Source organism: Candidatus Bathyarchaeota archaeon, assembly GCA_026014745.1.
Lineage (GTDB): Archaea > Thermoproteota > Bathyarchaeia > Bathyarchaeales > Bathycorpusculaceae > Bathycorpusculum.
On the sequence record JAOZHS010000002.1, the window covers coordinates 689,698 to 892,270 of the forward strand.

Here is a 202,573-nt window from a genome sequence, read left to right on the forward strand (position 1 = left end):
ATCGAAGACATCCGTGAAGCAGTGGTTTTCGCAGCAACCCAGTTCCTCTCAGATCTGGAGGCGTCAAGGGAGCTAACAGCCGAGGTGGGTTCTAAACGCATCCGCGATGGCGCGGTAGTCTTCACGCATTGCCATTCCTCCACGGTCACGCGCATGATTGCAAAGGCTAATGCAAAGGGCAAAAACTTTCGAGTCATCTGCACCGAAACCCGTCCTGCCCTTCAAGGACGAATAACCGCCAAAGAACTCGTCGGATACGGGATTGACACGACCTTTATTGTGGACTCGGCAGCACGCACCTTTATGGATGAAGCCGACCTCGTTGTGGTTGGCGCAGACGCCATCACCTCGGAAGGCAACGTGGTTAACAAGATTGGCACGGGCGGCTTAGCAGTAATTGCGCATGAATCCCGAATACCCTTCTATGTCGTTTCGGAGCTTCTCAAGTTTGACCCCGAAACATTAAGCGGTGAATGCGAAAAAATCGAGCAACGCAACCCCGCAGAAGTCTGGCCTGACGCCCCCCAAGGCTTAACGGTGCGTAACCCAGCCTTTGATGTGACGCCCAGCCGCTATATCCACGGCATCATATGTGAAGAAGGCATAATTCCTCCCCAGTCAGTACTTGAGGTAATGCGCAAAAAATATCCATGGCTATTCTAAAAGTGCAAAACAAAAAATGTCAAAGCCGAATAAGCCCAAACCTGAAATGGACCCAACCTTCTGCCTAAACTGGGTAGGTGATAGAAAAACCAAACACTGCCGCCACTGCGCAGTCGAGGGCACGCCTTGTTTTGCGCTTTGGGAAGCAGTAAAGCATCTTGCCGCCCGCCGCTTTGTCCTCATTAACCAAAAGCTTGGTCGAGCAAATGGGCATCGCTACCAACTTGAGCCGCCGAAACGCAACCCGATGCTGTGTTACTTGCAAACGCTTCAGGATAAGCAGGCTCATTTTGGGTTGCCCATTGAGGATTTCCTCTACGTGACCAAAACGGGGTTAGGCGGGATGTATCAGACGCCTTCGCGGACCAAGCAGCAGCCGTTTGTTGGGCTGATTTTGGAGCAAATCACCAAAGACCCAGAGATTACATTCGGTGCAGAACTAATAGAAGCGTTACGGGCAATCCCGCGAAAAGACAGATAACGCTTAAGCAGAATTGTCGGATTCAAGCGGAGGCGAGGTTGATTTTTCGGGAAGTTCGCAGCTATTGGTACTGATGGGTTCACTCGGGGGTTCGATTTTGACTGTTCGACCCACCAAAAATGGAATCAACAAAGACATAATCAATGTCGCCAAAATCACCAGCGAGAAGCCTATCTCGCCAATGGCGCCTTCACTAAAAGCAACCGTCGCAACAACAATGCCTATGGCGCCGCGACCACCCAATATTCCAGCTAACTGCTTTGGCGCCACATCCAACACGGAATGTAATCGTTCGATTCGGCGTGAAGCATGGTAAGTCAAGGTAACACCTACACCTAGACCCAGCGCGATTAGCACTGCTAACCCTATGTAGTAGGGGTAATCGATGCTGCCCAGAACCACTTCAACGCCTGCGAACCCAAAGAACAGAGGAATAAAGAAGATGTTATTCATGGTTGAAAGCGTCTTGGAAATGTGTTTATAGGATTTTTCGCCGATTAAACCTTCATGAACAATTAGACCTGCAAAGAAAGCGCCCAGAATAAAACTCAGCCCCATGCTTTCAAACATAGCTGAAACCAGCAAAGCGACAATAATTAGGAAAGCGAATGCGAAGTCATCACGTTTGAAGAATCGGGAGGATCTAAGGAGGATTCTTCGGAATGCTTCGGCTTTGAGGTTTAGGATGCGGTCTACGGTGAAGTAGACGATTGCGAAGATGAGTATCTCCAAAATCACGGTAAGAGTGCTTTCGAGAGGTTTCAAAATCCCTGCAAGTATGACGAAGGCTAAAACATCGGACATGGTTACGGATGCAAGTATGATTTGCCCCGTGGTAGTTTTAAGCAGCTTGTATTGGCAGATTAGAACTGAAACTATAGACAAAGAGGGCACTGCGATAGAGAGAGCAAGGATAAAGTTCTCTGAAGGACTAAAGGGGAAGAATAGCAGCGAAGCTAGAACCATCAAGCCAAGCGGCACCAAGAAACTGGTAACTGAAAACAATGACGAAAACCGCATAGTACCCAGCATATTGTTGGTTCGCATTTCGAAGCCTATGTGGAAAATGATGAAGAACAAAGCGATGTAGGTGATTGCTTGCAAAGGATCGCTTGGGCCAACTAAACACAGGAGGGAGGGTCCAATTATGATGCCACTTAAAAGTTCGCCGACAACAGAGGGGAAACGAAGCCGTTGAAAGATTTCTCCGATGAGAAGCGCGGCCGCCAACACAATCAAGACGTCGGTTATAATACTAAACAGCGCCATCTTGAGATTCCTCCGTGTCTTCTGGTTATACTAATTTGCGTTTGACGAAACCCTGGACCCGAAGGAGATCTATGAAGCCCACTGTAGCTTCGTCAAAAGAACAAAGCAAAGGTAATAGATAAAGGGGTAGGTTAACCCAACAGGGTTAAGCCCGCCATTTTTGGAGTGCCACCGAGAGTTCGCTGTGGGTTTGCGCGTATTCCTCAAGCGATAGACCCTTCAGGGTTGCGTCGACTGCTTGCCGCATCGCTTTTGCGCCAGCTGCGGTGCCGTTAGGGTGACCATGAATGCCGCCGCCTGCCTGCAGCACCACATCATTGCCGAATATGTCCAGCAAAGCGGGCACCAGACGAGGATACAGGCCGCCGCTGGCAACGGGCAACACCGACTTCAAAATGCCCAATTCAGACTTGCAAGCATTGATGTTGTCGACTACTTCAGGTTTAGTTTCAGACATCTTACCCACCACGGTACCCACATGGAGTTGGTCAACGCCTAATATGCGGGCGACGGTGGCAATGGGTTTCATCGCAATGCCGTGCACTTGGCTCTTAGTGAATGCGGCGTGACCTGCGCGGTGTGCGTGGAAAACAAGTTTGAAGTTTTGGTCACGCAGGGTTTGAAGGGCGGACCAACCGCAGGTTAAAATATCAATCATAATGTATTCGCCGCCGTGATCAAGCACGCTTTGGGCACGTTTAAGCATCACTTCGGTTTCGGCAGTGACGTTTATCATGTAAACTTTACGTTCACCCGTCTCAGACTGAGCCTTATCCCTTGCTTCCAAGGTCTGCACAAGCCGCTCGTCGAAGGGGTTGAAACGTTGGCTACTGAGGTTCTCGTCGTCTTTTACTACGTCGCAGCCGCCACGCCAAGCCTCATAGGCAACTTGGGCGTGGTCACGGGTGTTTAGACCCAATTTAGGTTTAATGATAGTGCCAACAAGGGGACGCTTAGGCACAACAAGAAGACTGCGGATGCCAGCTATTCCAAAGGCGGGTCCTTTAAAGCTGTCAAGGAGGGCTTTGGGGAATTCGATGTCGAGTAAGCGGAGGTTTTTGAGTGCTTTGAGTCCAAAGACGTTGCCTGCGACGCTGCTTAGGATGTTGGGCATGTTGGAGGCTTCGAAGAGCTCGATGGGGTAAGCGATTTTGATGGTGTTGCCCTGCATGCTGAACACGTGGGCGGCTAAGGCTTTAACGTAGGGTTTCTCGGTGGTGAGCTCGGTCCAGGTGCCCACGGAGCTTTCCGCCGCGACCCCGCCTGCCGCTTCCTCTAAGCTTATGCCTTCAGGTTCAACCAGAAAAGTGCAAATCAAATCAGTTTCTTTAGGGCGATAAGTTAAATCGATAAAGTCTAGGTACTTCAAAGCAAGACATCTCGCAGTGATGTTTGACTGGGTTTTCCTTAAAATCTTTAACTATTTCCAAACCCATCACTTACGGTGGGTATCTCTTTGGAGTTTATAGTTGAACTCTTAAACATCACTACAGGCGGAAACCGAATTGCGGTGCTGGGTGAACACAGCGCCAACCTGCTGGGCGTGCATAGTTCAGACAGAATAAAAATCCGATATGGCAACAAAGAAATGATAGCCATCACTAACATCGCGGAGCATTTCCCCGAAAACCGCATTGGACTCTTCGAGGAAACCGAAGCAGCCCTCCAAGTAAAAGACGACGAAGTAGTCGACGTACAGTTAGCGTCGTTGCCTGAGTCACTCTTTAACATCCGAGCTAAACTCCATGGCCAACGTCTCCGCGAACAGGACATAGACGCCATTGTCAAAGACGTTGTTGAGCGGCATCTTAGCACGGTAGAAATCGCGGCTTTTCTCACCGCATTAAGCATTCATGGAATTAGTTCAAGCGAAAATGAAGCCCTCTCACGCGCCATGATTTCCACGGGTAAATCGCTTGATTTCGGCGCAGGCCCCATTCTGGATAAGCACAGCGTCGGCGGAATCCCGGGCGATAAAACCAGCATGCTAGTTGTGCCCATCGTCGCGGCGGCAGGCTTCACTATCCCCAAAACTTCGTCGCGAGCCATCACGTCTCCTGCTGGAACCGCTGACCGTGTTGAAACGCTTTGCCCCGTTAACCTCTCGATTGAAGAAATCAAGAAGGTCGTGAAGAAGACTAATGGGTGTTTGGTGTGGGGCGGCTCCTTAGAGTTGGCGCCCGCTGATGACCTCTTCATCCAAGTCGAGTACCCACTCGGCATTGACCCGATGTTGTTGCCTTCTATTTTAAGCAAAAAGAAAGCCATCGGAGCAACTCACGTCGTCATCGATATCCCCACGGGCATGGGCGCAAAAATCAAAACCCGCACCGAAGCCTACACCTTAGCCTCAGACTTCGTGGATTTAGGCAAACGCTTAGGGTTAACCATACAGTGTGCATTGACTTTTGGTGACCAACCGTTAGGTTGTGGTATGGGTCCTGTTTTGGAGGCACAAGAAGCCTTAGCCACCCTTGGCGGCGGTGGACCCCCCGATTTGAGGGAAAAAGCAGTGAGTTTAGCTGGGATGCTGTTTGAACTGGTCGGCGTGGAAAATGGACGCGGCATGGCAGAGGACATGATTGACAGCGGAAAAGCAGAACGAAAGATGCGTGAAATCATTGAGGCACAGGGTGGTGACCCAACGGTTAAAGCTGACGATTTGCCCATAGGTGCCTACAAGGCGGCGGTGCATTCGGACCGTGCGGGGAAGGTTCTGTGGCTTAGCACGGATGATTTGGTGCGGGTTGCCCGTGAAGCAGGTACACCCAAAGAGAAAGGTGCAGGCGTCCGTTTGCATGTTAAATTGGGTGATACGGTGCATAAGGATGGGGTGTTGTTTGAGATTTATGCGGATCGCAGCAGCAAGCTGTCCTCGGCGTTAGAACTCGCCAAACAGCTTTCGCCCATTGTGCTGAGCAAGAAGCCTGAAGAGAAAATGGTGCTTGACCAGTTTCCCGAGAGAACCACGCATGAGAAAGCCTTCATAATTGACCGATAAGACGTTTATCCTCGGGTTATGGCGCCGCCGATTAAGCCGCCGACTGCAGATATGATGCCTGTGAAGAGCGCGAGCAATATGGCCATCAATCCGACTGCTAATCCTGCTAAACCGCCGAAGAGTGCGCCTTCCAGCCCAGAGGTTAAGCCGCCAAATATGGTTAAGCCGATGAAGCCCACGATTGCAATTAGGATGCCGCCGAATATGCCGGCTAAGAAACCAGCAAGTAAGCCTCTGCTGACACCTCGAGCTACAAGCCCCGCCACGATTCCGCCGATAAAAGCTCCTAGCAGTTGACCTAACCCCGGTAAAAGAAAAGCCAAAACTATCGTTACCAAGAACCCGATGAATGCACCTAACCAGACACTGCCCAAAAAAGTCCCTCCTACACGTTTCTAATTAGCAGAAATGAGGGTGGTTAGATAATGGTTTGTTGGTGTATGGATGAAGCAACAGGATTTTTTTATCGGGTGACTAAGCCGCCTACGAATCCGCCGATAGCTGAAAGAATCGTCACCAGCACAAGCACCAGTATGCCCAGCACTATGCCTGCTAAGCCGCCGAATATGAAACCCAACACGCCGTAGCGTACCGTTTCAACGACAATAACATGTAGAAAGCTTAGGATGCCTAGGATTATGGCGCTGGCAATTCCTGAAAGACCGCCCGCGATGGAGCCTGCAATCATGCCTCGGGCGATTAATCCAGCAACAAACCCGCCGATGAGGGCGCCCAAAAGAAAGCCTAAACCGGGATAGATTATGCTAAGGACAACTGTTACAATGAAGCCTACCAGAGTGCCAAGTCCAATGCTACCCAAGACTACACCGTAAGGGGCATACAAAAAAGAAAATAAAAAGGTTATTCTACCGTGCGCGGGTATTGCGAACTTTAGGTTCCAGCAATGTCCAGAGCCAATCGGTGAATTCTTGGAGGTTCTTGGTTTGTATAAAGATTTCTCCGGGACCCGTGATTTGGGTAACGAGACCTTCGCCGCCGAGCAGGGTTTCTTTTAAGCCTCCGAATTTGGTGACTCTGTAACTGCAGGATTCGCTAAAGCCCACGAGGTGGAAGTTGTCGACGGTCAGGGTTTCTCCGGCTTGGAGGGTGTGGGTGTCGATGGCTCCGAAGGTGTTGATGAACATTTGACCGTTACCTGTGGCTTTTATCATGAAGAGACCTTGTCCGAAGAGTCCTTTGGTGAAGCCTTCCCATTTAACGTCAAGGTCGATGCCTTGCGTGGAGGCGATGTAGGCGGATTTTTGGATGACGTATCCGCGTCCGGGTGTTAAGGAGAGCTGTTGGATGTCTCCGACGGGTGCCGCAACGAACCCTGCTTGCCCTGCACCGTTGGTGGCAGTGTAATCGTTAACCCAAAATGATTGACCGCCGATGATGCTTAGCCCTAGGCTGCCCCAGAGGCTTTTTTCACGTTTACGAGTATGTACTTCGATGTTGGGGGTCATGTAGGTCATGGAGCCTGATTCTGCGGTCAGGGTTTCGCCTTGGTCTAAGTCGGCGACTAAAAGAGCGTATGAAGGTTTGTACTTTACTTCAAATTTCATGCAACTATCACCTTACAAAAGGAATTTGTTCTGTGCTAGGTTGGTGTGGGTTGTATAAATGCTTAATGAAAAGAGTATGAAGAGCCAGTGGGTTTGGTTGAGGTTTTTTGGCGAATTTTACCCTGAATATGCGCTACTTATAAAAAGCTCCAAAACAACCCAGAATGTAGGTTTAAAAGTCAGGCTTCATAGGGAACGAAATGCAGACGCCAGTCCATGTTATCCTAAAGAAAACATTCAGCATCGCCTTAATCTTCAACTCGCTAATTACCATAGCCACAGTTGCAGGCATCATATACGGCTACTACCTATCCTACCCTTACTGGGAACCCTACGCGCCATTCTTAATTAACGGCAATATCTTCTGGTTGGCGTTAGCCGCGGGCTTCATCAACATCTTCCCCGGCGCCAGCATTGGACGCGCACTCCACACAGGACGCTTCCTATTCCACCACTACGTCTACGGCTTCTTCGTGCTGCTCTCAACATCGGCGTTTGTTATGGTATTCACGCCAATCCCGTTGCCCAGCCTATTCTTTGTAGACTCCAACAGCATAGCCGTAAACGCTGGGCGCGTATTTTTCCTAGCAGGATTAGCGCTGCTGCTTGATGATTTACCTGATGTTTCAAAACGGATGGAACGAGGGCTAAACTGGCTAAAAAGACAAGCTTATGAAGGCAGAAAAATCCTTCATATCTTTCAATTCGTTACAGGTGTTTCGTCACTGTACTGTTGTCTCTCCATCTTGTTGCACACACTCACAACTTGGGAACGGGCGCTACCAAACGTATTCGTCATCGGCAGCCTCTTTGTAACTAGCATAACCTCGTTCGCCTGTTTCAGGCGCAAAGCTTGGCTAAACATCACCCCACCTGAACCTAAACCGCTCAGCGCTTTTGCTTCACAACCTCTTTAGCTAAGGCCTCAAGTTCTTGGCGAGAAAGTTGCCGCGGACTTAAATGCGTCGAGATGTGACGTGATAGTTGAGGAAGCATAACAATTGGCACGGCGGGATTGTATAAGTGCAGCATAGCATGTTTGTTTGTGAAAACCACGACGCCTTCAACCCAGACGCCTAAACCGTGCAGGTCCGGTGAGCTGTCAATTATGTGGCGGATTTTTGCGGCGTTACGTCTCACTTGCTGGCTGGGCGAAGAGGGAATCTGTTTGCCGCTGCGTTGCCAAGAGTCTCTGTTGCAGGTGATGTTGCCGCTCCAGTTTTTGGTCTCCAAGACAAACACTCCCGTGGGACCTAAAACGACGTGGTCAATGTCGCCGCCGCCTCCCTGCAAATACAAGTCGTTTATAAGATAGTAGTCGTCGTTTAGGCTGCGTGTTAGATGGTCTGCGACGTTTCTTTCCCCCTGCAAGCCGCCACTGTAGATGTGGTATCTGCGCAGGTAATAGTATGAGGTTACCAGCGGAGCCAGCAAGAAAACAAAACCCGCTATCTCCAAAAGCCCAACGTGTAAAGATGTTACGATGCGATAAATCAGAAGAGCAAAAACTGCTAATAAGATGAGGAGGCTGAGCGCTGCTTTGGCGAAGTTTTTTCGGACTTGGTTTTTTAGGTAGCTGTTGGAGGCTTTTATTTTTCGCATTAGTTCATAGTGCTTGTTTAAGCTATATTATGGTATGGTGCGCTAAGTCGCTGCTTCTAAGTAAAAGAAATGTTTTCCGTAAGGGAGGATTTGAAAAAAAAATTATCCCTGTGTATACTTCAGATAAGGGAGGGAGGTCTCAGGAAGAGACCATACAGGGTTATTTCTTGTTCATGAGGTATTCATGCATGGCTTTGGCTGCACGTTTACCTGCACCCATGGCGCTAATGACAGTGGCTGCTCCTGTGGCTACGTCGCCGCCTGCATAGACACCCTCTAAGCTGGTTTTACCGTTCTCGTCCACGGTGATGGTGCCGTGTCGGGGGTCGCTTTGTAAGCCGTCGGTGGTACCTTGGATGATGGGGTTGGGGGTTTGTCCAATAGCGATGATGACGGTGTCGACGTCCATGGTGAATTCTGAGCCTGGGACGGCTTTGACGCCTCTTCGTCCTTTTGCGTCAGGTTCGGTGAGTGCCATAGCAATGCATTTCATGGCTTTCACCCAGCCTTTGCTGTCGCCGTAGAATTCAACTGGGGCTGAAAGGAATTTGCATTGTAAGCCTTCTTCTTCAGCGTTCTCGATTTCTTCGTGACGTGCAGGGAGTTCTTCGCGTCCGCGGCGGTAGAGCAGGATGACTTCAGCGCCTAAACGCATGCTACACCGTGCGCAGTCCATAGCGACGTTGCCGCCGCCGATGACCACAACGTGTTTGCCGATGCGGATGGGGGTGTCATATTCGGGGAACTGGAATGCCTTCATTAGGTTAACGCGGATAAGGAACTCGTTGGCGCTGTAGATGCCGCCGAGGTTCTCGCCGGGGGAACCAGTAAATGTTGGTAGACCTGCGCCGCTGCCGATGAAGACTGCATCGTAGCCGCCTTGTTTCATTAGTTCAGGTATGGTGTGGATTCTGCCAATGAGGTTGCCGACGCGAAGGTCGACGCCGAGTTTCTGGACGTATTCAACTTCGTTCTGCACAATCGCTTTCGGGAGCCGGAATTCGGGGATACCATAAGATAACACTCCGCCGCCAACGTGAAGGGCTTCAAACATCGTGACTGAGTGTCCAAGTTTAACGAGGTCAGCTGCAACGGTTAAGCCTGCGGGTCCCGCGCCTATGACAGCCACTTTTTTGCCTGTCGGAGGCGCTTTAGGCGGTAGCGTTGCGCCGTTGTCGCGTTCCCAATCCGCCAAGAACCGCTCGAGGCGTCCGATGCTGACCGGGTCACCCATTCTGCCAATGACACATTTCGCTTGGCACTGCACTTCTTGAGGACAGACACGTCCACAGACTGCGGGTAGGGCGTTTTTGGATTTGATGATTTGGATGCCTTCAGCGTATTTCTTTTCTTTGATGGCTTTGATGAATTGGGGTATGGGGACTTCTACGGGGCAGCCGCTTCGGCACATGGGATTGGGGCATTGTAGGCAGCGGGTGGCTTCTTCTTGGGCTTCCGCTTCCGTGTAGCCTAGGGCGACTTCGCTGAAGTTTTTAGCGCGAACTGTGGGTTCTTGCTTTGCCATTTCCACTGCTTTTCGGTTTAGTTTGGGTTTAGGCTTTGTTTCTGCCACACTTACATCCTCCATGCATATGATGAACTTCTGCTAACACGCTGCTTAGCCGCTCCTCGGGAAGCATCGTGCGTTGACGCAGAATCAACTCGTCAAAATCAACTTGGTGACCATCAAACTCGGGACCATCCACACAGCCAAAGAGCATCTTGCCGCCGACCGTGACGCGGCAGACACCGCACATGCCCATGCCATCAATCATGATGGGTGTGGTGGTTACGATGGTGGGGATACCAAAAGGCTTAGTGATTGCACTAACATCCTTCATCAAGATAACGGGTCCCATAACGACACAACGGTCAAACTTTTCCTTAGCCAGCAGTTCCTTTAGAAAATCAAGTCCCTTGTAGCCTGCGGAACCGTCGTCGGTGGATATTATGACTTCGTCGCTGTACTTTTTCGCCTCGTCTTCCAGCATGATGAAGGCTTGGGTTCGAGCGCCCAAAACTGTGGTGACGTGGTTGCCGGCTTCTTTCATGGCTTTTGACTGTAACAGCAGGGGCGCAATCATGACGCTGCCGCCGACGCAGAGCACACGTCCATACTTTTTGATTTCAGATGGATTGCCCAGCGGTCCAGTGACGTTGTCGATTTCTTGGCCTTGTTCAAGTTGGCCGAGGTCTTTTGTGGTTTTGCCGACTTCATGGAAAGCAAATGACACCGTGCCTTTCTCGGGGTTGTATCCGCAGATGGTTAGGGGTACGCGTTCGCCTGTTTTTCGATGGATAACGATGAGGAATTGTCCCGGATGAGATTTAGCTGCGATTTCGGGGGCATCCACTTCGAAGAGCTTAATTTTGGGGACCAACTCGGTTTTGTTAACTATTTTGTACGTTACTCTTTCGCCTCCACATTTACTGTACATTTTGCAGGGGGTAAAGCTGAGATTTTCTGGTAGAACCCGTCAAGTTTAGCGTTGAAGTCGCCTTCGCATCGGGGGGACTCCTCAAACAGTTGGAACCGCTCAAGCAGCCCCTTCTTTTTGAGGACATCAAGGATTACGCCTAAGTTGCGTTCTGCAGTGTCGCGGCCTTCCGTTAGCTTGCAGTCCTTAGAGGAGCAAACCACCGCCACTACGCCGTCAAATCCGCATTCCAACGCGTTCACGACATGCACGGGATCGAGGGATTTGAAGCAGGGAACCTCAAGGGATAACACGTTTTTGCCTTCAAAGGATTTGTTGGGGTTGTCTAACGCTGAGAACTCGGACCATTGGCACACAAAAGCCAAAACCGCGGGGCCTTTGCCGTTGGCTTTGAGTTGCATCGCAGAGTTCTGGTAACGTTTGAGTACATTTTCAAATTCAAAACCTTTCACTTGGATTGCGTGGTGGGGGCAAACCAGTTGGCATGCGCCGCAGCCTACACATTTCTCTTTGAAGACTTTGGGGGTTGCGAAGGATTCGAATTCTAATGCGCCGTAGGGACAGATGAATATGCATTTGTCGCAGCCGACGCATTCGAGCACGTCGTAGAGGGCTTTGCGGCTGAATTTGACTACGCGTACGGCGTCTGCGTCGTAGCCTAACTGTTCGAGCACATTACGAGCTAAAACTAGTCTGCGTGTGTTGATTTTTGTGCCTTCTTTGTAGCGGCAAAACGGATCTTCGCATTGGACGGAGACGATGTTTTTGATGCCTAAGCTGAGGGCTTCAAAGATGAAGTCAGTTGGAACACGTCCGGCGCAGGGTAGTCGTAGGGCGATGTAGTTGCCGACTTTTAGGCCTTGTTCTTTGAGGATGTCGCTGACTTCGCCATTGTTGGGGGAGTTGCCGCGGCACATTAGCACAAGCGTCTGGACGTCTTTGGCTTTTTCTTGGGCTTTTTTGAGGTAATCGGTCAAGTTGTCGTAGGTGTAGTATTGCATTTTTATGGCTGAAGCCGGACAAGCACTGTAGCAGATACCGCAGACCTGACAATCCTGGTTGTTGATTTCTACTTTTCCGTCTGCGTCAGCTTTTATGGCTTCGTAGGGGCAGATGGATTTGCAGATATAACATCGGCTGCATAGGTCTTGGTTGATTTCTACTGCAGCGACACATTTTTCGCTCATTCGTAAACCTCTTGGTGTATGTGCAGTTAACCTAAATTTGCTTAAGCGTACTAGCTAAGCTAATTGAAAGCATGAGAAGAGATTTAGAATGATATAATCCTTACCCTTGGCTTTTAGCAATATTTAGATGGTTAACGTTAATAATTCGACGTTGTTTTAGTGGCGAAGCAGATTAGCGTATACGCTTTTTGTGTGCCGTCAAAAAAATTGACAAACAAACAAAAGCCAAACGCCTATTTTCTGTAGTAGGGTCGCCGAATGTAACCGTATGCTTCCAGCGCCGCAGTGATACCCTGCCCAACCGCTGTTCCCACCTGCTTCACAGGGTGGCTTGTAACGTCGCCAGCTGCGAAAACGCCAGGCAAATTGGTCTGTTGGCGCAAGTCGATTTTGATGTAGCCATGTTCATCGGTTGCTACTCCCGCTGCCGCGGCGACTTTGCTGTTGGGGGCTTCGCCGACCTGCACAAACACCGCGTTGGTCTCAAGCTCACTGGTTTGTTGAGTCTTATTGTCAAGTAGGGTTACGGCTTTGACTACTTTTTCACCTTTGATTTCTTGGATTTCGGTATTCCACAGTACCTTTACATTGGGTTTACTGAGTAGGTCTTTGACGAGGGATTCTTCAGCCCGGAAAGCCTCACGCCGATGAACAACGGTGACTTGTGCAGCTAACCCCGAAAGATACAAAGAAGTGATACATGCAGAGTTTCCGCCGCCCACCACCACGACATGTTTGCCTTTAAAGAAGGGACCATCGCAGACGCCACAATAGCTGACGCCTCTACCGCGGAACTCTTTTTCGCCTTTGGCGCCGAGTTCTCTGTAATGGGAACCTTGGGCAATTATGACGGCTTTTGTTTGGTAAGCCGCTGTTGTGGTGGTTACGGTTTTGACTTCTCCTTGAAAATCCATGCTGGTTACGGCTTCGAGTTCATGGAAGACGGCTCCGAGTTTTTTTGCATGCGTCACCATCTTCTCGGAAAGGTCATATCCGCTTATCTCGGGGAACCCCGGGTAGTTTTCCACTTTAGGTGAGTCAGAAATGGCGCCTCCAGGAAGTTTCTCTTCAAGGATGAGCGCTTTTAGTCCGCTTCGGACAGCGTAAATGCCGGCTGCGCAGCCTGCCGCGCCACCGCCAATGATAATGACATCCCAAGTATCCATAACAAATCACTTTATGTTTCAATTATGGGAAAGAGCAATTTATGAAGTGTTCGGAAAAACTGCCAAGATAGGGCAAACTTCAAAAAGTGACGGCTAAGCTGCCCTTGACCCTACTGATAGAGGCACCTACCCACTCAATTAAACTAAATAAACTAAGTTTAGGCGGCTTTTTCTGTCTTGGGGGAAGTTTCAGCAGTCATCGCTTTAAGAAAAGCCTTAAGCGCCTCATGCGACCCAAAAACCAGCAGTCGACCATCATCTTGGGATTTAACTTGGACGCCGTTTTCTTTTGCCAGCCGATGCACTTGCTCCTCAGATAACCCCTCCATGGGTTGGATGCGTACCCATTTCTGGTCCCGAGGCACACCAGTCACAAACTGTTCAGGTCGGTAGTTTTCTTCGCCGGCTTCAACATTGGCTTCTTCTAGCCGCTTGAGCCACTGGTCTACTTCTTTTGGTTCTAAGACCACTTGGGCTTCGGTTACGAGGTAAGCTTCGAGGTTAGCGGTGTATTCTTCGGCTTTCATGATGCTGTCGCCGTGGCAACCCTCTGCAAGGATAATTTGTATAAGGGATTTGGCGGCGCGTAAATCCTCCAATATGTTGGGGGGGATTTTGACGTTTTTCTTTCTAAGAGTTAGCATCATGTCTTCGAGGAGTTTCCATGTTGCCATGTTGTGACCCATAATTAGCTTCCTCACAATGCTTAAGCAGTCTTGGCTATTAAGGGTATATTAGAAAAACTGAAATTAAGGCATTTATTCTTTTGATTGCTCAAGCGTTTTTGCTAGGCGGTTGGTTTGGGTGTTTTTGGGTTCTAAGAGTTCTTTGACGAGGTTGTATTGGCGTTGGTAGATGTGGCAGTTTTTGGAGTGGAAAATTAGTTTACCCGTTTTCAACGAGAGATTGCCTCGTTCGTTTATTTCGTTGACAAAGGCTTCATTGAACAGTTGCAGTCCAGCGATGTTGGCGGGTAAGCCTCCAAAAGCGTCCCAACTGCGGAAGTAACAAGTAAGATGCATTTGACCATCGAGAATTTCAGTGTCGATAAGACTTAAGCAGGGAGGTTCGCTTTTGTTGCCCTTAGCATCGAATTTTTTGATATCTTCAGGGCGACGGATAACCATAGTGACTTGACGGTCTCTTTGTTCTTCCACGTACCGTTTGATGGCTTCTTCGATTTGGTTTAAGGGCTTGTTTATTCGGCTGCCATAAGTGTAAACTTCGGTTTCCGCGCATTCACCGCTCCACAAGTATTCAAGCGCGTAACCCTGAACATATTTGAAGTCACAAGGAGCCTTATCGCTGACCAAGGGTCTGTTCTCGGGGTGAGTGATTTCGATGGTGAGGTTGAGTTTTTTGGTTTCTGTTTCTTCAGAGCCAAAGCCAACGGGGAAAACGTCTCCTTCCCGCCATATGGTGCTCAAGGTCTTGAACCATGCGTCTGGGCAGTCGAATGCGGTGATTTTTTGGTGCTTCATGCTGTTCGCTCAAGTGATAGTTGGGGTGTATTAAGAACTTAATTGTTTTGGATGTTAAGGGTTGCCAAAGTAACAGCCGACTTTACCAAAAATCAATAGAGCTTCAAGCGACAAATAACCAATTATCTGATTTAAAAATTAAAAGGGAAAAGAAAGGTTTGGGGTTTAGTAGGGCATTCCGCCCATACCGCCCATGCCAGGCATGCCGCCCATACCACCCATTCCTCCTGGGGGCATTGGGGGTGCTTTTCCGCCTTTGATGCTGATTAAGTCGTCGATTTTGAGAATCATGTTGGTGGCTTCGGTGGCGGATTTGATGACTTGCTGTTTGACGCGGAGCGGTTCGATAATCATTTTGCTGCACATGTCAACGATTTTGCCTGTGGTTACGTCGATGCCGAAAGTTTTGCTGTCTGCTTTCTCATGTTCAGCGCGGAGGGCAACCATGATGTCGATGGGGTCTAAGCCTGCGTTTTCGGCGAGGGTAAGTGGGATTTCTTCAACTGCTGATGCGAAGGCTTCCACTGCTAGTTGTTCGCGTCCGCCGACTTTAACTGCAAATGCGCGGAGATTCTTTGAGAGTTCTGCTTCGGGTGCTCCGCCGCCTGCAACGATTTTGCCGTCCTCAATTGCGTTACGAACAACACAGAGGCCATCATGGAGGCTGCGTTCAGCTTCATCGATGACGTGGTTGGATGCGCCGCGGATGACGATGGTTACGGCTTTGGGGTTTTGGCAGTCGCGGATGTAGATTAGTTTGTCATCGCCGATTTTGACTTCTTCGACACGTTTAGCTTTGCCTAATGTGTCGGGGGCGAGGTCTTTGACGCTTGCTGCGATGGCGGCGCCAGTGGCACGGGATAGTTTTTCCATGTCGCTTGTGCTGACGCTTTTCACTGCTAAGACGCCGGCTTTTCCGAGGAAGTGGAGGGCCATATCGTCGATGCCTTTTTCGCAGAAAATCACGTTTGCGCCTGACTTGGTGATTGCAGACACCATGTCTTTTATCATGCGTTCCTCTTCGTCGAGGAAGAGTTTCATTTGGTCAGGGCTTTCAATGTTGATTTTTGCATCAAACTCGGTTTTCTCGATTTCGATTTTAGCGTTAAGAAGCGCGATTTTTGCGTTGTCAATAATTTTTGGCATGCCAGAGCTGGCGACTTCTTTGTCAAGAACCATGCCTTTGACAAGTTCGGTTTCGTCGAGGCTTTTGCCGTGTTTCTTGACGATTTTAATTAGGTCAATGTCAGCTACGTTTTTGCCTTCAACTTGCTCGGTTACTTGTTTAACTGAGTCAACGATGATTTTTGCAAAGTGATCCTCTGCGACGTTGATGCTTTTGCTCGATATTGAGGTAATGGCGACTTCGAGCAGGGCTTTTTCGTCGTTTATGGTTATGGGGATGGCGATTTGGTCGAGGATTTTTTGTGCTTCTTCGCTGGCTTTTTTGTATCCTTCAATAATTACGGTTGGGTGAATGTTTTTGTCAAGTAAGCCTTCGGCTTTTGCTAGTAATTCACCTGATAAGATGACGGCGGTTGTGGTTCCGTCGCCTACTTCGTTATCTTGGGCTTTTGCTACTTCAACAAGCATTTTTGCTGCGGGGTGTTGAACGTCAAGTTCCTTCATGATGGTTGCGCCATCGTTGGTGATGGCGACGTCGCCCATGCCGCTGACAAGCATCTTGTCCATGCCGCAGGGACCAAGTGTTGATTTGACTGATTCAGCGACGATTTTTGCAGCCATAATGTTGTTTTTTAGTGCTTCGCGGCCAGTAGATCGACCGGTACCTTCTTTTAATACGAGAACTGGGATGTTTCCTCCACCTTGAGTAGACATTGTGTACTTTCACCAAAGTTTATGTTTATTAAATTCTAGAACGGAACAATCATAAATTTAGATATAAGTATTTCTCAGCAGGTGCCGCCTTAATACATAAACCCAGCCAACCAATAAAACGCTGACAGCCAAAAGGCTGCGCGCCGACTGGCGTTCTCTGCTTTTGAGTTACTACCCCAAAGTGCAACCGCCAAAAAGGAAGTCATCTTGCCATTTCACGACAGGACTCAGCGCATCGGCGACAGACGCTGGCACATTCCTTCATGAAATCGTCTTCGAAGCGATCGCAGGTGTCGGCGCATTCATCGCAGATGTCAGCGCAGATGCCGCAGGTTTGAGGATAATAGGTTGAGTTGCGAAGCATAAAATCCGCGTTGGTGCTGCATATTTTGGCGCAGTCCAGCAGGAGGTTTAGATGCTCGTATTCCGCATGTCGCCGCCCCATCGTTAAGCATCTTATGGCTGTTTCCGTGCAACTCTGATAACAATCCAAGGAATCTTTTAGGCACTCTCGGACTTCGTCGCTTGCCATAGCTTCAGAGCTTTGCATCCGCTCCAGTTCCTCCATGGACCCAGTGATTCTACCCGCAATGGGAGATTGCTTCTCCGGCGTCCAACCTTCCTCCTCGTCTTCTTGGGTATGCGTTTCGCCTTCGGCGGATTCGTCTGTGTAGTTTTTTTCGTCTACGCTACGCATATCGCGGGCTTCAACTTCGCCTAAGTCGGGTTTCCGACGGTCTAAGGGTTCTATGTCATGTCTATAGGAATCTGGCACGTCTTCACCTCCAAACCAAAAAGCATACTTGCCGTTCAAAAAATGCTGTTTGCTAATTTTGGGGATTTGAGATTGAATATACAACAGTAGTTGCTAGTGTCACTGTAATTTAAGAATATGTGACTGTTATTCTACGCCAACACCAAAGCTGCAACCGAAGCGTAAAGGACCAAAAAAGAAAGCAGTAACCAACTAAAGAAGGGTCATTTGCGGGGAAGTAACTCGTTGAGTTCAAAGCTTGCGCCGCAAAGCACACTGTCGGCTCCGCCATAATAAACGATGACTTCGTCGTCGATTTGGACGTTGCCACAGCTAAACACCACGTTGGGAACGTCGCCGACGCATTCGTAGCCTTCACAGGGTGTTAGGATAGGCTGTTCTGAGCGGTAGAGAATTTTTTCTGGGTTAGATTTTTCCAGCAACGCCACACCCAGCGAGTAGTGCTTCTTTTCGTCTACACCGTGATAGATGAATAGGTAGCCTTCGTTGAGTTCGATGGGGGTTCCTGCAGCGCCGATTTTGTGGCTATCCCACATCCGATCTCGGGGCTCCATGATGGATTTGAAGCCATGCCATTTTTTGAAGTCATCGGAATAAGCGATGCAGATACTGGGTTCAATACGGTGAAACATAACGTAGTTGCTATCTACTTTGCCAGGCAGGATGACTGCGTCTTTGTTACGTACTCCTGGGAAGGGTAGGATACGGTCAGACCAGTTCCAGTTACGTTTCACGAAGTCTTTGAGGTTAATGGAGGTTAAGGCAATTTGGAAGATAACGGGAAAATCGTGGTTTCGATATGCGGTGTATGCCATGTAGCATTGGTCGCCAATTATGGATAATCGGGGGTCTTCGCAGCCGTCGCGTTCAGCGTGGTGAATTGGGTTAAAAATTGGCGTGTCAAAGCGTTCTTTTATAGTGTAACCATCATTTGAGGTTGCTAGGCCCAGTCTTGAAACGTTGTCGTCGCCCATAGCTCGGTAAACAATGTGGACCAAGCCCTCACTATACACTGCTGCAGCGTTGAAAACGGATCTGGATTCCCAGAAATTTGTTTTAATTGGCTCTAATATGGGATTATGTTTAAAGCGTTTCATAAGCCCCTCTCCCTTCGACTGCAAGACTGTACAAAGGCAAAATATAAACATCATGCAAAAGTCCATCAAAAAACGCCCCTGTGACTGGCATAGTACAATCACATGCGCTTAAAGCGCCCCAAACCTCAATATATTTCGTGACTAGCTGTTGGCTAAGTATATTCTGGGCACACCTTCCTTGACTACTGTCAAAGAAGTTGCCTATGTGAGCACCTACCCGCCGAGGAAATGTGGGATTGCTACCTTTACAGCAGATCTCGTTAACTCGATAAGCAGGCTCCATAAACTTCAAGACCAAAAAGTCATATCAATCGATGGACGCAGAATATTTAAACCCATTAATGATGGTGTCCAACATAAAATCGGAAGAGACACTCAAGAAGATTACGCCTTAATGGCGGAGTTCCTCAACCAAACCGACATTAACGTTGTTAACGTCCAGCATGAATTCGGGATTTTCGGGGGCGAATCAGGCGCTTACATTTGTGATTTTATGGATAGACTCAACAAACCAGTCGCCACCACGCTCCACACGGTTTTGCCTGATTTTGAGGAAAAAACCCGAGAGGTATTTGACAGAATCGTGAAGCGAAGCGCCGCCTTAATCGTTTTAAACGCTACCGAACGGTCTCTACTCAAAAAGTATGGCGTTCCAGACCGCAAAGTCAAGATTATTCCACACGGGTGCCCTGACCTGCCATTGACCTCTTCAGCTAAGGTTAAGCCATATTTAGGCTTGAAAAACAAAGTTGTGCTTTCGACGTTTGGGCTGCTGAGTCGAGGCAAAGGCATCGAATATGTCATAAAAGCATTGCCAGAACTCGTCAAAAAAGACCCGCGCATCGTGTATTACGTGTTGGGGGTTACGCATCCTCAGGTGAAAAGCTACGAGGGAGAAGCCTACCGCAATATGCTTCTGCGTATGGCAAAAGACCTTGGGCTTCGCGGACACGTAAAATTCCTTAACCGATTTCTCTCTAAACCTGAACTCTACAATTATCTGCAGGCAACCGACGTATACATAACACCCTACCTGTCACCTAACCAAGTGAGCAGTGGCACCTTATCCTACGCTTTAGCCGCGGGAAAAGCCGTGGTGTCCACACCATACTTCCATGCAAAAGAGGCACTGGGGGAAGGAAGAGGTGTCTTCTGTAAATTTAGAGACCCTGAATCTATCGCCGACTGCATCTCAAAGATTATTGATGATGAGCAATTCCGAACCTCACTAGAACATAGGGCATATCGTTATAGCCGCAAGTTTAGGTGGCCATTGGTGGCAGAGAAATACCTCAGGCTTTTTGATAGCCTTTCTAGTCAGGCAGTAAGGGAGGAGTGGCCATTAGGCTTCCACCTCTAAAAATTGATTATCTCAAATCCTTCACCGACGACACTGGGCTTTTTCAACATGCCAAATACTGCATCCCCAAACGCACCGAGGGCTACACCACCGACGACAATGCACGAGCTCTAATCGCAGCTGTCAAATATCACCGTCTAAAAAACGACCCCGAAATGACCCGACTATCAAGCATCTATCTAGCGTTTCTTAATCATATGCAGAGACCCGACGGCAACTTTCACAATTACCTCGGCTACGAACGCAGCTACCTAGACGTGGATGGTTCACCTGAATGTATTGGACGCGCAGTTTGGGCTTGTGGAACCGCCATTAACTCTAATTTGCCGATGGACATGAGGTTGGTGGCGAAAGACATTTTTGACCGCTCTTTTCCATGGGTTTGGAAGTCAACGTCGCTGCGGTTTTATGCGTTTGCGCTGCTGGGGCTCTTCGAGTATTATTTGGCTGCACCTCACGATGACCTACGAGCGGAAGCGGAAAAAATAGGTGACAGCCTAATGAAGCAATACCGCAATGAAGCCTCAAATGATTGGCACTGGTTTGAACCCTTCCTCACCTACGATAACAGTCGCCTCACCCACGCACTTTACGTGGCTGCCCTGTTAACGCAGAAAGAGAAGTTCCTCGGAGTCGCTGTAGAGTCTATGAATTTTCTGTTGCGGACACAGATGATTGAGGGGGTCTATATGCCTGTGGGTAATGATGGCTGGTATAAACGGGGCGAAAAACGGGCGTTATATGATCAGCAGCCTCTGGAAGCCGCGGCCATGGTGGAAGCCGCAGTAGACGCCCACTATACTACGGGAGAGGGACGCTACATTGAGGTTGCAGAGAAAGCGTTTGGGTGGTATTTGGGGAGGAACAGTCGAGGCGTTATGCTTTACAATCCGCAGACAGGCGGATGCTACGATGGCTTAAGTGTTGATGCTGTGAACAAAAATCAGGGCGGCGAATCATCCATTTCGTATCTTTTGGCCAGGCTTAAGCTTGAGGAGTTGCGGCGGGGGGTTTGGAAACAAAAGATGCCCCCGCTAAGAGGAGGATAACAGTTTTTTGTGGGATTGAATTATGTGTGAACCTTTGCTTAAAATTCGGGACATAATGTGCAAAGATATAGTTACCGCCAAAGAAGACCTAACCATCCAAGAAGCCATACAACTTCTATACGAACGCCACGTGGGCTCAATCATAGTTGTGGATGATGAGCATAAATGCATCGGAATCTTCACCGAACGCGACGCCATCCGCATAGCCGCAAACAAGGTCTCCACTAAAGAAAGACTTAGCACAGTAATGAGTAGGCGCGTCGTGACAATCTCCGTTGAGAGCTCCTTCGAGGAAGCCAAACACATCGTACTCGCTCACGACATCCGCCACCTACCCGTCATAGACCAAGCTGGAAAACTGGTAGGACTATTTTCAGTGAGGGCATTTTTTGATGAGATTTTAAGTTTGAAGACGCTGCCGTCAACCGAAACGTAGGAACCGCCTATGCAACGCTACTCTGGAAACCCTATTCTTACACCGTTAGTTGAGCATCCTTGGGAATCCAGAGAAGTCTTCAATCCAGCCGTCGTGTACCTAAACGGCAAAGTCCATATACTTTACCGCGCGATGGGCAACGATGGGATTTCAAGAATCGGCTACGCAACGAGCAGAGATGGCTACAAAATCGATGAACGCCTCTCGGAGCCAGTTTATTTTCCTAGGGCGCAAAGCGAAAGAGATGGATGTGAAGACCCCCGCTTAAGCGAAGTTGAGGGGAACCTCATCATGGCATATACGGCGCTGCGCAATTACAGTCACTTACAGGTTTACCAGATAGCCTTAACCACCATATCAACCAACGATTTTTTAGCTAGAAAATGGAACTGGACCCACAGCCGTTTACCGTTCCCCAACATCCGTAACAAGGACGCCGTCATCTTCCCAGAAAAAGTAAAAGGACGCTACGTGATGCTTCACCGCATTGAACCAGACATCTGCATCGGATACTCCTATGATATGAAACATTGGTGCGACATCAAATCAATCATGATGCCCAAACCAAAGGGGTGGGATAACTGGAAAATCGGCGTCGCCGGTCCACCCATCAAAATCAACGAGGGCTGGCTTCTCATATATCACGGCATCGACGTTGACCGCCACTACTCCTTGGGCGTTGCGCTGCTTGATAAGGACAAACCGGACCGAGTAATCTACCGCTCCAAAGAACACCTCATAGCACCCAAAGAAGACTACGAACGCTTCGGCAAAGTCCCCAACGTTGTATTCAGCTGCGGCAACGTCATCATAGGCAACGAATTCTTCCTCTACTATGGCGGAGCAGACAGCGTCGTATGCGTCGCCACCATGCCGCTAGATGATTTGCTCGCCCAAATCCACCGATAAAAATTAGGCTTTGATGATGTGGTAACCAGAAGCCTTGCGGAGCCGATTCATCACCGCCAACCCTAACCCCTCGGAGGGAACGCTTTCAGCAAAAATCACCTCAACGCCCTGCGCGTCTACTTCGCGGAGCAAACGGAAAAGGTTGTGAGAAACCGCCAGCAAATCACTTCGGCTGCCCAACGAGGCGACCACGTCAGCGCTGTAGCGGGACTGGGTTTGGTCAGTGGCTAAAACAGCAACTTTAATTCCCCTCTGATGGTAGGAGACGGTGAGTTCTTGGATTTTTGTGCAAACCGCCTCAACATCTCCCTCCACTATGATTACTGCTGCTTTGGGGGCGTAATGTTTGTGTTTCATGCCCGGTGAGCGTATCTGTTGGAGGGGCAACTCGGCTTCGGCTTCCACAAAAGGATGCAACTTCAGGTTGCCCAGTACTGCTTTGAGGGCTTCGTAGGGGGTGCCGCCGGGACGCAGCAACATCGGGGGGTCAGAGGTTAAGTCAACCACTGTGGATTCCACGCCGATGGCTGTGGCTCCGCCGTCGATTATGGCGTCGATTCTGCCGTTTAGGTCCTCGTAAACGTGGGCGGCGGTGGTGGGGCTGGGTTTGCCTGCGAGGTTGGCGCTGGGAGCAGCGATGGGGCGGCGGCTTTGACGGATAAGCGCTTGGGCAACGGGGTGGCTGGGCAATCGGATAGCGATGGTGTCTAATCCTGCCACAGAAACCGTTGGAACCAGTTTGGAGTGCTTAAAGAGAAGTGTGAGGGGTCCGGGCCAGAATTTTTCCATTAGCAGCCGCGCTTTAGTGGAAACTTCAGTTACTAAGGGCGCGACGTCTGAGGGGTCAGCGACATGCACGATGGGGGGGTTATCTAACGGACGTTGCTTGGCTTCAAACAACGCCAAAACCGCCTCGCCATTAAGCGCGTCAGCTCCTAAGCCGTAGACTGTCTCAGTGGGGAACGCGACCAACCCGCCGCCTCTGAGGATGTCTGCTGCCTGCTGGATGATTTGGGGGTCAGGACTTTTTGGGTCTACTTTTAGGAGGAGAGTTTGCTTCATGGATTGCGCCTTAAATATTCAAGCACGACGGAAGTTTCAACTTGCCGCGGAGAAATATTCCAGTATGTGTTGAGGAGTTTATTTGTTTGCTGCCTTGAGTGCAGAACGAAACCGTTTTTCTGGTAGAAGTGGATTGCCCAGGGAGCATCTTCCCATGTGCCGACCAGTATGCGTGGAGTTTGGGCTAAGCTTAACAGATGCAATATGAGTTTTTCGCCGATACCCCTACGCTGATAGCTACTTAGGGTGTAGGCGTGGCGAATCAGCGTGACGTCGCCGACGGGTTGAATCCCCATAACCGCCACCACCGCCTCGCCTTCGGTGTAGCCGTAAAATTGGACGCCAGAATCAATTTCTTCTTTTAGCTCCTCAGCGGGCATGTAGGGGTCTTTCCAGCAATCAGGAGGGATTTTTCCCTTGTAAGCTACGGCAGCCTCGTTAACGATTGTTAAAATGGTTTGGAAGTCTGCTTCCGAGAGTTTGTGAATCATAAATTTCACGGGCGAGGGTTAGATGGCGCTGGGTTCTTTTTGTCCCTCGGTTTTGGTTAGTTTCTCGATGAGATGCATGAAGAATGATTGTGCCTGTAATTCGCCGACTTTGTCAAGGTAGACTGAGACGACGGCGATTTTTCCTTTTTTTGCTGCCACGAACTCGGCGAACATGCGGGCGGTTATGATGTTTTTGTCGCCTAAAAGCACCGACGACGCGACGGCGCCCGTTAAATCTTTAGGTTTTGGGACCGCGATGGCCATGGTGCCCATTTTGTCCTCGTTTTCGCTAAGCATTACCATGATGGAGTTTTTGGCTTCCACATAGACTGCTAAGAAGCGTGTGTCTTGAACTGTAAGTTCGTCTTTAATCACGTTGGCGCGGTCACTCATTTTTTGTCTCCTTGAGGGGGTAAGGTTTTGTTACTTAAAAATACTTACCAAAGCAAGCAATAAAAAAACAGTACCCAGACAAGCAGCTTTTACCAGTTACAAATCAAAAAACAATGGACAAAAAACGGCACTTTTTCGCTGCAGACAAGCAGTTTTATAAGTTCTCAGTTAGGCACTATTCTATAAGTCAAATTATAAGGCGTGTTACTTGGAAAACGAGGGATTAGACTCAACAAAAAAGATAGCGCTACCAGTGGATCTAATCCGCACAGTAGCCATCGTGCTGGTTGTGTTGCTACACGCCGCCAACGAAGCTCTCCAAGTGGATGCCGTCGGCTCACCGTATTGGTGGACAGGCGCCGTATACAAAACACTCTCGCTCTCCTGCGTACCCCTCTTTATCATGTTAAGCGGCGCGTTGCTGCTTCAGCCCAGCAAATTTGAAGAACCCATCCGTGTGTTTCTGCGCAAACGCTTGAGTCGCATTGGGTTAGCCTTCTTCTTCTGGACCGCGATTTACATCATCTGGGGGTTCTTCATCTATCAGTTCCCCTTAACCGCACAGAACATAAGCGACAGTATCCTCAAAAGCCTCTTCACAGGCGCCTACTACCAGTTCTGGTTCATCTACCTAATCGTTGGCTTATACCTCATAACGCCGATTCTTAGGGTACTTATCGCCAATGCAAGCGACCGCATCATCCGATACTTGCTGTTGCTGTGGTTTGTGGGTGTCGCAGTGTTGCCCCTTGTCAATTTAGCGGCTGGATTCGCCTTGGACACAACCGTGTTTATTATCGGCGGATGGGTCGGCTACTACATTTTGGGCACTTATCTCCAAAAAGTCAAGCTCCAACCAAAACTCCTCTACGGACTACTGGCATTGTCGTTTGCGTGGACGCTAATTGGCGTAGGGTTAATGGTTTATCCCTTTGCAGGCTTAAACCTAACTTACCTGTTCTTTGATTACCTAACCGCCAACGTCATCGTAGGTTCAGTAGCAGTTTTCCTGCTGCTATCAAAAGTTCGCTCTGACTGGCCCACCAGCACCCACCCCAATCTCCAACGGCTCATATCAGCCATAAGCAAAAACACGCTACCCATCTTTCTCTTCCACCTCATAATCATGGAGTCATTCCAGAGGGGATTCTTTGGCTTCACCCTAAGCATCAACACCCTAAACCCCATCGTAGAAATCCCTCTGCTCGCAACGCTAACCTTTTTCATAACATTGGGACTCGTTCTCATAATGCGGCGAATACCAGTGCTCAACAAGTTAATCGGCTAAAAAAGCCTATTTGATGGCGTCGTAGACGATTTGAGCGATTTCTTGGGCACACGCCGCGCAAGGATGCACACCATCGGGGAAGTATTCGCGGTTACTCAGAAAGGGCGTGTAGAGATCAATTACTTGTAACCCTTCATCTTGGGCAACCTGATAGATACGGGGGATAACCTCATCCACCAAAAAAGTTGCATTAATATCTAGCGCATTGGTATAAGCGGGCGGGGGAATCACAAGATAAAGCGGGGCATCTGTCCAGTTCTGAACCCGATGAATGAGCCGCTCATAGTTGGCGGTGAAGTTGCTTATTTTTTGCAGGTTGTCTATGCGGGCGTCGTTGGTTCCAAGCTGAATGACCACTGTGGTTGCCCCGAAGTCGCGTGCTTCACGGAAACGCAGCTCATAGTAGTAGGGACGGTCGCTCCAGAGGTTGACTGTGGCGCCGCTGACGCCGAAGTTGCCCACGACCGAGCCATTGCCAATTAGAGTTTGGAGGTACTCGGGGTAACCAGTAATTTCAGTAATGCTGTCACCTAGGCATGCTACGCGGCTTAGTTTGCCGTTGTTTTGGCGGCTGTTACTTGCGGCTTGCTGGGAATAGACTACGGATAGACTCAACACTATCACGACTAAGGCTATGCTTGCGAGGATGATTCGCTTCCTTTGGGCAATAAACGTCATTTCGGGCACAGCAATTACGGATAGTGAATGTTTTGACGATGTTAAAAGCTTTCTAAAAAGAGCTCACGGCGCTTAAGAGCCCACTTTTTGCTTGTGTAGCAAGTAGAATTTTGCGTCACATCACACCGTCTGGGTTGGAGTAATAAATTTGTTTAGTGTCCGCCCAAATACATACCGAGTAGCCAACCACCCAATATTGAGGGTTACCCCAAACAATGTCAGGAGTGCGTTCAAACCCAACCGATATACCCCAAGCAGGATAAGTTGGAGCTTTATTCTGAGCCTTAATTATCTCACCAGGCGTAGCATTCTGAGCAAATAAATTATTCAAGTCAGGCTCACCTCTAAAACCATTAATGTCCTTCACCGCCGGATTAAAAGACACGTCAACATCAGTCAGGGTTCGATTGTTTTCTGCGGCATACTGTTCAATAATAGGCATCGCTATCGCCAAGGCGTCCTCTTTCGTCAATAACTCGGATTTTGCTTGTGAATTAGTGTTTGTGGTGGCGTTTATGGTGCCTGTGTCGTTGAGGTTGTTGCTAGCAGAAGGAGTGGATGTGGGCTGGACGGTTGGAACGGAGGATGAGTCCAATTGGGAAGAGGGTTGGAGAGATATGAACGCCGCCATCAAGATGCAAATCACAAGTACCGTTGCGATGACGCCATAAAATCGCATATTTAGCGGTGGTCTACCTTCGAGCAACGGTTTCACACTCAACTGACTGCTATATCACTAAAAGCTTATGAATTTTACCACTATGCACACGTATCATCTAAAATTTGTCGAATTTCCAACACTTTTGAGGTACCGTTAAAATCGAAGCGCACATATCAAGAAAAAACACAACCGCACCCACAAATGGGCAAAAGAAGCGCGGCGGGTAAACGCCGAAGACCCCTAACATCGACAATCAGCCAGATGAACAGCAGGGTCAGAATCCAAAAACAGGGGGCTTCGTGTTGGAAATGCTTAATTAATAGCGCCTCTCATTTCTGGTACGGAAGGAATAAACTTTGAGTGATGAATTATCCAAATTACCGCCTAACGTCCAAGAAAGGCTTCTTCGGCTCCAACAACTCCAGCAGACACTCCAATCCATATTAGCACAGAAACAACAGGTTGACATGGAAAAAACCGAAGTCGACCAAACCATCGCGGAACTCGCAAAAACCGCCGATGATGCAGTAGTCTACAAAGCCATCGGCTCACTACTCGTTAAAGCTGACAAAGTTAAAGTAAACACTGAACTCGTCGAACGCAAAGAACTCCTCGAAACCCGCAGCACTGTCATCGCCCGCCAAGAAGAACGCTTACGCAGCCAAGTCAAAGAAGCCCAAACCAAACTGCAAGAAGACCTAAGCCCAGTATCAGGTCAACCATTATCCTAAAAGGACGGTATGCTTGATGGTAGAGCTCGGCATTCCAGAGCTAACCACCGAGCAAATTGAACTTTTATGCTCCACCGCTGAAGCCGCAGCCAAAAAATATGTTTTCTCCCAAGTTAGTGCTAAACTGGTGGACCACTTAGACATCAGTGTAGAAGCCGACGGTACAAAACCCGTTAACGTTACCGTCGAAGTCGACTTGGTCCTATCAGAAGAAGCAAAACTCATAGCTGCAGAAGCAGTGGTGCAGGGAGCGGTTGAGGCGGCACATCAAGCAACAGAAAACTATTTGAGAAATCTACAATGAGCTTCAAAGAACTTCTCGACGTTTTAGAGTCAACGCAGGCATCCTTTGTTTTACTACTATGTCATCGCAGCGCTGATGCGGACGCCATATGTTCCGCGTATGCGTTGCAGGGGCTGCTTAAACGATTCTTGCCCAACGTTGTTTTCGAAATCGGGTGCCCCGCAGGTATCAATAAACCGTCGAAGCAGATTCTGGACCATTTACCCGTCGTGGTGAATTTGAAGCCTAACATAGAATCCGCCGAAGCCATCGTGCTCCTCGACATGAACACAGTTGAGCAAATCGATGAAGCAGCGGAAACCGTAAAGAAGTCACCTGCTCCAAAAATCATAATCGACCACCATGCACCCAACCAAGGAACACTTGAACTCTGCAAGGTCTGCATAGTTGACGAGAAAGCCGCCGCAAACTGCGAACTCATCTACCGCCTCTACACCCAAGCCAAAGTTAAACCCAAACTAAACGAAGCCAAAGCCCTCTTTGTAGGCATAGCCTTTGATACCCGCCACTTCGCCTTAGGCAGCGCCGATACCCTGCAGATTGTGGCAAAACTAACCAAAAAGGGCATCGATGTGCAAAAGACGCTGATGATGTTCGCCGCGCCCATCGACCCCTCTGAACGCGTAGCCAAACTCAAAGCATGCAAACGCGCAAAAGTTCTCAAAATCGACGGATGGATAATCGCGCTTTCCCATGTAAGCGCGTATCAGGCTCCCGCGGCGAAGGCGCTGGTTGATTTGGGGGCGCATATGTCGGCGGTTGCAGGCAAAAAAAATGACAAAGTCGAAATTAGCCTGCGGAGCACACGCCAATTCCATGAGTTAGCTGGCGTCCACTTGGGCACCGATATTGCGGCGCCTTTGGGCGAGTTTTTAGGCGGCGTGGGCGGCGGACATGCGATGGCTGCTGGTGTGAGTGGCAGTGGCGAAATTGATGCGGCGCTCAAGCAATGCTTGGCGTTGCTTAAGCAGAAAATCCCCAAAACCCAATAGCCACCTTTAGCGGTGATGTGACAGGTTAGGGGCTGTTTAGAGGGTTTAGACTTGTTTATAGCGTTCAATGGAAATTCTTAATTAATCGCGCCAAAACGTTAAGAACCAGAAAATACCAAAATTGCGTAGCTACGCTTAAATGAGCAAACAGTTACGCTTAAGGATGCAGGCACAACTCATGGCTATAATCGAATCCAAAAACCTCACCTACACCTATCCCGGCGCATCAAAACCCTCCATAAATGATGTGTCCTTTAAGGTTGAGAGGGGCGAATTTGTGCTCATAACTGGACCCAGCGGCTGCGGAAAAACCACGCTGTGCCGCACATTCAACGGGTTAGTGCCTCATTTCTATCAGGGCGAACTCAAAGGCGAAATAACCGTCGCGGGTCTTAGCACCCTGAATCGCCACACCTACGAAATGGCCAAACACGTCGGCATGGTGTTCCAGAACCCCGAAAACCAACTCTTCGCTCTCTCCATCGAAAAAGACGTAGCGTTCGGGTTAGAAAACAATGGAGTCCCACGTGCTGAAATGCGCCAAAAAGTGGATTGGGCACTGCAGAAAACAGGCATCTTTGACATCCGTGAACGTTCCCCGCATGAAATCAGCGGAGGACAGCAGCAGCGGGTGGCGATTGCCTCGGTATTAGCCATGGAACCCGAAATCATCGTATTAGACGAACCCACCTCGTTTTTGGATCCGTTGAGTGCGGAGAAAATCTTTGAAGTCATCTACAAACTCAACAAAGAACAAGGCATAACCGTCATACTGGTTGAGCATCGTTTGGATTTGACAGCCAAATACGCCGACCACCTCATTGTTATGAATCAGGGGCAAATCTGCCTCGAAGGCGACCCCAGAAAAATACTTAGCTCCGAAGAAACCCGCCTAATCGGCGTCGGCATCCCCAAACCCACCCTGCTCTATGAACTTCTCAAAAAAGAAGGCTTAGACTTAGGCGAAAAAATCCCTCTCTGCGCCGAGGAATTGGCTGAACAGATTTTGGAGGCGCTCAAAGCGTGATTGAGACCGAAAACGTCCGCTACGCTTACCCAAGCAAGGTGGAAGCCCTAAAAGGCGTCTCCCTTTCCATAAAAGACGGCGAATTCGTAGCCATCATGGGACAAAACGGCGCAGGCAAATCCACACTCGTCAAACATTTCAACGGACTCCTCAAACCCACACAGGGCACCGTACGCATAAACGGGGTAGAAACAACCAAATCCAGCGTCGCCACCCTCGCCCGCAACGTCGGCTTCGTATTCCAAAATCCTGATCACCAACTCTTCAGCGAAAGTGTTGAGGAAGAAATTGGGTTTGCGCTTAAAAACTTCGGCTTCGACGCTGAAACTATCGAGAAACGCATTGACTGGGCACTCAACTTGCTGTCATTGAAGCAGTACCGCAAAACCTCGCCGTTTCTCCTTAGCGGCGGCGAACGCAAACGGGTCGCGTTAGCATCAGTACTGGCATGGGATCCCCAGACGCTTATTCTTGATGAGCCCACTATTGGGCAGGACCATGAGCAGAAAGAGATTCTGCAGCAGTTTATTATGCAGATGCAGTCGCAGGGCAAAACCGTCGTCACGGTCACTCATGACGTGGAGTTTGTGGCGGAATGTAATCCTCGCGTTGTCATCATGAAGGAAGGCAAAATCATAGCTGACGGGGAAGGAAAAGAAATCCTCACCGACCCAGCCTTGCTTGAGTTGTCCTCGATTGTGCTTCCGCAAATCGCGCAGGTCTTCAATCGACTCTCATCTTTAGGATTACCCAAAGACGTCATCGACATCTACGAGGCAAAAGCCCTCCTATTAAAAACCAAGGAGCGATTGGGCAGATGAGCGTTTTTGACGGCTTAAAATTCCGCAAAGTCTCCTCGCCTATCCACAACTTGGACCCCCGCGTAAAATTCGTCTACGTCATAATAATCTTCATAGTCGCCATACTCTTCTCCCAAATCATCCCCCTGCTGGCATTGTTCCTGCTACAGATACCCTTCGTACTCTTGGCACGTGTAGAGCGGCAGTGGGTACGGTCACTTCGGGGCGCAGCGTTTCTGGCAGCCTTCATCTTCATCGTTAACATCGCAACCACCTACTTCATGTCAGGCTACACCATTACAGGCGCAGACATAGAGAGAGCAACCTCCATGACGCTACGATTCGTCGTGCTGGTAGAATCCTTCTCCGTGTTCTTCCTCACAACCTCACCTGACCACTTAGGCTTAGCACTTGAAGAATCCCGTGTACCCTACGAGTTCGCCTTCGCATTCACCACCGCCGTGCGCTTCGTACCAGTCCTAGCAGAGGAAGCCCAAACCATCATGGACGCCCAGAAAGCCCGCGGATTAGAACTCGAAAAAGGCAGCCTACTAAAACGCATCCGAAACTACATACCTGTCCTCATCCCGCTAATCGTCAGCGCTATTCGCCGCAGCCTCGAACTCGCCGAAGCCATGGAATCCCGCGCATGGGGCGCAGTCAAAAGACGCACCAACCTCTACGCTCTAAAACTACACTTAGGCGACTATTTACTCTTGGCGCTCTCCATTGGAATCTTGATTGTAGCAATCTATTCATTCGTAATGGCGATTCCAATCCCCACCATAACCAGCTTCTTCTAAACCAGCAGCTTTTCGCTGCACATTTTTTAAAGAGAACAACCATCACATAGCAAAAGGGATTCTATGTCAGAGCGTACACGTTTCGGCCCCGCAGGCGTTCCGCCCATGTTTCGCTTAATGGGCGCCACCATGGCAGATGTGCCGCGGCTGCTGCATGAGGAAGGATTGGACGCGTTTGAGTATCAAGCCTCGCGTTGGGGAGCAAAACCCCAAGTCAAAGAAGCAGACGCACGCAGACTCGGAGAAGAAGCCCGACAAAACGATGTCCGACTCAGCATGCATGGCAGCTACTTCATTAACCTCGCAGGGAAACGCGAAGTAGTAGAAGCCAGCAAACAACGTCTGCTCGCAGCCGCAACCGCTGCGGACTGGATGGACGCTTACGTGGTCGTTTTTCACACGGGTTTCTATGGTAAATGTGAAAAAGGCTACGTGCTCAAAACCTGCATAGACGCCTTAAAAGAAGTCACTGCTGAAATGAAGAGCCGCGGGTTAAAAGCTAAGCTGGGTCCTGAAACTATGGGCAGAAAATCCCAAGTTGGCACCATCGATGAAATTATAAAAATTAATCAGGAAGTTGAAGGCATCCAGCTTGTCATTGACTGGGGACACCTCCATGCGCTGCATCAGGGCACATTTAGAAAGTTGGAGGACATGCGCCAAATCGCGGAGAAAGTTGAACGCGAACTCGGCACCCAAGCCCTGCGAAGTATGCATTGTCATTTTAGCGCCATCGAATTTGGGCTGCAAGGAGAAATACGCCACCACACCCTTGATGAGAAGCGTTATGGACCCGACTTCCACTGGCTTGCTGAAATCATCGCGGATTTTGGGCTGCATCCAACCATGATTTGTGAAACACCCATTCTGGATGTGGACGCTCGGAAAATGAAGGAAACCTTAGAGCAGGTCTATGCGCAGAAGCAAAAGAACCTAAACTAAACCTATCCCGCAAATCTATTTGCCGCCTATTTGGATCCTATTAGTGGTTCTATGCAGAAACCTATAGGGGGTCTACTTTCCTAAGGGGGGTAGGTCACTATTGACCCAAAACCAGCCCATTAACATGTTGAAAACCAGTAGAAATCCTTGTGTTTCACTCTGTGCCTGCTTTTAGTGGGTCTGCAAGTTTTCTGCGCCATATTCGTAAACGTTAATAAGTTCACGTGTTAAGTCTAACAATAAATCTGTCTTGGATGTTGCATTGATATGAAAGTGGTTGTTCACTGGAGCGGCGGTAAAGACTGCTGTACCGCGTTGCACAAAATTATTGAACAAGGTCACGAAGTCGCCTGTCTAGTCACCTACATCTACATGGACCCCTACGCTTTTCACAGCTTCAAAGTCATCGAATTACAAGCCAAAACCCTTGGTCTTCCACATAAGTTTGTGCGAATCACTGACAACCGCTATGACGACATCATGGGCACCCTTGAGCGTCTACACAAAGAAGAAGGCGTGCAAGCCATCGTCACAGGCGACATCGACAACGTCCATCACCGCCGCGTCTGGAAGGATGCCTGCAAAAAACTCGGCGTCGAACTCATCATGCCGCTTTGGGACCGTCCCCTAAACCTGATTCCGGGCAGCCGCTACCGCAAACGCGTCATGGAAATCGAGCAGTCCACTGGCGTTAAAGCCATCCTTAGCTGCATCGACCAACGCTACTTCACGCCCGAATGGTTGGGACGCAAAATTGACCGCCAATGCATAGAAGATATGAAGCCACTGGTGGGTCCCGCAGGCAAAGGCATCGACATCTCAGGCGAACCAGGCGAATACCACTCCACAACCCTAGATGCGCCTCTGTTTAAGGAACGCATTGAAATCACAAAGTTTACCAAACGCAGTAAAGTGATTGATTTCGGGGGTTCCCCGTTCCGTGAAGGCGATTTCCTCTACATGGACATCGAGGAAGCGGTGCTAAAACCCAAAGATTCAGCCTCAACTTAACTCAACTGAGTGGTTGGGTATCGTAATGTTGATAAAGCAACCTGTCCCCTAAACAGGTAATGCTGGAGAGATGAACCAAACGTCAGAGAAACAAGTAGTCGGCAACTTAACCTTAAACATCGTTTGGCTCTGCGGAAACACAACCGCCGACATAACCCCAGCCGCCCCCATAAAATTCAGTATGGATCAAGCCTGCGCGAAAATCAAAAAGCAGCGCCTAAAAATCCGCGTCAAGGCGCCGATGCTGGTTATTTTTGATTTTATGAAGTTAGAGGTCAGCCTCTTTGATGGCGGACGTATGCTAATAAAAAACGTCACCGACCAAAAAGTGCCCATTCAAGCATTCGTAGAAATACTAAAACTCATCAATGTGCCTGTTTAGTGGAAAATGAGTTTAGTGCCTTTTTTGAGGGCGCTTCCGATACCTTCCTCTTTTATGACGCGAAGCAGGCGTGAGGCAGATTTTTGGCAGTTCCGATGGAAATCACGCTGGATTTTAACAAGCATGTCATAGTCAAATTCAGGCGTTTTGACCCGTGCAAGGTAGTTGTCCATTTGGTCGTAGAGACCTTGACTTATGACTTCGTCGTAGAGTTTGCTGCCGGGGCAAGCGAGGTAGATGTTGAATTGGCAAAAGTCAGCATTGAGGCTCTTGGCGTATTTGAAGGTCTCATGCATGTCCTCGACGGTTTCGCCAGGTATGCCCAGCATAAAGGAGGTGGAGGTTTTAATGCCGACTTGGCGGCACAACTCAAAAGTGCGCTTCACCTCAGCTAAATCCATGTTTTTGTTAAGCTTCTGCTGAATCCGCTCCGAACCCGATTCAACCCCAAAAAACATGGTCTGACAACCCGCAGACTTCATCTCTACAAGAAGCTCCTTGTTGACTAGGTCTGCGCGGGTTTCACAAATCCACTCTATGTCGAGGCGGTTTTCTTTGATGAGGCGGCAAAGCTCAGCAGTTCGGTTCTTGTTAATTGTGAAATTGTCGCCGACGAAGTAGATGCCTTTTGTGCCATAATTATCGGCTAGATGCTTGATTTCGTCCACGACTCGTTGAGGCGAAAATGCGCGGCAACTGCTACCCCAGAGTTGGCGGGTTTCGCAATACGCGCATTGGTAGGGGCAGCCGCGTTGGATACTCATGGTGTCAACGGGTTTGGAATTGAGATACATGAGGGTACGGTCATACATTTTTAGGGGCAGAAGGTGGCGTGCAGGGTAGGGGATGGCGTCGAGGTCTTCGATGAACTGTTGGGGCGTTCGACTTGTTTGACCATTAATTTTACATGCAACACCCGCATTTTTGGCGGCTGCGGTTTTAGGTTGACCCTGCGTGATGGCTTGGGCAAGCGCAACCATGGCTGCTTCGCCTTCACCGATAACAACATAATCAATTTCTTGGTGTTGCAGCAGGGTTTCAGGCATATAAGAAGGATGAGGACCACCCACCACAACGGTGCAGGTTGGGCAGACCTCTTTGATGGCTTTGGCGGTTTCTACGCAGCGTCCATAGGTTAGGCTGCTGCAGGTTATGCCTACAATTTTGGGCTGCTTCTTCGCGACTTCGGCTTGGACTTCGCTGATGGGGCGCCCGAGAAGGTAGTTGTCGTAGATTTCGACTTCGAAGCCTGCTTTGATGAGTGCGGCGGCAACGTAGGCTAAGCCTAACGGCGCCAGTTTGCCGGGCATGCCCCAAAGAGACTTTTCCGGCGGAGCCGTCGTCATCAACAATATCAAAGCAATTCAGCCTACTTTGAGGGGTTTGTGACTTTCATGATTATGGCACGGCGGAAATGCGCCAGAATCAGTCGTGTTGCGCCTAGTCCCCACATTTTGCCTTTTTTGAACATGCCAAGGGCGCTGATGAAGTAGGCGGGGCTTAGGTAGAAGCTTTGGAAGGCTTGTTCTCGGATTTGACTTAATTCAGCCATGGTCATGTTGGGGATTTCAAAGGTGGGTGTGGCGGTGTCGTATTTGTCGAAGTCGAACACTCTGAGGGTGCCGTTAGCTTTGACTTCATCGTAGAGCGGCGTACCCGGATAGGGGGTGGCGATGTAGAAGCCGACGTCGTTGGGGTTGAGTTCTTTGACGAATCGGATGGTTTCCCAGACGCTTTCTTTGGTTTCGCCGGGGAAGCCCAAGATGACGCCAGCAACCGTCATGAGCCCTGCTTCTTTAGCCCACTTAAAGGCGCGACGGGTTTGGTTTAGGTTGAAGCCTTTGCCCATGCTGGTCAGCAACTTTTTGGAGCCTGACTCGACGCCATACCAGACAGCGATGCAGCCAGCTTCACGCATCTTAAAAAGAAGCTCTCTGCTGACCATGTCAACTCGGGTTTCACAGTCCCATTTGATTTTGAGGCCACGCCGATGGATTTCGTTACAGATTTCCATAGTGCGGTTTTGGTCTACGGTGAAGGCGTCGTCGTAGAAGGTGAATTGGTTAGCGTGATAGTTTTTGTGGAGATACTCAATTTCGTCCACGACGTTTTTGGGGGAACGCATACGGTAACGTCTGCCGAACATGCGGACGGTTGTGCAGAAGTTGCACCAGAACGTGCAGCCGCGGCTACCTAAGATGGGGTAGGGTATGGTGCCGTATTTTCGGATTTCTCCGAGTTTTTCCCAAAGATGTAACGCGGGAAAGGGAAGGCTGTCGAGATTTTCAAGTGGGGGTCGGTCTGGGTTTCTGACGATTTTGCCGTCTTTTCTGCAGGTGGTGCCGACAATGTCGGTGTAGGCTTGTCCTTTTTCGATGCGGTCGGCAAGTTCAACGATGGTTAGTTCGCCTTCGTTGCGTATGGCGATGTCTAAGTAGGGTGCTTCTTGGAGCCCTTGGTTATCCCAAAATGTAATGTGAGGACCACCCATAGCGGTGACGCAGTTGGGGTAGACTTCTTTGGCGGTTTTTAGGATTTTTAACGCCGATTTATAGGTCAAGGTGGTGCAGGTTACGCCGATGATGTCGGAGTGGGTTTTGGTGAGCGTCTCTTTTAGTTGCTCGTAGTTGACGTGTTGGGCTTGGCAGTCGATGACTTTGACTTCGTAGTGGTTTTTGGTGAGAACCGCGCCTAAATAGCCGATGCCTAACGGCATAAACGCTGGATGCGAATGGGCGCCAGCCGGGTAAGGTGGATTGATAAGGGTGATGCGAGTTTTCATGTTCTTCCCCGAAGCATGTAGAGACTATGTCTTGGGTATTATTTAGTTTACTCAAAAAAACTGGTTTTTCACAAGACACCCCATAATGGGGTAAACCAAAAAAGGTATGTTATTTGGATGCCTGCTTGGGCACCAAAGAGCATTCTTTGATTTCCATATACTGCCAGTGCCGCTTCCAATTCTTGGCTTTTTCCTTCTTTTTCTTAACCTTAAACTTGCCAATCACAATGTTCTCTTTGAAAAGCGGCGCCTCCACGACGGTGCTGTGGTAGCCTTGTCCGTCTTCGCTTGCTACGTCGATGTCTTTTTCGTCGGCTAATGCTTTGAGTTCCTTGATGGATTCGGGGTCAAGTTTTTTGCCTAGCCACTCGTCGCCGAAAAAGTCGGTGTTTATGCAGTTAAGCACTGGACGCAGACCCATGTTGACGACTTCTTTTAAGACGTCGTAGGTGTCGCCTGAGTTAGGCATCAGAAACGCGAGTCCCAACTGTTTAGCCATGCTTTCGTAGTAGCTGGAATGAACCAATGCGCATCCTGCCCCCGCTATGTCGCCTGTAACTATGCCTTCGATGCCTTGTTGTTCTTTGAGTTTGGTGAGTGCGCCAAGGATGTCTTCGTAGGGTTTTTTGATGCGGACAACTCGGAGCGGTATGCCTAATGTTTTGGATTGAAGCTCCATAATGGGGAAGCTGTGGAAAACGTAGGGACGCTGGTACTCAAAGCTGAGTAGACAGACAACTTGGTGACCTTGCGCGATGACTTTGTGCAGAGCTAGGCAGCATTCTTTGCCGCCGCTCCAGTGGACGACAACTTTCATTTCTGGTTCTCCCGCTGGGAATGGCGCTTGGAAGGGCTATAAAGTTTACCATAAAACAACGCCGAGGCGGCTTACTTTTTTGCCACCCAATAGCTCAGCTCAGGCTTACAGACCAGCCGATAGAAGAGCCCCAGTGGGTTAGGAATCCAAGTGCTGTGCTCAAAGTAGTCAGTGCGTTTTTGGTACTGGAATTTTTTGTGTCTAAAGATGGCTTCAAGGCGTTGGTGGTCGAGGGAGTGGTCTTTTTTGTGCCAGTAGTCTGAGAGGGTGTAGTCGATGTGGGGGATTTTTACGCCCTCAAGCTGGAAGTAGAGGATGTTTAGGATGGGGCTGGAGTGGTAGTAGAGTCCTTTTATGATGTTGGCAAGCATGCTGCGCTCAGGCTTCCAATAATAGGGGGATGCTTCGTGGTCAATGTAGATTACGCCGCCCCGCTTGAGAAACACCAAAACAGTTTCCACCGCGCCCAAGTAGTCGGGTAAGTGATGGAGCACTGAGTAAAACGTGACTATGTCAAATTTGCCTGCCTCAAAAGAGAGCTTCTCTATGGGTGAGTTGATGACGGTTAGTTTGCCCGCTTGAAGATAACTTTGGTACTTGCGACGCAGTATGACGCACATCTCCGCGGAGATGTCCACGGCGGTTACGCTGTAACCCATCGCCAACATTCTGCCCGTGAGGTTGCCTGTGCCAGCGCCGATGTCTAGCGCTGTTTTGTGGTTGTCGGTGACGAGTCCGTCGAGGGTTCGCAGGATTTGGGCGATGCGGCGTTGTTCTTGTTTGCCGTAGACTTCGGGGTGGATGAATTCGTAGTATTGGGCTTCTTTTTTGTGCACTGCTATGTTGGCTTCGTAGATTTTTTGTTTAAAGGCTTCGTCAGTTGACAACGAGTTTGTCACTCCTCTTTGAGGTTGGTTTGATAGAGGGGCTTCTGGAATTTATATAATTTGAAACCATAAGCGCAAATGGCTTATACAGGGATGAACCAGAACCGCACCACAAACATCACCAACACACACAACAGCCCCCAGAGCACAATGGTTACATCGCGAATCCGCAATGCCCCCAAAATCGTGTCGCCATTGAGCGGTTTCTCGGCGTCTCCAAGGACATATTGCCCTGGCTTTTCAAGTTGCACATGAAGTGCGCCTGCAACAGCTGCCATAGGCCAACCGTGATTGCGGCTAGGAGTTAGTTTATGGTCTCGTTTGGCGATGCGCCACGCATTCTTAGCATCCATCCCCAAGATTGCTGCGGCAACAATCATCAAGAGTGCAGTGAGTCGTGTGGGGATGAAGTTGACGAAGTTGTCGAGGTTGGCGCTAAACCAGCCTATGTTGATGTTTTCTTTGTCTTTGAAGCCCACCATGCCGTCAAGCGTGTTAATCGCGCGGAATGCAACGGCGCCTGTGACTCCGAAGAGCGCAAAGGACATCATGGGGGAGAGTTTGAAGTCGATTAGGTTTTCTGACATGGATTCGATGACTGCGCTGCTGATTTGGGCTCCGTTTAGGGTGCGGCTGTCGCGTCGGCTGAAGTGGCTGTATTTCTTTGCTTCGTCGAGGTCGTTGGCGTCTATGGCTTTGGCGGCGGCTTTTGCCCAATCCGTTTCCAGCTTGATGCATAGCGTCATTTTTAGCAGGATGATGCCGATTACGGCGTAAAGAAGCAGGCTTACAATGGTGCTTGGGATGTAGGTGAGGATTAGCCAAAGCCCAAAAAACGTTGGGACCGCAAAGGCGGCGATGACTGTTAAGCCAAGCAGTAAGCCGAGGAATTTTTCGGTTTTGGGGTTGGGATTTTTGAAGGCGGGCTTGATTTTTGCTGTGAAGTTGCCCATAAGCACAGTTGGGTGGAGTTTGAAGGCGAGGCGGTCAGGATAGTTGGGTGAGGGGTCACCAATAACCATGGCTAATGCGACTGCCAAAACCAGCATCACGAAGGCAACTACGAAACTTAACAGGTCAAACAGCAAAGGTAACCCAAACACTGCTTTGCACACTACTTCGAGTAGAGCCCTAATATCAATTACGGTTAGAAAACTAAAGCAAAACAAACTGTGGTCTTGAGACTACCCCCCGGTGTAAAGCGGCAAGGGTGTGTCAATGCATAATGCCTCTTGGATGGTCAAATCTTTGGCTGCGGTTTTAGAGAAATCTTTACATCCACCCCAGACGCAAATACTATCAATCTGCCTGGAGAAGAACCGATGAGCATCCTTAGCCACGACACATTCTGGAACGGCATCGTTTCAATGCCGATGACCAAAAAGATGCTTCAGCTCTCGCTTAGGAAGTGTCCTGTATGTGGCAGAACCGTGTTGGAAGCTGCATTGGATGATTACGGCGGCAAAACAGACAAAAACTGCAGCAAATGCAGCCATTTCTACTCGCAGATTATCGCCTTCTGGATAGAATTCCTCCGACGCGCCTTGGGATTTAAACGCGCCAAAGTCGAAAAACTCCTCACCGACCGTTACGCACGCAACGCAGTCATTAACTTAGTGGAATCCTTCGCTTATTTCGGCATAAAAAAGCCAATGTCGCTTGTTGCGCCTTTTTTGGTGGTTTGGGATTTCACCCACAAATGTAACCTGCGATGCAAACACTGCTATTCCAACAGTGGTGAACCTGACGAGGGCGAATTAACCACTCAGCAAGCCCTCAACGTCGTAGACCAACTGGCTGATGCGCATGTTACGGCGTTGGCCTTTAGCGGCGGCGAACCCATCACCCGCAAAGACTTCTTTGAGGTCGCGCGTTACGCATCCGACCGCGGATTATATGTGTCTCTTGCCTCCAACGGGACGTTGCTAACTAAAGAGAACGTGCAGAAACTCAAAGAAGCCAAAGTCAACTACATAGACATTAGCATCGACGGAGCAACCGCAAAAACCCATGACGAGTTCCGCGGCGTCCCAGGCGCCTTTGACCGCGCCATTGCAGGCCTTAAGAACTGCGTCGAAGCAGACATATGCGCATGCATAGCCACCACCGTGGGCAAAAACAACATGGCTGAGCTACCTGCCATTATCGATTTGGCGGAGCAATTTGAGGTGGAACGTTTCACTTACTTCAACTTCATTCCTGCCGGACGCGGCAAAGCCCACGTAGACCAAGACCTCTCGCCTCAGGAGCGTGAAGAAGTCATGCGTTATTTGCTTAACCGTATGTCGGCTGGCTGTAAAACCACAATTCTTGCCACCGCGCCCCAGCTGGCACGCGTCGCCGCGCAATGTCAGGGTCCGTCTGGCACAGGCGAAGTCACCATGGCGCTTGCACACATGCAGACCGTCAAAGTCACCAAGAAGGCTGTTCCGCTGGGCGAGTTTATTGGCGGATGCGGCGCGGGTAGACTCTACTGCGCAATCTCTCCGCAGGGAGATGTGCGTCCCTGCGTGTTTCTGCCCGAAAACGTGGGCAACCTAAAAACCCGCACATTCAAAGACATCTGGCTCAACGCGCCCCTCTTTAACGCGTTCCGTAACCGCGCTAACCTCAAAGGTTCCTGCAGCGTATGCGATTACAAATATATCTGCGGAGGCTGCCGAGCCCGATCCGCCGCCTATCATGACGGCGACACGCTTCGGGGCGACCCTGGCTGCCTAAATGGAGTGAAAATAGCCAATGGCGCCTAAACCCCCCACAGTAAAGATATATCGTGCAGGCGAAGACGTAAGTGACATAATCAAAGAAGCCGTCGCAAACGCTAATCTCCGAGGCAAAAAACGTGTTTTCATCAAGCCCAATCTTAGCCACCCCGAATACTTGCCTGGCGTCGTCACAAGCCCCACGGTTATGGCGCAGGTGGTGGGTTTGTTGCGTGACGGAAACAGCGAAGTTATTGTCGGCGAATCTAACGGGTTCAATTATCCCTGTTGGACCGCCTTCGACAAGACAGGCATGCAGAAAGCAGTGGAATCCGCTGGCGGTACCGCAGTTAACCTCTCAGAAGGCGAAGTGGTGGAAGTCAAGTTCCCCGACGGTTGCCCGCTTAAACGGCTATTTTTGCCCAAAGTCATCCTCGACGCGGACGCCGTGGTGGATTTGCCGCTGATGAAAACCCACGAGTTCATGGCGTACAGCGGTGCCATCAAAAATCTGTTCGGTTGTGTGCCCAGCAACAAACGCATCTACCTCCATCCCTATCTGCCCGAGGTGTTCTATCGTCTCTACACCCTGTTTAAGCCGCAACTCACCATCATGGATGCACGCACAGGGATTGAGGGTAATGGACCCACCAAGGGCAAACCCGTCAAGATGGATTTGATGCTCACATCGACGGATGCTTTGGCGCTTGATATTGTTGCCGCACAGGTTATGATGCTTAAGTGGAAAGAAACCTATCTGAGCTACCTCGCCAACAAAGTCGCCATGACCGGTTACGACATTAAAGTTGAGGGGTTACCTGTCGAGGCGGTTGCACATCGGTTTGAGCCCCCACGAATCGACCTCCCCGTAAAAGCCCAAATCTTCATCTACCAACACGAGTTCCTAACGAAATTTTTCTTCTGCTCGCTAGACATCGTGAAGCTGTTCCAGAAAGTCACCAAAACCTACCGCGGCGAAAGCACCCAAGTCGGTTAGCTGAGCGCTTGGTCGTAGACTTTCATAGCGTCCTTAACCACTATACGCCAATCCAACTCTCGCACAACAGTTTCCCGCGCTTTAACGCCCATCTCTTTGGCTTCCGCGGGGTTCTCAAGCAACCGTAGAATAGCATCAGAAAACTGCCCCGAATGGAAGGGCTTTACCAGCAGCCCGTTTGTGCCTGTTTTGATGGTTTCAGGTATCCCCCCCACAGTGGTTGTCACAACGGGCAACCCCGTGGCAAGTGCCTCCAATACCGCAAAGGGATGATGCTCATAGAACGTGCTAAACGCAAAGACGTCAGCGGCTTGATAGAGTTTCGGTAGGTCCTTGTCTGGGGTGTAGCCTGTAAATATGATGTTGTCTCTAACGCCTAACCGCTCGGCATGAGCGACTAGTTTGTGCATTTCGTCGCTTTGCCCCTTACCTGAAATGATGAATTTGGCTCGGGGGAACCGTCGAGTCACTGCGGGCATAGATTCGATTAACGTGAAGAGGCCTTTGCGTGCGTAGAGGCGCCCCACCGAGACGATGGCGGGGTCGTCGGGGTTAAAGCCCAACTCCGCTTTGGCTTTTCGTTTGTCGGTTGTGGGTTTGAATTTGTTTATGTTTACGCCATTGTGGATAACTTGGATTTTGCTTGCGGGGATTTTGTAGTAGTGGGTGAGTTCCCATTTGGTAAAGTGGCTAACGGCGATGATTTTTCGTGCCCGCGCGAGCATGCCTTCTTCGAAGAACCGCAAAAACCCATTGAAACTGACAAGGAACTTTTCGTTCGCGTTTAGTCTGCTGTAGGGTTCGCCGCGGATGGCTTCTGCTTCACCCTTCCAAGTGGAATGCACTGTGCAGACGAGGGTGTTGCCAAAGTTGGGGGGCACTGCAAAACTGGGGGTTAACGGCAGTTGGGGATGGGTTATGTCTACGTTGGCGGTGTCTCGTACGCTTTGGAGTTTGCGGCTGCTTGCCTGCGCGAGCATAAACGATTTCACGATGGGCATTTTGGGGATTTTGAGAAACGACACGTCAAGTTGGGGGTTAACGTGGACGTCTTGGGCTTGGTTAGCGCCTGTGACGACGTAGATGTTGTAGCCGTTTTTCTGAAGTTGATTGCTTAAGTAGTAGACGTAGCTGCCAGTGCCGCCGGTTAGGGGCCAGTATTCGGGGGAAATGAAACAGATTTTGCGAGCTGTCACTAGGTGTTTCTCCTAAATAGGTACTTGACTGTTGTGTCGACTGCGCCAACAAACCATGCTATCGACCGCACGAAGTATAGCGCAACAAGGCGCGAAACCACATTTTCGTGAACGGCGCGGGAGATTTTGAGGGCTGAGAAGCTAAAGTAAAGCAGCATCGCCACCAAAATGGCTGCGGAAACAATCCACAGCAACCTCAAAAGGGGCACTATCCCTAAAATAAAAGACACAACCAACGCCAAAAGCAAAATCGGCTGAATGTTCATGCCTACATCGGTGATTTCGTCCCCCTGAGCAAGTCGCCCATGCATAAAGTAGAGCCGAAGCGTGTTTTTGCCGTATTGACGCTGCTGCCGATAATACGCTTTCAAGGTGGGGCGGTTGAAGTGGTAACAGACCGCGCTGGGTTCATAGGCAATTTTGTAGCCTTTTGCGCTAATCCGAAAACCAAAATCCGTGTCGTACTGGCTGGGCAGGTTCTCGTTCCAGCCCCCCGCCTCCTCAATCACCGTACGCTTGAGCAGCAGATTCATGGTGGCTATGCGTCCCGTGTATTTGCCGATGCGGCGGTACCGCATTTTGAGGTCATAGCCTATGCTACGCGCCCACGGGTTGTCGCTGTTCCATGTTTCGATGCTACCGCTAACGCCTGCCACCTCGGGTTCGTTTAAGCGTGGGACCAGTTTTTTTAGCCAGTCTGCTTCGACTTTGGCGTCTGAGTCCACGTAACCCAAAATGGGGTAAGCCGCGATTTTCATGGCGTAATTGTAGGCGGCTGGGCAGTTGAGGCTGATGGAGACGACTTTGATGGGGAACTGCTCAGCGATTTTAACCGTGTCGTCTTTGCTTTCTCCATCCATAAGGATAACTTCAAAATGGTCTTTGGGGTAATTCTGCGCCAGCACAGCTTCTAAGCATTCTTTGATGGTGTCTTGATTGTTGTAGGAGGCAACGATAATTGAGACTTTGGGGTAATCAGCTTCCGCCATATCGTTACCCCTTCAAGTATGCCATCACAATAGATAACAAAATTTTGGAGCCATCTACTAACGGATCCACTCCTGACCGTCCGTAGGTGCGTTGCTCAAAGGTTATCGGCACTTCGGTTATGCGAAAACCAGCCTTGGCGGTTTTGACAAGCATTTCAGACTCTATTTCGTATTCTCCCGACTTTAGCTTTTGCCCACTTAGCACTTCCCGCTTCATAGCACGGTAACCCGACTGGGAATCAGTGATGGCAACGCCAGTGAAGAGTTGGATGAGGTAGTTGAATATGCGGACGCCGAACTTGTTGAGTTGACGTGCCTCAACCCGTTTGTGGTTCATGTATCGTGAACCAATCACCATGTCTGCTTTGCCAGATAGGACGGGGGCTAAAACTTCTTGGAGTTCCTCGGGCCAATGTGACCCATCAGAGTCTAGGGTGACGACTATGTCGCCTTTGGTTTGTGCAAAGCCCGCTCGGAGCGCGTAGCCCTTGCCAAGGTGCATCTTTAAGCTGTAAACTCTCACGCCGCGTTTGCATGCAACCTCTAGCGAGTGGTCATAGGATAAGTCGTTGACCACTATGATTTCAAAAGGTAAACCGCTTTTTTGAGCCGCCTTCTTGGTGCGGTCAATGATGTTGCCTATGGTTAATTCCTCGTTGTATACGGGAATTATGATGGAGAGCAACATTTGACGTGAGCTCATTTTATTGTTAACCTCCAATGGAAGACCTTATAAAGTTTGGCTCCCCCAACGTTGTAAGCAACTCAGGGCAGTTTGAACACACGATGGCGACCACCCTAAACACCCCAACGTACGCGGACCGTAAGGTATGGTTTTCAATGTGGTTCTTGGGAGCAGTCGTAACATTTGGCGCCGCGTTTTTCCCCATGTTTTACCGATTGGTAGAGGGCAGAAACAGGCATCTTTCCCATGAAGCTGAACTGGAACGCAAAATAGCGCAGTATCTGGGCAGCAAAGGCAAACCCGTTCCTCAAACAAATAGCCACTTCAAAGTCATGAATGCGAAGGTGTGGGCGGCAAGCATCATTTTGGTGGTGCCTGCTTTTGTCATTGTCTATTTGTTGTCGCGGGATTTGGTGGTACATGAGCGTAAGCAAGACGAGTTTTTGGCGGCTGCATTGCCACAGCGTGTTTTCATGCCGCAGACTATACCGATAAAAACATATGCTTTGATAACGGTTGTTACATTGGGTGTTGGGGGCGTGTATTGGCTATACAAGGTTGTTAACTTGTATAACGCTCACTATAAAGCCGACTTAGTAGTGGAGAAAGAAATTAGCCGGTTGATGGAGGAAGAGAAACGTGTCTAGTACATGTAAGAAACGCCGTTTCGTGAGCCATGGCGGAGACATATGGGGATTTAGCAGAAAATACAACATACCCCTTGACGAGGTTTTAGAATTCAGTGGACCCATAAACTATCTAGGGCCCCCACAAAAGGCCATTGACGCCGTTAAAGAGAACGCACGTCTTATCCGTTACTATCCCGACCCAAATCCCGTTGAGTTTAAAGAGCAAATCGCCAGCTACGTCGGCGAAGGCATCGACCCAGAAAATGTGTTGCTTGGGAACGGTTCAATCGAACTTATCTACATGATTACTGAAATCTTGCCTGACAAATTCAAAGCCCTCGTTCCTATTCCTTCCTTCTCGGAATATGAGAAGGCTGCTTTGCGCGTCGGCGGTGAACCCCAATTTTTACAGTTACCTCAAAACTTCACTCTTGAAACAGAAAAAATCAAGCAAGCCATAACCGACGACACAAAAATTCTCTGCCTCTGCAACCCCCACAGTCCCTCAGGAACACTCTACACCAAACCCCAACTCCTTGACCTTGTGGAATTCTGCCACAAAAAAGACGTCATCTTTAGCGTAGACGAAAACTACATAGAATTCGACAATAACAGTCTAAAAAACACCTTGGCTGGCGCAGTTAAGGATTATGAGAACCTCTTTGTGATCCGTTCCGTCACCAAATTCTACGGTATGGCGGGCATACGCTTTGGCTACGCCCTTGCCGCAGAGACCCTGATTGAGAAGCTTGAAACGGTGCGGCAGCCATGGAGCATCAACGGATTAGCCAGCGTCGTCACATTAGCCGCACTAAATGATAAAGCTTTCATAGATAACACCAAAGCCACCATAGCCCAAAACCGCGCTGCCCTTGCTCAAGCGCTTGGTGAAATCAAAGGCTTAACGGTTTATCCCTCCGTCACAAACTTTTTGCTCATAAAAATTCAAGACCAAAAACTTAACTCAACCAAACTCAAAGAAGCCCTAGCACAAGAACACATACTCATCCGGGACTGCTGTACGTTTATGGGTATGGATGACAGCTATTTCCGTGTGACAGTCCGCTCCGCTAAAGATAACCAGATACTTGTTGAAAAAATAAAACAGGCGTTAAAATAAAGAAAAAGGGAAAAATTTTTCCCTTAGGGTCTTTTTCTAAGCATTAGTATGCCTACTATGGCTATGGCGATTATGATTGCTATGGTTGAGGCTAAAATGTACATGTCAGTGGGTGCCGTTGTAGCGACGGGAGACGGCGTTGGGGTGGGGGCTCCTTCTTCGGCTGCCATGGCTGTTTGTGCATGTGAGCTAAAGTAGCTTTCTGAACCGCCAAAGGTTGATACGATTGTGTATTTGCCTGGGATGTCGGGGGTGAACACGTAGCTGTAGTGTCCGTTGATGTCGCTTGTGACGTTTTCGATGTGGCGGTAGTTGCCGTTGGGGTCAATGGTATCTATGCTGACTGTTACGCCTTGCGCGTTGTTGGGTTTGGTTCGTTCGTGATAGAGATATTCCATCCATGCTGTCATGTCATTGTCAGATATCGCGGGTGTGCCTCTTGCGCCGGGAGATTGGTCGGTGACTGTGCCTTGGATGACTACGCTTCCTCCAAGCGATATTACTGTGTCGGGTGCCGTGACTGTTGTGGCGGTTTGGCCTTTGCCGAAGCAGTAGATGGAGTTGTCCATGTTGTCATAGTTTATCAAGTAACCGTCTGAGATTGCCATGCCGTTGGATAAGCTGGTGATGTTCCAGAGGCCTTTGCCGTTGTCTGCGTCATAACAGTAAATGGTCCATCCGCGGAGTAGCGGTTGGGTGTGGCTGTGTTCGCCGGTTGTAACGTAAACTTTGTGGTCGGCGATGTAGGTTTGGGCTGCGGGCCAATTCGGATAGGGTCCTTCGAGTTCGCCGGGGTTTAGTGAGGAATTCCAAAGCAGGTTGCCTGTCGCCATTTCATAGCAGTAGAGGATGCCTGCATATCCAGCCGAGTAGAGTTTTCCGTAGGCAGTTTGTCCATTTAAGCCATACATGTCATATTGGTCTTGAGATGCTGATGGTCCCCAGACTTGTTCGCCTGTAGCTAAACTGTAGCCGTACCATTGTCGTGTTTCCTTAAGTCTCATGGTGAAGATTCCAGCTTGTGGATCAATGGGTCCCATGGAGATTGTGCCGTTAGTTATAGGTGCACCAGTATAGTTTTTCATCCACATCAAAGACCCTCTGGATTCTGGGTTTAAGTTCAATGACCAGATGGTGTATGCGCCGACTCCGTATTGGAAGCTGCTTAATCCGCTGACGCCGATGAGTTGGTTGCTTAATATGTTGTTGATGCTGCCCAAGTTTTTAGGTACCGTAATGTTCCAGGAGTATCCGTTGCTGCCGTCGATGGTTTCGCCTATGGGTTCACGGAACATCCAGTAGAAGGCTTCTGCGCTCTGATACGCCGAGTAGGGGACGCCTAGGTTGTTGTTTGGGAACGAAAGCGCCACTGTTGAATTCCAAAGTGCTAACCAACCGTGCGCTTGGTCGTAGACGTAGATTAGTTCTTCGCCGTTGGGTCCGACTGTTCTTGTGGAGGCTGCGAATTGTGCGCCGCTAGAGGGTACGTTGGCGATGTTGCATATCCATTTGCCTGTGTAGGCGTCATACATTTGCCATACGGGGCTGTTGGCTGGCGCCGTGAAGTTGTACCAAGAGCCGTTGTTTCTTTGGTAGGAGTAGGTTGTGGCTTTGGTTTGGGTGTAAGTGGACCATAAGTATGAGCTGGCTCCATGCTGGTTGGGGGAATCGTATTCGAGGATTTGTCCAAATGACAATACTGGGTAGGTGTAGGGGATTTCGGTTGCTCCAATGTGTGCGCCGGTTTGGGAGCCTATTTGGATGGGACCTGAGCCGTTGTTGTACCAGATTTGTTCGCCTGTGGTGAGGTCTACGCAGTAAAAGCCGTATCTTGGGGCGCGGGGTTCATTGTAGTATAGTCTTCCATACATTATGATGCCTGCAGTCCACATGGTTTCGTAGGCGCTGCCTGTGAAGTAGCTGTAGTCATCGTATGGTTGTCCGACGATACCGCCGGTGGTTGTGGGTTTAGTCCATACTATGTGTGCTGTGGCTGGGGCTCTGGTTGCGTTGTTAAAGTTATAGAGCGGTGAGCCGCCTGCTAGCCAATTGCCTGAGATTTCAGACCAGTCTCGGTTGGTTGCGTAGATGGGGCGTGTCCAGTAGTCGGTTGGGAGAGGCGTGCTTGGGAACTCTAAGATGGGGTCTTCTTGGACAACTAATGTTACGGGGTCGCTGGTGCTTGCGGTTAAAGTATCGTTTATGTATGCAGCATATGCGGCTGTGTAGCCGCCTGGGGGTGGGTTTACTCCCGTGTATGTTATGCCGGGGAATTTAGCTACAAAAATGTAGTTACCCGTTTGTTCGGGGGTATAGTTTGTCCAGCCGCCGCCAACGGGGTCTGAGTCAAAGGGGCCTAGGGTTTCGTTGGTTCCGTCGGGTCTTGTGACTTCTACGGTAAATTTGAATCGGTCGCCGTATTGTCCAGATGCTGTTTGTGGAAGAGTGTCTAGCCAGAAAACGATGAGTGCAGTTTGGCCGACGCCGATGGGATTGGGTGCGACGGCGATGTAGGTCCAGCTTGCTTTTGTCCAAGGTGGGGTGTGTGCGTTGACGCTGGGTAGCGCTATTAGTGTTGCTGAGGCGATGAGTATCATAAGGCAGATGGTCAGGGCTGTTTTTGTTTTGATTCTAAAAATTCGCATAATTGGTTGTTCCTTAACATATTTAGTGCCTGAAGAAAAGTATACTATTCAGGCAATCTCTTCTTTGTTATCTTTTGTTAATAAACTTTTTGAAACCTATGCTTGTACCTTTAGTTTTATTGTACATATGTAATGTTCTACAAATCTATTAACAGCAAAAAAAAATCAATATTCTATGATATAAAAAGCGATCAAGCAACGGCTTTAATGAAAAAACGCTTCAAATATTATTATTCTTGAACCGGAATGGAGGCTACGCTTAGAACCTGTGCAATTAGATGTTGCCTAATTTCTTCGACTGAGGCGTTTTTGGCGGGTTTGGCATGATGCGTCTTGATGTGTCTTTCAATTGCATTGCTCATCATTTTGGCGTTAGGCAAAACCAGAATCGAAACTCCACATTTACAGTGGATTAATGGTAAACTTGATTTGTGAAGTTTCTTGGCAAGCTTTTTTTCTTCCAATGTACAAATGACTTGTTTATTTATTCGGGTTTTTTTCATTTTTTCCAAGATTTTGATTTGTTTATTAGTTTTTTTATTTTAAATATTTTAAATAATAAATTATGTTGTAGGCTAAACACAGTCACATAAAATAATGGCGCCAATTATTCGCCTGTCATGGTTTGTTAGTTAACTTTTTTTAGCCCGCATTATCTGCTGTGATAACTCTACATCTTTGAGGGTATTAACGTTAAGCAAAACCTCGGTTTCCTGAGTTATGATGGCACTTGTTTCAATTTTACCTTCTCCTTGAACTTTGGCGCCGTTGATGACGTTTATTCCTGAAACCGCATACCACACACCCTTGTATTCGTCTGTGGATGAAATGGATAACCCTAAATCCTGCCGCGCTTTGATGGGCACAAACACAGCCAAAAAATCCTTTCCGCACCTTTCAAACTCATCGACCACACTGTCCAAAAACTCCCCCGTTATGGCTGGCACATCAGCGGGCATGGTGAGTACCGGACCAAACCACCCCAGCATACGCACTGCCTGTTTGAGGTCATTGTGATAGCCGTTTGCTTCGGTATGCACAAACTTCCAGCCCTTCTCAACGCAGTACTTTTCTGTCTGTGGAGTGTTAGCGCTGGTTATCACGTAGAATTGGGAAATGTTTTTTGCTTCTTGGATGGCTTGGGCAACCCAGTCAATCAATGGTTTTTCCAAAAAAGGCAGCATCGGCTTCTCAGTGGGTAGCCCCATGCGGGTGCCTCTGCCTCCTGCCATAATCAACGCTGGAATCTTCAAAACAGCCCCACCGCCAAAACGACTGCAAGTACTATCAGCGCCACCGCCCTTGCCACTTCGTTGGTTGCGCCAATCATGTCTCCGGAAACCCCACCGAAAACGCTGTTTGAAACCTTATTCATAACAAACGCCACGGGAACACTGACCAAAGCTATGCCCACGGCAACTACCCCCAAAAGCAAACTGCCGGATAGCGTAAAGCAGGCAAACGCGATTACAACTGCGAACACGTAGGCTACGGCGTTTAGTTTCTTTTTGGCTTTAGCGAGAAAAATTGAGCCTAAGCCTTTATGGCTGGGTTTTCCAACCCAAACAATCGTAACCATAGCTAACTTTGCGGAAACCTCCGCGATGATTATTGCGCCAACCGCGAAAGCTGGATTGATAAAGAACAGCCCAAGAAATGCCACAAACTCCACTGCCAACGCCAAAACCGCTCCAGCGTAGGATACTGTCCAGGCGTGGGCTTTCATTTTTCGGTCATGTAGATTACGTAACCCCAAGGCGTTGCCGAGGTCAATTAAGCCATCGAAATGCTGCAGTCCAGTCAACACGGATAGAAACGCCAGTGTCATCGCTGCTGGGAGCAGTTTGCCCAGAAAAGCTGTAGGTAATGCTACTGCCATATTTGCGAAGCCCAGTAAGGCTCCAATTAGGTAGCTGCAGCCCACGAAATATGCTGCACCAAGGATGCCTATGAAGCCGCCTATGATTGGAAAAAGCCACATGTTGGCTGCCGTTGTGAAAATGAAGTCTTCCTTTCCGCCCACTGGAATTATAGTGAGGAACGACAACAAATCCCTAAAAGTTTTTATAGTTTTCACAGGCGACATATACCTACAACTACCTATATGGGAATATAGGCTTTGTCGTGACTCGGATGGCTGACCTAAAAGGAAAAAATGTGCTCGTAACTGGGGGAGCAGGCTTTATTGGCTTCCACTTGTGCAAGAAACTCTCTGACTTAACCGAAAACTTGACGAATTATGACAATCTCTCAAACGGCACACTTGAAAACGTCAAAGATGTTCCTAAAGCGAAATTCGTCAAAGGCGACATACTTGACTTAAAGAAACTCTGCGACTTACCCAAAACCGATTTAATCTATCACCTAGCCGCACAAGTTGTCGTCGGCTACTCCATGGAGAATCCGCTTGCCGATTTCGAAACCAACGCCAAAGGCACCCTTCACGTCTTAGAAAAAGCCCGCAAAGACGACGCTAAAGTTGTGTTTGCATCCAGCGCCGCCGTCTACGGTAACCCGCCCATATTCCCGACACCTGAATCATATGGTTTTCACCCCTTCTCCTGCTACGGCGTTTCCAAAGTGGTGGGCGAAGAATATTGCCAGATGTATCGTGAACAATACGGCTTAGAAGTCGTAATAACACGCTTCGCCAACGTGTATGGCTTACGATGCCACGGCGTCATCCATGATTTTCTGGATAAATTAGCCAAAAACCCTGACAAACTCGAAATCCTCGGAACGGGTCAGCAATGCCGCGATTTTGTTCATGTTTCTGATGTTGTTAACGCATTAGTAACAATGGGCACCAAAGAGGGCATCAACGGAGAAGTCTACAACCTTGGATTAGGCAAAACAACCTCTATCCTCGAATTAGCCAACCTCATCTTAACCATTCTTAACCTTCAAAACCGAACCGTCGTCACCACCACGGGTCATTCTTGGCAGGGTGATGTTACCAAAATATGGTTTGACATCACTAAAGCCAAAAAAGAGCTCGGTTGGATCCCCAAAGTCTCATTAGAAGAAAGCATTAAAGAAGTCATCGCTGCGAGGAAACTCTCCCAATGAGTGGTGCCGGGCCAGCTAAAGGTTTAATCGCGCTGCTACGTCTCCCCTACTGGCTCATGACAGGCGGGCTTTCGCTTCTGACGGCTTTAGCCATAACCAAGGCAAGCCTCGCCAATGTCCCCACTACGTTGGGCGATTTAGGCTTCGGCTGGGTTGCCCTGCTGATTTTCTTCTCCATGGCTTTCATCACTTCCGCGGGATTCGCCATAAATGACTTCTTTGACCGAGAAAGCGACGCCGTCATAAAACCCAAACGACCCATCCCCTCTGGTGCCTTAACCCTCAAACAGGTCATAGCCATCTCGGGAACCCTCTTCGCCATAGGCTTAGTTTTAGCGTTTTTGATTAATTGGCTTAGCTTCGCTATAATCGCGGTGGATTCTCTTCTGCTGCTGCTCTATTCGTATATGGTTAAACGCAAATCGGGCTTTATCGCCAACATCCTCGTCGGCATCCTAACCGGAACAGCATTTCTCTATGGGCAAGCAACTGTAACCGACACGCTTAGCCTAATCTCTTTGGCGCTGTATCCCATCGCGTTTGGCACAATAGGCGGCAACGTGTTACGCGACGTTTTAAGCGTGGAAGGCGACACCAAAGTGGGCTATCCGACGCTTCCCCAAAAAATCGGCAGCCCCAAATCAGTCAAAGTCGCAGCAATCTTCTTCCTACTCACAGGTCTCCTCGCGCCCCTGCCATCCGTGCCCCTCATCCCCGACCACTTCAGCCTCTACTACTTGCCCCTAATCCTTGTCTGGAGCGTCCTTCTCATCTACTCATCCATCCGCCTAATCACATGTGCTTCTACCGTGCAAAATGTGCGCAAATATGAGCGAATAGTCACTATGTCGATGATTCTTTTACCGCTAGCTCTTATAATGGAAGCGATACTTGGAGGGTTACTATGAGCCAAACAAAAAGCATCTGCCCCGACTGCCAAAAAAAGATCGACGCCCAACTCAGTGAAGCCAACGGCAAAATCCAAATCACCAAACAATGCCCCGAACACGGCGAATTCAAAGCCACACACTGGCAAAGCCAACCCATATTTGACCACATGGTAAAATATGACCAGTTCCAGTACCTAGGCGACCTCAAAGCATCCAAAAACCCCCAAGGCTGCCCCTACGTCTGCGAATCCTGCAAAAACCACGCATCTGGCACCGTCATCGGCGTAATTGACGTTACCAAACGCTGCAACCTGCGGTGTGCTGTGTGCTTTTCGACGTTTCCCAATCAGGAATCAACCGATTACGAACCCACCAAGCAAGCGCTCATCGATATGTTAGAGTTTGCTGCTAAGGCTTCTCCAAAGCCACCAGCGATATTGTTTTCGGGTGGGGAACCCTGCGAACGCGAAGACATGCCCGAAATCATCGCGGCTGCGCACAAGCTAAAGTTCATGACGATTTTAGCCACCAACGGCATGAAGATTGCTGATAATCCTGAGCTTGCAGCTAGATTTAAGGACGCAGGCTTAAACATCGTTTACTTATCGTTTGACAGTTTCCACGAGGACTTTAACAAAAAAATCCGCGGACGGGAACTCCTCAACTATAAACTCCGAACTATTGATGTCTGCCGCAAATACGACATCGAAATCATCCTGGTCAACACATTGATGAAGAGCCTCAACGATGAAGAAGTCGGCGACATGATCCGTTTCGCAGCCAAAAACACCGACATCATCCGCGGCTTAATCTTTCAACCCATCGCCTTCACGGGGCGAGCGACGGAGAATCCTTTCCGCGAAAACTTCCGCGAATGGAGCTTTGCTGAAGACGTCGAGAAACAAACCCACGGCGAAATAAAAACCACCGATTTGTTCCCGATGTCGGTTATGACTTCGCCGATTAAGATTATGCGGCAGTTCATGCAAAAACCTTGGCCCCTGTTTAGCTGTAGCCCACAATGCGGCATTGTGAACTGGGTTTATGTTTCGCCTCATAACGGCAAAATGTATCCGATTAACCGCTTTGTAAATTTTGACCGCTTCTTCAACTCTATCCGCAAAACCGCGGAACACGCTGAATCCAAAGGCAGAGTGCAGTTGCTTGCGCCGCTGTTTATGGGTGCAATGATTTCGATGAATATGCTCTTAGTCACCAAGGAAGTCGGCACCTTCACCTTGATGAAGAGCATCATGCAGATGCACATGAACCCCACCTACCAGTCACTGGGTAAAATCCGTCGCCGCATCTTCCTTTTGGGCTGCATGGCGTTTATGGACAGCTACAACTTTGACGTCAACCGAGTCCGCCGATGTGTCGTCCACTACATCACCCCTGACAAGAAGATAATCCCCTTCTGCGCCTACAACAACGTGCACCGTGTCGCCATCGAAAAAGACTACACCGAAAAACAAAAACAGGCTCAACCCCAAAAAATCCCCCAACAAATCGCCGTCCGTAAACGATAGTCGTTCTCACTCACTCTACTTTCTATTTTCTTGAAAAAACAAGTGGCATTTGACACTTAGTCAAGGTTTCTTGACTTACCTGTTTGTGGTTCAGATTTTGTTGGTCAAAAAAGTTTGACGAAAATTGTTTTATTGACAATTCTTCAAGGAATATCTTGAAGCTGATCTAATGAAACTCTTTGCGCTGACTTTAGTCTTTGCGCTTTTGGTTGTATCGGTAGCTCAGTTATCGCTGATTAATTTAGCGGGCGCGAACTTTTTTCCATATGGAGTGGAGTATGTGCCACCAACGTTTGCGCCCTACATAACTATTCTAGCTGATGGAAACATAACTGGTCCCAATTTGCAATGCATAAACTGTACTGGAAATTATTACAGGTTGACCAGTGATCTCCAAAGTTGCGCAATTAATATTGAGTGCAGTAATATTGTGTTTGATGGCGCAGGGCATAACATTACTATTGTCAAAGATTCTAATGCTGGCGTGTTATTGTCACGTGCCCGCAATGTGACGGTTAAGAATCTTGAGTTGCATACGAGTGTATGGAAGGAAATTTTTGTCCTAGATTCTCAATATTGTCATATAACAGGTATAACCGGAAAATGTATCGCCCTCATTAATAGCAGTTTCAATACAATTGATGAGTGTACTTCAGGTGTAGAGCTTTATAATTACGCTGCACATAACCTCATTATCCGGAATAATCTGACTGAACTCTCAGCGGCTCACACCACTGCAACTTTTAACTGTATTTATGGAAATAATATGTTCTGTGAACCATATATTCAACGCTCAAATTCGGGCACAATTCAATATTGGGATAATGGGTCACTTGGCAATTACTGGTCTCATTACTCCACAAAGTATCCTAATGGTTCTGAACTTGACAAAAAAGGCGTATATGATACACCATACGTAATATCGAAAGGCAACATTGATTGTTTTCCCCTAGTATATAATAGGAAAACCCCTGAGCTAACTGTGTTTTGCTTAGAAAACGCTGTATACGCATCGGGCTTTCCGCTAAACTTCACTGTGGATAAAGCAACGGGTTGGATAGGTTATAGCTTAGATGGACACGCTAATGTAACCGTCACTGGCAACGTGACCGTCAATGGGCTGGCATCAGGTTTTCATAATTTAACCGTATATGCTACCGATCTTTATGGAATAGGTGGCGTTTCAAAAACAGTTACTTTTACAGTAACGAACCTTTTTCCAACGATTATTGTGATAGTATTATCTGTATCGGTGTCGCTGCTACTGTGTGTAGCTTATGTCCAAAAAAGACGATCGCATACAATGGGTTAGTTTGTTACTTGTATGTTTAGGATGCAGTAGTTGTAGCCTTCAAAAATGTAGGTTCCTGACTCGTCTTGATGCCAGAGCTCAAAAATCACGGAGTATTCGCCGGGGCTGTTTAGGGTGAGGACGGCGGAGTTTTCGGCTGTGGCTCCATTTTGAAGATTGTCAATGGTGAAGGTTTGGATGGGTTCGGCGGCTACGGGTAGGGTGCCTAGGTTTCGGGTGACCTTGACCTGCACCTCATAGTTGATGGGGTCGTTCATGTGGTTGACGACGTCGACGTAGACTTGGAAGGTGCTGTTCTGGTTCGCAACTAAAGTCGCCGGGTAGTCAAGGGCGTTTTTTTGTGAGTCCAAAATGTAGATGGTGCTGTAACTTTCGGGCTCAAGGTACAAAGCGGCAACCACAAAGTATCCTGCCACGACTGAGCAGACCACAATCAAGGCCACAAGAACTGCGACTAGGAAGCCTTTGTCATCGTCTATACGGACTATTCTTCCAAGTTTGTCGGATTGTAGTCGCATCCAAGAAGCCCCTAAATATTGTACTAAATATCTGAATCCCCGACTTAAATGGTTTAAGCTTAGGTTTGCCGTAGCTGCGGAATTTGTATGTGGTGGGGATTTCTAGTATGGTGTAGCCTTCTTTGGCGAATTGAATCAGCATCTCAGTGGCAAACGCCATATCGGTTTCTTTGAAGTGCATTTTATCTATAACTTCGCGTGAAATTGCCCTAAACCCTGATTGGGAGTCGCTTATGATTTGGCTGTAACAAAAGTCAAAGAAGAACGTGATGACCTTGTTTCCAAGGAAGTTGAAGAAGCCCATGGCTTTGTTGGGGTCATACATGCGGGTGGCTAAAACCATGTCGGCGTCTTTGGAGACCATGTGTTCGATGAGGCGGTTAATGTGCCTGAATTCGTAGGTGCCGTCAGCGTCAACCATGATGATGATGTTGCCTTTGGCGTTTTTCATGCCTGTTCGCAGGGCAACGCCGTAGCCTCGTCGGGGCTCGATGATTAAACGGCAGAAATTAACTTTCTTCACAATCTCTATGGTTCCATCGGTGGATTTGCCGTCCACAATAATAATTTCATGTGGATAATGGAGGTATTTGTGTACAGTAGTAACTGCATCTAGTATAGTGCCTGCTTCATTTAGTGTGGGAATGACCACCGAGACCATTTCAACTTTTGACGTCATGCGCTAACTTCCAATTCAAGGGGCTAATATGTTTCCGCTTCATGGTTAAATAAGTTCTTCGTATATCTGTGTTAACTTCTCAACATTGGTTTCCCAGCTGAAACGTTCTTCGATGCGTGAACGCATTTCTTGGCGTTGCCGCGAGAAATCAACTTGAGCAAATTCTAACACGGCTTTTGCAAGCTTTTCGGGTTGATTGGGAGGTACCAGTTTTCCGTATTCGGGTAACAGAATCTCTCCTATTCCTCCGACGTCGGTGGCGACTACGGGTAAACCGCAAGCCATTGCTTCTAATGCTACCAACGGCAAGCCTTCCCCTGATTTAGAGGGCAACACAAACAAATCAGCCAAATTATAATACGAAGGCAAATCCTCATCGCTCACAAACCCTGTCAACCTAAAGTTGCCTTCAATCCCCCGTTGCGCAACCTGCATCTTTACGCTTTCCGAGTCGGGACCTTTGCCTACAACCACAAACACCACACGCGGGTTCTTCTTCACTGCGATTGTGGCGCTGTCAAGAAGGGTGTCTACGCCGTTTTTGTAAACCAGTCGCCGCACCGTCAAAACCACAACTGCATCTTTTGGAATGCCGAGTTTGCGGCGCATTTCTTCACGTTTGCCAGCGATTAAGCGGAACCTTTTGAGGTCCACGCCATTATAGATGAGGGTAACTTTGGAAGGTTTTGCTCCTAACCGTAGCACATATTCTTTGGTGGCGCCGCTAATGACAATGATTCTGTCGGCAGCGTTCAAATTCTGTTTTCCCACAGACAGGTCATTAACAAGTTCGACTTGATCAAAGAAATTGTTGTACTCAATGAACGTGTTGTGTTGGGTGAGCACAAACGGTTTGCCGTATTGTTTGGCGAGTTTGCCCGCGAGTAGCGAGGTGAGGTAGGGGTGACCGTGGGCGTGCACGATTTTGCTTTCTGAAACTGCTTTTACAAATGTGGGGAAACTTGGCACAGTGGGGATGGAGTAGGGAATGCCCAATCGGAAGCCAGTGTTGACTGATTCATAGCAATGCACAGGCACGCCATCGACAGAATATGTTTTGGGGGTACCTATCCGATTGGTGACAACTGTAGGAGAATAATTTGTATGGAGCAATCGCTTGCTTTGTTCGTTAACGACTTTTTCTATGCCGCCGACGTGGGGCAGAAAAGTGTGCGTGACGATGCAGAGCCGAGTTTGCGCCATGGAACCAACGTTAACTCCACAATTCAGGATATGTTATAACTCTTACGGTAGCCCCCACAGCGTAACTCGCCTATGGTTTGGCTTCGGCGTTTTTAAGCGCATTCGTATACACGTTCGATGACGCACCAGCTACCAGAGCTCCGATTGCATCGTTTGTCAGGGGCGGCAGTTCTTTTAAGATGCCAGGTTTGGCTTGGTCAAAGCGGACAAACTCAAACATGCCCCGTGACCCGCCAATGTAGGTGGCGATGGCTATGCCGATAAGCTCATCCGCAACTAGTCCTGGTCTGCCCATAAAACGTTCCACCGTTAAACCAGGGATTCTGCCATTCTCCGCTTCTTGTTGCGCATGGAAGGCTGCGACGATAAGTGTGGATATGTTGACGTCTTTTAGGATGTCGAGGAATTCGGCTTTGAGGGCTTGGGTGGCTTTTTCGGGGGTTTCGATACCGGGGTGAGGCACATACATTTCTAGCGCGCTGTCAATTAAGCTTTGAAGGGTGATGCCTCTTTCTTCGAGGTAGCTTAGCAGGGGCGGGGTTTGTTGGGTCATAAGTTTAACCGTCTTTTTTTAGGGTAAGGACAGTTTTAAGTGTTATGAAAGGCAAAGTTGTTTTCACCCTTATTTTGGCTGTTGCCTCATTTAGCGTTATCTTTTCTGTTGCTGATCGCTGCTTCCTTCACCAATCTATTTGGGGTCTATTTGGATCCTATTAGTGGTTCTATGCAGAAACCTATAGGGGGTCTACTTTCCTAAGGGGGGTAGGTCACTAATGGTGCAGAAACAGCCTAAACTATGTTAAAAACCAAGTTTCCCTGCCTCACTGAAAATAGAAATACCGCTGTCAAACTCATTTAGCTACATAATTGTTTCAGGGCGTAGCCAACAAACCATTTTATCCCCCTCAAATCATAAAACCCAAGGAGCGATAGCAAATAACAACCTCTTCTCAAGCTAAAGAAAAAGAAAACCCCCAACCAGCGGCGTTTCTTAGTCCCCAAGCTACTGCCTATGCCAGCTTAACTATCTACAACAATATTGTCATTAACGTTAGTTTGACCTCCAAAAAAGCCGAGGACCGCCCAGAAGCATCTAAACCGTCTTAATGGTTGTGTGCTGGGTTGTTTTATTGCCTGATTTCTTGCGTTTTACCTTTGGTGTTTAGTTGGCTGGGATTTCCGTAAGCCTTATATGAAAAGCATGGATAAACCATCCAACTCAGGGGCTCTACTTTGCAAAACACCAAGAAAACCCACAATGTTCCCTTCAAAGTTTTATCCAACGGCGGGTTAACTAAATGTTTGGCAAGTAAAACCTTATTTGAGTGTTTAACTGTTCCTAACAGTGTTTGGAGGAAAATAAGATGAAAGTTGTTGCTTCATGGAGCGGCGGCAAAGACAGCGCCTACGCATATTACCTAGCAAAACAAGAAGGCCACGAAATCCTGAGCTTTCTTACTATGATGATGAGTGAATCCAAATCAAACTTCCACATGATACCTGCTGGCATACTTGACGCCCAAGCCAAAGCCATCGGAATCCCCCTAATCAAAAAAACCACCTCCCCAGAAACCTACGAAGCCGATTTCAAAGCCGTCCTGCGCGAATGCAAAGCCAAAGGCGCCGAAGCCTTAGTCACAGGCGACATCTACGAAGTCGCAGGCCACGAAGAAGGTTGGCTTGGACGAGTCCTCAAAGAAGTCGGCTTAGCCGCAGTCAAGCCACTTTGGATGGGCGACACCAAACTAATCTATCAATACTACCTAAAATCGGGCTTCAAAGCAACAGTGGTACGCACCAACCGCGACCTCAGCCTCGACTGGCTTGGCCGCGTCTTGGACCAAAAATTCTACGATGACATCTTAAAGCTTCCCGGCGTAGACCCCTGCGGCGAAGGCGGCGAATACCACACGGTCATCACCGACGGACCCGGCTTCACACAAAAAGTCGAACTCGTCGAGTCTGAAAAGAAACGCTTAGATAATGGCTTTGGGTACTTAGAAATCAAACAGTATAAAGTAACTCCAAAGTAAGGCTGAACCCCGATGGATGTCATATTTGCAAATAACGAGTTAAAGGCGAAAGCCTTCCTCCAAGAAATCGAAGGCAAAAACCCCCTTTTCATCGCAACCATCGCCACCACCGAAACCGGCAAAATCCCCGGTCTCTCAGCGGCAGGCGCAAACCCCGACTTCACCGACTTCACCCCACCCGCAGACGCCGAACTCCTCCTTTTAGGAAAATGCAGAAGCATCCGCGGCGTCCCCATCACCCCCGACGGCATCCCCACACCCGCACTCATAACCACCTCCGCACTCCACTTAGCCGACATACCCGTCGTAGTGGTTAATGGTGGCGTTAAAGTCCAACCCCAAATCCCCTACATCGACGTCAACGGCAGCCCCGGACGCGACATCCGAAGCGGCGACTCCGTCGACAACGTCGAAGAAGTCATCGAACGCAGCAAAGTCATCGGCGAACAACTCGCCAAAACAGCCGATTACCTCGTCATAGGCGAAAGCATCCCCGGCGGAACCACCACCGCCCTTGGCGTACTCTCAGCTTTGGGAGTAGATGCGCAAGGCAAAGTCAGCAGCACGCTCCCCCTAAACCCTCACAGCCTCAAAGCCGAAGTCGTCGCCGCAGGACTCAAAGCGGCAGGAGAAAAATTCGGTAGCCTCAAAGCCAACCCCATCAAAGCAGTTTCAGCTGTGGGCGACCCCATGATGGCGGCGCTGGCAGGTCTGGTCATAGGCGGTTCACGTCAAGCCCCAATTCTGATGGCAGGCGGCACCCAGATGACTGCGGTTTTAGCTGTGATAAACGCGCTTGAACCCAAGGCGCTGTGCAACGTCGCCGTCGGCACGACCCGCTGGGTGGCTAAAGACAAAAACTCTGACATCTGCGGCATCGTGCGCCAATTCTGTGACGTCCCCATCTTGGCGGCAGACCTAGATTTTGGGCCCTCTGCGTTTCCAGGTCTACAAATCTACGAAACTGGTCTCGTTAAGGAGGGGGTTGGTGCTGGTGGCGCTTCGATTGCGGCTATGGCCAAGACTGGCGGCGCAGTAACCAAGGGTATCCTTCTTAAGGAGATAGAGCGTAATTATGCTCAATTAATGAGCATAAAGTGACGCGGCTTGGCGATAAAACAACTTAAGAATTTGCTTTCTTTCTTAACCGTTTTCCCAGTCTCCATGGACGAAAACCTGTTTACAGACTGCGCGCGCAACATGTGGGTTTTTCCGCTGGTCGGCGCGTTTTTGGGTTTGTTAGCGGGTTTGTTCGGCTGGGTTGCCTATTATTTTCTGCCTTCCCTAGTGGTGGGCGCTATTGCTTTGGCTTTGTTGCTTTGGATGACCGGGCTGCATCACACTGATGGACTGCTGGATTTCGGCGACGGCGTCATGGTACATGGCTCTGCGGAGAAAAAAATTGAGGTTATGCATGACCAACTCACAGGTGCAGGCGCCATCGGGCTCACAATGATGACGTATTTGATTACTGCCTTCGCGTTTGCAGGATACGGTCAAGTCGTCAATTATGGTGGCTTCTTTTTTGTTCCCCTGATTTTCCCCGCCCTAATCATGGTTGAGTTGGGGGCGAAGCTGGCGATGGTTGTGGCAGCGTGGGCAGGCAAATCCGTCCATGAAGGCATGAACTCCCCGTTCCTTGCAGTAATGCATGGACCCAACGGCAACTGGCGACTATTAGCAGCTATTGCGGTTTCAGCGATAATTGCTGTGCCACTGCTCGGTTGGATGGGCCTCTTTGCTATCGTAGCGGCAGTTTTCACGGGGTTTGTGATGGTTGTCGTGGCACATCGTCACTTTAACGGCGTTACAGGCGACGTGTTTGGCGCTACCGACGAAATAACCCGCATGGTCTGTGCCGTTGTGATCTTGGCGGTGGCCACATGGCTATAACCGCGTTGGTTATGGCAGGCGGTAAAGGCACCCGCATGAAGTTGCCCCAAGAGAAGCCCCTAATCGAGGTCTGCGGCAAACCCACAATCACCTACGTACTAGCCGCGCTTAAAGCAGCTAAAAAAATCAGCCGCATAATCGTCGCCACCAGTCAAACAACCCCCCAAACCACTTCATTAATGCGCACGCTTGGCGTTGAAGTCATAGAGACACCCGGCAACGACTACGTATCCGACATGGGTTATGTTGTCTCTACACTCAAGTTGGGTGTGTTTTTGGCGGTTGCAGCGGATTTGCCGTTGGTAGAGCCCTTGGTGATTGATGATATTGTAACGCATTATGAGCGTTGCGGCAAACCTGCCCTAACCGTTGCAGTGCCCTTAGAAACCAAAGCTTCATTGGGCATGTGTATCGAGTACTGCTTCCAAGAGGCGGGGCGCGATGTAGTTCCCGTAGGCATCAACGTCATCGACGGATCCAAACGCTATGGTGACGAATGGCTCGACCAAGACATCTACATCTTGGATAATCAAGAAATCGCCATCAACATCAACACGGTTTCAGAATTGCAGCTGGCAGAGCGACTGTTAGCCCAAAAAACTGGCGGCTGCCCCTGACCCCGCTGATAAAGACATCTGCCCTTCCTTCTTTCTACAGGATTCCAACATACGTTTGGGCTTGTTTTGTGCCAATAGTGACCTACCCCTCTTAGGTTTCTGCATAGAACCACTAATAGGATCCAAATAGACGCCAAATAGGTTCGATAAACAGCAGAGAAAGCGATGATTAGCAATTGCCAGCGCAATACATTCCGCCGCTATCAGGGCAGGTTAAGAGACATTCATGATTTCGCCGTCTACGATGACCATCTCGACTTTGATATCTTTGATTTTGTTGGTCTCGGCGGTTAGGGGGTCAGAGGAGAGCACGGTTAAATCAGCCAGTTTGCCCTCTTCGATGGAGCCTTTTTGGGTTTCCTCGCCTGAAGCGTAGGCTGCATCCAACGTGTAGAGCCGCAACGCCTCCAAGGGACTTAGCTGCTGCTCCGCTGAGCTTGGGCGTTCCACGAGTTCCTGCATGCCCAGCAGGGGGCTGAGGGGCTCCATGGGGCAATCTGAGCCGCCAGCAACCTTCACGCCCGCCTCGAGGAGGGTTTTTAGGGGGTGTAGCCAGCTTGCACGTGCTTTGCCAAGGTGTTCGGAAGCTGACCAGACGGCGAATTCGGTTGTGACTACTTTAGGCTGGATGGTTACCACGGCGTTTTGCGCTTTTAGGCGGTTAAGAAGAGTTGGGTTTAGGAGGGCGGCTTGTTCGATGCGGAATCGAATGTTGCGCTGCTTTGCGGTTGCCTCGATTACGGATAGGGTGATGTCGATGGCTTTGTCGCCCATTGCGTGGATGACCGGTTGCAGCCCCGCCGCCAAGACCGCCTCAACCGAGTTCTGCAGGGTTTGGGGGTTGTAGTAGAGTTTGCCGCTGTTGCTTGGCTCGTCGCTGTAGGGCTCCGCGAGGGCGGCGGTTTTGGAGTCCAAGTAACCATCAGAGAAGAGTATGACGCCGCCGAGGCGCATCCTTAGGGGGTTTTTTGTGTGGAAGGTCGGGGCTTGTTTTAGGCAGGTTTCGGGGACAATCACGTTAACCCTTAGGGGCAGCTTGCCTTCCGACTCGAGTCGCTTGATGAGTGTGAGTTCGACTTCGGAGAGGATTATCCAGTCCACGCTGGTCAACCCCGCCTTTAGGACCTCTCGGAGGGCTACCGAGGTGGCGTCGGCGAGTTCGTCTGGGGTGGGTTCGGTGACGGCTTGCCAGATGAGGTTGGTGGCGCTGTCCCGAAAAACCCCAGTCAACTCACCCGCTGAGTCCCTGTCGATGGTTCCTCCAGTTGGGGTGGGGGTTTGTTTGGTCACATGAGCCTGCGTTAGGGCTTGGGAGTTGGCGACGCAGACAAAAGCGGCTTCATGATAAAGAATCACAGGGTTATCTGGAACTGCCACATCCAAGTCGACTGCGGTAAGGTAGCGGTGTTCGCAGAGGCGTGCGTCGTTCCAGCCGCGTCCAATTATCCAGCCGCCCACAGGCATCCGAGCAGCCTTCTCACGCAGCAACCGCTGCACATCAGCCACCGAAACGGCACCTGTGAGGTCAAGCCAGAGTAGGCATCGCCCAAAATCCGCTACATGAATATGAGTATCAATTAAGCCCGGGACAACGGTTTTGCCTTCGAGGCGCAGAACTTTGGTGTCTTTGCTGATTAGTGCCTCGATTTCTTGGTTGGAGCCGACTTTGAGGATGCTGTTTTGCTGTATTGCTACGGCTTGGGCGTGGGGTTGGTTGGGGTTTAGGGTGTGGATGTTGGCGTTTAGGAGGGCTAAGTCCGCGGGCAAAGAGTCACTTCCATCTCCTCGTCTCAGCCGATGGCTAATAACGTTTTGCATCCTTACAGTTTTCTGTTGAGGCGGGTTTTGTTTCTTTCACGAACAAAGTAACTAACTGCAAGAACCACCGCGATGATTATGGCAACCGTAGCTACAAGGACCCAAGTTGCAGGCGTCACCGATATGTCGATGCCGCCGGGTGTGGGAGTCGGAGTTGAGGTTTGACCTTCGCTTGTAGTGATGTTTTCTCGGAAGGCATAGAGGTTCCAGTCGTTGCAGCCGATGTAGAGCATATTGTTAGCTATCGTGGGTGAGGACCAGCTGCTGCTGGGCATATAGGCTGTATCTAGTTTGGCGCCTTCGTTAGTTGCGTCAAGCACGAATACGTGGCGTTGGCTGGTAACATCATAAACTTTGCCATCGGCGTAGGTTGGGGCAACGTAGAGTTCGTCGCCAGTGTAGAAGCTCCAGACCACTTCGCCAGTGTCAGCGTTAAGATAAGCAATGTTGAATTTGTCAATTATGATAACGTGACCGTCGACGTAGATGGGGGAGTTGTAGATGAATTCGCCAGCGTCTTTGTTAGTGAAGTTCCACAATACGTCACCTGTGTCTTCGTTTAGGGCGTAGTAGGTGATGGTGTTGGTGGGCACAAAGACTTTCCCGTCTGCCACCGAGGGAGAACCCAAAAGTTCGGTTCCGCCGATGAAAACGGGCTGGTAGGGGATATCTTGAGTCCAAATGGTGGAGCCAGACTGCGCGTTAAGCTTGTAGAGGACACCAGTTGTGGGACCCTCCGCAGTGAAAAAGACCGCGCCATCCGAAACGGCGGGAGAACACCCGATTGGACCAACGGTCGCGACTTTCCAAACCACCTTGCCAGTATCAGCGTTTAAAGCGTAGAGGTTACCATCCAGAGACCCTATGTAGACCATGCCGCCTGACACTGTGGGCGAAGAGGTCATCACGATGGTGGCGTAGGTGGCTTCTTGTTTGCCATTCACAAAGGTTTTCCAAAGCATATTCCCTGAATAAGCGTCTAAGCAGTAGACGTTGCCGTCGTCTCCGCCGGTGTAAACTTTGCCGTTAGCCACAGCCATGGAAGATTGAATGGGAGCGTTTGTGGCGAAGCTCCAAAGTAAATCGCCGCTCCATGCACCCACGGCGTAGACATTTTTGTCTTGGGAGCCAAAGTAGACGACGCCGTCAACGATAGTGGGGGAAGAAATTATGGAGCCGCCTGTCTCGAACTTCCAAGAAAGCGTCAGGTTGTTTGGTCCCATAGGCGCAGTTGAGGAATGGGTTGTGTCGCTGCCCCACATAGACCAGTTACTCACAGGCACAGGGTCGGTTCCCATTGCCCAAAGCTGATTAGCAGTAGAGTACTCGTTACCCGAGATAGTGTCCACCGCGGTGGTGACTTCGCCGGGGATTATGTAGAGGTTACCGTAGGCGACTATGGCGGATTCTTTGGGACCTAAAGCTTCCATGGGGAGCCGCCAAATCACATCGCCTGTCTGGGCATCAAGACAAGCATATTCAGAATAGCCGACCTCATCGTTATAGTAAGCATTTTGTCCAGTGGTAGCGTAGACTTTGCCGTCGGCAACCGTGGGAGCCCCTGGAAACATCAAAGGACCCGGACCAGTGTACTTCCAGACCAAGCTGCCAGTTTCGACGTCAAAAGCGTATAGGCAGCCATCCTTGTTTAGGGCATAGACGTTGCCGTAGCCAACTGCGGTGCCAACGCAGAAGTAGCCGTCACTCTCAGGACGATAAGTCCAAAGGATATCGCCGTTGGTGGCGTTAAAGCAATAAAGCGTGTTATCGTCGGTTCCGCCTCGCAGAAATCGACCCTCATAGTAGGAGCCGCTAAAAATCATCGGACCCTTAGTAAGGGTATCCCAGACCACATCGCCTGTTTTGGCGTCTAAGGCCATCTGATGATTATCAAAAGAGCCAGGGAAGATGAGCCCACCACCGTAGGTTACGCCTGAACCGGTGCTTCCGCCTCCGGGCACGAAGGTTTTCCACTCTACTGTGGGCGGCGCCGAGGGGTTAGAGAAGTCCCATGCGTAGATGTAAGCGCCGATTTTGGTGTAGAACAGTTTCTCTTCAGGACTATACACGTTAGCAATAAAGAGAGGACCCGTGTCAGCGGTGAATTCGTCGCTGGTCCAAATTATGTCTCCCGTGTTGGGGTTTAGGCAGGTGCCCTCCACAACCATGTGGGAAGAGTCAATTTTGTAGGCAACAGGCCAGGTGCCGACCATGGCTATGTCTTTTTGCCAAACGATTTCGCCTGCTTGATTTACGGCGACGACGCTGTGGCTGGTGCAGACATAAATCATGCCGTTAAACGCGACAAGGTAGGGTCCGATGCTGGTTATGTTGGTTTTCCACAGCACGTTGGAGGTTGCGGGGGCGGGTCCGCTGGAGAAGCGTGAAAAGGAGGAGTCAGCTTGGAATTGGGGCCACTCGTATTGGTTGAGGTTGCCGCCAGAGGAGGTTGCGGTGACCTGCGCGTTTGCAGTGTTTGGGATGGGTTGGAGTGAGAGGGCAGCAGAAACTGCTGACACCACAAGGATTAGAATTAATATGGATACGGTTTTACGGTTTTTATTAATCGACGGTGCCCCCAAGAGGTACAATATCGCATGTGAGTGCGTGCTCTTGCCCACAAAAACAGTTTATGAAGTTGTTGGGGTATAAACCTTACGTTAAACCGCCACCCACAGCAACAAAGCGAAGTCTAAGGCTAAAACCCGTGTTTGCAGTAATTTATTAATCTCACAACTGCTCTAGAACATCAACTCTGCAGCCTGTGTGACTTCATGCGTGTTTGCCTCATAAACCCACCGCGTATGCAACCTAAACTCTGGGGAAAACCCAGCATTCTTCAACCCCTAGATTTAGCCTACATCGCAGCCGTCCTAGAACAGGAGCATGAAGTCCAAATTATCGACGCCGCCAACGAAGGCTGGAAAACCCTTCAAGAAGTCGACGGCAACAAGTACCGCCAAGGGCTAAAAAACGAGGAAATCCAGCAGCGCCTCAAACACTTCAACCCCGACGTGGTAGACATCACAATCCCATTCTCGGGCTGGTGCAAACCCGCATATGAAATGGCAGCCTTAGCCAAAGAAACAAACGAAAACGTCGTCACGGTTCTGAGTGGGCTGCATCCGTCGGCGCGCCCCAATGATTGTCTAAGCCACGCAAACGCAGATTACGTTATCATCGGCGAACCCGAACTCACCGCACAGGAGTTAGTTAACAGCCTAGAAAAGGATGGCGAAGTGGACCGCAAAGCAATCAGAGGCATAGGCTACAACCAAAACGGTCAACCCATCATCAATGCGCCTCGACCAGTCATCCAAAACCTCGACACACTCCCGATGCCAGCGAGGCATCTGCTACCCATGGATGAATACTTCGCTGCGGTCAAAGAGAACCAGCTTCGAGGCGAAATCGGCAAGCACTGGACTACCATGATAACCAGCCGCGGATGCCCCTTCAACTGCGTATTCTGCACCGTCCACACCCTAATGGGCAAACAATGGCGAGGCAGGAGCCCAGCAAACGTCGCCGAAGAAATCCAACAACTCAAAGACACCTACAATGTGGAACAGATAGATTTTAGCGACGAAAACATCTGCCTTGACAACAAACGCATGGAAGCCATCTGCGACCTCATCATAGAACGCAAATTCAACATTGAATGGTTCACGCCTAACGGTGTCCGCGCTGATACCCTCACGCCTGAGCTTTTGCAAAAGATGAAGGCTTCGGGATGCAAAAAAATCCGTCTCGCCCCGGAATCTGGCGTGCAACGCGTGGTGGATACAATCATTAAAAAGAACCTCAAACTCACCGATGTAGAGCAGGCAATTGTTTGGGCGCGGCAAGCAGACATTCATGTGGGGCTCTTTTTTGTTTTGGGGCTTATTGGCGAGACAAAAGAAGACATTGAGCAAACAATCGCCTACGCCTACAAGTTGCGTAAGTTGGGTGCGGAGAGTTTCCATTTCAGTATTGCCATGCCTGTGTATGGCACTGAACTCTATGAGCAAGCATCCAAAGGCGGCTACTTACGTGCCTGCTTTAGCGACGAGGCATTAGCAGCATCAGAACCGCTCATTGAAACCCCAAACTTCACCGCCGAGGAACTCATTGAGCTTTGCAAGCGGGCTAACCAAGTTAACTCCACGGTCACTTGGGGCAAAATGTTGAGTGCCGCAAAGCACCCCCGAAAAGTGTTAAGCTTTCTACGTAGCCGAGTTTGAGACCACTACATTGTAAACTTGGGCTGCGACTACTTGTGCACCTGCTTCATTTAGGTGGACTCCGTCGCGGTAATATTCGGGGTGACCTTCAAAAAGAGTAAACAAATTTATGGTTGGCACATCGGCTTCCTCAGCGGCTTGTAGGATGCTGGGGATTATTGTTTGCTCGAGATATTGAGGGTCGATTCTGCCATGTCCGGTTTGCACCTCTAACACTGGAGGAGGCAGCATTACCCATATTTTGGGGTTGCTTGGAAGGGCTTTGAAGGCATCTATCAGCGTTACGTAGTCGCCTACAAAGCTTGCATTATAAATCTCTAGGTTTGGTTGGGCATCGTTGGTTCCCAGCATAATGAACACCATGTCGGGCGCATACTCCAAAGCATCATCGTGGAATGTGCTTGTGTTCATGTAGGGGGTGTCGGTGTTAAGCAGAACCGTTGTTGAGCCAACGCCGAAGTTGCCGACTGGATAAATTGTGCCATTGTTCACGGCGCTATCGTAGCTTGAGGGGGTTATAGTGGAGTTGCCGATTGTGTAGGGTGCATTGCCGCCCAGCATCTGCCAAAGGTCATAGGTGTAACCTGAGGATTGGGTTAGGCTGTCGCCGATGCAAGCAATGCGGATTTCATTTGATGAGGGCTGGTTGGGGGTAGACAAAACAATAAACGCCACTATCCCTGATGACACGAATAGGACCACTAAACAGGCGACCAAGATTTTTCCAGTCTTGTTCATACAAAACTCAACCAATCAGTTTATCCAAGTATGGTATCTTTTTGAGTAAGATAACTATTCCCAAAGAAACAAACAGAACAATCACCGTCATCAAAGGAACCTCAATGATGGGATTGAGTGTGTTTCGGTTGAGCGCGAATCCGAAGTAACCGTTCTGGATGGACTCTAAAATTATCACGTGCAGGAAGTATATGCCTAAAGTGTTATCGCTAATGGCTTTAATTAGCTTGTCACGTCGGGAGAGACCGAATTCTTGTTGAGGCGAAGGTGATTTGAGGGTAAGTAATAGTAAAAACAACATCACCGACGTTAGAATGACAGTGGGGCTGATGTATTCTTGGAAGAAGTACATGTCTGTGCCGTTTGTTGCAGCCAGCACGTAGGTGCCAATCGCAGTCAAGGCTATTCCCAGAAGCATCAAAAGCCCAATAGTTGAACGACGCATATTCACCGAAGTGAGGAAGATTCCTAAAACAAAGTAGCCCACAAACCCGCCTATCACGAAAACGTTGGGGCTCAACAGGTAGGGCCCTATTAAACCGAAAATAGGCAAAATAGCCACGCCCACAACCCATATGGCTATGAAGTATTTTACAAGCGTCCGATCTGCGTTCGCCAAAAGCGCTCGCAAGAGCGGCGTCAAAATGTAGAGACCAAAAAGGACGTAGATGTACCAGAACTGGGTGTATGGACCATTGAGTAGCCCTTGCAGGATGGCGCCAAAAGAGAAGGGTATGCCTATGACTGCGAAGGTCCAGACAAAATAGATGGCAGCCCAAAAGAGGAAGGGCAATCCTATGCGGGCCCATCGTTTCTTAAAGAAGACCCTAAGACTTTCTTTTTCTTTTCCGGGTTGAAGTAAAAGCGCGCCAGTTACCATCAAAAACAGCGGAACCCCAAGCACGCCTAAAGTTTGATAAATATCCGCGACGGCCCAAGTGGTGATTCCCAGCGGAGACAACGCATGGAGTTCTTGGCTGCTTATTATCCATTGACCTGTAGAATGAAGCAGAATAACCCCTACAATGGCTACCGCCCGAATCAAGTCAAAATTGTAGACACGACTTTTAGGCGGGTTGAGGTTTTCCATGCTACACCTTCTCAACTCACACCCTAATTGAATTTGCGTTAATATGCTTTAGCAAAAAAAGCTTCAACGCCCCGTATGCAGGCAAGCCTAAGTTATGGCGTTGTAAATTTCAGTTGCTATAACTTCTGAACCGTTAACGTTTGGGTGAACACCATCTTCGAAGTCGTTTGGACTATTAAGCAACGGAGTATGCACATCGATTGTTGGCAAGTTTAGGTCGATTGCAGTTTGGTTGATTAGCGGTATTATCTCATTATCCAAGACTTCAGGGGGAAGACCTATGGTGTTGTTAAAAGCGGGTGGTGGAATGACAATGTAGATTTTGGGGTGGGAGGAAAGGGATTGGAAATTAGAAATTAACAGTTTATAGTCATCGACGAAGTTGCAGCGGCGTTCCTGACAAAAGAAGGCATCATTTGTCCCAAGCATAATCACCACAATATCGGGGTTAAACCGCTCAGCAACATAAAGTAACTCAGTCTGATTTAGGTAGGGCTTGTCAGCTTGAAGCGACACAGTGGTTCGACCGACCCCGAAATTCATTACACGATAGCCATCTCCAAGCATCTCCGACAGGATCTCCGTGTACTCGGTGTCAGATGTTATGCTGTCACCAACACATGCCACACGTATAGGACTTGCAGGAGTGGCGCCGCGGGTTTCAAAGAAGAGAACTGCCAAACTGGCGACTAAAATAACTGCAAATAACACAGCGGCTAACTGTTTTGTGGAGGGCTTCATCCTCAAAAACGTGTCTAGCTATTTCCTATAAGGTTTTTGCAATTGCATTAACCTTTTTTGGGCAGGTACAAAAAGGAAAAACAACATCAACCCTAAAGGAGAAGATGCCTACGCCACAGCCGTTGGACAGCCGCATGTTTGCGAAATTGCTCAACCAGAAATTTAGCTTTGTATACTCGATTTACCAATGATTTTATAAGTTTAAGAAATGTTGGCTAGAATGGTTTGCATGACAAAACTGTGGGTTTTCGTCATATTGATAACGTTAACATTGTTAACGTCGGTTTTTATTGGAAATGCCTCCGCAGCCAATAGCCCGAACTGTTATGTGGGCATAACATTTGGCGGAACCACAGTGGAAGAAGCAAAACAACTAATCGACCAAGTAAAATCGTACATGAACCTTTTTGTGGTTGCGTCATGGACCATAAATGGTGGACCAAACGCGTCTGGGCTAACAGAAATCTGTGATTATGCCACAGCCGCCAACATGCACGTCATCGTTTACTTCAATTTTATTTTTCAAAACTACACTGGCAGCATTGGAAGTCGCTATAATTCTACCACTTGGGATGACTACGATATGTCGCCGTGGCATCGAGACTGGCTAAACGAAGCAAATGACCGCTATGGCGACAAATTCTTAGGCGCCTACCTCTATGATGAACCAGGAGGAAAACAAATCGACTGTGGCTACTGGAACAAAAACAACGCCACATTCGCAGGCACCCCCATCACAATCTATCGCAACGCCACAACCTACGATGACGTCGCCAGAATCTTCACATCCAACATCGCCCGCAGCGGAAGCATGCAAGTCCTCACAAACACCACTTATCGATACAATCTAACGCACACAATTCCCGTCTTCACTTCAGACTACGCACTTTTCTGGTTTGACTACAAAGCAGGATTCGGCACCGTTTTTACTGAAATAGGAGAATTACACGAACAAAACAGAAAAATAGAACAAATCGCGCTGTGCCGAGGCGCCGCTAACGCTCAACACAAAGATTGGGGCGCGATAATCACGTTTGCCAGTTATAATCCAATCACCCCCGAAGACGGAACAACCCTGCTCAATGACATGACTATGGCTTATGAGGCGGGAGCAAAATACGTCATCATCTTTAACTATGTAGTTGATGGGAAATGCTTCTTTACTGATGAGCAGTTTAACGCTATGAAACAATTCTGGGACAACATCCATGCATCTCCAGAAAGGCAAGGTATGTACAGTGGGCAAGTCGCCTTTGTGTTGCCAAATAATTATGGCTGGGGACTACGGGCACCTCATGATAAGATTTGGGGATTCTGGCCTGCCGATAACCAGTCGACACAAATCTGGAATAACATGAATGCCCTAATTGACAAGTACGGTCTAAACCTAGACATTGTCTATGATGACCCCCAGGTTGACATTCAAGGACTCTACGGTAGAACCTACCTGTGGAACAGCACCCTAAACCTCAACGACGATAACTTTGCAAGCCAACCCTACGTGTATATTCCCTTAGTCGGCTTTGTGGGTACAGTTGCAGGCGTATCCACCTATTGGGTTACTAAACGCAAAAAACAAACACCCCCAAAACCGCCATCTGCGCCTACACCGCAACCACAAGTTATGACTACGCAGGGGCCATTGGTGCAAATCCAACAAACCCAACAACCACTACAAAGACCCAAAAGCATGCTTAAACCAAAAGTCGATTTAAACCCAATCTTTGACTCATTCACCCAAACCATAGACCCCCTGTTTGATATTTTGGGGGCTCTGCATGGAGTGGTGAACTGGCAAATAGTAAAGGATAGTATAGAGCATTGCAAATTTTTCAAGGTGATAGGCGCAAGGGACGCTGTTGGAAACCTAGATTTCCACAACCTAACACTCGCAGTCAAGAACCAGCAGCCCCAAGTTGCAGCCCAAGAATGTCGAGCGCTGATGAAAACGTTGCATGCTAACCTATCGACGCTTGCCACAGAAAACTACGACAAGGAAACCCAAGCCAGCTACACTGCCCTTAAAGATGCAGTTGAGGGCTATGTTTTGCTTGACGATTTCTTGTTGGGACAGGTTTTAGGCGACGCCCAAGCTGAGAAAGAAAGAACCGCCCTTACTACGGTTCTGGAGGGCTACATTGAACAGGTTGATGTGGACGGCTTCACCGAATTAGTTGAAGCATTACGCAAAGGCACAGTCTTAGATGTTACAGCTAGCCGCACTCTGCTTCGAAGCGCACAAAAACAGACACTAAACTAAGCTGCTTAGGTTTGCTCTTTGCCTCGGCCTCTTAACTTCGCCAAATTCGTAAATGCCCAACGAAGTGAGGGGGTGCGCCAAATCTTGTCGTTTAAGGCTGTTCGACCCATATTTTTACTATAGAAGGTGCCCCGCATGTATTCTTTGGCGATGTAGCGCCAAGAGTAGAAGCGATTGTAGAATTCACGACGGTTCTTAACCAAATCGAACTCGCCAAGTATGGGGTTCTCAAAAACCGGTGTTTGAAGGTCAAATTTACTCCAATCTTTGGAGACTTTCCAACCCAACTCTTCAAGGTAACTCATCATATGCGTACCAGGGTAGGGTGTTGCTAGACAGAGGTAAACGTAATCTGGGTCAGCGCGATGAATAAAATCAAAAGTCTGCTTCAGAGACTCTTTAGTTTCGCCAGGGTACCCAATAATAACCGACATGGCAACGGATAACCCGACTTTTTTAGCCATTTTGACGGCTTTCTCATTTAGTTCCACAGTTGTTTTTTTGTGGACGGAGTCAAGGATTTTTTGGCAACCTGACTCAGCGCCGAAGCTGATGAGTTGGCAGTCAGCGGCTTTCATTTTTTCAAGGACTTCTCTGCTGATGCGGTCTACGCGGGTTTGGCAATCCCAAGGTACATTGATTTTTCGGCGGACCATTTCGTCGCAGATTTGCATGGCACGGTCTAGGTCGTAAGTGAAAGCGTCATCGTAGAAGCTAAAAGCTCCTGCGCCAGCGTCATGGTTGCTTTTTAGCCATTCTAATTCGTCTACGACTTTGATGGGGTCTCGGGCGCGGAAAGGTTTACCCGCCATCCTCGAAGACACACAGTAGCTGCATTGGAAGGGGCATCCGCGGCTAGTCAAAATTGGCAGAATGGTACGACCAAAGAAACGGTACTGTTTGAGGGCGAAGTACTGGTAAGCGGGATAGGGCAAGTCGTCGAGGTTCTGTATGAAGGGGCGGTCGGGGGTTTGGATGAGTTTGCCGTTTTGGCGATAAGATATGCCTTGTACGCTGCTGAGGTCGCCGCCGAGTTTTTGAAGCAGCTCCATTATGGTGATTTCGCCTTCACCGCGCACAACGATGTCTATCGCGGGTTCCTCGGTCAGGACTTCTTTGTCAAGAAAAGTCGCGTGAGGTCCACCTAAAATTACGGTGCAGTTGGGTACGTTTTGTTTGGTGACTCGTGCCATCAAATAAGCAGACCCAATAGTAGGCGTCACTGAGGTTATGCCGACTACGTCGGGTTGGTAGCTGGCGAACTCTTTGCCCAAAGCTTCATGATTCAAACCGAGCGCGAGGCAATCGAAGACTTTGAGTTCATGCCCACTCTTCTCGATAACCGAAGCCAAATAAGCAAGCCCGATGGGGAGGTTGGGGCACCAGAGTTTGCGTATGTCAAAAGACGGCGGGATAACTAAGGCAACTTTGAGTTTTTTCTTTGCGAGGGAGATTTTAAACTCAGCCGTTTTAACGCATCCTCATCACGGACTTTATGAAGGGAACTAACCCATCCCGTCGGATTCTACGCAGAAGCGTCTTGGGCGCCGTGTTAAACCCGCGTTGGTAACGTTGCTGAATTGCGACGACGTCTTCATAGTTGAATTGGTCAGTTTTTACGAAAGCCAAAAAGTCATCCATGCGGTCATAGAGGTGCTTCTCCAAAACCTCATCATAGAGCTTACTGGTTGGACAGGCGATGAACACATAGAAGGTACACCAGTCGGGACCAAGCTTCTTGGCAAACTTGTAAGTAGCCTCCATATCTGCCAAGGTTTCGCCGGGGATTCCCAGCATGAACGAGGCAGCGATGTTTATTTTCGCTTTGCGAACCATTTTGAAGGCTGCTTCAATCTTTTCGGGGGTCGTGTGAGTGTTGAGCTTTTCTAAAATACGCGGAACACCAGATTGGATACCAAAGAAGATGGTTCTACAACCCGCAGCATACATTTCTTTGAGTAAATCTTCAGAGAGCAAATCAACGCGTGTGTCACAAGCCCATTCAATGTCGAGGTTGTTTTCGCGTATCTGGTGGCAGAGTTCAATTGTGCGTTGCTTGTTAATCGTAAAGTTATCGTCAATGAAGTAGATGCCTTTGGAGCCGAATTTCTCTTTCATATATTTGAGTTCGCCAATCACCCTCTCAGGGCTAAAAGCGCGGCACTTCATGCCCCAGAGTTCCTTGGTTTCACAGTAACTACAATCATAGGGGCAGCCACGCATAACATGCATGACATCTGCGGGTTGGGCTTTTAGGTATCCGAGGTGGCGGTCATAGAAATTCATATCCAACAGATGACGCGCTGGATAGGGAATTGTGTCTAAATCCTCGATTAGTTTGGGTGGGGTTTTGGAGATTTTGCCGTTGAGTCGGCAGGCGACGCCGGGGATTTGCGCGATGGTTTTCTGGTCTGCGCCTTTGGTTATTTGGGTGGCTAACTCGATCATGGCGCGTTCGCCTTCGCCCATCACGGCGTAGTCAACCTCTGGGTTTTCCAGAGCAGAATCGGGCAGATAGGATGCATGCCAACCGCCGAACACAACTTTAGTTGAAGGAGAGACTTCTTTGATGACTTTAGCCATTTCTACGGCGCGACGGTAAGTTACGGAGCCGCAGGTTATGCCGACTATGTCGGGTTTGCGTTTTGCGACTTCGGTCTTGACAAACTCTATGGTTGAGCGGAGTTGATAGTTGTCAAGCATTTGGACTTCAAAACCGGCTTTCTCCAATGCGCCGGCAACGTAGGATAATCCTAATGGGGGGAGTCTGGCTGGCACACCCCAAGGCGAATCAGTTGGTGGAATGGTGGTCATTAATAGAATCAATGGAATTTTCCCCTCACTCATGTCAACGTGTACTCAATAGCATGAGTTTGTTTGATAATAAAGTTAACTGTGTTACCATATTTCGGCGAGTTTGGCGGAAACGCAGCAGTAACCGGCAAAGACGTAGTCGGCTGGGTGCAGTGGTGTCGATTAACGCTTATATGTGATTCAACTCCAAATCATCTTGCATGAAAAAACCGCTAATAGCCCTCTATGTTGTAGTCATAGTATGCAGTATATTGGCGGTTTCGCTTCTACAGAATCAACTAAGCATTAACGATAACTCGCAGCCCACCCCACAAACTACCCCCCAAACCAGCGCCCAAGCCCCAGCCAACAGCACCATCGACCCGACATTGCAAAACGCCATAACCAACGCCGTTAACTTCCTCGAACAAACCCAAGACCCCACGGGACTCTTAATGCAAAACGTACTCTATCGCCAATTCGGCATAACCGAATTCAACACGTCCCTACAACGCTTTGACCAGATCCTTGACTCAAACCATGAACCAATCAACCGCGTATTCCGCAGAATCGCTGACCACAACAACCAAGTCTACCCAGACGACTTCAAGGCAGTAACCGACCAACTGGACCGCGTCACTGTCCCCGCCCTCTACTCAGACGTCATGGAACTACCAGACGACTACCTTGAAAGGCTCACAAATGCTCGAGACGATGGCTTTTATTTCGCGCAGAAATCAACCGAAAACAGTGGAGGTTATCTGTTGACGCATGCTTTATTGGCGGTTATTTGGCTGGAAGAAAACAATTGTGACCTTCAGCTCCCAGCAGACTTCAAAGAAACGCTCTACAGAGATACCGCTGCTTTGATAGGTGACGGGTCAAAAGTCAATGACATACAACTGGAGGCAGCCGCGTTTCTATATGAAGCAGGCCAAGGCGATTTGATAAGTGATGAGTTTGTGCAGAACGTTCTTGCAGCGCAGTTTATTGATGGGGGATGGGCGATTAGTCAGGATGTGCCCAGCAACACCTATTGGCATCCCACTGTCTTGGCTTTGATGATGCTGTTGCATGTAGCTTATCCAGCTCAAGAGTATCCGCCCATGCTTGCATAAAACCCTAACTAATCCAACATCATTCAAACTGAGTGGGATAGGCTTAATTAATTCGCGGTTAAAAGTATACAAAAAAGGGAGGCGGGAAACATGACAAATTCACGCAAAATAAGAGCCTTGTTGATTAGTCCGCCTCCTGCGTCGCGCTGGGCATTTGTAGATTACCAAAGCCCCACCATCGGTCTTGCCTACTTAGCGGCTGTTCTACAAAAAGAGGGACATGAAGTCCAAGTGATCGACGCCCCAGCGCTGCATCAAACGTTTAGCCACATCACACAAATAATTGGGAGCTTCCAACCCGACCTTGTAGGCATAACCGCAGTATCTGCCACTTTTAACTCGGCACTCCAAGTCGCCCAAATCGCCAAACAAGCCAACCCCAAAACCCTAACGGTCATAGGCGGCCCCCATGTATCCATCGCAGAGGACCAGTTCCTTCTGCAGCACCCCGAAGTGGACTTCGTCGTCAAAGGAGAGGGCGAACAAACCATACTGGAACTGGCACGCTACGCAGCTAACCCAAACGCCAGTGACCCAGACGGCATTGCAGGAATATCTTTTGCCAAAAACGGTCAAGTAACCCACACCAAAAGCCGCGCCTGCATCCAAAACCTCGACAACTTACCGTACCCCGCATGGCAACTGTTCCCCCTAATCAAATACCGCTTGTTCATGAAAATCGGTATCCCCATGCAAACCAGCCGAGGCTGCACCAGCCAATGCAGTTTCTGCACCATCCCAACCATGGCAGGCAACACCAATCGAGTTCGCAGCCCAAAAAGCATAGTCGACGAAATGCAATACGTTAAAGCAAACTACCATGCAGACTACGTCACATTCACTGACGAGGTCTTCACTTACGATAAGCGACATGCTATAGGCATCTGCGAAGAGATTGCTGCCCGCCGTGTCAAGTTGCCATGGGATTGCCAAACCCGCGTGGATTTAGTTTCGCCAGAACTTTTAGCACAAATGAAGGCAGCTAATTGCCAATGCATTAATTTCGGCATAGAATCTGGAAGCCAACAAATTCTGCGCGCCATGCACAAAGGAACCACCGTCAAACAAAGCGCAGACGCTATTCGGTGGTCTAAGGAGGCGGGATTGTCAGTTACGGTGTCTTTGGCGTTGGGTTATCCGGGTGAAACCCAAGAAACGCTGATGGAAACTATGGAGTTCATCAGACGAACCCAGCCCGATGACCTTTACCTGTTTTTGGCGACGCCGTTCCCAAGCACCCAGCTTCGAGAGGTCGTTTCAGATTTGGGGTGGAAGATGTCGCAGGACTGGAACACCTACGAGATGCAAACCGCCAGCTTTGACAACCCCGACATACCTTTCGACCAGATAAACAAAGCTCGAGAAATCTTTTACAACCAACTCTACTCGCCAGCCTATATTCTTCGGCACGCAGTCAAACGCACGATTTATAGTCAAATCATGGTGGAGAATGCGTTGCATCAGTTGCTGTGGCGGATAAAGTTGACGTGGCTTTCGTCAAATTTCAAGAGATTCGTACGCCTATAGAAGCAGCTGTCAAACTTTACTTTTCTATATATACCAATAAAGGTGCAATCAATAACTTTGAGTGAACTAGGGAAAACCATTTATGTCAACAAAACAGATGACCAAAGACAACAGGCACCACAATGCAAAAAACAAACAAACTCGACGAAATCGATGCGAAAATTTTACAAACGCTCCTTAAAGACTCTAGGACCAGCTATACAGCAATAGCTAAAAACTGCAACTTATCAGTCACCGCCGTAAAAAGACGCCATGAACGCCTCAAAAAAATCGGCGTGATAAATGATGAAATCATGCTGGTTAATCCCTACAGTTTAGGTTTCAAATGTATTGTTGACTTAGGAATTATAACCACTGTAGAAAATGAGCAGGAAGTTGTACAATTCCTCAACAGCAAACCCTACATCTGCGGTGCCTCAGGCAACTTTGGAAGATACAACGTTCATGCATTCATAGTACTTACCGACACGGAAAAACTATCAAGCATCCTCGCAGAAATTGAGACCAACCCAAAAGTTCTCATTATAGACAGCCTCATCTGGGCAGAACCAATAAACATGGATCACCCCGAGAACTTAATAATTAAACCACTAAAACAAGCTCAAACAGGCCTAAAGCCACTTGAAGTTAACCAAAACACCGAAAATTTAGACGAGACAGACAGACAAATTACAGCGTTACTCGCACAGAACGCTCGAAAGCCCTTCCGAGAAATCGCCAAGCAACTGGGCATTTCGCCTAAAAACGTGATTTACAGGTATAACCGGCTTAGAGGAAAAGTGTTGACCAAAGCAACAATATCTATTGATTTGAATAAAATCGGCTATTTAGCTTTGGCACACGTTTTTATCAAGGTTTCCAACCGAAGCAAGATGCAACAAATAGTTGATAAAATCTTTAGAATACCAAACTTGATTGTGGCAATCAGATTGATTGGACCATATGATGTTAGGGCTTTGGTGGCTATTGAGAATTTTGATGATCTGTTTGAGGTTACAGAGAATTTCCGAAAAATAAGAGGTATTGAAAAAGCAGACACATATTTGTATAGGTCATTTTGCAGGTGGCCACTTAACTTATTTGCTTCTCTGCTTTGGACAAAGGGGCAAATTCACCCGTTCCTACCAGAGGCACAAATTCAAACCGAAGAACAACAACATTCTGCCGCCGCCTAAAAAAAACCGTAAACAATATTTAACGCATAATCTTTTTGTAGTCCGAGAAATATAGGGTAAAGAAAGAAAAAAATGGGAATCTCTTGGAGAATGGGGGTTTTGAGATGGCAAAGAAAGGTCCTTTACTTATGACTTCTTGGCGGTCAACCGGCGCCTGCAACGCTCGTTGCGCATACTGCAACGTCGATGCCACCGGAAAACATGCCGAGAGAGAATTAACAACCCAAGAAGCTATGAAATTAGTGGATGAGGTGCACAATTTCGGCGTTAGATGGTTCGGAATCAAAGGTGGCGAACCATTGATGCGACCAGACATCTTTGAAATCGTGAAATACGCCAAAAGCTTGGGGTTAAATGTATGCCTCTTAACTAACGGCTGCTTTGTTGATGGCGCCATCTACGATAATTTGGTGAAATATCAGGTTTGGACGTCTGTTAGCATTGATGGCCCTGAAGAAATAAATGACAAACTACGTGGAAAAGGCTCATACCAGAAAGCCCTAGCGGCCATCAAAAAATTATCCGAAGGCAAAATCCTCAACGGTCTAGCCGCAGCAATCACAAAAATCAACTATCAACATTTAGACCACGTCGCAGAATTAGCTGAAAAGTATCATGCCAACTTTGTGTGGTACAACCATTTGGTTCCAAGCGGCAGAGCAAAAGAAACCCAAGACCTATCCCCAACGCCTGAACAGTTAGAATGGACATTAAACCACATCTGGGATTTAACAGAGAAATATGAGGGCAAATTCGAAATCCACGTTCACTGTCCTCACTATGCACGGGTGGTCAAGCAACGCAATATCTCCAACTTTGACGAATGGTACGAACACAAATACCACGGAAAATGCACCTATTTTGCATTTGGCGGATATCTCAGCGTAACAGAAAACGGCGACCTAATACCCTGCTTCTACACCGACCTCCGCCCCTCGGAACCCATGATGCTAGGAAACATTCGACAAAAAGGCCTAACTAAAGCGTGGGATGAAGTCCAAAAATCAGCGTACTATCGAAGCTTCCAAAACAGAAACTTGCTTAAGGGCAAATGTGGAGTCTGCGAATACCGCGAGCTTTGCGGGGGATGCCGAAACAGAGCCTACGCCTATACTGGCGACATCTACGGTGAAGACGGCGCATGCGCCTATGTACCTGAGGCACTTCGTAAAAAAGAAAAACCTTAATTTTCTTTTTTAACTCCATTTTGTTTTTTAAAAAATCATTTTTTATTTTAATTTTATTGCTCATCAGAATTTAAACAAAAAAAGAAAAGAGAGGATGTTTATTTTTGGCTTGTCTGCCTATGGGTGTTTCCGGAGCATTATCATTGCTAGAACTGCACCGACTAAGACAACAGCGATTATGACACCGACTATTGCTGGAATGAAATACATATCAGCCATAGATTGGGGTGCCTCTGTTGGAGCTGGAGTTGATGCGGGTCCATCGCCTACTGTTAGGTAGGTTGATGATGCTGAGGGTCCGTAGGAGTTTGTGCCTGCGAATTCTGCAACGATTTGGTAGGTACCTGGAACTTCGGGTTGGTATGCGAGGCCATAGTTGCCGTACATGTCGCTTGTTGTTGTGCCTATGTTGATCCAGTTGCCGTTGGGGTCGATTGCGTGTAATGTTACGTCGACACCGTATGCGTCTGTTGGTTGTGGTCGCTGGTGGAACATGTATTCCATCCAAGCATCCATGCATGCATCTGCAATTGCTGGAGTGCCCTTAAGTGAGAAGTCAAGACTGCCAGTGGAGGTTTGTCTGCCGTATTGTGTTTGGTCTGTGACAGTGCCGGTTAGGGTTACGCTATTTCCTAATGTTGGAACGATCTGTGGAGCTGAAACTGTAGTTGCGCTGGGTCCTTTACCGAAGCAGTAGAGTTGCATATCATGACAGTCAACGTATAGTAATCGTCCGTCTGCTAAGATTGGAGCTGTTGTTGGCCAGCCTGTTAGACCCCAGACTTGTTGTCCGCTGGTTACGTTGACACACCAAATCATAGCGTCACGTCGAATTGGGTTGTTGACAGAGTGTTCGCTGGAGTAGAGGTAGAGTAAACCGTCGCCTGAAAGGAAGCCGTAGGATGTTGGTGTATACTGATAGGAGGTTTCGTCTAGTCCGACCATTGGAGCTGTCCAGTTCCAAAGGAAATCGCCAGTCTTAGCGTCGAATGCGCGAACGACACCACTGTAGCCACCGCAGTCAATGAACATGTTATTGTAGCAGATACCAGTGTAACCACCATAGAATTGGAACTGTTCCGCTTTGGGTGCAGTCCAAAGTTGGCTACCTGTGTTGAGGTCATAGATAAAGTAGCGTAGAGTCATCGGGTCATAGTACCAGAATATGCCTGCTTGATCGTTTACACCACCGAAGGCTGTGTTTTTGCTGCTGTATTGCTCTTGTTGACCGTATGAGTCGCCAGCTGTTGGGGGAGCAGTGAAGTTATAGTTCTTGATTATTGCGCCCACTTCGCCTACTTTGAGACTTACTATGACAACAGTTCCGGGAACGCTAACAGTGCCGTTATTAGAGCCTGCATAGATGATTATTATTTTATCGTCAGGAATAACTTGCCGTAAGCTAATACCGCTTTTTAGCGGGAAGTTAGGTAAGCTGACGTTTGTTGAGTAGCCGTACTTGCCATCGTAGGTTCGGTTAAGTTCAGGTCGCCACATCCAGTTGACGTTGCTGCCTGACCCACTGTCATGTATAACATAGTTAGGCCACATGATTGCTTGTGAAGTATTCCAGCATTGTAGATACCAATTAGGTGCTGATGAAGTTCCCAGATTGACAATGTTGTATCTGAGTATGCTTCCGTCAGTTCCTACTGCAGAGGTACCACTTCCTGTGTTGTTTATGCTGCAGATGTAGCTACCGCTAAAGTCATCATACATATCCCATGTGTTAGATTTTCCAGTACTGGTTACCCAGTAGTAGCCAAGAGTGCCGTGTTGGTTAGGAGAGTCATAGGTGTATACTTGTCCGAATGCGGGTGCGCCGTAGGGTATGTTGCCTGTGCTTGAGAACATGCCGCCTGCACCTGTAACTGGACCTGTGGTGTTGCGGAAGTAGATTGTTTCACCAGTGTAGAGATCAACGCAGTAGAAGCCTTCACGTGGGTTAGTGTTGACTGTGTAGTAGACTTTACCGTTTAGAACAATTGATGGACCGCCAAATTGTTCGTATGATTGGCCGCTGTAGTAAGAGTTGTCAGCGCTAGAAGTGTTAACAGTTGAGACACCGCCTGCAAGACCACCGTTAAAGTATTGTCGAGTCCACAGAACGTGTGAACTAGCGGGACCTATGCTGTAGGGGTCATATCTACCGTTGTTGCCGTATTGGTTAAGTTCACTTGCGCCGAGCCATTGACCCATCGTGTATTTACTCCAACCTCTGTTAGCGTCGTAGACTGGTCGTGTCCAATAGTCGTTTGGAAGAGGAGTTTCATTGTAGCGTGCTACTTGTTCTTCTGTGACGGTAAGGGTTACAGTTTCGCTTACGCCCTTTTCAAAGACTACACCGACTGGAGACCATCCAGCTGGAATGTTGTTGGGATTGGGTGGAGAACCTGAAGGCCACCAACCAACACCACCGGGGGACATTGCGCCTCTGCTGGCGCCACCGTCAATGACGTGCTCCCGCATGATAGCTTGGATGATATATTCGCCAGTTGCTTCTGGTGTAAAGTATGTGAATGCTGCGCCGACGGGGTCAGATTCGATGTTTGAGATTGTTTCGTTTGTGCCATCTGGCTTTATGACGTTAACGTCGAAGTAGAAGCGGTCACCATAGTCGCCTATAGCAGTGGGTGGGAGCTTGTCACACCAGAAAGCGATGATGACGTTTTGACCCACACCGATTGTGTTAGGAGCAACTGAAACGTAGACCATATCTGCGTACCTGTTCTGGTAGGCTGCACTAGCTGAAGGCATGAAAACGACTGAAGCTGCAATTGATGCCAATAATGTCAAAGCAAGCAAAGAAGCAAATGTTTTATTTTTTACAATTTTCATTTTCTCAGTTTCCTATTAAGTTTTTTTTCTGAACGATTCAAATAATCGGTCAGTAAAGCAGCTTTATCAGCGCCAGTCCTTTATTAAACTTGTGTAAAAAAATAGCGATTGATGATAAAATAGAGTATAAAGCGCGAATTTATTCTAGAAATTTACGGTATGAATCAAAAATTCCCAAAAAAATTGTACTTTCGAAAAATTTAAAAAGCGATGACTGCGAAGCAGGCGACTAAAAGGGGTTAACAAAAAAAATAAAGAAGGGAAGGATTTGATTTTTGTTTGCTGTTTATGGACGTTTGCGGACTACCAGTACGATAACAACGCCAACTAAGACTATAGTGACGATGATACCGATAACGGCTGGAACGAAGTATAGGTCAGTCATGGATTGTGGTTGTGGTGTTGCTGTTGGAGCGGTTGTTGCTTCGTTGCCGATTGCTAAGTATGTGGTTCCGAATGATGGGCCGTATGAGTTGGAGCCGTCGAATGTAGCGATGATTTGGTAGGTACCTGGAACTTCTGGGGTGTATGTGAAACCGTAGTTGCCTGCTGAGTCGCTGGTTGTGTCGCCGATGTGGACGTAGTTGCCGTTGGGGTCAATGGTATCTAAGCTGACTGGAACACCGACTGCATCAGAGGGCATTGGTCGCTGGTGGAACATGTATTCCATCCAAGCATCCATGCATGCATCGCCGATTGCTGGAGTGCCCTTAAGTGAAAAGTCAAGACTGCCAGTGGAGGTACGTCTGCCGTATTGTGTTTGGTCTGTGACAGTGCCTGTGATAACGACACTTGAGCCTAAGGTTGGAACAGTCTGCGGAGCTGTAACTGTAGTTGCGCTGGGTCCTTTACCGAAGCAGTAGAGTTGCATATCGTGGCAATCAACCACGAGTAGGCGTCCGTCTGCTAAGATTGGAGAACCGCTTGGCCAATCAGTTAGACCCCAGACTTGTTTACCGCTGGTAACGTTAACACACCAAATCATTGCATCGCGTCGGATTGGGTTGTTGACAGAGTGTTCGTTTGAGTAGAGGTAGAGTAAACCGTCGCCTGAGAGACAACCGTAGGAAGTGGGTGTATACTGATAGGAGGTTTCGCCTTCGCCGACGCTTGGAGCTGACCAGTTCCAAAGGAACTCACCAGTTCTTGCGTTAAATGCGCGGACGACACCGCCGTAGTTGCCTGTGTCTATTAGTTGTCCGTTGTAAACAATCAAGGTACCCATACCGTAGAATTCCATTTGGGGTCCTGCGGGCATGGTCCAGAGTTGTTTACCGTTTGCAAGGTCGTAGATGTAGAAGAGTCTGTTCATAGAGTCAGTGTACCAGAAGATACCGGCTTGTTCGTTAATGCCTCCGAAAACTGTGCCTTTGCTACTGTATTGCTCGTTCTGTCCGTATGAGTCACTGCAAGTTGCTGGCGCGGAGAAGTTATAGCTGTATAGGATGCTTCCTACACTTCCAGGTCTTAGGTCGATAGCATATACGCTGCCTGGAAGAGAAGTACTTGCTGTGCCGTTGTTAACACCCGCGTAGATAACGATGAGTTTATCGTCAGGGATAACCTGTCGAATACTAGTGGTTGAACCTTGAAGTTTAAGGTTGGATAAGCTCACGTTTGCTGAGAAGCCATAGCGACCGTCGTATGTTTGGTTGAGGTTAGGTCTCCATAGCCAGTTAGTGTTAGTGCCTGAACCGCTGTTGTGGATTACGTAGAATGGATACATGATAGCTTGTGTTGTGTTCCATACTTGTAGGTACCATTGCGGGGAGGCTGATGTGCCTAAGTTGACAATGTTGTAGCGCAGTATACTGCCGTCAACGCCGACTGCGGAGGTTCCTGTTGCGCCTTGAACTACGTTTCGGTTGTCAGAAGTTCGGGTTACTGTCGTTAGGTTACCTATGCTACAGATGTAGCTACCAGAGAAGTCATCGTACATATCCCAACGTGGACTTGTGTATGATCCGCCAAATCCAGTTGTCCATGTTCCGCCTTCAGTGTTGGTTACCCAGTAGTAGCCAAGAGTGCCGTGTTGGTTAGGAGAGTCATAAGTTAAGACTTGCCCCATTGAGGGTGCACCTGCAATTATGCGTCCAGTACTTGTTTGTCCAGTGCCTATGCCGCCAACGACGCCTGTAGTGTTGCGGAAGTAGATTGTTTCACCAGTGTAGAGATCAACGCACATGAAGCCTTCGCGGGGGTTTGTTTCGACCGTCCAGTAGATTTTACCGTTTAGAACGATGGATGGACCGCTAAAGCTTTCGTAGGACTGACCGCTGTAGTAAGAGTTGTCAGCGCTAGAAGTGTTTACTGTTGAGACACCGCCTGCAAGACCACCGTTAAAGTATGGTTTAGTCCATAGAATGTGTGAACTTGCTGGACCTGTGGTGTAGGGGTTGTATTTGTTACCGTTGCCGTATTGTGCAAGTTCGTTAGCATTCAACCATTGTCCCATAAGGACTGAGGACCAACCTCTGTTTGCATCATAGACGGGGCGAGTCCAGTAGTCGTTTGGAAGTGGAGTTTCATTGTAGCGTGGTACTGGAGATGAAGTCACGTTGAGGATTTCGTATTGGCTTACAGCGCCTTTAAAGACAATGCCTACGGGGTTAAAGTTAGCGATTGGTTGACCGGAAGGCCACCATCCTGCACCGCCGGGTGCAACTGCGCCTCTGCTGGCGCCGCCGTCGATGGTGTGGTCTTGCATTATAGCTTGGATGACGTAGGTTCCTTCTTGATCGGGTGTGTACATTGTGTAGCCTGCGCCGACGGGGTCAGATTCAATGTCGGAGATAGTTTCGTTTGTTCCGTCAGGTTTGATGATGTTTACATCAAAAGTCCAACGGTCACCATAGTCGCCTAAGGCGGTTGGTGGGAGTTTGTCACACCAGAAAGTGATGATTACACTTTGACCGGTGCCGACAGCGTTTGGTGCTAATGCTAGATAGCACATGTCGTCATATTCTGTTCTGGCTGCAGAAACTGAGGGCATAGTAAGGGAGATGGCGATAGATAGCAGCAAAGTGATGGCGATAAAGGAGGCTAGAGTTTTGTTATTTATTGGTTTCATATTTTTTCCTCTCGTTTTATTGAACGCCTACTAGGTCTATAGTTAGGGTTCAATAGAGCAGGCGTAACAGCGTTTACGCTTTTAAGATTTTCGCACGAAAAATCAAATTTTGAGAAATTATGGGAAAATAAGCCATCATTATGCCAAAAATTTAGCACATAACGCCATTAATTTCCGAAAAAATCGCATGAATATTTTACATTGGCAATAACACGAAACTCACGGGAGAACCATATCTTGGCGTCGCCACTAACTGAGAAGGCCATGCAAGGAGCTTATAAATTTTATGTCAAGCAATGTTGAACACGCAAGTTTTTAACAGCTTTTGACAACAATTTTCAAATTATTCCAAAATAACATAATGTTTTTTGAAAATCAACAAAAAAAAGAAAAAAGGGTAAGTTATAATCATGGACGCTTTCGAAGCGCCAAAACTATAACAACAGTAGCAATAGCGATTGCGACGATTATGCTGATTGTTGCGGGCAACAGATACATGTCAGCTACAGAATCGGGTTGCACGGTAGGTTCAGGTGTTTGGGTTGCTTGCGTTTCACTGACGGTTAGATATGTTGTTGAAGAGGATGGACCATACGAGTTAGAGCCTGCAAAGGTAGCGATAATCTGGTAGATACCAGGAACTTCGGGCGTATAGGAAAAGCCAAAGTTGCCGCTGCTGTCACTTGTTACGTTGCCGATGTGGACATAGTTGCCGTTGGGGTCAATGGTGTCTAAACTGACTTCAACGCCCACTGCATCAGTTGGTTTTGGTCGCTGGTGGAACATGTATTCCATCCAGGAATCCATGCTTGAGTCGCCGATTGCGGGGGTGCCTTTGAGTGAAAAGTCTAAGTCGCCATTAACGTTGTGCCTACCGTACGCTGACTGGTCAGTAACCGTACCTGTAAGGGTTACAGTTTGGCCTAACATTGGAGAGAGTTGGGGCGCGGAAACGGTGGTTGCGCTGGGTCCTTTGCCTAAACAGTAGATTTGGTTATCGTGGTTGTCTAGGTATAACATGCGGTTGTCAGAGATTACAACTTTAGAGAGGGCGTTGTTTGCTGTGTTGGGGTATGCGGTTAGTCGCCAGACTTGTTCGCCGCTGTCTGCATCGATACATATGATTGAGCCGTCGCGTCTAATTGGGACTGTTTCACCTGCCCAACCAGTTGAGCCGTGCATGTAGAGGTAGTGTTGTCCAGTTGCAGCGTCGTCTACGAAGAAGACTAAGCTAAGGGGTGTGTATTCAAGTCCTTGAGTTTCTAGGTTGCCCAAGAAGGGTGCGGTGTAGTTCCAGAGTAAGTCACCGGAGGTTGCATCAAAGCAGTCCAATACACCATAGGAGCCGTAAGAGTAGGCTTTGCCGTTGTGAACGTTTATGGTCATTCCGTAGAAGGCAAATTGGTTGGGTTCAGTGTAGGTCCAGATCTCTTTGCCAGTTGTGAGGCTATACATCCACATTTTTCCGGTTACTTTTTCAGTGAACCAGAAGACGTCGTCATCTACTGAAACGCCGCCTAAGGATACGCCTCCGCCGTTGGTTGCGTTGGGGAAGTTATCTGAGGCTTTTGGCGCGGTGAAGCTGACATCTTTTGTTACAGTTCCCCATGAGCCGGGTGCTAAGCTGTAGAGTCTAACAAAGCCAGGTATGTTTCCTCTACCGTCGTTTTGTCCGCCGTATGCAACAACGACATGTTTGTCAGGTACAACAGATTGGACAGAGCCGCTGCCGATGCTTGCAACAGAGATGTTCATTGTGTAACCATTGAGGCCGTCATAGACTGCACCGTAGTCCGAGGAGGACATGCCAACATTTACTGAGCCGGGTCTCCAGAACCAGTATGCGTTATCTGAAGTCGCAGTGTTGGGGAGGTTGGTTGTGCCATTAGGGAGTGTTGCTGGGTAAGCTACGCCATAGGAGGGTCTCCACCAGATTGCTTGAGTGGAGTTCCAAATTTGCATGTAATAGTTGGGGTTAGTTGTGTTTCCTAGGTTCACGAAGTTGAGGTAGCATACGCTTCCGATTACATCTCGGAATTGTGTACCAGAGGCACCCGTGGAGACGGGCATCATCATGCCGAACCATCCGGGAGCTAATACTGGTTGTCCGTTTACAATCAGGGGTTGGGTTACGTTTGCGATTTTGCATATGGATTTTCCAGAGTATCCGTCAAGCATTTCCCATGTTGAGCCCACACTTGTTTTTCCAGCGGGGAGGGTTACGCCTGAGGTTCGCCAGAGGTATGAGAAACCGCCGTGTTGGTTGGGTGAGTCGTAGTTGAGGACTTGGCCGAACGTGGGTATGGCAGCATTTCCTATGGTGTTGTTTTCGAAGTAGATGGTTTCGCCTGTGTAGAGGTCGATACAGTACCAGCCCTGTCTTGGTGGGTTCTGTACGGAATAGTATGCTTTGCCTTCTAGGACAACTATGGGACTGGAGAAGCCTTCGTATGCGATGCCGTTGTAGTAGCTTGTGTCATCGAATCCGCCCATGATACCGCCGGTCCAGTAGGGTGCTGTCCAAAGGATGTGGCTGCTGGCTACGCCTTGGGTATTAGGGATGCCAGTTGCGCGCATGTTTTCGTAGGAGGGTCCGCCTAACCATTGACCCATTGCGACGTTACCCCATCCACGGTTAGTATCGTAGACTGGGCGAGTCCAGTAGTCAGTTGGTAGGGGGGTTTCTTGATAGTGGGATATGGGTTCTTCTTGTACGGTGAAAGTGTTGGGTCTGCTTGTGCTGGGTGCGTAGATGTCGCCGACATAGATGCTGTTTGTTTGACCAGGTTCGCCAGTTAAGGTTGCACCGGGGAAGCTTGCTTGAACAGTGTAAACGCCTGTTTTGGTGGGGGTGTAAACGATGAATGCGCCGCCCACTGGGTCGGAGGTTATGGGTCCTTTGGTTTCGTTGTTTCCTTCAGGGTCGGTGATTGTTAAGTAGAACGTCCAGCGGTCACCCATCGAACCGTATGCTGTGGGTGGGTTAGCGTTTAGGTACATTTGTATGAGGATTTCTTGGCCTACGCCAACTACGGGTTGACTTGGAAAGACGTAGGTGTACGTGTTGAGGTTATATGCAGGGTTGTGTGCTGTGGCAGGTTGAGTTGTCAAGACAATTGCGAGGGAAGCCACCATGAGGGTGACTAAAGCTATAGAGCTAGCTTGCTTTTTTGATATATGCATTTTTTTCAGTTTCCTTTTCGTTTGCTTGGACAAGGGATAGCTAACTTGCCTTGCCAAACGCTAAAAATGTCGATGCGTTAGTTTAATAAGTTTTTCCATAAACATCGCATACAAATAAAATAAATTATAAAATACGAACTTTCTTAATAAAAAAGTTTCACAAAATCACATTTTTTCAAAAAAGTAACAACTCAACACCAAGAACAGAATCGGCAATGGTGTCTTTACGGAAACTTTATAACATTATCGAGCGGTTTTTACACATAAACCAGACAGAGACGAGACCATCAAATGAAATCATCTGCCTCAGAAAAAAGCCAACCAGAAGCTTATGAAGCTCGACAAAACTGGCCTCCCTACACATACAGGGATTACCCAGACATAAAACCTGAAACTTACCAAGCATTCTTAGAATTTTTAAACACAGAAAACACCAGCGGAAGACTCATGGAGTTACAACCATGGATTTCAGTCTGCGACTCAAAATGCGCCTTCTGCTACTTCCCCACTGCACCTACCCGCTTGGTCCAAATAGACCATTACCTTGAACTCCTCAAAAAAGAGCTTGATATGTACGCTAAAACACGCTACGTCAAAACCAGCGTATTCGACGAGATAGTCCTCGGCGGCGGAACCCCCAGCGTCTTATCCGCAGAACAAATGATTGACCTAATTGACTTCTGCAAAGAAAGATTCACCACAAACAAAGAATACTTCATCAAAGTCACAGGTTCTTCTAAGACTTTGGCGCTGCCAAAAATCGATAAACTCGCCGCATACGGCATCTACCAAATGGATATGGGTGCCCAAACCTTTGATGATAACATTCGAAAACTGCTCTGCCTCCCCGACAGCGCCGCAGACGTTGAAAGAGCAATTCGGCACGCCCGCAAATTGGACTTATGCGTCTGTGTAGACCTCATGTATAACCTTCCAGGGCAAACCATGGAAAGCTGGGTTGCTACACTCAAAAAAGCCATAGAGTTAGACGTAGAAATCGACGCCTACTCATTACATGTTGACCCAGGAACCGCCCTTGAAAAGATGATTCAAACAGGCAAGTCACCTCCTGTCGGAGACGGCGAACACGAAAAAGCACTATATTTAACAGCCTACAAGATGCTAACGGACGCTGGCTACAAAGCAGTCGGTCATGACCGCTACAGCCGCAACGAATGGCATATGCGCGAAAACTGCCTCAACGGCTGGCCATGGGGCGGCATCCTAACGACCGGCGCAGGTTGCTTTATGGGTTACCTGCAAAGGTTCAGCTACAGCAACATCGAAGAAATCCACGAATACATGAACGTCGTCAGCAGCGGAAAGCTCCCCATTACAAGACTATCAAAATCTGATGACGACGAGATGATGCGACGGGAAATGAGCAGGCTATATCTGCGTTTGCCAGTCAGTAAGAAAGAGTTTATGGAGAAATTCGGCAAGTTACCCGAAGATGTCTTTCCCAAACAGCTCAAGAACCTCCAAGAGAAGGGACTCATTGAGATAGACGATAAAGAAGTTCGCATCACCAAGCAGGGTGAAGTCTGGAAAGGCAACATCGCTTGGGAATTCGCTGCAAACCAGCAACACTAAACATAACAATTTTTTTCTTTTCGGTTTTTAGAAGAGTTTCTTGTTATTTAAAATAAAAAGAAGAAGGGGGGTATGTTGATTATTTAATGCCTTACTGGTTGGAGGCCATACCAGGTCATGACTTTTGCGATTATTGGCGCGATTATACCGAGAATAATCATTGGCAGCATTGCAAGGAATAGTGCATATCCGGGGTTCGCTGCGGACATATATGCAGCTTGGGCAACTGTTATGTTGAATGTGAATTGTAAGGCACCGACAACTAGAGCTGCTGTTAGACCTGCACCGAGCATGCGTTTGAAGTTCATTGAACCATTCGCGAGTCCACCTGCAATGTAGCCGCAGAGGATACCGCCCACGATGTAGTTCCCGATGAAGCTTGGATCTGCATAGAGGTTTGTGGTCATGCCATAGTTCATTGCGGTATATTGGTTATTGTAGCCTGCTTCGCCGAGGTACAAGAGTGTACCCATGATGAAGCCTGATGCTCCACCAGCCCATTTGTTCCAGACTAAGCCCAGAATGATTGGGATAGCAAATATGACCATTTGTGCAAAGCCATGAGTGAAGATTGCGGTTAGGAATGCATAAGGAGATGCGCCTGCGCCTGTCATTGGATCGCCTGCAGGGAACCAGCCGTCAAGTGCGGGTCGAAGTACTGCTGGGAATGCAACGATGATTAAACCAACGATTACTGGTACAATTAAGCCGTAGAGTATAGTAGATAGCTTGAATTTTTCTGTTTCCAAATTTTATCCCTTGACTTATTTACGTGGTGGCATGTTAATAAGCTTAATGCTTACAGGCTTGTCGAGCAAGAGGTTACAATCAAAAAAATGATAATACGGATGGGCACAATTCAGATGGATAGTTATTTTTGCAAAATGCCCTTTTTTGGAAGAAAAGTCTAAAAAATAAATAAAAGAAAAGGAAAGGGATGGCTTATTGACGTGCCATCTTTATAGTTGCAGACAGAGGCAGCCTTGAGGGACAAACATATGAGCAGGTGCCGCATGCGATGCAGTCGTTTGCATAAAGTTTCTGAGCTTTCTCAAATTCGCCTTTTATGGCAGCGTTGTAGATTTCAATCGGATGCAGACGTACGGGGCATGCACCTATGCATCTTCCGCAGTGCATACAAGCGGTTTGCACTTGGCCTTTTTTGGCTTTGCTTTTTGCGAAGACGATGATGCTTGAGGTGCGTTTGGTGACGGGTGAGTCAATGGTTTGGAGTGCTTGACCCATCATAACTCCGCCGACGACTACGTCTTTGATGTCGCTTACGTTGTTTGCCTTTAGGATGTCACTGACGGGGGTGCCGATTTTTACGAGGAGGTTTTTGGGTTTTGCGACGTCGCCGTTTAATGTGGTGACTCTCGAGATGAGGGCTTCACCTTCGAAGACGGCGTTTGCGATGGCATTGAGGGTTGCAACGTTTTGGACAATGGTGCCCATTTCGTAGCTGCGTTTGCCTGGCGGGGTTTCATAGTTTAGGATTGCTTTCTGAAGTAGACTTGCGTCGCCTTGCTGGTAGGTCAAATGTTTTGCGATGACTTCAGTGTCAGCTTCTTTGCTGAAGGCTGCTTGTAGTTTAGGAACAGCTTCAACTTTGCTGTCTTTGGTAGCAATGATAACTTTGGGGTTGCCTAAGATTTTGCGGATAACACGAACTCCTCGAACCAAGTTTTGGGTTTGCTCAATCATGAGGCGTTCGTCTGCAGTGTCGTAGGGTTCGCCTTCTGCACCGTTCACGATTATTTGTTTGATTTTTTTGTCTGCGGGTATGCTGAGTTTGACGCTTGTTGGGAAACCTGCACCACCTAAACCAATGATGCCTGCTTCGCGGATGCGTTTTAAGAGGTCTGCGCTGGAGATGTCTTTGAATTCGCTTTCAGATATGGGCTTTAAGCTTGTGTCTTTGGTTTTTTTGTTGTCGTTTTCGATGAAGATTGCTTCACTTTCGTATCCAAAGCAACTGTTGAAGACGTTTTCGATTTTTACGACTTTGCCTGAGATTGGGCTGTGGACGGGTGCACTGACGCGTTCAGTGGAGTCTGCGATTTTTTGTCCCATCGCAACGGTGTCGCCAACGGAAACAATGGGTTTGTTGTTTTCGCCGGTTTGCTGGTTGACTAGGACAACTGCAAGTTTGGGGTCAGCGAAGACTTCAATGGGGGTTTTTCGTGCAACGTCTTTGACTTCTTTTATTACAACTAAGTTTGCCATTTTAATCATCTCCCAAAGGGTTTGCCTATTCTTATGCGGTCAATAAGTGGCACCGTTAAGTTCATGATAATCAGTGCTAGCAAGGAGCCGCCAAGGAAGTTCATATATGTTTGTATTAGGACCGTTAGTACACCTAAGCCGACGCCGAAGATAATTTGTCCCGTTCCCGAAAACGGTGTTGTCGCGGGGTCTGTTGCCATAAAGAAGCCCAAGAAGATCGAGCTGCCGATGAACACTTCAAAGAGCAATCTTGACACAAGGTCAGTGTCTGCATAGACGGTTGACATGATCAAAGACATGACGACGATTGAAGCAAAGTATGCGCCTGTAACTTTCCATTTGAAGTATTTGTGTGCGAGAGCAAACAGAGCGATGCCGACGATGATTACCAAGATGCTTGAAGCGCCTCCGGGCCATCCGTGGAACTTCTCAAGGATCATGAGCGAGTTTAAGTCTGCAACAGCAGTGCTGGAGGGGTTAGCGTAGCATGATTGAAGGTAGCTTGTGAAAGAACCCAGACCGTTGCTTCCAACGGGTAAGTCTCCTCCACCTAATGGACCAGCGAGAAGCGGCATACCGATACCGCCTGTCTCCATTGAGGCGTAGTGTTCTTTGGGCAACAGCATTGTGAAGAGGAATGGAAGGAGTATGAGGAATTTTGCGGCTGCGGCAGGGTTGAGTGGTTTCCTTGCACCACCTGCGCCGAGGACTTTTTTGAAGACCACTTGGCCGACCATGGTGATGAGGGCAACGAACACGAAAGCGTTAGGTGCAGTGAAGGTTGCAATGGGCATCACATCGCCAGTGCCCATAGCCATGGAGGGGACACCAAGCGAGAAACAAAGTGTAACAATTAGCGCAAAAACAGCTGAAGACCAAATGTTGAGTTGACTGTCGGAGACTAATTTGCTAAATAGCAGGTCTATTCCGATTGCTACGCCGAGAGCTACGAGAGCGTTAATTAGCAAGATTGCGCCAAGAGGCATTTGCCATGAGCCAGTTAGCGTGGTATAGATTTGTAATTGTGCATCTGTGGGGCAGGTGACTGGGAACCAGAGAATAGCGGTGACGACGGTTATTACAAGTAGAGCAGCAAACGTGTATTGCATAATGCGGGTCTTAGACATTGGAGCGTTTATGTGGGGGGCAGGTTTAACTTGTTCACTTATGGATTCACTACTCATTTTTAGTTAACCTTCTCAAATGAAAGGTGTTATTAAAAGTCTTAGCTATTAAACTCTTTCGGAAAAAGCAAGTTAACAGGGGATAATTCGCCTAAAAAACCTTTGATCCATGTTAAACCCGTGTTAATTGATGGTTTACTACTAAAAAATTAATTTTAGGCAGCGGAAAAGAGCTTTTTAGGCAAACGTGGTCCCTAAGTTGCGCCTGTCTGGACGGCGTTTAGCCGCAATGGGGAGCTAGGAAAACTTTGACAGAAATCGCAGTCGTCAGAGGACCAAACAATGAGAGGTCACATCATAGGCCCACTCCAGCAATATGGGGGTACTTCTGGTTTTTTGTTTGTTTTCAGTAAGTTTTATATCGACAGGGGAAATCTATTCTCCGTTGTGAATTAAATGAATCCAACCACGGCACCCTTGTTTATGGTTGTTTGGCGGTGTACCCGCAACTGTGTTGGCTCTTGCAGGTATTGCAGTTACATTAAAGATTATGCAAAGGACCAAGAGCTAAGCACCGAAGAAGCCAAACATATGGTTGATGAAATGGCAGAATTCGGCTCACAATGGTTTGGAATCAGCGGTGGAGAGCCTCTGGTTCGACCCGACATTTGGGAAATCATTGAGTATGCTGAGAAGGAGCATGGCCTCAATGTCAGTTTAATTACAAGCGGCTATGCTTGGGATGAAGAGCGCTTCGACAAATTGCGCAAATATAACGTTAAAACAGCCATTAGCATTGACGGCGAAAAAGACTCAAACGACCACATCAGACGCAAGGGAGGCTACGATAAAGCCCTGCACGCTATGCAGAAACTTAGCAGCGTCGGCTTATTGGACTGTTTAGTCACAACCATGACTAAATATAACATTCACCAGATGGCCCACACCGCCAAGTTAGCGGAGGACTATCACGCCCGCTCAGTCGTCTACCACAACCTTGTTCCAGTCGGACGCGCAGGCGAAAACATGGAAGACCTCGCCCCAACACCCGAACAATACGAAGTAGCATTCAACGAAATCTATGAAATCCAGCGACGACTCTACGGCAAAGTCAAAGTCAACGTTTACTCACCCTTCTACGCACGCATCGTGAAACAGAAAAACACCTCAGACTTCTGGGAATGGTATAACGAAGGCTACCTCGGCAGATGCACCATCGGCGGCAACTATATCGGCATTACAGAAAACGGCGACTACCGAAGCTGCGGTTTCCATGAAGGCTACCGCATTGGCAACGTCAAAACCACGAAACTACGCGATGCATGGGAAGACCTCCAGAAGAGTGAATTCCACCTCAAACTACGCGACAAAAATAACCTCAAGGGCAGATGTGGAGTCTGCGAGTACCGAGAAATCTGCGGTGGATGCCGAACCCGAGCCGAATACTACACGGGTGACCTCTTCGAATCCGACCCAGCCTGCAACTACATTCCCAAGGTGCTACAGGAAGACCCTAAGTATCTTGAGAAGCTCAGAGCAAACCCTATGGGTAAAGTACAGTAAACCATATTTCTTTTTTATTTTTTGTTAATTTCTTTTCAGAGAACCTGATTGTTCTATCAATAGACCGACTTTAGGTTTGGTTTGCTATTTTGAAAATCGCGTATCGGTCGTTGGAGTAGATTAATTGCAGAAGACGGTTGTTTATCATTTTGGTGTCAAGCTGGTTTTTGTCATAGACAATGAAGCCGACGTTTCGGCCGCTCATGTAGTCGCGGAAGTCACGGGTCTCTACAGAGAAAGGCGGCACTTGCAAGCTAAAGATTCCTTCAAGGTTCTCACGAGTTAGGGTGGGATAGCTGTTTTTTGCCAAAGCTAACACCTCGTAACTGGAGGTTGCGGTTTGGTTAACGCCTATACTGTTGTATTGATATTGGAAGCGGACCGCGTCGATTTGACGATTAAGCAACGAGCCAATGTTACCCCAAGAGGGCAGATCAGTGAAGTTATAGGCATAAGCAACGTCGTTTGTGTCGTCGTATAAACCGAGATAGTGATTTGTTAGATGGGCGTCGACGAAGTTAACTGTAATCCAGTCAGGACCTTGCGACTGCAGGGGTTCAGGAGCATCCCAAGGATTAACCCAATCCAGCAACCCCGGAATCTCAACGGAGTCAAACTTCCACTGAAGATCAAAGAAGGTGCTCAGATACAAAGTCACGTCGGTTATATCGCTTTGCAAAGGCGTGATAGCCCAAGAAACGTCAAGAGGATAGCTGGTGTTTTGGAAACGCACGGTTTTTGTGAGGGTTATGTTGTCGTTAGTGTAGATGAACTGAATCTGTTTGGGGTCAGTTTGGTTTTGGAGGTTTATGTGCATAGCCATGTGATTGAGAGTGACCTTGTTGACCGTACCTTGCTGGGTGTAATTTAGGAAATCCCCGCTCCGTGAGGTGTAAGCAACTTGGTTCCAGACCATGTCGAGGGGCACAAAGATTTCTTGCGAGATGTCACCTTTGGCTTCATAAGCGGAAAGCATGGTTTGGGGATGCTCAATCTCATAAGACAAACTTAACACTGATTCGGCGACTTCGTTGCGTTCAATAATGGGATTAGTTTGGGCAATGACGCTTTTGCCTGAGAATTCCTGGAACCAAAAACCAGGGTTTTCTGAAACCACAATGGTGGAGTTTTCGGGGTAGTTATCGCGGAGCCAGAGCCCTGCATCGTAGGCTTTGGGGTCAGTGGTGGAGTAGAAGGTGCCTGCCTCCAAGATTTTACCGTAAACCGTATCTGCACGCACCACCACAGCGGATGCCGCGATTACAATCAGGGCCACGGTGACTGCTTTAACCCAGTTTTTGCGGAAGCTTGCCCGGTGCTTCGCGTAGAATTCGGGAGCTTTTTGAATTAGGAATATAGCGGTGACCGCGGCGAAAATAGCCAGAGGTGGAGTTAGGTAGTAGATGAACCATTGGAAAGGTAAGAATAGCCCCACAAGGTAGGATTGGGCAAAAAAGAAGGGAACCACAAAGCTGCAGACCAGAACCAAAAAGAAAAGCATGCGCTTCGTTGCGCGAAGCGTCTTGTAGGCAAGGTAGAATCCGCCTATGGCAAGCAACAGAAGGAAACCGAAGTTAACCGTATAGGCATTGAGTGTGGTTGCGCCGATTTGGTAGGCGTAGGTTTTTTGGCTAAAGAAGAGGATGTAGACTAGTTCGCCAAGATAGCCAATCATGGCGTGGAAGTAATAGATGAAAAACGCGATGCCACCGCCAAAAATCAGTGCGATGATTACTTTGAGGGAGGCACCACGAGATTTAATGAGCATAAACAGCAGAATAGGCGGCAACATAAAGAAGGCGACAAACGTTGCCAACTGATGTGTCAACACAACCGAGAAAGCAAAAAAGAATGTAACCACAAGGTAACCGGTTTTCTCGACGGATAGTGGCAAATAAGTTAGTAGTAAAAGCAGGAAACCGATTCCTAAAACGGTGGTGCAGCCGCCCCATTGGTTGAGCTCAAAGATGGGAAAGCACATCAATAGAAGAATTGCGGCTGCGACGCCGACTTTTTTGGTGAAGAATTTGCTGGCCAACAGGTAAACTGACATGACCATAATCCAATTCACAATCACCGTGACAACTTTAACCATAAAGATGAACTGACCGATGTCGCTTGCTCCACTAAGAGAGATGAACATTGCTAAGACGATTTCATAGAGAGGCGGCGTCCAACTCACGGTCGAGAGGGGGATTTGTTGGGTGTTAAGAAATATTTGGGCTTTTTCAAGATGCACCGCGGGGTCGTTGCCTAAGACGACGCCGTTCATAGATATGACTATGTAGAAGATTGTTAAAACCACAACTGAGAAAACGGCAAAGAAGAGGACTTCTAGTTTTTTTGGTTTCGTTAGTCTATCCATCAAGGCGTCAGCGTTCACCCGTCTTGATTGAGGTTCCCCACGACCTGAAAGATGGCGACTTCGCTGTTAATAAATACAAGGTCAAATGCGGGGTCATGCAGAAACTTGGATGCCATTTCAGTCGGCATTTGTTGGTCGCCTTCAACGTGAAGGATAACGTAGGAAACGTTGTGATCTTGGAGCGAAATCTTGTAGTCAAAAGATTCAGCAAACCCTTCGGAGCTAACAACGTCACCGAAAGAATTCAAATTCGCGCTTATCAAGGGAACAAAATAGTCATTCATTGTTTGCTGGTCAGCGTAGTATTGGAGGCTGTCGGTAACGGAGTAGGCGGCTGCCTGTATCTGATACTGGAAGTGGACTTGGTTTTGCAAATTATATTCTAAATGCATCTTGTTGGAGTGCTCGGTTGGAGCAGTCACAGCCGGCTGGTTCTCGTTAAAGATGAGTTGCCCAAACGTTTTCACGCCTAAATCAATCAACCCAATGGTCTGTGAATCCGCGTAGGGTATTGTGATGCCTTTGCTTTCTACATCAATATCCAACCAATTCAACTCAACATTGGGCAGGGCAGTGTCTAGTGTTGCGGTCAAGTTGACGAAACGGACGCCACGGTAGATGGTGGTGTATTGAGTATAGTTGAAGTAGTCGTTGCCTCGGCGGACCACTATGAGGTTATAGTCAGGATCAACTTGGGGATACGAGGTCATATACATATCTCGCACCGTAAGTTGATCCAAAGAAGTCGAATACTGCACGCCATCCACACTGTATTTTATGATGTTTTGATTGCTGTCAAAGTTGAAGAAAGAGTAGGGGAAGTAGGTCCAGTTGAGGTTAGCTAAGATTTCAGGGTTATGCCGTGCGATGTAGCCGCCGTCTTCGCGTACCTGCACCAACCCGTTATCTACCAGATAATTTGTATCAAGAAGGTTGCTGGCGTTCTTAGCAAGCGGAAACTCCCGTGCAAGCGTCAAATACTGCGGGTCCACCGCGCTGAGAGTGGGACGCTGGGCAAACCCAGAGAGCCACCAACCGTAATGAGCATCCGAAACCAAAATGGCATCTGCGGGAGTGTTTTCCTTAAGCCACTGAATAGCTTCCCAGCCGGGTTCATCCATGAACTGATAGAAATTCTCAATCGTCCGACCTTGAATAGGGGTCATAAAAATAGGGATAACAAAAAAAGAGAACAATAGAAAGCTCAGTAGAAAGAGGCTGTAGACGGTTTTGTGGGTCGCATGTTTGGAGATCCATGCGGCTGTCTTGTCGGCGTTTTGTTTTGCTTTTTGGTTTTGTCTGTCAAGAGCACGATGCAGACTGGTAGGATAGGAAACCGGGGGGGTTGGCGCGGGGGTGGGTTTGGCTTGTTCTTTTTGACTCTGCAGCGTTCGGTAGGCGTCTACGGTTTTAGCGAAGAAATCTGCGCCATGATCAATGAGCATCGCGATAAATATCATAATGGGTAAAATGACGAAGTACAAGAAGCGGTTGTAGTCGATTATGAAACCAAACAGGTAGCCCTGTGTTAAAATGAGGGGTACCAATAGCCAGCTGCATAGCAGAAATGTTGGGAGGGTGAGGTATTTTCCTTGATATTTTTTTGAGAAGAGCAGAAACGCGGGGATGATTAAGAATAAGGGTAGCACTAATTCGAGGGGGAGGATTCTTGTGGAGAGGGTAGCGGCGTTGATTGCGTCTGTTCCAGCTGAGACGTTGAAGGTAGAGTTGTCCTTTAGATAGGCGGGTACCGCGCTTGCAATGAAAGGAGATACCAAGGCAATTCCGATAAAGACGGGAAGTAACCAGTAAACGCCGGTTTTTCGGGTGACGCCTAAGCTTTTAGGAGCAATAAAGATGGCGAGTACCGAGAGGAAGGTTACGCCCACAAAGATGGCTGCGCTCAAGGAGTGAGATAAAAATAATGAGGCCACCAAAAGCGAGGTGGATGCCAAAAAGGGCGTTGGGGAGAAGCGGTCCTTTTGGAGATACAAATAGAAAATTAGCGGAATAAGCAGCAGGGTTATGGCGTTGGGGTAGCCTCCCCAGAGCAGCATTTCGATGTCGAAGCGGGAAATCGCTACCAAAAACGCCACAATAAACGCTGCGGACTCATTCCATATTCTGCGGGTGATAAGGTAAGAGGCTAAAACGAGCAGAGAGGAGAATAGGGATACAGCGACTGCTTGAGCTATGTATTCGGGTAGCCCTGTCATGAAGATGATTGCTGCGGAAAAGATGTGGTATCCGGGGAAGGTTAAGGATAGTCCGCCGCCTATTTGGTAGAAGTTCCACAGAAAATTCGTGTTTCCAGAAGCTGTGATGGAGTAGATGACGCTGTTGTGTAGTCCAATGTCGGCGCCGGAGGGGAACCCATTCCAGAGCATAAAGAGTAAACGGTAAATGAAGGAGAAAACGAAAACTAACAGTAACAGAAGGGGCTTTCTTGTTAACTTTAGCATCCACTCTCTCCTAAGGAAATATGTCTTACTTATTGATTATTTGTGAGTCAAAGCTTAAATATGAATTTCGAGTATAAAAAGCCCAGAGTATCTAAAAAGGAAAAAAGGTGTTTAAATGTCGTGGCTTAAATCTATGATGGAAAAAGAGCCTCCAGAACCAGAGAATCCATTAGGCATAGTCGTTATCGGCAACATTGAACCAGACATGCATGACACAGCAAAAGAAGCAGTCCGCCGATCTCTAAAACGCGCAGGCTTCAAAACCATTGACGTCGGAAAAAGCGTTGCTCCCCAAGTATTCATTGACAAAATAAAAGAAAACAACGCAAACCTACTTGCACTCTCCGTCAACACAGTCCCAGCAAAGAACAACTTAGCAAAACTTGACGAACTCTTGAAGGCAAACGGCCTCAAAGAGAAAGTCGGCATCATCATGGGCGGCGCAGCAGTCAAGAAAGAAGACGCAGACGCACTTGGCGCAATCTTTGGCAAAAACAAAGAAGAAGCTCCAGAACTAGCAAAGAAAGCTCTTAAGAAATAATCCATCAGATGTGGAAAAATGTCCTTTAAATTCCAAACCCAACAAAACATCTATGAGATTGGTAAAGCAAAAATTGGCGGTCAACCAGGAGAAAATCCAACTTTCCTGATTGGTTCCATCTTTTGGCTAGGCCAAAAAATGGTCCAAGACGCAAACAAAGGCATTTTTGATGCAAAAGCTGCCGAAGAAATTATTAACAGATGCCAAACTCAAAGCGACATAACCGGTGTACCATTCGCTCTGGACATTGTCGCAACAACCGAAACAGCATTCGAAAAATACATTGATTTCGTACCGAAACACACTGAAGCACCACTCATGCTTGACGCAATGAGTCCCAGAACTCGTATGGCAGCAGCGAATCTCGCAAAGAAGATGGGCCTCGCAGACAGGTGCCTCTACAACTCTGTCTATAAAGGCGTCACCGATGCTGAACTCGCTAACCTCAAAGAAAGCGGCATCAAAATGTCCATCGTGCTAGCTGATGACCCCAAAGATACCACCTTAGAAGGCAAGATGAATGTTATCGTTGAAGCGTTAGCATTAGCCGAAAAAGGCGGCATCACCAAACCACTGATCGACACAGCCATTCCCGCATTCGAACCAGACATGGGAACCTCTGTGCGCACCATACCAGTCATGAAAGAAAAGTATGGTCACCCTGTAGGCTTAGGCAGCGGCAACGTTGTCACAACCATGGGTTGGGTCAAAGCAAACGTCGCAAAAGAATTCCGCAAGGGACCCGTCTGTGCAACCAACACCATCATGCAAATGGCCGGCGCAAACTGGCTCATGATTGGTCCAGCTGAACAAGCAGAATGGGTATTCCCAGCAGTCGCAGTCACTGACACATACATTGCATCAGCAGCAGCCGACCTCGGAACAAGACCCCTCGAAGAGACTCATCCAATCTATAAGATGTTCATGTAAAAACATCTTCCTTATTTTTTATTTTAAAAAAATAAAGGAATCTACTCTGAAACCTCTCAAATGGCTCCTAATAATCGTCGTTTTCACAGCGCTAACCTTACTTGCTACTTATCTTTTGGCGGTTCCAAGCGGCCAAGAATTCTCCGCCAGCCTCATCCCACGCTATATCCTTAGCTTTGTGTTCATCTCTTTTCTGCCCGGTTATTGTCTTGTGAATATTTTGTTTGTCGGCAAGAACCAACTGGATATAGTTGAAGAAATAGTGCTTTCCGTCGCGTTAAGTTTCGCTTTAGCTGGCTTAATGGGATTATTTTTGGGACTCTCCCCCATAGGCATCAATCTAAACTCGATAGCGGTTTCCCTGAGCATTCTTGTGTTGACGCTTTCAGTAGTTGCGTTTGTAAGGAAAACAAAAAGCTTAGGAAAGCTTGATGTGCATAGCCCTTAGGGCATATGCCGCTGAAGTTTTCACTGCAGAAATCCCGTAAGTTCCGCCTTTTCGCATCATCTTAAACACGTAGCCTGGACGTAGATAGAATTGTTGGTAGGCTTTATAGCGGAGTTCGGCAAGTTTCTCCATGCTAAGCTGCGGGGTCTCAAAAGTGGGACCTGCCGTGTCGAATTTGTCAAAGTCAGTAACACGTAACCAGCCATTTTTGATGACCTGCTCATACATGGGTGTACCGGGGTAGGGGGTTGCTACGTAGAAGCCGACGTCGTCGGGGTTGACTTTTTTGACGAAGTTTATGGTGGCTTTGGCGGTTTCTTCTGTTTCGCCTGGGAAGCCCAAAACGACGTTTGCGATGGTCATTAAGCCGACTTGTTGTGCGGTTTTGAAGGAATCAAGGGTTTGGTCGAGTTTGATTTTTTTGTGCATTGCGCCAAGGATGGCTTCGGAACCGGATTCAACGCCCATCCATACAGCGATGCAGCCTGCGTCTTTCATGGTTTTTAGCAGTTCGCGGTCAACCATGTCTACGCGGGTGCCGCAGTCCCACATCATGTTTAGTTTGCGTGTGTGGAGTTCTTCGCAGATTTTTAGGACTCGGTTTCGGTCAACTGAGAAGGCGTCGTCGTAGAAGGTGACTTGGTCTACGCCATATTTGTCGTGGACAAGTTGCATTTCGTCGACGACGTTTTTGGCGCTGCGCCAGCGGTAGCCTCTGCCGAACATGCGCACGGTGCTGCAGAAGTCGCACCAAAACACGCAGCCGCGGCTTGACATGAGGGGGATGAGGATTTTGCCCATGCGTTTGAGGTTTTCCATTGGCATCAGGTGATGTGCGGGGAAGGGTAGGGCGTCGAGGTCTTGTATGAGTGGGCGGTCTTCGGTGCGGCGGATGGCTCCGTCTTTTTGGCGATAGGTTATGCCTAATACGTTTGTTAGGGGTTCGTTGTGTTGGAGTTTTTCTAAAAGTTCAACGAAGGTTGCTTCTCCTTCTCGGCGGACCACGATGTCTAGGCTTGGGTATTCGTTGAGGGCGTTTTCGTCCCAAAATGTGCCGTGACTGCCGCCCAGCATGGTTGTTGCGTTGGGGTGGAGTTCTTTGGCGATGTCGATTAGTTGCATCGCGGACTTGTAAAGCAGAGTCGTTGCGGTGACGCCGACGACTTCGGGGGATTCTTTGCTCATGCGGGCGCGGAAGAGGTCACTGGTTAAATGTTCAGCTTGGCAGTCGATGACGCTGATTTCGTGGCCTTCTTTTTCGGCGACTGCAGCCAGATATGCTAGCCCCAAGGGGATGAACGGGGGGTGGGAGTGGACATGTGGCGGATAGGGAGGATTGATAAGAGTAACTTTCACAGTGTGATACGCCCTTCGTTGGAAGGGTTAGACGTTAAAACGCATTATATAGTTTTCTCAACAACGCTACACGCCCCGAAATAAGGGAAATCATGCAGAATAACGGTTTTAGCAAAGCACTGGTTTTCAACATACTAATGAGGCGTTTCTGCGTCAATACTGACCTACCCCCCTTAGGTTTCTGCATAGAACCACTAATAGGATCCAAATATGTTTTCCAAAGTCCTAAATTACTGAATTTCTTTGCAAACACCAAAAAGCAGTGCACAGCGATATGCAGTCGGGCACTTGCATAGCCCATTCAGGCGGGGTCGGTCATGTCTCACCTGTCAGCCCAGAGCCCAGCCGCCGCCTATAAGCAATTTTGGCAAACAAACAGCATAACAAAAAATACTATTTTGATGCATGAGAACGCTTTTTAAAAAACAAGACGACGCCAACAATAACAACCGCCGTTAACAATGCACCAGCCGCCGGCACAATCAAGGAAACCTCAACTGCTTGCGCTGCGGGGGGTATTGCTGCGACGGAGAAGTATTCAGTTTCAGAAGCTCCTAAGTTACCTGCAGTGTCCCAAGCATAGACAGTTATGTTGTACTCTCCCGCAGGCAAAGGAGACATAGTCGAGTTCGCGTTGACCGTAACGTTTTGTTGCCCGTTTAGGCTGTAGGCGATTTTTGAGTAAGCCTTGCTGACCGTGAGGTTAAGCGGGACCTCCGAGGTTGAGGACACGTTTTCTGGGGGCAAAACCGAAACAGTTGGTGCCGTGCGGTCTATTGTGAAGCTTATTGTCGCTGTAGAGCTTATGAAAAACTCTTTGCGGGTTAACTCTTTCTCGTTTGTGTAGAAGCCCATCCCAACGGCATTTATCACTATGTTATGTTGTCCCTCGGGAACGTTTGAGAGTAGAAGGTTGAACGTCGCCTGTTCTTGGCAGCCTTGGAGAATATCGTTTGTGTCTTTTTTCCAATCGGTTTGGTACGTTACGCGTTGCACGGTTGTAAATGAAGCGGTTCTTGATTGTGGAGCAGTCACATTGAAAGCTAACGACACACGACTGGTATTATAAGCGGTATTGTTGTTCGGTGAAGCCACGTTGATTGTAGGTGGGTATGTCTCTTGGTCGGGAGGCACCTGACCAGTTATCATATAAGGGTTTGCCACACCATAGGCAACCAAATTGGCGTCAACCATTAACAGAACCAGAAAAGCGATCACGAAAATGGAGAGGTTGCCTTGCCTTGAATCCACAAAGACTCCTTCACTCAACGGTTTCTTTCTTGCCTAAAAACGTTTTTTGTCAAGGTTTCTTGACAAAAGAGAGGGATCTTTGGTTGAGGTTTCTTGACTTATCGTTAAATTAGAGCAGCAACATGGAAAATGGACGTTTGTAATCGGACATTAGAATTTGATTTCGCTCGCCCTTAGTTGTTACGATTCACTTTTCTAATTGCTATGAGGGCGCCAAGTAAAATTACTGAAATAATCACTGCTAAAGAAGCAACAATAATCATAGTAAACATTGGATCATTTGGGATGTTAACGTTGAAGAAGACCGTTTCGGAGGCATCTATACGGCCCGATGGCTCTTCCGTATAAGCAATGATATAATGCTTTCCGTTGGACAAACCAGTCAAGGTTGTGTTTCCAGTAATCGGGACTTTTTCTTGTCCGTCGACGGCATAAAAAACATTGTTAACTGGATGGTCCACGGTGATGTTTAAAGGAAAAGAAGAATTTGTTAAGGTGGCATTTTGAGATGGATAACTTATTTTTGGAGTTGTGTACATTTCAAAGTTAACTGATGAATTGCTTTTTAGCCAGCAATTATACTCATGAAGACCATCCTTCAAGATTTCGCCATCCGCCCCTGCTGCTACTGTTAATGTATGCGGACCGAAGGGAATGTCAGTGATGTTAAAGTCAAATTGGGTAATATCACCTGTTTTTTTCCCAACTACTGAAACATATTCTTGTATCCAATCGCCCTTATACGAAACCCCTAAAGTGTACATATTATAGTTGTGACCTTTGGGGTCGGTTACCGTTATGCTTACATTTAGAGTTCCATTGGAATAGTCTGCGTTGGCTATTGGAGTTACAATAGTAATTCTTGGCGGGGCAACATTTGCTGGAGCAGGTCTATTCCCAAAAAAGAAGTCATATCCGGAAGGATTAGCCCTAGTTACTTGTAAGGTGTAAACGATTAACAAACTTAGAACCAAAATTAGACACAATACGCCTAACTTTTGCATTTTTTACTACACTTAAATGCGCAGGCTCTTCTTAGATTTATCTTTTACTCAATTTGGAATAAATTCTAAATTGTTTTAAACATAAAAAACGAGCCGGGCAAATCATGAAAATGTTAAAACAAAAATTCGCCCCGGCTCCTCCCAAAACACCGTGGGTTCATAGTGGAATCTGCCCGTCGCCATCAATGTCTGGTTGAAATCGGGGAACGAGAGGGTTGTACCAAAATAATGATACTTCGCGCCGCCATACTCGTCGACTAAGAGGTATTTTATGTGGTTGGCTTCGCATTGGTTGATGAGCTGCGTCATGTTGAAATTCGGCGTGTAGGTGTCCACGGGCTCCGCTGGAAACTGATACACTCCGATGGGTGTGGGGGAGTTTTGGTTGAGGTAGAACCAGACGATGCTTTGGTCCATCAAGTTGAAGGGGCAAAGCACCATAACGTTTTCGCCCTCGGAGAGGTGGCTTGTGACATAGCTAACCGCGTCCCCGATGGGCAATTCGACCTGATAATTCTCAGAAATGCTATATGCGTCGCCTACGCTAAACGCAAAACCAACTAAAGTAACAGCGATTAAGCCGCACGCAGCCCCCTGCATCAACATCCTCTTGGGCACACTCAAATGAGGCAGCCGCCAAGTCTTCTGCAACCAACCCAACCCCGACACAACCAAATTCGAAGCCGCAATCGCCAAAACAGGAAACAGCGGAATAAGGTAGCGCCACTCCCTGTTCGGGATGGCTGTGAAGAAGACGTAGACGACGATGAACCAGATGAGCAGGTATTTGTCTTGGGTTTTGTGTCTTAGCGCTAAACCCACCAGCCCTGCCAACCCCAAAACGTAAAGCACCACCGAGATGGGATGCACTGTGGGGTATTGTGCGGCTAATTCGATGAGGTAGAAGATGGGCACCTGCACCCAACTCGGCAACCCATCATACCAAGAGGGGAAACGTCCAACGCCCGTGCTGTAGAGGGATTTGTCGGGGTTGCCGATGTTTAAGGCATAGAGCCACTGATTTAGCATCCCTGCTGAATACAATCCATAAAACAGCGCCGCCAACGGCACCACCACCGCCAAAACAGCCAAAATTAAACGGGGAACCGTGCGGAACTTCTCCATCAAATAGCCCCGCCCTAAAACCGCCAAAGCCACCGCCGCCACCACAAGCGCAATCACCGTCTGATACTTCGTTGCCACGCCCAAAGCAAAAGCCACGATGCTTAGCGCTAGAAACTTGGTTTGATGCTTGGTTAACCAAACAAAAAACGACGCCAACGTCAACGTGAAGAAAAAGAGCAGGGTGGTTTCTATCATACCCATGCGGCTAAGCAGCACATAGCCAGGTATTACCGCTAGAAAGGCGCTGGCAAGCAATGCAGTTTTAGCACCGTAAAATCGCAGGGTAAACTCGAAAACCACTCCCATAGACAGCAGCGAAAATGCTACTGAGACAAGTCGCCCCGTAAAGACGCCCACGCCGCCCACAGAGTAGAAGCCTGCAATGAGAACGCTGTAGAGAGGCGGATAGAAATTGTTCCATGCCGCATACTGCTCCAAGTTGCCACGCAGTAGCAGGATGCCTGCGTTGAGGTTGCCGACTTCATCCCACTGCACAGGCATCACGGCTAAACCGCCGATTGGGGGGATACCGAAAATCAATATCAGCCCGTAAACTAACGCGAATGCCAAAAAGGCGAGACGCCAACGGTTCACGCCAGCCCTAACCCAAGCCGCAATCGAATTAAAGCTGACCTTCAAGGCTACCCCACGCAGAATCTTTAGGGCAAAACAGCTTATAAAACAATCTTTAACCCACCCCCTCTTAACGCAGAGGCAGACCCCTAGAAATTTATAGGCAACCTCAAATAGTGAGGATGCATTGAAATAACAAAAGAAGGGTCAATTTTGACAAATGTGAAGTTGAAGACTAAAGGAAAAAAATACTACCAAAACACTCACGGAAAAATCTGCAGAGTTAAAGCCAAAACAAAGCTAAACAAGCTATCGCACCTAAAGAAAGCGCAAAGAAAACTAAAAGCGCAAGTTAAAGCCTAAATTTAGCATACCGTTAATCGGTTTACCTTCAAACGGTAAGGGTCGTATACTCTAAACTGAGGAGTTTTTTTGTTTTTACCACGCCGCCAAATGCCCTTTAGGGATGGCAAATACAGCTAAAGTCAGGTTAAACCGTCGGGATGTTTTTCCATCCACTGCAAAGCATAAGCTTCAGCTTTAGACGCCGTTGCATATTCAGGAGAAATACGGGTCCCTTCGGCGTTGCTAGTTTGTTGCCCAACGAAAAGAAGGGCATGATACGTTTGGCTAAAATCTTTTTTTGCAACTATCAGAGTCTGCCCTGTAGTTTGGTTAACAAAGCCACCGTTGTTACTGATTCTGCGCCAACCTTTAATTAACTTCACAGTTCAAGCTCCAAAAAGGTCACAATATCGACGAGCATTATCTACGCCTTGCCCACACCTGTTTAGGCTCAAAACAACTAGTTGCCTGTGCTTTTTGAGATGGATTCGCTAAACGTTTAGCAAAGCAAGTTTTGCAGTAAACCGGTTTTCCGGGAGTCGGTTTGAAAGGTACAGTTGTAGGTTGATTGCAGGTAGCGCATTTTGCGTCATAGAGAGTTCTTTGCATTTTTTCACCCCTATTTAGTATCAAGGCTGGAACTGTTTGTTACTGAGTCTTCTTTTTAACGTAGACAAAGTGCATCAAACCTCAGCTGTTTGTAATATTTGAAAAGAATCCTTATTCAGATAGGCGCACCCAGGGGGATAAGAGAACTCTTCAAGGCATGGAGTATATCAACGACCTAATAAAGGAATGGATAGAAAAAAGGTTTTTTGACAAAAAATTCCGCGCCAATAATCAAAAATCAATAAAAGGTCGCAGATAAAACGATTAATTAGGCAAAAACAGAAGATCCACCTGTTTATGTCGCAGATAGATATATTAGGTATAGAGTCGTAATTTATATGGGAATGTACCGAGTTTTTAGAGTAAAATCTAACCACTTCTGAGATAGTCACGCTACCTCACATTTCTGGAGACAAAAAAATGAATGTTGAAGAAAAAACTCAATTTATAATGGCTATCCGAAATCTCACGTTCACCAAAGAAGAAAAACACCCCAACTACACCGACACCACAGCCAAAGATAGCTCAAACAAAAAAATTCTCTTACGCACCATAGAACCACAAGGAAGAACAGGATTCACGGGAGTAGACGACGTAAAAAGCATGAGCAGACTAATGGAAAACGAAGACTACGAGGTAGGCATCCTCATCAGCAAACGCTTCACAACTGCCGCCCTCGAAGAAATATCGAATAAAAATATACAATTAATTTCCGACGATTACATGCCACACTTTGAGACAGGAACACTCTACCAAACGATAATTAACTGCGTCAACAACCAATGCAAAGTCAACTGCGGAAAAATTCCACAGAAAAAATCCGATTGCGAAGATAAAATAGAAAACAAACCGTGCAAAGTCAAAGCGCTCAGCGATAATTCATTGTTCCATTTTGAACAGGGCTGGGTCGGCTTAATGCAAAATGACCTAAAAAAGCTCCTAGCACTAAAAGCTGCTCAATAACCAACTTTTTTAAATAAGAAAAAGAATGTTTAGCTGATTAATTCAACTGTTGTTCCTATCGCTTGACCGGGAACACCATGAACGAATCGCGCAAGAACCATACCATTTTTGCCATGTGTACGCATAATTTTTCCAGTCATCGTACTGGTTTGGTTTTTCCAAGTTACTCTCTGCCCGACTAGTTTTCCTGCTAAACCTTCGGAGTCAATACCGGAAAACTCGATTAGACATTCTTTTGATGCTTGCGCTTTGGGTCCTATTCGGAAATTTGTTATTCGTCCATAAATTTTTTGAGACAAAAATATTCACCGTTTTTAAGTGCCCCTTTAGAGAGCCTTCGAGCTTTTAAAGGTGCCCTAAACATACATAGAAAAGCGTTACAAAAAACAAAAAGAAAGAAGAAAGGGAAGTTTATTTGTAGAGTTGTTCCCAGCGGGCGAAAAGATCCAGCACTTCGTCGCCGCCGTGGTCTTTGAGAAACTCGCGGGTTTCTTTGTCGGCTGCGGCTTCTTTTTGGAACTTCTGGATATATTCAGCTTTTTCGGCAAGGAAGATGATGCCGTCTACGCCTTGGCGGGCAACGCGGGTTGCAACAGTCATGATTTGTTTGGTTGGTGCCACGGTGTCCCAGGTTTCGTTTGGTCCACGGACATAGAAGTTTACGAAGGTGGGTTTCTTTAGTTGACTCTTAAAGCCGCGTGCGATTGTTTCCCAGTACCAAGGAGTTGGGTAGGCTTTGCTAAACATTGGGATAACAAAGTAGTCAGCGTATTGGGCTAAAGCTTCAAAGTCATAGCCAAAACGAACTTTACCCAACAATGGGTCAGGAAGCAAGTTAACAAAGAGGGGTTTGCCAGAGACGATTTCTTTAACTTCTGCAAGGAAGTCAGTTACTGTTTTTGCACGCCATTCTACCCAGCTAAGACCACTCTTGGCTTGTGCCGCGATGCAACGTGGGCAAGTGCAGAAACCTTGGTCTGCGAAGTGTTGGCTGCTGATGCTGATGCCGGGAGTTTGTTTGGCGGATTCAGCAATGATTTTAAGGTTATATTCGCGGGCTTCGGGGTTAGTCATGCAAACAACGTCCCAGCGGAGGTTGAAACGTTTGTTGGTGCGCAATGCTGGACCGAAGCTGCTCATGGAGACCCAGTCGGGGCGTTTTGCCGCCATGTTGTTGTCGCCAAATACAGCGATGTTAGTGTACATTTTGGGGTTTACTTTTCCGACTATGCCGGATTCTGATTTCTGTCGGTAAAAGTTGTAGTCGACGCCTTCAACAGGCTCGGGTTGATATAGAAACACACCGAATTTCAAGTCATTACACCATCGATTTGTAATCGTTTTGTATGGAATTGGAATTGCAGGTTATAAGTCTTTGCAGTTTAGCGGCTTAAGCGTTTACGCTTTAGTTTGGAATACGATTTTCGTTTTAAATGTGTAAGCCTAACCAACATTTAGTCAAAAAAATTTACATCGTAAAGCCATCAGGCACGTTTTGCTGTGGCAGCCTTGACTATTTTGATTAATGCAGCTTTTATCAGAGGAGGCAAATCAACAGCGTCGTAGTTGGGCAGACTTGTGTAGTCGATTTCAGCGATGCCCTTGCTTGCGGTTTCCCAGTTTTCAATGTCGGAAGGTAACAGATTTTTCTGGTAATCCTCATCAAGCTTTGCTGCTGCCAACAATAACCCACCTAAAGAGGGAGTATTCTTGAGGATCTCAGCTAAACCCTCAACGCTAATTGTTAAGCCTTCAATTTTGGAAACTTCCGTCGCCAACTTTTCCAGCGGCAAATGCCGCTCTTTTAGGCGGGCTGCAACTGTGCGGGTTCCCCAAAAGGGTTCCTGCTTAAGCAACGCTTCATGTACTGCGGCTCGGGTACAGGAGCCGACGAGTTTGCCCAGTTTGGAGGCGGGACCTGCTAAAGTTATGGGTTTGCCCTTGCCAGTTGTGACAACGGTGACGCTGTCGGTTATGGAGCCCGTTGCGGAGTCGCCTGTGTAGCGGCTTCGGATATCGAGGTCGCGTAACGCTGCGGTTTTGGCTTCGGTGGCGGTGATGAGGGCGGCGACCATGCAGCTCTCTGAGGGGTTGCCGTCTATGAATACGATGATGTTTATGGTTCCTGTGATTTCGTAGACATCCATTTCTTCGCCTGAGGCTTCGCCATGTTGGCATCCTGCAGTGGCAAATATACTAACGGTGTAGTCGGGGGTTTTTTTGGTGAATTGGCTGTAGTTTTTTATTTTTGCCGCGGTTACCATGGCGAGGTAATCTGCGGGTAAATCGAGTTTTGCCTTTGATGAGGTGATGAGTTCAAGCGGGTCAAGGTGCAAGGAACGGTCGTTATAGCCGTCCGGCACTCCTACATTGAGGACAGCATGAACCTGTTTGCACCCGCCGTTAAATATTGCAGAACTAACTGTTTTTAAAGCGTTATGTGAAAATACGGCTAGCACATTTTCGTGAACAACAAACTTTGCTCCGCCGCCAAGCTCAACTGCATCCAAGCCATCCAATCCCCATAAAACTACTTTTGGGGGTTACTGGCATTTATAGTAATAGCTTTAGAGGGACACAAATTAACGCAGATTCCACACTTTGTGCATTGCACAACCTCAATAAGTTGGGGCTTGTGGTTTTTGCCCTCTTCTAGGGCGCCCTGTGGACAAACACCGATGCATATTTGCCCCGTGCACGGCTGACACTTTGAAAGGTCAATAACTATTGAAGCCTTACGTTTGTCCATGCGAATCAACAATTAAATAAGCGCCAAGAATATATCTTTTGCGAGCAAGGTATTGGGCATGAAAATTGGCTTAGTCACCTACAAACCAGAACACGTCGAAGGCTACGATGTCCACGTTTACTATTCAAAATGGGCTGACGGGCAAGCTTTCCCCGCCGCCAAAGGCATGCAAAACGATGTCACCGTCTTCTGCGACGCCAAAGCCATCCGCGAAGACCCCTCCATCGTCGCCACCTCCCCGGGAGGACCTGCCCTTCGGCGAAACCGAAAATCCAACTTAGCATTTGACTTTGTATGTCCCACACACGCCGGCTACCGCGCCAAAGTCTACGACTACCTTGACAGCCTAACCAAACAAGACATCGAAGGCATAACACTCAACCTCTACCATTTCCCAGACCAAGAATACTGCACCTGCCCCAGATGCACCGAACAGCACCAAAAGAGCGGTTTAAGCTGGACGGATTGGCGAGCCAAAGTCGTAACCGATTTTCTGCGGGAAGCCAAAACCCACACCAAAGGCACCTTCGCCGTGGAAATGTTCCCCGACCCCGTGTTAGCTAAGGAACGCTTCGGCATTGACTTTCCAGCAATCGCCGAGTTAGTAGATTACTTCCATGTACCGCTCTCATCAAGAGACTACTTCACCAACTACTGGGTAGACACCATTGTGCGCGACTTCGTAGCAACCCTCAAAAAACCTGTGGTTGTGGAGCTAAGCGCAGAAATGCCCACTGACGAGAAACTTGACGCTGTCCTAAAAACTGTCTCGTACATTTCCCGCCACAATCTCATGGCCACACTGCTACTGGTTCATGATTCGGAAAACGCCCGCCAAATCGCCAAGTACGCGGTTCATAACAGCGATTTCCACGAGTGGCTCGACTTGAACGAGTTCACAAAAATGAAACAGATAGTGGATGGCTGGGCAAAAATCTACTAGCCACCTTCTTCTTTATTGAGCAGCAAAGCTAAGTTTTTTGGTTACTAATTTTTGCACGGTAGGCTCTTAACCGCTCCATATCCAAATCCGCCGTCAACACAGAATCCTCAGGCGCATCTGTAACCTCACCGAGAACTGCCCAAGGAGCAATGATGGCGCTTCTGCCGCCCCGCATATTCGAGCTAACGTTGCCGACTTTTAGGATGAACATGCCATAGTCGCGTGCGATGCCCTCGGTTAAGGGGTGACCTTTCACGGTTGGATGAGTACCCATAGCCGCCACGGGCAGGGTAACAACTTCAGCGCCTAATGCAGCAACTTTTTTGACCAAGTCGGGGTCGAAGGTGTCTGCACATACAATCATGCCGAGCCTGCCAAAATCAGTGTCTATAACAAGTGGTTCTGAACCTCGAGAGACGCCTGCGTCAACTTCAGCTTTTATGGGGTTAATTTTTTTGTATCTTGCAAGCATTACCCCGTTGCGCCACAGCGTGCTGGTGTTGTAGTATTTTCCGTTGTCCTCTTGGAGTACAGAGCCGCCAAGCAGGTAGATGTTGCCGATTTCTTTAGAGATTTCTTGAAGGAACTGGAGAGTTTTGGTTGCGGTTTCTTGGCTGATTTTGGGGGCGTCCGCGAAGTGGGCCATGCAGTTGGGGACGGTGAAATATTCGGGGAGGGCGATTAGAGTTGGGTTTTGTTTGGCTGCTTTTTGGACTGCTGTTTTTGCGGCTGTGAGGTTTTCTTGGAGGTTTGTGCGGATTTCCATGTGGAGAACGCTGACTTTCACTTGGGGTACCTCATTTGTTGTAGTGATTTCGTTTTTTGGGATTTAAACATAGTTGCTTGTAACGTTAATGGAAAGAATTCTTTACAAGTTGCCGATTGTTCAAAATCTATATCGTGTATCAGCACAGTTGTTTAATATTTGATGGCTTTTATATGCATACAGTTAACTTTATATGCACCGCGGATGACAAACACAGTAAAGAGAGGGATTGAATTTGACCCTTAATGAGTCTGAAGTAAGCAAACTTGTCCCAGAAGTAAGAACATTAGTAAATAAAGTTGTCAAAAGAAATCTAGCTGATGGATTCCTGTTCTCAGCAGGAACCGACACCCAAATCATCGCCTACGAAGCCGTGAAATACAAACCAGACATACCCTGCCTCACCCTAGCATTCAAACATGGACAACCCAAAGACACCCAATACGTCAAAAAAATGGTTGAGCTCCTCCACCTCAAACAGGAAACATACGAATTCGGCAAAGAAGACGTCTACAAATTCTACCCCAAAGTGGTGGAAGCACTCAAAAAATATGACCCCATGGAAATCCGCAACAGCCTCCCCGTTTACATTGGCTTAACCCTGCTAAAACCCAAGGGCATCAAAACGGTCTTCACCGGCGACGCCCTAGACGAGCTTTTCGGTTACCCATGGCAGTTCCACCTCTCAGAGGAACAGTTTGCAATCAAACAGCAAGAAATGTGGGCGGAAATGGGCTTTTCCTCGTTCCCGATGGCAGAATCTCTTGGCATGCAAATTAAGGCACCCTACCGCGACCCTGACTTCATGGATTGGGCAATGAAATTGCCAATTAAATACAAGATTAACATGTACAACGGCGTCAAATACAGCAAATGGATTCTACGCAAAGCCTACGAAGACGTCATACCTAAAGACATCATCTGGAGACCCAAAGCACCCCTAGAAGCAGGCACCGGAACCGAAACATTACGCACATACTTCAACGACCTAGTAGAAGACAAAGAATTCAACGAAAAGAAAGCAGCAATCAAAGCAGAAGACGACGTCGAAATCCAAGACAAAGAACAACTGCTCTACTACGAAGTATTCCGCAAGAAATTTGGCAAACCCAAAGACGTGTTCCCCAAAGTTGAAGGCGGCGTCCAATGCCCCAAATGCAAGAGCTACATTAAGACCAAAATCCAGTTCTGCAAAACCTGCGGAGCCTACCCAATCTAATCTTTCCTTTTTCTTTGTTAATTTATCAAGTTTCTAGGCATTAGCGTTTTTAGTTAGGGTTTACTTTCCATAGGAGAGGACCCCTTTGATGCCATCGATACCAACCGTGTTGGAGGCTAGAGGCGCTTTTTTTGGTAAGCGATTCGTACGGTTGAGTTTGGTTTTGTTTCTGATACTTCTCTTATTGGGCACAGTCATGCAGGTATCGGCGGAAACCTCACACTACACCGTCGTTAGCCAATGGGGCAGTTATGGGTCAGAAAATGGTCAATTTGATAAACCAAGCAGCATCGCAGTTGACCAAGCTGGCAACGTCTACATATGTGACTCCGCCAATAATCGTGTACAAAAATTCTCCAGCTACGGAACGTATGAGTTGCAATGGGGCAGCCCAGGTTCAGAGGAAGGTCAATTCAGCAATCCCTGCGCCATAGCGCTCGATAAGGAGACAAACGTCTACGTCGCTGACAACGGCAATAGTCGGGTGCAAAAGTTTTCTGCCAACGGAACTTTTATGCTCGAATTCAAAAAAGACAAGCCAGATGCCTTTAGTCCCTGCGGCATCGCCTTAGACACTTCAGGCAACCTATATGTTTCTGACGCAGCCAACAACTGCATCATCAAGTTCTCCAGCAACGGTACCTACCTAACGCGTTGGGGAAGCCAAGGTTCAAACCAAGGCCAACTCAACCATCCGATGGGACTTGCCGTCGATGCACAGGGTAACGTCATTGTTGCAGACACCCAAAATAACCGCATCCAAAAGTTCTCTGAAAACGGAACCTACCTCGGTCAATGGGGCAGTTTTGGCTCCAGTAACCTACAATTTAGCCGTCCCAGCGATGTCGCAGTCGACGCAAACGGATACCTGTACGTTGCTGACGCTGGAAATAACAGAATTCAGGTGCTCTCTTCAAACGGGGCATATTTGGAGCAGTTTGGCGAATACGGCTCTATCGAAGGCCAATTCAATGATCCTACAGGCGTGGACGTTGACACCGCTGGCAATACGCTCTACATAGCCGACACAAACAATAACCGTGTACAGGTTTTTGTGGCTTCATGTTTGACCTGCGCGCCAGAGCCGCCGTGGGCAGCAAGCATCCTTGTCATTTTTGGCATAGTCGCGGTGGCTTTGGCTGTAAAGTTTAGGTCCAGATTCCATAAGAATTGGCTTTTTTGGGAAAAACCTTAATTCCCCATTTATGTACTCTTCAAAAACACAATTACCTTGCAGAGTGACTATGTATGGCTAAGCTTAGTGACTTAAAGTGGGCTATGGGATTAAGTATCTTTGCGGCAAGCTTCATATTCGGATTTTTCCTCTTAGCAATCATTTTCCTACTCCAATACTATGTATTGGGCTTCGACATAATCACGGGGTTGCTCTTAGCCATAGGCGGCACATTACTGTTCATACTCTTTGAATATGCAATTGGCCCCACCATAGTCAGCTTATCCATGCGTCTACATTACCTCAAACCGGGAGAAAACCCCTGGTTAGAAAACACCGTAAAAGAATTAGCTGCCAAAAGCAACCTTCCCATGCCAAAACTTGCCGTTGTCCCCGACAGAACGCCTAACGCCTTCACGTTTGGCCGAACCAGCAGCAGCGCGGTCTTAGCTGTCCATGAAGGATTACTGCGAAGCCTCAACCAAGACGAAATCCGCGGAGTAATCGCCCACGAATTAGGACACATCAAACATAAAGACTACATAGTCATGACCATACTCTCAGCATTACCCCTTATTGCCTATTGGGTTTCTCAGCTGGCGTTAACTGCAGGATGGCTAAGCGGAGGAACATCACATAGACGAGGCAAAGAGGAAGGCAACGCCGGCGCCATACTGGTCGTGATAGGCATAATCTCCTTTGTGGTTTACATCGTGAGTTTTCTAGCCGTAATGCGCCTCAGCCGACTCCGTGAACATTTCGCAGATGCCTTTAGCGCATATCTCACAGGCAAACCCCGCAGCCTCGAAAGCGCACTGGCAAAAATCACCTACGGATTATCCATTGCACCAAAAGCAAACGCATCAGCCCGAAGCTTCTACATCGAAGACCCCACGCAAGCTAAACAGGAAATCGGCGATATTATGAAAAATAAAAACAAATATGACCTCGACAACGACGGCGTCCTCGACGAGCGGGAACTGCAATTAGCGATGGAAAAAGAATCCAAAGACACATGGGCACAAATGAACAGTTTATTTGCTACTCATCCCGCCACATTCAAAAGAATTTTGCTCTTGCGTGAAATTGAGCAGGAAATGGACACAGGCAAATACAGCAGCGACAAAATGTACACGCACGTCTAATCCCTTTTCTGTCTTTTTGAACAAAAATTAAAAAAAGAAAAGAGGGAAAACTCTTCTTTAGGGTTTTTTTCTTAGTAACAATATACCGAGTATTGCTATTGCAATGATTATGGCTATTGTTGAGACTGCAAAGTATAATTCAAATGGTGGTTGAGTTGGAACGATTTCGGGTTGCTGGGTTGCAGTTGGTACTGGTTCATCAACGACAAATGAGCTTTCAGCATGCGATGGATAGTAAGATTTTGAGCCGCCAAAGGAGGCGTAAACTGTGTATGCGCCGGGTATGTCTGGTTTCCAGTTAAATGTGTAGAAGCCTGTTTCGTCAGATTTTGTGGTGCCTATGTTTCGGTAGTTGCCGTTAGAATCTAGCACATCGATGGTTACTTCTACGCCGGTAGTGTTTGTAGGGAGGGGTTGCTGCATATACACGTATTCCATCCATCTGCTCTGGCTCTCATCTGAAATTGCGGGTACGCCATTTGGAAAACGAGTGGATGGTGCATTTTGTTTTGTGCCTGCCGAGATGTCAGTTACGGTTCCGCGGATTATTACAGATTGGTCCTGTTGAACGCCTGCATCTGGAGCATCTACAGTGAGTGCCGTTGGACCTTTGCCGTAGCAATATACTTGTCCGTCATAGTTGTTGTATAATATGAGGTTGCCTTCTGCGATTGCGATGCCATTGTAGTTGTAGAAACCTAAAGCATCCCAAATTAATGACCCGTCAGTTGCGTTTAGACAGTAAACTTTTGCCCCTTTGAATAAGGGTGGATTATAGGCATGACCTGCTGTAACATAGAATTTTCCGTCAGCGGCTGCTGCAGGTTGATTGAGAGGGTATCCTTCATAGTTGACGTCTAATCCGCTGCTTCCCGTGAAGAAATCCCACAACTTCTCGCCAGTCTGTAGGTCATAAGTGTGGACGTATCCGCCGTAGTCGATTCCAAACAATTTGCCTTCGCCAATTCTTGCTTGCCAAGAATAAACACCATAAGCGGTTGGATATGCGTCAGTTGGACCCCAAACTTTCTTTCCATTGTTGATGTTGTATCCTTCCCATGTCATTGTTTCTGGGAAGAACATGGTATAGATTCCGTTTCCTGCGGGACTGCCTTGCAATGTGTTCCAAGATATGCCGATGCCGTCGGGAAGCGTTCGGTTTACCGCCCATAATTCGCTGCCGTCTTTTGTGCTGTAACCAATTTCCATCTCTGAAGTGTAGGGAATTGACCAAGAATTAATTGTTGTAGCTAGAATTACGTCGGGAGTGATCTTTTTAATTGATTGCGTATGTGGCTGATTGTAGGTTTTTACTGTTACATTAAACTCTATGCCTTTTGTCCAATCCATTGTTCTCTGCATCATGGGTCGCCATTGCCAAACGTTGCCGCCTGCCAAGACGCCGGGTTGCTGATAGTACATTATGGCTTTGGTTGAATTCCACTTAATCAACGTGTTAGCTTGACCGTTGAGTATGTAAACTAAGATTTCACCGTTTGGCCCAAAGACTGTTGTGCCTGTGGATGCATTAGCTAAACTAAATAGCCATTGTCCAGTCCAAGGATCATAGCAATTGTAGGTGGAACCAGTTGACCATAAGTAGGGGATAACGCCGAATTGGTTGGGTGAATTGTAGTCGTAATATTGACCAAAGGATATGCGGGTGTTGTTTTGCCACCAGAGTTGTTTTCCTGTGCGTAGGTCTAAGCAGACTGCGCCGCCGGTGCTAGCAGAAGTGCTCATCGGCAGATTCAAAATAAGTTTTCCATCAATCACGATTGGGCTGCTCATTTTGGTTTCGTAGGCTAAGCCTGTGTAGTAGTTCCAATCAGTGTAGTTGCCTCCAACGACACCGCCTGGTGCTAAAGGATAAGTCCAAAGTATGTGACCAGACTCGGGGGCGGTTGTATAGGGGTTATAGTAGTTGTAGCCATCATAGTTGCTCATCAGCCAGTCACCAGCAATAATAGACCATTCAGGGTTCATACCGTAGATAGGTCGCGTCCAGTAATCTGTTGGGAGCGGAGTTACAGGCCAAGCTTCCACGGGATCCTGTTGCACAACAACTGTAACTACAGTACTGTTGCTAGGTTTATAGTAGTCGCCCACAAATGCTGCGTTACTTGTTCCGGTAACGGGATTGGGGTTTTTGCCAGCTATCGTTTGTCCAAGGAAAAACATCTGGAAGCTATAGTTACCAACTATGTCTGGAGTGTAGTTTGTGTAAGCGGCGCCGACGTCGTCGGTTGTGAAGGGACCCAAAGTTTGAGTTTTGCCGTTTGGGTCAATGACTGTTACTGTTAAGCCTTCCCAGCGATCTCCGAAAGCTACGTTGGCTGTTGGGGGTAGTTTATCGAGCCAAAAGTTTAGAATCAAGTCTTGTCCAACACCGATTGGACTAGGTGTCACACTCAGAAAAGCGTATGTGGGGGTGTTCCATGGGGGGGTATGCGCATTAGCTGTTTGCACTGCAACCATTTCGATTATGAAACTCATAGTCAGAATCAATAAAATTAAAAAAACCATTGTTTTTTTTATGTGTTTCATATTTTTTTCTCTGCTAAATTTGTTTGGCTAAACAAGCTTCTTTGCGGTTGTATAGCCAACGAAATTTTTGTATCTTTAACACTTGTATATTAATTTACCTATCATACTAAATAATGAAAGTAAAAATAGCATCATATACCAAAAAAATAATGAATATTTGAAAGCTTAACCAACCAAACTTGCAGAAAAAACACTGCAAAACGGCGCAAACCCCACTGTGACCCATAGCTCATCGGTCAGGCTACTTCCCATTTAAGCTCAATAACAGAACATGAATTATAGAGTCGCCTTAAAAATTACGAGGAAGTCACATAAACCTAATATCTGTGCGGCGTGGATTTACTAAACCCGAAGGTTAAGGCATATGGTGAATTACTGTCCTGAATGCGGCGGAGAAATGCAGTACATCTCTCTAACCAAACATTATGTCTGTAAAAGCTGCGGTTTATCCTGCACTGGACAAGAACTCAACGACCTGCATGACAAGAATAGACCCCTCGACGAGACAGAAGACGAAGTCCGACAGAACCGCCGCAAAGAGTACCTCAAGTGGTACCTCAGCAAAAAATAAACTGCTCAATCAAGCAGTTCCGTTTTGTTAGATAATACTCTGTTTCAAAGAAACCAGTATAGAATAACTTGGTTATTGGCGCATGATTTTGGGGGCAGCCGATAATTAACGGATAGATGAATAAGTTATCAGTTCTTTCTTAAAGAGCATCCGCTATGCTTAAAATTTAAAAATAAAAAAAGAAAAAGAAAAGGGGTTTAGAAAGCTCTGATTGTTGGTACTGAGCGCTTTGCTTTTACTACGTAGAATATTACGAATGCTGCTAAAGCTGCACCTAACGCTGATAGCCCGCCGATTACGCTTTCGGGTAATACGAACAGGGTGTTGGATGCGATTGTAGCTACTGTTTGACCGTCAATGATGAATAGGTAGGCGCCAGGGGCTGGTGCGGTGATGACCATTGAGCCTGTTCCAGTGATTGTCCATTGGTAGGGTGCACCTAGGGCTACTGCGGTTGCAGGGTTGTCGCCTGAGGCGAGGTACATTGTTGCAGTTCCAGGTGTTACGGAACTACCAGCGATGTTTTGTACGATGTACCAAACCTTAACTTGGTCGCCGGGGTTGAATACGTTTTGTGGGTTACCTGACATATCGGTTGTCCAGACACTGGCTTTCTGAACGAGTGGTGCGGGTGAAGCGCTTGCAATTGCGGCAAATGCTGTGGCAGCAAGTAGCATGCAGAGCATAGCTAATACGATTCTGTTTGTTCGCAAATTTGAATCTCCTTTCTTTATATCTGTAAATAGGACTAAGCGAACTCTTGCTTATATTGTGATATGCAAAACTCAAGAATATTTTCTATACCTATATGGATAGCAACATATAGAAAAATAGCTTATGTCTTCTATAAACCTCAAATAAGGACACCCAACCAAAAAAATATTCTCTAATTTGATAAAAAAAGCAAGTGCTAATTTTATTAATTCAACAAAAGCGACGTTAAGCTTCAAAAATAAAAGCCAACTTTTCTTTCTCCAAAGCTAAGGAATCTACAAGCTTTTGTGCTTCAATATTGCGTTGACGGAACTGGTGATAGTGACTAAGAAAGATCCGACCCTCAGGAGTCAATGTATAGTGGTAAACATCCACATGCAACAGTCCAGCATCAATCGCAACCCCCAAATACTTTTCAAGAAGTGCGAAACTCAAATTTGCCTTTAACATAATGTTTGTTTTGCATGTTCCTGTTCCAGTAGCCTCTAAGACAGCTGCAATTATGCTTACACGGTCGCGTTTTTTTCCCATAGTAGACCCTCTTTAAGCGAAGTTAAAACAGCAAAGAGTCATGTTTTTTTCAGGTTTAAGAAATTTAAGCGTTATTCTCAAAACGAAAGATGCAAGGGTTGACTCTTATTCTCTGAATAACACATTTTTATATCAATTAGCAACCGCTATTTATCAGAATAGAAGAGGCAAAGGATTACCTTGACCGTCAACTTAGAAGTAATCTGCATCGGCAATGAACTTTTAATTGGCAAAATCAAAGACACCAACGCACACTACATTGCTACTCATGCAACACAATTGGGCGCTAACGTGAAACGAGTAACCGTCATACAAGACATCATAGAAGAAATCGCAACCACCATTCAAGAAGCTCTCGCACGTAAACCCCACTTCTTAATAACCACCGGTGGTTTAGGACCCACATTTGATGACAAAACTTTTGAGGCTGTCGCAAAAGCCTTCAACCAGAAACTTGTCGTAAACCAAGAGGCTCTAGCATTAGTTAAGCAGAGGTATATCGAATATGCCAAGAAAAGGCAGCTAACTACGGAATTTGAATTGACCCCGCCACGGTTAAAGATGGCGACGCTTCCAGAAAACGCATATCCTGTCAATAACCCTGTAGGTTCAGCCCCCGCAATCCGCGTTAACTACGAAGGCACCATTTTGTTTGTACTCCCCGGCGTGCCCCAAGAGGCGGAAGCCATTTTTGAATCAGTCATCGCGCCCCTGATTAGTCAAGGTGTGGGTAATAGCATATTTTGTGAACGGAGCCTGTTTGTGTTTATGGCTGAGTCACGACTAGCGCCACTAATCGACAGGGTCATGGCTGATAATTCAGGTGTTTACATAAAGTCGCATCCATTACCTTCTGAAAGTAAACCACGCGTTGAGCTCCATTTAACAATCACCGATACCCAAGATCAGCAGCCAGCCGAAAAATTGGTTAAGGCCAGCCAAGAAATTGCCAAACTGATTTTAGAGAATGGCGGGGAGCTTCAAGGGCAAGTTTAGCTGCCTCTGGGTGATTTGGGAATAAGATTTTAAGGTATCAATCATTTTTAGTGGCAAGTGCGTATATGAAGCCCCCGTACATTAAGGCGATAGGCGCAGTGGCAATCGTTGTGTTTCTACTTTCATGTTTACCTCTTGGAGAAACACAGCAAACTCAAAGAGTAGTTTCATTTCAACTGCTCAACCGCCCCGAGGGAGATCAAACTTATCAACTTAACGTCACCATAACCCAAAGTCTCGTCAGCTACTATGCAGCTAAAAGCCATGCACTATTTTCGCCCAATGATTTCCCCAAGTACGTCACAGCCTATGCCCTAAAGCCCATAGCGGACCGCCTCTGGCAAATCTATGACAACAAAGAGGACTTCGCCAACGGTGTTCTGATGCTGGTACACCAAATAACTTACAAAGAAATCGCCATGGGGAAGTATCCTGCTGAAACACTTATGAATGGATATGGCGACTGCGATCTGTTTGCCTACATTGCCGCGTCAATTTTGGAAGCAGGCGGAATTGACACTGTGCTGATCTACTATAAGGACCAAAAACATATGGAAATAGGCGTGGACATCGCTGGTGAACCCACTGATAGCCGAGTAGAGTTTTTTAGCGTCCAGTATCAAAATGTCTCTTACTATATTTGTGAATGCACAGGAACCCAGTGGCGAAACGGCTGGAGAGTTGGCGAATGTCCCAGTGAATTCCAAAACTCAACCGTACAAGTCGTGCCCCTGTCAAATATCGAGCAAACCGGGCCTGAACAAGTTACTGCTACCTTAAAAGAACTTGAGCCCAGCACCCTGACTCTGCAAACTTTAGGCAGCCTCATTCTGGAAGGGAACAGCTTAAACATAAAAGGCCAACTGCAGCCTCAGATTGCAAACCAAAACATAACCCTACAAGCAAAGACAGACACCCAAGACTGGACAACCGTAGGCAGCGTACTAACAGACGCTGATGGCTCATTCCAGTATAGTTGGACGCCGCCCATGGGGTCAGTTAAGGTTCAAGCCAGTTGGTTAGGCAACAAAGAATACAATGGCGCCAAAAGCACCGAAAACAGCGCCACCGTCGTCCCCATGTATCTGCTGGCAGTTATCGGCACTGCAGTTGTTGGGGTTGGCGTGGTGACTTTCACTTTTATTGTAACCCGACGCAGAAAACCCGACCTGCCACAGTCAACACAACCACCTGAACCCAATTCGGAAATACCTACGAATACTGACCTGCCAATTTAGCGCCTAAAGCACTATGCGGTTGCTTTGTGTCGGCTACTCCAAACGCCTATGATCACGAATACAGAAACTATTACCACTAAAACCGCCGCTAAAACGGGCAGAGTTAGACATTCTGAAGTTGCGAGGCTTTGCGGTCCAGGTGGCTGGTTAGATTCGAGGGCAGATTGGGTGGGGGTTGCTGTTGTTAAGGTTAGCAAGGGGCTTGGCGAGGGGCTTAGCGTGGGTGTAGTTGTTGAAGCAGGTGTAGTAGCGTATGGGGTACCGTTTTCAGGTAAGTACTGCTCAGTTAGGGCGGTCGGGTACATGAGGGTGATGTAACCCCATTGCCCTGTGCGTCCACCGATTAGGTAGATGCTGTCGTTTAAGGTTACGGCTTTGGCGATAAGGCGGTCGGTTGGAGCCGCGGTTCCAGTTGACCAGCTGTCTGTGGCGGGGTTGTAGATGTCGGTGCGGTTTTCGTCAAAGAAGTAAATGCGCTTTGTTGCATTGACGCCTGTGGCTGCGGCGGCGGAGGCAGCGTAGTTTACGGGTGCTTTAGTTTTCACGGTCCAAGAATCTGCCGCAGGGTCATAAATCATGATAATGTATTGAAGGTAGACGTTGGGGTCTTCGCCCAAAACGTAGATTTTGCCATCCACCACGGCAGATGCCGAGCAACCGACATTAAGCGGGGCAGGCGTTTTAGTCGTCCAAGAGTTGGCAACGGGGTCATAAACCTCTGTTACGTTAAGAGTCACAAATAGGTCAGTCATGGTGTGCCCGCCTATAACGTAAATTTTGCCGTCCACCACGTTGGTAGCCGCGTTAAAACGGGGAGTGGGTAGTGCAGCGAGAGTGCTCCAAGTATCCAATACAGGGTCGTAGGCTTCGTTGGCTTTCAAGTCATAATATTCGGTTTCCCATTGCCCGTTGGCGCCGTTGTAGCCGCCGATGCAATAAATTTTGCCATCAACCACCCCGGTGCCAAAGTGTGCTCTTGCCGTTGGCATATCGGCTTTTTGAGTCCAGAGATTTTGTATGGGGTCATATTCTTCGGTGCAGTTCGACACAACAAAGGTCATGCCGGTGCCTGTGCCACAATTGCATGTTTCGCTGCCTTTATCTCCGCCGATGGCATAGATTCTGCCGTTTAAAGCCGCAACGCCGAGATAGGCGCGTGCATGATTCATGGATGCTTTTGTTGTCCACGATTCTGCTGAGGCAGAAGCAAACGAAACACTGCAAATCATGGTTATCAAGATGCAGACTGCGAGAAGGTTGAGGAGGTTTTTACCCAGTCATACCACCAAAGTAGCCTTGCAGGGTAGGTTTAAAATTCTTTTTTGTACAGATTCCCTGACAAGATTTAGTCAAGATTTCTAAACAAACTCAAACCAACCAAAAACGCCACATCCCCACAAACATGTCAATGGAGCGATTTCTAATTGAGCAGCTTGTGGTGCCTTAAGGAGTTCCAGCATGCCCTCACATGCATAAACAACGAATTCCATGTATCCTTGTGTAAGAAAACGGCGCCTGCACACGCCAACAGACGCCAAAACACAAACAGAACACAAAATGCAACCCAGCCAACAAGCCATCATGTGACAGCCTAAAAACCGCCACACCCACACAAAAGAAAACAAAGAAAAAAGAGAACGAAGGGGCACCTAACGGGCTGTTCTGTGACAAACAAATTAACGAAAAAAAACAAACAGATGACTAAAAAGGAAAAAGGAGGTTAGGCTTTTTTTGCTTTCTCAAGTTCTGCCTTGAGAATTGCAGCCTTGTCAGTTTTCTCCCAGGGGAAGCCTTCACGTCCAAAGTGACCGAAAGTTGCGGTTTGTTTATAGATTGGACGTAGCAAGTCAAGTTGGTCGATGATTGCTTTGGGTCGCATGTCAAAGTGTTTTTGGACTAAGGCGAGGATTTGCTCGTCGGAGAGTTTGCCTGTTTCAAAGGTATTGACTAACACGCTGATAGGTTGGGCAACTCCGATAGCGTAGCTGATTTGAACTTCGCATTGGTCAGCTAAGCCTGAGGCAACGACGTTTTTGGCTATATAGCGCGCCATATAGCAGCCGCTGCGGTCCACTTTGCTGGGGTCTTTGCCGCTGAAGCATCCGCCGCCGTGACTTCCTACGCCGCCGTAGGTGTCAACGATGATTTTTCTGCCAGTTAAACCAGAGTCAGCAAGAGTGCCGCCTATGACGAATCTACCAGTGCCGTTAATGACGTATTTTATGTCGGGTGCAATCATTTCAGCTGGGATAACGTTTTTGATTACCTTCTCGATTATGTCGCTTTTGAGTTGAGCATCTTCAACTTTGCCGTTGTTTTGGGCGGCGATAACTACTGCTTTGACGCATTTTGGTTTGCCACAATCATATTCTACAGTGACTTGAGATTTACAGTCGGGACGCAGATAAGGCATGATGCCTTGCTTTCTGCAGTCAGCTAAACGCTTTACCAGTTTGTGGGCAAGCATAATGGGTAAGGGCATGAGTTCTTTAGTTTCGTTGGTTGCATAACCGAAAACCATGCCTTGGTCGCCTGCGCCTTGCTCGTGACCTTCTGTTTCGGTGACTCCCATGGAGATGTCTGGGCTCTGGGCAGTCAAAGAGACAAGAATGCCGCAGGTTTCCCAGTCTAGACCATCTTTAGCGTTATCGAAGCCAATTTCTTTGAGAGTACCACGAACAATCTTTGGGATATCGATATAGGTTCGGGTGGTAATTTGACCAGTAATCATGACTGTACCCTGCATTACGAGGGTTTCGCAGTCAACTCGGGCTTTTGGGTCACTGGTGAAAATACAGTCCAAAACGCTGTCAGAGATTTGGTCGGCGACTTTGTCTGGGTGACCTTCGCCGACTGATTCAGAAGTGAACAAGTATTTACCGTTTCTTTTCATAGATATCGCTTTCTACCAAATATATATGATTGCTTATCCTAACTCAGCGGTTTTCTTAAAAGCATTATTGTCAAAAATATTCAAATAGGAATATTCATCCCACCGCTTGCATAAACAATTTAACCCGCGCAGACCAAAAAATGAGGCGAGAACATGAAAAGAATAATCCAGACTCCAAACGCACCCCAACCCGTCGGCCCCTACAACCAAGCCATCCAAGCAGACAGGTTCCTCTTCATTTCTGGACAACTACCTATTGACCCTAAAGAAAACAAAATCACAACAGACAACATCAGGTCGCAAACTCTACAGGTTATGGAAAACATAAAAGCCATCTTAGAAGAAGCAAAATACACCCTGCAAGATATCGTTCAAACTACAGTGTATCTATCGTCAATGGCCCTGTTTGATGACTTCAATCGTGAATACGCCAAATTCTTACCTAACAATTATCCAGCACGCGTCACCGTCGCCTGTGAACTCAAAAAGGGAGCGCTCCTTGAAGTTTCAGCGGTAGCTTACAAGACTTAACTATCGCCAAATCGGCAAATTATAAAAACCCAGCCGCGCTTAGTATGAACGGTGCAGAATATGGTAATTTCGCTAAAAAAATTTATGCAGCAAATTTCGGCGAAAAAAGCGCCTGGACCCTCAACGTCATTTACCATATTTCACGTTTTCTATGCACTTGAGCTTTTAGCGAAGGCTCCCCTAGGAAGAAATAGACTTGCCGAAAAATTAAGCGTCGGCGACGGAGCAATCCGCACCATCATCAGCCGACTCCGCGAAGCCAACTTAATTGAAACATCCAAAGAAGGCTGCAACCTAACACAGAAAGGCACGGAAGTTTGGCAGCAATTCCAAGAAATCTTCCCCAAACGCATGGAAGTCGCACGTTCAGAATTTAACCTCAACGAATACAACTATGCGTTTCTGGTAAAAAATAGTGGAGAAAAAGTGCAATCGGGAATCGATCAACGAGACGCAGCCATAATTGCAGGCGCCCGCAAAGCATTAGTTATCGTGTATAAAGAGGGGCATCTTCGCATCGAATCGGTAAGCAACAACATCGAAAAAGAATATCCTCACGCGGCAAAGCAAATCCTAAAGGACTTCGCGCCGCAAGAAAATGACGTAATTGTTATTGCAGGTGGAGATACAGCTTTGAAGGCGAAACGTGGCGCCTTCGCAGCGAGTTGGTCTCTGATTAATGTTTAAGTGGTGTATTTTTCGCCTTCGTTGAGGATACGTTCAAGTGTTGTGTTGATGTTTACCATGCCCTCATTGGTTTTTGACGAAACAGGCATCAACAGGAACTTGAGTCCTAAGCGGTTGATTGCTTGCATCATGTTGCGACTAAAGAGGCGTTTGGTACCCTCCAGCTTCTCATCAATAGCATCCTCAAGAGCATGGGTATTAGCAGACCAAGTTGCGATGGCTTGAGCGTCTTTTTTGGGAATTAAATCCATCTTTGAAAGCACATGCAACTGCGGCGTAAAGAAACGATTATAGACAGCTGCTGAGAGAAACATGTTGGAGACATAATTGAGGGGGTTAATGCTAAAAACGGCGTCAAAGAGGTAAATGAGGGCTTTGGGTTCTTTGGTTAATTCGTTAACGATGTAGGGTCCGCTAGCGCGAAAGGCGAAAAGCTCCATTTGCCCCGGAGTATCCACCAAAACGATGTCAGCGTGAGCTTCCTCGATATCTCGAGTTAGGTTTTCAATTTCGTCTGCGATTAGGTCAGCAGCCATGATGAGGGCACCGTTGGGACCAAGATTATATTTTTCCATCAAGTCACCTACGTCAACGTAGTTGCGGACATCAACGTCAGGTTGGTAGGGCAGTTTTAATGCGCCAGGGTCAAGGTTAACCACGGCGACGTCTTGTTTGCTCATTTTGAGCCATTCACTAAAAGCAGCAGTAAAAAGGGATTTGCCTGAACCGGCAGTTCCTATTATAAACGCTAAGGGCATGTTTTGGGTCTCCGATAGGGGTTTGATTAACAATAAGTAAAATAATCTTTCGCCATCAGACTCGGGGGCAGCACAGTTGGGTAGCTCGTTGAGGGATGGCAAAAGTTGGATATGAATTCACAACCCATAAAGAATATTAAGTAAGAATACACAAGTATACAGTCAGGAGTATTCAGGAGCTATAGCCTTGCCTCAAAATAAGAACATAGTTTCAGACCTTGATTGTACAGATAATTCAAACGCAATAGTTATAGAATTCAGCAGCCTGACGCAAGGAAACCCCACAAACAAACTTTCAAAAAAAGAAAAAACTGAACCTTTCATGGGTTTAGAAGAATTATTCTGGCAGTGCTACGCAGTTTCCCCAAAAACCAATTCACACGAGACGCTCAAGTAAAACGCTCGTGACCCAAAGCAAAACATCATTAAAGCATTCTCAGAAATTGGCCTCTTTGGCTTGAACTAAAACATCAACAGTTGACAGCTTTAACAGCCAATACGTGAGAAACACCAAAATAATGTTGACACTTTTTCATGTTATTACTCAATTAACCCTACGAATTCTCTGACGTAGTGCCGCTCGTTTTTAGGGTTTGTCGAATAATTTTCTGGTATAGAAAAATGAAGTAGACGGCGGTAAATGCTGTGAGGACAAGTTCAAGCGAGAGAATGCAGAGATTGTTTTCAACTGCCCGAAAGTAGCCTTCTTGGAGGATAGATGTGAAAACGAGAATTTGAAGTAATATAGTGACGCCTAAGCAGCTTAAGCCTAAACTGTGTATCAATAAGCTTACTCTGTGGTGTAGTTTAGAGTTGGCAGTCATGCACGCAATATTGTTTGGCACGTTTTATGAGAATTATGAAGTTAAAAACAATATCAGAAAACCTAAAACGCAACGGTAAAACCCAAAGAAATACACGAATAGCCTCGCGAACCAACGCCTAACGATGGGCAGAGCTTAGGGAATTCAAGCTTGGGAATTTGCTCGTGGCTTGGTGTTAAACGTTGGTTCGCAGAAGCCTGTGTTCCTCGCTTGACATCTGCGTTTCTCTCGGCAAGATAGAGTTCAGTCAAGCGCTCTTAAGAGTTTCACAAATAATCTATAGATTAGAAAAGAGAAAACATATTTGGAGATTATGTTGGCGCCCCGAGAAATGACTCTGAGCAGTGCTGCATTAACCATGCCACTTTTCCATGCCTTTCTATGACTAAACGTGGTGTTCTTTAATGCCTCCCTAAAGCATTCATAAGACTTCCAATCAATACGCTTGGAATAAAAAAGAGAAAAGGTTATCCTTTCTGATGTCTGATCCGAGAAATTAGAAGAGAAAACCGGCATACCTCGTTTTCGGCATGTCTGCTATTAAGTCATTTTGTAATATCCCTCAAACGGTCATGGTGCTTTTGGCGGCAGTAACTTGTGTTTTACGTTCTTCGGTGACTCTTCAAATTAGCTTCCAACATCATCTTCCCTTTTTCAGTTAAAATAAAATGGCTTTTGCCATTAAAGGGAACACTACAAATCATATCTTCAAACCACAATGCATCCAGCAGAGTGTCCAATGTTTCAGTGTTAATGTTTAGACCTATTTTGTTTTTTAACGCTTTATTGATTCCTTGTTTACTAAGCGGCTTGCCCTCTGAAATCACACAAAGCAAAAGCAATTGAAAAACGTCAGTTAACTGTTTATTCTCAGGCAACCACCTTCTTTGAGAGCCATCCAATTTGATTTTTCTACCACTGACACATTGAGTCAATTTTTTCAATAACCTCAGATATTTTCTTCACAAAGGGATGTTCGGGTAACTGGATGGCCAATAGTCCCATTCGGTTGGCTTGTAAAACTTCGCAGTAGCAAGGTATGTTGCAGATTACTTTTCTGCCAAGTGTCAACTCGACGAAGGTGATGTCTACATAATTTTGGTTTCTTCCTTCGGGGGAAAACTTGTTTAGAATAATGGCTGCTTTGCGGTCGATTTTTTCGTAGACTTCTTTTATCATTTCGCTTGTTCCGTACAAATCAACTATATCCGCACTTGTTATAATCAGACATATATCTGCAACCGCTAAGGCATTTAGAGAAGAATATTGTACGCCGGGGCTGTTGTCGATTATGCAGTAGTCGATTCCCTTTTTTTGGCAAAAAGACAAAAGGGAAAATAATTTTTTGACGACATTAACTTCCCAAGACCTGCTTTTATCGATCATGCTTTTGATAGCGCTGATTGATGGATTTGCTAAACCTACATAGAGACAACCTGGCGTTAGACCAAATCCTGCAGATATGTCAATGGGGACGTCACTATCTGAGCATTGGCCGTTAAAATAGTCATTTAGCCAGCAATTGATTGGTTCGCTTATGGCTTTAGAGAAAACTGTGCACAGGCTTGGAGCGCGAAAATCAAAGTCTAGTAAGAGCACTTTTTTTCCTCTGGAAGCAAGGGTTCCTGCTATGTTTGAGGCTATGACGGTTTTTCCGGTTCCGCCCCGAGATGAGTGAATTGCAATACATCTAGTCATTTTTAGTACCTCCGTTTTGAGGATTCTATTTTAAAGTAGACATCGTGAGATGCGCGTTCCTTGGCAACATAGCCTAGTCGAACTAATTCGTTGGCTAAAGCGCTCTCTAGAGCTCGTTTTCGACCAGTTTCTTTAGAAATTTCGCTTGCGGTTGCTCTTTTTAATTTGTATAGCGCCATTACGGTTTTTCGTAGAGATTGGGGTAACTCCATCAGGGTGAAAATATCGAGCTCAGAAGGGTTGGCTTCCTGAGAAACGGTTGTGCTCTTTTTTACGAGCAAGTCCATTTTTAGATTAAGTGCTTTTAGTTGTTTTAATATTTCTTCAAGTAATGGTCTGTCTGCTTGCTCTCCTGTCGTTTTATAGCTCCCTCCCAAGCAAGTGTATTTGTGTAGTTACAGACATACGCATATAAAATTATGGCAGACAACCTGAAACAAAAAAGCGCCAGCAGTGTTAAAAATAGTCCGACACAATAAACAAAGACATGTCAAGTGCCGAGCAAAAAGGCTTAACTATACTTAGAGAATACGGTCAAGACATCGCCGACAAAGCAAGAAACATCCTCCTAGAAGACCCCTCACTCAACCAGATAGAAGAACCCCTGCAATTCATAAAAACAAACTGGCTGGACCTAACACCTGCCCTGATGAGACTATCTTGCTTAGCTGTTGGAGGACAAAAAAACGACGTTGATGACGCTGCATTAGCCATGTGTTTAACAAACCTCAGTTTTACCACCTGGGACGACATCATAGACAATGCACGATACAAATCATTTAAACCCACAGTATATGGAAAATTCGGTCAAGCCCAAGCATTAATACTTGGAGGACTCTCGACAGCTAAAGCATTTCTTATCTTCGCAGACGCAAAAATGGAAAACGGGAAAAAGACGGCAGTATCAAAAATAATGTGGCAACTTTGGACAAGTATGGCTACCGAAGAAACCAACAGCATAAAAATGCGCCAACAAGAAAACCAAACGAGCAAAGCCAAGTTACTAAAAATTGAATCTGAATCCATTAATTTAGCTACAATAACAAAAATTGGAGCAATAATCGGCAATGGCTCCCTTGAAGAGCAGGAAGCTTTAGAAAAATATGGTTGTGAACTCGGGATAATTTTGGCCCTAAAGCAGGATTTTCATGTGTCACTTAATTTCACCGTTGAGTTGGTTCAAAAAATAAATGAGAACCGGCTTCCTTACTCGTTCTTGTGGGCTCAGGAGCAATCTAATAGTCTTGCAGGGGCAATCCAAGGGTTGAAAAATAAACAGTCTGTTGACCCCTGTGTGCTCTCAGAATTAATTACAGTTTTTCTTTCTACAGGCGCATTTAGACATATTTCAAACATGATTGAAGAGCATACGCGCCAAGCGTTAGAGGCGATCAGTAAGATAAAAAGAACAGATGTCAGCACTGCTTTAGCGACATTTGCTGACATTCAGTCTCAGATTTTTTGGGAAAGTGTTGCTTCTAAATCCATTCAGGATATTTCTGTTGTGGAGTAGCCATATGCATTAATGTAGAGACGATTGCGCTGGTGTATTTCGAGGGTATTTTTGCTTTTCTGCATATTGTGACCAAAGATTTGTGGTCTTTTTTCTCTACCGCTTCTTCAACCTTTTTGCAGTATTCGGAGGATGCTAGAGATTGCAAATATCCTGAAAATTCATTTACTCTTATACCAAGGGTTTGCATTTTAGCCACCAGACGTGTTATATTGCATCATATCGCTTTTAAGCTTATTCAAGTAATTAGTAATGAGAAAGGGGAGGAAGCAGAATGCTTGCACCACTAAAAATCGGCATCACAATCACATGGAAAAATTTTGTCGCCTGTACCTTCATGTTCTTTTACGTTCTAGCATCCTACTACGCATTCACCGTACTGGTTCCAAACCTATTTATCAGCCCAGAAAACCGCATAATAGCTACCATAACCCTAACGTTTGATGTCGTAATCTCATTGCTTGTAGGGAGCTTTTTTATTGAGAAAATAAACAAAATCTATCTGGCTTATTTTGCGTCGAGCATAATGATTATTTCTACTGCGCTTTTTTGTGTTGGAAGTGAAGTTTTATCTTTCATTATTGCAGGGCTGACCGCAGCAGTTATCGGTGTTAGCATCCTCTCCTTTTTTAAAAGCTTCAAAGACGTAACGTCACTAATTAACCGAGGGCGCATTGCGGGGCTAACCGCATTTATAGTGCTCCCTTTCGTTTTTCTGCTCGACCTATTCCCCAAAACTGTTTTTTACTTTTTTGGTTTAATATCAATCTTAAGCTTAGGATTGTTTATCTGCACCGTACTAAACAAAAACCAACAAACTATCAATCAGCAGAATAATCGCGTTTATTTTGAAAAAAGAACCATCGCACTGTATTTGACACCTTGGATTTTGTTCTCTATTGTTAATGCAACGCTTGCAAAAATAATATCGATTGACGTAATGAAAACAGGTACACCCGAGTTCCACATCTTTTTGGTAGGGTTACAAGCCTTGGGCGTGAGCATCGGAACTTTGATAGCGGGCGTGCTTGCAGATTTTTCGGGCCGCCGAACAACCCTCGCAATCAGTTTAACTATCTACGGGCTTAGCGCGGTGATAGGCGGTATGTTGAGTGGGCAAATAATGCTTAGCGGGATGTATTTTTTGAATGGGCTTAGCTGGGGCATCCTTTTTGTTATCTATATCCTTGTGATTTTTGGCGACCTTTCACACAATGAAAATGCTGGAAAACTCTATGCCTTAGGCTTGGTACCGTACCTTACGGCGGCGGGGATAGGCGTCATATATCAGCCTGCATTGCCGTTAAGTCTTCAGACAATCTCTCTACTTACCTGTTTTATCATTTTTCTTTCAGTCATACCAATATTTCTCTCACCTGAACTTATGTCACATGAGCTTTTAGAAAAGTACCGACTACAAGAACACTTGGAAAAAGTTAAAAAAATCCGCCCTCAAGGATAGACTTCGTCAGGCAATCTGGGGAACGGGACTGTTTGTTTGATTTCGGGGATTTTGCATATCCACTGGATAAACCGTTCGACGCCCAATGCAAACGCACTACAATGTTCAAGATTGTTTGGTATCATGCTTGATAGCCAAATGCTATTTTGTTTGTCCATTCCCGCTTCGGTGATTAATTGGGACATCTTGTTGCTGTCGGTTATTAGTTCTAAGCTGCTTGAGATTTCTCCAAACCCTTCGGGTGCAATCAGGTCAGCCGTGAGGGATAACTCATCTTGGGCGGGGTCTTGTTTAGCAAAAAATGTTTCAGGACCATAGGGGAATTTCCATATAAAAAACGGTTTTTCAAACTTGAAGCTGAGGTGCCGCTCCATTGCCCACGCTATTTCTTCGCCCCATTGTATATCAAAACCGTCTGCCTGAAGCATTTCAATAGCTTCATCATAAGTTAACCTGCTAAAGGGCGCCTCTATTGTGGCTAAATTATTGGGCTTGTGCAAGCAAGATAGGGCTTCTTTTATTTCGGGCAAGGATTGACAGAGGTAGGCAATTAAGTTTTCTTGGATTTTGAGGTTTGCTAAAAAATCGTCAGTTTGTAGGGCTTCTAGTCTCCAGTATTCGGTTAAGTGTCTTTTGCTTGGTTGTTCTATGCGGAAGCCCGGTGTAAGGGTGTAAACGTTTCCTAAGGCGCCAGAAAAGGCTAAGCCGTACGGCAAAAAACCCTTTGTTAAACGCGCCCCTTTATCGTAGTATTTGACCTCAAAAGAATTGGACGATTGCGTAAGCGCAGGCACTATAATGGGGGATTGCACTTCAAGGTAGCCGTTATTTTTGAACCAGTCTCTTGCTTGGGTGAGCAGAAACGCTCTTACTTTTACGAGGTTGATAGTATTCAAATCCATAAGAGGACATTAAACTTAAGGAAAGAGGATATTTAACTAATTATGCCCTTGAAAGTTTGTGCTGCTGTTTATTTATTGGGTAGCACTATTTTGAATTTTGTTCCTTTACCTTCTACACTTTCAAAACTGATTTTCCCATTTAACGCCTCAACTAGTCGCTTCGCAACGGCTAAGCCTAATCCCTGCCCCTTTGACTTGGTGGTGGTCATGGGCGAAAAAACTTTTGATTTGATCTCTTCTGGGATGCCTACCCCCGTGTCAGCAACGATGATTATCACTGAGTTACCTCTGCGGTAGGTTGCTAAGTCTAACACGCCTCCAGTGGGCATGGCTTGAATTGCATTGTTTATCAGATTAGTCAAGACGCGTTTGATGTAGGTTGGGTCGGTTGATATTTTGATAAACGTGTTCGAGGAAATTACTACGTCTATATTGTTAGGAATGCACATATCGTTGATTATGCTCGACATCAATTCGGATATGTCGAGGCGAGTGTATTCTGGGTAGAGTGCTTTTGAGTAATCCTGTAAGTCTAGCACAATCTTGTTTATGTAGCTGATATTTTGGTCAATGCCATCTAAACTCTCGTCTACTTCACTTTTTGTGGGACCTTCAGGCAAATTCGATAGGGCATCTCTTAGCAAATAGACCTCGCTTACTATAGCTTGGAGGGGATTGCGTATATCGTGCCCAACCATGCCCGCGGTAGCGCCGATAGCGGCTAGACGTTCTTTTTCTTGAAGTTGTCGGGTTCGTTCTTCAACAATTTTTTTAAGGTTATTGGTGTAGGTTTTGAGTTTAAGCTCGCTTTTGCGCAGTGCTTCTTCAGTCTTTTTGCGTTCGGTAATATCTCGGGTTATTCCTCTATACCCAAGTAGCTCCCCTTTGTCGTCAAAGTAGGGTTCCGCACTGGTTTCAACATAAAATAATCGTCCATATGCATCGTAGGCGGCTGATACGTATCCTCTGATGGGCTGTTTACTCTTTGCATGTTCACTAAACGTTTCGATGGTTCGTTCGCTGTCGACTTGAGGCATCAACTCAAAAGGGGTTTTCCCAATCATGTCCGCAGGTTTGAACCCCCATAGTTTCTCAACCTGTGGACTGGCAAAGGTGCACCTCCCCGTTTGGTCAGTTTCCCACACAAAGTCACTTAGGGTCTCAACTAATGTTTGATATTTCCTCTGGGTACTCCTCAGAACCGCGGCAATTTTTTCAGAATTATTTTGCTCATCAAGCGATACGTGACTATCCTCCACACATAACACCTGCCTTAATGGTCACGCTAGAGCCCACAAAATCAATTCACAAAACAAATATATAAAATAAAAAAAGCTAATCAACGCCTCGGTTGCTTGCTATTACACCTAATTTTTAAAGGAATAGCATCAACACACTCCGATTGTTTTCAATGCCACTGGCCGAGAAACCAGAAAAAACTATTCCGTAGGCTTTTAACTATCCGTGTTTTTGTGGCGGCGTAAAAGTTAGTATGTACTAAAAATTATCGCTATCTGCGTTGACCTTTCGCTAAATGTTAAATATGTTCAGGTGTCAAAATGAAGAGGGGTTGGTTATGGAAAACAACAAGAAAGCGCTAGCAGTTATGGATGATTTAGGGTTAAAGGATGGGCAGCAAATAAACGAGGACGACCTGTTAACGGTTGTGAAAGCCTATTATGGCGATAAGTACCCCGAGGTAATGTCTGATCTGCTAAACAGCCCCTACTTCAAAACAGTTTATGTCGTTGACTTGAAAGCTCATCTTATTTTAGGCAAAAATCTACGCTAGCTGATTCTTAGGACAGCCCGCCCATCGCCCGACAATAGCAGACATATTTTGAGACACAGAAAATAGCGGATTTATCACTCAAAAATCAACAGGAAAGTATCGTCTCTCTATTTTTCTAAACAAATATTGTTTTAGCTAACAGGTACACAAAAACAGCAATAGCTAAATAAAAAAGAAAGGATGGAAAAGGATCCTTAAAAATAGCGAGTTAGAAAAAAGCCAGTGGACTTAGGCAACCGACTTTGCCAAACCTGAACGGGTGAATCATTACGATTAGCTAAAGTCCGAGCAACTAATCCAGCTTTCTCAGCCGCATTTAGCTTCTCCATTACAGCTGCCTCTGACGTGGGCATGTTGGAAAGCTTTGAGTATTCCTCAGCGATAGCCTGAGTGGATTTCTGTTCGCCTACGGCTTCAACTGCTTTTATAAGATACTGTTCCGGTACAGGAAGTTTCTGATACATCGTCAGTAACGACATCTTTTCCTTTCGGTTAAGGAAAATTGAATAGATGATAATAAGCATCAAGACTGATGCTGCGCCGATGGAGAGCAGCAGCCCATTTTGGCTAATGGCCAAGGAAACAACACTCCAACTGCGGATAGGTTGCCAGAAATCGTTGATTGCTTGTGCAATGGGAAGCTCTTGAGCTTCACAAGAGCTGATTTCGTCTACAGATTGCGGGTACATTATTAGACTCATCATGACGCTCTTGGTTTGAGCTGTGCCGTTCACATCGAATGTGGCAGTTTCAAACCAGTAGAGGACCACTTCCATTTGTCCTGAGCTGAGATATCGGAATGCAAAGTAACGCGCCATCAAAGGCGGGTTATCTTGAAGTTGGATATCTTGCAGATCTAGCTGCTCAACTGTTGCTTCTTCACCTTGACTCAGAGGGAAGTTAATCAGACATGTTTCCCAGCGGTGCTGCGACGTGGAACTCTCAGCAATTTGAACAGCAACCCAGACAGCTGAAGCAGAGGAATTGGTTGGAGAATAACAATAAACCAAAGCTGCATCATTGCCCGAGGTCTGCTCAAAAGAGACATCACGATAAACATAATTTAGGTTATAGCCCTTAACGGCAGGTAAAGAAGAATTTGAAGGAGTAACCTGAGTACCTGAAGGCGCTTGAATCATAATTTCTGCAGGACCCTCAGTTAAAGCGAAGACGGGAGCCTGGATGGATAAAAGCGCGATTATTACCAAAACTACTCCAGCCACTTTTGCTATGTCGATTTTGTTTAGTCTAATTTTTGGAGTTTTGAAGATTTTGCCGCAGTTTGAACAAAATTCTAAGGTGAGGTTTTTTGGCGTAGGTGTGCATGCAGGGCAAATCTGTGGAGCGGGCGGTTTTTTGAAGACTTTTTCAGTTACGCCAAGCAGTATAAGGGTACCTATGAACATGAGCACGGTTGCGCCAAAGGTGTGGAATACCTGAAGCGCTAAATCTTCGCCCCAATTGTAAGCGATTCCTAGAATGGTGGTTATTCGGGTGATGTTTAACCCTATGATTAAGGGGATACCTAGTATGAGGATTATTAGCTTGTTAAGCAGTTTGCCTTTTGTTATATAGGCGATAAAAACTGCAAAAATCATAAAGCCAATTATGCTGTAGATTCCTGAGCAAGCCACACTAACATTGAATGGTAAAGATGTGCCGTCGGGTCTGAGAATAGTAATCATTGGACCATAATCACTTGAAGACAACGTGGCATTAAAACCGAAAACGTTAGCAAGACCATTAGATGCTATCGCGCTTAGATTGGCAAGAGCCGAACCTACACCGTAGAGGATTTCTGAGGGAGGTGGCGTTAGGAATATTAGAAAAGCCACAGGAAACAGCATCTGTTTGAGCATCTGAGTGTTAAATAAGATGAGAATCAATCCGGCAGCAAAGAAAGGCAAAGTAATCACATGATATTCTAAAGGCGTAAAGGTATAACTGCCGTACCAATACAACAGAACGGAAACTGCGGATAAAGTTATGCCGACAAGTAAACCTGAATATTTCAAGAAGCCATGCTTATTCTCAGTCTCGTTTGAATAGATAGAGGCGCCAAGCATTTTCCGTTTTCGATAAATGAAGTAAGTGAAAATGAATGGAATCGCCAATATATGGAAAGTTGATTCATCGCTGATGGCGCCTTTAAAGACCAGCGTTAGATCTTGAAAATAGAATGCAAGAAGCGCCAAGGCCAACACGGACACCTTTAAGGCGACAACTAACCGATGTTGATTCAGTGGCGATGCCATCTTGGCGGATGAAAGTTTAGCATCTTGCATAAGGTCAACCTGTCTTACCTTAAATCTTAGTATTAGCGTTTCTTTTATGCTTAGCGTATTGCCAATATAGTATTCTATAACTAACTATAGGACTAAGTCCCAAACATGTCAAAACCGAAAATAGAGACAAAATGTACTTGAAGATCCTAAAAAATGGACATACAACTAAACAGCTTGTATACACGCATATGAGTAACTGGTTTATCTTGACAAATTTAATGTTCATAAAATTCAAAGTGCAGATTTACGGTTGTTAAAGCGGCACATCCACTGCATATACCTTAAAGGAACCATAAATAACTTGGAAAGCGCTCCTAAGCCCGAAACCATAGACTTAAAGTTCCCAATATCAGTCTCGTTTATAGCGCCCAAAAGTGGAGCAGTTGACAAATATGTCACCAAGAAAATTATTAAGCCGCCGAAAAGCGATAATAAATAAGGCAGACTAACAAACGTGACAAAAACATAAGCCACGGCCGAAGCAATCAATGAAGATACAAGAATTTTGAAGGAAATCTTGAAGTCAGCATGCACCTTATAGGTTTTCCAACACCAATAACTAGCCCAAGCAGCATTTATTGCTGTCGAAAAGAAGTTTCCAAGAATACCCGCAACAACTGCATGAACTGGACCGCCAAAGGAGTAAAAGTAACCAACCGCGACCAATGCAAGAGGCAAACCCACAGCTAGCATAACCAAACTTTGTTTCATGAGTTGGCGGGTTTGCCGAAGACCCGTTTGGAAACTTGACAAAGTATAGAAGCCAATTACAACAAGCAGGCTAGTCAAGCAGGATAGTGAAAGGAAAAGAGGTGCATAGGGATATTTGGGGACTGGACTTATTGCGGTTAGGCCTTGCAGAAAGCCAACTTGGGGGAACAACAGATTGATTGCAGGCGTTGACAGCGTTATCAAAAGCAAAGAGGCAGGCACCAGAAGTATGGACATATATTTTACGGCAGAAGAAAAAACTGTCTTGAGAAGTTCGGGTTCACGTTCTGGATTAATTTTTGAAAAGACTGGAAACAGTGTGTTGGAGACGGGTAGAATGATGAAGGTTGTTAATATAACAAAGTATGTTGATACATAGTAATTGCCCATCATTTCTTTGCCTGCATAAACCGCCATGGTAAAAGCGAAAACTTGCGGCAAAACCCCAAAAACAATTGCCGAAACCGTAAGGGGCAACCCATAACTCAGCATAGGCCTCAAAGTTGCCTTGATATTACAGCGACCAGTTTTACATTTACCCAAGGGTCTGAACAAAGAAAAATACACAATAAGAATCGCGATGATGCCACCGGCGACAAATGAAGCCATAGCAGCATAAATGGCGCCTAGCACACCAAACCCAATAACAATCAAGAGCGGACCTAAAGCGGTTTTTACGAGCGCCTGAAGAATCAGGGTTAAACTGTTAAGTTTCATTCGCTCAAACCCAAGGAAAATGCCGCTACCGGCAGCGAAAAGTGCACCTCCAAATATTGAAAAAGACATCACCGATATGTAGAAAGAAAGCTCTGAAACGTCGCTAGGGCTGAGCAAGTAAGCTAACGGTTGCGCAACTGCAAAGCAAACCACGGACAAAACGATGCCACTAATGAGCTCGAAGAGCACACCGGCGTAAATTAGGTCATGTGCATCATAGTCTTTGCCAGTGGCTCTTAAGCGAGCTATCTGCTGAGTTAATGCAGAATTCACACCCCAGTCCCTAAAGAAACCGATAATAGTTGAAGGAATGAGAGCCATCCCGTATAAGCCGACTTGATCAGCGTTAAGCAACGCAGCCAAAACAAAGGTGCCAATAGCCATTATAATTGATGACCCAGCGACACCTATCATAAGCTGTAAACTACTTGTCGCTGAAGACTTACCTATCGCTAAAGCCTTATCCAAGCCACACCATGACCAAACGTTTCGGTTTATAGAATTAATCTGATTTTTATACGCTTTGTGTATTCCCAATATATTCCAAAGGTTAACATACAATCGTTCGAATATACTGCAACCGAGAATGCAATAGCATTCGCTAGCAACTAATAAAATTGCCAAAAAGCCTGTTTAAGCCAGCCAAGAGGAAGAAACAAAATAGCTCTTGATTCTGGTCTACCTTTATCTATTTTAAAAACAGCGGTTTTTAAAAATAACGCCAAACTTCAAGCAGACATTTTTTTGTGATGACTTAATTTGTCGTGGGCTTTTGGATGTTATAAATTAAGAACAGTTTTCGGTGTCCAGTTGCGCATTCAGGGATAATATCAGTTACTTTTATTTCGCCTAACCAATCAGCCACTGTCTTAAACCCTGATTTTGTTAGGTAAAAGGTTAAGTCGTAGTCTTTCGAAGTTGCAGGAGACGATGGGTCAAAGATTTTAGTGATGTACTCTACAGAGGCAACATCGGATTCAAGCGTTGACTCGGATGTTTTACAAACTTCGACGAATTCTAAGAAGCCAACGGTTACGTCTCCGCCATCAGTATAACCTTCAATTCGGTAGGAGGGAGATTGTGGAATTTCAGCAGGAACAAGCAGCACAGTATCGCCAGATTTCTTAAAATGCGTAAGAGAATCAGAAGGAACATTGATTTCAAAAGCAGTAGGTTGGCTATCGGCGTTTTCCGCAGGTAGAGCAGACAAATCCTCGCTTTCGGGAATTTCAATTGACTCTTGAGGAGGAGGCGAAACTTCAGGAGGCTGAGAGACCGCTGTGGACGTTAATTCTGGAAGAGGCGAAAGGGTAAGGGGTGCGTTAGGAATGACTTTTGGAATTACAAAGTCCACATCATTAATCATTTGATATTCTATCGTTATAGTTTTGTTTTCCTGATTTACAGTTTCATTTTGAATGATAACGGGTTTGCCAGTTACTTTTGCCAAAGCACAAGCTATTGCGCTTGAAAAAAGACAACCCATTTGAGTATGTATGTGAGGGTAGTCCACCGAAGTTTTTTTGCAGATACTCTCGAAAACAGTGTCAGTAATTATTGCCGAGACTGTATTCCCACTATAGGATAGCTCAATAGTCTTAGCTACTTCAAGATTATCTACAAGAAGCTTAGGAAGTGCATCCGCAAATTGTTTTAAATCCAGTCTTGTAAAAGAAGTGTTTAATTCTTTCTCAAATAATTGAGAAAGCTCAAAGCCTGAGGGAGTAATAAACAACCCGTCCTTATTAGGGTGGGGTGAAGTCACATCCGCTATAGGCGTTGATGGCGTTTGGCTCTTCCCAGAAATAAAAATTAAGCTTGATTCTGAATTGTCCAAATTCTTGGGGGGGAGATAAATTCCTTTTTCTGCAGAACCGAAATCAGAAAGTACACGTTCAATATTTTGATTATTGCAATTGGCCATTGATTCGGCAAGCGTTAATGGCAAGTGTTTAACTGGGGTTAAATAAAAAAGTATGGCGCCCCAAAAGGCGACGGCTGTTCCCAAAATCGCTAAGAAAGATGAGCCTGAAAATGCGGAAACGACAACTATCATTATGCCTAAAGTGATTAGGAGATATTTGCTTATTTGGTTCAGGGTCCATTTTTTTTGTTTAGGCATATTCCCATACCTTTTCGTAACTTCTTTATTACAGTTTTCTCCTGATTTAAAGGGGTAGTTCTAAAATTGACTTATTGCAACAACCGATAACAAGAGCAATTAACGCAAGAAGAATTCTTTTTTACACCATTCACAAGAAAGAGGAAAAATTAACTGCTAAGCAAACCATTCCAACTTAGCAAGTCCCTGAGCCCGCGAGGCAGCAAAAATTGTGGTTTGTAACCTAAAAGCTCATTTGCCTTAGAAATATTGGCGTAGCTGCATCGAATTTCGCCTGGTCGGTACGGTAAATAAGATATTTGGGAGTTTGCCCCCGTCAATCTCAACATAGTTTGCGCAAGCTCCTCGATCGAGGTCGCTACACCTGATCCAACATTGAAAATCTCGCCGAGTACTGTAGAACTTTCATACGCTAGCACAATTGAATTCACTATGTCTTCAACGTAGACGAAGTCTCTAGTTTGCGAGCCATCACCATAGATGACTAGTGACTGCTTTGATTTGATGCGGTCCATGAACTTGGTGATGACGCCACTGTAATCATTTAATCCTTGCCGAGCCCCATAGACATTAAAAAATCGCAGAACAACTGAATTCAACAGATGCTCAGCGTTAAGCCGAAGGCACTCCTTCTCGATGACCCGTTTGGATTCAGCGTAAGGCGAAATAGGATTTGTCGGATGATGTTCATCTAAGGGTAAATAGGTGGGGTCACCATAAACTGCGCAGGAAGAAACAAAAACAAATTTCTTAACCGAATGGCTAACGCATTCCTCCAGCAAAATACGGGAGCCATCGATATTGACTTTATTGTTGAAATCTGGGTCTGCAACAGAAAATGGTACACTTGTTTGGGCAGCAAGATGAATAACGCAATCAGCATCAGTGACACATTGTTTAACAGTCATTTGATCCGTTATGTCGCCTTTAACAAAATCAACTAAACCGGACCTCAGAACAGAACTAAGGTTCTCTAATTTACCAGTATACAAGTTGTCCAAAATTACAACTCGATAACCAAGTTCCACTAATCTAGAAACAAGATGACTGCCAATAAAACCAGCACCACCAGTCACCAAAATGGTGCTATCTTTAGTTGAGTTTTTCATTTTAGAGCCTAACCCGAGATAACTAAGTTTTAGCTATTTCTGGAATTACTTAATTATTATGTTTTTCTTCGCCCTACTTGCGGTATAAGGTCTCAGACAAATCGAGAACTGTACTTATGTTGAACAGTAGTAGTGTAACGCACTAAAACAGAAAAGGATTATTTATCGCACACCTTATGACTCGATAAATCAGGTTGCGTTACCATGGACAGATTTAAGAAATTATTCTTAATCACTTTAGTCTTGGTAATGGCTTGTCCAATAAGTCAAATTTCGTGGGCGTCTGCCCAAACATCGACGAGTAGCCAAATTTCTACACATGGGACAATAGTAACCAACACCGGAGGGAGCATCATTGTTCCAACAGTACAAGTACATACAGGCACCCTTGCTGTCCATCTAATAAACAATCAAAACGTTATGTACTCTTCTTGGAGCGTCGCACGCCCATACGTGAAGTACGCGCTAGTTCAAGGGGGAGGAAATCTATCGGAAGATGGAAGTATTACTCCAGTTTTCTACAACGATGTAAGCTTGGGGTCGCTCGAAAACTATTTCGCACTTGCACAGAGTTACAACGTCAACCTTATTCTAGATTTAGCTATTGTCAACCTTCAAAATGTAAGTGACCAAGCAATACTGAACTTATTAACGAAACTATCAGCCATAGCTGGCGGTCATACGCTCATCTTTGACATCGGGTGGGAGTACAACTTCCCTAATTACATGACCCCGTGGGGTGATGATAAAGGCCACTCATTCTATATTCCGCCAGATGTTTACAACACCAAAATGGCTCTTGTCCATACCTATATACAGCAAAACCACTTAGACAATCTTCTGCTAGCCAGCCACGCTAACATGTTAATTAGCACAGAGAAAGCTGGAGAATGGCATAGCAACCCAAACTTTGATGGAATTGTAGAATACTTGGACGGGATGCGCCAGGCAGATGTTGTAGGTTTCTCTCACTATAACGACAACCTTAACCAAAGCTGGAGTCGGGCTCAAGCAATCTACAATATGATAGGCACATCAAAGCCCTGCATATTCTTCGAGTATGCACCAACAAGCCCATGGCAAACAGGTCTAATAGTTACGCCTCAATTTGTGAACGACTCATATGCTATGTTAAAAACATACACGTTCATCAAAGGCATGATTTGGTATTTTGGACCTTACTGCACGAATGAAACCTTAGTAGCCATAAGTCAAAACGCGAAGATATTTGAAGGCGTATAAAGAGGCTAAGATAATTTAAGATAAAAAAACAAGCAACGCAGCAATAAAACATGGATTACCATTAAATGCGCAAGAGTATTTTGAGAGATAGCGTTTTTCTAAGGACTGCGCATACACAAAGCAATTACGCATAGCAGAATTAGAGATGTGCCAGACTATAATATTGAATAATTAGCGCTATTACGGAAAAGATTACAGTCAGCCCAAGTAAACTTAGCATCAGGGGCACTAACGTTATCCCCCATGGCGAGTAATTTAAAAACAGACACACCAGCGGAGCTATAACTAAGCTAATGGCAATACTGAGCGCAACTTGTTCGGTTCTTTTTAAGGTAGTTTCAGAAGAGCTTTTGTTTTCGCCTCTTTCAAGATGTAACGCCTTAACGCAAGCAAACCCAGGTAAAAAGGAAATAATTAGAATACCCAACCCATACCGAAGATACACAACAAGGAAGAAATCGCTAGGTATAAATGCAACTATTGTTGCGACCATAGATAGCAGAATGGTCACCCAAAACCATGTTGCGTTCTCCGATAAAAAATGGTCCCATAATGTAAGAAATCGGCCCTTTTTCTGATCGAAAAATATTTCTCTCTCATTTTCAATGATCTCGAACATAATTTCATCTGAAATTGAGTATTTCAGCTTCATTATGTCTAAAAGTTGCTGAACTGTAGCGGGCTTTTCAGCTTTAACAAAGTGAAGCATTAGTTTCTTTATTTGTTCTCTATCGTTCACAGATTCAGGCATTTCATCATCTACGTTAGGTAATATTTGCGATAAAGCTTATGACTCTAAAGATAAACACCACCGAGAATACGATGCTCAACAGCAGCGCTAAGTATCTCAGTCTTCTTTTGTTTATTGTAAGATTGATACTACGGTAGTATGGAGATAACAGTTCTGATAGTGCAAGAATCACAATAGCACTTACCGCTATTAAGACACTAAAGTCAGTAAAATCTAATGGTGGAATTTGGATAGTAATTTCCCTCACATAATCTTACATGCAATGCATGTGAAACTTATTCCAAGCATACTTTTCAATACTTCAAGGGGCTCTAACCAACTACGACAATACAACCTTATCGCAGCGCCAATTTTCAACATCTAAATAATTACCAGTCTCTCGATAGAAGTATCAAATATATTCCGTTGCTTAATCGCCAATTGCTTAAACCTTTTTTAAACCAGATTTTACCATCAGAAAGCTATCAGCAAAGCTTACATGAGGTTTAAGGAAAATTTCAACGGCATCAGGATACCCGCGCACTTTTAAAGTCTTAAAGAAATCTTCCCTTTGGGGAGACTTATAAATGGATTGTTCAGCGACTCGCGGATTTTCCTTTTTAACCTGATCAAGCGAAATGTTATGTTTTTTTACATTTTCAAGGGTATTAATCAAATCTTTACCTTTTGAATTGTTGATTAAAACTACCGACAAACCCCGTTTGTCAAAAAGATTCTTGGGCGCTCCCCAAAAGTCACCAAGCGTGATATCAGATATTCTTGGAACTTTCGCAAAAGGGCAGTTATAGCATGATTCCCGAAGGTAAATGTTTCTTAAATATCCCACCATGAAAGAATCGCGTCTGTGAAGCTTAAAATACTCTGAATCGTCGGCAAACCGTGCTTTAGAACCGAAGTTTTCCCAACTAAGACGCTTATCCCGAAAGCTGTATTCTACCAGTCGAGAAGCCTTTTTGAGAGACAAATATGACAAGTATTCTTCAAAAACTAGTTGCGATCCAACACCATGACAGATGACATCACACAAATATAGTTTCTGAACACCTTGCGCAGTGCTTTCTTTTTCTACGAGATTTTTCAAGGCGGCAGTTTGGCAGGGGGTACCACAAAAAAGAGTTGGCCTTTTTTCCTTTAATGAGTTTAAGACATCTAAGTAAGCGTTACCTATTTGACTTTGAACATATTTTGAACCTCTTAGAAGTGCCAAGTTCTCATCTGTTTCCGCACAGATGTGCCTTAAATTAAAATTTTCATCAAAAGCTGCCCCAAAAACCAAGCCATTATTATCAATAATTTGCCTTGCCAGCTCCGAAAAGATGCCTCCAGAGGAGCTCTGAAGCCTTAATTCATCATTTTGCGATGAGGCTGCAATAACTTGAGGGACAGAGGGGTTTTCTTCAGGCAGATTAAGTATAGGACAATAGTGTTGACAAATCCCGCAAAGTGTGCATTTGTTTTTATCAATATTCGGAAGCAAAAAGCCCTCATCATTTAATGACGTTGAAATGGCGTGTGATGGACAAGAACTTTGACAAGCATAGCAGCCAGCGCATCTATTCTTGCCTATTTCTTCTATCGCAGGCTTCAATTCTCCAACTCCTTAAGTGTATCGGCCATTGAATCAATTTGAGTTAAGGCCCTTTCCTTGTTGCACTTCACAGCAGACAGGATCCGTGCAATAATATTCTCGTAGTTATCAAGTAAATAATTGACGCGCCCAGAGAGTATATTTACGACTTCACCTGAATCCCAAAGACTGGGAATATCTGCATCTATAACAAGTTCGTCTAAATTGAGACCTCTTTTAATAACCCCATCGAATTTATCGCTGGAAGATATTGATAAGGCGGGCTTACCCATTTGCAAAGTTGAGACCGCAGCGTGCATCCTACCAGTTATTGTGAACAAACCATTTCCGAGAATGCTTCGCGCTTCGCTCGGCAAGAGAACATCATTTATGAAGACAAATCTGTCTTGAAGGCTTTTTTCCATTCTTTCTTTAATTTGAGCTATTATTTTTCGGTCATCATGGCTCGCAGTCAAAACGTGAGGCAACAGTACTAATTTGTAGCTTTCCAAACGAGTCATTGTAGCGACATTCTCCAAAATACGCACCCAACAGCGGACATAATTCTCGCGCTTAGAAGTGTAAAAATGGCTTAGACCCGAGACAACTATCGTTACATATGAGTTGCTTTTTATTCCGTATTTTTTAAGAGGCGCATTCATCCAATTTAGGTTTGATTGTTTAGGTAAATCTAAAAAAGCAAGGTCCCTTGTTTCAATAACATTCTGGCAATGGAGAACGTTAAGCGCATAATTATATGACGCTCGGTCCCTTGCATAGATATGGCATTTACTTAACAGCGGTCCGACAATTAACTTGCGCCAAGAGTAGAAAGGACCTATCGTTTGACCAGCAAAAAACACAGGAGTTCGGGAAGATAATAAGCGTACTTTGGCTAAATTCAAAGCTATGTCACCGCCGTAATAATACTCGCCCAGATTATCACCGCCGACATCAATAACACAGGTTGGAGTTAATGAAAGGATATTTATGGCTGACAAGAAGGCGCCCCTAACTTCCTTCATCGCTTCTTTGAGTTTTTGACCTTTATGATGAACCCTCTTCGTTGGCATCCAAAGGATTTTTGGTGTGTTGCCTGTTTCATCGGTTAGCCGTTTAATATCATTTTCTTTTAAAGCATCAACTATAAAAGAAATATTTGGACCCATCTTTTTAGAAAGATAATAAATTAGATTTATGCACATCATCGCCGAACCATAGTTTTGTGTGTCATTAGCACTTAAGATAACAATTTTTACCAATTGAGCCACCTTAGCGTGTTTTGTAAAGTTTATTTTATTTTGATCTTTTGAGATTATCCGAAAATTGAAGAGGGCAAAATGGCTTTTGGATACACAACAATACTGAGGACGAACATATTGTTTTTAAAAGCTATACAAGAACTAAAGATATTGCACATCTATCATTGCTGCATAATTCATCGCTATCTTGTAAGCGTTTGTTCCAAGACAGGCAAGGGTGAAAGAGAAATAACCGCGAAGGCTGCCGTGGTTATAGTTAATAGCTCGACTGTAGCACCACCTTGCTTTTGCCTTAAAACCAGATTTTAGGTAATAGCTTCCAAGGGACATAAACCATTTGTACAGAATCTCATTTCGATTGGGTGCCTTCAATACTTCTTTCAAGTTCTTTTTCATTATGCGATGAAGGGCATCAATACTATAGGAATATTTCTTGCTAAGTTGATGCCTATGTACTCGGTAATAGACCAAGGGCTCATTTATTTGGGCAAGACTAAACTGTTTACTTAAGCGAATGACAAAATCCCAATCCTCCGCTGCCTTCAGATTTTCGTCAAAGCTCAGTTCATCAATGCAAGCACGTTTCAAAAGTAGACCTGAACAATTCCCCAGAATATTTTCAGCTAAAAGAGAATAATACAAATTTTGAAAAGTTTGAGGCTTTCGAAGAAGTGCAACTTTCCGGGATTCATCAATGAGAACATAGTAAGAGGATTCAAAAACTCCGTCAAAATCACTTTGACTTTTCAAGATGTCATACTGGACCTGAAGCTTATGGGGCAACCACATATCATCGTCATCCAAGAAAGCAATAAAGTCACCTTTAGCTTTTGTTAGCCCCAAGTTTCTTGCTGCACAAACGCCTTTGTCAGATTTAAGGAAAAAATAATTCAACCTAGGATCTTTAAAAGAGGAAACAATCTCTTTTGTATTATCCGTTGAGGCAGAATCAATTATCAAAACTTCGAAATCTTTGAAGGACTGCAACAGGATACTCTGGATTGCATTATTCAATAAGCGAGAACGATTTTTAGTCGGAATTACAACCGAGACAGCAGGCATATGATAGCTCCTTTATCTTAATTATGTTTACCAATCAAGCATGTTTACTTTAAGGGCCAATTCACAAAAGCAAACATACCAAAACCTTTCACTATTCAAAGGGACAGCACGCTGGATCTTTGCCGCCCTCAAGGTCCCACGCAGTATATAGTTAGTTCTCAACCTTTAGCATGCCCTAAAAGCATGTAAGACTCTCCGTTCGTGTAAACGACACTTGAATTGTAAACAGTCTCAAGTATAATGTCAGTCGTGCGATAAGGAGCCAATTCATCTATTATACCAGCCTTCCCAGGTGTATGAACCATCAAAACGCTGTACGCCATATAAGGTGCCGTCGGATCAAGAGGATAATACTTCACTAAATGTTCAGCCACAAAACTATAGTTTGCCACCTGCAATAATTGCTCGTGTGTGTTCAAATCTGCGGCTATTCTACCAGAGCTAAAATGGGTGATTGCAAAATTCGCTATTTGCCTTTGATACACAGAGTTAACGGCATTTGCATACCCAATAGGCACTTCAGAGGACAAATCTGGATACACTGAATTAGCAGACGCTATTAAAGGCTGGCAACTGTAGACTTGAATCACTGCAGTAAACATTATTAATATTACAAATAGCCCCGATAACCACTTTCTTTTCTTGTAAAATTTGGCTATGAAAAAGCCGACAAAAATAGGGAACAGAAGAGATTCGAATGCAAGCGCTCGAGTAGGGCCGAATTTTAGCACGACACCCAAAAAAATGAAAACGACCAACAAAATTCCCACGACAATGATGAAACGAGCACGGTCATTCAATTTTTTTCTTTCCTTTAGTAACAAAAGCAAACCAAATAAAGTGAGAACCAGAAGGACTAAGACCGCGCCATAATAAACTGAAAAGGTTCTTACTGCACCAAAAAAGTCGTGCTCCAACAGGGTATAGAAAGTTGGAGAAATTGACTCTGAGGAAGGAGTAGTACCACTAGGTACACCCACAAAAAATGTCCGCAAAACGTTTGTAAGAGCAGGGTAACTCATAAACAAAAGCCAAGCACAAGTTATTGCGATAGTTATAAAAATGATATTATTACGGAAACAAGATTTTAGATTGAGCCTCTGGAGGGCGTTAAACGGAAATCTTTGGACTATTAAAAAGGTGATCAGGATCAATGATAAAAGTATAGAGGAGGCGGAGTGAGCGGCCGCCAAAGCAACGGCGAAGAAAAAGGCAAGCAAGAGATATCGTCTATCGTTTCCCTTTATCAAGGAAATAAAAGTGTAGAATATAATTAGAACGAGCAGAAGGCCAATTGTAGATCCAGTGATTTCATACTGGACTATTGAAAATGGAATAGAGGATAAGAGCAGAGCAAACTTTGTTACGCTTTCTCCTGAAGGAAGGGCAAGTTTCTTTACTATTAAATAGGTAAAAAGCGGATAAAGGGGGGCTAAAAGGAGGGGTATATACTTCATTGCATCGACAACAGGCACATTTAGTATAATTGAAAACGCCGAGAATAACAAATGAAATAACGGCGCCCCACTATAGTCAGGCGCAATAGAAGAAGAAAATGGCGCTATGTGTCCTGTTGTAATAACAGTATTGGCTAAGTTGTATTGAAAACTTTGATCTTGATAGACGCCTTGGAACCAGACATATTTTAGGATAGGAACAGATAGAAAAACCACTCTGCCTATACTCGCAATTGCGACAAGCCAACCTTCTTCGCGCTCAGAAAAGAAGGCTATTAAAAAAATAATAGCAAACGCTAAAAAGGGAATCTCTAGACCTTCAAGAATCCAGCTATCTTGATAATCCCTAGTCAAGGCTACTATATTTGCGATAAGTACAACTACCGCAACTATCAGAAGCAACCTCAGGATTAGAGGACGACTTATAGAAAACTTCTTCACAGCCATCATTTTTCAATCATGCCGGCGATAATGTTCACATACCGTGCGCTCGCATTTTTGAGGTTGAACTTTTGGTCTACTTTGAGGATGTTTCTTTCACTAATGGTGTTCAAAGTTTGCTGATTGCAAGCACAAAGTTCACTTAGTGCGTTCAAAAATGAGTCTTTTTCTGGTGGTACGAGCAAACCATTAAGTTTATTCTCAAGTGCTTCTGAAAGCCCGCCCACATCGGTGGAAATTGGAATTGAGCCACAAGCCATGGCTTCTAACAGTACAGTGGGCAAGTTTTCATACAAAGAGGTAATGAGCAGAAAATCGCATAATGAGTATATTTCGGGCAGCACAGAGTTGTTGACATAACCAAGGAAAAGTACCCGATCTTGCTCCAATCGTCGAGCATAACTTCTAGCGTAGAGATGATCGGGTCCCATTCCTACAACGACGAATTTAACATTAATTTTCTTGGATGCCGCCATCACGTCAAATAAGAGTTCAAAGTTTTTGGCCCCTCCAACGGGAAGTTGAGCAACAAAAACAGCAAGGCGACTGTTTCCCTTAAACTCCAGAAGCTTTCGTGCGAGTTCAGGATTGGTGAAAGAGTCTCTTTTGAAGAAAACAGTAGTGTCTACGAAGTTTGGGACAACTTCGATTTTTGATTCATCAATGTTATAGTAATCTATTATCATCCGCTTTGTGTATTCGCTTACGGCAATAGCACAATCAGCATTTTGAAGCATTTTCTTTTCTGAAGCTGTTAAAAACTTGCCAACCGGTGATAAGGTGAGTTTATCCTCTACACCCATTTTGCCATATTTTCTTAATGTTTCAAACGCAGGAAGAACAGCATGACTAATGGTCAATTCAGGTATGGCTGTGTTACTTATTTTTGGAATATGCGGATAAAATGGAGGTAAAGTTCTAATAATGAGCTTAGGCTCAGGCTGAGAACGTAGACGTAGAGAGGAAAGCAAGTCAAAGAAGGGGTTAAACAAACTGAACCCAAGAAAAGGCTCCGCAATCTCGTCGATTTTCAGGTTCGGGTGTGGAGCATTTTTGGCCAAGGCGCCTTTGTTTGCGTGGATTTGGACTTTAAAGCCTTCATCGAGCAGAAAATTCACAATACGCCTTGTGTGGCCACCTATTCCTCCAGCACCGAACTCAGGCGAGACAACAAGTAAGTTGGATTCTATACGCATTTTTGTTTTTCTCCTTATCGTATAGTACCCTTTCGCCATCAGCCTTGCCGGACATCTTCGATTTTCTCCCATTTATAGTCGGGGCCGTGGAAAAGCAGGATTAGCAAACCAGCAAACATGACAAATTGCATTAATATGAAGTCCAAGATAACACCAGCCATACGTAGACTTCCTCCCTGCTGGGATTGCCCCAACGTCACGGTAGTTGTCAACGAATCCTTCTTGAACAAAGCAAAAAGGACAAGAGTAGCTAGAATGGCAGATAACAGGGGCACTAAAATAATCAGAGAGTTGAATGAAAATAATATGGCAACTATAAAACTAACAGAGCAAATCACTGTCAGTAAAGGCGCAACAACATTAATGAAAAACTCGAAAGGCAGTATTACCGATGAGAAATAGCTGTATTGCTTCTTGAACATCATGCCTGCAAAATTAAACAAAGCTTGCTGGTTGCCTTGGCTTCGTCGAATTTTTTGCTTGAGTCGGGATTTACGGCCGATTGATGAGTTTTCATAAAAGGATACACTGTCGTCGTAAATCGCTCGAAGTCCCTTCTTTCTAACACGAAGAGTCAACTGCATATCGTCACATATGCTGTTAGGGGGTATTACTTCCAGTAGTTCCTTTCGGTAAGCAGCGAATTCACTCTCGCACATCACTACAGAGTCCATATTCGTTTCGCCCATTCTAAGAATATTGTAGAAGCTTCGGTACCCTTGCTCTTCTTGCGTTACAGCAGACTGGTCAGGGTTACGCATAACCTGTATGCCTGACACAGCTCCAACGGTTTCATCACCAAAATTGGTAACTATTCTTTTCACTGCATCTGGGTCAACCGAGACATCGGCGTCTGTTAGAATAACTATATCACCTTTGCAAAATGGAAAAGCGTAATTTAACGCTGAGGCTTTACCCATACGTTTGCTTTGGGTTAAAATATCAACCTTGTTATGGGTTGTTTCGACAAAGGTTTGTACAGCTTCAACTGTTCCATCGTTCGAGGCGCTATCAACTACCATAATCTGCAATTTCTCAGGAGGATAGTCAATCTCAAAGGTGTTCTTTAGTTTACGAGATATGACTTTTACCTCGTTATACGTTGTAATTATTACTGAAACGGTCGGTAAGAAGTCCTTCTTGTTTACAGGGCATCGCTTGCGAGAGTAATATACCATCAGGGCAAAGAAAGCGGAAAAACCTGCCAAAAGTAAAAAGAAGGTTGAATAGAATATTATTTCAGCTATTGACAATTATTTTAACCCCTATTTTTTGTAGAAGCAATCAATTTTTGTTACTTGCTTAATCTGATATTTCGGTTGAAGGTTTATTGACACTAAGCAATATTCATATAGAGACCCACGTAACGTGAGTTAAATTCAAGAGCGTTAGAGCTACCGTTAAAGAGCCATAACTCAAAGTATAACTCACAAGAGAGGCCATGTTTTGTCGAGTCCGTCGAGACTGGCTTATCCAATTGGACACTAAGCCCATTAATCACTATACTCTTAATTGCGGGTTCTGAGAAAGAGACTTCCTTTACAGAGAAATTGAAAGGTAACTCTCGAGTTTCCCCATCATTGATAACAAAGCGGAATTCATAAAGAGGCTGTTGTGAGCTAGGAACACCCGTTTGAACGTTCGGCAAGGCATCAGAATAGTTGCGTACTTTAGCGTAAAGCACATAGTATCCTGTTGACTGCAGGTGGTTGGTTATACCGATAAAAAGAGAATAATCGTCCCCAACGGTTACAGTTAATGGGTAGTCGAGGATAGTATGTTCAGGTCCAAGAAGATAAAGCTCTGAAAACTGAATTTCCCTCGACGTATGTTCTAAGATAGCAGAGAAAAGAGGACCTGAAATTAGAAGAATGCCTATCAGACCTATCGCACAGAAAACCCATTTCAAATGAATTAGCTTCATCTGCCGATATCGACCTTGATATGATTATTAATTAGAGTGGTGATGCTAGTTTTTGGCTGTTAACTCACGGTAAACCAAAGAAAGTTTTAACCCCACAACGCTTAACGATGCCTTTGATACAACAGACATGCGCCCAGTTGACCCTATTTCATCCAATTTGTTGCTTTGAAGTAAATCAATTATTTTCTTAACCCACAGGTCAGCGTCAGCCATTGCGGGTAAAGTTATTCCGTGCTTGTTATTTTCTATTATCTCATCCACTGAGAGCACGCTACTAGCAACAACAGGAAGCCCACAGGACATTGCCTCGAGAACCGTGAGCGGGGGTTCTACTGCAAATGAACCATCAAGTCCCATAAACAAAAACAAGTCCGAGGCGTTGTAAACTAAACGTTTCTCTTCATCGGTCAAATTTCTATTCTCAACTTTGATTAGATTTCCTAAACCAAGCCGTTGCGCTTGATTACATATAGATGAGGCGTACTGTTTGTTAACCAATCCAGGGGGAGAAAAAACGCGTAGAGAAAACGCCACCCCTTCTTTTCGTAACCCTTTAAGTATTGATAAAACCCGGTCCTGTGGAAACCTTTGACGAGTTAGATTACCGATATAAAGTATCACTCGCTCATTTTGAGGGATTCCTAGGGCTGCTCGAGCTACTTGTTTAGGTATTGGCTGATAAAAAGCTGTATCAGTAGGAGGCACAATTACCCGGAGTTTATTATTAGGTATTCCGCTGGAGTCCTGTAGATTCTTGGAAATTGCTTGTGATGTTACAATGAACATATCAGACATTCTTAGAAGCGAACTGAACACGTTCGCCTGTTCCTTCATGTACACATGGGTAACTACGGGAAAGTTGCTGGCTTTCTTGGCTAAGAGTCGTGAATACCTAAAGCAGTTTGTTATATTTATAACGGGTTTCTTTTCTGACAGGTGTTTTTCAGCCGAAAGGAAAGATGGCAAAGGGCATGTCTCGAGAAAACTCGTCAGTATCAAAGACTGTTTATTACGCACTCCGATTGCGTCTTCACGACTAACCAAGGGCATTTTTTTTTCAGCATAAAGAAAACCACTAGGAAGTGTAGGCTTTTTTTGTCCACACGTTCCATATCGGTAGTTAAAAATTACAGAGGGGATATTTTGAGCTTTTAGGCAATCAAGCAGTGATCTTAGAATTCGTATGTGACCTTCATTATAAGGTTCGTTGAAGCATCGTGCATAAAAAACTGGTAAATAGTCCACGGACATAGAACTCACTGCAAATGAGGAGAATAGTATTCAAAGAGAGCGTGAGACAGTATTTGCTTAGCGTTACCTTCCAAAGACCCATTTGAGTCTACAACAAACAACTGCGCACTACAGAGTCGCCGATCTTTACCGAAAGCATCGTTGACACTTTGACCCTTGTTTTGCATATAAAATCTTATCAAAGGTACAGGAGTTAACAGTTCAAACGTTTTCTGAATTGTCGGAGCAATTTCTGTTTGAGCATCTTTCTGAGCATCAAAGAAGGTATCCTGAATATACCTATCACAAATAACCACTTTACCACGAGCCAACAATAACCGAACACGAAGATTAAGCTTCAAAGCATGATCAAAAATTGCAAGGTAACCCCACATCAGTCCTAGAGGTTTCATGCCTAAAGCAGTAACCCGTTTTTCAGCATAATACTCGTTTTCTGTGGCCTCACTTTGACCAAACAAAAACTTCCTCGCAATACGCAAAACTGGTTCAAGTATCATACCTGTTCCGCGTGACCACATGTAAGTAACATCAATGCCCCTTGACTTAAGCTGCTCGTATAAACGAAGGGCATGAGTTGTTTTTCCTGTCCCATCGTCCCCTGAAAAGCAAATCACAAAAGAAGGAGCAATTTTTTCGCCAACAAGCCGCCTCTTTACATAGTCTCCAGCGATGGCATAAACCGATCTTGTTTTGTAAGCAAACGTTATTTTGGGATCTTTTCGTATTTTACTAACATAATTTCGAGCAATTGTAGGAACAGAAATCGGGATAGGCAGACGCTGTTTTTTTGCAAAGGCATCATTAAGCGAGTTTGTTATTTCTTTAGCCTTTGAGTTCACTTGCTCTTTTTTTGGTCTGATACTTTCAGCGTCTGGGAGCAGAGGCAAGGAGTATATTTGTGAGGTAAGATAATTCTGGCTTTGCAGCATCGCATAGAAAGGCGCAACCCAGTTATCTTCAGTAACCCAATTGTCTATGTATGCCCAATCAATTTTCGGTTGAGCGTTTAAAGCATCAATTGTATAAAGTAGATCGCCCAGCCTGAACTCATGATTCTCAAAAAAAGCGTGCGCAGCAGTAATTAGCAGATGGTGCTCTGAAGAGGGAAAGCTGAAGGTTTCGCCCATAACTTTTAGGTCTTGTTTTTCTCTCCAGATATCTTCGCATTTGAGAAATTCAATGCCATCCCACGCCATTCTACTATGCAGATGAATTGCCATCTTATCTTCTGCGTTCTTGGCTTTTCGGAAAAGCCGTTTGTAGCCTTCTTTAACCCAAGTTAATTCTACATACCCCAAGCTTTCAAGAATCTTTACGGTATTTGACAGGTCACTGTCCTTTACTAAAACATCAAAGTTATCGCTATCCAGCGGAAAATGGTTCCTGGATTTTAAAAAAATGAGTTCGATGCCTTGAACCTTTAGAGCGGCATTGATTTCTAGAAGCCCGCGTCGTAGAAATTGAACTTCCTCATACGCTTCAGAGAAAAAGGGTTGTTCGTTTACAATTTTTTTAAGGATTTGACGTTTTTCCTGTGGAAAAGCCTCGTCGTCAATGCGATTTAGTGTTCTATACAGAATCTTATTCTTAAGCATCACAGAATAGAGACGACTATACTCGAGACCCGAGAGTAGTTTTTCTCGAATTTGAGGAGGCAGTTCAAGATAGGGATTTGATAAGTGAGCTGCAAAAGTGAAGTAGTCTTTATCGTCAAACATGAGAATCTTCTCGCTTTTAAGATAAAGTTTTAGCTGGTCATACGCTCCAGAAAAACGCGCAGTCCTATCCGCCATAAGGCCGTTCCAAGTTTCAAGTTAGCTCGTCCGCCTTGTCGTTTTGGCTCAAAATACGCGATTTCTTTGACGCCAATACCTCTTTTGAGGGCACGGCAGATTATTTGGGCGTCCAGTGACCAGTTGTCTGAGTTGGGGTTGAGGCAGTCCCAGACGGGTTTGCTCAATAGATAATAGCCGTTAGTGATGTCTGTAACGTTATTCCAGAAAAGTATGTTAACTACGGTGACGGCAATCCGGTTTCCTAGGTAGTGTGATACTGTGTGCTCTTCACTCCAACCCAAAGGTGGAAAACGTGTAGCTGCCACAATAGAGTTTGGTTTGTAAGCTTCAAGAAGTTTAGGGAGGTATCTTGGGTCATGGTTACCATCGCCGTCAATCATACATACCAAATTATAGTTAGCAATGCTAACGCCTTTTCTGACGGCAAAGCCACGACCGCGGCGTTTAACTTCAAGCGGAACGACTTTTACGGAGTATTTTTCGCCTGCAGACATCGCGACGCCTAAGGTATCGTCCTCGCTGAAGTCGGCAACGATTACCTCGCTTTTTAGCGGCAACTTGTTTAGCACTAAACTAAGGCCGCGGATTATTTCGGCGATGGATTCAGCTTCGTTTCGGGTTGCCATGACAAGAGATAAGCCGTTTACCAATGAAGTCAACTCGGTAAAACATTTGAAGACGACATAGAAAAAGGAGCGTGAAGCTGACTTGTGTGGCTTAGGCGCCTTTGTTCTTTTGGATTTGTTTTATTGCGTTGCATACGTAGTCTATTTGTGCGTCGGTCAACGTATTGCTTGAGGGCAAGCAAAGACCTTTGTCGCATAGCTCGTCAGCCACTGGGAAGTCTCCTTTGATTAAACCCATTTGTTTGAATATTGGTTGCTTGTGCATTGGAATGAAGAATGGCCGTGTTTCGATGTCTTGCTTTGCGAGTTCCTCAGCTAGTTTGTCTCTACTTACGCCGAATTCGTCTTGGATGAGAATAGAATATAACCAGTAGATGTTTTTAGCCCAGTCAGCCTCTGGTGGCAGGGTAATTCCGGTTACAGCTTTTAAGAGGGAGTTGTATTTTTTGGCGTGCGCCCGTCTGGCCTCAATGTATCGGTTGATTCTTTCCATTTGGGCTACTCCGATGGCTGCTTGCATGTTAGTCATTCGATAATTGTATCCAATCATATAATGGAGGTAGCGTTTTTCTTTGCTATGTGCAAGGTCGCGGAGAAGCCTGAGGTCTTCGGCTACAGCGTCGTTATTGGTTACGCACATTCCGCCTTCGCCTGTTGTAATGATTTTATTGGTGTAGAAGCTATAGCAGCCAATGTCGCCTAAGCATCCAACGACTTTGCCTTTGTAGAGGGCGCCATGTGCTTCGGCTGCGTCTTCTATGACATAGAGATTGTGTTTTTTTGCTAATTTTAAAAGTGGGTCCATGTCTACTGGATGACCGTAGATGTGGACGGGCATTATTGCTTTCGTTCGCGGGGTGATTTTTGCCTCGATTGCTTCAACGTCCATGTTCCAGGTGTAGGGTTCGGAGTCCACAAAAACTGGTGTGGCACCGGCAAGGATAACTGGGTTGGGGCTTGCTATCATGGTCAGAGTGGGTATGATTACTTCGTCGCCTTTTCCAATTCCTAAGGCTAAGGTTGCCATGTGGAGGGCGGCGGTTCCGTTTGCCACGGTTATTCCATGTTTGGCTTCAACGAATTTGCTGAATTTCTCTTCGAAGTCAATAATATAGCTGCCTCGCGAGGATATCCAGTTTGTTTGGATGCAATTTGTCACATATTTAATTTCATTCCCAGTTACATCTGGTTCACAAATTGGTATTTTCATATGGTTACCTCCCGTATAATCTTAGTTTTTGGTTTTATTGTGCAGTATTTTTTTTGACATTTAGGACGTATTTGTCGGCGTCCATCATTCCATTAAGGTTCAAGTTGATGTTTTCGTCTTTTCGATCACAGACGCGACATTTCATGTCATCGACGAGCATGGTCTGCATTTGGTGTCGTTTTGGAGAGTTCCAAATATCCCAAAATGGTTGCTGCGAAATGTTTCCCCAAATAAGGTGACTATATTCTTTTAATGCCACCTGCGGGCAAGGAAAGACGTTTCCAGCCTTGTCGATTGTGGCGTTAAAACGTTGAGCCCAACAGTATTTGAAGTTCGGGTCATGCTCGCAATTCTTGAAATTAAGCATAGTGATTTTCCCGTTTCGCCAGTTATGCAAGAGTTCAAAGATGGTTTCTATTTTTTGGGGGGTCAAGTAGTTTACTGGTTGAGCAACGTTCGGGACCTGCGGGATGGAGAATTTTAGCACATCAGCGTGTTCCTCGAAGAGGTCAACGAATGCTTCAATTTGTTCTGGAGAGGAATTGTTGGCCATTAATAGGTAGGCTATGTTGATTTTTAATTTTGAATTATTTTTTGTCTTGGCCGCGTGTAGCTTTTTAACTTTTTGCAGGAGCTTTTGGTGAGTATCGCTTGATGGGGCTAACCCATGTAAATTGTTGTAAATGTCAGCTGTGGCGGAGTTGACGCTTATTGTGATGTAACTACCTTCACTAGAAGTAGCGTTAAGTTCTTGGATAACTTCGTCAGTTAGAAAATAAGCCTTGGTGTGAACCCCAAAGTTTAGTTTTCTTTCTTTTATAGCGTGAATTAATTGAGCAAAATGAGAATAACTTAATGGATCGCTTCTTATTCCAGATATTTCTATGAATGGAGGATACTCCAAGAGTTCATCGAGTAATCTGGCATAATCTTTGATGCTTAACGTTCCTTCACAAAGCATTTGTTCTTTACCATAGCAGAACGTACAGTCAAGAGGTCCACAATGGGAACCTGGGTGCAATTCTAATTGAAGGGGAACATCATTATTCTTCATAAGACGCTCTATTAGCGCGCCAACATAGTTGAATTTAAAAGATATTGGTAATACCTCCGTTAATATGAATAATAATACTGCTGTTTGCTTGCCTCAAATGTGACAATAGTAATCCTAAGACTGCATTGAGTACCACAATTTGTCTCCTATCATTAAAGATAACAAACGCCAAGTCGCTTAAACTATATATGCATTATTCCCGCTGATTTTCTATTTAATAATTTCGAAGGCTATAGAGAAAATAGTCGGGCGATAGAGTACTATAGAAAAAACTGCACGGGACGTAATCTCAGGATTTTATTTATATGCCGGCGTTTTACATTTCGCCAGATTATGAATAAGCTAACAAGAAAAATCGCTATGCCAGCAACCGAGTAAATTACGCTTAATTGAGCATTAGTTGCGTTAGCAGCCGTTGCCGAACTCTTCAGAGCTAAGGCCTCTTCTTCAACTTGGTTAACAATAGCCAGTGCATCGTTGCTTTTTGTTATTGAAACCTCAAAATCACCCGTACGATAAGCGTTTTGAGCTTCGGCTAAGTAGGTTGCTGCAGTGTTAAGCTGAAGGGTTATTGTAGAAACATTCGCTCCAGCACTTTCAGCATCGCTTAAAGCCTGATAAGCATGAGAAATCGCAGAGTCTGCGGCGCTAAGACTTTCTGTGGCTTGGCTGGCGGTTACTTGCGCCGTTACGGGGAACGCCACAAGGGGCATAGAAGCACAAATCATCAAAAGGACAAGCCAGCAAATTTGCCTGTTCAATTATTCCACCCGTATGGCAATGGATTATACGAAGGTTTGTTTGAAAGTATCTGGGATTAGCGCATTATAATCATGTGAAGAGAAAGAGGCCATGACAAATACTTGAGCGCTGTTGTTTTTTAGCCAATGGGAAACCATAGGCGGTATTTCAAGTACGCATAGGTTTTGAAAGCCAGCCACCACTGGAACGACTTCTAAGTCGTCTTGCCGAGGTTGTTGTTTATCGGTCCACAAAAAAGAGGCGGAACCACTTAAGGGTAACAGCCATTCGGTTTTTATTTTATGATAATGTCCGCCGCGTTCTTCCCCAGGATTTACCGAATGAATACAGATGTCCTCGATGGATTTTCCGTTAAAAACGTCTGATTTCTGGAGGCCTAGAACGTCAAAACCTCGTGAATCTTGTTTGTAGGATAACGGTATTACTTTGATTGGCAATGGGCATCACGAAGGACAGCTTTTATGTTAGAATTTTTACAAGTTCTTGGTACTCATCATCTAAGGCAACGAATAATTCCTGGGCGCTAATGTATCTTCTCTGAAATTGTTCATATTTTCTTAGAAATTCTTGGCCTTGGATTGTTAAAAAGTAGTTTTTGTCCTGCAGCTTTACTAGGTTTAGATCAACGGCTTTTTTTAGATATTTTTCGAGGAGGTTGAAGTTCAGATTTGCTTGAATCATAATCCGTGTTTTGCAAACGCCTTGATAGTTGGAACAGACATTTAGAATAGCAGCGACTATTTTCAAACTATCACGATTTTTACGTGTCAAAAATTACACCTCAAGCATAAAAATCAAACCTATAGTAGACACTATCCAATCCCTTCCTGACAGAAGTGGATACGAATAGTTAAAAGAGCAAGTTGATAGACGCTCTTTTACTGGAGTACGACATGGAAAACTTTTAAGTATTTTCCATATAAACTATTTATAGTTTATTCTTAAAAAATAAAGACCTGCAAAGAAGATTCAGGCTCAACCATTCAAACCCCAACCGAGCATTTATAGCGAGACCTTAACGCCTTGTAGGATAAAAAGTAATCAGGCGATTTGAGCGCCACGATATTTTTGCAGCAGTTTAACGCTAACTGAGCTCTCAGGCTGTTGATTTTAGTGTTCCTGAGTTTACGGAGCATAGCGAAAAGATACCCAGTTAGTTCTTTACGGAAACAATTTGTATTTCGAACTTCAGTAACTGCAGAGAGATCCAAAAAAAGACGATTTCTGACAAATAGTTTCAGCGTCTGCCATTAATCTACACCAAAATTGAATCTACCGTCAGGTTTAGTACAATCTCAGCGATATCGCTTGCATATTCTGCGGTTCGTCTTATGCTCTCTATAATAAGGCGCAAAGTGGCGGCGTCTTCAAGGTCTATTTGAGAACATGCGACGGCAGCTCGTTCTAAGACATCAAGTTCTTTCATGCTTGCCAGAATGGTATCTGCGGTGTTATAGTCCTGCTTAAAAAGGGACTCAATGGCGGCATCAAACATTTTGAGGGAGATTTTGCTCATTTCTTCAAGTTTTATCTCCATGTCAGGATTAATTTTATGTTTAAGCGCCAACGTGTTTGTTGCTATTTTAACAGCGTGATCTGCAGTTCGCTCCACAGCCGTTGTTACGAGACGATAGCCAAGGCAGTCCCTGCCGTTTGAGAGACCGATTTCTTTTATTATGCGGGGGTTCTGGATAGCAGATTTTAGCAATCGGTTCACGTAGAGATTGAAACGGTCAACTTCATTGTCGGTGGAGATTACTTCTTTTGTAAGTAAATTATCATTTGTTCTAAGACCACAGATTGCGTCGTTATGCATAGATATTGTGATTATGCTCATGCGCCTAAGAGCACTTTGGATTGTTAACTCGGGATAACTTAAGAGAACTTGCAATGCTAACTGCGAAGATGTATCGCTCACTATTTCGGTCCCAACTAGCATGCGTCTAACGAAGTTTTTCATGTCATGTCTTTGTTTTGTTAAAAATTGCTTGTCTGTTTTGATATGTATAGAATTGTAGCCGGCTAAATAGGCGGATACGATTTTTCTTCGGATTGTCTCTATATCGTCATTTGAAGAAACTTTGATTGAAGCCTTATCTGAATGTTTTTCGACGGCTATGTTTGATCCAAGAGGGATTATGGTTAATAATCCGTCTTCTTCTTCGCGGAGTTTTATGAAGCTGCCTTTTTTTAGTTGATTTTGTGCTATCCAACCTTTGGGCAAAGATATAATGTAGGTGGAGCCACCAGTGAACTGTACTTTTCTTGTTTCAGCTTCCTCTTTGACCTGCACAAGCGTTCCATTCCTTATCGCTAACAAGTATGTTGCTAGCTGTTTATTATATAATAAATTCCTTGCCTATAGAAACGCCAACCGATAACATAGTCTATGCTGAATATTGTTGAGATCTATAATAACTGTTAAGCCCCAAATTGAACCCAACGGAGACCAACCCGCTACCTTAACCGTTAACAAATAGTCATTACATAGGACAGCCCTTAACTTTTTTCTATATATTTTTTGTTTTATACTAAGGATTTTCTTAAATCCCTACATACCCAAGGTTAGGATGGAGACGTGTAATATGCAAAAGTTTGAGACACCCCTAACCTTTGTTTGTCCGGTTTGTAAGGGAAGTTTTCAGTTCGACCAAGTTGAAGAATATCAACTGGTGCCTTGTCCAATCTGTGGAATCGACTTCATAACCGTGCGCCGAGAACAAAAGATCGTCATAGAATCTACTGAACTCGAAAACGTCCTAACCGCAACATTTAGGTGAGCAAGACTTGAAAGTTAAGTGTGTAGGCTGTAGCAAAAAATTCGATGTCACACCCGAAATCTTTTCGAACCACGAAATCGTGTTCTGCCCTATTTGCGGCCTTGATCATCAAGTATTAAAGAAAACCAGCCGCATCATAGTTGAATCAATACAACTCGCCTAAACACAATCTTTCTTTGAAAACACAAAACCTTAACCGCGCGGCGGGTAATGTTTTTTTATGGATGAAGTGGAAGTCAAAATTTTAGAGGTTAACCGAGAGAAAATCAGTCGCCTCCTTGAAGGTTTGGGCGCCAAAAAAATCTTTGAAGGCGATATCCAAACGTTGTTTTTTGATTTTTCTGACCAAAGAATAGTGAAAGCAAAAGACGTGCTTCGCCTGCGCAGGCAACAAGACAAAACCGAGTTAACGTACAAAAAAGTCCAATTCACTCAAAACGCCAAAGTGGCAAGAGAAATCTCAGTAAATGTCTCTGACCTTGAAGGTATGCAAGAAATTTTGGGACTTTTAGGCTTAAGAGTTACTGAGTGTATGCAGAAGCGTAGAGTCAGCTATCGAGTTGGTAGTGCACAGTTTGATTTTGATAAATATAGCGGCAAATATGGGTTTATTCCCGAATTTTTAGAAATTGAAGCACAAAACGTTGAGGAAATTCATCGTTATGCTGAGGCGTTGGGTTTTCGAGTTGAGGATTGCCTGCCGTGGTCGACTCGGGAGCTAATCCGTCATTATACCCACAAAAAATAGAAAAACCATGTTAAGAAGTTGGTTTGGCTTTAGTTGGTTTGCTTGCACGTGCGGGTTTGGGCGTTTTGGGGGTTTTTGTGGCGGGTTGAGGTGCTGGTGTTGCTTTTTTGTTTAGGTTCCAAGCGGGGTATTGGCCGTATTCTTTTTTGAAGTCATCGAGCAATTGTTGCTGGGCAACTTTGGGGTTGTCGCTTTCCATGCAGCCGACAGCGATTTTTTCCAGGTAGCCTTCATCCAATAGCATGCTGTTGATTTTTCGGGTGGTTTTTCCTCCGTATCCTGCTATGTAGCCGCCGAAGATTCGTTTAGCGGGTTTTTTGGTTTTGCCGATGTAGAGTATGTCGGAAGTGGGTTTTTCTGTGAGGGTTGTGTCGACGAGCACTAGAACGCTGTTTTTGTTGGAGGACAGGCCTGAGAATGTAAGCTCTTTTAGCGAAAGGAACGTTTTAAAGCCGTTTTCTTTGAGAGTAAGCGAGTTCATGTCTCTTATTTAAGTTTGCGGCTGATTTAACCCTTCCTATATAGGAAACATACATGTATATAGTCTATTTTCGGAGCACTTAAGACCGCACTTGTTGTAAAAAGTGACGGTGGTTGAGACGAAAAAGGAAATCCTGCTTTTTAGATACGAGACATATGTAGTTCCAAGACCAAGATGTAGCGAAATTGAGTTCTTGAGGAAAAACAAACGCTAAATCCACCTAATACACAAAAAGAACAGGTAGATTCATTGATAAAGGACAATATGGGATATTATAGTGGATACCAGCTGGGAAATTGCGATAACTAGAGGTAATAGGCGGTTGTTATCGGATGATTTTGATTCTGAGAGCAGGAACCTGCAATCAAATGACAGTATGCTAGATAACCCGAGCTTTTACCTCAACCGAGAACTCAGCTGGGTAAGATTCAACGCGCGTATCCTTGAAGAAGCCCGCGACCAATGGCATCCTCTGCTAGAGAGAGTTAAATTCATAGCGATATGTGGCAGCAACCTAGACGAGTTCTTCATGACGCGAGTCGCTAGGCTCATTAAAAAAATTAACAAAAAATCCAATGAAAGATCCATGGATGGCATGACATCTATGGAGCAAATCTACGCCACACGCAAAGAAATACTCCCACTAATCAAGAGCCATGCAGATTGCTGGAATAATGAGCTTGTACCAGCATTATCAAAAGAGGACATTTTCGTAAAAAAATTCTCCGAGTTACCAGACAAAATGAAGCAAAACCTGCGGGAGTTCTTCCGATGCGAAGTTGTCCCAAAAATGGTTATCCCTGCTTTGGGCTTTAACAGTGAAGCAATTGAGAACCTCCGCGTGAATTTGTACGTTTCTGGCTTTAGCAGCGTTGAATCTTGCTGCGTGTTGGATGTTCCCGTTGACAAATTTGGGCGGCTTATCCGAGTTACACGCAACGAATACCGACCCCACACAAATGTGGAAACGATAAGCATGGAACACGATTACGTCTTCTTGGAAGATTTAATCGCAAACAACTTAGACCTGCTGTTTCCAAACGAAAAAACCCTAACCGCATACCCATTCAGAGTTACTCGTAACGGCGAAATAGAGATAATAATGGATGAATCAGCCGATTTCTTGAACTCCCTAAAAGTGGGTCTCGCTCACAGAAAAACAGGGTTCCCCTCAAGAATAGAGTTCGAGAAGAGCATGCCAAAACCCATTCGGGAAGTCATAGCGTCGCATCTTCGGTTGCCAAAGTATTTGCTCTATGAAGTGGAATCGCCTTTGGGACTGGTAGATTTGTGGCAGCTGCTTAAAATAAATCGCCCAGACCTTAAAGATAAAACGTTTCTGCCGTCAATTCTGCCCTTGCTTACGCAGGAGAAGAACCTGTTCAAGACTATCTCTAAACGCGATATCGTGCTCTATCATCCCTATGATAGTTTTGAAGTGATCGTTGATTTACTCAAAGAAGCCGCAACGGACGATAATGTCACAGAAATCTGCATAACAATGTATCGGATGGATGCAAAGTCACCTGTCGTGGATGCTCTAATGACGGCGGCTCAAAAGGGCAAAAAAGTAACGGCGATTATTGAGTTAAAAGCCAAATTTGACGAAGAAAACAACATACTCCTTGTTGCAAGGCTTCGGGAAGCAGGTGTCAACACAGTTTACAATTTTCCCAACCTCAAGGTACACGCTAAGTTATGCCTTATTGTGCGTAAAGAAAAGAAACAAATCGTGCGGTACTCGCATATTGGTTCGGGTAACTATAATGCGGTTACTGCTAAAATCTATGGCGACATAGGCTATTTGACTGCAAATCCAGAGGTAGGTCTTGAACTTGAGGATCTCTTTAACATATTAGTCAATGGTCTCCAAGAAAAAGAATTCAAACATTTACTCGTGGCGCCAAAGACGCTCAAAAGCGAGATTCTCAAAAGGATTGAACGCGAAATCGCGTTTCACCGCAAAACGGGCAAGGGCTACTTAGCATTTAAACTCAATAACCTAGAAGAGAAAGACATCATAAAAGCGCTCTACAGGGCGTCCATGGAGGGTATAAAGATTGATTTGAACGTGAGGGCGCTGTGCTGTCTGAAGCCAGGGATAAAGGGGGTCAGCGATAATATCTCGGTAATTTCAATTGTGGGCAGGTTTTTGGAGCACGCCCGCATCTATTACTTCCAAGATGGAGAAGATAGTGAAGTCCTTCTTGGCAGTTCAGATTTGATGTTTCGTAACTTAAACGAACGCGTCGAGGTTCTCTTCAGTGTTCCTGACCCTCAAGTGCGCACGGCTATTCTTGATAATATGCTAAAAATTCACTTAAAAGACAACGTTAAAGCCAGAAGACTCCTTTCCGACGGCACTTATGAGAGGGTTATCCCCAGAGAAGGCGAAAGAAGTGTTAATTCTCAGTTTTGGCTAATTCAAAACAGAGGCACCTGGCATGAGTACGCCCTATACATCCCAGAAACTTGACTTAAACCCCAGCTACTGCAAGTTCGGAGCTCAAATTCTGCTGGACCTGCTAAATGGCTTTAACCAAAACATAGGCGGGGTCATAGAAAACAAGGATGTAGAATGCGTTCACAAAACGCGTGTAATCTCTCGACGTCTGCGAGCCGCGTTGCCGCTGTTTAGGTTTTGTTTTCCAGCCAAAAAATTTGATAAGTGGACCAAAGAAATCAAAAAAGTAACCCAGCGCCTAGGCAACGCACGAGACCTAGATGTCCAAATTGCCTTTATAGAAGAGTACCTAAAAAAGAATCCCCTCGAAAAAGCAGGGATAGACAGCATACTAAAAGACCATCAAGAACTGCGGGAAAGCCTGCAGCCCTTGGTAGTTAAAGAGTTAAACAAGCTTTTATCATCAGACATTTTAGATGACATAAGCAGCTTTTGCAAAGACCTCATTGAACAACAAGCCGCCGCCACCTTTGACGCGAACCAGGTGCTTGAAAAGAGCCATTGGCATGCATCGTTTAGGCTAGACGAGTTTCTATCGCTACAACGATACGTGCATTTACCCAACGAGAACCTAAAACATCATGAAATGCGCATTGCAGCCAAAAGACTTCGCTATACTATGGAGTTTTTTGCGCCCCTCTACAAGTCGCAGCTTAAAGAGGAAATAGAAACCATAAAAAAATACCAAGACATACTCGGCGAAAAACATGATAACGAAGTCTGGCTCGACTATATCCCTAAATTCATAGAAAAAACAGTTGCCAAAAACAAAACAGACCCAAAACAAACCGCATTTAAGTCTGCGGTGAACAAGTTTCAAACTTACGTCAAAACTCAGAGGCAACAACACTATAAGGAATTTGTAGGGTTGTGGGACCAAAACCAGCAAAGCGGCTTCTTTGATAGGTTAAGAGATGCAACTAAAGCGGGAACAACTTTGTCGGAGAAAAAAATTCAACAAACTCTAACTAACCCCCATGCCGCCATCGCCGTAATTTCTGACGTGCACGCAAATCTGCAAGCGTTACAGCGGGTGTTTGAGGATGCAGAAGAACGGGGTGTGACGGTATTTCTAAACGCGGGCGATTCTGTGGGATATGGTGCCAACCCCAGTGAAGTGGTGGCGTGTCTTTGTGAAAAAAATGTGCTTAGCGTCGTGGGTAACTATGATTTGGAGGTTCTTGAGGGCAAATCTAAGCCTAAAGGCGAAAAGAAGCTGGCGTTAAAATACACCCAAAAGCAACTCAGCAAAGCCTGCGCAAGCTACCTCAACTCGCTACCTCGCGAAATTCACCTTGAAGTGGGGGACAAGAAACTGTTTGTCACACATGGCAGCCCCGAATCCATCGAAGAACACCTCTACCATGACACCCCAATTGAGCGTCTCAAGATTTTGGCTGAAGACGCCAAAGCCGAAGTAATCATAGTTGGGCATTCTCATGAACAGTTCCAACGAGAAGCTGACAAAACATGGTTTGTTAATCCGGGCAGCGTAGGCCGACCCGACGATGGTGACCCCAAAGCGGCATATGCTATTTTGTGGTTTGACCCCTTCAAAGTGGAGTTGATTCGCTTAAGCTATGATGTAGACGCTGCGGCTCAGGCTCTACGGGAGGGGGGGCTACCCGAGAGCTACTCGCAGATGCTACTACGCGGCGTGTCAATAGACACAGTAAACAAAGAGGACCAAACAAATCAGGAAGCCACTGACAAAAACTGCAAACAAACCCTGGCTGCCGCAGAGGAATTCTCCAAGCAGCACTGGCCCGACTGTGAACACTACAAGCAGGTTACAAAGTTAGCTTTACAATTCTTTGATGGCTTAGGAAAGCTGCACAAGTTTGGTAGTCGAGAACGCTGCTGGCTGGAATGCGCGTCTCTGCTTCATGACGTCGGCTTAGCCCAAGCACGCGGAGCCCACCATAAAACAACCGCACAACTTATCCTCAATGACACCACTCTGCCTTTTACTTCAAAGGACCGCAGAGTCATAGCAAGCATCGCGCGCTATCATCGCAAAGGTTTACCTAAACCGAGTCATTACAACCTCTTGGGGTTAGACAAAGAAACGGTTCACAAAATTGAGGTGCTGGCGAGTTTTCTGCGTTTAGCCGACGGCTTAGATTATACGCATGAAGCAAATGTGGAGTCGCTAAGTTTCAGGGTTGGAGTTAAACGGGTCACGGTGGAAGGCACGGCGAAGATGAAGTCGGTGCTTGAGGAGCAGGCTTTTAATAAGAAAAAAGATTTGTTTGAAAAGGTCTTTAATACATTGTTGGTGCTGCGATGGAAACAAAAGTGAAAACATCAAGTCATGTTGTGGGGTTCGTGGACATCGGCACCAACGCAGTACGCCTCTTAGTCGTGCGAATCAACCCCAACCTAAGCTACACAATTATCAGCCAAGAAAAAGAAGTCGTCCGCCTCGGCGAACAAGAATTCAAAGACAACCTGCTACACCCCGACGCCATGGAACGCGCCATTTTTGTTTGCAAAAAATTTGTTGACTTAGCCAAAACCTATTCCGCAACAAAAATCGTTGCTGTGGGAACCTCGGCGATTCGAGAAGCAACTAATCAAGCTGAGTTTTTGGCGAGGCTTGAGGAGGAAACGGGTCTTCATGTGCGGGTTATTTCCGGAGAAGATGAGGCGCGGCTGATTTGTTTAGGGGTCTCAAGCGGCTTAGACATTGGGAATGAGAAGGCGATTTTCATAGATTTAGGCGGCGGCAGCACGGAAGTCGCCATCGGCAATCAATACGAATGCTTCTACGTGAATAGCATGCGATTGGGGGCGATTAGGTTGACGGCGCAGTTCATTGGGGAAGGCTGGACGGCGCCTGTGGGGATTAACGTTTACAAGCAAATCAAGCATTACGCGGTTAGTCGGGTGCATGCGGTTAAAAGCAGAGTGCTGCAGTATGGTGCACGGTTGGCGTGGGGTTCCTCGGGCACTATAATTAACCTTGCGGAAATTGCGAATAAACTGTTTAAGAAGAGCAACAGTCGTGAAGATGCGCTTTCATTGTCTAGAAAGAACCTCAAAAAACTTGCGCCCATTATGTGTTCGCTGTCTTTGGAGGAGCGTAGGAAGCTTCCAGCGATTAATCCTGAACGCGCCGACATAATCATTGCTGGGGCAGCTATCGTGGAGGCGGCGATGGAGGAGTTTGGGTTAGAAGAAATCTACATTAGTCACAAAGAGCTTCGCGATGGCTTATTGGTGGAGTATCTTTCTAATTTTGAGGGTTTTCGTGAACTGCAAAGGACCCCCACACGCAACCGCAGTGTGCTTCATCTGGGGCGGTCATGTAATTTTGATGAGAAGCATTCAGAGACCGTGGCTTCGTTAGCTTTGCAACTCTTTGACAGCGCTAAACAAAATAAACTGCACGATTTAGGAGGCAATGAACGGGACCTGCTTAAGCACGCGGCGATGTTGCATGATGTGGGGGACTTTTTGTCTTTTAGCAACCATCACCTACATTCAGACTACATCATCAGCAACGCGGAGCTTTTGGGGTTTGACCGTAAAGAAATAGAGATAATGGCTTGTGTGGCTCGGTTTCATCGTAAAAAGCTGCCGACACGAAAGATTTTGAAGGCTCGTGAACTCGATGAGTATAGTAAGTGGGTGGTGGTTGTTTTGTCGACGTTTCTGCGGTTTGCTGAGAAGCTTGATCGGAGTCATTCGGGGTCAGTGAAGAAGGCGGAGTTTATTTTGGAAGATGACAAGTCCGTGCTGCTAGAGTTTTACTCTGACTCTGACTGCAGCTTTGAAGAGTGGAGTATTATCCAAAATAAGCAGGCGTTCTATGAAGCCTTCAAAAAACAGCTTGACGTGCACTGCGAAGTTACGCCCAGCGCCAGTTAAGTTATTCTTTTTGTAGTTCGGCTCTTGCCTGTTTGAGTGCGTCTTTTTGTGGTTTGCTTAGGACGGGGTAGGATAGGTGGAGTTTTTTGATTTGTTTAACCAGAACTTCGGAAACTACGGCATGCATGACCCATTTCTTATCGGCAGGCACCACATACCAAGGCGCCCACTCCGTGTTGGTTTGGTTTAGCATTTCCTCATAGGCATCCATATAGTCATTCCATTTGGAGCGTTCTGCGAGGTCGCCTAGGGAGAACTTCCATTCTTTGTCGGGGTCGTCGAGGCGTTTTAGGAGGCGGCGTTTTTGTTGTTTTTTGGAGAGGTTGAGGTAGAATTTGAGGACTATGGTTCCGTTGCGTACGAGGTGTTGTTCAAAGTTGTTTATGTCTTGGTAGCGGTTTACCCAAAAGTCGTCGCCGTTGTTGGCTGGGGGGAGTTGTTGCTTTGCGAGGATTTCGGGGCGGACTTTGACTATGAGGACGTCTTCGTAGTAGCTTCGGTTGAAGATGCCGATGCTGCCCCGCTCGGGGAGTGCTTTGTTGTGTCGCCATAGAAAATCGTGGTCGAGTTCTTCTTCGGTGGGGGTTTTGAAGCTGGTAACTCGGCATCCCTGCGGATTAACGCCAGACATGACGTGGCGGATGGTTCCGTCTTTTCCCGCAGCATCCATCCCCTGCAGAATAATCAGCATCGCATACGTGTTGCTTGCCCAAAGCAGCTCCTGCATACCAATGAGTTCCTGTTTGTTAGCGTCAAGGACAGCGGCGGCGTGTTGATGGAGGGTTTGTTTGTTTTCTTTTTTTGCCCATTTCGGAACCCAACCTGCGTCATAGTCGGTTAGGTTGATTTTTTTGCCCAAGGGAACGCGTAGGCTCTCAGAATCCATCGACATACAAACACCCTAAAAGGAGTTGGTTGACGTGGTTAATACCTTTTTAGGGTTTGCACCCCAGACCAGTCGCCGATTCTACTGGATTTCAACATACTTTTGAGCTTGTTTTCCATCAATACCGACCTACCCCTCTTAGGCAGAGTAGACCCCTCCTCTATCGCTTCAGCATACCTTGGATATTAGGATCCAAATAGATTCGTTGAGCAACAAAAGAAAGCAACCGACCAATGTCGCCTCTCTTGGGAAGGCATTTAAGGTTGAACTGTAAAAAATCAGCGGTGAAACAAATGAAGCATACAAGGGCTTTACTGCTAACCATCGCTGTTTTGGCGTTTTTGGCTGTGCAACCCGTTTTGGCTTGGAGTAACGGCGGCTACAGCAGCGACCCCGCAAATCCCGACTATGGCACCCATGACTGGATTGCCCAACACGCCCTCGACTACCTGCCGCAGCAAGAAAAACAATACATCCTCGACAACTTATCCGTCTACCTCTACGGCACGGAGTTGCCCGACAACAATCAAGCCGCCGACAAGATAGGCGACACCACCAAGCACCACATCTACTTCTACGCCAACCAAACGCTGCAAGACGATGCCGCAGGGCAGAGAGCAAGCCAAGAATACCAAAAAGCCCTTGACGCTCTCAAAAACCAAAAATACGCTGTCGCCGCAAAAGAAGCAGGCATCATGACCCACTACATTGCAGATATGGCTGTGTTTGGTCATTTGATGGGTGCTAAAACGGCGTGGGGAGCTGAAGTTCATCATTCGGATTATGAAACCTACGTAAATCGCAGAACCGAAACCTACGAATCAAGTTTCACAAGTTACCTGCAGTATGACGGTTCCTTGAGCAGTCTTTCGGCTTATGATGGAGCAGAAACGCTTGCGTTTGATACGACGTTTGGCGGTGCAAGCAACTATAGCTGTGTTTGGATGGATGCGAACTATGATTGGAGCAACACCCTCTTTAGCGATAGATGTAGGGAATCGTTGAATTTGGCTGTTAACGCCGTCGCTGATGTGCTTCATACGCTTTATGTGGAGGCACAACCCGTTCCCACTGCAACGGCAAGTCCGCCTCCGACAGTCACCCCAACCGCTACAGCAACAAATCAAGCCGAAGCCTCAATCGGTCCTGAGGTTCCAATCGCGATAACTGCATCCGCAGCCACCGTAGTAGCAGCAACTGCACTCATCTACAAAAAAAGACGACAAAAAAAGTAATCAAAAGTTAGGATTTGAGGTCTTTGGATGCGCCTTGCAGGCAGTAGTACATTTGGCTAAGCTGCACTTTTTTATATATTGGGCAACTGGTGCAGATGCAGCCAGCGGCTTGCGCGGTCTCGGCGGCTTTGCCTCGGGCACAGAAAAGAACACTGCTTAGCTTGGATTTCATGAAGGTTGGACAGTCAGGGCAGATACATTGCTTTGCGTTTTCTTCAGTATTAGCTACAGGTTTCCCCAAGGGTTCACGTACCTTCTGATTAGATGACCCATTCGTAGATGGTTATGTTAAAGTCCTGCCACATGGGGTCTGATGCTTCAAAGGTAACCAGTGCCGCGACGCCGTTTAGCCAGTCGAGTTTCTCAGACATAGTCATGAAGCTCCATAGCCCCACGCTTTTGCCTTTGCCCTCCACCATCTTGGCGAGGTCTAAGCCTTTGAGCACGCCCATTTCGCCTGTGCTTAAACGGAATACGCCTTGGTCTTTAGCGGCGCCCAAGCCTTTGGGGGGAGTCATGCCTTTGGCTGTGACGGTTATGAAGCAGTCCACGCCTTGCGCGGGTCCAAAACCCTTCATTTGCGCTGTCCAGGAGTAGATTTGTTTGACGCCTGCCATTTCGACGGATTTGATGAAGCTTGCGCCACTTTTGCCTTTGCCTTCAAACAGTTTTTGACCTAAAACCAAATTTTTTCACCACAAAAAGGAGCTTTTGCAGCCTTTAATTGGTATGTGATTGGTGCTAGTCAGCTACAAAAGGGGTTGTTGATTTAATTTGTTAAGCTGTTTACGAGTTTGTTGATTTGGGGCGGCAAAAAGAATGCTGCGGGGAATGCTGCTGTAAAGCCGATTGTCCATGAGGTTAGCCAGCCGAGGACTTGGAAGCCTGCGATGCCGTTGAAGATTAGGCCCATTAGTAAGGACATGGCGCCGGCCATGATTAGGGCCATTAGTAGTGCGCTCATGAGCCGTTTTTTGGTGGGTGAGTTTGTTGTTGATATGTTGTACACTTCCTCTTTTTTGTAATTATATAAGTTACAAACTAATATAAATCTGTAACGCTAACACTTACAAAGTTTTATATCATCAAAACACCAAATACCTCACGGTAACCAATATGCGCACCAGCACACGATTCCCCATAGCCGTCCACACCCTAATGATAATCGCAGCATTCACAAACCAACAAAAAGTAAACAGCGACCTCATCTCACAAAGCACAGGCGTAAACCCAGTCATCATCCGAAACATCTTCACCCAACTCAAAAAAGCAAACCTCATATCCGTATCCCCCGGCCCCGGCGGCACCACCCTAACAAAAAAACCCCAACAAATCACCCTCTGGGACATATTCACAGCAGTGGAAACCAAAAAAACCGAAGACATCTTCAGATTCCACGGCAACGTTTCCCCAAACTGCCCCATCGGCAGCAACGTCCATGAGCTACTCTATTCGCATCTAGATGATGCCGTTGAGGCACTAAAAAAGGAGCTATCCAGCGTCACAATCGCCGACCTAATCAAAGAACTGCGCCAAAAAATTCCTGATTTACCTGAACACTCCAGTGAGTGCGGCCAAGAGGGCAGTTTATGATTTTGGCGGCTTGCCTTTGACAAACCCAACGATTACTAAAACGACACCAACCACGAGTATGCCAAAGCTGATTGCTACAAAAACAATTGAAGAGCTAAATTGAGAGATCAAGGGATTTACGACTGTAACGTCTCTATAGGCAACTTCGTTGGATCGGTAGACCCAAGTTGAAATAAAACCAGTGTCTGTGGAGTCGCTGGTGTAGATAAAATCATAGTTTTGGCTTACTGGAACAGTCCAATTTTTGTCTACAGCATTAACACCAGAAAAAGTTAGGTAAGTTGTCGAGCCACTTCTAATACTCAAATCGAATGTTGGGTCGGCTTCGCTAAAGATTAACGCAGAAATACCCATTAAATCGCCTTCATTCAAACTAGCTTGCAGAGTAACATTAGGCGATAAAGGAATGGGGAAATTGTCGTTGATAACACACGCTGAATCTGGAACGTAAGGTGAGCTTATAGTTGAAGTAAAAATAATAGGCGAAGCTACTAGTAAAACCCCAATTATTAAGATTAATGCGCCTAAACTAACGATTAATTTTTTCAAGCATCTCGGCTCCAGTTTTTATTTCTTGAATAGCTTTTAAGATTTGTTAATTTTTGATAAACAAACCAAAGCAAACTCTTAATAATCAAACAGGTTTGCGAAGAAGAAGGGTTGGTGCGGTTGCCGGGATTTGAACCCGGGTGGCCAGCTTGGGAAGCTGGAGTCCTACCGAGCTAGACTACAACCGCACAATGCTGTGTTGTGGGTCTGCGCCGATATAACGGTTTTTGTGTCTACCTTAGAAGCCGTTCAGCATCCACAATGTAGCCGCAGCCTGTCAATTCACGTATCAACGCCAGCTTCCAGCTGTCACGGTCATCGAGGGGAGCGAATTTTACGCCTTCAAACTCGATGGGAAACGCAAAGTTGGGGCTTTCCCGATAGAGAGCAAGCACCCGCTCCTTGCCAAGCTTGCCCAACAAAAACCCAAACATAAACAGCACATCCTGCCGCGGCGTCCGCTCACGCTTCGTAGCTTCTTCACCCTTAGGATAAACATAAATGTCGGGCGAGAGCAAAACCACCGCAAACCCCACATCAGCATACTCCTTGTAGCGGTCTACGAGTTTTTTGCCCTGAGCAGGTTCTTCACTCATCACCACGGAGGCTAGGCCGAGTTTTCGTAGCGCCGCAGTCATGGTTTGTTTCATGGTCTCGTCCGCGCCTGAAACGACGATTATTCGGCGGGGTGTGCCATTTGGAGTTGGAACGGGTGCTGGTTGAGTTTGAGCGGCTGTGGGGGTTTTTTGGGTTGGGGCGATGAATTCTTCGGTGCAGATGTATGCGCCTTTGACTTTGCCTTTTAAGATGTTGTCGATGACGTATTTTTTGTCTTTCGCAACCACGATGCTTTCGAGGTTGGGTAAACGTAGTTGGTCGGCGGTTTGGTAGGACCAGAATATGATGACTTTTGTGACTTTTATTGGGGTGAGGAGGCGTCCCATTAGCCAGAAGGGTTCACCGTTGGCAAAGGGTTCTTGGAATGACCCTATGAGTTCGGCGCGGGATATGTTGAAGCGGAAACCCGACTTGTCAGGCTCACTGTACTCGATATAGACGTGGTATTTAGGATTAGGCACTGTAATCAGGATAGACACTTGTGTCGAAAACTAAAAACCCTTCCCCCAAAAAACCATGCAGAGGCACATAGCAGTCGCCCAAGCAAGGGTGCAAAGCAAAATCGTTATCAGACACATCGACACTTTTAGCGTGCAAGGAGATTAGTGATGCCCAAAACCTACACTTACACAGATGCAGGCGTCAACCGAGCGCAGCGCCACGAATCCAAAAAAGCCCTCACAACACTCAAAGAAACCTACAAGCACATAGGCTTTGGCGGCATAATGCGCCTACCCTTCGGCAACCTCTTCCCCATCGACCCAGACACGTTTTTGGACCTCCAAATAGAGGGCGTCGGCACCAAAGTCTTAGTCGCCGAACTGGTCGACAAATATGACACCATCGGAGTAGACGCTGTAGCCATGGTGGTAAACGACGTTATTCGCAGCGGCGCAAAACCCCTAGCGCTTGCCGACAACATTCATGCGGTAGCCAGTGAACCCAAACTCGTCAACGCATGGCTCAAAGGCATAATCGCAGGCGCCGAAGAATCCGAGTGCCCCATCGTGAATGGCGAAACTGGAGATGTTGCAGAAATTATCCGCGGCATCAAACCCAACTCAGGCTTTGATATGGTTGCTTCCTGCATTGGCAAGGTGGAGCGCCAAGACATCATCACTGGGGAGAGCATCAAACCCGGCGACCCCATCATCGGACTGCCCAGCAGCGGCGTGCACAGCAACGGCATCACGCTGGTCAGAAAAATCCTGTTTAAACAGTGGGGCGGCAAATACGACCCAACCGACATCCCCGAAGGCTTGGAGCGGGAAGTTGGGTTGGAAGTGTTGGAGCCCACAAAAATCTACGTCAAACCCCTCATGCAACTCGCGCGGGAAGTCAAAATCAAAGGCGCCGTCCACATCACAGGCGACTCCTACACCAAATTCAACAACCTCACAGCCTACTCACCCGGCATCGGCTTCAAATTTGACAACTTCCACCCGCAACCCATCTTCGCCGTTATCCAGAGGACAGCGGCTGAACTTGGCTACACCATCACCGACGAGGAAATGTTTAAGACATTTAACATGGGCTGGGGCTTCGGCATCATCATCGACAAAGCAGACGTTGACAAAGCCATGAATACATTGGAGCAGGACAGCGTTGAGCCGCAGTTGATAGGCACCGTAACCGACAAAGAACGCGTCGTAGAAATTGAGCACCAAAACAAACATATGACCCTAACGTAACAACCCGCTACATAACCAAAACCCAAACCAACCGGCACAGCAGAAAAAACCAAGAACTTATCCCTAAACGCCTAAAAAAAAATAACAGGTTTTCAAATTAATTCTATAATTGTTCAACTAACACCTGCGTGTCGCCATTTTTTATACAGCAAAAAAAAGGAAAAAGAAGCAAGTATTATCCCAAATGAAATTGCTACTGCGGTTAAATATTGCGGGTAAAGCACAGGTTCTGGGGTCGCTTCTAAAGAAGGCGTTACACTAGTATCAGCAAATACATTTGAGGGCATGATAAGAGGATGATGGTCAATATTATTGCTGTCCAATATGTATGGCACGTCGCCTAAACCCGAATTATTAACTTCTGAAGCATACGAATACTTGGTTAAGTAGTCACCCCAATAGTTGCCAATTGAACCGTTGTCCCAAAAATGTTTTTTACCGTTTAACGACAAGTTGCCGCTTAAAAAATTGTTTTGGGTGAAATTATCTGAGTGCGAATCATCGCTGTAAACAGTTGCAAGGTTGTTGCAGAGTATAATATTGTTATTTGAAGAGGTAAAATCGATGCCGAATATATTGCTTTTTGTAATGAGATTATCATGGCAGTTAACTAAAAAAATGTACTTATCCCCACTCGCATTACTTATAGTACAATTAGAGCAGCAATACAACCAGATATTTCTAGTATTGGTGGATGCGATAGACACATTTTTTATAGTTACATTTGTTGCTGTGGATATCTGGATCCCTGGATTAAAATAATTGGTGTTAGCGCAATCTATGCTGTGCCCTGCTCCGTCAAACACTATGTTACTAGCTTCAATCGAAAGGGTGTATTTTTGGGTGAGATTAGCGGTGAGGGTATAAACACTTCCTGTTTGTTTAATGAATTCGGTTACAGGTTCGACGTTGCCATTGTTTTTTATTATGATGATTGGCAAATAGTCGTATCCCATAGGATTTGCACTTGCTTGTAATGGAAAAGAATTCATCATAAAAAGTAAAACCATTAAAATAGTTGAGAATTGAAGAATTTTTTTCATATCTTAACTCTTAATTACGCTATCGCTGTTGCAATAAATGTTTTTTCGTCAAGCTTTTTTGACTAAGAATAATTTTCAAAGTTATTTGTTGGTAAAATCGTTTTAAGGGGTGTTTAGTGGGTTGTTTTTCGTGTGATCAGCGCCGTCACAAAGTTTGGTGCGTCAAATCATCCAGCACCAGAAACGCAAAGAACGCCACGGAAATCGGCTTGTGCGTTGCGTTTTCCACGAACCTATTAGGATGCTAATAGTTGATGTATGCAGGAACCTATAGGGGGTAGGCTGCTGCTTGTGGCGGGTTGCGTTTTGCGCAGTTTGGCGCTGTGCGGGTTTGTCTTAGGGGGGTAGGGTGTTATTGGTTGAAAATCAAGCCATTACCGATGTTGAGAATGAGTGTGAGAATTAGGATGGTTTTTTCGTGCTTTTTTGTTCGCAAAATTGCTTAAAGGGAGCGGGTGGGGGTTGGTTGGGTGACGGGCGAAACTTCCGAATGGGCCATGCTAGTGCCCGACTGCATTGCGCTACTCAATGCTAATCTTGTGCAGAAAAAAACAGACCCTCCATGCCCCCACACCCAAACCCTGCCGCCCTCAACATAGAGCCATGTTATCCGTGTGGAGAAAACCTCTGATGCCACACCCAAACAGACGCCTAAACACGTTGCAAACAAAAAACGCAGCCACACACATTTGCAGTCTTGTGGGATTTTTAGAACCACCACACCCACACAAAGACAGAAAACACAGAACACAGCGTTTTAACATAAAATATTGCATTTTTCTTGACGAAAGCGTTTAAATCCAGAAGCCCCGATTTAACCAACCATGAAATACGCTGCTAAAATTGAAGTTAGCCTTAAACCGGGGCACAGCAACCCCGAAGGCGAAACCACCGCGCGACTACTTCTCGAACTCGGCTACAAAGTCCAAGCCGTAGATGTCAGCAAAGTCTACACCGTAAACCTCGAAGCTGCATCCGCCGTCGAGGCGAAGGCGAAGGCTGAAGAAATGAGCAAACGCCTACTCGCCAACCCAACCAAAGACAACTACACAATTAGCGTCGTTGAACAGAAATGACCGACCTCTACCAGAAACGTGGCTCAGCCATAGAAGTTGCCTTTGCCAAAGCCACGCCGCAGCAGCTCGCCGAAATCAACAGCGAACTCGCCCTAGGATTTAGCCCACAAGAACTCGAAGCCATCCAAACCTACTTCCAAACCGAGAACCGCAACCCCACAGACTTAGAACTCCAAACCATTAGCCAAACATGGAGCGAACACTGCTGCCACAAAACGTTTAAAGGAAAAATCCAACTCAACGGCAAAACAATCCAGAGCCTCTTTAAAACCTACATCGCCAAAGCCACCAAACAAATCAACGCCCCATGGTGCGTAAGCGTCTTTGAAGACAACGCGGGCATCGTAAAATTCGACAAAGGCTACGGCATCGCAGCCAAAGTAGAAACTCACAATCACCCCTCAGCGGTGGAGCCGTTTGGCGGCGCAGCAACAGGTGTGGGCGGCGTCATCCGCGACATTTTGGGCGTCTGGGCAGATCCCATCGCATGCACCGATGTTCTGGGCTTTGGACCTCTAGATTACGATTACAATAAGCTCCCTGTAGGCGTTAAACACCCCAAATACGTCTACATGGGTGTCACGGCGGGGATTAGCGCGTATGGCAACAACATGGGCATTCCAACCGTTAATGGCGCCATATACTTTGATGACTCCTACACAGGCAACGTGGTGGTATACTGTGGCTGCATCGGACTCTTACCATTAAACAAATACGTCAAAACGGCTAAAGTCGGCGACTATGTGGTTTTGGCAGGCGGCAAAACAGGACGCGACGGCATCCACGGCGTCACCTTCGCCTCAGCTGAACTCACCGAGAAATCGGAGGAAATCAGTCGCCCCGCCGTCCAAATCGCAGACCCCATCGAAGAAGAAAAAGTCAAACGCACCGTCGTCGAAATCCGTGACTTAGGATTAGGCTCAGCCGTCACCGACATCGGAGGCGGCGGTTTATCTTCAGCTGTAGGCGAAACCGCGGAACGCTTCAACTGCGGCGTATCTGTTGACCTCGCCAAAGTCCCCCTCAAATATCAAGGGCTAACCCCATGGGAAATATACATCTCCGAATCCCAAGAACGCATGCTCCTCACCGTCCCCCCCGAAAATCTGGAACAGGTTATGGCGATTTTTGAAAAAGAAGACGTATTAGCCAACGCCATCGGCAAACTCACCCTGCAACGGCGCCTAGAACTCACCTACAACGGCGAAACCGTCGCAGACATCAACATGGAATTCATGTTTAACCCCTGCGAAAGCACCAAAACCGCAACCATCCAAACCCCCAACCTCACCGAACCCATCTTCCCAGAACCAGCCGACCTCACCCAAACGCTTTTGCAACTTCTCTCAGCACCCAACATTGCCAGCAAAGAAGCCATCATCCGAACCTACGACCATGAAGTTAAAGGCAACACACTCCTAAAACCCCTCCAAGGCGAATACGCAGGGCCCAACGACGCAGCCGTACTCAAACCCGTCGATGACTCCATTAAGGGCTTGGTCATTTCGTCGGGTATGAACCCTAATTATGGCAAAATCGACACTTACTGGATGGCTGCTTCCGCAATCGACGAAGCCATACGCAACAACCTTGCCGTGGGCGGTCGAAGAATCGCATTGCTGGACAATTTTACGTGGGGTAACCCAGAGAAACCCGAACGATTGGGCTCACTGGTCCGCGCCTGCGAAGCATGCTACGATGTAGCCACCACATTCCGAACGCCGTTCATATCAGGCAAAGACAGCCTCTATAACGAATCCCCCCTGGGACCAATCACTCCCACTCTACTCATCACAGCCGTCGGAGTTATCCCCGACGTAAGCAAAACCGTCTCAGTGGACCTCAAAGCCGCGGAGAACCATCTCTACATAGTCGGCGACACCTACCCTGAACTAGGCGGCAGCGAATACTACAAACTCAAAGGGTACCTCGGCAACTCTGTGCCTAAACTCCACGCATCCAAAGCCAGAAAAGCCTACTACAACCTCACCAAAGCCATGGGGGAAGGCATCGTGAAGTCCTGCCATGACCTCTCGGAGGGCGGTTTGGCGGTGGCGGCGGCGGAGATGGCGTTTGCAGGCGGCTTAGGCTTAGAAATCGACCTCAAAGCTGTACCCGTAAAAGGTGTTGAGCGAAGCGATTTTGTGCTGTTCTCAGAATCCAACAGCCGCTTCCTAATCGAGGTCGCAGAAGAAGACCGCGAACTCTTCGAAGAACTGATGGGCAAATACAGCGCCCTCATAGGCAAAGTAACCCAAGAGCAGAAACTACTCATCCGCGGCCTAAACGGCAAGATTGTGGTTGATACATCGCTGGAGAAGCTGCGACGTAGCTGGAAACAAACCCTAAACCCACAGGAGGCATCTCAATGAACATAGAAGACATCAAAGTCTGCGTACTCCGCGTAGGCGGAACCAACTGCGACGCCGAAACCCAACGCGCCTTCCAAGAACTAGGCGTACAAGCCGAAACCGTACAAGTCAGCGACATGATAAAACGCCGCAACCTCCAAGACTACCAAGCACTGGTCTTCCCAGGGGGCTTTAGCTACGGCGACTACGTACGCAGCGGCGTCATATTCGCACGGCATCTAGCAGCTAACTTGGGAAAAGAAATCGAAAAATTCGTCGACGAAGGCAAACCCATATTGGGCATCTGCAACGGCTTCCAAATCCTAGTCGAATACGGATTGCTCCCTGGATTTGACGGCATAAGCACCTACCCGCAAGCTACGCTTACCACCAACGAGCCAGCTGGCTTCAAATGCGAATGGGTCTACCTCAAACAGGAAAACCGCGGCAAATGCGCCTTCACCGCCAACATTCCAGCGGGCAAAACCATCCAGCTTCCCATAGCTCATGGCGAAGGCAGACTGCTCTTTCCCAAAGAAAAAGAAGAAGCAATCCTAAAGAAACTCATCGACCAAGACATGCTGGTGTTCCGCTACTGCACCAAAGACGGCGAAGCAGCAGACGGCAAATACCCCACCAACCCCAACGGCAGCTTCTATGACATTGCAGGCATATGCAACAAAGACGGCAACATCTTCGGACTCATGCCACATCCTGAACGTGCCGTGTACTGGTGGCAACAACCCAACTGGACAAGCAAACCCTCGACACTTAAGTATGGCGATGGCAAACTGATTTTCCAAAGCATCATCGACAAACTAACCAAAACAAGCTAAAACGAAAACAAGAAAAAGATTAGGAGATTGATTCTCCTTGGGCAAAATAATTGCCCTTTAATTTTTGTTTATTTTTGGGATTTTAATTTTTGTTTTCTGTTGGTAAACTCCGAAGGCTGCAAAGCAGGCAATCAAAGCCACTAAACCTGCGTAAGCATATTCTGGAACCGCGAAGAGCAAACCGATTTCATGGCTGCTGAGGGTGAATGTTGCGTAGATGAAGTAGTGGGTGCTGTTCTTTTCGATGGTGATGGATGAGGCTTCTATGGGGGTGTTGTCGATGAATAGTTGTAGGTTTGTGTTGTTTGCGTCTATGGGGAGTATAAAGCGTATGTAGCCGAGTTCGCCGCTGGGTCCGCTTGCGGTGAAGTTTAAGGTTCCAAGGTTTGAGGTTACGTCGGTGATGGTTACGTTGCTTGTGACGGTAACAGGTAGCGGTTGTCCGCTTGGGTAGTTGAATGCCGTCAGTGTTGTTGGGTTGAAGAAGTTAACCAAGGGATAGTTATCAACGTTAGCGGGGTCAATAGTGTAGGGTACGTCTCCTATGCCGTCGCTTCCAAGGACACTCTGCGTTACGGTGTAGTATCTGTCTTCGCCTGTGTAGTCGCTCCAGTAGTTTCCGCCTGAGGGGTAACCGTCATCCCAGAGGTTATCGGATGAAGTATCAGTTGAGGCGGCTTGAACAACTCGGTTGTTTATGAGGTTATTGTGGTAAACCTGACAGTGCCAAGCGTTTGTCAATATAATGCCTATTTCACTATTTTCTACGGTGTTACCGATGATGTTTAAGCCAGTTAGACGGTTATCGTCATCCACTCCGCCATGGGGGTGAATACCATACCAACCGCTATTGACCACGTAATTGTTTAGTATGTCGTTGTAGTTCGAGAAGGTTTCGATTCCGATGCCGTCGCCTCCACTTCCAGAAACGGTATTGTTGGCTACAACGTTGTATATCGAGCTTTGAATAAGGCGTATTCCTTCGGCGCCGCTTGATTGGATGATGTTGTTGAGTATTTGGTTGTTGTTAGCGTTAGATGACAGCTGGAGGTTGTCGCCATGGTTTCCAGTTAATGTGTTGAAAGCAATGTAATTGTCAGATGATGATTGAACTAAAAGGCCGCCATTATTATTGTCAGATATTTCGTTTTCAGTTGCAGTATTGTGGCGGCCGCCTTCGATTTGAAGCCCCATATCACTTTGCGTTATGCTGTTAGCATTTACGGTGATGTCCTCTGAGGCGGGGATGTATATGCCTATGCCACCGTTCAGTTGTGCTAAATTGTTCTCTAAGACGACATATGAACACTCAAACAACGCAGCCCCATCTTGTCCGTTGGCTGTAAAGTTATTGTATTCCACTAGTGAGTTAGTTGTGTGCGCCATGTCAAGACCATTCACCCAGTTTCTAGTCATGTTGTTTGAAGTGATGAATAGGTTGGCGCAGTCAAGTTCTGTTCCTAAACCATTGAACAAATTGTATTCGAACGCATTTCCTGTAACCGTTGAATCAACCACGTCAATGAGGCGCATTCCGTGGTCACGATTGTACACAATGGCGTTGTCGCTTACTAGAGAATCAGTGGAGCCACTTATGTGAACGGCGGTCTGCTGATTATTCACCACAATGTTGTTGGAGATGATGTTTTGTGAGCCTTGGTCCTCAAAGATGCCGGGACATTTGTTGCTGTAGATAAAGTTGTTTTCTACATAAGCATAAGAGGTTGATTGAAGGAAAATTCCTTCAGCGCCGTTGGTTATGGCAAAGTTTTGTATAACAATGTCGCTGGTTCCGGTGGAGGTTCCGAAGACCACGTTTCCGCCGCCATCCACTAAGCTACCAACAGGGCTTGAACCGATAAGTTGCACGTTTTTCCATATTGACACAGCTTCATAATAAACGCCATCGTCTACCTCGATGAGGTCTCCGTCTGAGGCTTCATCAATTGCCTCCTGAATCGTAGCATAATTGGCACCAGTGTCGGTGTTATGGACTGGGAGATAAACCGCTGGATACTCAAGCGGCGAATTATCGACGATGTTTTGGGTGAAGTCGATCACGTATGGAGCAGGCGCAACGAAGTCAGCCCAGTAGTTGCCGTCAAAGTTGTTAGAGGCCGAATCCTCTGAAACTGAAATATAGAAGGGGTCACCTGAAAAATTGTTTTGAGTGATAGTGTTGGATGAAGCGGCTAGTAATTTAAGAGCGCCCCCAGCACTGTTGTCAGCGAAATTGTTGCCTAAAATAGTGTTTGTTTGTGTATTTTCAAGAATCATGGCTTGTTCATTATTGGTTAATTGATTTCCAATTATGTTATTCTCGGCCGGACTGCCTTCTGGACCAGAAACATGGATACCTATACCGCCGTCGGCTATGTCATTTTGGGCTATCCAGCTGTTCTGGCAGTAATCAAAGTAGACGCCCTTAACGCCGCATGCAGAAAGTATGTTTTCCACCACACTTATTGCCGAGGAAGCTTCGAAATAAATGCCATATTCTGCTTGTATGCCGTTTTCCAGAATTCCAGTATTTTGACACCCAACACCGTGGATTCCGGTAGGACGGTATCCCCCTGCAGAAATCACCGTTATATCGTTGCCTCTGACCATAGCGTAGCAAGTTTGGTCTAGGTATATCCCTGTACTGTGACTGCTTATTTCGTTATCAGTGATACGATTGTACAGAGATCCGCTGTTTTCTATGATGATACCGACATCGTTTCCGGAGTTGCCAGTTATAACGTTGCTTACAACGTCATTGTTAGAAGAGCCATCCTGCAGAGCTATTGCGGCAGTAACAATGTAATTGTCGTAAATTTCGTTTTCTTTGATGGTTAGAAACGCGCTTTGTCCTCGCACTATTATTCCGTCGCCTTCACCGACTGAAATAGTGTTCGATTCAATTACTGAATCAAATGATGAATAGAATTGAATACCATATTCTGTTGTCGAACTTATTTGGTTGTTTTTTACGTTTATTGATCGGCTGTTTCCTTCTACGGATATTGGATTTCTCACCAAGGAGTTATCGCGTACTTCTACGTTTCGGGCTTCGTATACAAAGATTCCGGCGTCACAGAAGCGGATTGTGTTGCCTTCAATCACTGCAGGGGCATCATGACCATCAACACGTATACCTGTTTGGCAGTTCATTATTACGTTATTGGAAATTTTGTTATTAGAGCCCCACATAACAAAGATGCCGAAACCCAAGTTGTCCTGCACAATATTGTCTGATATTACGGCGTCCCATACGTTGTTGAGAAATATACCCGATTCAGGGTAGGCTGCACCGCCATTTGTGACCGTGAAGCCAGAGATGGTTACACCATTCGCAGTGACTTCTATGGTGTGGCCGCTGCCTTCGCCCTCTATTATTGTGTTTTCTTTGTCCTCGCCAATCAGGGTTAGAGGCTTATTCACTACAATGTTCCCGTAATATGTCCCCGTAGGAACAGAAATTGTATCCCCATCGGAGGCTAAATCAATCATATCTTGGATGATTGATGACGCTGATACCGAGTTATTGGAAAAAACCAAAACTGCGGAGGTGGATAATAGTACAATCAATGCAGCAACTAAGAGTTTGCTGGATTGTTTTTGTTTTATGGGCAGGACTTTAGAAAGGGACACGTAAACCTTCTCCAAAGAAAAATAGCGAGCCCTTGCTTTATTTAAGGTTTGTCAAATATTAAAAATTCTGATACCAGTGATAAATAAATTTAAAAAACAGAATAAAAAAGGAAATTATTTGCACATAAAAGCAGTTACAGCTAAATTACAACTAAATCAGTTTTGTAGGGCAACCCCTCACGTGCACCCATCTTGATTACGCTTCGTGAAGCCACAAAATTACCCAACTGCCCGCATTCAAAGAGGGTTTTGTTGTTGATTAAGCCATAGAGGAAGCCCGCGTTGAATGCGTCTCCAGCGCCTGTAGTGTCCACTGCTTGAACCTTGTAGGGCGGTATCGTCTTCTTTTCCTCGCCGTTGGTGACGTAGCAGCCCTTATCGCCAAGTTTAACAGCGACAATCTTGACGCCCATATCAAGCAGCATTTGTGCGCCTGCAGGGATATCTGACGTGCCAGTGATAAGCTCAAGTTCCACAGAGTTAGGCATCATGACAAAGGAATTTTGGATTAGGGGTTCAATCGCTGACCGACCTTTCTGGGCATATAGTGAACCAGGGTCAAAGCTGACTTTTACAGTGTCAGGCAAAAAGCTCATGAGTTTTTTTTGTGTTCGGAAAGATTTTTCGCCCACAAAACTCGACAGATGCACAATTAGGGTTTGAGTAACGTAGTTGGCTTGGAGTTCGCGAAATTCTATGCTGTCGTTGACGCCGGGGTTTATGTAGAGGGCGCGTGCGCCTTTTTTGTCCACAAATCCCAGACAGACACCGCTTTTACCCTTTGGCGAAACGGTTATGCCGTCAGTGTCCACGCCCTCGGCTTTAAAGCATTCAAGTTGAAGTTTACCTTCATGATCATCAGCGACTTTACCGATGAAACCGACTTTGCAGCCCAACCGCGCCAAACCGACCACGGTATTGGCTGCTGAGCCACCGCAAACTTCCGCGTAGTCATGGATGAAGCTCTCTTCTTCGGCACCCGCTATTTTGTCGACTTTAAGCAGGGTATCGACGTTTAGGGCGCCAAAACCGATTACGTCAAATTTTGTCATAGCAATACCTCTTTGAAGGGGATTTTGTATTGGCCCAGTTTGCCTTCATAGTTACCCGCCCCAATTCGCACAACACCTTCTATATCCTGAACTGCGTTGATGCCGACGCGGGTGGCTTCTTTGAGAGCATCCACAGACACGCCGTCGTAGACGATTTCGGCAATGTAATTTACTCCATTAGGCACTTGGGATTCTTTGCCCAACTTGGCTTTGAGCGAGGGACATAAGAAGTGGTTGGTAGTGGGACCGATTTCTGGGAACTTGGTTTCAGGTTTACTGCCCGCAGAGCAAACGTCAAAGGTGGTGACGACTCCTTCAACTTGCTGAATAGCAGCTAAGGCTTTTTTGCCGGCTTCTTTGAGCGCCTGCTTAGTGGCGCACATGACCCAAAAGTTGCCGCCCATCACACCCCGCGCATAACCGATATAGTGCTCTATAACGAAGTCGGGAATCATTAAAGGCACCACAATAACTTCGCGTCCATGGCGTTTTTCGACCCATTCGTAGCCGTCACCGCAGTGACCTACCCGCGGCATCATGTCGAGTTTGCCTTCGGGGTTAGGTAGGGCATCGTAGATGGCAGTGAAGGGTTTTACCAAGATGTCTTGGCGGATGTGGTAGGAAAGTTCTTTCTCAAACTTCTCAAGCGATTGCTGGAAGGCTTTCTTGGGGTTGATTTCGCCCCAGAGCTGAACAATCGCTCCGACGCGACCATCAGGGGTTTGGTTTGGGGTGAGGTAACGCTCAATGCCGCCCTCGGTTCGTCCAATAACCACGGAGGGGGTAGCGGTGGCGTCTTCGGCTGCTTTGCGCAGGGTTTCCTCGTCGTCTGCGGTTACGATTATGCGGCAGTATAAGCCGGCGAATGCTTCAATAAAGGTATCATCAATTAGGGGTTTCATTTTATCCTAGTCTCCCAATTGCGACTCCGCGGACTTTTTTGCGGAATTCGCTACTTTCTTTTATGACTGCTTCCATATTTTGGGCTGTTACTATTTGAACCCTTGGCAGGGCATTTGGATAAATTTTGTAGATCTCTTTTAGTAACGCCGTGTTTGTGCCGCTTTCTTCAACTGCAGCTTTTACCCAGTAGTAAACGACTTTTAACGCCTGCGCCTTGCCCAATCGAGAGAACAAATCAGCAAGCACCGCAGTTACAAGATTACTCTCTGAACACACCGCGACTTCAGCGTTGCGTACAGCGTAGCTGTTGCCGTTAAAAGACACAGCCAAACCCCCCGCTTCTTTGACCAGCCGAAAAGCCTCCACGTCTGTTATGCTGTCACCAACATACATAACATCCGACAAACGCGCACCTAAACGCGTCACAACATCTCGAATTGCCTCAGCTTTTTGTTCTCCGCCAACCGTAACTACCTCGCGTATGAATTTGCCAGCAGACATCGCTAAGAGTTCAGTCCAGAAAATCTCGTCAAGCCGCCCAATGAGAGCTTGGTCCCTCGGGGAGAAATCCGCTAGGGATTTTGCGTTTGGGGGAATCTCGATTAGGAGCATCTGGGCGATTTCTTGGGCAATTTCGCGCAGACGGCTTTGTTCTTGGGGGGTTATGGAGGTTTGGTCGAGGCTGACTTTTGTGCAGTAAGTGTTTTCGAAAGGGAAACCAACCGAGTCGCAGAGAGCTCGGATGTAGTGTTCGTAGCTGGTGCTTACGAGGTAGGCGTTGGCTGTTTCTTGTATATAGCGCAGAGCGGAGTTGGTGTCAGCTATAAGGAGAATATTTTGAGCTGAAAAAGCACTCATTTGCGCGTCGGTAACATCATAGGCTTTAAAGAAAGGCAGAATTAACCGTAACGTGCTACCCGCCGAGTAACCCGGTTTTGCCAAAACATCAGCCAAAACGTCATCATATTTGCTGATGTTTGCAAAGAGAACGCCGCCATTAGGGATAAAGTGCGCGGCTAATTCGTACGCGTTGTCGTTTTTAGAGATAGGCCCCTCACAGTCTGAGATGAAAACGCGTTTCAAGCCTAATCCCTCAACTTTTCCATGTGACGGACGCTTTTGGCTATGTGAGGCTGGGCAGCGATGTCAGTGCGGTTCCAGAGGGCTCCACCACTGATGGCTTGGGCACCTTCTTGGCTGATTAAGCGGGCTTGCTCGATGCTGTCGCCGATGCCAAGGATTCCAATCGCGCGGCTTTTTAGCGGGTAGTTTTTGCCGTCTCGGATTTCCATTGAGCCGGGGTAGATGCGTATGTTTTCGCCGAACTTTTTGGTCAATGCCTCGGCTTTGGATAGGTCGACGGGGCTGTTGAGGGCTGCTTTGTCCACTTTACTGGGAAAAACGGTTGTGTATCCGCCGTAATCTGCGGGTACCTTGTAGGTAAAAACCGTCGCAGCCTGAGATACGTTAATGCCTCTTAAGTTGCCATCGATCATCCGCAGGCAGACGTCTACAAAATCGTCTTTGATTACTGGAAGCAGGTTCATGATTTCAGGGTCGCCGGGGCGACTGTTGATTTCTAGAATCTTAATTCCTTTGCCTGTGTGCATAAACGCAAGGTAGAGGGGAACGCCGCGTAGGGCGGTTTCGTCGGGGATTTTTTTGCGCCACCCGCTGAATACTTTTTCGGTTAATGCCAGCTCTTCTTCGCGGTCTGCCGCTGTTAAGAAGGGTAAGTAGTCTTTGGCGTCTTTGTATGAGCCCATGCCGCCCGTGTTTGGTCCTCGGTCATCGTCGAAGGCGCGTTTGTAGTCGCGGGTGTCGGGGAGTGTTATGAAGTGTTTACCATCGCAAAAACCCATGCAGCTGGACTCTTCACCGGGCACTTTTTCCTCGATGATAACGGCGCTGTATTGGAAGTTTGACATGAAATGTTCAAAAAGTTCTTCACGATTAGCAAAATGGTCGCCCCAGACTCCAACTCCTTTACCTAAAGCAGGCTTGTCGGGCTTCACCACAGCCTGATTATCCAATTCATCCAACCAATGATAAACATCGGCTTTGACGTCTTTGCCTTTATAGTCGGCGGGGTCAAAAACCTTAAAGCGGGGGTTGGCTTCGGGCGCGATTTCTTGGAAGAGGATGCGTTGGGCAACTTTACTCTCTTCAATGGCGTACTCTTTTTTGGGACACACCACAGGTATACCTGTACGGGATTCTATAAGGTCACGTAAGCCGTCAATTATGGGTTTCTCGGAGCCGACCAATACAAAATCAAGTTGGTCTTTGTTGACTTCTGCGAACCGACAGATTTCTCCTACGTCAAGACTGGGAAATACGGCGTGTTTGGCTGCGTGTTTAGCGTTGTAGGGGTTTCGTTGTTTGTCGGCAACGTAGAGGTTTACTTTGTAGTTTTTGCTTCTCAGCAACGTGTCTGCCATGGCAACTTCTCGAGCGCCATAAGAAACCAAGAGTACACCAATCTCATCCATCAAGATACACCGTATACGCTATTTGTCTGCGCCAAAGCTTAATTTGCTTTTTTACTAAGCAACTTAGGATTGTTGGTCTTCGGATTCGTAGATTCGGGTTTTTTCTTCGTAGCCTTCTTGGAAGCGTTTCTTCATGGCATCAGCCATCTTCTGGGCACAGGGTGTAGGATATTTGCCAGTGATGCAGGCTAAACAGAGTTCATTTTCTGTTTTTCCAGTGGCACGAATCAGATTTTCAAGGGATTGATAGCATACTCCGTCGGCACCGATGATTTTTGCGATTTCGGCGGGGGAATGCCTTGAACCAACAAGTTGCCCATACGTGGACATATCGATACCATAGAAGCAGGGGCCAATGATGCGGGGGAAGGTAACAAAGAGGAAAATCTTTTTGGCGCCAGCTTTACGCATTTTTTCGATTATGACTTTGGTTGTGTCACCGCGGACTACGCTGTCCTCAGTTATGATGACGTTTTTACCAGCGACTTTGGCTCCTAAAATGTTAATTTTCTTATCTATCGTTGAGTAACGTTCCGCGTTTAGCAGAATGAAAGCACGTTCAGTTACATAGCGGTGGCGGCGTGATGCACGTTCCCAACGGAGCCCTGAGGCTTCATGAACACCCATGGCTGAGTCGTCACCAGTTTCAGGAACTGAAAATACGATGTCGCCCTGCTTGGCTTCCTCGGGGAATTCTTTGACCAAGTTGCGGCCGAAGTCTTCTCGGATTTCATAAACATATTTGCCGTTGAAAATCGAGTCTGGCCTAGCAAAGTAGGCGTATTCAAAACTGCAAAAAGCCTCGCGGGGTTTCTCGATGACTTGGATGCGTTTAAAACCGTCTTTAGATACAGTTACGAGTTCGCCGGGGTTTAATTCAAAATCCCGCACGAAGCTGTTCATGTCAAAACTGACAGTTTCAGAGGAGAAGGCAAATGTTGCGCCGTTAGGGTCATGTCCAGCGCAGAGGGGTTTTATACCATGTGCATCTTTGAAGGCAAAAAATTCACCCTCTCCAGTGATGCCAGTTACGGAGAAGGCACCATCTAAGCTTTCCATAACACTGCGGGATGCAGCGGCAAGGTCTCCAGTTTCTTTTAAGGCTTGGAGCATTTTGTGGCAGACAATGTCGGAGTCGCAGTTGTAGAGGAAATCTGGGAAGCGCTCAGTCATTTCTCTTTTTAGGGGCAGGGTGTTTACGATGTTGCCGTTAAAGGATAAAGCAAGTTTTACACCGTCAGCGGAGGCGGTGACGGGTTGGGTGCCTTGAATTATGGAGACATCGTCACATTTACCAGAGGTGGTGTAACGTACGTTACCGATCCCGATTGAGCCTGGCAAACGCCCGAACCATTCGTTTATGGCGTTACTCTTTACTTTTGGTACGAGGTCAAGGCTTTTGTAAGTGTAGAACTGTTTATTGTTGTAAGTAAGGAAGCCATGTGATTGGTGTCCTCGATGATTTTGAGCCCTAAGTCCCCAGTATACATAAGGGAAAACGGGATGATTCTCGTAGTTTATTGCGCCAAAGATACCGCAGCCTATTCTTGGTCCCTTCTCGCGTTAAATGGGGATGTAGTAACAGAAGGGGTTTATCAGCTTTTAGTACAAATTTAAATAAAAACACACGGGATTTTTAACATGAGAACATTTAAACCGTCAGGGATTAGACGCAGGCACTTTTTCAATGATGAAGGAAGCGGGGGGAACCGATAAAGCAAGGTCGGTTCAAAACCCTACAGCCAAGGGGTTTTGGTGGTTTACTTTATCCGCACAGTTCCCTGCTGAATTATCCGCTCAAACAGCAACCGCTGAAGCATAGGTAACCCTGGAATCCGCAACGATACCCCCGCACTCCTTGAATCGTCAGATAAGTTTGGCAGAAACAGGAACGCTTCCTCGTCATCAACGATTGTTAAGCTTGATTTCTTGTTTAAGATAGCGAGCACCATTTTTCTGAAAGCTTCTGTGGTATCATCGGGGATACCTGAAAAATTGGTTATCTGGGTCATTCTACGGAATTCGATAAAATCTTCTTTCTTGAATTTCTCAGCCACCTTCTGGCCGGGTTCTACCGCGCAGACAGCCCTGACATGAACATTCTTCGCCTGTTGAGCCTTCAAATTAGAACCAACCGCCAACAACAAATTAGGAGGATACTGCTCAACCATTATTACGCGTTCTTTGGCGGACGCAATTGTTAACGCTAGTTTTCTGCGGATGGCGAACATACCTCGGACTGCCCAGATAAAATCTTCTGTGGAGTTTTTGCTGGTCTGCTGCATTTCTGCAAGGAGGCGAGTGGCGTCGTCTGCGGCTGATAGATAGGAGTTGCGCATACGGTCAACAACTATGCTGGGGGAGAGGGCATTGTAGAAGACTGGTCGTCCGCTTTGGAATTCCACTGCGCCCATGTCTAGGAGTTGCTCTAGCACTTCGTAGATTTTTGTGCGAGGGACGCCGGAGGCTTTTTGGATGTCGGCTACGCCGGAGGGTCCCAGTGAGGCGAGTGCTGAGTAGACTTTGGCTTGGTATAGGCTTAGACCGAGTTTACATAGGGCTTGTGTTAGTTGTTGTTGCTGCTCAAAGCTCATAACTTGTCACTCTAAGAGTTACAACAAAATTATAAGACAACGCTTCCTAATAACGCTTGGGCAAAAAAATGACTCACACCTCAAACGAAGCAGTCATCGAAACAACCAACCTCTTCAAAACATACAAAGAAGGCCAAATCCAAGCCGTAAACGGTCTAAACCTCAAAATCCAAAAAGGCGAAATCTACGCTCTAATCGGCGCTAACGGCTCAGGCAAAACCTCAACCATCAACATGCTCACAGGCGCACTCTACCCTACCTCAGGCTCCATCCAAGTTCTCGGTTTACCCATCCCTCAAAAACGAAGAGAAGCCGCGGCACAAATCGGCGTGGCACCCCAAGAATACGCCCTCTACAGTGACCTCACGGTTGAACAGAACATCTGGTTCTTCGCAAAACTCTACAACATGAAAAAAGCAGCCTTCGAAAAACGACTAGATGAACTGCTACCGATCCTTAAGCTTAACGAACGTAGAAAAACCACCGTCTCCAACCTCAGCGGCGGCATGAAACGACGCACAAGCATCGCCTGCTCCCTTATCCATCAACCTAAAATTGTCTTTTTTGATGAGGCAACAGTCGGAATTGACCCCGTACTGCGCGCGTTTTTCTGGGATTACTTCCGTTGCCTCACAAAACAGGGGTTGACAATTGTTTTGACTTCACATGTGATGGATGAAGCTGAACGCGCCGACAGAATAGGGTTAATGCGTGCTGGCAAACTAATCGAGGAGGGCACACCTGCCGAGATTAAACGGAGGCATTCGGCTGCTACTGTGGAAGAGGTCTTTGTTAAATTAAGTGAGGGGGTTATCGTTGATGCGTAGAAGCAGTTTTTCAGCTAACCGTGTTGGCGCAGTGGCTTGGCGTGTGCTCAAACAAATCAGCCGTGACAGACGTACGTTTGGAATGATGATTGTTATGCCAGCGATAATCATGCTTATCTTTGGGTTTGCGTTGGGCGGCGAAGTAAAATATGTGCCTATCGTAGTTGACGACCAAGATAATGGCTACACAATCACGCAAAGCGGAAACGTCAATAGTACCGCATACTTCGGAGGCAACATAACAACAGCTTTAGAAAACGATGACAGAGTAAAAGTTACCCAAGGCACCTTCGATTCAGGAGTATGCGGAGTAGATAATGGAACATGCTTTGCAGCCATCCTAATACCAGCCAACTTTTCAGAGACCCTCTTCAAACACGGCCTAGGAAACGCGGCTAGCCAATTATCTAACGTTAAAGTAGTCATCAACAGCACCGTCGGTGGCGACAGGCAAGTCAGCATGCCACTAAACCTCAGCCAAGCCCTCACAGACGTTGGAACAAACGATAACGCAACAATCACACTCTACCTTGACGGCACAAAACCCGCAAACGAAGGCAGCATTTTAGCAGCACTCCAAAGCGCACTACAAGACTCAGTTGGCGGTGGCGGCGTAGAGCTGGATAAACAGTTCGCGTTTGGCAACGTTGAGTACTCAGGATTGGACGTGAGTATTCCATCGGTGATTGCGTTTGTGTTGACTTTTCTGGTGCTCTTGATTTCTCTGATTATAATCACTCGAGAGTCAAGCTCAGGTGTTTTGTCAAGGTTATATGCGACTCCGCTTTCGGCGCTTGAAAGACTTCTGGGGTACTCAATAGGACTAACGCTACTGGGGGTTTTGATGGTCTGTGTGATTTTGGGCATCGGTATCGGAGTGTTCGGTGTCGTCGTTGAGGGTAACTTTGCCTTGCTTTTCTTCGGCGCAGTCCTATATGCATTAGCCAACATTTTCCTAGCAGTATTTCTTTCCAACTTTGCAAAAAACGAGTTGCAAGCCGTCCAAATGGCGCCCCTAATAGCGTTACCAAGCATGGCACTTAGCGGCATGCTCATACCCGTCAACGCATTCCCAGAAGGAGTTCAAATCGTCTCCCAATTTGTTCCCATGTACTATGGCAACCGCATTTTTGAAGGCATCATGCTCAAAGGCTATGGCATTGGCGACTTATCGTTTGAATTTGCAGTTATCGGCGGAATTGCATTGCTGTTCTTTGCGTTGGCGGTTATGACAGTAAAAGACAGAATCCCAGCGTAAGGCAGGCACCATTCCGGAGAAGTGACCTGCTCAGAGGCGACCCCCTCCTCTTGTATAAAGCTGCGAATCGTGACGAGCCCAAAAGGCGAACCATAGAAACACATGAAAAAAGTTTGAAGGTTTGCTGGGGTCTGATGCTCTATAACATTGGAGATACATGCAAAAGCTACCGTCCAAATGTAATTACAGACCCTCTCAGCCCTTCTTAGATTTCAAAAAAAAATAAAAAAGGAAAAGGGTTGTTTATGGGCGTTTTTTGAGTACCAACACTATGATTGCGCCGACTATAGCGATTGCAACAATTATGGCTGCGGTGGATATCGCGAAGTATGTTTCTGTGGGTGGCAGAACGGTTTCGGGGTAGGGAGCTGCTGTTGGTGGTGCTTCACCTACTGCTAGGTAGGTTTGGCCAGATGATGCGTAGTAGGATTTTGTTCCTGCAAAGGAAGCTAAGATTTGATAGGTTCCTGGAACGTCAGGTGTGAATGTGTATGCATATTGACCAGTCGCGTCAGATGTTACGTCAGCTATGTGTCGGTAGTTTCCGTTGGGGTCAATAGTATCGATTGAAACTGGAACGCCAGTTGTGTTTGTTGGCTTGGTTTGTTGCATGAACTTGTATTCCATCCATGCTTGCATGCTGTCATCAGAGACTGCGGGGGTGTCTTTTAGAGAGAATTCCAAAAGATAGTTTGTGTTTAATCTGCCAGATTGCGTTTGGTCTGTGACTGTGCCAGTTAAGAGGATACTAGAGCCTAAAGCTGGAACGATCTGTGGAGCTGAAATGGTGGTAGCGCTTGGTCCTTTGCCGAAGCAGTAGAGCATTTGGTCATAGCTGTTGAGGTTAATTAGGTAGCCATCAGCGATGTAGACGCCAGTACCAGCCGCCATGCCTGCACCCCAGTCTAGAATCTTCCAGATTTCAGTGCCGTCAGTAGCGTTTATGCATCGTAAATCTGCGCCGCGGAATAGTGGTTGAGTAGCTGAGTGTTCGCTTGTTGTTAGGTAGAGTTTTCCGTCACAGGCTGCAGCAACACCAGTCGGGTAGTTGCCGTATGGGGATTCCATGTTTTGGTTTTCAGCAACGTATGTCCAAGCTTTTTCGCCAGTAGTTATGTTGTATGCGTTTACTTCTCCACCGTAACCGTAGGTGATGAAGTTGCCTTCGTAAGTGCAGCAGCAGTCAGCAGTGCTTAAGCCATAGAATTGCATTTGAGATTCGGGTTCGGTTTCCCAAATTTGCTCGCCTGTTGCTAGGCTATAGCCCCAGTATGTTCGGGTAAGGTCTTGTCGGAAGATGAAGACACCATAGTCAGGGTTTACAGTTTCAAGCATAATACCTGGACGACTGCCAACAGCATAATCGCCTAAGGATAAGGGTTGTGTGTAAGTTTTGTTCCAAAGCAGACCGCCTACGACGCCGGCTTCGGGGTCTAGGTTTAGAGCCCAGATTTGGCCTTTAATAGTTGTAGTTGAGTTGGTGACGCCAATCTTTCCGCCGACTACGTCTTTACCTTCCCTTACCCAGTAGATGCTTCCGGTAACAGGGTTTGATCTGCCGTCTTTGCCGTCAAGTGTTACGTTCATCGAGAAGCCGTTTCGTCCATCGTGAACTGCATAGTTTTGTGGTCTCCATTGCCAATAGTTTGTTCCTGTTGTGCCTAAAAGTTCTGTGGGGATGGCTGAACTGTTCCAGCAGGTCAGGTATTGTTTGCCGCCTGAAGTTGCAATGTTGTATCTTAGGATGCTGCCGTCTTTGCCGTAAACTGCTGTTCCGCTTGCTGAAACGTTAGCAATTATGGTGATGGTATCATATGTGTATCCGTCAAGCATTTCCCATGTTGACAAACCAGTACCGGTGGTGTAGCCTGCGGGTAGAGTAACACCTGATGTTCTCCAGAGGTAGGGCATACCGCCGTGTTGGTTGGGTGATTCATAGTCATATATGGAGGCAAATTGGGGCATAACGGTCTTGTTGTCTAGGGCGAGTGTTTGGCCAGTGTAGAGATCAATTGTCCACCAACCGTTATTTCCATGCGCGGTGTTGCGGTCAGAAACTATGACTTTTCCGTTGAGGATAATCATGTTGCCGAGTGTAATACCGCCATAGTGGTTAGTATGGTAACCTATGTCTCCGTAGCGTTCATCCATTGTTCCTCCTGCGTAGTAGGGGCGTGACCACACAATATGTGAACTTTCAGGTCCATAGCCGTAGCAAGTTTTTGTGTTGGTAGCGGTTGCGTGCGCAGCACCTGAGAGGTAGTTACCTGCAAGGACATACCAAAGTCTGTTGGCGCTGTTTATGGGGCGATTCCAGTATTCATTGGGAAGCGGGGTTTCACTCCAAGGTTGGATTGGGTCAGTTTGGACTGTGAAGTAACAGGGGTCGCTGGTTGCTGGACCATAAGTGTCGTTGACGTAAACGCTGTTGACGGGTACATTATTTGCCGTTGGAAGACCTGTGATTATGTAGGCTGGCATTCGGGCTATTACTGAGTAGTTACCAGTTTGTTCAGGGACGTATGTTGTGTAGGCACCGCCAACTGAGTCAGATTCAAAGGGACCAAGAGTCTCGGTGGTGTTATCGGGTTTGGTGACGTCTAAGTAGAAAATCCAGCGGTCACCGTATCGACTGTCGGCGCTGGCTGTGGGAGGAATCTGATTGCACCAGAAGGTAATCAGTTCTTCCTGACCAACTCCGATAGGGGTTGTTGATACTGCTGTGTAACACCAAACGGGGTATGTTACGGATGGGTTGTGTGCTTGACTTAGGGGGATAGCAGCGAATAAGGAAATGGTTATTGAGAGTAGCAAAAGCACTGTTGTTGTGAAGGCTAATTTTTTATTTTGGGTTGTTAGGTTCAATGTGTTGTCTCCTTTTTATTGGGACAGTTCCCTGTCGCCAAATTTCCGTTATAAGCCTCACTCACCTATCGTGAACACAAAATACCCTAAACTTGTTTTTTAGAACGATACAAGAAAGCCTTCACTTTTGACATTTAAATCTGCAAAATCGAAATAAAGACAGATTAAATCAGGGTAGGTCTATGTGGGAACTAGCACGGATCAGCATAGAAATTGTGTCAGCGGCCGTATGCGTTTTTCTTGTTTGGTTCATGATAAAACCATACAGGCTGACTGGACAAGCGCGGTATATCGGTTTACCTTTGGGATTTGGTTTTCTTGGCGCCTCATACGCTATTTCCGCCATAGCGTACTCCGAGACCTTTTGCTGTACCGAATCGCTGTGGCTTCAATCGCTCACAAGGTCATTTGCATTCGTATTTCTTGCAGTAACATACTATTTTTCTACTAGACCAGCAAAAAGTAACCCAATATTTTGGGACATAACCTTTAGCGTATTAATCGTTGTCCTCATAGTGTTATTCCCGCTCGGGGTTGTTTCTCCACAAGTTGCTTCAAGCAGCTATACAGATGGCCAGTTGTATGTTAGAACATTTAATATCATGTGCCTTGCATATGTTGCCGCCCACACACTTAGAAGCCACATAAGAGAACCAAACCCAGCGACGCTGTGGATTCCGCTTGGATTTATTTTGCTTGCAGTCAGCCAATATTCGTTATTGTTCTGGTATATTGACGCAAGTTTCGCTGCATTTTGGGGATCGATAGGCATTCGTTTAGCTGCTTTAGCAGTTTTCCTTTTTGTCGCCATAAAAACGTTCTGCACCAAAAAAGATGAGGACCATTAATGAAGATTCCACGCAGAGACAAACTAAAAATTTATGGCGACATATTATTGGTGCTTCAACAGCAACCTAAAGCTGAAAAGATAGTACTAACGCGGGTTCAAGCCCAAGCAAACGTCGCGTTTGATAGGTTAAAAAATTATATTGCTGACCTCAAAGATCTCGGCTTGATTGAAGATGAAACAACGCTTAAACTCACTGAAAAGGGCAGACAATACGTCAAAGATTACGAAAATGTCGTTGAATTCATGAAACGCATGGGATTAACATATGAATGAATAACTGGACTAAAAGCCAGTTCAAAGGTGCTCTACTCAACGGAATAAAATGGGTTTGGTTTTTCTGAAGGCCCAGGAGGCACGGAT

General features: G+C 46.4%; 186 protein-coding genes and 1 tRNA gene (1 of these 187 cut by a window edge). 75 read left to right on the forward strand and 112 right to left on the reverse strand.

The features are described 5' to 3' along the window. Both NWE92_10235 and NWE92_10240 read left to right on the forward strand, forming a co-directional pair. A protein-coding gene (locus tag NWE92_10235) for a ribose 1,5-bisphosphate isomerase (GenBank protein ID MCW4030006.1) crosses the window boundary here: on the forward strand, positions 1–663 show its 3' portion. The gene continues 255 nt to the left of window position 1, outside the view; 663 of the gene's 918 nt are visible here — the last part of the coding sequence; the start codon falls outside the window, past its left edge; it ends in the stop codon at positions 661–663. A 16-nt stretch (positions 664–679) separates the two neighbouring features. Further along, on the forward strand, positions 680–1,144 hold the full coding sequence (locus tag NWE92_10240) for a hypothetical protein (GenBank protein ID MCW4030007.1): 465 nt from the start codon (positions 680–682) through the stop codon (positions 1,142–1,144). 3 nt (positions 1,145–1,147) lie between these two features. Here the strand turns inward: NWE92_10240 and NWE92_10245 are convergent, their stop codons facing one another. Next, positions 1,148–2,413 (reverse strand): cation:proton antiporter, encoded by a 1,266-nt coding sequence (locus NWE92_10245; protein MCW4030008.1) that lies wholly within the window; start codon positions 2,411–2,413, stop codon positions 1,148–1,150. A gap of 145 nt (positions 2,414–2,558) precedes the next feature. Further along, positions 2,559–3,782: a type III ribulose-bisphosphate carboxylase gene (gene rbcL / locus NWE92_10250; protein ID MCW4030009.1), complete on the reverse strand. Its 1,224-nt coding sequence runs from the start codon at positions 3,780–3,782 to the stop codon at positions 2,559–2,561. Positions 3,783–3,869: 87 nt separating this feature from the next. Between rbcL and NWE92_10255 the strand changes: the two genes are divergently transcribed. Beyond that, positions 3,870–5,414 (forward strand): AMP phosphorylase, encoded by a 1,545-nt coding sequence (locus NWE92_10255; GenBank protein MCW4030010.1) that lies wholly within the window; start codon positions 3,870–3,872, stop codon positions 5,412–5,414. Positions 5,415–5,419: 5 nt separating this feature from the next. Here NWE92_10255 and NWE92_10260 read toward each other — a convergent pair whose 3' ends face one another. The 3 genes from NWE92_10260 to NWE92_10270 all read right to left on the reverse strand — a co-directional run bounded on the left by NWE92_10260 (position 5,420) and on the right by NWE92_10270 (position 6,979). Next, positions 5,420–5,788: a DUF5518 domain-containing protein gene (locus NWE92_10260; GenBank protein MCW4030011.1), complete on the reverse strand. Its 369-nt coding sequence runs from the start codon at positions 5,786–5,788 to the stop codon at positions 5,420–5,422. Between the two features lie 89 nt (positions 5,789–5,877). Continuing rightward, the gene (locus tag NWE92_10265; protein MCW4030012.1) at positions 5,878–6,234 is read right to left on the reverse strand and encodes a DUF5518 domain-containing protein; all 357 of its coding nucleotides are present in this window, start codon (positions 6,232–6,234) and stop codon (positions 5,878–5,880) included. 46 nt (positions 6,235–6,280) lie between these two features. After that, positions 6,281–6,979: a TIGR00266 family protein gene (locus NWE92_10270; protein ID MCW4030013.1), complete on the reverse strand. Its 699-nt coding sequence runs from the start codon at positions 6,977–6,979 to the stop codon at positions 6,281–6,283. 200 nt (positions 6,980–7,179) lie between these two features. On the opposite strand from NWE92_10270, the gene NWE92_10275 reads away from it, so the two are divergent. After that, on the forward strand, positions 7,180–7,896 hold the full coding sequence (locus NWE92_10275) for a hypothetical protein (GenBank protein MCW4030014.1): 717 nt from the start codon (positions 7,180–7,182) through the stop codon (positions 7,894–7,896). Here NWE92_10275 and NWE92_10280 read toward each other — a convergent pair. The 10 genes from NWE92_10280 to NWE92_10325 form a co-directional block, all read right to left on the reverse strand. Continuing rightward, positions 7,868–8,581 carry an NERD domain-containing protein gene (locus tag NWE92_10280; GenBank protein MCW4030015.1) on the reverse strand — a complete coding sequence of 238 codons (714 nt, stop codon included), beginning with the start codon at positions 8,579–8,581 and terminating at the stop codon, positions 7,868–7,870. The two genes, NWE92_10275 and NWE92_10280, sit on opposite strands and share 29 nt — an antisense overlap. A 160-nt stretch (positions 8,582–8,741) precedes the next feature. Then, on the reverse strand, positions 8,742–10,106 hold the full coding sequence (gene gltA / locus NWE92_10285; protein MCW4030016.1) for an NADPH-dependent glutamate synthase: 1,365 nt from the start codon (positions 10,104–10,106) through the stop codon (positions 8,742–8,744). A gap of 28 nt (positions 10,107–10,134) precedes the next feature. Next, complete coding sequence (locus NWE92_10290; GenBank protein ID MCW4030017.1) at positions 10,135–11,019, reverse strand: sulfide/dihydroorotate dehydrogenase-like FAD/NAD-binding protein; 885 nt, start codon at positions 11,017–11,019, stop codon at positions 10,135–10,137. Beyond that, positions 10,989–12,206, reverse strand: a complete 1,218-nt coding sequence (locus NWE92_10295) for a hydrogenase iron-sulfur subunit (protein MCW4030018.1) — start codon at positions 12,204–12,206, stop codon at positions 10,989–10,991. Before NWE92_10295 ends, NWE92_10290 begins: the two co-directional genes overlap by 31 nt. A 233-nt stretch (positions 12,207–12,439) precedes the next feature. Further along, a complete protein-coding gene (trxB, locus tag NWE92_10300) occupies positions 12,440–13,372 on the reverse strand; it encodes a thioredoxin-disulfide reductase (GenBank protein ID MCW4030019.1) in 933 nt (310 codons plus the stop codon). A gap of 158 nt (positions 13,373–13,530) precedes the next feature. Next, positions 13,531–14,058 (reverse strand): DUF2096 family protein, encoded by a 528-nt coding sequence (locus NWE92_10305; GenBank protein MCW4030020.1) that lies wholly within the window; start codon positions 14,056–14,058, stop codon positions 13,531–13,533. Positions 14,059–14,130: 72 nt separating this feature from the next. Next, positions 14,131–14,853: a thymidylate synthase gene (locus NWE92_10310; GenBank protein MCW4030021.1), complete on the reverse strand. Its 723-nt coding sequence runs from the start codon at positions 14,851–14,853 to the stop codon at positions 14,131–14,133. Between the two features lie 165 nt (positions 14,854–15,018). Further along, complete coding sequence (gene thsB, locus NWE92_10315) at positions 15,019–16,692, reverse strand: thermosome subunit beta (GenBank protein ID MCW4030022.1); 1,674 nt, start codon at positions 16,690–16,692, stop codon at positions 15,019–15,021. 202 nt (positions 16,693–16,894) lie between these two features. Then, on the reverse strand, positions 16,895–17,242 hold the full coding sequence (locus NWE92_10320) for a four-helix bundle copper-binding protein (GenBank protein MCW4030023.1): 348 nt from the start codon (positions 17,240–17,242) through the stop codon (positions 16,895–16,897). 428 nt (positions 17,243–17,670) lie between these two features. After that, positions 17,671–18,564: a glycosidase gene (locus NWE92_10325; protein ID MCW4030024.1), complete on the reverse strand. Its 894-nt coding sequence runs from the start codon at positions 18,562–18,564 to the stop codon at positions 17,671–17,673. 148 nt (positions 18,565–18,712) lie between these two features. Between NWE92_10325 and NWE92_10330 the strand changes: the two genes are divergently transcribed. Genes NWE92_10330 through NWE92_10345 form a run of 4 tightly spaced genes read left to right on the forward strand, consistent with a single transcriptional unit; the run spans position 18,713 to position 22,318 of the window. Then, on the forward strand, positions 18,713–19,924 hold the full coding sequence (locus NWE92_10330; GenBank protein ID MCW4030025.1) for a glycosyltransferase family 4 protein: 1,212 nt from the start codon (positions 18,713–18,715) through the stop codon (positions 19,922–19,924). Next, entirely contained in the window at positions 19,900–20,973 is a 1,074-nt protein-coding gene (locus tag NWE92_10335) for a glycosyltransferase (GenBank protein MCW4030026.1), read from the forward strand. The genes NWE92_10330 and NWE92_10335 overlap by 25 nt, the downstream gene beginning before the upstream one ends. A gap of 22 nt (positions 20,974–20,995) precedes the next feature. After that, the gene (locus tag NWE92_10340; protein ID MCW4030027.1) at positions 20,996–21,409 is read left to right on the forward strand and encodes a CBS domain-containing protein; all 414 of its coding nucleotides are present in this window, start codon (positions 20,996–20,998) and stop codon (positions 21,407–21,409) included. A gap of 9 nt (positions 21,410–21,418) precedes the next feature. Then, positions 21,419–22,318, forward strand: coding sequence for a glycosidase (locus NWE92_10345; GenBank protein MCW4030028.1), 900 nt, complete (start codon positions 21,419–21,421; stop codon positions 22,316–22,318). Positions 22,319–22,321: 3 nt separating this feature from the next. Here the strand turns inward: NWE92_10345 and NWE92_10350 are convergent, their stop codons facing one another. The 3 genes from NWE92_10350 to NWE92_10360 are packed head-to-tail and all read right to left on the reverse strand — an operon-like array spanning position 22,322 to position 24,264. Beyond that, positions 22,322–23,380: an L-threonylcarbamoyladenylate synthase gene (locus NWE92_10350; GenBank protein MCW4030029.1), complete on the reverse strand. Its 1,059-nt coding sequence runs from the start codon at positions 23,378–23,380 to the stop codon at positions 22,322–22,324. Further along, positions 23,377–23,871, reverse strand: a complete 495-nt coding sequence (locus tag NWE92_10355; protein MCW4030030.1) for a GNAT family N-acetyltransferase — start codon at positions 23,869–23,871, stop codon at positions 23,377–23,379. The genes NWE92_10350 and NWE92_10355 overlap by 4 nt, the downstream gene beginning before the upstream one ends. Before the next feature lie 18 nt (positions 23,872–23,889). Continuing rightward, positions 23,890–24,264: a hypothetical protein gene (locus NWE92_10360; protein MCW4030031.1), complete on the reverse strand. Its 375-nt coding sequence runs from the start codon at positions 24,262–24,264 to the stop codon at positions 23,890–23,892. Between the two features lie 208 nt (positions 24,265–24,472). Here NWE92_10360 and NWE92_10365 point away from each other — a divergent pair, with 208 nt between their 5' ends. Next, positions 24,473–25,552 carry an acyltransferase family protein gene (locus NWE92_10365; GenBank protein ID MCW4030032.1) on the forward strand — a complete coding sequence of 360 codons (1,080 nt, stop codon included), beginning with the start codon at positions 24,473–24,475 and terminating at the stop codon, positions 25,550–25,552. A 6-nt stretch (positions 25,553–25,558) separates the two neighbouring features. Here the strand turns inward: NWE92_10365 and NWE92_10370 are convergent, their stop codons facing one another. Both NWE92_10370 and NWE92_10375 read right to left on the reverse strand, forming a co-directional pair. Continuing rightward, positions 25,559–26,230 carry a GDSL-type esterase/lipase family protein gene (locus NWE92_10370; GenBank protein ID MCW4030033.1) on the reverse strand — a complete coding sequence of 224 codons (672 nt, stop codon included), beginning with the start codon at positions 26,228–26,230 and terminating at the stop codon, positions 25,559–25,561. 115 nt (positions 26,231–26,345) lie between these two features. Next, positions 26,346–26,951, reverse strand: coding sequence for a hypothetical protein (locus NWE92_10375; GenBank protein MCW4030034.1), 606 nt, complete (start codon positions 26,949–26,951; stop codon positions 26,346–26,348). 296 nt (positions 26,952–27,247) lie between these two features. On the opposite strand from NWE92_10375, the gene NWE92_10380 reads away from it, so the two are divergent. From NWE92_10380 to NWE92_10420, 9 genes are all read left to right on the forward strand, one after another. Continuing rightward, positions 27,248–27,622: a prefoldin subunit beta gene (locus tag NWE92_10380; GenBank protein MCW4030035.1), complete on the forward strand. Its 375-nt coding sequence runs from the start codon at positions 27,248–27,250 to the stop codon at positions 27,620–27,622. Between the two features lie 16 nt (positions 27,623–27,638). After that, positions 27,639–27,926, forward strand: coding sequence for a DUF3194 domain-containing protein (locus tag NWE92_10385; GenBank protein ID MCW4030036.1), 288 nt, complete (start codon positions 27,639–27,641; stop codon positions 27,924–27,926). Further along, positions 27,923–28,918 (forward strand): DHH family phosphoesterase, encoded by a 996-nt coding sequence (locus tag NWE92_10390; GenBank protein MCW4030037.1) that lies wholly within the window; start codon positions 27,923–27,925, stop codon positions 28,916–28,918. The genes NWE92_10385 and NWE92_10390 overlap by 4 nt, the downstream gene beginning before the upstream one ends. A 139-nt stretch (positions 28,919–29,057) precedes the next feature. Next, positions 29,058–29,945 (forward strand): ATP-binding cassette domain-containing protein, encoded by an 888-nt coding sequence (locus NWE92_10395; GenBank protein MCW4030038.1) that lies wholly within the window; start codon positions 29,058–29,060, stop codon positions 29,943–29,945. After that, positions 29,942–30,766: an energy-coupling factor ABC transporter ATP-binding protein gene (locus tag NWE92_10400; protein MCW4030039.1), complete on the forward strand. Its 825-nt coding sequence runs from the start codon at positions 29,942–29,944 to the stop codon at positions 30,764–30,766. The genes NWE92_10395 and NWE92_10400 overlap by 4 nt, the downstream gene beginning before the upstream one ends. Further along, a complete protein-coding gene (locus NWE92_10405; GenBank protein MCW4030040.1) occupies positions 30,763–31,548 on the forward strand; it encodes an energy-coupling factor transporter transmembrane protein EcfT in 786 nt (261 codons plus the stop codon). The genes NWE92_10400 and NWE92_10405 overlap by 4 nt, the downstream gene beginning before the upstream one ends. Before the next feature lie 63 nt (positions 31,549–31,611). After that, positions 31,612–32,490 (forward strand): TIM barrel protein, encoded by an 879-nt coding sequence (locus NWE92_10410; protein ID MCW4030041.1) that lies wholly within the window; start codon positions 31,612–31,614, stop codon positions 32,488–32,490. 267 nt (positions 32,491–32,757) lie between these two features. Continuing rightward, positions 32,758–33,501 (forward strand): diphthine--ammonia ligase, encoded by a 744-nt coding sequence (locus tag NWE92_10415; GenBank protein MCW4030042.1) that lies wholly within the window; start codon positions 32,758–32,760, stop codon positions 33,499–33,501. 70 nt (positions 33,502–33,571) lie between these two features. Continuing rightward, complete coding sequence (locus NWE92_10420; GenBank protein MCW4030043.1) at positions 33,572–33,883, forward strand: hypothetical protein; 312 nt, start codon at positions 33,572–33,574, stop codon at positions 33,881–33,883. Here NWE92_10420 and NWE92_10425 read toward each other — a convergent pair. The 5 genes from NWE92_10425 to cbiB form a co-directional block, all read right to left on the reverse strand. Continuing rightward, positions 33,880–35,229, reverse strand: coding sequence for a B12-binding domain-containing radical SAM protein (locus NWE92_10425; GenBank protein MCW4030044.1), 1,350 nt, complete (start codon positions 35,227–35,229; stop codon positions 33,880–33,882). The two genes, NWE92_10420 and NWE92_10425, sit on opposite strands and share 4 nt — an antisense overlap. Before the next feature lie 23 nt (positions 35,230–35,252). Further along, the gene (locus tag NWE92_10430; GenBank protein MCW4030045.1) at positions 35,253–36,665 is read right to left on the reverse strand and encodes a B12-binding domain-containing radical SAM protein; all 1,413 of its coding nucleotides are present in this window, start codon (positions 36,663–36,665) and stop codon (positions 35,253–35,255) included. A gap of 109 nt (positions 36,666–36,774) precedes the next feature. Beyond that, positions 36,775–37,482: a hypothetical protein gene (locus tag NWE92_10435; GenBank protein ID MCW4030046.1), complete on the reverse strand. Its 708-nt coding sequence runs from the start codon at positions 37,480–37,482 to the stop codon at positions 36,775–36,777. Between the two features lie 71 nt (positions 37,483–37,553). Continuing rightward, the gene (locus NWE92_10440; GenBank protein MCW4030047.1) at positions 37,554–38,369 is read right to left on the reverse strand and encodes a class I SAM-dependent methyltransferase; all 816 of its coding nucleotides are present in this window, start codon (positions 38,367–38,369) and stop codon (positions 37,554–37,556) included. A gap of 83 nt (positions 38,370–38,452) precedes the next feature. Then, the gene (gene cbiB / locus NWE92_10445; protein MCW4030048.1) at positions 38,453–39,538 is read right to left on the reverse strand and encodes an adenosylcobinamide-phosphate synthase CbiB; all 1,086 of its coding nucleotides are present in this window, start codon (positions 39,536–39,538) and stop codon (positions 38,453–38,455) included. A gap of 63 nt (positions 39,539–39,601) precedes the next feature. Here cbiB and NWE92_10450 point away from each other — a divergent pair, with 63 nt between their 5' ends. Continuing rightward, positions 39,602–41,119 (forward strand): radical SAM protein, encoded by a 1,518-nt coding sequence (locus tag NWE92_10450; GenBank protein MCW4030049.1) that lies wholly within the window; start codon positions 39,602–39,604, stop codon positions 41,117–41,119. Continuing rightward, the gene (locus NWE92_10455) at positions 41,109–42,068 is read left to right on the forward strand and encodes a DUF362 domain-containing protein (protein ID MCW4030050.1); all 960 of its coding nucleotides are present in this window, start codon (positions 41,109–41,111) and stop codon (positions 42,066–42,068) included. Before NWE92_10450 ends, NWE92_10455 begins: the two co-directional genes overlap by 11 nt. On the opposite strand, the gene NWE92_10460 is transcribed toward NWE92_10455, so the two are convergent. Genes NWE92_10460 through NWE92_10470 form a run of 3 tightly spaced genes read right to left on the reverse strand, consistent with a single transcriptional unit; the run spans position 42,065 to position 44,956 of the window. Next, positions 42,065–43,264 (reverse strand): glycosyltransferase family 4 protein, encoded by a 1,200-nt coding sequence (locus tag NWE92_10460; GenBank protein MCW4030051.1) that lies wholly within the window; start codon positions 43,262–43,264, stop codon positions 42,065–42,067. The genes NWE92_10455 and NWE92_10460 overlap by 4 nt on opposite strands. Next, the gene (locus tag NWE92_10465) at positions 43,264–44,253 is read right to left on the reverse strand and encodes a glycosyltransferase (GenBank protein MCW4030052.1); all 990 of its coding nucleotides are present in this window, start codon (positions 44,251–44,253) and stop codon (positions 43,264–43,266) included. Before NWE92_10465 ends, NWE92_10460 begins: the two co-directional genes overlap by 1 nt. A gap of 4 nt (positions 44,254–44,257) precedes the next feature. After that, complete coding sequence (locus NWE92_10470) at positions 44,258–44,956, reverse strand: glycosyltransferase family 2 protein (GenBank protein ID MCW4030053.1); 699 nt, start codon at positions 44,954–44,956, stop codon at positions 44,258–44,260. 17 nt (positions 44,957–44,973) lie between these two features. On the opposite strand from NWE92_10470, the gene NWE92_10475 reads away from it, so the two are divergent. Then, positions 44,974–45,585, forward strand: a complete 612-nt coding sequence (locus NWE92_10475) for a hypothetical protein (GenBank protein ID MCW4030054.1) — start codon at positions 44,974–44,976, stop codon at positions 45,583–45,585. Next, a complete protein-coding gene (cobD, locus tag NWE92_10480) occupies positions 45,578–46,687 on the forward strand; it encodes a threonine-phosphate decarboxylase CobD (GenBank protein MCW4030055.1) in 1,110 nt (369 codons plus the stop codon). Before NWE92_10475 ends, cobD begins: the two co-directional genes overlap by 8 nt. 23 nt (positions 46,688–46,710) lie before the next feature. On the opposite strand, the gene NWE92_10485 is transcribed toward cobD, so the two are convergent. From NWE92_10485 to NWE92_10500, 4 genes are all read right to left on the reverse strand, one after another. Further along, entirely contained in the window at positions 46,711–49,332 is a 2,622-nt protein-coding gene (locus NWE92_10485) for a PQQ-binding-like beta-propeller repeat protein (protein ID MCW4030056.1), read from the reverse strand. A 230-nt stretch (positions 49,333–49,562) separates the two neighbouring features. Beyond that, positions 49,563–49,835 carry a hypothetical protein gene (locus tag NWE92_10490; protein ID MCW4030057.1) on the reverse strand — a complete coding sequence of 91 codons (273 nt, stop codon included), beginning with the start codon at positions 49,833–49,835 and terminating at the stop codon, positions 49,563–49,565. 129 nt (positions 49,836–49,964) lie between these two features. After that, positions 49,965–50,585, reverse strand: coding sequence for an NTP transferase domain-containing protein (locus NWE92_10495; protein MCW4030058.1), 621 nt, complete (start codon positions 50,583–50,585; stop codon positions 49,965–49,967). Continuing rightward, entirely contained in the window at positions 50,582–51,409 is an 828-nt protein-coding gene (locus NWE92_10500) for an adenosylcobinamide-GDP ribazoletransferase (GenBank protein ID MCW4030059.1), read from the reverse strand. The genes NWE92_10495 and NWE92_10500 overlap by 4 nt, the downstream gene beginning before the upstream one ends. Before the next feature lie 56 nt (positions 51,410–51,465). Between NWE92_10500 and NWE92_10505 the strand changes: the two genes are divergently transcribed. From NWE92_10505 to NWE92_10520, 4 genes are all read left to right on the forward strand, one after another. Continuing rightward, positions 51,466–52,401: a GDP-mannose 4,6-dehydratase gene (locus tag NWE92_10505; protein ID MCW4030060.1), complete on the forward strand. Its 936-nt coding sequence runs from the start codon at positions 51,466–51,468 to the stop codon at positions 52,399–52,401. Then, complete coding sequence (locus tag NWE92_10510; GenBank protein ID MCW4030061.1) at positions 52,398–53,309, forward strand: UbiA family prenyltransferase; 912 nt, start codon at positions 52,398–52,400, stop codon at positions 53,307–53,309. Before NWE92_10505 ends, NWE92_10510 begins: the two co-directional genes overlap by 4 nt. Further along, positions 53,306–54,820, forward strand: coding sequence for a radical SAM protein (locus NWE92_10515; GenBank protein ID MCW4030062.1), 1,515 nt, complete (start codon positions 53,306–53,308; stop codon positions 54,818–54,820). Before NWE92_10510 ends, NWE92_10515 begins: the two co-directional genes overlap by 4 nt. Before the next feature lie 169 nt (positions 54,821–54,989). After that, positions 54,990–56,132 carry a hypothetical protein gene (locus NWE92_10520; GenBank protein MCW4030063.1) on the forward strand — a complete coding sequence of 381 codons (1,143 nt, stop codon included), beginning with the start codon at positions 54,990–54,992 and terminating at the stop codon, positions 56,130–56,132. Here NWE92_10520 and NWE92_10525 read toward each other — a convergent pair. The 4 genes from NWE92_10525 to NWE92_10540 all read right to left on the reverse strand — a co-directional run bounded on the left by NWE92_10525 (position 56,129) and on the right by NWE92_10540 (position 59,085). Continuing rightward, entirely contained in the window at positions 56,129–56,650 is a 522-nt protein-coding gene (locus NWE92_10525; protein MCW4030064.1) for a DUF1616 domain-containing protein, read from the reverse strand. The genes NWE92_10520 and NWE92_10525 overlap by 4 nt on opposite strands. Further along, positions 56,601–57,329, reverse strand: a complete 729-nt coding sequence (locus NWE92_10530; GenBank protein ID MCW4030065.1) for a glycosyltransferase family 2 protein — start codon at positions 57,327–57,329, stop codon at positions 56,601–56,603. The genes NWE92_10525 and NWE92_10530 overlap by 50 nt, the downstream gene beginning before the upstream one ends. Positions 57,330–57,374: 45 nt before the next feature. Beyond that, positions 57,375–58,532: a glycosyltransferase family 4 protein gene (locus tag NWE92_10535; GenBank protein ID MCW4030066.1), complete on the reverse strand. Its 1,158-nt coding sequence runs from the start codon at positions 58,530–58,532 to the stop codon at positions 57,375–57,377. A gap of 70 nt (positions 58,533–58,602) precedes the next feature. Continuing rightward, positions 58,603–59,085, reverse strand: coding sequence for an alpha-ribazole phosphatase CobZ (locus NWE92_10540; GenBank protein ID MCW4030067.1), 483 nt, complete (start codon positions 59,083–59,085; stop codon positions 58,603–58,605). An 811-nt stretch (positions 59,086–59,896) separates the two neighbouring features. Here NWE92_10540 and NWE92_10545 point away from each other — a divergent pair. From NWE92_10545 to NWE92_10560, 4 genes are read left to right on the forward strand one after another with little or no spacing between them, the layout of a single operon-like run. Further along, positions 59,897–60,565 carry a diphthine--ammonia ligase gene (locus tag NWE92_10545; GenBank protein MCW4030068.1) on the forward strand — a complete coding sequence of 223 codons (669 nt, stop codon included), beginning with the start codon at positions 59,897–59,899 and terminating at the stop codon, positions 60,563–60,565. A 12-nt stretch (positions 60,566–60,577) separates the two neighbouring features. Beyond that, positions 60,578–61,666 (forward strand): TIGR00303 family protein, encoded by a 1,089-nt coding sequence (locus NWE92_10550; GenBank protein MCW4030069.1) that lies wholly within the window; start codon positions 60,578–60,580, stop codon positions 61,664–61,666. 6 nt (positions 61,667–61,672) lie between these two features. Then, positions 61,673–62,458, forward strand: a complete 786-nt coding sequence (cobS, locus tag NWE92_10555; protein ID MCW4030070.1) for an adenosylcobinamide-GDP ribazoletransferase — start codon at positions 61,673–61,675, stop codon at positions 62,456–62,458. Then, positions 62,449–63,075: an NTP transferase domain-containing protein gene (locus NWE92_10560; protein MCW4030071.1), complete on the forward strand. Its 627-nt coding sequence runs from the start codon at positions 62,449–62,451 to the stop codon at positions 63,073–63,075. Before cobS ends, NWE92_10560 begins: the two co-directional genes overlap by 10 nt. A gap of 213 nt (positions 63,076–63,288) precedes the next feature. Here the strand turns inward: NWE92_10560 and NWE92_10565 are convergent, their stop codons facing one another. Beyond that, complete coding sequence (locus tag NWE92_10565) at positions 63,289–64,893, reverse strand: amidohydrolase (protein ID MCW4030072.1); 1,605 nt, start codon at positions 64,891–64,893, stop codon at positions 63,289–63,291. A 2-nt stretch (positions 64,894–64,895) separates the two neighbouring features. Beyond that, positions 64,896–67,412: a PQQ-binding-like beta-propeller repeat protein gene (locus NWE92_10570; protein MCW4030073.1), complete on the reverse strand. Its 2,517-nt coding sequence runs from the start codon at positions 67,410–67,412 to the stop codon at positions 64,896–64,898. Positions 67,413–67,697: 285 nt separating this feature from the next. On the opposite strand from NWE92_10570, the gene NWE92_10575 reads away from it, so the two are divergent. Further along, on the forward strand, positions 67,698–69,119 hold the full coding sequence (locus NWE92_10575; GenBank protein ID MCW4030074.1) for a B12-binding domain-containing radical SAM protein: 1,422 nt from the start codon (positions 67,698–67,700) through the stop codon (positions 69,117–69,119). On the opposite strand, the gene NWE92_10580 is transcribed toward NWE92_10575, so the two are convergent. The 3 genes from NWE92_10580 to NWE92_10590 all read right to left on the reverse strand — a co-directional run bounded on the left by NWE92_10580 (position 69,102) and on the right by NWE92_10590 (position 71,688). Then, on the reverse strand, positions 69,102–69,857 hold the full coding sequence (locus tag NWE92_10580) for a GDSL-type esterase/lipase family protein (GenBank protein ID MCW4030075.1): 756 nt from the start codon (positions 69,855–69,857) through the stop codon (positions 69,102–69,104). The genes NWE92_10575 and NWE92_10580 overlap by 18 nt on opposite strands. Before the next feature lie 7 nt (positions 69,858–69,864). After that, positions 69,865–70,947 (reverse strand): acyltransferase family protein, encoded by a 1,083-nt coding sequence (locus tag NWE92_10585; GenBank protein MCW4030076.1) that lies wholly within the window; start codon positions 70,945–70,947, stop codon positions 69,865–69,867. Positions 70,948–71,034: 87 nt separating this feature from the next. Next, a complete protein-coding gene (locus tag NWE92_10590; protein MCW4030077.1) occupies positions 71,035–71,688 on the reverse strand; it encodes a GDSL-type esterase/lipase family protein in 654 nt (217 codons plus the stop codon). Between the two features lie 229 nt (positions 71,689–71,917). On the opposite strand from NWE92_10590, the gene NWE92_10595 reads away from it, so the two are divergent. Further along, a complete protein-coding gene (locus tag NWE92_10595; protein ID MCW4030078.1) occupies positions 71,918–73,948 on the forward strand; it encodes a hypothetical protein in 2,031 nt (676 codons plus the stop codon). Between the two features lie 5 nt (positions 73,949–73,953). Here NWE92_10595 and NWE92_10600 read toward each other — a convergent pair whose 3' ends face one another. Continuing rightward, positions 73,954–75,315 carry a B12-binding domain-containing radical SAM protein gene (locus NWE92_10600; protein ID MCW4030079.1) on the reverse strand — a complete coding sequence of 454 codons (1,362 nt, stop codon included), beginning with the start codon at positions 75,313–75,315 and terminating at the stop codon, positions 73,954–73,956. A gap of 103 nt (positions 75,316–75,418) precedes the next feature. Further along, on the reverse strand, positions 75,419–76,795 hold the full coding sequence (locus tag NWE92_10605) for a B12-binding domain-containing radical SAM protein (protein MCW4030080.1): 1,377 nt from the start codon (positions 76,793–76,795) through the stop codon (positions 75,419–75,421). Between the two features lie 30 nt (positions 76,796–76,825). Between NWE92_10605 and NWE92_10610 the strand changes: the two genes are divergently transcribed. From NWE92_10610 to NWE92_10630, 5 genes are all read left to right on the forward strand, one after another. Further along, entirely contained in the window at positions 76,826–76,966 is a 141-nt protein-coding gene (locus NWE92_10610) for a hypothetical protein (protein MCW4030081.1), read from the forward strand. Beyond that, the gene (locus tag NWE92_10615) at positions 76,963–77,859 is read left to right on the forward strand and encodes a hypothetical protein (GenBank protein MCW4030082.1); all 897 of its coding nucleotides are present in this window, start codon (positions 76,963–76,965) and stop codon (positions 77,857–77,859) included. Before NWE92_10610 ends, NWE92_10615 begins: the two co-directional genes overlap by 4 nt. 90 nt (positions 77,860–77,949) lie before the next feature. Beyond that, positions 77,950–79,386 (forward strand): B12-binding domain-containing radical SAM protein, encoded by a 1,437-nt coding sequence (locus tag NWE92_10620; protein ID MCW4030083.1) that lies wholly within the window; start codon positions 77,950–77,952, stop codon positions 79,384–79,386. A 122-nt stretch (positions 79,387–79,508) separates the two neighbouring features. Beyond that, positions 79,509–80,561 (forward strand): AsnC family transcriptional regulator, encoded by a 1,053-nt coding sequence (locus NWE92_10625; protein MCW4030084.1) that lies wholly within the window; start codon positions 79,509–79,511, stop codon positions 80,559–80,561. A gap of 104 nt (positions 80,562–80,665) precedes the next feature. Beyond that, positions 80,666–81,748 (forward strand): radical SAM protein, encoded by a 1,083-nt coding sequence (locus tag NWE92_10630; GenBank protein ID MCW4030085.1) that lies wholly within the window; start codon positions 80,666–80,668, stop codon positions 81,746–81,748. 117 nt (positions 81,749–81,865) lie between these two features. Here the strand turns inward: NWE92_10630 and NWE92_10635 are convergent, their stop codons facing one another. The 3 genes from NWE92_10635 to NWE92_10645 form a co-directional block, all read right to left on the reverse strand. Continuing rightward, positions 81,866–84,535 carry a hypothetical protein gene (locus tag NWE92_10635; GenBank protein ID MCW4030086.1) on the reverse strand — a complete coding sequence of 890 codons (2,670 nt, stop codon included), beginning with the start codon at positions 84,533–84,535 and terminating at the stop codon, positions 81,866–81,868. 337 nt (positions 84,536–84,872) lie between these two features. Then, positions 84,873–87,656, reverse strand: coding sequence for a PQQ-binding-like beta-propeller repeat protein (locus NWE92_10640; protein MCW4030087.1), 2,784 nt, complete (start codon positions 87,654–87,656; stop codon positions 84,873–84,875). 408 nt (positions 87,657–88,064) lie between these two features. Continuing rightward, positions 88,065–90,839, reverse strand: a complete 2,775-nt coding sequence (locus NWE92_10645) for a PQQ-binding-like beta-propeller repeat protein (protein ID MCW4030088.1) — start codon at positions 90,837–90,839, stop codon at positions 88,065–88,067. 291 nt (positions 90,840–91,130) lie between these two features. Between NWE92_10645 and NWE92_10650 the strand changes: the two genes are divergently transcribed. Beyond that, positions 91,131–92,432 (forward strand): coproporphyrinogen III oxidase family protein, encoded by a 1,302-nt coding sequence (locus NWE92_10650; protein ID MCW4030089.1) that lies wholly within the window; start codon positions 91,131–91,133, stop codon positions 92,430–92,432. An 83-nt stretch (positions 92,433–92,515) separates the two neighbouring features. Here NWE92_10650 and NWE92_10655 read toward each other — a convergent pair whose 3' ends face one another. The 3 genes from NWE92_10655 to NWE92_10665 all read right to left on the reverse strand — a co-directional run bounded on the left by NWE92_10655 (position 92,516) and on the right by NWE92_10665 (position 95,842). Beyond that, positions 92,516–93,181 carry a hypothetical protein gene (locus NWE92_10655; protein ID MCW4030090.1) on the reverse strand — a complete coding sequence of 222 codons (666 nt, stop codon included), beginning with the start codon at positions 93,179–93,181 and terminating at the stop codon, positions 92,516–92,518. 193 nt (positions 93,182–93,374) lie between these two features. After that, entirely contained in the window at positions 93,375–94,658 is a 1,284-nt protein-coding gene (gene rsxC, locus NWE92_10660; protein ID MCW4030091.1) for an electron transport complex subunit RsxC, read from the reverse strand. Positions 94,659–94,663: 5 nt separating this feature from the next. Beyond that, positions 94,664–95,842, reverse strand: a complete 1,179-nt coding sequence (locus NWE92_10665; protein MCW4030092.1) for an RnfABCDGE type electron transport complex subunit D — start codon at positions 95,840–95,842, stop codon at positions 94,664–94,666. A gap of 423 nt (positions 95,843–96,265) precedes the next feature. On the opposite strand from NWE92_10665, the gene NWE92_10670 reads away from it, so the two are divergent. Next, a complete protein-coding gene (locus tag NWE92_10670) occupies positions 96,266–97,345 on the forward strand; it encodes a radical SAM protein (protein ID MCW4030093.1) in 1,080 nt (359 codons plus the stop codon). 70 nt (positions 97,346–97,415) lie between these two features. Here the strand turns inward: NWE92_10670 and NWE92_10675 are convergent, their stop codons facing one another. Together NWE92_10675 and NWE92_10680 are read right to left on the reverse strand one after the other, a co-directional pair. Beyond that, positions 97,416–99,710, reverse strand: a complete 2,295-nt coding sequence (locus tag NWE92_10675) for a glycosyltransferase family 39 protein (GenBank protein MCW4030094.1) — start codon at positions 99,708–99,710, stop codon at positions 97,416–97,418. A 14-nt stretch (positions 99,711–99,724) separates the two neighbouring features. Beyond that, on the reverse strand, positions 99,725–102,172 hold the full coding sequence (locus tag NWE92_10680) for a hypothetical protein (GenBank protein ID MCW4030095.1): 2,448 nt from the start codon (positions 102,170–102,172) through the stop codon (positions 99,725–99,727). Between the two features lie 115 nt (positions 102,173–102,287). Here NWE92_10680 and NWE92_10685 point away from each other — a divergent pair, with 115 nt between their 5' ends. Genes NWE92_10685 through NWE92_10695 form a run of 3 tightly spaced genes read left to right on the forward strand, consistent with a single transcriptional unit; the run spans position 102,288 to position 104,091 of the window. Next, positions 102,288–102,713, forward strand: a complete 426-nt coding sequence (locus NWE92_10685; protein ID MCW4030096.1) for a cobalamin-dependent protein — start codon at positions 102,288–102,290, stop codon at positions 102,711–102,713. Positions 102,714–102,731: 18 nt separating this feature from the next. Next, positions 102,732–103,643 carry a tetrahydromethanopterin S-methyltransferase subunit H gene (locus NWE92_10690; protein MCW4030097.1) on the forward strand — a complete coding sequence of 304 codons (912 nt, stop codon included), beginning with the start codon at positions 102,732–102,734 and terminating at the stop codon, positions 103,641–103,643. After that, the gene (locus NWE92_10695) at positions 103,570–104,091 is read left to right on the forward strand and encodes a DUF1616 domain-containing protein (protein ID MCW4030098.1); all 522 of its coding nucleotides are present in this window, start codon (positions 103,570–103,572) and stop codon (positions 104,089–104,091) included. Before NWE92_10690 ends, NWE92_10695 begins: the two co-directional genes overlap by 74 nt. Here NWE92_10695 and NWE92_10700 read toward each other — a convergent pair. The 6 genes from NWE92_10700 to NWE92_10725 all read right to left on the reverse strand — a co-directional run bounded on the left by NWE92_10700 (position 104,062) and on the right by NWE92_10725 (position 110,354). Then, positions 104,062–105,447, reverse strand: coding sequence for a cobalamin-dependent protein (locus NWE92_10700; protein MCW4030099.1), 1,386 nt, complete (start codon positions 105,445–105,447; stop codon positions 104,062–104,064). The genes NWE92_10695 and NWE92_10700 overlap by 30 nt on opposite strands. A gap of 393 nt (positions 105,448–105,840) precedes the next feature. Continuing rightward, the gene (locus NWE92_10705; GenBank protein ID MCW4030100.1) at positions 105,841–106,716 is read right to left on the reverse strand and encodes a hypothetical protein; all 876 of its coding nucleotides are present in this window, start codon (positions 106,714–106,716) and stop codon (positions 105,841–105,843) included. A 155-nt stretch (positions 106,717–106,871) separates the two neighbouring features. Further along, complete coding sequence (locus NWE92_10710; protein MCW4030101.1) at positions 106,872–107,702, reverse strand: hypothetical protein; 831 nt, start codon at positions 107,700–107,702, stop codon at positions 106,872–106,874. Positions 107,703–107,804: 102 nt separating this feature from the next. Then, a complete protein-coding gene (locus NWE92_10715; protein MCW4030102.1) occupies positions 107,805–109,466 on the reverse strand; it encodes a glycosyltransferase family 39 protein in 1,662 nt (553 codons plus the stop codon). Positions 109,467–109,885: 419 nt separating this feature from the next. After that, a complete protein-coding gene (locus NWE92_10720) occupies positions 109,886–110,128 on the reverse strand; it encodes a hypothetical protein (GenBank protein MCW4030103.1) in 243 nt (80 codons plus the stop codon). Between the two features lie 37 nt (positions 110,129–110,165). Continuing rightward, on the reverse strand, positions 110,166–110,354 hold the full coding sequence (locus tag NWE92_10725) for a hypothetical protein (protein MCW4030104.1): 189 nt from the start codon (positions 110,352–110,354) through the stop codon (positions 110,166–110,168). A gap of 420 nt (positions 110,355–110,774) precedes the next feature. Here NWE92_10725 and NWE92_10730 point away from each other — a divergent pair, with 420 nt between their 5' ends. Then, positions 110,775–111,317 (forward strand): hypothetical protein, encoded by a 543-nt coding sequence (locus tag NWE92_10730; GenBank protein MCW4030105.1) that lies wholly within the window; start codon positions 110,775–110,777, stop codon positions 111,315–111,317. A gap of 29 nt (positions 111,318–111,346) precedes the next feature. Here the strand turns inward: NWE92_10730 and NWE92_10735 are convergent, their stop codons facing one another. The 3 genes from NWE92_10735 to NWE92_10745 all read right to left on the reverse strand — a co-directional run bounded on the left by NWE92_10735 (position 111,347) and on the right by NWE92_10745 (position 113,827). After that, the gene (locus NWE92_10735; protein ID MCW4030106.1) at positions 111,347–111,616 is read right to left on the reverse strand and encodes a 50S ribosomal protein L35ae; all 270 of its coding nucleotides are present in this window, start codon (positions 111,614–111,616) and stop codon (positions 111,347–111,349) included. Positions 111,617–111,728: 112 nt separating this feature from the next. After that, positions 111,729–112,631 (reverse strand): hypothetical protein, encoded by a 903-nt coding sequence (locus NWE92_10740; protein MCW4030107.1) that lies wholly within the window; start codon positions 112,629–112,631, stop codon positions 111,729–111,731. Positions 112,632–112,801: 170 nt separating this feature from the next. After that, a complete protein-coding gene (locus NWE92_10745; protein MCW4030108.1) occupies positions 112,802–113,827 on the reverse strand; it encodes an adenosylcobinamide amidohydrolase in 1,026 nt (341 codons plus the stop codon). Between the two features lie 297 nt (positions 113,828–114,124). On the opposite strand from NWE92_10745, the gene NWE92_10750 reads away from it, so the two are divergent. Further along, positions 114,125–115,009 (forward strand): hypothetical protein, encoded by an 885-nt coding sequence (locus NWE92_10750; GenBank protein MCW4030109.1) that lies wholly within the window; start codon positions 114,125–114,127, stop codon positions 115,007–115,009. Positions 115,010–115,037: 28 nt separating this feature from the next. Here NWE92_10750 and NWE92_10755 read toward each other — a convergent pair whose 3' ends face one another. Then, positions 115,038–115,796 carry a carbon-nitrogen hydrolase family protein gene (locus NWE92_10755; GenBank protein ID MCW4030110.1) on the reverse strand — a complete coding sequence of 253 codons (759 nt, stop codon included), beginning with the start codon at positions 115,794–115,796 and terminating at the stop codon, positions 115,038–115,040. Positions 115,797–116,010: 214 nt separating this feature from the next. Here NWE92_10755 and NWE92_10760 point away from each other — a divergent pair, with 214 nt between their 5' ends. The 3 genes from NWE92_10760 (at position 116,011) to NWE92_10770 (ending at position 119,313) form a co-directional block, all read left to right on the forward strand. Beyond that, positions 116,011–116,994, forward strand: coding sequence for an asparagine synthase-related protein (locus tag NWE92_10760; protein ID MCW4030111.1), 984 nt, complete (start codon positions 116,011–116,013; stop codon positions 116,992–116,994). A gap of 88 nt (positions 116,995–117,082) precedes the next feature. After that, entirely contained in the window at positions 117,083–118,189 is a 1,107-nt protein-coding gene (locus NWE92_10765; protein MCW4030112.1) for a 6-bladed beta-propeller, read from the forward strand. 53 nt (positions 118,190–118,242) lie between these two features. Continuing rightward, on the forward strand, positions 118,243–119,313 hold the full coding sequence (locus tag NWE92_10770; protein MCW4030113.1) for a zinc metalloprotease HtpX: 1,071 nt from the start codon (positions 118,243–118,245) through the stop codon (positions 119,311–119,313). Between the two features lie 57 nt (positions 119,314–119,370). Here NWE92_10770 and NWE92_10775 read toward each other — a convergent pair whose 3' ends face one another. Beyond that, positions 119,371–121,809, reverse strand: a complete 2,439-nt coding sequence (locus NWE92_10775) for a PQQ-binding-like beta-propeller repeat protein (protein ID MCW4030114.1) — start codon at positions 121,807–121,809, stop codon at positions 119,371–119,373. A gap of 415 nt (positions 121,810–122,224) precedes the next feature. Here NWE92_10775 and NWE92_10780 point away from each other — a divergent pair, with 415 nt between their 5' ends. After that, positions 122,225–122,431, forward strand: coding sequence for a hypothetical protein (locus tag NWE92_10780; GenBank protein MCW4030115.1), 207 nt, complete (start codon positions 122,225–122,227; stop codon positions 122,429–122,431). 197 nt (positions 122,432–122,628) lie between these two features. Here the strand turns inward: NWE92_10780 and NWE92_10785 are convergent, their stop codons facing one another. Together NWE92_10785 and NWE92_10790 are read right to left on the reverse strand one after the other, a co-directional pair. Further along, complete coding sequence (locus NWE92_10785) at positions 122,629–123,144, reverse strand: hypothetical protein (GenBank protein MCW4030116.1); 516 nt, start codon at positions 123,142–123,144, stop codon at positions 122,629–122,631. Positions 123,145–123,370: 226 nt separating this feature from the next. Beyond that, positions 123,371–123,676 carry a winged helix-turn-helix domain-containing protein gene (locus tag NWE92_10790; protein ID MCW4030117.1) on the reverse strand — a complete coding sequence of 102 codons (306 nt, stop codon included), beginning with the start codon at positions 123,674–123,676 and terminating at the stop codon, positions 123,371–123,373. Positions 123,677–123,856: 180 nt separating this feature from the next. Here NWE92_10790 and NWE92_10795 point away from each other — a divergent pair, with 180 nt between their 5' ends. Then, positions 123,857–124,672: a molybdopterin-binding protein gene (locus NWE92_10795; protein MCW4030118.1), complete on the forward strand. Its 816-nt coding sequence runs from the start codon at positions 123,857–123,859 to the stop codon at positions 124,670–124,672. A gap of 65 nt (positions 124,673–124,737) precedes the next feature. Next, on the forward strand, positions 124,738–125,910 hold the full coding sequence (locus NWE92_10800) for a hypothetical protein (protein MCW4030119.1): 1,173 nt from the start codon (positions 124,738–124,740) through the stop codon (positions 125,908–125,910). A gap of 11 nt (positions 125,911–125,921) precedes the next feature. On the opposite strand, the gene NWE92_10805 is transcribed toward NWE92_10800, so the two are convergent. Continuing rightward, positions 125,922–127,139 carry a PQQ-binding-like beta-propeller repeat protein gene (locus NWE92_10805; GenBank protein ID MCW4030120.1) on the reverse strand — a complete coding sequence of 406 codons (1,218 nt, stop codon included), beginning with the start codon at positions 127,137–127,139 and terminating at the stop codon, positions 125,922–125,924. Between the two features lie 491 nt (positions 127,140–127,630). After that, entirely contained in the window at positions 127,631–128,803 is a 1,173-nt protein-coding gene (metK, locus tag NWE92_10810; protein MCW4030121.1) for a methionine adenosyltransferase, read from the reverse strand. Positions 128,804–128,956: 153 nt separating this feature from the next. On the opposite strand from metK, the gene NWE92_10815 reads away from it, so the two are divergent. Beyond that, complete coding sequence (locus NWE92_10815) at positions 128,957–129,334, forward strand: Rid family detoxifying hydrolase (protein MCW4030122.1); 378 nt, start codon at positions 128,957–128,959, stop codon at positions 129,332–129,334. A 60-nt stretch (positions 129,335–129,394) separates the two neighbouring features. Beyond that, positions 129,395–130,021 carry a winged helix-turn-helix domain-containing protein gene (locus tag NWE92_10820; GenBank protein MCW4030123.1) on the forward strand — a complete coding sequence of 209 codons (627 nt, stop codon included), beginning with the start codon at positions 129,395–129,397 and terminating at the stop codon, positions 130,019–130,021. On the opposite strand, the gene NWE92_10825 is transcribed toward NWE92_10820, so the two are convergent. Then, positions 130,018–130,881, reverse strand: coding sequence for an ATP/GTP-binding protein (locus NWE92_10825; GenBank protein ID MCW4030124.1), 864 nt, complete (start codon positions 130,879–130,881; stop codon positions 130,018–130,020). The two genes, NWE92_10820 and NWE92_10825, sit on opposite strands and share 4 nt — an antisense overlap. Positions 130,882–130,966: 85 nt before the next feature. Between NWE92_10825 and NWE92_10830 the strand changes: the two genes are divergently transcribed. Beyond that, positions 130,967–131,176, forward strand: coding sequence for a hypothetical protein (locus NWE92_10830; protein ID MCW4030125.1), 210 nt, complete (start codon positions 130,967–130,969; stop codon positions 131,174–131,176). Between the two features lie 157 nt (positions 131,177–131,333). Here NWE92_10830 and NWE92_10835 read toward each other — a convergent pair whose 3' ends face one another. The 4 genes from NWE92_10835 to NWE92_10850 form a co-directional block, all read right to left on the reverse strand. Next, positions 131,334–131,603 carry a hypothetical protein gene (locus NWE92_10835; GenBank protein MCW4030126.1) on the reverse strand — a complete coding sequence of 90 codons (270 nt, stop codon included), beginning with the start codon at positions 131,601–131,603 and terminating at the stop codon, positions 131,334–131,336. 602 nt (positions 131,604–132,205) lie between these two features. After that, positions 132,206–132,538 carry a hypothetical protein gene (locus NWE92_10840; protein MCW4030127.1) on the reverse strand — a complete coding sequence of 111 codons (333 nt, stop codon included), beginning with the start codon at positions 132,536–132,538 and terminating at the stop codon, positions 132,206–132,208. Next, positions 132,516–133,301: a ParA family protein gene (locus NWE92_10845; protein ID MCW4030128.1), complete on the reverse strand. Its 786-nt coding sequence runs from the start codon at positions 133,299–133,301 to the stop codon at positions 132,516–132,518. The genes NWE92_10840 and NWE92_10845 overlap by 23 nt, the downstream gene beginning before the upstream one ends. Positions 133,302–133,303: 2 nt before the next feature. Then, complete coding sequence (locus NWE92_10850) at positions 133,304–133,588, reverse strand: MarR family transcriptional regulator (GenBank protein MCW4030129.1); 285 nt, start codon at positions 133,586–133,588, stop codon at positions 133,304–133,306. Between the two features lie 200 nt (positions 133,589–133,788). Between NWE92_10850 and NWE92_10855 the strand changes: the two genes are divergently transcribed. Then, positions 133,789–134,814 carry a polyprenyl synthetase family protein gene (locus NWE92_10855; protein MCW4030130.1) on the forward strand — a complete coding sequence of 342 codons (1,026 nt, stop codon included), beginning with the start codon at positions 133,789–133,791 and terminating at the stop codon, positions 134,812–134,814. Here the strand turns inward: NWE92_10855 and NWE92_10860 are convergent. Continuing rightward, entirely contained in the window at positions 134,780–135,004 is a 225-nt protein-coding gene (locus NWE92_10860) for a hypothetical protein (GenBank protein ID MCW4030131.1), read from the reverse strand. The two genes, NWE92_10855 and NWE92_10860, sit on opposite strands and share 35 nt — an antisense overlap. 84 nt (positions 135,005–135,088) lie before the next feature. On the opposite strand from NWE92_10860, the gene NWE92_10865 reads away from it, so the two are divergent. Beyond that, the gene (locus NWE92_10865) at positions 135,089–136,276 is read left to right on the forward strand and encodes a hypothetical protein (GenBank protein ID MCW4030132.1); all 1,188 of its coding nucleotides are present in this window, start codon (positions 135,089–135,091) and stop codon (positions 136,274–136,276) included. Here the strand turns inward: NWE92_10865 and NWE92_10870 are convergent. Continuing rightward, a complete protein-coding gene (locus NWE92_10870) occupies positions 136,267–137,178 on the reverse strand; it encodes a hypothetical protein (GenBank protein ID MCW4030133.1) in 912 nt (303 codons plus the stop codon). The two genes, NWE92_10865 and NWE92_10870, sit on opposite strands and share 10 nt — an antisense overlap. 68 nt (positions 137,179–137,246) lie before the next feature. Further along, entirely contained in the window at positions 137,247–138,437 is a 1,191-nt protein-coding gene (locus NWE92_10875; protein MCW4030134.1) for a PAS domain S-box protein, read from the reverse strand. A gap of 317 nt (positions 138,438–138,754) precedes the next feature. On the opposite strand from NWE92_10875, the gene NWE92_10880 reads away from it, so the two are divergent. Continuing rightward, positions 138,755–138,970 carry a hypothetical protein gene (locus NWE92_10880; GenBank protein MCW4030135.1) on the forward strand — a complete coding sequence of 72 codons (216 nt, stop codon included), beginning with the start codon at positions 138,755–138,757 and terminating at the stop codon, positions 138,968–138,970. Between the two features lie 194 nt (positions 138,971–139,164). Here NWE92_10880 and NWE92_10885 read toward each other — a convergent pair whose 3' ends face one another. From NWE92_10885 to NWE92_10900, 4 genes are all read right to left on the reverse strand, one after another. Beyond that, positions 139,165–141,255 (reverse strand): exosortase/archaeosortase family protein, encoded by a 2,091-nt coding sequence (locus NWE92_10885; protein ID MCW4030136.1) that lies wholly within the window; start codon positions 141,253–141,255, stop codon positions 139,165–139,167. Positions 141,256–141,486: 231 nt separating this feature from the next. After that, positions 141,487–143,151 carry an oligosaccharide flippase family protein gene (locus tag NWE92_10890; GenBank protein MCW4030137.1) on the reverse strand — a complete coding sequence of 555 codons (1,665 nt, stop codon included), beginning with the start codon at positions 143,149–143,151 and terminating at the stop codon, positions 141,487–141,489. Between the two features lie 286 nt (positions 143,152–143,437). After that, positions 143,438–144,805 carry a hypothetical protein gene (locus NWE92_10895; GenBank protein MCW4030138.1) on the reverse strand — a complete coding sequence of 456 codons (1,368 nt, stop codon included), beginning with the start codon at positions 144,803–144,805 and terminating at the stop codon, positions 143,438–143,440. A gap of 149 nt (positions 144,806–144,954) precedes the next feature. Continuing rightward, positions 144,955–145,914: an SDR family NAD(P)-dependent oxidoreductase gene (locus tag NWE92_10900; GenBank protein MCW4030139.1), complete on the reverse strand. Its 960-nt coding sequence runs from the start codon at positions 145,912–145,914 to the stop codon at positions 144,955–144,957. A gap of 204 nt (positions 145,915–146,118) precedes the next feature. Between NWE92_10900 and NWE92_10905 the strand changes: the two genes are divergently transcribed. After that, the gene (locus NWE92_10905) at positions 146,119–147,156 is read left to right on the forward strand and encodes a hypothetical protein (protein MCW4030140.1); all 1,038 of its coding nucleotides are present in this window, start codon (positions 146,119–146,121) and stop codon (positions 147,154–147,156) included. 139 nt (positions 147,157–147,295) lie between these two features. On the opposite strand, the gene NWE92_10910 is transcribed toward NWE92_10905, so the two are convergent. The 17 genes from NWE92_10910 to NWE92_10990 all read right to left on the reverse strand — a co-directional run bounded on the left by NWE92_10910 (position 147,296) and on the right by NWE92_10990 (position 165,808). Beyond that, positions 147,296–147,907 carry a DUF1616 domain-containing protein gene (locus NWE92_10910; GenBank protein MCW4030141.1) on the reverse strand — a complete coding sequence of 204 codons (612 nt, stop codon included), beginning with the start codon at positions 147,905–147,907 and terminating at the stop codon, positions 147,296–147,298. A gap of 424 nt (positions 147,908–148,331) precedes the next feature. Next, complete coding sequence (locus NWE92_10915; GenBank protein MCW4030142.1) at positions 148,332–149,495, reverse strand: Coenzyme F420 hydrogenase/dehydrogenase, beta subunit C-terminal domain; 1,164 nt, start codon at positions 149,493–149,495, stop codon at positions 148,332–148,334. Then, positions 149,492–150,736: a polysaccharide pyruvyl transferase family protein gene (locus NWE92_10920; protein ID MCW4030143.1), complete on the reverse strand. Its 1,245-nt coding sequence runs from the start codon at positions 150,734–150,736 to the stop codon at positions 149,492–149,494. The genes NWE92_10915 and NWE92_10920 overlap by 4 nt, the downstream gene beginning before the upstream one ends. Before the next feature lie 141 nt (positions 150,737–150,877). Continuing rightward, positions 150,878–151,798 carry a glycosyltransferase gene (locus tag NWE92_10925; protein MCW4030144.1) on the reverse strand — a complete coding sequence of 307 codons (921 nt, stop codon included), beginning with the start codon at positions 151,796–151,798 and terminating at the stop codon, positions 150,878–150,880. Between the two features lie 158 nt (positions 151,799–151,956). Next, the gene (locus NWE92_10930; GenBank protein MCW4030145.1) at positions 151,957–153,696 is read right to left on the reverse strand and encodes a hypothetical protein; all 1,740 of its coding nucleotides are present in this window, start codon (positions 153,694–153,696) and stop codon (positions 151,957–151,959) included. Between the two features lie 5 nt (positions 153,697–153,701). Continuing rightward, positions 153,702–154,892, reverse strand: coding sequence for a glycosyltransferase family 4 protein (locus NWE92_10935; protein MCW4030146.1), 1,191 nt, complete (start codon positions 154,890–154,892; stop codon positions 153,702–153,704). A 38-nt stretch (positions 154,893–154,930) separates the two neighbouring features. Next, a complete protein-coding gene (locus NWE92_10940) occupies positions 154,931–156,145 on the reverse strand; it encodes a glycosyltransferase (GenBank protein ID MCW4030147.1) in 1,215 nt (404 codons plus the stop codon). An 83-nt stretch (positions 156,146–156,228) separates the two neighbouring features. Next, complete coding sequence (locus NWE92_10945; protein ID MCW4030148.1) at positions 156,229–156,816, reverse strand: DUF1616 domain-containing protein; 588 nt, start codon at positions 156,814–156,816, stop codon at positions 156,229–156,231. Between the two features lie 45 nt (positions 156,817–156,861). Next, complete coding sequence (locus NWE92_10950; GenBank protein ID MCW4030149.1) at positions 156,862–157,650, reverse strand: glycosyltransferase family 4 protein; 789 nt, start codon at positions 157,648–157,650, stop codon at positions 156,862–156,864. A gap of 422 nt (positions 157,651–158,072) precedes the next feature. Further along, positions 158,073–159,860: a nucleotidyltransferase family protein gene (locus NWE92_10955; GenBank protein ID MCW4030150.1), complete on the reverse strand. Its 1,788-nt coding sequence runs from the start codon at positions 159,858–159,860 to the stop codon at positions 158,073–158,075. Further along, positions 159,815–160,489: a glycosyltransferase family 2 protein gene (locus NWE92_10960; protein MCW4030151.1), complete on the reverse strand. Its 675-nt coding sequence runs from the start codon at positions 160,487–160,489 to the stop codon at positions 159,815–159,817. Before NWE92_10960 ends, NWE92_10955 begins: the two co-directional genes overlap by 46 nt. A gap of 91 nt (positions 160,490–160,580) precedes the next feature. After that, a complete protein-coding gene (locus NWE92_10965; protein ID MCW4030152.1) occupies positions 160,581–161,699 on the reverse strand; it encodes a DegT/DnrJ/EryC1/StrS family aminotransferase in 1,119 nt (372 codons plus the stop codon). 34 nt (positions 161,700–161,733) lie between these two features. Next, entirely contained in the window at positions 161,734–162,753 is a 1,020-nt protein-coding gene (locus NWE92_10970) for an SPASM domain-containing protein (GenBank protein MCW4030153.1), read from the reverse strand. Between the two features lie 260 nt (positions 162,754–163,013). After that, on the reverse strand, positions 163,014–163,514 hold the full coding sequence (locus NWE92_10975; GenBank protein ID MCW4030154.1) for a hypothetical protein: 501 nt from the start codon (positions 163,512–163,514) through the stop codon (positions 163,014–163,016). A gap of 24 nt (positions 163,515–163,538) precedes the next feature. Then, positions 163,539–163,952: a WxcM-like domain-containing protein gene (locus NWE92_10980; GenBank protein ID MCW4030155.1), complete on the reverse strand. Its 414-nt coding sequence runs from the start codon at positions 163,950–163,952 to the stop codon at positions 163,539–163,541. Between the two features lie 22 nt (positions 163,953–163,974). Then, positions 163,975–164,286 (reverse strand): winged helix-turn-helix domain-containing protein, encoded by a 312-nt coding sequence (locus tag NWE92_10985; protein MCW4030156.1) that lies wholly within the window; start codon positions 164,284–164,286, stop codon positions 163,975–163,977. A gap of 484 nt (positions 164,287–164,770) precedes the next feature. After that, complete coding sequence (locus NWE92_10990; GenBank protein MCW4030157.1) at positions 164,771–165,808, reverse strand: phosphate uptake regulator PhoU; 1,038 nt, start codon at positions 165,806–165,808, stop codon at positions 164,771–164,773. Positions 165,809–166,100: 292 nt separating this feature from the next. Between NWE92_10990 and NWE92_10995 the strand changes: the two genes are divergently transcribed. From NWE92_10995 to cyaB, 3 genes are read left to right on the forward strand one after another with little or no spacing between them, the layout of a single operon-like run. Then, positions 166,101–166,295: a hypothetical protein gene (locus NWE92_10995; protein MCW4030158.1), complete on the forward strand. Its 195-nt coding sequence runs from the start codon at positions 166,101–166,103 to the stop codon at positions 166,293–166,295. A 7-nt stretch (positions 166,296–166,302) separates the two neighbouring features. Continuing rightward, on the forward strand, positions 166,303–166,458 hold the full coding sequence (locus tag NWE92_11000) for a hypothetical protein (protein MCW4030159.1): 156 nt from the start codon (positions 166,303–166,305) through the stop codon (positions 166,456–166,458). 57 nt (positions 166,459–166,515) lie between these two features. Next, positions 166,516–167,043 (forward strand): class IV adenylate cyclase, encoded by a 528-nt coding sequence (cyaB, locus tag NWE92_11005; protein ID MCW4030160.1) that lies wholly within the window; start codon positions 166,516–166,518, stop codon positions 167,041–167,043. Between the two features lie 10 nt (positions 167,044–167,053). Here the strand turns inward: cyaB and NWE92_11010 are convergent, their stop codons facing one another. Continuing rightward, positions 167,054–167,524 (reverse strand): hypothetical protein, encoded by a 471-nt coding sequence (locus NWE92_11010; GenBank protein ID MCW4030161.1) that lies wholly within the window; start codon positions 167,522–167,524, stop codon positions 167,054–167,056. A gap of 322 nt (positions 167,525–167,846) precedes the next feature. On the opposite strand from NWE92_11010, the gene ppk1 reads away from it, so the two are divergent. From ppk1 to NWE92_11025, 3 genes are read left to right on the forward strand one after another with little or no spacing between them, the layout of a single operon-like run. Next, positions 167,847–170,000 carry a polyphosphate kinase 1 gene (ppk1, locus tag NWE92_11015; protein ID MCW4030162.1) on the forward strand — a complete coding sequence of 718 codons (2,154 nt, stop codon included), beginning with the start codon at positions 167,847–167,849 and terminating at the stop codon, positions 169,998–170,000. Continuing rightward, entirely contained in the window at positions 169,969–172,290 is a 2,322-nt protein-coding gene (locus NWE92_11020) for a YfcE family phosphodiesterase (GenBank protein ID MCW4030163.1), read from the forward strand. The genes ppk1 and NWE92_11020 overlap by 32 nt, the downstream gene beginning before the upstream one ends. Further along, positions 172,275–173,861 (forward strand): Ppx/GppA family phosphatase, encoded by a 1,587-nt coding sequence (locus tag NWE92_11025; protein ID MCW4030164.1) that lies wholly within the window; start codon positions 172,275–172,277, stop codon positions 173,859–173,861. Before NWE92_11020 ends, NWE92_11025 begins: the two co-directional genes overlap by 16 nt. Before the next feature lies 1 nt (position 173,862). Here NWE92_11025 and NWE92_11030 read toward each other — a convergent pair whose 3' ends face one another. Continuing rightward, positions 173,863–174,747, reverse strand: coding sequence for a polyphosphate kinase 2 family protein (locus NWE92_11030; GenBank protein ID MCW4030165.1), 885 nt, complete (start codon positions 174,745–174,747; stop codon positions 173,863–173,865). Positions 174,748–175,040: 293 nt separating this feature from the next. Between NWE92_11030 and NWE92_11035 the strand changes: the two genes are divergently transcribed. Then, positions 175,041–175,982 carry a zinc dependent phospholipase C family protein gene (locus NWE92_11035; protein ID MCW4030166.1) on the forward strand — a complete coding sequence of 314 codons (942 nt, stop codon included), beginning with the start codon at positions 175,041–175,043 and terminating at the stop codon, positions 175,980–175,982. A 7-nt stretch (positions 175,983–175,989) separates the two neighbouring features. On the opposite strand, the gene NWE92_11040 is transcribed toward NWE92_11035, so the two are convergent. The 3 genes from NWE92_11040 to NWE92_11050 form a co-directional block, all read right to left on the reverse strand. Beyond that, positions 175,990–176,223, reverse strand: a complete 234-nt coding sequence (locus NWE92_11040) for a DUF2769 domain-containing protein (GenBank protein MCW4030167.1) — start codon at positions 176,221–176,223, stop codon at positions 175,990–175,992. A 19-nt stretch (positions 176,224–176,242) separates the two neighbouring features. Next, positions 176,243–176,668 (reverse strand): hypothetical protein, encoded by a 426-nt coding sequence (locus NWE92_11045; GenBank protein MCW4030168.1) that lies wholly within the window; start codon positions 176,666–176,668, stop codon positions 176,243–176,245. Between the two features lie 83 nt (positions 176,669–176,751). Next, positions 176,752–176,946: a DUF2798 domain-containing protein gene (locus tag NWE92_11050; protein ID MCW4030169.1), complete on the reverse strand. Its 195-nt coding sequence runs from the start codon at positions 176,944–176,946 to the stop codon at positions 176,752–176,754. A gap of 152 nt (positions 176,947–177,098) precedes the next feature. Here NWE92_11050 and NWE92_11055 point away from each other — a divergent pair, with 152 nt between their 5' ends. Next, positions 177,099–177,575 carry an Rrf2 family transcriptional regulator gene (locus NWE92_11055; GenBank protein MCW4030170.1) on the forward strand — a complete coding sequence of 159 codons (477 nt, stop codon included), beginning with the start codon at positions 177,099–177,101 and terminating at the stop codon, positions 177,573–177,575. On the opposite strand, the gene NWE92_11060 is transcribed toward NWE92_11055, so the two are convergent. The 3 genes from NWE92_11060 to NWE92_11070 form a co-directional block, all read right to left on the reverse strand. Then, entirely contained in the window at positions 177,570–178,124 is a 555-nt protein-coding gene (locus NWE92_11060; protein MCW4030171.1) for a hypothetical protein, read from the reverse strand. The two genes, NWE92_11055 and NWE92_11060, sit on opposite strands and share 6 nt — an antisense overlap. A 112-nt stretch (positions 178,125–178,236) precedes the next feature. Next, positions 178,237–178,312: transfer RNA gene (locus NWE92_11065), tRNA-Gly, on the reverse strand. A gap of 45 nt (positions 178,313–178,357) precedes the next feature. Next, positions 178,358–179,203, reverse strand: coding sequence for a nucleotide-binding protein (locus NWE92_11070; protein MCW4030172.1), 846 nt, complete (start codon positions 179,201–179,203; stop codon positions 178,358–178,360). A 147-nt stretch (positions 179,204–179,350) separates the two neighbouring features. Here NWE92_11070 and purM point away from each other — a divergent pair, with 147 nt between their 5' ends. After that, positions 179,351–180,433 carry a phosphoribosylformylglycinamidine cyclo-ligase gene (gene purM, locus NWE92_11075; protein ID MCW4030173.1) on the forward strand — a complete coding sequence of 361 codons (1,083 nt, stop codon included), beginning with the start codon at positions 179,351–179,353 and terminating at the stop codon, positions 180,431–180,433. Between the two features lie 113 nt (positions 180,434–180,546). On the opposite strand, the gene NWE92_11080 is transcribed toward purM, so the two are convergent. Continuing rightward, entirely contained in the window at positions 180,547–181,476 is a 930-nt protein-coding gene (locus NWE92_11080; protein ID MCW4030174.1) for a hypothetical protein, read from the reverse strand. A gap of 470 nt (positions 181,477–181,946) precedes the next feature. On the opposite strand from NWE92_11080, the gene NWE92_11085 reads away from it, so the two are divergent. The 5 genes from NWE92_11085 to purQ all read left to right on the forward strand — a co-directional run bounded on the left by NWE92_11085 (position 181,947) and on the right by purQ (position 185,739). After that, entirely contained in the window at positions 181,947–182,075 is a 129-nt protein-coding gene (locus NWE92_11085) for a hypothetical protein (GenBank protein ID MCW4030175.1), read from the forward strand. 15 nt (positions 182,076–182,090) lie between these two features. Then, on the forward strand, positions 182,091–182,237 hold the full coding sequence (locus NWE92_11090; protein ID MCW4030176.1) for a hypothetical protein: 147 nt from the start codon (positions 182,091–182,093) through the stop codon (positions 182,235–182,237). A 63-nt stretch (positions 182,238–182,300) separates the two neighbouring features. Then, on the forward strand, positions 182,301–182,552 hold the full coding sequence (purS, locus tag NWE92_11095; GenBank protein MCW4030177.1) for a phosphoribosylformylglycinamidine synthase subunit PurS: 252 nt from the start codon (positions 182,301–182,303) through the stop codon (positions 182,550–182,552). Continuing rightward, a complete protein-coding gene (purL, locus tag NWE92_11100; protein ID MCW4030178.1) occupies positions 182,549–184,924 on the forward strand; it encodes a phosphoribosylformylglycinamidine synthase subunit PurL in 2,376 nt (791 codons plus the stop codon). The genes purS and purL overlap by 4 nt, the downstream gene beginning before the upstream one ends. Further along, positions 184,921–185,739, forward strand: a complete 819-nt coding sequence (purQ, locus tag NWE92_11105) for a phosphoribosylformylglycinamidine synthase subunit PurQ (GenBank protein MCW4030179.1) — start codon at positions 184,921–184,923, stop codon at positions 185,737–185,739. Before purL ends, purQ begins: the two co-directional genes overlap by 4 nt. Positions 185,740–185,796: 57 nt before the next feature. On the opposite strand, the gene NWE92_11110 is transcribed toward purQ, so the two are convergent. The 7 genes from NWE92_11110 to NWE92_11140 all read right to left on the reverse strand — a co-directional run bounded on the left by NWE92_11110 (position 185,797) and on the right by NWE92_11140 (position 196,413). Then, positions 185,797–189,387: a right-handed parallel beta-helix repeat-containing protein gene (locus tag NWE92_11110; protein ID MCW4030180.1), complete on the reverse strand. Its 3,591-nt coding sequence runs from the start codon at positions 189,385–189,387 to the stop codon at positions 185,797–185,799. A 125-nt stretch (positions 189,388–189,512) separates the two neighbouring features. Continuing rightward, entirely contained in the window at positions 189,513–190,424 is a 912-nt protein-coding gene (locus NWE92_11115; GenBank protein ID MCW4030181.1) for a carbohydrate kinase family protein, read from the reverse strand. Then, complete coding sequence (locus NWE92_11120; GenBank protein ID MCW4030182.1) at positions 190,421–191,326, reverse strand: formylmethanofuran--tetrahydromethanopterin N-formyltransferase; 906 nt, start codon at positions 191,324–191,326, stop codon at positions 190,421–190,423. Before NWE92_11120 ends, NWE92_11115 begins: the two co-directional genes overlap by 4 nt. Position 191,327: 1 nt before the next feature. Then, positions 191,328–192,410, reverse strand: coding sequence for an HAD hydrolase family protein (locus tag NWE92_11125; protein MCW4030183.1), 1,083 nt, complete (start codon positions 192,408–192,410; stop codon positions 191,328–191,330). A 2-nt stretch (positions 192,411–192,412) separates the two neighbouring features. Further along, positions 192,413–193,819, reverse strand: a complete 1,407-nt coding sequence (locus NWE92_11130; GenBank protein MCW4030184.1) for a hypothetical protein — start codon at positions 193,817–193,819, stop codon at positions 192,413–192,415. Between the two features lie 63 nt (positions 193,820–193,882). Continuing rightward, positions 193,883–195,160 carry an amidophosphoribosyltransferase gene (locus tag NWE92_11135; protein MCW4030185.1) on the reverse strand — a complete coding sequence of 426 codons (1,278 nt, stop codon included), beginning with the start codon at positions 195,158–195,160 and terminating at the stop codon, positions 193,883–193,885. 419 nt (positions 195,161–195,579) lie between these two features. Beyond that, positions 195,580–196,413 carry a hypothetical protein gene (locus NWE92_11140; protein MCW4030186.1) on the reverse strand — a complete coding sequence of 278 codons (834 nt, stop codon included), beginning with the start codon at positions 196,411–196,413 and terminating at the stop codon, positions 195,580–195,582. Between the two features lie 68 nt (positions 196,414–196,481). Here NWE92_11140 and NWE92_11145 point away from each other — a divergent pair, with 68 nt between their 5' ends. Together NWE92_11145 and NWE92_11150 are read left to right on the forward strand one after the other, a co-directional pair. After that, the gene (locus NWE92_11145) at positions 196,482–197,240 is read left to right on the forward strand and encodes an ABC transporter ATP-binding protein (protein ID MCW4030187.1); all 759 of its coding nucleotides are present in this window, start codon (positions 196,482–196,484) and stop codon (positions 197,238–197,240) included. After that, positions 197,233–198,498 (forward strand): ABC transporter permease, encoded by a 1,266-nt coding sequence (locus NWE92_11150; GenBank protein ID MCW4030188.1) that lies wholly within the window; start codon positions 197,233–197,235, stop codon positions 198,496–198,498. The genes NWE92_11145 and NWE92_11150 overlap by 8 nt, the downstream gene beginning before the upstream one ends. Positions 198,499–198,741: 243 nt before the next feature. Here the strand turns inward: NWE92_11150 and NWE92_11155 are convergent, their stop codons facing one another. After that, positions 198,742–201,363: a PQQ-binding-like beta-propeller repeat protein gene (locus NWE92_11155; protein MCW4030189.1), complete on the reverse strand. Its 2,622-nt coding sequence runs from the start codon at positions 201,361–201,363 to the stop codon at positions 198,742–198,744. Between the two features lie 515 nt (positions 201,364–201,878). Between NWE92_11155 and NWE92_11160 the strand changes: the two genes are divergently transcribed. Beyond that, a complete protein-coding gene (locus NWE92_11160; GenBank protein ID MCW4030190.1) occupies positions 201,879–202,211 on the forward strand; it encodes a hypothetical protein in 333 nt (110 codons plus the stop codon). Then, positions 202,211–202,486, forward strand: a complete 276-nt coding sequence (locus NWE92_11165; GenBank protein MCW4030191.1) for a winged helix-turn-helix domain-containing protein — start codon at positions 202,211–202,213, stop codon at positions 202,484–202,486. The genes NWE92_11160 and NWE92_11165 overlap by 1 nt, the downstream gene beginning before the upstream one ends. Positions 202,487–202,573 lie beyond the last annotated feature (87 nt).

Excerpts from the sequence above, each read along its gene's own strand:
- NWE92_11025 (MCW4030164.1), top strand. The coding sequence starts at position 172,275 with ATGGAAACAAAAGTGAAAACATCAAGTCATGTTGTGGGGTTCGTGGAC.
- NWE92_10245 (MCW4030008.1), bottom strand. The coding sequence starts at position 2,413 with ATGGCGCTGTTTAGTATTATAACCGACGTCTTGATTGTGTTGGCGGCC.
- NWE92_10475 (MCW4030054.1), top strand. The coding sequence starts at position 44,974 with ATGGAAGACCTTATAAAGTTTGGCTCCCCCAACGTTGTAAGCAACTCA.
- NWE92_11010 (MCW4030161.1), bottom strand. The coding sequence starts at position 167,524 with ATGAACTCGCTTACTCTCAAAGAAAACGGCTTTAAAACGTTCCTTTCG.
- NWE92_10470 (MCW4030053.1), bottom strand. The coding sequence starts at position 44,956 with ATGAGCTCACGTCAAATGTTGCTCTCCATCATAATTCCCGTATACAAC.
- NWE92_10845 (MCW4030128.1), bottom strand. The coding sequence starts at position 133,301 with ATGACTAGATGTATTGCAATTCACTCATCTCGGGGCGGAACCGGAAAA.
- NWE92_10650 (MCW4030089.1), top strand. The coding sequence starts at position 91,131 with ATGAAATCATCTGCCTCAGAAAAAAGCCAACCAGAAGCTTATGAAGCT.
- NWE92_10775 (MCW4030114.1), bottom strand. The coding sequence starts at position 121,809 with ATGAGTTTCATAATCGAAATGGTTGCAGTGCAAACAGCTAATGCGCAT.
- NWE92_10815 (MCW4030122.1), top strand. The coding sequence starts at position 128,957 with ATGAAAAGAATAATCCAGACTCCAAACGCACCCCAACCCGTCGGCCCC.
- NWE92_10805 (MCW4030120.1), bottom strand. The coding sequence starts at position 127,139 with ATGATTTGCAGTGTTTCGTTTGCTTCTGCCTCAGCAGAATCGTGGACA.
- NWE92_10535 (MCW4030066.1), bottom strand. The coding sequence starts at position 58,532 with ATGGCGCAAACTCGGCTCTGCATCGTCACGCACACTTTTCTGCCCCAC.
- NWE92_10685 (MCW4030096.1), top strand. The coding sequence starts at position 102,288 with ATGTCGTGGCTTAAATCTATGATGGAAAAAGAGCCTCCAGAACCAGAG.
- NWE92_10310 (MCW4030021.1), bottom strand. The coding sequence starts at position 14,853 with ATGAAGCACCAAAAAATCACCGCATTCGACTGCCCAGACGCATGGTTC.
- NWE92_10510 (MCW4030061.1), top strand. The coding sequence starts at position 52,398 with ATGAGTGGTGCCGGGCCAGCTAAAGGTTTAATCGCGCTGCTACGTCTC.
- NWE92_10415 (MCW4030042.1), top strand. The coding sequence starts at position 32,758 with ATGAAAGTGGTTGTTCACTGGAGCGGCGGTAAAGACTGCTGTACCGCG.
- NWE92_10370 (MCW4030033.1), bottom strand. The coding sequence starts at position 26,230 with ATGACGTTTATTGCCCAAAGGAAGCGAATCATCCTCGCAAGCATAGCC.
- NWE92_10580 (MCW4030075.1), bottom strand. The coding sequence starts at position 69,857 with ATGAACAAGACTGGAAAAATCTTGGTCGCCTGTTTAGTGGTCCTATTC.
- NWE92_10465 (MCW4030052.1), bottom strand. The coding sequence starts at position 44,253 with ATGGCGGAAGCTGATTACCCCAAAGTCTCAATTATCGTTGCCTCCTAC.
- NWE92_10490 (MCW4030057.1), bottom strand. The coding sequence starts at position 49,835 with ATGAAAAAAACCCGAATAAATAAACAAGTCATTTGTACATTGGAAGAA.
- NWE92_10565 (MCW4030072.1), bottom strand. The coding sequence starts at position 64,893 with ATGCAAAACGTTATTAGCCATCGGCTGAGACGAGGAGATGGAAGTGAC.
- NWE92_10505 (MCW4030060.1), top strand. The coding sequence starts at position 51,466 with ATGGCTGACCTAAAAGGAAAAAATGTGCTCGTAACTGGGGGAGCAGGC.
- NWE92_11030 (MCW4030165.1), bottom strand. The coding sequence starts at position 174,747 with ATGGATTCTGAGAGCCTACGCGTTCCCTTGGGCAAAAAAATCAACCTA.
- NWE92_10900 (MCW4030139.1), bottom strand. The coding sequence starts at position 145,914 with ATGAAAAACTCAACTAAAGATAGCACCATTTTGGTGACTGGTGGTGCT.
- NWE92_10780 (MCW4030115.1), top strand. The coding sequence starts at position 122,225 with ATGGTGAATTACTGTCCTGAATGCGGCGGAGAAATGCAGTACATCTCT.
- NWE92_10870 (MCW4030133.1), bottom strand. The coding sequence starts at position 137,178 with ATGGATTTGAATACTATCAACCTCGTAAAAGTAAGAGCGTTTCTGCTC.
- NWE92_10995 (MCW4030158.1), top strand. The coding sequence starts at position 166,101 with ATGCAAAAGTTTGAGACACCCCTAACCTTTGTTTGTCCGGTTTGTAAG.
- NWE92_10525 (MCW4030064.1), bottom strand. The coding sequence starts at position 56,650 with ATGCGACTACAATCCGACAAACTTGGAAGAATAGTCCGTATAGACGAT.
- NWE92_10345 (MCW4030028.1), top strand. The coding sequence starts at position 21,419 with ATGCAACGCTACTCTGGAAACCCTATTCTTACACCGTTAGTTGAGCAT.
- NWE92_11020 (MCW4030163.1), top strand. The coding sequence starts at position 169,969 with ATGAGTACGCCCTATACATCCCAGAAACTTGACTTAAACCCCAGCTAC.
- NWE92_10280 (MCW4030015.1), bottom strand. The coding sequence starts at position 8,581 with ATGCGAAAAATAAAAGCCTCCAACAGCTACCTAAAAAACCAAGTCCGA.
- NWE92_10965 (MCW4030152.1), bottom strand. The coding sequence starts at position 161,699 with ATGAAAATACCAATTTGTGAACCAGATGTAACTGGGAATGAAATTAAA.
- NWE92_10295 (MCW4030018.1), bottom strand. The coding sequence starts at position 12,206 with ATGAGCGAAAAATGTGTCGCTGCAGTAGAAATCAACCAAGACCTATGC.
- purQ (MCW4030179.1), top strand. The coding sequence starts at position 184,921 with ATGAACATAGAAGACATCAAAGTCTGCGTACTCCGCGTAGGCGGAACC.
- NWE92_10520 (MCW4030063.1), top strand. The coding sequence starts at position 54,990 with ATGAAACTCTTTGCGCTGACTTTAGTCTTTGCGCTTTTGGTTGTATCG.
- NWE92_11150 (MCW4030188.1), top strand. The coding sequence starts at position 197,233 with ATGCGTAGAAGCAGTTTTTCAGCTAACCGTGTTGGCGCAGTGGCTTGG.
- NWE92_10590 (MCW4030077.1), bottom strand. The coding sequence starts at position 71,688 with ATGAAGCCCTCCACAAAACAGTTAGCCGCTGTGTTATTTGCAGTTATT.
- NWE92_10420 (MCW4030043.1), top strand. The coding sequence starts at position 33,572 with ATGAACCAAACGTCAGAGAAACAAGTAGTCGGCAACTTAACCTTAAAC.
- NWE92_10275 (MCW4030014.1), top strand. The coding sequence starts at position 7,180 with ATGCAGACGCCAGTCCATGTTATCCTAAAGAAAACATTCAGCATCGCC.
- NWE92_11055 (MCW4030170.1), top strand. The coding sequence starts at position 177,099 with ATGCGCACCAGCACACGATTCCCCATAGCCGTCCACACCCTAATGATA.
- NWE92_10550 (MCW4030069.1), top strand. The coding sequence starts at position 60,578 with ATGGATGTCATATTTGCAAATAACGAGTTAAAGGCGAAAGCCTTCCTC.
- purL (MCW4030178.1), top strand. The coding sequence starts at position 182,549 with ATGACCGACCTCTACCAGAAACGTGGCTCAGCCATAGAAGTTGCCTTT.
- NWE92_10620 (MCW4030083.1), top strand. The coding sequence starts at position 77,950 with ATGACAAATTCACGCAAAATAAGAGCCTTGTTGATTAGTCCGCCTCCT.
- NWE92_10540 (MCW4030067.1), bottom strand. The coding sequence starts at position 59,085 with ATGACCCAACAAACCCCGCCCCTGCTAAGCTACCTCGAAGAAAGAGGC.
- NWE92_10670 (MCW4030093.1), top strand. The coding sequence starts at position 96,266 with ATGGTTGTTTGGCGGTGTACCCGCAACTGTGTTGGCTCTTGCAGGTAT.
- NWE92_11145 (MCW4030187.1), top strand. The coding sequence starts at position 196,482 with ATGACTCACACCTCAAACGAAGCAGTCATCGAAACAACCAACCTCTTC.
- NWE92_10305 (MCW4030020.1), bottom strand. The coding sequence starts at position 14,058 with ATGGGTCACAACATGGCAACATGGAAACTCCTCGAAGACATGATGCTA.
- NWE92_10355 (MCW4030030.1), bottom strand. The coding sequence starts at position 23,871 with ATGATTCACAAACTCTCGGAAGCAGACTTCCAAACCATTTTAACAATC.
- NWE92_11080 (MCW4030174.1), bottom strand. The coding sequence starts at position 181,476 with ATGAAAAAAATTCTTCAATTCTCAACTATTTTAATGGTTTTACTTTTT.
- NWE92_10895 (MCW4030138.1), bottom strand. The coding sequence starts at position 144,805 with ATGCCTAAACAAAAAAAATGGACCCTGAACCAAATAAGCAAATATCTC.
- NWE92_10800 (MCW4030119.1), top strand. The coding sequence starts at position 124,738 with ATGAAGCCCCCGTACATTAAGGCGATAGGCGCAGTGGCAATCGTTGTG.
- NWE92_10270 (MCW4030013.1), bottom strand. The coding sequence starts at position 6,979 with ATGAAATTTGAAGTAAAGTACAAACCTTCATACGCTCTTTTAGTCGCC.
- cyaB (MCW4030160.1), top strand. The coding sequence starts at position 166,516 with ATGGATGAAGTGGAAGTCAAAATTTTAGAGGTTAACCGAGAGAAAATC.
- NWE92_10515 (MCW4030062.1), top strand. The coding sequence starts at position 53,306 with ATGAGCCAAACAAAAAGCATCTGCCCCGACTGCCAAAAAAAGATCGAC.
- NWE92_11120 (MCW4030182.1), bottom strand. The coding sequence starts at position 191,326 with ATGAAACCCCTAATTGATGATACCTTTATTGAAGCATTCGCCGGCTTA.
- NWE92_10850 (MCW4030129.1), bottom strand. The coding sequence starts at position 133,588 with ATGGACTTGCTCGTAAAAAAGAGCACAACCGTTTCTCAGGAAGCCAAC.
- NWE92_11115 (MCW4030181.1), bottom strand. The coding sequence starts at position 190,424 with ATGACAAAATTTGACGTAATCGGTTTTGGCGCCCTAAACGTCGATACC.
- NWE92_10625 (MCW4030084.1), top strand. The coding sequence starts at position 79,509 with ATGCAAAAAACAAACAAACTCGACGAAATCGATGCGAAAATTTTACAA.
- NWE92_10730 (MCW4030105.1), top strand. The coding sequence starts at position 110,775 with ATGAATGTTGAAGAAAAAACTCAATTTATAATGGCTATCCGAAATCTC.
- metK (MCW4030121.1), bottom strand. The coding sequence starts at position 128,803 with ATGAAAAGAAACGGTAAATACTTGTTCACTTCTGAATCAGTCGGCGAA.
- NWE92_10435 (MCW4030046.1), bottom strand. The coding sequence starts at position 37,482 with ATGAAAGTTGTCGTCCACTGGAGCGGCGGCAAAGAATGCTGCCTAGCT.
- NWE92_10430 (MCW4030045.1), bottom strand. The coding sequence starts at position 36,665 with ATGAAAACTCGCATCACCCTTATCAATCCACCTTACCCGGCTGGCGCC.
- NWE92_10925 (MCW4030144.1), bottom strand. The coding sequence starts at position 151,798 with ATGCCTGCTGTCTCGGTTGTAATTCCGACTAAAAATCGTTCTCGCTTA.
- NWE92_10630 (MCW4030085.1), top strand. The coding sequence starts at position 80,666 with ATGGCAAAGAAAGGTCCTTTACTTATGACTTCTTGGCGGTCAACCGGC.
- NWE92_11050 (MCW4030169.1), bottom strand. The coding sequence starts at position 176,946 with ATGAGCGCACTACTAATGGCCCTAATCATGGCCGGCGCCATGTCCTTA.
- NWE92_10240 (MCW4030007.1), top strand. The coding sequence starts at position 680 with ATGTCAAAGCCGAATAAGCCCAAACCTGAAATGGACCCAACCTTCTGC.
- NWE92_10560 (MCW4030071.1), top strand. The coding sequence starts at position 62,449 with ATGGCTATAACCGCGTTGGTTATGGCAGGCGGTAAAGGCACCCGCATG.
- thsB (MCW4030022.1), bottom strand. The coding sequence starts at position 16,692 with ATGTCTACTCAAGGTGGAGGAAACATCCCAGTTCTCGTATTAAAAGAA.
- NWE92_10645 (MCW4030088.1), bottom strand. The coding sequence starts at position 90,839 with ATGCATATATCAAAAAAGCAAGCTAGCTCTATAGCTTTAGTCACCCTC.
- NWE92_10935 (MCW4030146.1), bottom strand. The coding sequence starts at position 154,892 with ATGCGTATAGAATCCAACTTACTTGTTGTCTCGCCTGAGTTCGGTGCT.
- NWE92_10970 (MCW4030153.1), bottom strand. The coding sequence starts at position 162,753 with ATGAAGAATAATGATGTTCCCCTTCAATTAGAATTGCACCCAGGTTCC.
- NWE92_10425 (MCW4030044.1), bottom strand. The coding sequence starts at position 35,229 with ATGACGACGGCTCCGCCGGAAAAGTCTCTTTGGGGCATGCCCGGCAAA.
- NWE92_10350 (MCW4030029.1), bottom strand. The coding sequence starts at position 23,380 with ATGAAGCAAACTCTCCTCCTAAAAGTAGACCCAAAAAGTCCTGACCCC.
- NWE92_10910 (MCW4030141.1), bottom strand. The coding sequence starts at position 147,907 with ATGCCTGAATCTGTGAACGATAGAGAACAAATAAAGAAACTAATGCTT.
- NWE92_10485 (MCW4030056.1), bottom strand. The coding sequence starts at position 49,332 with ATGCGAATTTTTAGAATCAAAACAAAAACAGCCCTGACCATCTGCCTT.
- NWE92_10765 (MCW4030112.1), top strand. The coding sequence starts at position 117,083 with ATGCCATCGATACCAACCGTGTTGGAGGCTAGAGGCGCTTTTTTTGGT.
- NWE92_10885 (MCW4030136.1), bottom strand. The coding sequence starts at position 141,255 with ATGCAAGATGCTAAACTTTCATCCGCCAAGATGGCATCGCCACTGAAT.
- NWE92_10750 (MCW4030109.1), top strand. The coding sequence starts at position 114,125 with ATGAAAATTGGCTTAGTCACCTACAAACCAGAACACGTCGAAGGCTAC.
- NWE92_11035 (MCW4030166.1), top strand. The coding sequence starts at position 175,041 with ATGAAGCATACAAGGGCTTTACTGCTAACCATCGCTGTTTTGGCGTTT.
- NWE92_10855 (MCW4030130.1), top strand. The coding sequence starts at position 133,789 with ATGTCAAGTGCCGAGCAAAAAGGCTTAACTATACTTAGAGAATACGGT.
- NWE92_10820 (MCW4030123.1), top strand. The coding sequence starts at position 129,395 with ATGGTAATTTCGCTAAAAAAATTTATGCAGCAAATTTCGGCGAAAAAA.
- NWE92_10640 (MCW4030087.1), bottom strand. The coding sequence starts at position 87,656 with ATGAAACCAATAAATAACAAAACTCTAGCCTCCTTTATCGCCATCACT.
- NWE92_10595 (MCW4030078.1), top strand. The coding sequence starts at position 71,918 with ATGACAAAACTGTGGGTTTTCGTCATATTGATAACGTTAACATTGTTA.
- NWE92_10575 (MCW4030074.1), top strand. The coding sequence starts at position 67,698 with ATGCAACCTAAACTCTGGGGAAAACCCAGCATTCTTCAACCCCTAGAT.
- NWE92_10690 (MCW4030097.1), top strand. The coding sequence starts at position 102,732 with ATGTCCTTTAAATTCCAAACCCAACAAAACATCTATGAGATTGGTAAA.
- NWE92_10320 (MCW4030023.1), bottom strand. The coding sequence starts at position 17,242 with ATGCAAAGCTCTGAAGCTATGGCAAGCGACGAAGTCCGAGAGTGCCTA.
- NWE92_10405 (MCW4030040.1), top strand. The coding sequence starts at position 30,763 with ATGAGCGTTTTTGACGGCTTAAAATTCCGCAAAGTCTCCTCGCCTATC.
- NWE92_10680 (MCW4030095.1), bottom strand. The coding sequence starts at position 102,172 with ATGCTAAAGTTAACAAGAAAGCCCCTTCTGTTACTGTTAGTTTTCGTT.
- rsxC (MCW4030091.1), bottom strand. The coding sequence starts at position 94,658 with ATGGCAAACTTAGTTGTAATAAAAGAAGTCAAAGACGTTGCACGAAAA.
- NWE92_10530 (MCW4030065.1), bottom strand. The coding sequence starts at position 57,329 with ATGACGTCAAAAGTTGAAATGGTCTCGGTGGTCATTCCCACACTAAAT.
- NWE92_10605 (MCW4030080.1), bottom strand. The coding sequence starts at position 76,795 with ATGAGTGAGGGGAAAATTCCATTGATTCTATTAATGACCACCATTCCA.
- NWE92_10385 (MCW4030036.1), top strand. The coding sequence starts at position 27,639 with ATGGTAGAGCTCGGCATTCCAGAGCTAACCACCGAGCAAATTGAACTT.
- NWE92_10545 (MCW4030068.1), top strand. The coding sequence starts at position 59,897 with ATGAAAGTTGTTGCTTCATGGAGCGGCGGCAAAGACAGCGCCTACGCA.
- NWE92_10835 (MCW4030126.1), bottom strand. The coding sequence starts at position 131,603 with ATGACTGCCAACTCTAAACTACACCACAGAGTAAGCTTATTGATACAC.
- NWE92_10880 (MCW4030135.1), top strand. The coding sequence starts at position 138,755 with ATGGAAAACAACAAGAAAGCGCTAGCAGTTATGGATGATTTAGGGTTA.
- trxB (MCW4030019.1), bottom strand. The coding sequence starts at position 13,372 with ATGGATACTTGGGATGTCATTATCATTGGCGGTGGCGCGGCAGGCTGC.
- NWE92_10725 (MCW4030104.1), bottom strand. The coding sequence starts at position 110,354 with ATGCAAAGAACTCTCTATGACGCAAAATGCGCTACCTGCAATCAACCT.
- NWE92_11130 (MCW4030184.1), bottom strand. The coding sequence starts at position 193,819 with ATGGATGAGATTGGTGTACTCTTGGTTTCTTATGGCGCTCGAGAAGTT.
- NWE92_10710 (MCW4030101.1), bottom strand. The coding sequence starts at position 107,702 with ATGCAAAAGTTAGGCGTATTGTGTCTAATTTTGGTTCTAAGTTTGTTA.
- NWE92_10290 (MCW4030017.1), bottom strand. The coding sequence starts at position 11,019 with ATGTACAGTAAATGTGGAGGCGAAAGAGTAACGTACAAAATAGTTAAC.
- NWE92_10665 (MCW4030092.1), bottom strand. The coding sequence starts at position 95,842 with ATGAGTAGTGAATCCATAAGTGAACAAGTTAAACCTGCCCCCCACATA.
- NWE92_11140 (MCW4030186.1), bottom strand. The coding sequence starts at position 196,413 with ATGAGCTTTGAGCAGCAACAACAACTAACACAAGCCCTATGTAAACTC.
- NWE92_10905 (MCW4030140.1), top strand. The coding sequence starts at position 146,119 with ATGGACAGATTTAAGAAATTATTCTTAATCACTTTAGTCTTGGTAATG.
- purS (MCW4030177.1), top strand. The coding sequence starts at position 182,301 with ATGAAATACGCTGCTAAAATTGAAGTTAGCCTTAAACCGGGGCACAGC.
- purM (MCW4030173.1), top strand. The coding sequence starts at position 179,351 with ATGCCCAAAACCTACACTTACACAGATGCAGGCGTCAACCGAGCGCAG.
- NWE92_10395 (MCW4030038.1), top strand. The coding sequence starts at position 29,058 with ATGAGCAAACAGTTACGCTTAAGGATGCAGGCACAACTCATGGCTATA.
- NWE92_10945 (MCW4030148.1), bottom strand. The coding sequence starts at position 156,816 with ATGAAGCTAATTCATTTGAAATGGGTTTTCTGTGCGATAGGTCTGATA.
- NWE92_10585 (MCW4030076.1), bottom strand. The coding sequence starts at position 70,947 with ATGGAAAACCTCAACCCGCCTAAAAGTCGTGTCTACAATTTTGACTTG.
- NWE92_10950 (MCW4030149.1), bottom strand. The coding sequence starts at position 157,650 with ATGAAGGAACAGGCGAACGTGTTCAGTTCGCTTCTAAGAATGTCTGAT.
- NWE92_10790 (MCW4030117.1), bottom strand. The coding sequence starts at position 123,676 with ATGGGAAAAAAACGCGACCGTGTAAGCATAATTGCAGCTGTCTTAGAG.
- gltA (MCW4030016.1), bottom strand. The coding sequence starts at position 10,106 with ATGGCAAAGCAAGAACCCACAGTTCGCGCTAAAAACTTCAGCGAAGTC.
- NWE92_11165 (MCW4030191.1), top strand. The coding sequence starts at position 202,211 with ATGAAGATTCCACGCAGAGACAAACTAAAAATTTATGGCGACATATTA.
- NWE92_10675 (MCW4030094.1), bottom strand. The coding sequence starts at position 99,710 with ATGGATAGACTAACGAAACCAAAAAAACTAGAAGTCCTCTTCTTTGCC.
- NWE92_10955 (MCW4030150.1), bottom strand. The coding sequence starts at position 159,860 with ATGGCGGATAGGACTGCGCGTTTTTCTGGAGCGTATGACCAGCTAAAA.
- NWE92_10455 (MCW4030050.1), top strand. The coding sequence starts at position 41,109 with ATGGCGCCTAAACCCCCCACAGTAAAGATATATCGTGCAGGCGAAGAC.
- NWE92_10770 (MCW4030113.1), top strand. The coding sequence starts at position 118,243 with ATGGCTAAGCTTAGTGACTTAAAGTGGGCTATGGGATTAAGTATCTTT.
- NWE92_10960 (MCW4030151.1), bottom strand. The coding sequence starts at position 160,489 with ATGGCAACCCGAAACGAAGCTGAATCCATCGCCGAAATAATCCGCGGC.
- NWE92_10325 (MCW4030024.1), bottom strand. The coding sequence starts at position 18,564 with ATGAAACGCTTTAAACATAATCCCATATTAGAGCCAATTAAAACAAAT.
- NWE92_10390 (MCW4030037.1), top strand. The coding sequence starts at position 27,923 with ATGAGCTTCAAAGAACTTCTCGACGTTTTAGAGTCAACGCAGGCATCC.
- NWE92_10360 (MCW4030031.1), bottom strand. The coding sequence starts at position 24,264 with ATGAGTGACCGCGCCAACGTGATTAAAGACGAACTTACAGTTCAAGAC.
- NWE92_10860 (MCW4030131.1), bottom strand. The coding sequence starts at position 135,004 with ATGCAAACCCTTGGTATAAGAGTAAATGAATTTTCAGGATATTTGCAA.
- NWE92_10410 (MCW4030041.1), top strand. The coding sequence starts at position 31,612 with ATGTCAGAGCGTACACGTTTCGGCCCCGCAGGCGTTCCGCCCATGTTT.
- NWE92_10340 (MCW4030027.1), top strand. The coding sequence starts at position 20,996 with ATGTGTGAACCTTTGCTTAAAATTCGGGACATAATGTGCAAAGATATA.
- NWE92_10615 (MCW4030082.1), top strand. The coding sequence starts at position 76,963 with ATGAAAAAACCGCTAATAGCCCTCTATGTTGTAGTCATAGTATGCAGT.
- NWE92_10865 (MCW4030132.1), top strand. The coding sequence starts at position 135,089 with ATGCTTGCACCACTAAAAATCGGCATCACAATCACATGGAAAAATTTT.